The 230,686-nt window shown below is 59.4% G+C and carries 197 protein-coding genes and 9 tRNA genes (1 of these 206 cut by a window edge); 41 read left to right on the top strand and 165 right to left on the bottom strand.

All coding sequences use genetic code 11. The annotated features are described in order from the left end of the window. Positions 1–1,193: 1,193 nt before the first annotated feature. The 4 genes from AMM41_RS00010 to AMM41_RS00025 form a co-directional block, all read right to left on the bottom strand. Positions 1,194–1,673 (bottom strand): glycine zipper family protein, encoded by a 480-nt coding sequence (locus AMM41_RS00010; RefSeq protein ID WP_146186329.1) that lies wholly within the window; start codon positions 1,671–1,673, stop codon positions 1,194–1,196. A gap of 31 nt (positions 1,674–1,704) precedes the next feature. Next, positions 1,705–2,598 (bottom strand): tRNA glutamyl-Q(34) synthetase GluQRS, encoded by an 894-nt coding sequence (gene gluQRS / locus AMM41_RS00015; protein WP_089951671.1) that lies wholly within the window; start codon positions 2,596–2,598, stop codon positions 1,705–1,707. A 6-nt stretch (positions 2,599–2,604) separates the two neighbouring features. Next, positions 2,605–3,651: an NAD(P)/FAD-dependent oxidoreductase gene (locus AMM41_RS00020; RefSeq protein WP_089951674.1), complete on the bottom strand. Its 1,047-nt coding sequence runs from the start codon at positions 3,649–3,651 to the stop codon at positions 2,605–2,607. Between the two features lie 77 nt (positions 3,652–3,728). Continuing rightward, positions 3,729–4,667, bottom strand: a complete 939-nt coding sequence (locus AMM41_RS00025) for a LysR family transcriptional regulator (protein ID WP_089951677.1) — start codon at positions 4,665–4,667, stop codon at positions 3,729–3,731. A gap of 132 nt (positions 4,668–4,799) precedes the next feature. Between AMM41_RS00025 and AMM41_RS00030 the strand changes: the two genes are divergently transcribed. Next, complete coding sequence (locus AMM41_RS00030; protein WP_089951679.1) at positions 4,800–5,513, top strand: pirin family protein; 714 nt, start codon at positions 4,800–4,802, stop codon at positions 5,511–5,513. Positions 5,514–5,551: 38 nt separating this feature from the next. Further along, complete coding sequence (locus AMM41_RS00035; protein WP_089951681.1) at positions 5,552–6,085, top strand: flavodoxin family protein; 534 nt, start codon at positions 5,552–5,554, stop codon at positions 6,083–6,085. A gap of 64 nt (positions 6,086–6,149) precedes the next feature. Here the strand turns inward: AMM41_RS00035 and AMM41_RS00040 are convergent, their stop codons facing one another. Beyond that, complete coding sequence (locus AMM41_RS00040; protein WP_089951684.1) at positions 6,150–7,544, bottom strand: S1 family peptidase; 1,395 nt, start codon at positions 7,542–7,544, stop codon at positions 6,150–6,152. Positions 7,545–7,697: 153 nt separating this feature from the next. Between AMM41_RS00040 and AMM41_RS22135 the strand changes: the two genes are divergently transcribed. Together AMM41_RS22135 and alaS are read left to right on the top strand one after the other, a co-directional pair. Continuing rightward, positions 7,698–31,217, top strand: a complete 23,520-nt coding sequence (locus tag AMM41_RS22135; RefSeq protein WP_089951687.1) for an Ig-like domain-containing protein — start codon at positions 7,698–7,700, stop codon at positions 31,215–31,217. A 159-nt stretch (positions 31,218–31,376) separates the two neighbouring features. Next, the gene (gene alaS / locus AMM41_RS00050; RefSeq protein WP_089951690.1) at positions 31,377–34,028 is read left to right on the top strand and encodes an alanine--tRNA ligase; all 2,652 of its coding nucleotides are present in this window, start codon (positions 31,377–31,379) and stop codon (positions 34,026–34,028) included. A gap of 701 nt (positions 34,029–34,729) precedes the next feature. On the opposite strand, the gene AMM41_RS00055 is transcribed toward alaS, so the two are convergent. The 3 genes from AMM41_RS00055 to AMM41_RS00065 form a co-directional block, all read right to left on the bottom strand. Continuing rightward, positions 34,730–35,518, bottom strand: a complete 789-nt coding sequence (locus AMM41_RS00055; protein WP_089951692.1) for an enoyl-CoA hydratase/isomerase family protein — start codon at positions 35,516–35,518, stop codon at positions 34,730–34,732. Continuing rightward, a complete protein-coding gene (locus AMM41_RS00060; RefSeq protein WP_089951695.1) occupies positions 35,518–36,495 on the bottom strand; it encodes a Bug family tripartite tricarboxylate transporter substrate binding protein in 978 nt (325 codons plus the stop codon). Before AMM41_RS00060 ends, AMM41_RS00055 begins: the two co-directional genes overlap by 1 nt. Positions 36,496–36,564: 69 nt before the next feature. Then, a complete protein-coding gene (locus AMM41_RS00065) occupies positions 36,565–37,755 on the bottom strand; it encodes a pyridoxal-phosphate-dependent aminotransferase family protein (protein ID WP_089951698.1) in 1,191 nt (396 codons plus the stop codon). 116 nt (positions 37,756–37,871) lie between these two features. Here AMM41_RS00065 and AMM41_RS00070 point away from each other — a divergent pair, with 116 nt between their 5' ends. Continuing rightward, entirely contained in the window at positions 37,872–38,597 is a 726-nt protein-coding gene (locus tag AMM41_RS00070) for a GntR family transcriptional regulator (protein ID WP_089951702.1), read from the top strand. Continuing rightward, positions 38,594–41,710 carry an FAD-binding and (Fe-S)-binding domain-containing protein gene (locus AMM41_RS00075; RefSeq protein WP_089951704.1) on the top strand — a complete coding sequence of 1,039 codons (3,117 nt, stop codon included), beginning with the start codon at positions 38,594–38,596 and terminating at the stop codon, positions 41,708–41,710. Before AMM41_RS00070 ends, AMM41_RS00075 begins: the two co-directional genes overlap by 4 nt. A gap of 315 nt (positions 41,711–42,025) precedes the next feature. Here AMM41_RS00075 and AMM41_RS00080 read toward each other — a convergent pair whose 3' ends face one another. Genes AMM41_RS00080 through AMM41_RS00090 form a run of 3 tightly spaced genes read right to left on the bottom strand, consistent with a single transcriptional unit; the run spans position 42,026 to position 44,789 of the window. Next, the gene (locus tag AMM41_RS00080; RefSeq protein ID WP_089951707.1) at positions 42,026–42,943 is read right to left on the bottom strand and encodes a pseudouridine synthase; all 918 of its coding nucleotides are present in this window, start codon (positions 42,941–42,943) and stop codon (positions 42,026–42,028) included. Between the two features lies 1 nt (position 42,944). Beyond that, the gene (trmB, locus tag AMM41_RS00085; protein ID WP_089951710.1) at positions 42,945–43,694 is read right to left on the bottom strand and encodes a tRNA (guanosine(46)-N7)-methyltransferase TrmB; all 750 of its coding nucleotides are present in this window, start codon (positions 43,692–43,694) and stop codon (positions 42,945–42,947) included. Positions 43,695–43,724: 30 nt separating this feature from the next. Further along, on the bottom strand, positions 43,725–44,789 hold the full coding sequence (locus AMM41_RS00090; protein WP_089951712.1) for a DNA-binding protein: 1,065 nt from the start codon (positions 44,787–44,789) through the stop codon (positions 43,725–43,727). A gap of 277 nt (positions 44,790–45,066) precedes the next feature. Between AMM41_RS00090 and AMM41_RS00095 the strand changes: the two genes are divergently transcribed. Continuing rightward, the gene (locus AMM41_RS00095) at positions 45,067–46,029 is read left to right on the top strand and encodes a site-specific integrase (RefSeq protein ID WP_089951715.1); all 963 of its coding nucleotides are present in this window, start codon (positions 45,067–45,069) and stop codon (positions 46,027–46,029) included. A 329-nt stretch (positions 46,030–46,358) separates the two neighbouring features. Here the strand turns inward: AMM41_RS00095 and AMM41_RS00100 are convergent, their stop codons facing one another. From AMM41_RS00100 to AMM41_RS00130, 7 genes are all read right to left on the bottom strand, one after another. Further along, complete coding sequence (locus tag AMM41_RS00100) at positions 46,359–47,804, bottom strand: sensor histidine kinase (protein WP_089951718.1); 1,446 nt, start codon at positions 47,802–47,804, stop codon at positions 46,359–46,361. A gap of 120 nt (positions 47,805–47,924) precedes the next feature. Beyond that, a complete protein-coding gene (locus tag AMM41_RS00105; RefSeq protein ID WP_089951721.1) occupies positions 47,925–49,895 on the bottom strand; it encodes a peptidase U32 family protein in 1,971 nt (656 codons plus the stop codon). A gap of 792 nt (positions 49,896–50,687) precedes the next feature. Further along, positions 50,688–51,461 carry a peptidylprolyl isomerase gene (locus AMM41_RS00110; RefSeq protein WP_089951725.1) on the bottom strand — a complete coding sequence of 258 codons (774 nt, stop codon included), beginning with the start codon at positions 51,459–51,461 and terminating at the stop codon, positions 50,688–50,690. Between the two features lie 85 nt (positions 51,462–51,546). After that, positions 51,547–51,819 carry a BolA family protein gene (locus tag AMM41_RS00115; protein WP_089951728.1) on the bottom strand — a complete coding sequence of 91 codons (273 nt, stop codon included), beginning with the start codon at positions 51,817–51,819 and terminating at the stop codon, positions 51,547–51,549. Then, positions 51,816–52,358, bottom strand: coding sequence for a septation protein A (locus tag AMM41_RS00120; protein ID WP_089951731.1), 543 nt, complete (start codon positions 52,356–52,358; stop codon positions 51,816–51,818). The genes AMM41_RS00115 and AMM41_RS00120 overlap by 4 nt, the downstream gene beginning before the upstream one ends. Before the next feature lie 44 nt (positions 52,359–52,402). After that, positions 52,403–52,813, bottom strand: a complete 411-nt coding sequence (gene msrB, locus AMM41_RS00125) for a peptide-methionine (R)-S-oxide reductase MsrB (protein WP_194944569.1) — start codon at positions 52,811–52,813, stop codon at positions 52,403–52,405. Continuing rightward, on the bottom strand, positions 52,807–54,354 hold the full coding sequence (locus AMM41_RS00130; RefSeq protein WP_089951738.1) for a protein adenylyltransferase SelO: 1,548 nt from the start codon (positions 54,352–54,354) through the stop codon (positions 52,807–52,809). The genes msrB and AMM41_RS00130 overlap by 7 nt, the downstream gene beginning before the upstream one ends. Before the next feature lie 123 nt (positions 54,355–54,477). Between AMM41_RS00130 and AMM41_RS00135 the strand changes: the two genes are divergently transcribed. After that, on the top strand, positions 54,478–56,106 hold the full coding sequence (locus AMM41_RS00135; RefSeq protein ID WP_089951741.1) for a 3-(methylthio)propionyl-CoA ligase: 1,629 nt from the start codon (positions 54,478–54,480) through the stop codon (positions 56,104–56,106). 375 nt (positions 56,107–56,481) lie between these two features. On the opposite strand, the gene AMM41_RS00140 is transcribed toward AMM41_RS00135, so the two are convergent. The 4 genes from AMM41_RS00140 to AMM41_RS00155 form a co-directional block, all read right to left on the bottom strand. Beyond that, positions 56,482–57,612, bottom strand: coding sequence for an IS110 family RNA-guided transposase (locus AMM41_RS00140; RefSeq protein WP_089951744.1), 1,131 nt, complete (start codon positions 57,610–57,612; stop codon positions 56,482–56,484). A gap of 113 nt (positions 57,613–57,725) precedes the next feature. Further along, positions 57,726–64,145, bottom strand: a complete 6,420-nt coding sequence (locus tag AMM41_RS00145; RefSeq protein ID WP_089951747.1) for an excinuclease ABC subunit UvrA — start codon at positions 64,143–64,145, stop codon at positions 57,726–57,728. Positions 64,146–64,818: 673 nt separating this feature from the next. Further along, positions 64,819–65,013 (bottom strand): hypothetical protein, encoded by a 195-nt coding sequence (locus tag AMM41_RS00150; RefSeq protein ID WP_089952509.1) that lies wholly within the window; start codon positions 65,011–65,013, stop codon positions 64,819–64,821. A gap of 88 nt (positions 65,014–65,101) precedes the next feature. Continuing rightward, positions 65,102–66,862, bottom strand: coding sequence for an MFS transporter (locus tag AMM41_RS00155; protein WP_089951749.1), 1,761 nt, complete (start codon positions 66,860–66,862; stop codon positions 65,102–65,104). Positions 66,863–67,214: 352 nt separating this feature from the next. Between AMM41_RS00155 and AMM41_RS00160 the strand changes: the two genes are divergently transcribed. From AMM41_RS00160 to AMM41_RS00185, 6 genes are all read left to right on the top strand, one after another. Further along, positions 67,215–68,930: a GMC family oxidoreductase gene (locus AMM41_RS00160; protein ID WP_089952512.1), complete on the top strand. Its 1,716-nt coding sequence runs from the start codon at positions 67,215–67,217 to the stop codon at positions 68,928–68,930. Positions 68,931–68,944: 14 nt separating this feature from the next. Continuing rightward, positions 68,945–69,193, top strand: a complete 249-nt coding sequence (locus AMM41_RS00165) for a DUF4212 domain-containing protein (protein WP_089951752.1) — start codon at positions 68,945–68,947, stop codon at positions 69,191–69,193. Positions 69,194–69,486: 293 nt separating this feature from the next. Beyond that, entirely contained in the window at positions 69,487–69,783 is a 297-nt protein-coding gene (locus AMM41_RS00170) for a hypothetical protein (RefSeq protein WP_062407371.1), read from the top strand. After that, positions 69,774–70,391: a tetratricopeptide repeat protein gene (locus AMM41_RS00175; protein ID WP_089951755.1), complete on the top strand. Its 618-nt coding sequence runs from the start codon at positions 69,774–69,776 to the stop codon at positions 70,389–70,391. The genes AMM41_RS00170 and AMM41_RS00175 overlap by 10 nt, the downstream gene beginning before the upstream one ends. 81 nt (positions 70,392–70,472) lie before the next feature. Further along, positions 70,473–70,736: a DUF4212 domain-containing protein gene (locus AMM41_RS00180; protein WP_089952515.1), complete on the top strand. Its 264-nt coding sequence runs from the start codon at positions 70,473–70,475 to the stop codon at positions 70,734–70,736. Beyond that, positions 70,733–72,847, top strand: coding sequence for a sodium:solute symporter family protein (locus AMM41_RS00185; protein WP_089951758.1), 2,115 nt, complete (start codon positions 70,733–70,735; stop codon positions 72,845–72,847). Before AMM41_RS00180 ends, AMM41_RS00185 begins: the two co-directional genes overlap by 4 nt. A gap of 104 nt (positions 72,848–72,951) precedes the next feature. Here the strand turns inward: AMM41_RS00185 and AMM41_RS00190 are convergent, their stop codons facing one another. Beyond that, entirely contained in the window at positions 72,952–73,590 is a 639-nt protein-coding gene (locus AMM41_RS00190; protein WP_089951760.1) for a 2-hydroxychromene-2-carboxylate isomerase, read from the bottom strand. 150 nt (positions 73,591–73,740) lie between these two features. Here AMM41_RS00190 and AMM41_RS00195 point away from each other — a divergent pair, with 150 nt between their 5' ends. Then, entirely contained in the window at positions 73,741–74,184 is a 444-nt protein-coding gene (locus tag AMM41_RS00195) for a universal stress protein (RefSeq protein WP_089951763.1), read from the top strand. A gap of 22 nt (positions 74,185–74,206) precedes the next feature. On the opposite strand, the gene AMM41_RS22430 is transcribed toward AMM41_RS00195, so the two are convergent. From AMM41_RS22430 to AMM41_RS00250, 11 genes are all read right to left on the bottom strand, one after another. Continuing rightward, entirely contained in the window at positions 74,207–74,443 is a 237-nt protein-coding gene (locus tag AMM41_RS22430) for a DUF1289 domain-containing protein (RefSeq protein WP_089951765.1), read from the bottom strand. Next, complete coding sequence (locus AMM41_RS00205) at positions 74,440–74,961, bottom strand: YbaK/EbsC family protein (RefSeq protein WP_089951768.1); 522 nt, start codon at positions 74,959–74,961, stop codon at positions 74,440–74,442. The genes AMM41_RS22430 and AMM41_RS00205 overlap by 4 nt, the downstream gene beginning before the upstream one ends. A gap of 3 nt (positions 74,962–74,964) precedes the next feature. After that, positions 74,965–75,873: a hydroxymethylglutaryl-CoA lyase gene (locus AMM41_RS00210; protein ID WP_089951772.1), complete on the bottom strand. Its 909-nt coding sequence runs from the start codon at positions 75,871–75,873 to the stop codon at positions 74,965–74,967. Between the two features lie 16 nt (positions 75,874–75,889). Next, complete coding sequence (locus tag AMM41_RS00215) at positions 75,890–76,810, bottom strand: 2-hydroxyacid dehydrogenase (protein WP_089951775.1); 921 nt, start codon at positions 76,808–76,810, stop codon at positions 75,890–75,892. A gap of 133 nt (positions 76,811–76,943) precedes the next feature. Further along, a complete protein-coding gene (locus AMM41_RS00220; RefSeq protein ID WP_089951778.1) occupies positions 76,944–78,956 on the bottom strand; it encodes an acetyl-CoA carboxylase biotin carboxylase subunit in 2,013 nt (670 codons plus the stop codon). A 1-nt stretch (position 78,957) separates the two neighbouring features. Continuing rightward, entirely contained in the window at positions 78,958–80,115 is a 1,158-nt protein-coding gene (locus AMM41_RS00225) for an alpha/beta hydrolase family protein (protein ID WP_089951781.1), read from the bottom strand. Between the two features lie 10 nt (positions 80,116–80,125). After that, positions 80,126–80,911 (bottom strand): enoyl-CoA hydratase/isomerase family protein, encoded by a 786-nt coding sequence (locus tag AMM41_RS00230; RefSeq protein ID WP_089951783.1) that lies wholly within the window; start codon positions 80,909–80,911, stop codon positions 80,126–80,128. Beyond that, a complete protein-coding gene (locus tag AMM41_RS00235; protein ID WP_228769023.1) occupies positions 80,908–81,441 on the bottom strand; it encodes a DinB family protein in 534 nt (177 codons plus the stop codon). Before AMM41_RS00235 ends, AMM41_RS00230 begins: the two co-directional genes overlap by 4 nt. Next, positions 81,429–81,836: a type II toxin-antitoxin system VapC family toxin gene (locus AMM41_RS00240; RefSeq protein WP_089951786.1), complete on the bottom strand. Its 408-nt coding sequence runs from the start codon at positions 81,834–81,836 to the stop codon at positions 81,429–81,431. Before AMM41_RS00240 ends, AMM41_RS00235 begins: the two co-directional genes overlap by 13 nt. Next, positions 81,833–82,153: a type II toxin-antitoxin system VapB family antitoxin gene (locus AMM41_RS00245; RefSeq protein WP_089951789.1), complete on the bottom strand. Its 321-nt coding sequence runs from the start codon at positions 82,151–82,153 to the stop codon at positions 81,833–81,835. Before AMM41_RS00245 ends, AMM41_RS00240 begins: the two co-directional genes overlap by 4 nt. A gap of 44 nt (positions 82,154–82,197) precedes the next feature. Then, positions 82,198–83,805, bottom strand: a complete 1,608-nt coding sequence (locus tag AMM41_RS00250; protein ID WP_089951791.1) for a carboxyl transferase domain-containing protein — start codon at positions 83,803–83,805, stop codon at positions 82,198–82,200. 218 nt (positions 83,806–84,023) lie between these two features. Between AMM41_RS00250 and AMM41_RS00255 the strand changes: the two genes are divergently transcribed. Then, the gene (locus tag AMM41_RS00255; protein WP_228769056.1) at positions 84,024–85,016 is read left to right on the top strand and encodes an AraC family transcriptional regulator; all 993 of its coding nucleotides are present in this window, start codon (positions 84,024–84,026) and stop codon (positions 85,014–85,016) included. Positions 85,017–85,143: 127 nt separating this feature from the next. Further along, positions 85,144–86,400 (top strand): ATP-binding protein, encoded by a 1,257-nt coding sequence (locus tag AMM41_RS00260; protein ID WP_089952518.1) that lies wholly within the window; start codon positions 85,144–85,146, stop codon positions 86,398–86,400. 47 nt (positions 86,401–86,447) lie between these two features. On the opposite strand, the gene AMM41_RS00265 is transcribed toward AMM41_RS00260, so the two are convergent. Beyond that, positions 86,448–87,098, bottom strand: a complete 651-nt coding sequence (locus AMM41_RS00265) for an HAD family hydrolase (RefSeq protein ID WP_089952520.1) — start codon at positions 87,096–87,098, stop codon at positions 86,448–86,450. 68 nt (positions 87,099–87,166) lie between these two features. Between AMM41_RS00265 and AMM41_RS00270 the strand changes: the two genes are divergently transcribed. Continuing rightward, positions 87,167–87,583 carry an SMU1112c/YaeR family gloxylase I-like metalloprotein gene (locus tag AMM41_RS00270; protein WP_089951796.1) on the top strand — a complete coding sequence of 139 codons (417 nt, stop codon included), beginning with the start codon at positions 87,167–87,169 and terminating at the stop codon, positions 87,581–87,583. Here AMM41_RS00270 and AMM41_RS00275 read toward each other — a convergent pair. From AMM41_RS00275 to AMM41_RS00370, 20 genes are all read right to left on the bottom strand, one after another. Beyond that, entirely contained in the window at positions 87,559–87,951 is a 393-nt protein-coding gene (locus AMM41_RS00275; protein ID WP_089951799.1) for a YchJ family protein, read from the bottom strand. The genes AMM41_RS00270 and AMM41_RS00275 overlap by 25 nt on opposite strands. Before the next feature lie 127 nt (positions 87,952–88,078). After that, entirely contained in the window at positions 88,079–88,510 is a 432-nt protein-coding gene (locus AMM41_RS00280) for a rhodanese-like domain-containing protein (protein WP_089951802.1), read from the bottom strand. Between the two features lie 35 nt (positions 88,511–88,545). Further along, the gene (locus AMM41_RS00285; RefSeq protein WP_089951805.1) at positions 88,546–90,009 is read right to left on the bottom strand and encodes a TrkH family potassium uptake protein; all 1,464 of its coding nucleotides are present in this window, start codon (positions 90,007–90,009) and stop codon (positions 88,546–88,548) included. Continuing rightward, entirely contained in the window at positions 90,009–91,400 is a 1,392-nt protein-coding gene (trkA, locus tag AMM41_RS00290; RefSeq protein ID WP_089951807.1) for a Trk system potassium transporter TrkA, read from the bottom strand. Before trkA ends, AMM41_RS00285 begins: the two co-directional genes overlap by 1 nt. Positions 91,401–91,449: 49 nt before the next feature. Beyond that, complete coding sequence (locus AMM41_RS00295) at positions 91,450–92,577, bottom strand: acyl-CoA dehydrogenase family protein (protein ID WP_089952522.1); 1,128 nt, start codon at positions 92,575–92,577, stop codon at positions 91,450–91,452. 20 nt (positions 92,578–92,597) lie between these two features. Continuing rightward, positions 92,598–93,275 (bottom strand): SDR family oxidoreductase, encoded by a 678-nt coding sequence (locus AMM41_RS00300; RefSeq protein ID WP_089951810.1) that lies wholly within the window; start codon positions 93,273–93,275, stop codon positions 92,598–92,600. An 80-nt stretch (positions 93,276–93,355) separates the two neighbouring features. Further along, positions 93,356–94,540: an acetyl-CoA C-acyltransferase gene (locus tag AMM41_RS00305; protein ID WP_089952524.1), complete on the bottom strand. Its 1,185-nt coding sequence runs from the start codon at positions 94,538–94,540 to the stop codon at positions 93,356–93,358. Positions 94,541–94,551: 11 nt separating this feature from the next. Continuing rightward, positions 94,552–95,064 carry a hypothetical protein gene (locus AMM41_RS00310; protein ID WP_089951813.1) on the bottom strand — a complete coding sequence of 171 codons (513 nt, stop codon included), beginning with the start codon at positions 95,062–95,064 and terminating at the stop codon, positions 94,552–94,554. Between the two features lie 13 nt (positions 95,065–95,077). Next, complete coding sequence (gene can, locus AMM41_RS00315; protein ID WP_089952527.1) at positions 95,078–95,731, bottom strand: carbonate dehydratase; 654 nt, start codon at positions 95,729–95,731, stop codon at positions 95,078–95,080. 46 nt (positions 95,732–95,777) lie between these two features. Further along, positions 95,778–96,959 (bottom strand): isovaleryl-CoA dehydrogenase, encoded by a 1,182-nt coding sequence (locus AMM41_RS00320; protein WP_089951815.1) that lies wholly within the window; start codon positions 96,957–96,959, stop codon positions 95,778–95,780. Between the two features lie 109 nt (positions 96,960–97,068). Further along, positions 97,069–97,446, bottom strand: coding sequence for a PaaI family thioesterase (locus AMM41_RS00325; protein WP_228769024.1), 378 nt, complete (start codon positions 97,444–97,446; stop codon positions 97,069–97,071). Positions 97,447–97,600: 154 nt separating this feature from the next. Then, the gene (locus AMM41_RS00330; RefSeq protein WP_089951820.1) at positions 97,601–98,005 is read right to left on the bottom strand and encodes a MerR family transcriptional regulator; all 405 of its coding nucleotides are present in this window, start codon (positions 98,003–98,005) and stop codon (positions 97,601–97,603) included. A gap of 246 nt (positions 98,006–98,251) precedes the next feature. Beyond that, the gene (locus AMM41_RS00335; protein ID WP_089951823.1) at positions 98,252–99,169 is read right to left on the bottom strand and encodes a M48 family metallopeptidase; all 918 of its coding nucleotides are present in this window, start codon (positions 99,167–99,169) and stop codon (positions 98,252–98,254) included. Between the two features lie 18 nt (positions 99,170–99,187). After that, complete coding sequence (locus AMM41_RS00340; protein ID WP_089951826.1) at positions 99,188–99,940, bottom strand: lysophospholipid acyltransferase family protein; 753 nt, start codon at positions 99,938–99,940, stop codon at positions 99,188–99,190. A 13-nt stretch (positions 99,941–99,953) separates the two neighbouring features. After that, the gene (gene gmhB, locus AMM41_RS00345; RefSeq protein WP_089951829.1) at positions 99,954–100,532 is read right to left on the bottom strand and encodes a D-glycero-beta-D-manno-heptose 1,7-bisphosphate 7-phosphatase; all 579 of its coding nucleotides are present in this window, start codon (positions 100,530–100,532) and stop codon (positions 99,954–99,956) included. Between the two features lie 13 nt (positions 100,533–100,545). Beyond that, positions 100,546–102,678 (bottom strand): glycine--tRNA ligase subunit beta, encoded by a 2,133-nt coding sequence (glyS, locus tag AMM41_RS00350; RefSeq protein ID WP_089952529.1) that lies wholly within the window; start codon positions 102,676–102,678, stop codon positions 100,546–100,548. Between the two features lie 11 nt (positions 102,679–102,689). Beyond that, on the bottom strand, positions 102,690–103,595 hold the full coding sequence (gene glyQ, locus AMM41_RS00355) for a glycine--tRNA ligase subunit alpha (protein ID WP_089952531.1): 906 nt from the start codon (positions 103,593–103,595) through the stop codon (positions 102,690–102,692). A 119-nt stretch (positions 103,596–103,714) separates the two neighbouring features. Beyond that, on the bottom strand, positions 103,715–105,286 hold the full coding sequence (gene lnt, locus AMM41_RS00360) for an apolipoprotein N-acyltransferase (RefSeq protein WP_089952533.1): 1,572 nt from the start codon (positions 105,284–105,286) through the stop codon (positions 103,715–103,717). Continuing rightward, on the bottom strand, positions 105,283–106,188 hold the full coding sequence (locus tag AMM41_RS00365) for an HlyC/CorC family transporter (RefSeq protein ID WP_089952535.1): 906 nt from the start codon (positions 106,186–106,188) through the stop codon (positions 105,283–105,285). The genes lnt and AMM41_RS00365 overlap by 4 nt, the downstream gene beginning before the upstream one ends. Before the next feature lie 81 nt (positions 106,189–106,269). Next, positions 106,270–106,929, bottom strand: coding sequence for a GNAT family N-acetyltransferase (locus tag AMM41_RS00370; protein WP_228769025.1), 660 nt, complete (start codon positions 106,927–106,929; stop codon positions 106,270–106,272). A gap of 250 nt (positions 106,930–107,179) precedes the next feature. On the opposite strand from AMM41_RS00370, the gene AMM41_RS00375 reads away from it, so the two are divergent. Both AMM41_RS00375 and AMM41_RS00380 read left to right on the top strand, forming a co-directional pair. Beyond that, a complete protein-coding gene (locus AMM41_RS00375) occupies positions 107,180–108,859 on the top strand; it encodes an AMP-binding protein (RefSeq protein WP_089951832.1) in 1,680 nt (559 codons plus the stop codon). A gap of 9 nt (positions 108,860–108,868) precedes the next feature. Then, positions 108,869–109,792, top strand: coding sequence for an MBL fold metallo-hydrolase (locus tag AMM41_RS00380; protein ID WP_089951835.1), 924 nt, complete (start codon positions 108,869–108,871; stop codon positions 109,790–109,792). Between the two features lie 94 nt (positions 109,793–109,886). Here AMM41_RS00380 and AMM41_RS00385 read toward each other — a convergent pair. From AMM41_RS00385 to rpe, 31 genes are all read right to left on the bottom strand, one after another. After that, positions 109,887–109,962: transfer RNA gene (locus AMM41_RS00385), tRNA-Gly, on the bottom strand. A gap of 13 nt (positions 109,963–109,975) precedes the next feature. Further along, positions 109,976–110,052: transfer RNA gene (locus AMM41_RS00390), tRNA-Asp, on the bottom strand. Positions 110,053–110,076: 24 nt separating this feature from the next. After that, positions 110,077–110,152, bottom strand: a tRNA-Asn gene (locus AMM41_RS00395). 53 nt (positions 110,153–110,205) lie between these two features. Further along, positions 110,206–110,281, bottom strand: a tRNA-Phe gene (locus tag AMM41_RS00400). A 53-nt stretch (positions 110,282–110,334) separates the two neighbouring features. Beyond that, positions 110,335–111,003, bottom strand: coding sequence for a response regulator (locus AMM41_RS00405; protein WP_089952539.1), 669 nt, complete (start codon positions 111,001–111,003; stop codon positions 110,335–110,337). 20 nt (positions 111,004–111,023) lie between these two features. Further along, the gene (locus AMM41_RS00410) at positions 111,024–113,315 is read right to left on the bottom strand and encodes a sensor histidine kinase (RefSeq protein WP_089952540.1); all 2,292 of its coding nucleotides are present in this window, start codon (positions 113,313–113,315) and stop codon (positions 111,024–111,026) included. A 7-nt stretch (positions 113,316–113,322) separates the two neighbouring features. Beyond that, positions 113,323–113,961, bottom strand: coding sequence for a DUF4390 domain-containing protein (locus tag AMM41_RS00415; RefSeq protein ID WP_228769057.1), 639 nt, complete (start codon positions 113,959–113,961; stop codon positions 113,323–113,325). Beyond that, positions 113,918–115,267 (bottom strand): 16S rRNA (cytosine(967)-C(5))-methyltransferase RsmB, encoded by a 1,350-nt coding sequence (gene rsmB / locus AMM41_RS00420; RefSeq protein ID WP_089951838.1) that lies wholly within the window; start codon positions 115,265–115,267, stop codon positions 113,918–113,920. Before rsmB ends, AMM41_RS00415 begins: the two co-directional genes overlap by 44 nt. 12 nt (positions 115,268–115,279) lie before the next feature. Next, positions 115,280–115,822, bottom strand: a complete 543-nt coding sequence (locus AMM41_RS00425; protein ID WP_089951841.1) for a LemA family protein — start codon at positions 115,820–115,822, stop codon at positions 115,280–115,282. Between the two features lie 96 nt (positions 115,823–115,918). Continuing rightward, positions 115,919–120,133, bottom strand: a complete 4,215-nt coding sequence (gene rpoC / locus AMM41_RS00430) for a DNA-directed RNA polymerase subunit beta' (protein ID WP_089951847.1) — start codon at positions 120,131–120,133, stop codon at positions 115,919–115,921. Between the two features lie 23 nt (positions 120,134–120,156). After that, positions 120,157–124,281 carry a DNA-directed RNA polymerase subunit beta gene (gene rpoB, locus AMM41_RS00435; protein ID WP_089951848.1) on the bottom strand — a complete coding sequence of 1,375 codons (4,125 nt, stop codon included), beginning with the start codon at positions 124,279–124,281 and terminating at the stop codon, positions 120,157–120,159. A 424-nt stretch (positions 124,282–124,705) separates the two neighbouring features. Next, complete coding sequence (gene rplL, locus AMM41_RS00440; protein WP_089951849.1) at positions 124,706–125,077, bottom strand: 50S ribosomal protein L7/L12; 372 nt, start codon at positions 125,075–125,077, stop codon at positions 124,706–124,708. 39 nt (positions 125,078–125,116) lie between these two features. Further along, the gene (gene rplJ, locus AMM41_RS00445) at positions 125,117–125,623 is read right to left on the bottom strand and encodes a 50S ribosomal protein L10 (protein ID WP_089951853.1); all 507 of its coding nucleotides are present in this window, start codon (positions 125,621–125,623) and stop codon (positions 125,117–125,119) included. Positions 125,624–125,881: 258 nt separating this feature from the next. Beyond that, positions 125,882–126,577: a 50S ribosomal protein L1 gene (rplA, locus tag AMM41_RS00450; protein WP_089951855.1), complete on the bottom strand. Its 696-nt coding sequence runs from the start codon at positions 126,575–126,577 to the stop codon at positions 125,882–125,884. Then, positions 126,578–127,009, bottom strand: a complete 432-nt coding sequence (rplK, locus tag AMM41_RS00455) for a 50S ribosomal protein L11 (protein ID WP_019430860.1) — start codon at positions 127,007–127,009, stop codon at positions 126,578–126,580. Between the two features lie 114 nt (positions 127,010–127,123). Then, a complete protein-coding gene (gene nusG / locus AMM41_RS00460; protein ID WP_089951868.1) occupies positions 127,124–127,705 on the bottom strand; it encodes a transcription termination/antitermination protein NusG in 582 nt (193 codons plus the stop codon). After that, on the bottom strand, positions 127,705–128,088 hold the full coding sequence (secE, locus tag AMM41_RS00465; RefSeq protein ID WP_089951870.1) for a preprotein translocase subunit SecE: 384 nt from the start codon (positions 128,086–128,088) through the stop codon (positions 127,705–127,707). The genes nusG and secE overlap by 1 nt, the downstream gene beginning before the upstream one ends. A 99-nt stretch (positions 128,089–128,187) precedes the next feature. Continuing rightward, positions 128,188–128,263, bottom strand: a tRNA-Trp gene (locus AMM41_RS00470). 12 nt (positions 128,264–128,275) lie between these two features. Further along, the gene (gene tuf, locus AMM41_RS00475; protein WP_089951874.1) at positions 128,276–129,466 is read right to left on the bottom strand and encodes an elongation factor Tu; all 1,191 of its coding nucleotides are present in this window, start codon (positions 129,464–129,466) and stop codon (positions 128,276–128,278) included. Between the two features lie 73 nt (positions 129,467–129,539). Then, positions 129,540–129,614 (bottom strand) — tRNA-Thr (locus AMM41_RS00480). A 32-nt stretch (positions 129,615–129,646) separates the two neighbouring features. Further along, positions 129,647–129,720: transfer RNA gene (locus tag AMM41_RS00485), tRNA-Gly, on the bottom strand. A gap of 87 nt (positions 129,721–129,807) precedes the next feature. After that, a tRNA-Tyr gene (locus AMM41_RS00490) sits at positions 129,808–129,893 on the bottom strand. A gap of 61 nt (positions 129,894–129,954) precedes the next feature. After that, positions 129,955–130,716 carry a uracil-DNA glycosylase gene (locus tag AMM41_RS00495; RefSeq protein ID WP_089951876.1) on the bottom strand — a complete coding sequence of 254 codons (762 nt, stop codon included), beginning with the start codon at positions 130,714–130,716 and terminating at the stop codon, positions 129,955–129,957. Beyond that, entirely contained in the window at positions 130,716–131,504 is a 789-nt protein-coding gene (gene trpC / locus AMM41_RS00500; RefSeq protein ID WP_089951877.1) for an indole-3-glycerol phosphate synthase TrpC, read from the bottom strand. The genes AMM41_RS00495 and trpC overlap by 1 nt, the downstream gene beginning before the upstream one ends. Positions 131,505–131,640: 136 nt before the next feature. Then, positions 131,641–132,669, bottom strand: a complete 1,029-nt coding sequence (gene trpD, locus AMM41_RS00505) for an anthranilate phosphoribosyltransferase (RefSeq protein ID WP_089951880.1) — start codon at positions 132,667–132,669, stop codon at positions 131,641–131,643. Positions 132,670–132,707: 38 nt separating this feature from the next. Next, positions 132,708–133,403 carry a LysE family translocator gene (locus tag AMM41_RS00510; protein WP_089951881.1) on the bottom strand — a complete coding sequence of 232 codons (696 nt, stop codon included), beginning with the start codon at positions 133,401–133,403 and terminating at the stop codon, positions 132,708–132,710. A 4-nt stretch (positions 133,404–133,407) separates the two neighbouring features. Continuing rightward, complete coding sequence (gene ltaE / locus AMM41_RS00515; RefSeq protein WP_089951884.1) at positions 133,408–134,484, bottom strand: low-specificity L-threonine aldolase; 1,077 nt, start codon at positions 134,482–134,484, stop codon at positions 133,408–133,410. Next, positions 134,481–135,062 carry an anthranilate synthase component II gene (locus AMM41_RS00520; protein WP_194944551.1) on the bottom strand — a complete coding sequence of 194 codons (582 nt, stop codon included), beginning with the start codon at positions 135,060–135,062 and terminating at the stop codon, positions 134,481–134,483. Before AMM41_RS00520 ends, ltaE begins: the two co-directional genes overlap by 4 nt. Before the next feature lie 2 nt (positions 135,063–135,064). Beyond that, on the bottom strand, positions 135,065–136,564 hold the full coding sequence (trpE, locus tag AMM41_RS00525) for an anthranilate synthase component I (RefSeq protein WP_089951889.1): 1,500 nt from the start codon (positions 136,562–136,564) through the stop codon (positions 135,065–135,067). Positions 136,565–136,818: 254 nt separating this feature from the next. Further along, entirely contained in the window at positions 136,819–137,571 is a 753-nt protein-coding gene (gph, locus tag AMM41_RS00530; RefSeq protein ID WP_089951892.1) for a phosphoglycolate phosphatase, read from the bottom strand. Positions 137,572–137,587: 16 nt separating this feature from the next. Beyond that, positions 137,588–138,268 (bottom strand): ribulose-phosphate 3-epimerase, encoded by a 681-nt coding sequence (gene rpe / locus AMM41_RS00535; protein WP_089951895.1) that lies wholly within the window; start codon positions 138,266–138,268, stop codon positions 137,588–137,590. Between the two features lie 29 nt (positions 138,269–138,297). Here rpe and apaG point away from each other — a divergent pair, with 29 nt between their 5' ends. From apaG to AMM41_RS00555, 4 genes are read left to right on the top strand one after another with little or no spacing between them, the layout of a single operon-like run. Further along, on the top strand, positions 138,298–138,690 hold the full coding sequence (gene apaG / locus AMM41_RS00540; RefSeq protein WP_089951898.1) for a Co2+/Mg2+ efflux protein ApaG: 393 nt from the start codon (positions 138,298–138,300) through the stop codon (positions 138,688–138,690). A 34-nt stretch (positions 138,691–138,724) separates the two neighbouring features. Continuing rightward, entirely contained in the window at positions 138,725–139,684 is a 960-nt protein-coding gene (thiL, locus tag AMM41_RS00545) for a thiamine-phosphate kinase (protein WP_089951901.1), read from the top strand. Then, the gene (locus AMM41_RS00550) at positions 139,684–140,217 is read left to right on the top strand and encodes a phosphatidylglycerophosphatase A family protein (protein ID WP_089951903.1); all 534 of its coding nucleotides are present in this window, start codon (positions 139,684–139,686) and stop codon (positions 140,215–140,217) included. Before thiL ends, AMM41_RS00550 begins: the two co-directional genes overlap by 1 nt. Beyond that, complete coding sequence (locus tag AMM41_RS00555) at positions 140,214–140,693, top strand: CinA family protein (RefSeq protein WP_255350428.1); 480 nt, start codon at positions 140,214–140,216, stop codon at positions 140,691–140,693. Before AMM41_RS00550 ends, AMM41_RS00555 begins: the two co-directional genes overlap by 4 nt. Before the next feature lie 68 nt (positions 140,694–140,761). On the opposite strand, the gene AMM41_RS00560 is transcribed toward AMM41_RS00555, so the two are convergent. From AMM41_RS00560 to rplN, 18 genes are all read right to left on the bottom strand, one after another. Then, positions 140,762–140,838 (bottom strand) — tRNA-Met (locus AMM41_RS00560). 18 nt (positions 140,839–140,856) lie between these two features. Beyond that, positions 140,857–141,243, bottom strand: a complete 387-nt coding sequence (rplQ, locus tag AMM41_RS00565) for a 50S ribosomal protein L17 (RefSeq protein WP_053172513.1) — start codon at positions 141,241–141,243, stop codon at positions 140,857–140,859. Between the two features lie 83 nt (positions 141,244–141,326). Next, entirely contained in the window at positions 141,327–142,319 is a 993-nt protein-coding gene (rpoA, locus tag AMM41_RS00570) for a DNA-directed RNA polymerase subunit alpha (RefSeq protein WP_089951908.1), read from the bottom strand. Positions 142,320–142,419: 100 nt separating this feature from the next. Further along, a complete protein-coding gene (gene rpsD / locus AMM41_RS00575; protein WP_089951911.1) occupies positions 142,420–143,043 on the bottom strand; it encodes a 30S ribosomal protein S4 in 624 nt (207 codons plus the stop codon). A gap of 86 nt (positions 143,044–143,129) precedes the next feature. Then, positions 143,130–143,534 carry a 30S ribosomal protein S11 gene (rpsK, locus tag AMM41_RS00580; protein WP_019429279.1) on the bottom strand — a complete coding sequence of 135 codons (405 nt, stop codon included), beginning with the start codon at positions 143,532–143,534 and terminating at the stop codon, positions 143,130–143,132. 18 nt (positions 143,535–143,552) lie between these two features. After that, the gene (gene rpsM, locus AMM41_RS00585) at positions 143,553–143,918 is read right to left on the bottom strand and encodes a 30S ribosomal protein S13 (protein ID WP_019429278.1); all 366 of its coding nucleotides are present in this window, start codon (positions 143,916–143,918) and stop codon (positions 143,553–143,555) included. 24 nt (positions 143,919–143,942) lie between these two features. Continuing rightward, positions 143,943–144,056, bottom strand: coding sequence for a 50S ribosomal protein L36 (gene rpmJ / locus AMM41_RS00590; protein ID WP_011481465.1), 114 nt, complete (start codon positions 144,054–144,056; stop codon positions 143,943–143,945). A gap of 105 nt (positions 144,057–144,161) precedes the next feature. Continuing rightward, positions 144,162–145,481, bottom strand: coding sequence for a preprotein translocase subunit SecY (secY, locus tag AMM41_RS00595; protein ID WP_089951914.1), 1,320 nt, complete (start codon positions 145,479–145,481; stop codon positions 144,162–144,164). Positions 145,482–145,503: 22 nt separating this feature from the next. Continuing rightward, positions 145,504–145,935: a 50S ribosomal protein L15 gene (gene rplO / locus AMM41_RS00600; protein WP_089952544.1), complete on the bottom strand. Its 432-nt coding sequence runs from the start codon at positions 145,933–145,935 to the stop codon at positions 145,504–145,506. Positions 145,936–145,945: 10 nt separating this feature from the next. Then, positions 145,946–146,128: a 50S ribosomal protein L30 gene (gene rpmD / locus AMM41_RS00605; RefSeq protein WP_089951917.1), complete on the bottom strand. Its 183-nt coding sequence runs from the start codon at positions 146,126–146,128 to the stop codon at positions 145,946–145,948. Positions 146,129–146,142: 14 nt separating this feature from the next. Then, a complete protein-coding gene (rpsE, locus tag AMM41_RS00610) occupies positions 146,143–146,661 on the bottom strand; it encodes a 30S ribosomal protein S5 (RefSeq protein WP_019429274.1) in 519 nt (172 codons plus the stop codon). A gap of 17 nt (positions 146,662–146,678) precedes the next feature. Then, on the bottom strand, positions 146,679–147,044 hold the full coding sequence (gene rplR / locus AMM41_RS00615; RefSeq protein WP_089951920.1) for a 50S ribosomal protein L18: 366 nt from the start codon (positions 147,042–147,044) through the stop codon (positions 146,679–146,681). 11 nt (positions 147,045–147,055) lie between these two features. Next, positions 147,056–147,589 carry a 50S ribosomal protein L6 gene (gene rplF / locus AMM41_RS00620; RefSeq protein ID WP_089951923.1) on the bottom strand — a complete coding sequence of 178 codons (534 nt, stop codon included), beginning with the start codon at positions 147,587–147,589 and terminating at the stop codon, positions 147,056–147,058. 16 nt (positions 147,590–147,605) lie between these two features. Then, the gene (rpsH, locus tag AMM41_RS00625) at positions 147,606–148,001 is read right to left on the bottom strand and encodes a 30S ribosomal protein S8 (RefSeq protein WP_089951926.1); all 396 of its coding nucleotides are present in this window, start codon (positions 147,999–148,001) and stop codon (positions 147,606–147,608) included. Between the two features lie 20 nt (positions 148,002–148,021). Next, on the bottom strand, positions 148,022–148,327 hold the full coding sequence (rpsN, locus tag AMM41_RS00630; protein ID WP_089951928.1) for a 30S ribosomal protein S14: 306 nt from the start codon (positions 148,325–148,327) through the stop codon (positions 148,022–148,024). Positions 148,328–148,335: 8 nt separating this feature from the next. Continuing rightward, positions 148,336–148,875, bottom strand: coding sequence for a 50S ribosomal protein L5 (rplE, locus tag AMM41_RS00635; RefSeq protein WP_089952546.1), 540 nt, complete (start codon positions 148,873–148,875; stop codon positions 148,336–148,338). A gap of 2 nt (positions 148,876–148,877) precedes the next feature. After that, entirely contained in the window at positions 148,878–149,198 is a 321-nt protein-coding gene (gene rplX / locus AMM41_RS00640; protein WP_089951931.1) for a 50S ribosomal protein L24, read from the bottom strand. Positions 149,199–149,207: 9 nt separating this feature from the next. Then, positions 149,208–149,576, bottom strand: coding sequence for a 50S ribosomal protein L14 (gene rplN, locus AMM41_RS00645; RefSeq protein WP_089951934.1), 369 nt, complete (start codon positions 149,574–149,576; stop codon positions 149,208–149,210). Between the two features lie 412 nt (positions 149,577–149,988). On the opposite strand from rplN, the gene proC reads away from it, so the two are divergent. Beyond that, positions 149,989–150,813: a pyrroline-5-carboxylate reductase gene (gene proC, locus AMM41_RS00650; RefSeq protein WP_089952548.1), complete on the top strand. Its 825-nt coding sequence runs from the start codon at positions 149,989–149,991 to the stop codon at positions 150,811–150,813. A gap of 52 nt (positions 150,814–150,865) precedes the next feature. On the opposite strand, the gene ubiA is transcribed toward proC, so the two are convergent. The 4 genes from ubiA to AMM41_RS00670 all read right to left on the bottom strand — a co-directional run bounded on the left by ubiA (position 150,866) and on the right by AMM41_RS00670 (position 155,333). Further along, a complete protein-coding gene (ubiA, locus tag AMM41_RS00655; protein WP_089951937.1) occupies positions 150,866–151,717 on the bottom strand; it encodes a 4-hydroxybenzoate octaprenyltransferase in 852 nt (283 codons plus the stop codon). Positions 151,718–151,792: 75 nt separating this feature from the next. After that, a complete protein-coding gene (locus AMM41_RS00660) occupies positions 151,793–152,755 on the bottom strand; it encodes a LysR substrate-binding domain-containing protein (RefSeq protein ID WP_089951940.1) in 963 nt (320 codons plus the stop codon). Between the two features lie 15 nt (positions 152,756–152,770). After that, the gene (recG, locus tag AMM41_RS00665) at positions 152,771–154,840 is read right to left on the bottom strand and encodes an ATP-dependent DNA helicase RecG (RefSeq protein WP_089952550.1); all 2,070 of its coding nucleotides are present in this window, start codon (positions 154,838–154,840) and stop codon (positions 152,771–152,773) included. Between the two features lie 79 nt (positions 154,841–154,919). Next, positions 154,920–155,333, bottom strand: a complete 414-nt coding sequence (locus AMM41_RS00670) for a hypothetical protein (protein ID WP_089951943.1) — start codon at positions 155,331–155,333, stop codon at positions 154,920–154,922. Between the two features lie 290 nt (positions 155,334–155,623). Here AMM41_RS00670 and queA point away from each other — a divergent pair, with 290 nt between their 5' ends. Beyond that, on the top strand, positions 155,624–156,709 hold the full coding sequence (queA, locus tag AMM41_RS00675; protein WP_089951948.1) for a tRNA preQ1(34) S-adenosylmethionine ribosyltransferase-isomerase QueA: 1,086 nt from the start codon (positions 155,624–155,626) through the stop codon (positions 156,707–156,709). Here the strand turns inward: queA and AMM41_RS00680 are convergent. Continuing rightward, a complete protein-coding gene (locus tag AMM41_RS00680; protein WP_089952551.1) occupies positions 156,687–157,415 on the bottom strand; it encodes an alpha/beta hydrolase in 729 nt (242 codons plus the stop codon). The two genes, queA and AMM41_RS00680, sit on opposite strands and share 23 nt — an antisense overlap. Before the next feature lie 218 nt (positions 157,416–157,633). Between AMM41_RS00680 and tgt the strand changes: the two genes are divergently transcribed. Next, a complete protein-coding gene (tgt, locus tag AMM41_RS00685) occupies positions 157,634–158,806 on the top strand; it encodes a tRNA guanosine(34) transglycosylase Tgt (protein WP_089951950.1) in 1,173 nt (390 codons plus the stop codon). 214 nt (positions 158,807–159,020) lie between these two features. Here the strand turns inward: tgt and yiaA are convergent, their stop codons facing one another. The 5 genes from yiaA to AMM41_RS00710 all read right to left on the bottom strand — a co-directional run bounded on the left by yiaA (position 159,021) and on the right by AMM41_RS00710 (position 163,861). Then, the gene (gene yiaA, locus AMM41_RS00690; RefSeq protein ID WP_228769026.1) at positions 159,021–159,476 is read right to left on the bottom strand and encodes an inner membrane protein YiaA; all 456 of its coding nucleotides are present in this window, start codon (positions 159,474–159,476) and stop codon (positions 159,021–159,023) included. Positions 159,477–159,564: 88 nt separating this feature from the next. Further along, positions 159,565–160,377: a DUF2145 domain-containing protein gene (locus tag AMM41_RS00695; protein WP_228769027.1), complete on the bottom strand. Its 813-nt coding sequence runs from the start codon at positions 160,375–160,377 to the stop codon at positions 159,565–159,567. Between the two features lie 17 nt (positions 160,378–160,394). Beyond that, the gene (locus AMM41_RS00700; protein ID WP_089952557.1) at positions 160,395–160,853 is read right to left on the bottom strand and encodes a hypothetical protein; all 459 of its coding nucleotides are present in this window, start codon (positions 160,851–160,853) and stop codon (positions 160,395–160,397) included. Positions 160,854–161,010: 157 nt separating this feature from the next. Next, on the bottom strand, positions 161,011–162,957 hold the full coding sequence (locus AMM41_RS00705) for an MFS transporter (protein ID WP_089951953.1): 1,947 nt from the start codon (positions 162,955–162,957) through the stop codon (positions 161,011–161,013). Between the two features lie 19 nt (positions 162,958–162,976). Further along, positions 162,977–163,861, bottom strand: coding sequence for a hypothetical protein (locus tag AMM41_RS00710; RefSeq protein ID WP_089951955.1), 885 nt, complete (start codon positions 163,859–163,861; stop codon positions 162,977–162,979). Positions 163,862–163,981: 120 nt separating this feature from the next. Here AMM41_RS00710 and AMM41_RS00715 point away from each other — a divergent pair, with 120 nt between their 5' ends. Beyond that, positions 163,982–164,713: a helix-turn-helix domain-containing protein gene (locus tag AMM41_RS00715; protein ID WP_089951957.1), complete on the top strand. Its 732-nt coding sequence runs from the start codon at positions 163,982–163,984 to the stop codon at positions 164,711–164,713. A 32-nt stretch (positions 164,714–164,745) separates the two neighbouring features. On the opposite strand, the gene AMM41_RS00720 is transcribed toward AMM41_RS00715, so the two are convergent. From AMM41_RS00720 to AMM41_RS00855, 28 genes are all read right to left on the bottom strand, one after another. Then, positions 164,746–166,005 (bottom strand): FIST signal transduction protein, encoded by a 1,260-nt coding sequence (locus tag AMM41_RS00720; protein ID WP_089951960.1) that lies wholly within the window; start codon positions 166,003–166,005, stop codon positions 164,746–164,748. Positions 166,006–166,012: 7 nt separating this feature from the next. Further along, the gene (locus tag AMM41_RS00725; RefSeq protein WP_089951962.1) at positions 166,013–166,855 is read right to left on the bottom strand and encodes a PhaM family polyhydroxyalkanoate granule multifunctional regulatory protein; all 843 of its coding nucleotides are present in this window, start codon (positions 166,853–166,855) and stop codon (positions 166,013–166,015) included. A gap of 68 nt (positions 166,856–166,923) precedes the next feature. Next, on the bottom strand, positions 166,924–167,232 hold the full coding sequence (locus tag AMM41_RS00730) for an ArsR/SmtB family transcription factor (protein WP_089951964.1): 309 nt from the start codon (positions 167,230–167,232) through the stop codon (positions 166,924–166,926). 5 nt (positions 167,233–167,237) lie between these two features. After that, on the bottom strand, positions 167,238–168,332 hold the full coding sequence (locus AMM41_RS00735) for a sulfate/molybdate ABC transporter ATP-binding protein (protein ID WP_089951966.1): 1,095 nt from the start codon (positions 168,330–168,332) through the stop codon (positions 167,238–167,240). Positions 168,333–168,448: 116 nt separating this feature from the next. After that, positions 168,449–169,348: a sulfate ABC transporter permease subunit CysW gene (gene cysW, locus AMM41_RS00740; RefSeq protein ID WP_089951969.1), complete on the bottom strand. Its 900-nt coding sequence runs from the start codon at positions 169,346–169,348 to the stop codon at positions 168,449–168,451. Next, positions 169,345–170,208 (bottom strand): sulfate ABC transporter permease subunit CysT, encoded by an 864-nt coding sequence (gene cysT / locus AMM41_RS00745; RefSeq protein ID WP_089951972.1) that lies wholly within the window; start codon positions 170,206–170,208, stop codon positions 169,345–169,347. Before cysT ends, cysW begins: the two co-directional genes overlap by 4 nt. Before the next feature lie 9 nt (positions 170,209–170,217). Continuing rightward, entirely contained in the window at positions 170,218–171,210 is a 993-nt protein-coding gene (locus AMM41_RS00750) for a sulfate ABC transporter substrate-binding protein (protein WP_089951975.1), read from the bottom strand. A 157-nt stretch (positions 171,211–171,367) separates the two neighbouring features. Beyond that, positions 171,368–172,378, bottom strand: coding sequence for a sulfate ABC transporter substrate-binding protein (locus tag AMM41_RS00755; RefSeq protein WP_089951977.1), 1,011 nt, complete (start codon positions 172,376–172,378; stop codon positions 171,368–171,370). A gap of 273 nt (positions 172,379–172,651) precedes the next feature. Next, entirely contained in the window at positions 172,652–173,530 is an 879-nt protein-coding gene (locus AMM41_RS00760; RefSeq protein WP_089951980.1) for a TauD/TfdA dioxygenase family protein, read from the bottom strand. A gap of 62 nt (positions 173,531–173,592) precedes the next feature. Next, entirely contained in the window at positions 173,593–174,162 is a 570-nt protein-coding gene (locus AMM41_RS00765) for a spore coat protein U domain-containing protein (RefSeq protein ID WP_089951984.1), read from the bottom strand. After that, positions 174,159–176,525: a fimbria/pilus outer membrane usher protein gene (locus AMM41_RS00770; protein ID WP_089951987.1), complete on the bottom strand. Its 2,367-nt coding sequence runs from the start codon at positions 176,523–176,525 to the stop codon at positions 174,159–174,161. Before AMM41_RS00770 ends, AMM41_RS00765 begins: the two co-directional genes overlap by 4 nt. Further along, complete coding sequence (locus tag AMM41_RS00775) at positions 176,515–177,189, bottom strand: fimbrial biogenesis chaperone (RefSeq protein WP_194944552.1); 675 nt, start codon at positions 177,187–177,189, stop codon at positions 176,515–176,517. The genes AMM41_RS00770 and AMM41_RS00775 overlap by 11 nt, the downstream gene beginning before the upstream one ends. Positions 177,190–177,307: 118 nt before the next feature. After that, positions 177,308–177,841, bottom strand: coding sequence for a Csu type fimbrial protein (locus AMM41_RS00780; RefSeq protein ID WP_089951992.1), 534 nt, complete (start codon positions 177,839–177,841; stop codon positions 177,308–177,310). A gap of 160 nt (positions 177,842–178,001) precedes the next feature. Next, complete coding sequence (locus AMM41_RS00785) at positions 178,002–178,541, bottom strand: hypothetical protein (RefSeq protein ID WP_194944553.1); 540 nt, start codon at positions 178,539–178,541, stop codon at positions 178,002–178,004. Beyond that, positions 178,525–179,760, bottom strand: coding sequence for a hypothetical protein (locus tag AMM41_RS00790; protein ID WP_194944554.1), 1,236 nt, complete (start codon positions 179,758–179,760; stop codon positions 178,525–178,527). The genes AMM41_RS00785 and AMM41_RS00790 overlap by 17 nt, the downstream gene beginning before the upstream one ends. Before the next feature lie 89 nt (positions 179,761–179,849). Then, the gene (locus tag AMM41_RS00795) at positions 179,850–181,979 is read right to left on the bottom strand and encodes a TonB-dependent receptor family protein (RefSeq protein ID WP_089951997.1); all 2,130 of its coding nucleotides are present in this window, start codon (positions 181,977–181,979) and stop codon (positions 179,850–179,852) included. A 97-nt stretch (positions 181,980–182,076) separates the two neighbouring features. After that, positions 182,077–182,439 (bottom strand): DUF2946 family protein, encoded by a 363-nt coding sequence (locus AMM41_RS00800; RefSeq protein ID WP_089952000.1) that lies wholly within the window; start codon positions 182,437–182,439, stop codon positions 182,077–182,079. 133 nt (positions 182,440–182,572) lie between these two features. Beyond that, positions 182,573–183,454, bottom strand: a complete 882-nt coding sequence (locus tag AMM41_RS00805; RefSeq protein WP_228769028.1) for a DJ-1/PfpI family protein — start codon at positions 183,452–183,454, stop codon at positions 182,573–182,575. Positions 183,455–183,508: 54 nt separating this feature from the next. After that, positions 183,509–185,620, bottom strand: a complete 2,112-nt coding sequence (locus AMM41_RS00810; protein ID WP_089952003.1) for a TonB-dependent siderophore receptor — start codon at positions 185,618–185,620, stop codon at positions 183,509–183,511. A gap of 91 nt (positions 185,621–185,711) precedes the next feature. Continuing rightward, on the bottom strand, positions 185,712–186,032 hold the full coding sequence (locus tag AMM41_RS00815) for a DUF2946 family protein (RefSeq protein ID WP_228769029.1): 321 nt from the start codon (positions 186,030–186,032) through the stop codon (positions 185,712–185,714). Positions 186,033–186,083: 51 nt separating this feature from the next. Next, a complete protein-coding gene (locus AMM41_RS00820; RefSeq protein WP_089952005.1) occupies positions 186,084–187,232 on the bottom strand; it encodes a methanobactin export MATE transporter MbnM in 1,149 nt (382 codons plus the stop codon). Positions 187,233–187,253: 21 nt separating this feature from the next. Beyond that, on the bottom strand, positions 187,254–188,138 hold the full coding sequence (locus AMM41_RS00825; RefSeq protein ID WP_089952008.1) for an MbnP family copper-binding protein: 885 nt from the start codon (positions 188,136–188,138) through the stop codon (positions 187,254–187,256). Between the two features lie 20 nt (positions 188,139–188,158). Continuing rightward, positions 188,159–188,704 (bottom strand): copper chaperone PCu(A)C, encoded by a 546-nt coding sequence (locus AMM41_RS00830; RefSeq protein ID WP_228769030.1) that lies wholly within the window; start codon positions 188,702–188,704, stop codon positions 188,159–188,161. Positions 188,705–188,714: 10 nt separating this feature from the next. Next, the gene (locus AMM41_RS00835) at positions 188,715–189,302 is read right to left on the bottom strand and encodes a cyclic nucleotide-binding domain-containing protein (protein WP_146186281.1); all 588 of its coding nucleotides are present in this window, start codon (positions 189,300–189,302) and stop codon (positions 188,715–188,717) included. A gap of 95 nt (positions 189,303–189,397) precedes the next feature. Next, entirely contained in the window at positions 189,398–189,796 is a 399-nt protein-coding gene (locus AMM41_RS00840; RefSeq protein WP_089952014.1) for a DUF2946 family protein, read from the bottom strand. A gap of 31 nt (positions 189,797–189,827) precedes the next feature. Beyond that, positions 189,828–190,301 carry a copper chaperone PCu(A)C gene (locus tag AMM41_RS00845; protein WP_089952016.1) on the bottom strand — a complete coding sequence of 158 codons (474 nt, stop codon included), beginning with the start codon at positions 190,299–190,301 and terminating at the stop codon, positions 189,828–189,830. A gap of 132 nt (positions 190,302–190,433) precedes the next feature. Next, entirely contained in the window at positions 190,434–190,799 is a 366-nt protein-coding gene (locus AMM41_RS00850) for a DUF2946 family protein (RefSeq protein WP_089952020.1), read from the bottom strand. 47 nt (positions 190,800–190,846) lie between these two features. Then, on the bottom strand, positions 190,847–191,815 hold the full coding sequence (locus AMM41_RS00855; RefSeq protein ID WP_089952023.1) for a LysR family transcriptional regulator: 969 nt from the start codon (positions 191,813–191,815) through the stop codon (positions 190,847–190,849). A 116-nt stretch (positions 191,816–191,931) separates the two neighbouring features. On the opposite strand from AMM41_RS00855, the gene AMM41_RS00860 reads away from it, so the two are divergent. Both AMM41_RS00860 and AMM41_RS00865 read left to right on the top strand, forming a co-directional pair. Next, complete coding sequence (locus AMM41_RS00860; protein ID WP_089952025.1) at positions 191,932–192,921, top strand: Bug family tripartite tricarboxylate transporter substrate binding protein; 990 nt, start codon at positions 191,932–191,934, stop codon at positions 192,919–192,921. Between the two features lie 7 nt (positions 192,922–192,928). Continuing rightward, the gene (locus AMM41_RS00865; RefSeq protein WP_089952027.1) at positions 192,929–193,816 is read left to right on the top strand and encodes an alpha/beta fold hydrolase; all 888 of its coding nucleotides are present in this window, start codon (positions 192,929–192,931) and stop codon (positions 193,814–193,816) included. 9 nt (positions 193,817–193,825) lie between these two features. Here AMM41_RS00865 and AMM41_RS00870 read toward each other — a convergent pair whose 3' ends face one another. The 8 genes from AMM41_RS00870 to pedF all read right to left on the bottom strand — a co-directional run bounded on the left by AMM41_RS00870 (position 193,826) and on the right by pedF (position 202,515). Next, entirely contained in the window at positions 193,826–194,242 is a 417-nt protein-coding gene (locus AMM41_RS00870) for a BLUF domain-containing protein (RefSeq protein ID WP_089952029.1), read from the bottom strand. Between the two features lie 100 nt (positions 194,243–194,342). Next, the gene (locus AMM41_RS00875; RefSeq protein WP_089952565.1) at positions 194,343–194,720 is read right to left on the bottom strand and encodes a DUF779 domain-containing protein; all 378 of its coding nucleotides are present in this window, start codon (positions 194,718–194,720) and stop codon (positions 194,343–194,345) included. Between the two features lie 73 nt (positions 194,721–194,793). Then, on the bottom strand, positions 194,794–196,314 hold the full coding sequence (gene adh, locus AMM41_RS00880) for an aldehyde dehydrogenase (protein WP_089952031.1): 1,521 nt from the start codon (positions 196,312–196,314) through the stop codon (positions 194,794–194,796). A gap of 289 nt (positions 196,315–196,603) precedes the next feature. Then, entirely contained in the window at positions 196,604–198,793 is a 2,190-nt protein-coding gene (locus AMM41_RS00885) for a TonB-dependent receptor family protein (RefSeq protein WP_228769031.1), read from the bottom strand. A 183-nt stretch (positions 198,794–198,976) separates the two neighbouring features. Next, complete coding sequence (locus AMM41_RS00890; RefSeq protein WP_089952036.1) at positions 198,977–199,300, bottom strand: c-type cytochrome; 324 nt, start codon at positions 199,298–199,300, stop codon at positions 198,977–198,979. 88 nt (positions 199,301–199,388) lie between these two features. Continuing rightward, positions 199,389–200,672: a PQQ-dependent sugar dehydrogenase gene (locus tag AMM41_RS00895; protein WP_089952038.1), complete on the bottom strand. Its 1,284-nt coding sequence runs from the start codon at positions 200,670–200,672 to the stop codon at positions 199,389–199,391. A 335-nt stretch (positions 200,673–201,007) separates the two neighbouring features. Beyond that, positions 201,008–201,910, bottom strand: a complete 903-nt coding sequence (locus tag AMM41_RS00900) for a substrate-binding periplasmic protein (RefSeq protein ID WP_089952040.1) — start codon at positions 201,908–201,910, stop codon at positions 201,008–201,010. 173 nt (positions 201,911–202,083) lie between these two features. Then, entirely contained in the window at positions 202,084–202,515 is a 432-nt protein-coding gene (pedF, locus tag AMM41_RS00905; protein ID WP_228769059.1) for a cytochrome c-550 PedF, read from the bottom strand. Positions 202,516–202,952: 437 nt separating this feature from the next. On the opposite strand from pedF, the gene AMM41_RS00910 reads away from it, so the two are divergent. Further along, positions 202,953–205,238 carry a sigma-54-dependent Fis family transcriptional regulator gene (locus AMM41_RS00910; protein WP_228769060.1) on the top strand — a complete coding sequence of 762 codons (2,286 nt, stop codon included), beginning with the start codon at positions 202,953–202,955 and terminating at the stop codon, positions 205,236–205,238. On the opposite strand, the gene AMM41_RS00915 is transcribed toward AMM41_RS00910, so the two are convergent. Then, positions 205,215–206,468 (bottom strand): MBL fold metallo-hydrolase, encoded by a 1,254-nt coding sequence (locus AMM41_RS00915; protein WP_368664955.1) that lies wholly within the window; start codon positions 206,466–206,468, stop codon positions 205,215–205,217. The genes AMM41_RS00910 and AMM41_RS00915 overlap by 24 nt on opposite strands. A 229-nt stretch (positions 206,469–206,697) precedes the next feature. Between AMM41_RS00915 and AMM41_RS00920 the strand changes: the two genes are divergently transcribed. Genes AMM41_RS00920 through AMM41_RS00935 form a run of 4 tightly spaced genes read left to right on the top strand, consistent with a single transcriptional unit; the run spans position 206,698 to position 209,319 of the window. Beyond that, on the top strand, positions 206,698–207,459 hold the full coding sequence (locus AMM41_RS00920; RefSeq protein ID WP_228769032.1) for a hypothetical protein: 762 nt from the start codon (positions 206,698–206,700) through the stop codon (positions 207,457–207,459). Beyond that, positions 207,456–208,067 (top strand): hypothetical protein, encoded by a 612-nt coding sequence (locus tag AMM41_RS00925; protein WP_089952047.1) that lies wholly within the window; start codon positions 207,456–207,458, stop codon positions 208,065–208,067. Before AMM41_RS00920 ends, AMM41_RS00925 begins: the two co-directional genes overlap by 4 nt. A gap of 23 nt (positions 208,068–208,090) precedes the next feature. After that, the gene (locus tag AMM41_RS00930; RefSeq protein WP_228769033.1) at positions 208,091–208,615 is read left to right on the top strand and encodes a hypothetical protein; all 525 of its coding nucleotides are present in this window, start codon (positions 208,091–208,093) and stop codon (positions 208,613–208,615) included. A 5-nt stretch (positions 208,616–208,620) separates the two neighbouring features. Continuing rightward, positions 208,621–209,319: a hypothetical protein gene (locus AMM41_RS00935; protein ID WP_146186283.1), complete on the top strand. Its 699-nt coding sequence runs from the start codon at positions 208,621–208,623 to the stop codon at positions 209,317–209,319. A gap of 228 nt (positions 209,320–209,547) precedes the next feature. On the opposite strand, the gene AMM41_RS00940 is transcribed toward AMM41_RS00935, so the two are convergent. From AMM41_RS00940 to AMM41_RS00985, 10 genes are all read right to left on the bottom strand, one after another. Next, complete coding sequence (locus AMM41_RS00940; protein WP_194944555.1) at positions 209,548–211,731, bottom strand: TonB-dependent receptor family protein; 2,184 nt, start codon at positions 211,729–211,731, stop codon at positions 209,548–209,550. 390 nt (positions 211,732–212,121) lie between these two features. Then, positions 212,122–212,760, bottom strand: coding sequence for a response regulator transcription factor (locus AMM41_RS00945; RefSeq protein WP_228769034.1), 639 nt, complete (start codon positions 212,758–212,760; stop codon positions 212,122–212,124). Then, positions 212,757–214,109: a sensor histidine kinase gene (locus AMM41_RS00950; protein WP_089952058.1), complete on the bottom strand. Its 1,353-nt coding sequence runs from the start codon at positions 214,107–214,109 to the stop codon at positions 212,757–212,759. The genes AMM41_RS00945 and AMM41_RS00950 overlap by 4 nt, the downstream gene beginning before the upstream one ends. Positions 214,110–214,165: 56 nt before the next feature. Further along, a complete protein-coding gene (locus tag AMM41_RS00955; RefSeq protein ID WP_146186284.1) occupies positions 214,166–214,486 on the bottom strand; it encodes a c-type cytochrome in 321 nt (106 codons plus the stop codon). Positions 214,487–214,629: 143 nt separating this feature from the next. Continuing rightward, positions 214,630–216,348, bottom strand: coding sequence for a PQQ-dependent methanol/ethanol family dehydrogenase (locus tag AMM41_RS00960; protein WP_304438322.1), 1,719 nt, complete (start codon positions 216,346–216,348; stop codon positions 214,630–214,632). 233 nt (positions 216,349–216,581) lie between these two features. Beyond that, positions 216,582–217,565, bottom strand: coding sequence for a quinoprotein relay system zinc metallohydrolase 1 (locus AMM41_RS00965; RefSeq protein WP_089952063.1), 984 nt, complete (start codon positions 217,563–217,565; stop codon positions 216,582–216,584). Beyond that, on the bottom strand, positions 217,562–218,362 hold the full coding sequence (locus AMM41_RS00970; RefSeq protein WP_089952065.1) for a quinoprotein dehydrogenase-associated SoxYZ-like carrier: 801 nt from the start codon (positions 218,360–218,362) through the stop codon (positions 217,562–217,564). The genes AMM41_RS00965 and AMM41_RS00970 overlap by 4 nt, the downstream gene beginning before the upstream one ends. A gap of 18 nt (positions 218,363–218,380) precedes the next feature. Beyond that, positions 218,381–219,232, bottom strand: coding sequence for an ABC transporter permease (locus AMM41_RS00975; RefSeq protein WP_089952068.1), 852 nt, complete (start codon positions 219,230–219,232; stop codon positions 218,381–218,383). Next, entirely contained in the window at positions 219,214–220,479 is a 1,266-nt protein-coding gene (locus tag AMM41_RS00980; protein ID WP_228769035.1) for a type 1 periplasmic-binding domain-containing protein, read from the bottom strand. Before AMM41_RS00980 ends, AMM41_RS00975 begins: the two co-directional genes overlap by 19 nt. Next, positions 220,476–221,468 carry a PQQ-dependent catabolism-associated beta-propeller protein gene (locus AMM41_RS00985; RefSeq protein WP_089952071.1) on the bottom strand — a complete coding sequence of 331 codons (993 nt, stop codon included), beginning with the start codon at positions 221,466–221,468 and terminating at the stop codon, positions 220,476–220,478. The genes AMM41_RS00980 and AMM41_RS00985 overlap by 4 nt, the downstream gene beginning before the upstream one ends. 297 nt (positions 221,469–221,765) lie before the next feature. Here AMM41_RS00985 and AMM41_RS00995 point away from each other — a divergent pair, with 297 nt between their 5' ends. Both AMM41_RS00995 and AMM41_RS01000 read left to right on the top strand, forming a co-directional pair. Continuing rightward, positions 221,766–222,695 (top strand): tripartite tricarboxylate transporter substrate binding protein, encoded by a 930-nt coding sequence (locus AMM41_RS00995; RefSeq protein WP_228769036.1) that lies wholly within the window; start codon positions 221,766–221,768, stop codon positions 222,693–222,695. A gap of 20 nt (positions 222,696–222,715) precedes the next feature. Next, a complete protein-coding gene (locus tag AMM41_RS01000) occupies positions 222,716–223,468 on the top strand; it encodes an ABC transporter ATP-binding protein (protein WP_228769037.1) in 753 nt (250 codons plus the stop codon). 50 nt (positions 223,469–223,518) lie between these two features. Here AMM41_RS01000 and AMM41_RS01005 read toward each other — a convergent pair whose 3' ends face one another. Next, positions 223,519–224,898, bottom strand: a complete 1,380-nt coding sequence (locus AMM41_RS01005; protein ID WP_089952080.1) for an MmgE/PrpD family protein — start codon at positions 224,896–224,898, stop codon at positions 223,519–223,521. Positions 224,899–225,078: 180 nt separating this feature from the next. Here AMM41_RS01005 and AMM41_RS01010 point away from each other — a divergent pair, with 180 nt between their 5' ends. The 4 genes from AMM41_RS01010 to AMM41_RS01025 all read left to right on the top strand — a co-directional run bounded on the left by AMM41_RS01010 (position 225,079) and on the right by AMM41_RS01025 (position 227,482). Continuing rightward, complete coding sequence (locus AMM41_RS01010) at positions 225,079–225,729, top strand: glutathione S-transferase (protein ID WP_089952082.1); 651 nt, start codon at positions 225,079–225,081, stop codon at positions 225,727–225,729. Between the two features lie 129 nt (positions 225,730–225,858). Next, on the top strand, positions 225,859–226,242 hold the full coding sequence (locus tag AMM41_RS01015; protein WP_194944556.1) for a TraR/DksA family transcriptional regulator: 384 nt from the start codon (positions 225,859–225,861) through the stop codon (positions 226,240–226,242). Between the two features lie 21 nt (positions 226,243–226,263). Next, positions 226,264–226,635 (top strand): hypothetical protein, encoded by a 372-nt coding sequence (locus tag AMM41_RS01020; RefSeq protein WP_089952084.1) that lies wholly within the window; start codon positions 226,264–226,266, stop codon positions 226,633–226,635. A gap of 244 nt (positions 226,636–226,879) precedes the next feature. Then, positions 226,880–227,482: a MarC family protein gene (locus AMM41_RS01025; protein WP_089952575.1), complete on the top strand. Its 603-nt coding sequence runs from the start codon at positions 226,880–226,882 to the stop codon at positions 227,480–227,482. Positions 227,483–227,493: 11 nt separating this feature from the next. Here AMM41_RS01025 and mrdA read toward each other — a convergent pair whose 3' ends face one another. The 3 genes in view from mrdA to mreC are tightly spaced (at most 2 nt apart) and all read right to left on the bottom strand, a layout consistent with a single transcriptional unit that may run on beyond the window. Continuing rightward, complete coding sequence (mrdA, locus tag AMM41_RS01030) at positions 227,494–229,479, bottom strand: penicillin-binding protein 2 (protein ID WP_089952087.1); 1,986 nt, start codon at positions 229,477–229,479, stop codon at positions 227,494–227,496. A 2-nt stretch (positions 229,480–229,481) separates the two neighbouring features. Further along, entirely contained in the window at positions 229,482–230,003 is a 522-nt protein-coding gene (mreD, locus tag AMM41_RS01035) for a rod shape-determining protein MreD (protein ID WP_089952089.1), read from the bottom strand. Then, positions 230,000–230,686, bottom strand: the 3' portion of a protein-coding gene (gene mreC / locus AMM41_RS01040; RefSeq protein ID WP_089952091.1) for a rod shape-determining protein MreC. Its footprint extends 252 nt past the window's final position; only the last 687 of its 939 coding nucleotides appear in the window; its start codon lies off the right edge, out of view; it ends in the stop codon at positions 230,000–230,002. The genes mreD and mreC overlap by 4 nt, the downstream gene beginning before the upstream one ends.

A 230,686-nucleotide genomic window follows, 5' to 3' on the forward strand; every position in this document is an offset into this window, starting at 1 on the left:
GAGATCTACACTCTTTCCCGACACGACGCWCCTGAGTGAGCTGTGCCGACAACTGGAGCAAGGAGAGTACAGGCCCCAAGCGGTGCGGCGGGTAGAGATACCCAAAGCGGGCGGTAAAACGCGGCCCTTGGGCATCCCGACGGTCAAGGACAGGATCGTGCAGACGGCGGTCAAGCGGGTGATAGAGCCGATCTTTGAGCAAGAGTTTGAGGACACGAGCTACGGGTTTCGACCCGGCAGGGGCTGCAAAGACGCGCTGCGGCAAGTTGATGCACTGCTCAAAGAAGGCTACACCCATGTGGTGGATGCTGACTTGCAGGGGTACTTTGACAGCATCCCGCACGAGGGCTTGATGGACAGGATCGCAGCGCACATCAGCGATGGAAGGCTGCTGGCCTTGCTCAAGGGCTGGCTACAGCAAGACATCGTGCAAGAGATGCGCAGATGGACGCCGACGACGGGCACCCCGCAAGGGGCGGTCATCAGTCCGTTGCTGGCCAATGTTTACCTGCATCCACTGGATGTGAAGATGAAGGCGCAGGGCTACCGAATGGTGCGCTACGCGGACGACTTCGTGATCCTGTGCGAGACGGCGTCACAAGCGCAAGAGGCACTGGAGCAGGTCAGGCAGTGGGTGGCGCAAAACGGGCTGAGCTTGCACCCGGATAAGACCCATGTGGGGGACTGCACGCAAAGGGGACAGGGCTTTGAGTTCCTGGGCTACCGATTTGAGGCGGGCAGGCGCTGGGTGCGGGACAAGAGCCTAAAGGGGCTGAAGGACAAGGTGCGAGAAAAGACCAAGCGCACGAGAGGCGAGAGTCTGCGCGTTGTCATTAAAGAGCTTGGCCCCATGCTCAAGGGATGGTTTGGCTACTTCAAGCACGCCTATAAAAGCACATTCCCCAGCATAGACGGATTCATCCGCAGGAGGTTGAGGGCGATGCTGCGCAAGCAGCAAAAGAGCCCGGGGATGGGGAAGAGCCAAGTTGATCACAAACGCTGGCCAAACGAGTACTTCGCGCAGTTGGGGCTGTTCACCATGACGCAGGCCCGAATGCAAGCGAGCCAATCCCGATGAGGAAACCACTGACTGGAGAGCCGTGTGCGGGAAAACTGCACGCACGGTTCGGAGGGAGGGGAGGCCTTGGCCTTTCCTACCCCTATCAAAATGGGGCTTCGGCCAAGACGCTGGCTCATTGCCAACCAATGACTTCCAGACCTCGCTCTGAGGCGCAGCGCTGCACGAACTGGCGAAACACGGGGTTGGCTTGTTGTGGGCTCATGGCGCCGCGGGTTGCGCCTGCTGCGGCCCCAATGACAGCGCTTTGTGCGCCGTATTTCAAGGCATCGTTCACATGACCGCGCCCCAAAACCAGGCCCGTGACCGCGCCCGTGACACCGGCCACAGCGGCGCCCATCTTGGCGCCTGCAGCCACGCCATGGCGCTCGTCACCCGGGCTCAGACCGCTGGCTTGGGCTTGGGCCACGCACTGGCTCAGGTGTTGTTTGGCGGCCAGCTCGCCCATGCTCTTGTAAGCGGCATTGGGGTAAAGCACCGGGGCGCTGGGACTGGCGTTGTCGGTGCTGGCGCAGCCCACCAGCAACCCGCTGATGAAAAGGCTGGCTGCGGCGATGCGGCTGCTGGGGTGGGGGCAGGGTCTTGGGGTGTTCACAATCGTCTCAACGGGTTGGTCAGCGTCGATCCTAGCAGTCTTGTGAGGTCTGTTGCGCCAGCCACTGGTGCAGGGCATGTTCTGCGCTGTGTGTGGTGGTGGGGGGCAGGCCCAGCGCCTGCGCCGCTGTGTTGAGCGCTTTCAGCACAGCTGGCGGGTTGTGCAGCTCAAGCGCCAGGGCTCCGTTTTGTTTGCTGAGCTTTTCGCCATGGCTGCCCAGCACCAAGGGGGTGTGCAGGTATTGGGGTGACGGCAAACCCAAGGCGTGCTGCAGCACGATTTGCCGTGCCGTGTTGTCGGCCAAGTCTTGGCCGCGCACCACATGGGTGATGCCTTGGGCCGCGTCGTCCACCACCACCGCCAGTTGGTAGGCCCACAGGCCGTCGGCGCGGCGCAGCACAAAGTCGCCTACTTCTTCGTTCACGTTTTGTTGTTGCGGCCCCAGGCGACGGTCGGTCCAGTGGGTGATGGCGGACAAGCCCAAGGCCTCTTGCACGGCCCGCACATTCAGTCGCCAGGCGCGTGCGGGTTTGCCACCCAGGCCTTCGCGGCAAGTTCCGGGGTACACCGCAGCGCTGTGCCGGGCCACGGTTTGGGCCGATTCAATGTCTTTGCGTGAGCAGCCACACGGATAGGCCCAGCCTTTATTCACCAGGGTTTGCAAGGCGTCGGCATAAACGTCGCCTCGCTGGCTTTGCCACACCACTGGGCCATCGGGCACCAAACCGCAGGCCGCCAACTGTTGCAAGATGGCCTGGTCAGCCCCCGGCACACAACGTGGTGTGTCCACGTCTTCGATGCGCACGAGCCACCGGCCGCCACGGCTGCGTGCGTCCAGCCAACTGGCCAGTGCCGCCACCAATGAGCCCGCATGCAAAAGGCCGGTTGGCGAGGGTGCAAACCGGCCTGAGTAGTCCCCGGGCATGCAGGCTCAGCGTTTTTGGAGCACCGCCAAAGCCAGCTCCAAGCCCGAGACAAAGGCGTCTTCGACCCGGTGGCCCAAACACCAGTCGCCACACAAGCCCACGCCTGTGTCTTTGGACCACAAAAAGCTTTGGCCCAGGGGCTGTGCTGTTTTGGCGTACAGCCAGCGGTGCACCTCGGCATGGGCCGGGGTGACACGGATGCCGGTGATTTCGGCAAAGGCCTTGATCAGCTTGCCTTTGACCCGCTCGGGGGTGTCGTTCACATGTTCGGCTGACCATGGGGCACTGGCCTGCACGGTCCAGCGTTCAATGCGTTCGCGCCCGGGTTTGGACGATTCACGCGCCATCCAGGCAATGCGGTGGTGCGTGCTGCGGGCGGCATTCCATTGGGGGCCAATGGTGATCAAGCCCGGTTGCACGGCCTGGGGGTAGGCCAACATCAGTGTCCAGCAAGGGTCCACCGTCACCGAGCTCAATGGCGCGGCCAAGTCGCTCAGACCCGAGGCGCTGAGCAACGCGGCGGCTTGGGCGGGTGGGATGGCCAAAATCACCTTGTCAAAACCGGCATACACCTGCTGCCCGCCGTCTTCACCTTCGGTGTGCAGTTGCCAGCCGTTTTTCTTCAGGGGGTCGGCCGACATGAGGGTGACCCGGGTTTGCAGCTGCACATTGCCGTCTTCAACCAAGGGCGTTGCCCAAGCCTTGACCAAAGCGTTCATGCCGGGTGCTGCCACCCAATGGCGCTCACCACCGGGCAGGCCCGCCTCGATCACCCGGCCATTGGGGTCCAATACACGCACCGCGTTGGCGCTCCAGGGTTTGCACACGCCGGGGGCGGTGCCGATGGCCAGCTCAAAGCGCGGGTCGCGCACCGTGAAATACTGCGCTCCGTGGTCAAAGCTGCCAAAAGCGCTGGACCGGGTCGACATGCGCCCGCCTAAGCCCCGGCTTTTTTCAAACAAGGTGACGTTGTGTCCGGCTTGGCGCAAAGTGCGTGCGCAAGTCACGCCGGCCATGCCGACTCCAATGATGGCGATGTGTTGTGTGTTCATGTAATCACTTTAGCTGAGAAATGGGGCTTGAAACCACCCGGGTGGGTTATCCCCGATGCGGGTTTTTGTGGACGGCTTCACACACGCTGCGACGGCCGCAAAAGCGCCTGGCGTGTCGCTGGACTTTCCAGTTGAGTCAACCACCAGCGCAAAGCTTGTCCGGCCGGCGCTTTGGGCGTGTCGCGCCAGGCATGGTGGCAGGTGTTGGTGCGTGGGGTGTGGACGCTTTTGGGGACCAGCAGGCCCTTGTCGATGAAGGGCCTGGCCAAGGTCTCTGGCAAAAAACCACCGCCCAAACCGCGCAGCTGCGCCTCCAGTTTGCTGGTCATGTCGGGCACGGTGAACACGTCTTGCCCGCCTTGCAAACCCATGGTCAGGCCCGTGCCCCGGCTGACCGAGTCGGCCACCGCCACAGCGCGGTGCTGCTGCAAACTGAGGTCACTCAGCGGCTCGGGGGCTTGGGCCAGTGGATGGTGTGGGGCCACCGCGTAGACAAAAGCGATGTCGCCCAGCACCGCATGCCGGATGTCGTTTTGCAAGCCCGGCTCCAGCACCACGCCCAAGGCCAAATCGGCCTGACCTGAGGTGAGGGCGGCCAGGGTGCCCGACAAGGTCTCGTAGCGCAGCCTCAGCCGGGTGGGCGCACCCAGCGCCAAAAAACGGGCGCACAGGTCCATGACCACACTGCGTGAGACGATGGTGTCGACGGCCACCGTGAACACCGCTTCCCAGCCCGTGGCCACACGGCGCACCCGATTGGCCACGGCGTCCATGTCGTCGAGCAATCGGCTGGCCTCGCGCAGCAACTCGCGGCCTGCGGCGGTGGGCACGGCCTGGCGGGCACTGCGGTCAAACAGCAGCACGTCCAGCGCATCTTCGATTTGGCGCACCCGGTAGGTCAGGGCGCTGGGCACCAGGTTCAGCGTGCGGGCGGCGGCGGCAAAGCTGCCTTGTTGGCCAATGGTTTGCAGCATCAAGAGGGCCTCGGGGGTGAGCCAGTCGCGTGGCGTTTGCATGGTGGTGGCCTGATCATTGAAATAGTTTGAATGATGCCAGCAAATCCGGGCCACCCTGCGGGGACTGTCCTTCGTTAAAGTTCAGGCTTGCTTGTGTGGCCCTTGCCGCACAACGCTGACCAGGAGAATCCCATGCTCACCTTGCGCAAATCCACCGAACGCGGCTACGCCGACCACGGCTGGCTCAAGTCCTTTCACAGCTTTTCTTTTGCCAACTACTTTGACCCGGCCCACATGGGTTTTGGCAACCTGCGTGTCATCAACGAAGACCGCATCGCACCCGGCACCGGCTTTGGCACCCACGGCCACCGCGACATGGAAATCATCAGCTATGTGCTTTCGGGCAATCTGGCCCACCAAGACAGCATGGGCAACGTGAAGGGTATTCCGCCGGGCGACGTGCAGCGCATGAGCGCGGGCAGCGGTGTGCGACACAGCGAGTTCAACCATGCCCAGGGTGAGCAGACGCACTTTTTGCAAATCTGGATCGAGCCCAATGTGACGGGGATCGACCCCGGTTACGAGCAAAAAACCGTGCCCGAGAGTGTCAAGCGCGGGCAACTGGCCTTGGTGGCCGCTCCCCCCGCCGACCCGCAAGCGACCGATCACACGGTGCAGATCCACGCCGATGCCCGCATGTACGCGGGTTTGTTGGAAGGCGCAGAAACGGCCCATTTGAGTTTGGACCCGGCCCGCCAGGCCTATGTGTTTTTGGTGCGTGGCCGCTTGCAGGCCAATGGCCAGTCGCTCCAGGCCGGTGACGCGGCCCTGCTGCAAGGCGAGTCGGCTTTGAATTTGAGCCAGGGCGAGGATGCCGAAGTGCTGGTGTTCGATCTGGCCCCCTGATTTTTTCAACCTTTTTTCATCGTTTCAAGGAGTTTTTCATGACCCAAACCGTTGTTGTTTTCCATTCCGGCTACGGCCACACCCAGCGTGTGGCCCAGTTTGTGGCCCAAGGTGCCAACGCCCAAAGCATCGCCATCGACGCCGACGGCAACATCACCGAGGCCGACTGGGCGGCCCTGGACGCGGCCGACGCCATCATTTTTGGCTCGCCCACCTACATGGGCATGGCCTCGTGGCAGTTCAAGAAGTTTGCCGACGCCACGTCCAAACGCTGGTTCAGCAGCGCCTGGAAAGACAAGGTGGCGGGCGGTTTCACCATCTCGGCCAGCCCCAGTGGTGACAAGCTGTCCACCATCCAGTACTTCATCACCTTGGCCATGCAGCAAGGCATGGTCTGGGTGGGCCAGCCCTCCATGAACGACGGCACCATCAACCGCATCGGCTCCAATTCCGGTGTGATGGCGCAAGTGGGCCCCACCAGCCCGGCCGAAGACATTCCCCAAGGCGATCTGGACACCGCCAAAGCCTACGGTGAGCGCGTGGCCGCCGTGGCCGCCAAACTGCGCGGCTGATCGATCAGGGGCTTGTCATGCCCTTGAGCCCCTCACCTGGGTGAGGGGCTTTTTTTTGAGGTGATCAGTTCAAGGTGTGTGCCCAAACCCGACTTTCATTGCCAGCCCGGTCAAAGGTTTTGGTGCACAACACCACGGGCCTGGGGCCCAGATCCACCGGCACGTTCCAGTAAGCCTGAAAACCACGGGCCGTCTGGCAGGCCAAAGTGCTGCGTGCCGTGGTGTATTCAAAACGGGTGATTTCGGGCACGGCATAGAGCAGCTCTATATAAGTGCTGCGCTCGTTGGCCTCCAAGACTTTGAAACGGGGTTCGAGCGTTGACGCGGTGTTGTCCACCTGCAAGGGCCAGGTGGTCAGCCCGGTCTCGTTTTGCAAGCAGGCCAGGTAAACGCCTTCTTCCGTGGCGATCAAGGGATGGGGGTCATCTTTGTAGTTTTGATAGCCATTGGGGTTTTGGCAGCTGTCGGACCCGGCTTTGACGATTTTGATGCGCGTGTTGGCATCGGCCGTTCCCCCAAACTGCCAGCGACGCCCCGGCAAGGTATTTTGCAGGGGGCTGTACAGGCCGTCCAAGGTCAGGGCAGGGCCCGAACGGGGCAAAGTGCAGTGCGGCTGCGACCCATCCCAAAGCCCATTGGCAAAACAGCCTGACAGCGTGTCGGTTGGCACGCTGTAGGCACGTTGGCGCTGAGGTGCTGTGCCCCAGGGGGTGATTTCACAAGGTGAGCCCAAATAGCAGGTCACCGTGTCCACCATGTCCTGTGTGGTGGTGTTGATGACACCCACGACCTCTTGATTCAGTCGGTTGATCACGGGTGAGCCCGACATGCCCGGTTCTACGCCTTGGCAATCGTTGGCTTGCAAGGCTTGCCAGACCCAAGTGAATTCGGTCACGTCGGTGCGCTGGCCCAAAGCGCACTGTATTTTTTTCAAAAATTGACCCATGGGGGCACCCACCACCGTCACGCTGCTGAGGGCGGGGGCCGGGGTGTTTTGCAGTTTCAAGGGTGCAATGCCTTGGGCTCGCAGCTGGGCCACAGTGCCTTCGAGTCGCAGCACCGCCAGATCGGTTTGGTTCAGGGTGCTGTAGACGACTTCCCGCACGGGCACCGTGATTTGTTGGCTGGCTGTGCTGTTGTCGTATTTAAAAACCAGCTGTCCTTGGCCAGGCTGGTTCTGCACCACTTGGTAAACCGACTCGGGGTCTGAATAGTTTTGCACGCAATGCCCGCTGGTCAGGGCGTAGGCCGGTGCCTGATCCTGACCCCAGTCCAGCGCAAAAGCCGTGCAGTGCTGAGGTCCCTCAAAACGTGCAATGCCTGAGATGTTCATCGTTTCCCCACCGGTCTCAACGCCAGGCTTGGCCGTTGAGCCGCCACAAGCCATCAGGCCCATGACCCCCGCTGTGATGAAGCTCCAGCACAAAAGACTAGTTTTGAGTGCTTTTTTTGTATTCATGATTTAAAAGTTTTTCTTGTAAGTATTGAGTTAATTGTTGTTTTGTACGCCAATGAGAGTATTCAATTCCTTAAAATGCGAGAAACAATAATAACAATAAAAGTTGCATTTCAACTTTAAGTTGTTACCTGTCGAATTGTCCAAGGGGAAAAAATGAACACCGCGAAGTCTAGCCAGAACACGTACAAAGTCACCATCAAAAATGGTCAAAGTGGCACCCAGCAGGGCAAAGACCTGCCGAGTCCCGCGGACGGGCAGCCATCGCCTGCTCGCGTCAAGGCCCAAGCGGGCGACAAGTACCAACTGGAGGCCCTGTCGGGAGACCAGCGCGTTGCGCCCGACAAAGTCAAACTCAAGCGTGTCGGTTCAAATTTGCACATTGCTTTGGACGAGGCCGCCGATGCCAGTCTGATCGTGGAGGACTATTACAGCGTCATGCCCGAGGGCTACAACGGCGTGATCGGTCAGGCAGAAAACGGCAATTTGTACGAATACGCGGCGGAAGACTTTGCCTCGGCCACTCAGGCCTCTGGCGGTACTTCGCCATGGCCACTCGACGGTCAAGAAATGAATGCGGTCTTGGGGGGGCAGGCGGTGGTGACGTCCAGTGCCGCTGTAGGGGTGTTGGCTTTTAACCCCTTGTTGGCCACTTTGGGCTTGGTGGGTGCTGCCGGTGCCGCTGCAGGCGCCGGTTCCTCAGGCAATGCCACAAACACCGAAACCCCCTCGGTCACGGTGCTCAAGTTGGCGGGCAGCGCTGACACCGGCTTGGTGGGTGACCAAATCACGCGCAACGCTCAGCCTGTGCTGACTGGACAAACCGCGCCCGGTGCCCGTTTGGTCCTGGACATCAAGAATGCAGCCAATGAAGTGGTGGCCACCTACACGGCCACGGCCGACGCCACCGGTGCTTACAGCATGGCATCGGCTGAGCCTTTGGGCGATGGCACCTACACCCCGGTGCTCACGGTTTCGGCGGACGGTGCCACCCCGGTGGTCCATACCGGGGCGACTTTCACCATTGACACGCAGGCCCCCAGCTTGGTGGTCAGCAGCGACAAAAATGCCTTGCTCGCAGGCCAAAGCGCCACCCTGAGCTTCACCTTCAGCGAGGCTGTGAGCGACTTCACCTTGGACGATGTGACCGTCTCGGGCGGCACCTTGTCGAATCTGCAAGGCAGCGGCCAGCAATTCACGGCCACTTTCACGGCCACAGCCACCGAAGTGGTGCTCGCCAGCCTGAGCGTGCAAAGCGATCTTTTGACCGATGTGGCTGGCAACCCCAACGCCGAGCCCAGCAATGTGGTTCAAATCAAGCTCAACACCTCGGCCAATGCCAATGCCGTGCTCGACATCCTGGCCATCAGCGAGGACACCGGCAGCAGCGCCAAAGACTTCATCACTTCAGATTCAACCCTGACCTACTCGGGTTCGTTGACGGGCTATTCCAACAATGGTGACCGCGTCTTGCTGGTGCTCAAAAACGCAGCCAACGAGGTGCAGGCCAGCGCCACGGTCGAGCCCACAGGCGATCGCTGGACCTGGACGGACCCCAGCGTTCGTGCCAACGGCCAATACAGCCTGCAGGCCACTTTGGTGGACGCACAGGGCAAGCCCCTGCTGGGTGACAACGGTCAGCCTTTGGTTCAAGACGTTCAAAGCCTGACCATTGCCCGCATCCAGGCTGCATCGGACACCGCCATCGCTCAGGAGTCGGGCGGCACCGGCGACACGCAAGCTGGCATTTCACCCCAAGGCCAATTGCTGGCCAACAACAAAGGGGCGCAGTTGACGATCATGGACGTGGCTTTGTCCGAGACGGGCAGCAAAACCCCGGTCGGCAGCGGCATCGTGATGGAGGGCCTGTATGGCAGCCTGACCCTGCAAAGCGATGGCACGTACAGCTACAAAGTGGACAACAAGCTGGACACGGTGCAGGTTCTGCGCAACCCCAGTGACGCCTTGACTGAAAAGTTCTTCATCACGGTCAAAGACGTTTTGACCGGTGACTCGGTGATGGAAACGCTGACGATCACGGTCCAAGGCCAGAACGACGCCCCCTCCATGCGCACCCCCTTGCGTGACGTGTCATTTGCCGTCGGCAAAAGCATTGCCATCGGCGGTTTGGCGGCCAACTTTTCGGATGTCGACCGCAACGATGTGATCTCCCTCAAGGCCACCTTGGCCGATGGCGGTGCTTTGCCGGCTTGGTTGAGTTTTGACGCCAGCACCGGCAGCTTCAGTGGTTTGGCACCCAGTGGCACAGCCCCTGCGATTTTGGACATCGTGGTCACTGCCACCGACTTGGCTGGCCTGAAGGTCTCGGACACTTTCAAATTCAACTTGCTGGCCCAGCCCGTGCCCAATGGCGGCCTGGCTCCGGAGGTCAGCATCTTGGCGGACACCAACAACGATGCCAAGCTCAACGCCGCCGAAATGGGCTCCGCGAGCAATTTGACCGTCAAGGTCGCCTTTGACGCCTCCAAAATCACGGTCGGCGATCGGGTCGTGATCAACGCTGGCAGCGCCACACAAACCGTGGTCATCAAAGACGCGGACATGGCCAATGGCCATGTGCTGGTGAGTTTGGACAAGCCTGCAGAAGGGGGTACGCTGACGGCGACCGCCCGTTTGCAGGACGGCAGCGGTGGCAACAACACGGCTTCGGGCTCCGACAGCGCCGTGCTCGACACCGTGGGGCCTGTGCTCAGCAGCATGGTCATGGACAAAACCACCCTCAAAATGGGTGAAACTGCGGTGGTGACCCTGCAGTTCAGTGAGAAGGTGCAGGGCTTGGAATTGAGCGACCTGAAGGCCGACAACGGTCAGTTGAGCCAACTCTCGAGCGCCGATAGCGGCCAAACCTGGACTGTGATCTTCACCCCCACAAGCGACTTGGAAGTTGCCAGCAACAGCGTCACCCTGAGCAGCCAGTACACCGACTTAGTAAACAACCCGGGCACCGCAGGCAGTGGCCCCAATTACCTGGTGGATACCCGGCCCCCGGTGTTCACGCTGCAACTCGATGACGCCAGCAACAGCGCCTCCAAAACAGATCGCCTGACCAACGACGACACCCCCACCCTCAGTGGCACTGGCAGCAACGGTGACACCATCGAAGTGACCATGCCCGGCACCCAGGAAGTCCTCAAGGCGGTGGTTTCAGGTGGCATCTGGCAAGTCACACCCAACCAAGCCATCACCACTGGCAACGTCACGGCTGTGGCCAAAGACGTGCACGGCAACACCAGTGCCCCCCAAAGCTTGGCTTTGAGCATTGACACCAGCATGGCCACACCGGGCCTGACCTTGGTGTGCGACAGCGGCAGCAGCTCCAGCGACAAGCTCAGCAAAGATGCCACGCTCGCACTGGCCAACCTTGAAACCGGGGCCTTGGTCGAATACAGCGCCAACGGTGGCAGCTGGAACCCCACTTTTACGCCCAAAGAGGGGGCCAACAGCGTCATCGTTCGCCAAACCGATGCCGCAGGCAATGTGGCGGTGTCCAGCACCTTGAATTTTGTACTCGACACCACCGCCCCGGCCACCACGTTGAGCATCAGCCCCGTCTCCGGCGACAACGCCATGGGCCCCAGCGACGCGCAATCGGCCACCACCTCCATCGTGGGCGAGGTCAGCAACGCACAAGACGGCGACAAGGTGAATGTTTACGTCCACGGCAAAACCTTCAGTGGCACGGTGGACGCCTCGGGTCACTACAGCATCGAGGTGGACACGGCCGCCCTGATCGCCGATGCCGACCTGACCCTCAGTGTGGTCGTGTTTGCCACCGATGCCGCAGGCAATACCCAAAAGGTGTCGGTCGACAGCAGCTACAGCGTGGACATCACCGCCCCCACCGTGCAAAGCCTGGTGGTCAGCAAAACCTCGCTCAAAGCGGCAGATGTTGCCACCGTCACCATCACATTCAGCGAGAAAGTGACCGCCTTTGATGCGAGTGACCTCAGCGCGGACAACGGCGTCATGAGCAACCTGGCCAGCGCCGATGGCGGCCTGACTTGGACGGCCACCTTCACCGCCAACGCCGATGTGGAAGACCTGACCAACGCGATCCAAGTGGGCTTGGCCTACACCGACTTGGCAGGCAACGCCGCTGTGGGTGGCCCAGGCAACATCAGCAGCAACTACGTCATTGACAACAAGGCCCCCACAGCCACCCTCCAACTGGCCGACGAAGCACTCAAGGCCGGTGAGACCACCACCTTGACCATCACCTTCAGCGAGAAGGTCAGCAACTTCAGCAACACCGACGTCACCGTGGCCAACGGCAGCCTGGGCACACTCAGCAGCACCGACGGCATCGTCTGGACTGGCACCTTCACGCCCAGCGTCAACCTCGAAGACGCCACCAACAGCATCACCCTGGCCAGCACCTACACCGACGTGGCCGGCAACGCAGGCCAAAGCGCCGACAGCGGCAACTACAGCGTGGACACCAAGGCCCCCACGGCCAGCGTCACCCTCACGGACAACACCAACGCGGCCATCACCAGCCTCACCGCCGGTCAAAGCGCCAAAGTCACCATCACCTTCAGCGAAGCGGTCAAAGACTTCAGCAACGCCGACGTCACCGCGCCCAACGGCACCCTGAGCACTCTGGCCAGCACCGACGGCGGCACCACCTGGACGGCCACCTTCACGCCGAGCGCCAACGTCGAAGTCGCCGCCAACAGCATCAGCGTCAATCCCGCTGCGTACAGCGACTTGGCCGACAACGCAGGCAGCGCAGCCTCCAGCGCTACTTACGCCGTCGACACCCAAGGCCCCACCGCCAGCATCAGCATCAGCGACAGCGCCTTGACTGCAGGCGAGACCGCCCAAGTGACGATCAGCTTCTCAGAGAAAGTCACCGGCTTTGACAACACCGACGTCACGGTGGAGAACGGCACGCTCAGCACCCTGGCCACCACCGACGGCGGCAAGACCTGGACAGGCACCTTCACCCCCACCGCAGGCACAGCCGACGCCAGCAACCTGATGAGCGTGGCCAACAGCTACACCGACGTGGCAGGCAACCAAGGCGCCAGCACCGCAAGCGGCAACTACGCCATTGACCTCAAAGCCCCCACCGCCACCATCGCTTTGAGCGACAACGCCCTCAAAGCAGGCGAGAGCGCCACGGTCACCATCACCTTCAGCGAGAAAGTCAAAGACTTCAGCAACGCGGACATCACGGCCCCCAACGGCACACTCAGCAGCTTCACCGCCAGCGCAGACGGCCTGATCTGGACAGCCACCTTCACGCCAGCCGTGGACACCGAAGCGGCCAGCAACACGCTGAGCCTGGCTACTGCCTACACCGACGAAGCAGGCAACACCGGCACCGTGGCCAACGCCACGTACGCCGTGGACACCAAAGCGCCTGTGTTCACCGTGCAACTGGACGATGCCAGCAACAGCGCGGCCAAGACCGACCGCCTCACCAACGACAGCACCCCCACCATCAGCGGCACGGGCACCACAGGCGACATCATCCAAGTGACCATGCCCGGCACACTGGAAGTGCTCAGCACCACGGTGGCGGCTGACGGCAAGTGGAGCGTGACGCCCACCCTGGTGATCGCCAGCGGCAACGTGAGCGTGACGGCCCAAGACGCGGCAGGCAACACCAGCCCGGCGCAAAGCCTGGCTTTGGTGATTGACACGGCCGTGGCCACACCCACCATCGCTTTGGTGTGCGACAGCGGCACCAGCAGCAGCGACAAGATCAGCCGAGACAGCAGCCTCGTGGTGGGCAACCTGGAAGCAGGCTCAACAGTCGAGTACAGCACCAACGGCACAACCTGGGACACAACCTTCGCCGCTTCAGAAAACGCCAACACGGTGTACGTGCGCCAAACCGACACGGCAGGCAACGTCAGCAGCACGGCCAGCCTGAGCTTCACGCTGGACACCACCGTCCCAGCGCCAACGGTCACCATCAACGCCATTGGCGGCGATGACGCCCTGAGCCCTGCGGACGCGGTGCAAACCCACACCGGCATCACCGGCAGCGTGACCGACGCCCGCGAAGGCGACCTGGTCAAAGTGCTGGTCAACGGCCAAACCTTCAGCGCCACCGTGGACGCGCTGGGCAACTACAGCGTCAGCGTGGCCACGGCCGACCTGATTGCTGACCAAGGCTCAGAAATCGAAGTCGTGCTCATGGCCAGCGACGCGGCAGGCAACACCCACATGGTCTCGGACACCCGCGCCTACGCGGTGGACATCACCGTGCCCACGGTGCAAAGCATCGTGCTGGACAAGAGCGCCCTCAAAGTGGGCGACAGCGCCACCGTCACCATCACCTTCAGCGAGAAAGTCAAAGCCTTTGACCTGTCGGACCTGACCGCCGACAACGGCACGCTGACGGGCTTGGCCACCGCCGACAGCGGCCTGACCTGGACAGCCACACTCACCCCGACGGCCAGCATCGAAGACACCACCAACGTGGTCAAAGTCCTGGCCAACTACATCGACCTGTCGGACAACCTGGGCACCGCAGCCACCAGCGGCAACTACAGCGTCGAAACCCTGGCCCCCACAGCCACGATCCAACTGGCCGACGAAGCCCTCAAGGCCGGAGAGACCACCACCTTGACCATCACCTTCAGCGAGAAGGTCAGCAACTTCAGCAACACCGACGTCACCGTGGCCAACGGCAGCTTGGGCACGCTCAGCAGCACGGACGGCATCGTCTGGACTGGCACCTTCACGCCCAGCGTGAACCTGGAAGACGCCACCAACGTCATCACACTGGCCAACACCTACACCGACGTGGCCGGCAACGCAGGCCAAAGCGCAGACAGCGGCAACTACAGCGTGGACACCAAGGCCCCCACGGCCAGCGTCACCCTCACGGACAACACCAACACGGCCATCACCAGCCTCACGGCCGGTCAAAGCGCCAAAGTCACCATCACCTTCAGCGAAGCCGTCAAAGACTTCAGCAACGCCGACGTCACCGCGCCCAACGGCACCCTGAGCACCCTGGCCAGCACCGACGGCGGCACCACCTGGACGGCGACGTTCACGCCCAGCGCCAACGTCGAAGTGGCTGCCAACAGCATCAGCGTCAACCCCGGTGCTTACAGCGACTTGGCCGCCAACGCAGGCAGCGCAGCCTCCAGTGCCACCTACGCCGTCGACACCCAAGGCCCCACCGCCAGCATCAGCATCAGCGACAGCGCCTTGACCGCAGGCGAGACCGCGCAAGTGACGATCAGCTTCTCAGAGAAAGTCACCGGCTTTGACAACACCGACGTCACGGTGGAGAACGGCACGCTCAGCACCCTGGCCACCACCGACGGCGGCAAGACCTGGACAGGCACCTTCACCCCCACCGCAGGCACAGCCGACGCCAGCAACCTGATGAGCGTGGCCAACAGCTACACCGACGTGGCAGGCAACCAAGGCGCCAGCACCGCAAGCGGCAACTACGCCATTGACCTCAAAGCCCCCACCGCCACCATCGCTTTGAGCGACAACGCCCTCAAAGCAGGCGAGAGCGCCACGGTCACCATCACCTTCAGTGAGAAAGTCAAAGACTTCAGCAACGCCGACATCACGGCCCCCAACGGCACCTTGAGCAGCTTCACCGCCAGCGCTGACGGCCTGATCTGGACAGCCACCTTCACACCGAACGTGGACACCGAAGCGGCCAGCAACACGCTCAGCCTGGGCACTGCTTACACCGACGAAGCAGGCAACACCGGCACCGTGGCCAACGCGACCTACGCCGTGGACACCAAAGCGCCTGTGTTCACCGTGCAACTGGACGACGCCAGCAACAGCGCGGCCAAGACCGACCGCCTCACCAACGACAGCACCCCCACCATCAGCGGCACGGGCACCACGGGTGACATCATCCAAGTGACCATGCCCGGCACACTGGAAGTGCTCAGCACCACGGTGGCGGCAGACGGCCAATGGAGCGTGACGCCCACTTTGGTGATCGCCAGCGGCAACGTGAGCGTGACGGCCCAAGACGCGGCAGGCAACACCAGCCCAGCGCAAACCCTGGCTTTGGTGATTGACACATCTGTGGCCACACCCACGGTGGCCCTGGTGTGCGACAGCGGCACCAGCAGCAGCGACAAGATCAGCCAAAGCGGCGTGATCAACGTGAGCGGCCTGGAGGCGGGTGCTACTGTCGAGTACAGCATCGACGGCACAACATGGGGCACGACCTTCGCAGCCGCAGAAGGCAGCAACACGGTCCAAGTGCGCCAGACGGACGCCGCAGGCAACGTGGCCACCTCGAATGCCTTCAACTTCACGCTGGACAGCCAAATGAGTGCCTTCACGGTGGCGCTCAGCTGCGACAGCGGCACGGCCAGCGACAAAGTCAGCCAAGACGCCAGCCTGCTCATCACCGGCGCAGAAGCCGGAGCCGACATCAGTTACAGCACCGACGGCAGCACCTGGGACAGCACCTACGCGGCAGCCGAAGGCGTGAACAACGTCAAAGTGCGCGTGATGGACGCGGCAGGCAACCAACGCACACAAGACTACAGCTTCACCCTGGACAGCACAGCGCCCACAGCGGCCGTGCTCACCTTGGTGTGCGACAGCGGCAGCCAAGCGGGCGACCAACTCACCAACAACGGAGCCCTCAACGTGGTGGCCGAAGCCGGTGCCACGCTGGAATACAGCACCAATGCCAGCAGTACAGACCCCACCTGGAGCAACACCTTTGCGGCCGCAGACGGCGCCAACACCGTCAGCGTGCGCGTGACCGACAAGGCGGGCAACGTCAGCAGCACCTCCAGCCTGAGCTTCACGCTGGACAAAGCAGCGCCCGTGGCCGCCAGCGTCAGCCTGGTGTGCGACAGCGGCCTGACCGCCGTGGCCAACAACGACAAAATCAGCCACACCGGCACACTGGCGGTGCAAACAGCAGAAACTGCAGGCCAGATTGAATACAGCACCGACGGCCTGACCTGGGCCGCCACCTTGGCTGCGGCCGAAGGCGTGAACAACGTCAAAGTGCGCGTCACCGATGCGGCGGGCAACCAGGGCGCGGTCACCGACTATGCCTTCACACTGGACACGCAAGCGCCTGCAGCGCCCGTATTGGGCCTGGTGTGCGACAGCGGTCTGCTGGGCAGCGACAAGATCACCCAAAACGGCGCATTCAGCGCCACCACAAGCGAAGTGAGCGCGACACTGCAATACAGCACAGACGGCGTGGCCTGGAGCAACACCTTTGTGGCGGCCGAAGGCAGCAACACCGTCAAAGCACGGGTGTTGGACGCCGCGGGCAACGCAGGTGCAGCCAGCACGCTGAGCTTCACGCTGGACACACTCATCAGCAAACCCAGCGTGGCGCTCAGCTGTGACAGCGGTGCCAGCAGCAGCGACAAAATCACCCGCAACGGCGCGCTCAGCCTGAACAACGTGGACAGCGACGCCCAAGTGCAATACAGCACCGACGGCCAAAACTGGACCAGCAGCTTCACGGCGGTGGAGGGCAGCAACAGCGTGAGCGTCAAAGTGACGGACGCGGCAGGCAACGTGGCGACCTCGGACACCCTGGTGTTCCAGCTGCGCACGCTGGACGCGGTCTTCACACTGAAGCTGGACAACACCAGCAACAGCGGCAGCCAGACCGACTTGGTGACCAACGACGTGACCCCCACGATCAGCGGCACGGGCACCACGGGCGACATCATCCAGGTGACGATGCCCGGCACAGGCGAAGTGCTCAGCACCACGGTGGCCGCTGACGGCACGTGGAGCGTGACACCCACGATGGACGTGGCCAGCGGCAGCGTGAGCGTGATGGCCACCAACGCAGCGGGCGTGGTGAGTGCGCCCAAGACACTGCCTTTGGTGATGGACACGGCAGTGGCCACACCTACAGTGGCATTGGTGTGCGACAGTGGCGCGAGCAGCAGCGACAAGATCAGCCGAGACGGCAGCCTCGTGGTGGGCAACCTGGAAGCAGGCTCAACCGTCGAGTACAGCACCAATGGCTCAATGTGGGGCACGACCTTCGCAGCCACAGAAGGCAGCAACACGGTCCAAGTGCGCCAGACCGACACGGCAGGCAACGTCAGCAGCACAACCAGCCTGAGCTTCACCCTGGACACCGCCGCCAGCGCCTTCACCTTGGCCTTGGCCTGTGACACTGCCACGGCGGGTGACAAGATCTCCAGCGACGGCACATTGGCCTTGTCCGGCTTCGAAGCCGGTGCCGTGGTCAGTTACAGCACCAATGGCGGCACCAGCTGGTCCAACACCTTTGCAGCCGTTGAAGGCGCCAACAGCGTCAGCGTGCGCACCACCGATGTGGCGGGCAACGAACGCATTCAGGATCTGGCCTTCACATGGCTCAAGACCAAGCCTTTGGCCCCTGTCTTGACGCTGGTGTGTGACAGCGGTCTGTCGGGCAGCGATGCCATCACGCACACCGACACTTTGCAGATCAGCACGTCCGTGGGCACCACCTTGTTGTACAGCACCGATGCTTCTACCTGGAGCAACACTTTCACCGCCATCGAAGGTGCCAACACGGTGTACGCCCGTGCGGTGGATGCTGCGGGCAATCTGAGTGACACCAGCGTGCTGGCTTTCACGCTCGACATCACCGCCCCCTTGCCGGTGACCATCGGCCTGACCTGCGACAGCGGCAGCAACAACAGCGACAAAATCAGCCAAAACGGCACATTGGCCGTGAACACGGCCGAAACAGGCGGTTTGATCGAGTACAGCGTCAACGGCGGTGCCTGGGGCACCACCTTCACGGCGGCCGAAGGCCTCAACAGCGTCAAGACACGCCTGACCGACACCGCTGGCAACGTCAGCAGCCTGACCACCTACAGCTTCACACTCGACACCGCCGCACCCGCAGCCCCTGTTTTGGCCTTGGTGTGCGACAGCGGCAGTCTGGGCGGCGACAAAGTCACCCACAACGGCGCGGTGAGTTCCACCACCCTCGAATTGGGTGCCAGTGTCCAGTACAGCCTGGACGGCAGCGCATGGGGCACCACTTTTGCGGCCGTGGAGGGCAACAACACCCTCAAGTCGCGTGTGGTCGATGCCGCTGGCAACGAAGGGGCCGTCTCGACCTTGAGTTTCACTTTGGATTCGCAGGTGTCCAAGCCCACCGTCAGCCTGGTGTCTGACACCGGTTTGGCAGGCGACAAGATCACCGCCAATGGCCAATTCACCGTGTCCGGTGCCGATGCCGAGACGGTGCTCAGCTACAGCACCAACGGCACGGTCTGGTCGAACACGTTCATGGCCGCTGAAGGTGCCAATGCCCTGTATGTCCGCGCCACCGATGTGGCAGGCAACAGCGCCGTGTCCGACGTCTTCAACTTTGTGCTCAACACCCAAAGCAACAACCTGACCGCCACCCTGGCCACGACCAGCAACAGCGGCAGCTTGCTGGACCTGATCACCAGCGACGACACCCCCACCATCAACGGCACAGGTACAGCAGGTGACCGCGTGCAGGTGACCCTGCCCGGCACGGGCGAAATCCTGACCGCCACCGTGGACGCCAGCGGCCAGTGGAGCGTGACGCCCCTGACCGCCATCGCGTCGGGTGATGTGTCGGTGGTCTACACCGGTCCATCGACCACGAGCACCCGCACACTGGCGCTTGTCATCGACAAGAGCATCGCTGCGCCTGGCTTGAGCCTAGCCTGCGACAGCGGCAGCAGTGCCAGCGACAAGATCAGCAACAGCGCCAGCTTCGCGGTGAGCAACCAGGAAGCGGGTGCCACGCTCGAATACAGCACCAACGGCAGTGCCTGGAGCACCACCTTCACGGCCACCGAAGGGGCCAACACCGTGTTTGTGCGCCAGACCGATGCCGCAGGCAATGTGGCCACCTCCAGCGTGCTGAACTTCACGCTCGACACCACGGCCCCCACGCCCACCCTGACGGTCAGCCCGGTCGTGGGTGACGACGCCATCGGACCGGTCGATGCACAGGCGCTCACGTCCACCATTGAAGGGGCGGTGACCAACGCCCGCGAAGGCGACAAAGTCAGCGTGTTTGTCCGTGGCAAAAACTTCACCAGCACGGTGGATGCTTCGGGCCACTACAGCGTGGACGTGACCACCGCCGACCTGGTGGCCGACTCTGACAAGACCCTCAGCGTGGTGGTGTATGCCACCGACGCCGCGGGCAACACCCAGACGGGTTCGATCAACCACAGCTACACCGTGGACACCGGCGCACCCACTGTGCAAAGCCTGTCCATCAGCAAGGCCAGCCTCAAGGCCGGCGACACCGCCACGGTCACCATCACCCTCAGCGAAAAAGTGCTGGGCTTTGACCTGAGCGACATCAGCGCCGACAACGGTGTGCTGAGCAACCTGGCCACCAGCGACGGTGGCCAGACCTGGAGCGCCACCTTCACCGCCAACGCCAATGTGGAAGACAGCACCAACGTGGTGCAGGTGGGCACGGCCTTCACCGACATCTCGGGCAACGGGGCACTCAGCGGTGCCAGCAACACCAGCAGCAACTACGCCATCGACAGCAAGGCCCCCACAGCCACCATCCAGTTGGCCAATGAGGCGCTCAAAGCGGGACAGTCCACCACGCTGACCATCACTTTCAGCGAAAAAGTGGCCGACTTCAGCAACGCCGATGTCACCGTGGCCAACGGCAGCTTGGGCACCCTGAGCAGCGCCGATGAGGGCAAAACCTGGACCGGTAGCTTCACACCTGCCACCAACATGGAAGACGCATCGAACGTCATCACCCTGGCCAACACCTACACCGACCTGGCGGCCAACACGGGCAGCACCGGTGCCAGTGGCAACTACACACTCGACACCCTGGCCCCCACGGCCGTGGTCAGCCTGAAAGACGGGCAGGGCGCTGACATCACCGGTCTGAGCACCGGCCAAAGCGCCAGCGTCACCATCACCTTCAACGAAGCCGTCAAGGACTTCAGCAACGCCGACGTGACCGCCCCCAATGGCACCCTCAGCACCCTGACCAGCACCGACGGCGGCAAGACCTGGACCGCCACCTTCACCGCCACCAGCGCTGTGGAGTCGGGCGCCAACGGCATCACCGTCAATGCGGGCGGCTACAGCGACCTGGCCGGCAACCTGGGCGGCACCGCCGCCAGCGGCAACTTCGCCGTGGACACCCAAGGCCCCACCGCCACCATCACCCTGAGCGACAGCACCCTGAACGCAGGTGAAACCGCGCAAGTCACGATCAGCTTCAACGAAAAGGTCAAGGACTTCGACAGCACCGACGTCACGGTGCAAAACGGCACTTTGGGCACCCTGGCCACCACCGACGGCGGCAAGACCTGGGTGGGCACCTTCACCCCCACCACCGGTGTGCAAGCGGCCAACAACACGATCAGCATCACCAATGCTTACACCGATCTGGTGGGCAACCCCGGCAGCAGCCAGACGAGTGCCAACTACAGCGTGGACCGCAAGGCCCCCACGGCCAGCATCAGCCTGAGCGACACCGCCTTGCAGGCCGGTGAGAGCGCCACGGTGACCATCACCTTCTCGGAAAAGGTGAGCAGTTTCACCAATGCCGACGTGACGGCAGAAAACGGCACGCTGGGCACCTTTGCCAGCACCGACGGCATCACCTGGACCGCCCAGTTCACCCCGAGCGCCAGCACCCAGGTGGCTGTGAACACCCTGAGCCTGGCCACCAGCTACACCGACGAAGCGGGCAACACCGGCACCGTCGCCAGCGCCGTGTATGCCGTGGACACCCGCGCCCCCGCGTTTGTGGCCAAGCTGGACGTCAGCAGCAACTCGGGCGTCACCACCGACCTCATCACCAGCGACGACACGCCCACCATCAGCGGCACCGGCACCGCCGGTGACCGCATCGAAGTGACCATGCCCGGCACCAACGAGCAGCTGTCCACCGTGGTGGGCAGCGATGGCAGCTGGACCGTCACGCCCACCCAGGCGATCAGCAGTGGCAACGTCAGCATCGTGGCCAAGAACCCCTCCAACGTGAGCTCCTTGCCCCAGTTGCTGGCCCTGACCATCGACAAAACCATCGCCACCCCGGGCCTGAGCCTGGCCTGTGACAGCGGCAACAGTACCAGCGACAAGATCAGCAGCAGCGCCAGCCTCACGCTCAGCGGCGTTGAAACCGATGCGGTGGTCGAATACAGCACCAACGGCAGCGTTTGGGGCACCACCTTCACCGCCACCGAAGGCGTCAACACCGTCAGCGTGCGCCAGACCGACGCCGCAGGCAACGTGGCCACTTCCAGCGTGCTGAACTTCACGCTCGACACCACAGCGCCCACCCCGGTGGTCACCGTCAGCCCGATTGCCGGGGACGACGCCATTGGCCCGGTGGACGCGCAAGCCACCACCACCACCATTGTGGGCGAGGTCACCAACGCTTTGGCCGGTGACAAAGTCAGCGTGTTTGTGCATGGTCAGACCTTCACCGGCACCGTGGACGCCTCGGGCCACTACAGCGTCGAGGTCACCACCGCCAACCTGGTGGCCGACTCCGACAAGAGCATCAGCGTGGTGGTGGACGCCACCGACGCCGCTGGCAACACCAAAACCGGCGTGGCCGACCACAGCTACAGCGTGGACACCGGTGCCCCCACCGTGCAAAGCCTGTCCATCAGCAAGCCTGCCCTCAAGGCGGGCGATACGGCCACCGTCACCATCACCTTCAGCGAAAAAGTGACGGCCTTTGACCTGAGCGACATCAGCGCCGACAACGGCGTGCTGAGCAACCTGGCCACCAGCGACAGCGGTCAGACCTGGAGCGCCACCTTCACCGCCAACGCCAATGTGGAAGACACCACCAACGTGGTGCAGGTGGGCACCGCCTTCACCGACTTGGCCGGTAACACCGCCATCAGCAGCGCCAGCAACACCAGCAGCAACTACGTGATCGACAGCAAGGCCCCCACGGCCACGATCAAACTGGCCAACGAAGCCCTCAAGGCGGGTGACGCGACCACACTGACCATCACCTTCAGCGAAAAAGTGGCCGATTTCAGCAACACCGACGTCACCGTGGCCAACGGCAGCCTGGGCACCTTGTCCAGCGCTGACGGCGGCATCACTTGGACAGGCACTTTCACGCCCACGGCCAACCTGGAAGATGTCACCAACGTCATCACCCTGGCCAACACCTACACCGACCTGGCGGGCAACACCGGCAGCATCGGCACCAGTGGCAACTACACCATCGACACCCAGGCACCTTCTGCCAGCGTGACGCTCAAGGACGGGCAGGGCGCAGACATCACCAGCCTGACGGCCGGTCAAAGTGCCAACGTCACCATCACCTTCAACGAAGCCGTCAAAGACTTCAGCAACGCTGACGTCAGCGCCCCCAACGGCACCCTCAGCACCCTGAGCAGCGCTGACGGTGGCAAAACCTGGACGGCCACTTTCACGGCCACCAGCGCCACGGAGGTGGGAGCCAACGGCATCACCGTCAATTCGGGCGCTTACAGCGACTTGGCCGGCAACCAAGGCGGCACCGCCGCCAGTGGCAACTTCGCGGTGGACACCCAAGGCCCCACAGCCACCATTGGTCTGAGCGACACCGCCCTGACAGCGGGCGAGACCGCCGTGGTCACCATCAGCTTCAATGAAAAGGTCAAGGACTTTGACAACAGCGATGTCACGGTGCAAAACGGCACCCTCAGCACCCTGAGCACCACCGACGGTGGCAAGACCTGGGTGGGCACCTTCACCCCCGACGCCGGTGTGGTCGATGCGACCAACACCATCAGCCTGTCGGCGGCTTACACCGACTTGGTAGGCAACCAAGGCAGCAGCGCCACCAGCCCCAACTACGCCATCGACCGCCAGGCCCCTGCGGCCAGCATCGCCATCAGCGACACCGCACTCAAGGTGGGTGAGACCGCCACCGTGACCGTGACCTTCAGCGAAAAAGTGCTGGGCTTCAGCAAAGCCGACATGAGTTCGCCCAATGGCAGTCTGTCGGACTTCACCGCCAGCACCGACGGCTTGGTCTGGACCGCCACATTCACCCCGACTCAGGGTGTGGAGTCGGCCAGCAACAGCCTGAGCCTGGCCACCAGCTACACCGACGAGGCCGGCAACACCGGCACCGCTGCCAGCGCCACCTATGCGGTGGATACCTTGGCACCGAGTTTCACAGTGCAGTTGGCCACGTCCAGCAACAGCGGCAGTACCGCCGATCTGGTCACCAGCGACGACACCCCTACCCTGAGTGGTACCGGCAGCAACGGTGACCAGATCAAGGTCACCCTGCCCGGCACCAACGAGGTGCTGACCACCGTGGTGGCTGCAGGCGTGTGGTCGGTCACGGCGCAGCAAGCCATGGCCAGCGGCACCGTCAGCGTGGTCGCCGCCGATGCTGCGGGCAACATCAGCGCGGCGCAGACCCTGACCTTGACCATCGACAAGACAGTGGGGGCACCGAGCTTGAGCTTGACCTGCGACAGCGGTTTCAGCAGCAGCGACAAAATCACCAACCAGGGCGCCATCACCACTGGCAACCTGGAAAGCGGGGCTTTGCTGGAGTACAGCACCGACGGCAGCACCTGGGATGCGACTTTTGCCGCCACCGAAGGCAGCAACACCGTCATGGCCCGCCAGACCGATGTGGCAGGCAACATCAGCGCCACCGTCAGCCTGAGCTTCTTGCTGGACACCAGCAAATCCGTGTCGGTTTTCACGATCGATGACGTCACCAACGCCAACACCCTCAACCTGAGTGAATCGGGTGAAGCCACCACCCGCATCACCGGCCGCGCCACCAATGCCAGCGAAGGCGACACGGTGGAGTTGATGATCAACAACACCCCCTATACCGGCACCCTCGACAGCGCCTTGGCGTTCAGCATCGAGGTCGACACCGCCGACCTGATGGCCGATGGCGACACCAAGATCGCCGCCAAGCTGCTGGGTTCGGACCCGGCAGGCAACAACGATGTCACCAACCAGACCAAAACCTACAGCATCGACACCACACCGTCGAGCTTTGCCATGGCCTTGGGCACGTCCAGCAACAGTGGCCTGACCAATGACCTGATCACCAGCGACACCACCCCGACGGTGGTGGGTTTGGGCACCGCCGATGACACCATCATCGTCACCTTCCAAAGCACGGGCGAGATCCTCTCGACCGTGGTGGCCGCTGACGGCAGCTGGTCGGTCACCCCCACGCTGGGCCTGTTTGACGGCAGCCGCACCGTGAGCGCCGTGGTCAAAGACCCGTCGGGCAACGTCAGCAGCGCACAGACCCTGACCCTGGTCATTGATACCAGCACCACCAAGCCCGTCTTCACACTGGCTTGCGATTCAGGCAACTCGGCTTCCGACCTGATCACCAAGCAAGCGGGCTTGAGCGCCATCACCGGCATTGAAAGCGGTGCGAGCGTCGAATACAAAGTCGACAGCGGCAGCTTTGGCTCCAGTTACACCGCGCCCAGCACCAACGGCGTGCACACCGTGGTGGTGCGCAGCACCGACGCGGCCGGCAACGTGTCCACCGAGAGCCTGACCTTCACGCTCGACCTGGAAGCCCCCATCAAGCCCACGATTTCACTGGTCTGCGACACCGGCACCTTCAGCGCCGACAAAGTCACCTACACCAGCGAAATCAAGCTCGACCAGACTTTCGCCCCCACCGACACGGTGGAATACCGCTACAGCACCAACTCGGGTGTCACGTTCACCGCTTACGACAGCTTGTTCTTGCCCACCACCAGTGGCACTTACTTGGTCCAAGCGCGTGTGACCGACGTGGTGGGCAACCAGGTGGTCAGTGACATCTTCACCTTCAACTACGACATCACGGCGCCCAACGCACCCGTGGTGGCCCTGTACGATGACAACGGTGTGAATGCCAGCGACAAAAAAACCAACGACCCGACTTTGGTCATCACCGGCGGCGATACGGGCATTGGTGACACTTACCAGTACAGCATCAACGGGGGCACCACCTGGACCAGCTCCTTCAACGCCCAAACAGGCCCCAACAACTTGTTGGTGCGCATCAAGGATTTGGCGGGCAACAACAGCAACGCCACCGCCTTCAGCTTTGACTACAACAACGCGGCGCTGGCCCCCAGCATCGTGCTGCAAATGGACTCGGGTTACAGCAGCAGCGACAAGCTGACCAACGTGAGCGCTGTGGGCGTCACCGACGCCGCTTCGACCGACAGCTTCCAATTCAGCTTTGACGGCTTCACCTGGACCAGCAGCTACACCGCCCCCACCGTGGACGGCGCCTATGACCTGCGTGTGCGCCGCATCGATGAGTTTGGCAACATCAGCCCCAACACCACGCTCAGCTTTGTGCGTGACACCACCGGTGCAGACATCAACAACGTCACCAGCACCAGCCCCAACGTGGCCTATGACATCCTGACTGCTTCTGGCGGTTTTGGTGTGGGCGACACCTTCAACGTCACCATCAACCTCAACGAAGCCGTGGTGGCGGGCTCTTACATGATCGTCAAGTTCGACACCGGTCAAAAAGTGGTGGTCACCGCTGCCACCAATGGCTCGACGCTGACGGGTACCTACGCGGTCGGCTCCAACGAGTCCTCGACCGATTTGAATGTGGTGGACATCGTCAAAGTGGCACTGACCGATCTGGCGGGCAATACCTCGACCACAGCCGCCATTCCCAGTTTGTCCAATTTTGGTGACAACAAGGACATCTCGATCCGTTGGGGCCTGATGGGCACCACGGGCAATGACCAGATCGACGGCATGACCCGCGGGACGGGCACCAACGACGACTACAACGGTCTGGATGGTTCGGACACCATGGACTACAGCGGCTCTGCGCTGGGCTTCAGCCTGAACTTGGCCACAGGCGTGGCCAGCGGGGGAGACATCGGCATCGACAGCATTGTGGGCTTTGAACACGCCTCGGGCGGCACCGGCAACGACACCTTGATGGGTGACGCACAGGCCAACGTCTTGTCCGGCGGCGCAGGCAACGACAGCCTGGACAGCGGTCTGGGCAACGACACCCTGATCGGTGGTCTGGGCAATGACAGCGTGGACGGCGGGGGGGGCACCGACTGGATGGACTACAGCAGCGCTGCTGGGGCCGTCTCAGGCACCTTGACCGGTGCATCCGACGCCGTCTTTACCGATGGCGATGGCGGCACGGCAGAAAAACTGCGCAACATCGAAAACATCTTGGGCAGCGCCGCCAACGACAACTTGGGGGGTGATGGCTCGGACAACATCTTCTTGGGCGAGGCCGGTAACGACACCTTGCTCGGCGGGGCGGGCAACGATTCGCTGGGCGGGGGCACGGGCAACGACTCGCTCGATGGTGGCAGTGGCAATGACACATTCAACGGCGGCATCGGTGACGACGTGCTCATCGGGGGCACCAACATCGACTGGGCCGATTACAGTGCCGCGCCCAGTGGGCTCAAACTCAACCTGAGCACCTCGATCGCAGCCGATGGCAGTGGGGGTGTGGACACACTGTCGCAAATCGAAAACGTCGCAGGCACTGCCTTTGACGATGTGATGGTGGGCGATGCAGGTGACAACCGTTTTGTGGGCGGCGCAGGCGACGACAGCTTGCAAGGTGGTCAGGGCAGCGACACCTTGGAAGGCGGCGCTGGCAACGATTGGGCCTTGTATGGAGAAAACACACTGGGCGTGACCGTGGACCTGGTGGCCGGCACAGCCAGCGGCAATGCGGGCAGCGACTTCCTGGTCGCCATTGAGAACCTGCAAGGCGGATCGGCCGACGATTACCTGGCCGGTGATGGTTTGGCCAACATCCTTGATGGCGGCATGGGCAACGACACCCTGAATGGCGGTGCCGGCAACAACACCTTGATCGGTGGTGGTGGTGCCGACTTGGTGGTGGGTGGTTCGGGCCACGACAGCATCGTGACCAGTGCAGGCAGTCAGGTCATTGGGGGGGCAGGCAACGACACCATCATGTTCGAGAACATTGGGCAAAACTTCAGCAATGTCTCGATCGACGGTGGCCTGGGCACCGATGTGCTGCGTTTGTCGGGTTTCAACCAGACCTTCAACGTCTTTGGCTTGGACGGCTCAAGCAACCGTGTGGCCGCCCCCATCAGCAAGATCGAGGTCATCGACTTGGGCAACGGTTTGAACCAGTTGAACCTGGCCGATTCCCTGGAAACCGTGGAGTTTTTGGTCAATGGCGCAGGCACAGCCTCTTTGCTGCGCATCGATGGCGACAACGGCAAGGTGTTTTTGGCGGCCGGTTGGTCCTCGGTGGGCACGGGTGTCACCACGGTCATTGGCGGCTCAACCTACGACCTGTACTCCAACGCCGTGGTCTCGGGCAACGACACCTTGGCGGTCAAACAGGGCATTGAGGTCACTTACCCGACCACCTTGACCCCCAGCAATGACAACTATTCGGGCGACGAAAAAGCCAACTACATCGACGCCATGTCGGGCAACGACAGCATCAATGGCTTGGGTGGCGACGACACCATCCGGGGCGGCTTGGGTCTGGACACCCTCGACGGCGGCGCAGGCAATGACTGGCTCGATTTTGGCGACGCCAGTTTGGGCACCGCATCGGTCAACGTGAATTTGAGCACCGGCGTGTTCAGCAGCACGGCTTTGGGCAACGATCTGGTCAGCAATTTTGAGCACGTTTCAGGCGGCGCAGGCAACGACACCATCGTGGGCACCACCGCCGACAACTGGCTCAAAGGCGGTGCGGGCAACGACTCCATCCTGTCGGGTGCAGGCAACGACACCTTGACCGGTGGCTTGGGCAACGACTGGCTGGACGCCGAGGCGGGCACGGCCGACTGGGCCGATTATTCCAATGCCACAGGCGCGGTGACGGTGTCGTTGAGCGCAGCCACAGCGGGCGCGGCCACCACTTCGGGTGCCGATGGTGTGGACACCTTGCGTGGCATCGAAAACCTGATTGGTGGTGTGGCCGCCGACCGTTTGGTGGGTGACAACAACGCCAACTACCTGATCGGTGGTTTGGGCGCTGACACCTTGCAGGCCACCGGCGGCAATGACACCTTGTCGGGCCAAGACGGCGACGACAGCCTGGTGGGCGGCTCCGGGGCCGATTTGTTCGAGGCCGAATTGGGCAACGACACCTACACCGGCGGCGACACCAGCAACGGCGGCCCCAACGACACCCTGAACCTGAGCGCTTTCAATGGCAATTATGTGGTTTTGGGCTCCAGCCCAACGTCTGACCTGACCATCTCGGGTGGCAGCACCGGCACAGACCGGGCCAGCTACATCGATGTGTGGAAGTTTGGCAATGGCAACATCACCTTCAACAACCTCACGGGTTTGAGCAACACCACCTGGAACGAGACCGTCATCACCGGCAGCGGCAATGACTCGATCTGGACGGGCAACGGCAGGGACTACATCATGTCCGGGGCTGGCAACGACACGGTCAACGGCAGTGTGACCAACACCTATGACGCCAACGATCAGGACACGCTGGACGGTGGTGCGGGCGACGACTGGTTGTCTTACCAGTCGCAAGGCTATCCTGTCTATGTATCGCTGGAAGGTGGCTCAAGTTCTTATCAGGTGGTCACGATTCAAAGCAGCAGCTACATCGACTATGTCAAAGGCTTTGAACACATCCTCACCGATGCGGGGGCCGACCGAATTTGGAGCGGCAGTGGCAACTCGTCCATTCTGGCCGGTGCTGGTGCCGACTTTGTGAGCGACCTGCAAGGCGACAACTACATTGACGTGGGCAAGAGCTGGAGCGGCAGCAACGACGGGGCCGTCGACACTGTGGTGGCCGGTTCTGGCAATGACACGATTTATACCGGGGGTGGAGCGTATGAATCGATCAATGCTGGCGATGGAAATAACTTGGTGGATGTCAGTGGATCACTAAGCAATGGCTCTTCAATCTATTCTGGATCGGGTAACGATACGATCTTGGGGTTCTTGGGCATGAATTACAGTCGAAGCATTGGTATTTATCCTTACAGTCAACAGTCTGGTCTTGTGAATGCTGGTGATGGAAATAATTACATCAAGACCTCTGGCACTTACAGTTACTTTGCTGAAAGCGTAATTTCTGGTTCGGGTAATGACTATGTTGACTTGACCGGTGGTCGTCTCGATGAGTACGGCGCCGATACCGTGTTTTCAGGGTCTGGGAACGATACTGTATTGGTGGGCGGTGCCACTTCATACAACCAATGGACGGGTGCTTATGACTACCAAGTGGTAGATGCAGGAGATGGGGATGACCAAGTTTTTGCCTATTATTCCTCTAGTAGTTTTTCCGGAGTCAACTGGAACTCGATCACGGGCGGCGCAGGCAACGACACCTTGTCATCCACCGGCGGCAGCACCAACATCATGGATGGCGGTTTGGGCAATGACTTCATGGTCGGTGGCACGGGGCCTGACACCATGAAGGGTGGGGCGGGCAACGACACGATTGCTGTGTACTCGGGCACCGACACGGTGGACGCAGGGGACGGCAACGACGTGGTCACCTCCTCGGGCACGGGCACCTTGCGAGGTGGTGCCGGTGATGACCAGTTGGTGCACAGCGGCACATCGGCCATCTATTTGTTCGGTGAAGCAGGCAATGACACCTTGATTTCGGGCGACGGGGTCGATTCGCTGGAAGGCGGCAGTGGCAACGACAGCTTGTTCAGCGCACGCGGTGCCGACACCATGCGGGCCGGTGATGGCGACGACACACTGGGATTTGGGGGCGGTTCGCGCATTTTTGGTGACGCTGGCAACGACCGAATCGTCGCCAACGGCGGTATCGCATCGTCCACGGTCTGGGGCGGGGCTGCAGACGATTTCATCGACATGCGATTTGACACCCTGGGAGACACCATTTTTGGTGACGACGCTTCGATCCTGGTGACCGATGGCAAGGACAGCATTTACGGCGGCTCGGGCACTGACAGCATTAACTCAGGGGGCGCAGACGATTACGTGTCCGCCGGTGCAGGCAATGACGTGGTGTTCGGAGGTGAAGGCGGCGACTATTTGTTGGGCGATGGAGGCAACGACAGCATGGACGGTGGCCTGGGCGATGACCGTCTGGACGGCGGCGTGGGCAACGACACTTTGCTGGGCGGCGCGGGCAACGACACCATCACGCTCGGCGATGGGGCCAACTACGTTCAAGGGGGTACGGGTTCTGACCTGTTTGTTTACGACGCGACCTGGGCAGCCGATTTGGTGGCCGATACGGTGGATGGCGGCGTCATGGGCATTGACGCGGTGTATTTCACTGGCGCCAACCAGGCGCTGGACCTGACTGCATCCATCCATGCTCCCGCCAACTGGGTGTCTGTTGAGCGCATCGATTTGACCGGTGCAGGCAACAACACCTTGAAATTGACGGCGCAAGATGTGCTGGACTTGACGGATGTGAGTGCAGCAACCACTCGCTTGATGATCGATGGCAACACGGGCGATGCGATCGATATGTCGAGCTTCGGCATGGCGGTTGGCACAGCGGGTGCGTTGAACAAAGTGGGGGCCAACGTCAGCATCAGCCTTGATTTCAACGGCAACGGCACTTTTGACACGGGTGAAACAGCCACCACCAATGCCCAAGGTGAAGTCTCGTTCAACAACGGGTTCCGGGGCGCCCAGACGTACCAGGTCTGGCAGGCGGGCAGCACCAACCCGGTCTTCAACGGCATGATGCTCTTGATTGACAGCGATGTGGCCTTTACCGGACTTTGATGCCCCGACCCGACCTGCATGGTTTTGTGCAGGTCGGGGCCTTGGGGTCACACCCGGGTCCCGCCCACAAGGCCGAACGGGGCTCATCCTTTCCAGCGAATCGATAGACAAGCCTGAAACTTATAATGTGCGCTTGCACTTTGAGCGATCACAAACCCCATGAGCCAAGCCACTTTTTCTGTTTCCGACATCCGCAAGACCTTTTTGGACTTTTTTGAGTCCAAAGGGCACACCGTGGTGGCGTCCAGCCCCTTGGTGCCGGGCAACGACCCGACCTTGATGTTCTCCAACTCGGGCATGGTCCAGTTCAAAGACGTGTTTTTGGGCTCGGACAAGCGCAGTTATGTGCGTGCCGCCTCTGTGCAAGCCTGCCTGCGTGCCGGTGGCAAGCACAACGACCTGGAAAACGTGGGTTACACCGCCCGCCACCACACCTTTTTTGAGATGCTGGGCAACTGGTCGTTTGGCGACTACTTCAAGCGCGAGTCGCTGGAGTGGGCGTGGGAGCTCTTGACCCAGGTCTACAAGCTGCCCGCCGACAAGCTCTACGCCACCGTCTACATGGAAGACGACGAGGCCCATGGCATTTGGGAAGGTATTTTTGTCAAAGCCGGATGGACCCCTGAGCGCATCAAGCACGAGAACCGCATCATCCGCATTGGTGACAACAAAGGCGGCCGCTACAAGTCCGACAACTTCTGGATGATGGCCGACACGGGCCCTTGCGGTCCTTGCTCCGAGATTTTTTACGACCACGGCGCACACATTCCCGGCGGCCCACCCGGCAGCCCCGATGAAGACGGCGACCGCTTCATCGAAATCTGGAACAACGTGTTCATGCAGTTCAACATGGACGAAACCGGTGCCGTCACGCCGCTGCCCGCACCTTGCGTGGACACGGGCATGGGCCTGGAGCGCCTGGCCGCCATCTTGCAGCACGTCCACAGCAACTACGAAATCGACATCTTTGACGCGCTGATCAAGGCCGCATCGCGTGAGACCGGCTGCACCGACCTGAACAACAAGTCGCTGCGCGTGATCGCCGACCACATCCGCGCCACCGCGTTCTTGGTGAGCGACGGCGTGGTGCCCAGCAACGAAGGCCGCGGCTATGTGCAGCGCCGCATCGTGCGCCGCGCGATTCGCCACGGTTATTTGCTGGGCCAGAAAAAACCGTTTTTCCACAAACTGGTGCCCGACTTGGTCCAACTCATGGGCGCGGCTTACCCCAACATGGCCGATCAGGCCGATCGCATTGCCGAAGTTTTGCGTGTGGAAGAAGAGCGCTTCTTTGAGACGCTGCAAAGCGGCATGCAGATTTTGGATGCGGCTCTGGACGGTGGCGTGAAAGTGCTGCCGGGCGAAGTGGCCTTCAAGCTGCATGACACCTACGGCTTCCCGCTCGACTTGTCGGCCGATGTGTGCCGTGAGCGCGGCCTGAGCGTGGACGAAGCGGGTTTTGCCACCGCCATGGAAAAGCAAAAAGCCCAGGCCCGTGCGGCGGGCAAGTTCAAGATGGACAAGACGCTCGACTATTCGGGCGCGGGCAACGACTTTGTGGGCTACGACGACCTGACGGCCAACGCCAAAGTGCTGGCCCTGTACGCCGACGGTAACGCTGTGACCGAGCTTAAAGCCGGTCAAGCAGGCGTGGTGGTGTTGGACACCACACCTTTCTATGCCGAGTCCGGCGGCCAAGTGGGCGACCAGGGCATGGTCCACAACGCAGGCGGCCAGTTCAACGTGGCCGACACGCTCAAGATCAAGGCCGATGTGTTTGGTCACCATGGTGAAGTCAAATCCGGCAGCCTGAAGGTGGGCGACATGGTGCAAGCCCATGTGGACATGGCCCTGCGTGCCGCCACCGTGCGCAACCACTCCGCCACCCACCTGATGCACAAAGCCCTGCGCGAAGTGCTGGGCAGCCATGTGCAGCAAAAGGGCAGTTTGGTCAATGCCGAGCGCACCCGTTTTGACTTTGCGCACAACGCGCCCGTGACCGACGCTGAAATCCGCGAAATCGAAGCGCGTGTGAACGCTGAAATTTTGGCCAACGCTGCGGCACAAGCCCGTGTGATGGACATCGAAAGCGCCCAGAAAACGGGCGCCATGATGTTGTTTGGCGAGAAATACGGCGAGACCGTGCGCGTGCTCGACATTGGCTCCAGCCGCGAGCTGTGCGGCGGCACCCACGTCAAAGCCACGGGCGACATTGGCCTGTTCAAGATCGTCAGCGAAGGCGGCGTGGCCGCAGGCGTGCGCCGCATCGAGGCGGTGACGGGCGCCAATGCTTTGGCCTATTTGCAGTCGCTCGAAGACACCGTGACCCAAGCCGCAGGCACGCTCAAAGCCCAGCCTGCCGAGCTGAACAACCGCATTGCCCAGGTGCTCGACCAGGTCAAGGCGCTCGAGAAAGAACTGGCCGTGGCCAAAGGCAAACTGGCTTCTGCCCAGGGTGACGAGTTGATGACCCAGGCCGTTGACGTCAAGGGCGTCAAACTGCTGGTGGCCAAGCTCGAAGGAGCCGACGCCAAGACCTTGCGCGATACCGTGGAGAAGCTCAAAGACAAGATGAAAACGGCTGTGATCGTCTTGACCGCTGTGGACGGTGAGAAGGTGCAGATCGTCGCTGGCGTGACCGCCGACACTGTGGGCAAAGTCAAAGCCGGTGAGCTGGCCAACTTTGTGGCGGGTCAGGTGGGCGGCAAAGGCGGCGGCAAGCCCGATGTGGCCATGGCCGGTGGCACCAACGCGGCGGCCTTGCCCGCAGCGCTGTCCAGCGTGCAGGCCTGGGTGACCGAGCGGGTCTGAATGTGACGGCCTGATGGCCCGTCTCGCGTCATTCAATGTCCCCGTAGGCGCGACGCCCCCGTCGCGATCAAGCCTCGCAAACCCCAAGAATCGCCCCAAGGGCGGGGCTCCTACAAAATGCAGGGCATTGCCCCCGTAGGAGCGACGCCCCCGTCGCGATCAAGCCTCGCAAACCCCAACAATCGCCCCGAGGGCCGGGCTCCTACAAAATGCAGCGTATTCCCCCTGTAGGAGCGACGCCCCCGTCGCGATCACCCTCGCAAACCCCAAGAATCGCCCCGCGGGCGGGGCTCCTACAAAATGCAGCGCATTCCCCCCGTAGGAGCGACGCTCCCGTCGCGATCATCCTCGCAAACCCCAGCAATCGCCCCGAGGGCGGGGCTCCTACAAAATCCAGGGCATCTCCCCCCGTAGGAGCGACGCCCCCGTCGCGATCAAGCCCCGCAAACCACAACAATCGCCCCGAGGGCGGGGCTCCTACAAAATGCAGCGCATCTCCCCCGTAGGAGCGACGCCCCCGTCGCGATCACCCTCGCAGATCACAACAATCGCCCCGAGGGCGGGGCTCCTACAAAATGCAGCGCATTCTCCCCGTAGGAGCGACGCCCCCGTCGCGATCAAGCCTCGCAAACCCCAGCAATCGCCCCGGGCGAAGGGCTGCCACATGGATCACCGCGCTCAGCGTTGCACCTTGTACAGGGTCAAAGGCCTTTCCAAATGGGTTTTCGCTTGGCGACAAAAGCATTGACGCCTTCGTGGAAGTCCTCGCTGCCATAGGCTTGCCGAATCAGGTCTTCGGCCTCGGGGGCGCTGTGTTTGACCAGACGGTTGAGGGCTTGTTTGCTCACTTGTTGGGTCACCGGGGCCAAAGCCGTCAGGCGCTGCACCAAGGCATTCGTCGCTTCGACGATGTCTTCTGGCGCAGCCAGTTGGTGCAGGTAACCGCAGGCCAGGGCCTCTTCGGCCCCGATCATCTCGGCCAGCATGAGCATGCGTTTGACCCGTTGGTGCCCCAAAGCGGTACTGAGCCTGGCCACGTTGGCCACCGACAAACAGTTGCCCAAAGTTTTGGCAATCGGCACACCGAGCTGTGAGCCTGGCGTGGCCAGTCGAAAGTCGCATGCTGTGGCAATGGCGAGTCCGCCGCCCACAGCCCAGCCTTCAATGAGCGCCACCGTGGGCATGGGCAGGGCACAAAGCAAGTCGATGCAGGCCTCGATTTGAGCCTCGTAGGCAACACCGTCATCCCCCGTGCGGAATGGAATGAATTGCTCGATGTCGGTGCCTCCCACAAAGGCCCGCCCACCGGCACCACGAAACACCACCGCCCGAATGTTTGCATCGGCCTGGAAGCTCTGGCAAAGCCGGCTGAGCTCTTGGTACATGCCCCAGGTCATGGCGTTGCGCGCCTGAGGTCGGTTGAACGTCACGGTGGCCACGCCATGCTCGACAGCCAGGTCCACCGTGCCAGCGGTCAGGGTATCGGTCATCAGCTGTCCAGCTTCACATTGCTGTCCTTGACCACTTTGGCCCACTTGACCTGCTCGGTGCGGATGAAGTCGGCAAAGCGTTGGGCGGAGCCGCCACCGTCTTCTGCGCCGTATTGGGCCAATTTTTCGACCACATCGGGCATGACCAAGACCTTGTTGATGTCCTCGTTCATGCGTTGCGCCATGGCGGGGGGCAACTTGCCAGGGCCGACCAATCCGTACCAAGTTGTGGCTTCAAAGTTGGGAAAACCCGCCTCGACCATGGTGGGCACATTGGGGTAGCTCGATGCCCGTTTGGCACGGGTTTGTGCAATCGCTCGCACTTTGCCGCTTTTGACGTGGGGTGTCGCAGCGGTCATGGTGTCAAAAGAGTAAGCAATTTGCCCGCCGATCAAGTCGGCCAACATCGGCCCCGATCCTTTGTAGGGAATGTGGATGGTGTCGACACCCGCTGCCAACTTGAAGGACTCGAGCGCCATGTGTTGGGCAGAGCCCTGACCAGCGGAGCCGAAACTGACCTTGCCGGGATTGGACTTGCATTGCGCGACCAGTTCAGCCACGGTTTTGGCGGGTTGGTCGTTGTTGCAGATGAGCAAATTGGGCGTGATCCCAACCAAGGTCAATGGCGTGAAATCGCGGTCCACCACATAGCTGAGCTTGGGCATGAGTGCAGGGGCCAGCGCATGGCTGTTGATGTGGGCCATGAGCAGCGTGTTGCCGTCAGGGGCCGCCTTGGCCACCGCTTCGGCAGCGATCACCCCAGTGGCACCAGCGCGGTTTTCAACCAGCACCGTGACGCCCCACATGGTTTGCAGTTTTTGCGCCACGATGCGGGCCAGGATGTCGGTGCCGCCGCCTGGTGCAAATCCCACCAAGATTCGCACCGGTCCGGCGGGCAAAGTTTGGGCCTGGATCGACGGGGCCACCATCGTTGCGGCGGTGGCGGCAGTAGCGGCCACAAAGGTTCTGCGTTTCATGTTGTCTCCTTGGGTTTTGTTGGAAATGCACGCGAGAAATCGGATGGCCCTGGGTTCTGTGCCCTGGTTTCAGTGGCTCGAAAAGTGGTCCATGATGGCCTGCACGCCGCTGCCTTGCAGCGCCACGCCCGAGAGCTTGAGGCCCATTTCGCAGCCCGCCACGGTGGCGATCAAGGTCAGGTCGTTGCTGTCGCCCAGGTGGCCAATGCGGAACATGCGGCCTTTGACTTTGCCCAGGCCCGTGCCCAGCGAGCAGTCAAAGCGTTCGTGGATGACTTTGCGCACCGCGTCGGCGTCCACGCCCTCGGGGGTCATGACACCGGTCAGGATGGGGGAGTAGACAGCCGGGTCGGCGCACTGGATGGGCAGGCCCCAAGCGTTGACGGCCGCACGCACGCCAGCGGCCCAGCGCTGGTGACGCGCAAAGACCTGGTCCAGGCCTTCGGCCAGCAGCATGTCGCAGGCTTCGCTCAGGCCATAAAGCAAATTGGTGTTGGGGGTGGAGGGCCAGTAGCCGTTTTTGTTCATCTCGATCATCTCGCCCCAGGCCCAGTAGCTGCGGGCCATGCCGCCTTTTTGGCTGACTTCGATGGCGCGTGGCGAGAGGGCGTTGAAGCTGATGCCGGGTGGCAGCATCAGGCCTTTTTGTGATCCGCTGATGGTCACGTCCACGCCCCATTCGTCGTGCCGGTAGTCGGCGCTGGCCAGGCCCGAGATGGTGTCGACCAAGAGCAAGGCGGGGTGCTTGGCAGCGTCGATCGCGCGGCGCACGGCGGCGATGTCGCTGGTCACGCCGGTCGAGGTTTCGTTGTGCACCACGCACACCGCTTTGATGCTGTGCCCCGTGTCGGCCTTCAAGCGTTGCTCGATCAAATCGGCCTGCACGCCGTTGCGCCAGCCTTCAAGTCCTGGCTGGCTGATGACCTCTGATTTCAGACCCAGCTGATTGGCCAGCTTGTTCCACAAAAATGCAAAGTGGCCCGTTTCGTACATCAGCACATGGTCGCCGGTGCTGAGCACGTTGCTCAGAGCCGCCTCCCAAGCCCCGGTGCCCGAGGCGGGGTAGATCATGACGGGGTGGCTGGTTTTGAAAATCTTTTGCACATCGGCCAGCACCTTCTTGCCCAGTGCGCCGAACTCGGGGCCTCGGTGGTCAATGGTGGGCGAACTGATGGCCCGCAAGATGCGGTCGGGCACGGGAGACGGGCCGGGGATTTGCAGGAAGTGACGGCCCGTGGGGTGGAAGTTGGTGGTGAGCATGAGCTGAAACGCCTTTCAATTTTTGGACTAGTTTTTGTATTCAAAATACATTTGTCAAGGGTGATTGTCCTAGAATTGAAGCCATATCGACCATTTTTTGTATTCAAAATAATTTCATGGCTTCAGAACACCTGTCCATTGCCCGTCCTGTCTTGCATGAACAAGTCGCGCAGCGCCTGCGCCAGATGTTGGTCGAGGGCCTGATCCCGCCCGGCGGCAAACTCAACGAGCGCACCTTGTGCGAAGAGCTCAACATTTCGCGCACGCCGCTGCGCGAGGCCATCAAAATGCTGGCGGCCGAGGGTCTGGTGGAACTCTTGCCCAACCGGGGCTCGGTGGCGGTGCAGCTGAGCGAATCCGATGTGCGCCACACCTTTGAGGTGATGGCCGGGTTGGAGGGCTTGTCCGGCGAGCTGGCCGCGCAGCGCGTGACCGAGGCCGAACTCAATGAAATCAAGGCCTTGCATTACGAGATGCTGGCCGCTTACACCAGGCGCGACCTGTCGGCCTATTACCAAATCAATGCGGCGATTCACCGCAGCTTCAACGCGGCGGCCAAAAACCCGGTGCTGACCGCAACCTACAACCAGGTCAATGCCCGTTTGCAAGCTTTGCGCTTTCGCTCCAACCAAGACGGTGACAAGTGGCAACGTGCCGTGGACGAACACATCGCCATGGTGCAGGCGCTGGAGGCCCGCGACGCTGGAGCGCTGCGCAAGGTGCTGATGCAGCACTTGGACAACAAGCGTAACGTGGTGATCGAGCAGCTGCGCAGCGCGTCTATCGCCTCCACCAATGACCACAAGACATCGCCATCCCTCACAGAAGGACACGCCTCATGAACGCCCCTTTGCCCATCGATCTGTCCAAAGCCTCGCCAGACCAAAGCTACGAGACCGTGGCCAGCCACTTCAACGAGGTGGCCGGTTTATTGGCCCAGCGGCTGCGCTCGGACACCCGAGGCGAGGTCTTGTTTTCTGCGGCCGATCGGGGCCGCTACGCCACCGATGCCTCGATTTACCAGGTCATGCCTGTGGGGGTTTTTGTGCCGCGTGACGAAGCCGATGTGCGCACGGCGCTGGACATTTGCCGGGACCTGGGCGTGCCCATCGTGCCGCGCGGCGGCGGCACCAGCCAGTGTGGCCAAACCGTGGGCGCGGGTCTGGTCATCGACCACGCCAAACACATGCGCAAGATCATGGCGGTCGATGCCGAGCAGCGCACCGCCACTGTGGAGCCGGGCTTGGTGCTGGACCACCTGAACGCGGCGCTCAAAACTCATGGTCTGTGGTACCCGGTGGACGTGTCCACCAGCGCCCAAGCCACCTTGGGCGGCATGGCGGGCAACAACTCGTGCGGCAGCCGCTCGATTGCCTACGGCAACATGGTGCACAACGTGCTGGGGGCTGAGGCTTGGTTGGCCGATGGCAGTTTGCTCCAATTTGGTGCCTATGAAAATGCCCATGGCCGCGTGCGCCAAATTGGCGACTTTGTGCGCGACTTGGCGCTGCAACACGCCAGCGAGATGGACGCCCATTGGCCCAAAGTGATGCGCCGCGTGGCCGGTTACAACCTGGACATTTTTCGCAACCAAAACGAGCGGCCTTACACGGCCGATGGCTCGGTCAACCTGGCGCATTTGCTCATTGGCAGCGAGGGAACGTTGGCCCTGACCCGTTCGCTCACCCTGCGCCTGGCCGAGTTGCCGCGTGCCAAGGTGCTGGGCGTGGTGAACTTCCCGACCTTTTACCAAGCGATGGACGCGGCGCAGCACATCGTCAAGCTGGGGCAGGGCATGCCCGTGGGGCAGCTGTCGGCGGTCGAGCTGGTGGACCGCACCATGATCGAGCTGTCTTTGCAAAACCCGGCTTTTGCGCCCACCATCCGCACGGCCCTGTCGCCTCACATCAACGGCGGCATGCCCGAGGCGGTGCTGTTGGTCGAGTTTTCCGGGCCAAGCAAGGCCGACATCGCGCACAAAATCAAGGAGCTGGTGGAGTTGATGGGCGACTTGGGCCTGCCCGGCAGCGTGGTCGAGATGGTGGACGATGCACCGCAGAAAAACCTGTGGGAAGTGCGCAAGGCGGGCCTGAACATCATGATGAGCCTGCGCGGGGATGGCAAACCGGTGAGCTTCATTGAAGACTGCGCCGTGCCGCTGGAGAGCCTGGCCGAGTACACCGAGGCCCTGACCGGGGTGTTTCGCAAATACGGCAGCCGGGGCACTTGGTACGCCCACGCCTCGGTGGGCACTTTGCATGTGCGCCCCATTTTGGACATGCGCCGCGATGGGGCGAGCAAAATGCGTGCGATTGCCGAAGAGGCGAGCGAACTGGTGCGCCGTTACAAAGGGGCCTTCAGTGGTGAGCACGGCGACGGGCTGTGCCGTGGCGAGTGGATTGGCTGGCAGTTTGGCCCGCGCATCAACGAGGCCTTTGCAAAGATCAAACGCGAGATGGACCCTCAGCAACTGCTGTGCCCGCAGCGCATTGTCAACCCGCCCAAAATGGACGACACCACGCTGATGCGCTTTCCACCCACCTACAAGGTGGTGCCCATCAAAACCGCGCTCGACTGGAGCGCCTGGAACGTGCAAAACGACCCGGTCACCGAGCAAACCAGCGCCCCAGGCACCGGCGGCGACCCGGCCCAAGGCCTGGCCAAGGCGGTGGAGATGTGCAACAACAACGGCCACTGCCGCAAGTTCGATGCGGGCACCATGTGCCCCAGCTACCGCGTGACCCGCGACGAGAAACACCTGACGCGTGGCCGCGCCAACACCTTGCGCTTGGCGCTCAGCGGCCAGATTGACGGTCTGTCTGGGCAAGATGCCCTGTCCAGCCAAGCGGTGCACGACGCGATGGACCTGTGTGTGGGCTGCAAAGGCTGCAAACGCGATTGCCCCACTGGGGTGGACATGGCCAAAATGAAAGTCGAGTTTTTGCAGCACTACAAGGCCCAACACGGCCACACGTTGCAAGACAAGCTGGTGGCCTACCTGCCCGAATACGCCCGCTGGGCGGCTCACTTGGCCCCGGTTTTGAACCTGCGCAACCGCATGCCGCTGCTGGCCGCTTTGACTGAAAAGCTCTTGGGCCTGTCGGCCAAACGCAGCTTGCCCGAATGGCAAATGCGTCACTTCTTCAACACCCCGCCAAGCGCTGCACAAGCCACCGCCAGCCGCGAAGAGGTGTTGGCCGCCGCGCGCGGCGTGGTCTTGTTTGTAGACACCTTCAACGGCTATTTGGAGTCGGCCAACGCCCACGCGGCCGTCAAGGTGCTGCAGGCGGCCGGTTACACCGTGCATGTGGCGACCAAACTGAAAGACGACGGCCAGCACCTGTGCTGCGGCCGCACTTATTTGGCCACGGGCATGGTGGACAAAGCCCGCGAAAAAGCCAGCGAAGTCGTGCAAAGCCTGCTGCCTTTTGCCGAAAAAGGGCTGTCCATCGTGGGCCTGGAGCCCTCGTGTTTGCTGACCCTGCGCGACGAGTTGCTGGTGATGGGCTTGGGTGATGGGGCTCAAAAAATCTCACAGCAGGCTTTGCTGTTTGAAGAGTTTTTGGCCCGTGAAGCGCAAGCCGGGCAGCTGGAAGCGCTCAAAGCGCAGATCGCCCCGGTGGACCGCCCGGTTTTGCTGCACGGTCACTGCCACCAAAAAGCCTTTGACGCGGTGTCACCCGTGATGGAGGTCTTGCGCTGGATTCCAGGGGCCAAGCCCCAGCTGATCGAGAGCAGTTGCTGCGGCATGGCGGGCAGCTTTGGCTACGAGGCCAGCCACTACGAAGTCTCGATGCAAATGGCCGAGCTGAGTTTGCTGCCTGCTGTTCGGGCCCAGCCCGATGCGATTGTGGTCGCCGACGGCACCAGCTGCCGCCACCAGATCCACGACGGTGCGCAGCGCGAGTCCGTGCACCTGAGCCAGTTGCTGGCGAGTTTGTTGCCAGGTGATTGATCTGGCCCAGTCAAGCTGGATGTGAAAGGCTTGTTCAGGACACACAGGAGGCAATCCTGCATATTGTGGGAGCCCCGCCCTCGGGGCGATTCTTGGTGGTCTGCGAGGCTTGATCGCGACGAGGGCGTCGCTCCTACAGGGGGCATGTCTGCAGTTACAGGGGGCAACCTGCAATGACAGGGGCATGTTTGCATATTGTGGGAGCCCCGCCCTCGGGGCGATTCTTGGTGGTCTGCGAGGCACGATCGGGGTAAGGGAGTTGTTCCCACAAAAGCCGTTCATGCACACCGCTGCGGGCCGCATCTCTTCAATGCATCAAGGCGGACTGAGTGACAAACGCAGTCTGCTGGTCCACTGGCGGGCTTGGCCGGTCACCGGGTCGGTGAAACGCAGCGACTGAGCCAAAAGCTGCAAGGGCTGGCTGAAGTCTTCGGGGGCGTTTGGTCCGCGCAAGACGGTGGGGTAAAAAGGGTCGCCTTCGATGGGCATGCCCAAGGCGTTCATGTGCACCCGCAGCTGGTGGTGCTTGCCGCTGATGGGCTGCAGCGCGTACAGGGCCCGTTGGCCTTGGGTGTGCAGCAAAGCGATGCGGGTTTCGCTGTTGGTCGGCCCAGGCACTTCCTGGGTTCTGAAAAACGGCTCACCCGGAACCAATCGGCTGGCGTGAACAAGTGGCCAGTTCAGATGGGGCGCATGCGCCGCCACCGCGTGGTAGGTCTTGTGAATCCGGTGGTCGCGAAACAGCGCGTGGTAGGCGTCGCGCTCTTGCAGGCGTTTGCCAAATAACACCAAACCTGCGGTTTCGCGGTCGATGCGGTGCAAGGGCACCAAATCTGCGCAACTCGTTTGCCTTTTCAGTTGCACCAAAAGGCTTTGCTGCACATAAGCCCCGGAAGGCGTGACTGGCATGAAATGGGGTTTGTCGACCACCAGCAAGTGATCGTCTTCAAACAGGGCATGCGCCTGAAACGGCAAGACCGGTTCATCGGCCAGATGGCGGTAGTAATACAGGCGTTGGCCGGGGCGGCAGGTTTCGTCGGCTTGGGCGGTTTGGCCGTTTTCATGCAGCACCAAGCCTTGCGACAAGCGCTCGGCCCATTCGCTGCGTGAGATGCCCGGCATGCGCTGGGCCAAAAAATCGAGCAAATGGGCTGCGCCCTGCGGCACCGACACCACACTGGCGCTGACCCCATCGCGCAGGGGAAAGGGACGGGGGGGCCCTGAATGGCGCATCTCAGACGCGGCGAAACACCAGGTCCCACACACCATGGCCGAGTTTCAGGCCCCGGTTTTCAAACTTGGTCAGGGGCCGGTAGTCGGGTTTGGCGGCAAAGCCGTCGGCTGCATCGCTGGTGTTGACCAGCAAAGGCTCGGCCCGCAGCACGCCCATCATTTGTTCGGAATAGGGTTGCCAGTCGGTGGCCAAGTGCAGGTAGCCGCCAGGCTTGATGTGCCGGGCCAGGCGCTCGATGAAGGGCGATTGGATCAGGCGGCGCTTGTGGTGGCGGCTTTTGTGCCAGGGGTCTGGAAAGAAGATGTGCACGCCGTCCAGGCTGTCGGGTCCCAGCATGTTGTCCATGACCTCGATGGCGTCATGCTGCACGATGCGGATGTTGGCAATGTTCTCCTCGCCGCAGCGTTTGAGCAAGGCTCCCACCCCGGGCTCGTGAACTTCACAGCATAAAAAGTGGTCATCGGGACGCACTTGTGCGATCTTGGCGGTGGCATCACCCATGCCAAATCCGATTTCCAAAATCAATGGGCCGGTGCCACCAAAAGCAGCGGGCACATCCAGGCGCTCTGGGCCGTAAGGAATCAAGAACCGGGGGCCAAATTGCTCGAAAGCCCGCACCTGACCGGAGCCCATGCGCCCGGCCCGCAGCACATAGGTCTTGATGGTGCGCATGAACGGGGCGTCCTGGGCCTGTGGGCTGGGTGGGGTTGGCTGTTCCGCTTCGCGGGGGTTTTCTTCGGGCTTTGTCATGGGGGCTTGGGTGTGTCGCAAAGACTGCGATTATCGCGGGTCTGCCGGATCTGCTGGGTTGAGGGGCTCGGTGTTGTCGGGTGCGGTGGTGACCGTCAGTTTGGCCAGCAAACTGTTCACCATGTGCTCTTGCACCGACAAGGCCGATTGAAGCGTGGCTTGCGTCAACTCGGCTTGCTGTTGAAGTGCGCTCAGTTCCTGATTTTTTTGTTGCAGGGCCTGTGCTGAAGCTTCAGATTGTTGCTGCAGCACCCTCAGTTCGGCGAGTTGTTGAGCGCGTGAATCGGCTTGAGCTTGTGCCTGTTGGAGCTGTTCTTTGAGGGGGGGTAGCGCCAGGGCCTCGTCTTGCCAGCGTTGTGCATCGCTTTGGCTGTGTGACAAATCACCTGACAGACGGACATTTTCCTGGTTTGCCAGTGCCAGGTCTTGCTGTTTGGCCGCGAGGCTTTCGCTCAGCGTTCGGCATTCGGTTTGCAGGTATTGGACTTGTTGTTCATGCCTGCGTTGATCTTGCGTGCGCTGGGCTTGGCTGGATTCGCGGAAGTGGTCCAGCGCCAGGCGGGCATGTTGGTGCTTGTCTTCCAAGGACAGGCGGTGTTTTTCTTGGGCTTTAAGCTGGGCCTGCAAGTCCATCACTTGCTGTGTCAGTTGTGTCCATTCCAGGATCTTGACGTTCAGGTCTTGGCGGGTGTGGGCGTGTGCCTTTGTTTCTGTGTCCAAAGACTGGTGTGTTTGTTTCAATTCTTGCCGAAGGCCCAGTGTTTCTGCCCTGAGCGCTTCGGCCTCTTGCTGGTGCACGCTGAGCTGCGCCGCATGCGCTTGTTGTGCGCGGGTGATTTGCGTTTGCGCCTCTTCGTTGAGCTGATGGGCCAGACGGCTCACCAAGTCTTGCAGGGTTTCGCTGATGCTCAAGGGGGAATCGTTTTTGGGACCTTCTTCCTCTTCAATTTCTTTCAAAAAGCGGTGAATCGTGCTTTTGGAGCCGGTATGGCCCAGTTCTTCGCGCACCGCATCGATGGAGGGGTGACGCCCCATGGCCAACAGCGCGTCTCTTGCCCGCTGGACTTCTGCCTTGTAAATGCCTGATCTGGCCATGATGTCTCTTTGTGTACTGTGGTACGTAATATGATATTACATACTAAATTTCAGTCAAAAATAAAATATATTCAAAATTTTTAACATGGGGTAATGGCGGATTACCACATGTATGATCGTCAACACGGCCTTTTAGGTCTTGGAAAAATGGAAAAAATAGCGGTTTTGGGCATGGATGCGCATCACGCCATGGCCCAAACGGGTCAGCCGACGCAAAAGCCCAAATAACATGCCAGGTCGAGGCCACCGCGCAACCCGCATCACAACTGGAGAGAACGTGGACCGTGTCGAGCAGTACCTGGCCGCGGCCGAACGAGAAAACACCCGCAGAAGCTACGCGGCGGCAGTGCGCCATTTCGAAGTCGAGTGGCGTGGCTTGTTGCCCACCACCAGCGACGAGATCTGCCGATACCTGGCCGATCACGCGGGCAGCTTGGCGATCAACACCCTTCGCCAGCGACTGGCCGCCCTGTCGCGCTGGCATGTCGACCATGGCTTTGCTGATCCGACCAAGGCCAGCAAAGTGCGCCAAGTGTTCAAAGGGATACGCTCGCTGCATGGGGTGGCTGAAAAAAGGGCCCGCCCACTGGAGATCGAGGTGGTTCAGCGCATTGACCAGTGGCTGGGTGATCGCATTGAACAGGCCCAGACCTTGCAAGACATGGCGGCGTTGCTGCGGCACACCCGCAACCGCAGTCTCTTGCTGCTGGGTTTTTGGCGCGGTTTTCGCTCGGATGAGCTGGTCAACTTGCGCGTGGAAAATGTCCAAATCACGGCAGGCGAGGGGCTGGTGTGTTACCTGGGCAGCAGCAAAACCGACCGTCAAAGCCTGGGGCGACATCACAGTTGCCCGGCTTTGTCGCAACTGTGCCCGGTGAGCGCCTACCAGGCTTGGGTCACTTTGGCCAACTTGAGCCAAGGGCCGGTGTACCGAAAAATTGACCGTTGGGGCCGTGTTGCCGCGCAGGGTTTGAACGCCGACAGCTTGATTCCTCTGCTGCGCAGTCTGTTTTGTGAGGTGGGCATCGAAGGCTCAGAGGCGTACAGCAGCCACTCCATGCGCCGGGGCTTTGCCGGTTGGGCCCGAGACAGCGGCTGGGACCTCAAGGCGCTCATGGCCTATGTGGGCTGGAAAGATGTCAAATCGGCCATGCGTTATCTGGAGGTGTCCGATGCCAGCTTGCGTGCCCAATTTGAAGCGTCGCTGTCTTCATTGCCCGCTTTGGCAAAAGACAGCTGAACACATTGCAAACCAAGCGATGTTTTTTGCAGCAGCCAATCCTCTGCCCGCAGGTAAGCAGGGCGTGCGCCACCCCCATCGCCAAGGCGGCAGGGCTCCCACAAAATGCAGGTCCTTCCCCTGTAGGAGCGACGCCCTCGTCGCGAAAACCATCGCAGACCACTGCCATCGCCCCGAGCACAGGGCTCCTACAAAATGCAGGTCCTTCCCTTGTAGGAGCGACGCCCTCGTCGCGAAAACCCTCGCAGACTACGCCCAATCGCACCGATGGCAGGTTCCACAAAAGCAAAAAGTCATCGTCCTCAGGGGGACTCTCACAAAGGCAAAAGCTACTTTATCGCCCTCGGGGCAGGATCATCAAGGGCATGAGAGGGTGCATCGGACAAAGGCAGCTGCACCTTGACACAGGCACCGCCGCCTGGAAGGTTGTGAAACCAGAGTTTTCCGCCTGCACCCGCAATGATGTGGCGGACCACGGACAGTCCCACGCCCCAGCCCGGGGACCGATCGTTGGTGAAGGGCATCATGACAAATTTTTCAGCGTCGGCTGGAAACCCCGGGCCGGTGTCTTGAAAGCTCAAAACCCCATTTGAGTCTTCTGGCATCCAAGTGATGGTCAGTTGCCGCTGCGTTGAATGCGCCATGGCTGTGATGGCGTTGCGTATCAGGTTTTGCCAGACCAGTGTCAGCTGCAGCGGATCGGCCTGAAGCCAAGCCTGTGGCATGTTGAAGGGCTTTTGAAGTGTGACGCCATTTTCTTGAGCTTCGATGTGAAGCAATGTGCAGGCACTGTTCAGCGTGTCGCGCAAACTGATGCGCTCTGTGGTGTTGCTCGCCGGTGAGGCATATTGGCGAATGCTTCGCACCATCTCGCTGGCCCTTTGGTTGGCACTGACAATGCCCTCAAGACACTGGGACAGGGCCGGATCGTTCAGCATTTGAGTCTGAACCCGGTGCTGCGCCAGCTCCGCGTACCCTTGAATGGCCGTCAAGGGTTGGTTCAATTCGTGGCATATGGCACCCGAAATAAAACCTAAACTGCGCTGTCGTTCGTGTTGTGACAACTCTTCAAGCAAGCGGCGGTTGGCCTGCAAGCGGGCACTTTCCAGGGCCTTTTGTGACAAATCTTGGGCTTGTTCCTGAATGCGCATGGCCACATACATCACGTAGCGTAAAAGTCCGAACACAAAAATCAGTGACCACAAGGCCAGTGTCCAATGGTCCTGGGTGAAGGTTTCGATGCGCCACGGGGCTATCCAGGCCTGAAGCCGAACAAAATGCAGCAAGCCCAAGCCGCCCAGCACCCATTGCATGTGCCAAGCAAAAGGGTTGCTGGTTTGGCGGTACACCTGTCGGGCGGGCCAAATCGACAGCACAGAGGGAATCCCGAACGCCATGACCGACAAGAACAAGCTGGCCTTGGGCCCCAGGTGGATGCGGCACCACTCCATGAGCACAATGAACACCGCCGTGCCTGCGGCCAGGGCCATCAAGCGGCGTAGTTGGGGTGAGTGGTCATACAGCCGTGCGATCCCCAAGCCCATCAACACAAAACTGGCGCTGTTGAGACCGATGGGGATGCTGTAAGACCACAGCGGAGGCAAAACATCGCGAAAAACAGTGGGTATGCCGGTCACACCCCAAAGCAACGCCGCCACCGTCCAATAGCGGGCCGAGGCGTCCAGGCGATGAAAAAACAAACTCGCCGCCAGACCCCCAAGCAAGGAAACCAGGCCAAAGAAGATGAACAGACTTTGGACGTTGTAGGCAGCCATGCTGGGTCATTTATTGATAAAAATAAAATTTTTATCAATTTAAGCATGGAATGAACAAATTTAAAACGACCATCAAGGCATGCGCCTTGTTGCCCCCTAGAGCTGAACGATCTCAGCCGTTCAGTGCAGTCCCACCACAGGCCGTGTCTTGTAAAACTGCACCGGGCTTTCCGGCACGGCGTTGAGTACCGACTTTTTGATCTTGCCGACCACATGCATTTCACAGGGTTTGCAGTCAAATCGCAGGGTGAGTTTTTCCTTGCCATTGATCAGCTGCATGGGCTCGGCTTTCACCGTCCCTTGCACGCCCGTCACGCCTTTGGCTTGTTTGGGACACAGGCTGAGGCTAAAGCGCACGCAGTGTTTGGTGATCATCAGGCTGACTTCGCCCAGCTCTTCTTGCGCCTCGTAGGCGGCAGCGATCACCTTGACGCCGTGCTTGGCGTAAAAGTCACGGGCTTTTTGGTTGAACACATTGGCCAAATAGGTCAGCGTGTCTTCGGGGTACGCGACAGGTGGCTCCACCGGCGCAGCACGCGGCAGGCGGTGCAGGCCTTGGGCACGGGCATCTTCTAGGGCTTGAACGGCGTCGCGGCGCAAGGCGTTGAGCTGGGAAGGCGGCACAAACCAGGGGCGGGGCAGGGCGAGCTGCACGTCCAGTGGCTCGAACAGGGTGTCCCCCAGTTTGCCCAAAGCGGTTTTGAGTTTGTCCTCGGCCTGGGCGGAGTCTTTGGGGGCTTGCCAGGCGACGGCCATGTGCGCCGTGGCGCTGTGGCCGACCTCGTCGGTCAGCGTCAGTTGCAAGCCATCGGCGTTTTCAGCCAGCTGCATCCACACGCCCATGCGGCGCTCGGCAGACTTTTTGTCCAGTGTGCGCACCCAGCTCATGTCGCGGTTGCGGTTGACCTGCACGCCTTGGCGCAAGTCCTTGAAGCCGTCCATCGGGTCTTTGGGGAAAAGCTTCCACACCCCTTTGCCTTTGGCGGCTTCGGCGCGGTTGATTTGCAGGCCCACCAACTCTTTTTGCAGGTCGTAGTAGCAAAGCCCGTCACCGTTGTGCAGCTCGGTGGCCGGGTCTTCGGTGGTGATTTCGACGTGCTCGGCCGTCACCTTGCTGACCCAACCGATGGGCTGACCGGGGTTTTTAGGCGTGTCAAACGCGCCGATGTCTTCCTTGCGGCCCTGCACAAAGTAGTCGGTGAACTCGCGGTTGAAGTTTTGGTTCGGATCGGGCTCGAAGCTGAAAGTGCTGCGGCCGTGCGAGGACGGGGCCAGCTCTGGCCGCTCGGCCAGCACTTCGTCAAACAGCTTGCGGTAATGGGCCGTGATGTTTTTCACATAGGCCATGTCTTTGTAACGGCCTTCGATCTTGAAGCTGCGGATACCCGCATCCACCAAATCGCGCACGTTATCGCTCTGGTTGTTGTCCTTCATGCTCAGCACATGCTTGTCGTGCGCCACGATGCGGCCCTGTGCGTCTTTGACTTCGTAGGGCAGGCGGCAGGCTTGTGAGCACTCGCCCCGATTGGCGCTGCGCCCGGTGTGGGCATGGCTGATGAAGCATTGGCCGCTGTAGGCCACGCACAAAGCGCCGTGCACAAAGAATTCGATCACGGTGCGTTCGGTGTCGATCACATCGCGGATGGCACTGATCTGTGGCAATGTGAGTTCACGGGCCAATACGATCTGGCTCAAACCCGTGTCTTGCAAAAACTTGGCTTTCTCGGGCGTGCGGATGTCGGTTTGGGTACTGGCGTGCAGCTGGATCGGCGGCATGTCGATCTCCAGCAAACCCATGTCTTGCACGATCAGCGCGTCCACACCTGCGTCATAGAGCTGCCAGGCCAGCTTGCGGGCCCCTTCCAGCTCGTCGTCGCGCAAGATGGTGTTGAGCGTGACAAAAATCCGGCTGTGAAAGCGGTGCGCGTATTGCACCAGCTTGGCGATATCCTGGATGCTGTTGTCCGCCGTGGACCGCGCCCCAAAAGACGGGCCGCCAATGTAGACCGCATCGGCGCCATGGTTGATGGCTTCGATGCCGATGTCGAAGGTGCGGGCGGGGGCAAGGAGTTCGAGGTGGTGAGGCTGCATGGGCTGGGATTATCCCAGCTTGTGAAGTTGGCAACGCTGGCAGACCCTCAACCATCGCCCCGAGGGCGGGGCTCCCACAAAATCCAGGGCAATGTCCCTGTAGGAGCGACGCCCCCGTCGCGAAAAGCCTCGCAGACCACCAAGAATCGCCCCGAGGGCGGGGCTCCCACAAAATCCAGGGCAATGTCCCTGTAGGAGCGACGCCCCCGTCGCGAAAAGCCTCGCAGACCACCAAGAATCGCCTCGAGGGCGGGGCTCCCACAAAATCCAGGGCAGTGTCCCTGTAGGAGCGACGCCCCCATCGCGAAAATCCTCGCAGACCACCAACCATCGCCCCGAGGGCGGGGCTCCTACAAAATCCAGGGCAGTGTCCCCGTAGGAGCGACGCCCCCGTCGCGAAAAGCCTCGCAGACCACCAAGAATCGCCCCGAGGGTGGGGCTCCTACAAAATGCAGGGCAGTGTCCCCGTAGGAGCGACGCCCCCGTCGCGAAAAGCCTCGCAGACCACCAAGAATCGCCCCGAGGGTGGGGCTCCTACAAAATGCAGGGCAGTGTCCCCGTAGGAGCGACGCCCCCGTCGCGAAAAGCCTCGCAGACCACCAACCATCGCCCCGAGGGCGGGGGGCCTACAAAAACACGATCGCCTCGAGGGCAGGGGCCCCACACTCGTCCAATGACTGATCGCCAAGCCCAAGACCCACCTTCACTGCAAATCTTACAAGGCCGGATTAACAGCGAATAAAAAACGCGGCCGAAGCCGCGTTTTGGGGTTGCAAGCAGCAAGAACTCAGATCACTGAATCTTGGCTTTGCTGCGCAGGTCTTCCTGGAACTTGGCCAGTTTTTGCTGTTGCAGCTGCTGTGAAATCTGGGGTTTGACCTCGTCGAGCTTGGGCAACTGGGCTTCACGCACGTCGTCCACACGGATGATGTGAAAGCCAAACTGACTCTTGACAGGCGTGTCGGTCATCTGGCCTTTTTCCAGCTTGGTCATGGCACCGGAAAACTCAGGCACGTAGCTGCCCGCTGCGGCCCAATCCAGGTCACCACCGTTGGCACCAGACCCTGGGTCTTTGGAGGCTTTTTTGGCCAACTCTTCAAAGCTGCCGCCTTTTTTGATTTCGGCGATCAGGGCTTTAGCGTCGGCTTCGGTCTCGACCAAAATGTGACGTGCACGGTATTCCTTGCCACCGTTGGCCGCAGCAAACTTGTCGTATTCAGCCTTGATGTCGGCATCGGTGACGGGGTTTTTCTTTTGGAAGTCGGCAAACAATTGGCGAATCAAGATGGTTTGACGGGCCAGTTCCAGCTGGGTTTTGTAGTCGTCAGAGGCGTCCAGGCCGCGCTTGCGGGCTTCTTGCATGAACACTTCGCGGTCGATCAGCTCTTCTTTGATCTGGGCCAGCACTTCGGGGGTGACCGGGCGGCCAGAGGCCTCAACTTGCTGCTGCAGCGCTTTGACGCGCGAAGAAGGCACAGGCTTGCCGTTGACGACTGCCAGGTTTTGCGCCAGAACGGGGGTCGCCAGCAAGGCCACCAAAGCGGCGCTGAGCATTTGCTTTTTCATCGTTTTTTCCTCAATGACGTTGTGTCAGGTGTAAGTGAAGGGTTCAAAAAAAGGGGCTGCCACCGATGTGGGTGACGGCCCGGATTCAGATCAGCTCGATGGCCAAAGCGTGCAAGCCTTGGTCAATGAAATCTTGCAGCGCATCATACACAAGGCGATGGCGCTGTACGCGGCTGATGCCTGTAAACAAAGGTGAAGCAATGCACACCCGCATGTGCGTACCTTGGCCACTGTCGTTGGCCCCCATGTGGCCGGCATGTGCAGCGCTCTCGTCGGTGACGCGCAACTCGGTAGGTTGCAAACGCTCGGTCAGGCGGGCGTGGATTTGGGCGCTGAGGGGCAAAGTGGTCTGGTTCATGGCTGTTTGTCCTCGTCTTTGGGCAAGTAGCGCGAGATGTACAGGCCTTGTCCCAATATAAAGACCACCGGGAACACGTAACCCCAGAGCTTGAAGTTGACCCAGTCTTCGGTGCTGAAGTAGTGCGCCACGTAAGCGTTGATGGTGGCCATGAAAACGCAATACACCATCCACGACAGGTTCAGGCGGTTCCACACGGCATGGGGCAGCTGCAGTTGCGCGCCCAGCAGCATGTGCAAAAAGTTTTTCTTCAAAAACCAATGCGCCACAGCCAAGGCAATGGCCAAACCTGAGTACAACAAGGTGGGTTTCCACTTGATGAAGCGCTCGTCGTGCAGGCCCAGGGTCAGGGCACCAAAGCCCAGCACAAGCACCAGCGTGATCTTGTGCATGGTCTGCAGTTTGCCGTCCATTTTGTAAATGATGGCCGTTTGCAGCACGGTGGCTGCCATGAGCACCGCCGTGGCGGTGTAGATGTCGCCCATCTTGTACGCGCCAAAAAACAGCAGGATGGGGAAAAAGTCGAGGATGAATTTCATGAAATGGGTCGCAAGGCCGTGCCAGTCATGCACAGCCGGTTGGGTCAGGAAGCCTCGAAGTCTAACGAGGCGGAGTTCATGCAGTAACGCAAGCCCGTGGGGGCAGGGCCGTCTTCGAACACATGGCCCAGGTGCGCGCCGCATTGGGCGCACACGGTTTCCACCCGGCGCATGCCGTGGCTGGTGTCCACGCGCTCTTCGATGGCCCCTTCGGAGGCCGCTTGGTAAAAGCTTGGCCAGCCGCACCCCGCGTCAAACTTGGTGCCCGACTTGAACAGCTCGGCGTCGCAGCAGATGCAGCGGTAAATGCCGCTGGACCAATGGCCCTCGTATTTGCCGGTGAACGGGCGCTCGGTGGCGGCTTGGCGAGTGACGGCGTAGGCCACAGGCTCAGCCCCTTTGGCGGCCAGCAGTTCGCGCCACTCTTGGTCGGTTTTGGTGATTTGGTTCATGATGAACAGCTGATTTCCAGTTGGGCCGCCCAGTCGGGCGGAAGGTCGGCATAGGCCTCACAGCCTGGATGCTCGTCGAAGGGGGACTTTAACAAGTTGTAGAGGGTCTCGATTTCCGAGAAGTCACCCGCTTGGGCTTGGCGAATGGCCACCTCGGCCAAGTGGTTGCGCAGCACAAACTTCGGGTTGGTGCGCAACATCTGTGGTCCCATGGCTGAAAAATGCGCACGTCCAGCCCGTTCGGTGTACCGCGCCAACCAAGCCAGCAGGCGAGGGCGGTCCAGGACCAGGTCGGTCACAGCGCTCCAGCCCGCATCGCTCAAAGCAGAAGCGGTCGATTGATGCACCACCGCTTGGCTCAGTTGCCGCCAAAACAGGGTGAAGTCCACTTTTTCAGCCGCCATGAGCTGCATCACGTCTTCAACGAGGGTCCAGTCGGCTTCACGCTCGGATTCGGGGGCCAAGTCGCCGGTCAAGCCCAGTTTGGCCCGCATGGCATCGCCCAAGTAGCGGGGGAACAGGGTTTTATAGCCCTCCAGCACCTGCAGCGTCATGTCGTGGTCATCGATCAAGGGGGCCAGCGCCTGCGCCAGGCAGTACAAATTCCAATAGGCCACGTTGGGTTGGCGTCCGTAGGCGTAGCGCCCTTGGTGGTCCGAGTGGTTGCAGATGTGACCGGGGTCAAAGCTGTCCATGAACTGGAAGGGGCCGTAGTCGATGGTCAAGCCCAGCAGGCTCATGTTGTCGGTGTTCATGACGCCGTGGCAAAAGCCCACCGTCTGCCATTGGGCGAGCAATTGGGCGGTGCGCTCTTGCACTTCATCGAGCAGGGCGGCGTACACATTGCCTTGCCAGCGCTCGGCGCGTTCGAGGCATTCGGGCAGGTGGTGGGCGATGGTGTGGTCGGCCAGGGTGCGCAGGCTGTCGGTGTCGCCTTGGGCTGAAAAATGCTCGAAGTGGCCAAAGCGCAAAAAGCTGGGGGCGACGCGGGAGACGATGGCGGCGGTTTCGAGGGTTTCGCGGCGCACGGGTTCGGGCGAAGCCACCAGGCACAGCGCCCGGGTGGTGGCAATGCCCAGGCCGTGCATGGCTTCGCTGCACAGGTATTCGCGGATGCTGGAGCGCAGCACAGCCCGGCCATCGCCGCCGCGCGAGTAGGGTGTGCGGCCCGCGCCTTTGAGCTGAATCTCTTGCGGGCCTTGCACAGATTGGGCCTCGCCCAGCCAGATGGCCCGCCCGTCTCCCAGCTGCCCGGCCCATTGACCAAATTGGTGCCCGCTGTAAACGGTGGCCAGTGGGTGAGAGCCGACCATGAGCGCATTGCCCGCGAAGGCTTGCAGGTGGTCGTCGTCAAACAACGCGTCGGGCCAGCCCAGTTGGGCCAGCAAATCGGTGTTGCGGGCGGCCCAGCGTGGCGCGGCCACGGGCGTGGGCTGCAAGGGGGTCCAAAAACGGGGGCCCAATTGGGTCAGGCGGTGTGTCCAGTCCAGCACGGGCAAGGGGCTGGCAGGGTTGGTGGGGGTTTCCAAAGGGGCAGATGACATGGGGACCGATTGTCACGCCCTTGACAAGCACCCGCTGTTTGGCGGGTTTTAACTAGGGGCGCGCTGTGTCGCCGGTGCACAATGATTTTTTTACCCAACCACCGCCCTGACAGGAGACCCCCCATGCTGGGACTGATGCAACAACAATCGCTGCAGATTTCTTCTTTGATCGAATTTGCAGAGAAACACCACGGCGACAGCGAGATCGTGTCACGCCGCGTAGAGGGTGACATTCACCGCAGTGATTGGGCCCAAGTGGCTCGCCGCTCGCGCCAAGTGGCCAATGCCCTGGACGGTCAAAACATTCCGCAAGGCGCCCGCGTGGCCACTTTGGCCTGGAACGGCTACCGCCACCTGGAGTTGTACTTTGGCGTGAGCGGCTCGGGCCGTGTGCTGCACACCCTCAACCCGCGCCTGCACCCGGAGCAAATGGCCTGGATTGCCAACCACGCCGAAGACCAGGTGCTGTGCTTTGACATGACGTTTTTGCCCTTGGTGCAGGCCTTGCACGCGCATTGCAAAACAGTGACGCACTACGTGGCTTTGTGCGACGCCGACAAACTGCCCGCTGACACCGGCATCCCGAATTTGGTGAGTTACGAAGCCTGGATGGGCCAGCAAAGCAGCAGCTACACCTGGCCGCAGCTCGACGAAAACACCGCCTGCAGCTTGTGCTACACCAGCGGCACCACGGGCAACCCCAAGGGCGCTTTGTACAGCCACCGCTCTACCGTGCTGCACGCCTATGCCGCTGCCTTGCCCGACTCGATGTGCATTTCGGCGCGCGACGCCATCTTGCCGGTGGTGCCCATGTTCCACGTCAACGCCTGGGGCATTCCCTACAGCGCGGCCATGGCGGGGTCCAAATTGGTGTTCCCTGGCCCGGCGCTGGACGGCAAATCGGTGTATGAGCTGATCGAATCTGAAGGCGTGACGTTTGCCGCCGGTGTGCCCACTGTGTGGCAAATGTTGCTGGGCCACATGAAGCCGGCAGGCCTGAAGTTCAGCCGCCTGAACCGCACCGTGATTGGTGGCTCGGCCTGCCCGCCCGCCATGATCGATGCCTTCCGCGAAGACTATCAAGTGGACGTGTTGCACGCCTGGGGCATGACCGAGCTGAGCCCACTGGGCACCGTGTGCACGCTGAAAAACAAGCACCTGAGCCTGCCCGCCGAGCAGCAGATGAAACTGCGCATGAAGCAAGGCCGCTGCATTTTTGGCATTGACATGAAGATCGTCGATGCCGACGGCCACACCCTGCCGCACGATGGCAAGGCCGCAGGCGACCTGCTGGTCAAAGGCCCCTGGGTGATTGCCTCTTATTACAAACAAGAAGGCGGCACCCCCTTGGTGGACGGCTGGTTCCCCACAGGCGATGTGGCCACCATCGACGCCGATGGCTTCATGCAAATCACCGACCGCAGCAAAGACGTGATCAAGTCCGGCGGCGAGTGGATCAGCTCGATCGATGTGGAAAACATCGCCATGGCCCACCCGGCGGTCGCCATGGCCGCTTGCATTGGCATGCGCCACCCCAAGTGGGACGAGCGGCCGATTGTGTGTGTGGTCAAGAAACCGGGCGCGGAGCTCAGCCGTGAAGAGCTCATTGCTTTTTACGACGGCAAGACCGCCAAATGGCAGATTCCGGACGACGTGGTCTTTGTCGATGCCATTCCTTTGGGCGGCACCGGCAAGATGCTCAAGACCCGTTTGCGCGAACAATTGGCCGATTACGTGTTGCCGGGTCTTTGATGCAAAACAGGGGCCGTTTGTAGGAGCGACGCCCCCGTCGCGATCAGCCTCGCAGACCACGACACATCGCCCCGGGGGCGGGGCTCCTGGTATGGATTGACCTGTCAATAGGTACCGGTTGTTTTTCAGCTTTCTCTGTTTCTTTTGTCTTCTCGGTCAGTGACTGTGGTTCAGGGACTACGAGGCTGATTGGGCGACGGTAGATCAATCTGGTATTCGTGGGTTGGTTACCACATGCCTTGTCTTCGGTCGCGCAGCTGCCCATCTCTACAGTCGTGGGTCATCTCCCCCTTGCGAGTGAGCGCCACATAGGAGCATCTGGGGTTCTGCAGTTCTGCCTGCGCAGCCCCTGAACCACAATCACCGACCTCTTGTTCATGCCGTTGCCCGGCTACCGTGCACCCGGCCACTGGCCTCGCACGCAATCGCCCAGACAAAGCCCACCATCTCGCGGGCCACCGCCGTGCACACTTTTTGTTTGAGCTTGCCCGACGTCAGCAGTTTTTGATACCGCCCGCACAGTCTCTTTTGCCCCTCCCACGCAATGGCCTGCACCCGCTCGCTGGTCTTTTCTGCCCGCATCTCTATCGTGCGGCTCTTGCGTGCCGGGAATCGGTAGTTCCAGGCCGCCTCGATCAGCACCCGCCTAACGTGCCCGTTGCCCGTCTTGGTGATCGCGCCTTGCTGCCTTTTGCTGCCGCTGCTGTATTCGCTGGGCACCAGCCCCAAATACGACATCAGCTGCTTGGGGTTGTCAAAGCGCGTGATGTCCCCCAGCTCGGCCAACAAAGTCACCGCAGTGATCGTGTTCACCCCTCTCATGGCCAACAGGCTGTTCAACACTGGCTCCAGGCTCCAGCCCCGCACGGCCAGCAAGATTTGCTTTTCCATGCCCAACACGCGCCGACTGGCCTCCTTGAGTGCCTCCACGTACTCTTGCATCACGATGTGCTGCGTGGGCGTCTCAAACGTGAGCGTCTCTATCCAGCGCCAGTACGCCACGGTCCACTTGCTTTTGCCGGTGAAGACCTTGCCGTTGCGCAGCAAAAACGCTCCCAAGCGTTGGCGTGCCTTGGTCTCGGTTTGTTTGAAATCTTCACGTGCCCGGCTCAGATCTCGGATGCCCTCTTGCTCTTTGTCTGGTACCCACACGGCCGTCAAGCTGCCATCGGCGTGCAACTTGGCCAGGCTCATGGCGTCACGCCTATCGGTTTTGATGCGCACGCCTGGCATCTTCGGAATCAAGGAGGGGGCCACGACGTCACAGGCGTGGCCCTGCCGGGTGACCTGATGGTAGACCTCATAACCACATGGACCCGCTTCGTAGCAAAAGTTCAAAACCTCGCCATCGGGGCTCAGTTGTTTGAGCAACTTGGCGATGGCCGTTGGCGTGTTGGGCACCTCGCCAAAGTAATTTGGTTTCGTGCGCAAACCGCGTGCAATGGCAACCGCGATGGTGTCTTTGTGAACATCAAGGCCCACGTAGATTTCGTTAAACTGTTTCATGATCTGCCTCCTGAGTTGTGGCACTGAGTTGATAAAGGTTTCACACCCATTAACTTAACCCACGTTTGTCAGGTGGGCAGGTCATCCATCATGTCTACAGGGGGGCTCGGAGGTCAGACACGGGCCAGCACGGGTGCCAGAGCCTTGCCGGTGTGGGTGCCCAGGATCACCAAGGCTTCGGGCGTCATGGCGGCCACAATGCGGCCGCCTGCGTTGCCGCCTTCCGGTCCCAGGTCAATCACCCAGTCGGCTTCGGCGATCACGTCGAGGTCGTGCTCGATCACGATCACGCTGTGGCCCGCATTCACCAAACGGTGCAGCACGCTGATGAGTTTGTCCACGTCGGCCATGTGCAGGCCCACCGTGGGTTCGTCCAGCACATACAGGGTGTGCGGGGCTTTGTTGCCGCGCTTGCCCACTTCGTCGCGCACCTTGGTCAGCTCGGTCACCAGCTTGATGCGCTGGGCTTCGCCGCCGCTCAGGGTCGGTGAGGGCTGACCCAGTGTCAGGTAACCCAAGCCCACGTCTTTGAGCAGCTGCAGCGGGTGGGCGATGCTGGGCATGGTGGCAAAAAAGTCCACGGCCTCGTCCACTTCCATCTGCAACACGTCGCCAATGCTTTTGCCACGCCAGGTCACGGCCAGGGTCTCGGGGTTGAAGCGAGCGCCTCGGCAGGTTTCGCAGGGCACTTTCACGTCGGGCAAAAAGCTCATCTCGATGGTGCGCATGCCCTGCCCTTCGCAGCTGGGGCAACGGCCTTCGCCGGTGTTGAAGCTGAAGCGCCCAGCGGCGTAGCCTCGGGCTTTGGCCTCAAGCGTTTCGGCAAACAGTTTGCGGATGGTGTCCCAAAAGCCGATGTAGGTAGCGGGGCAGGAACGCGGGGTTTTGCCGATCGGGGTTTGGTCCACTTCGAGCACGCGGTCGATGGTTTCAAAGCCTTGCACATCGCTGCACGCGGTCAAAGCCACGCGTTGGCCGGCGTCTTGCGCGGTGCGGCCTGCGAAGGTGGAGCGCTGGCTGACCAGGGCTTGCACATTGGCCAGCAGCACATCACGGGCCAGGGTGGATTTTCCGGAGCCGCTGACACCGGTGACGGCGACCAAGCGTTTGAGGGGCACTTGCACATCGACTTGGCGCAGGTTGTGCAGGTTGGCACCGGTGAGGGTGAGCCATTGAAGTGTGGGCGTTTCGGGCGTTGTTGCCACAACGGGTGAGGCGGCTTTCTTTTTGCCCTTCACTTTGGCTGCGGTCGTTGCCGCTGTGATCGCGGTTTCAGCGGCCGTAGCAGCTGGCAAAGAATTGGGATCTGACCCCAATTTCCCGGCATTGCCCCGCGCAGAAGCATCCACCACCCTGCGGGCTTGCATTGGATGCTTCATCGCGTGCAACAGATAGCGGCCGGTTTGCGAATCGGCAGACGCCGTGATGTCGGCCACCGAGCCTTGTGCCACCAAACGACCACCGCGTTTGCCAGCACTCGGGCCGATGTCGATGATGTGGTCGGCTCGGCGAATGGTGTCTTCGTCGTGCTCCACCACCACCAGGGTGTTGCCTTTGTCGCCCAACTTGTGCAGGGCGTTGAGCAAGATCTGGTTGTCGCGGGCGTGCAGGCCGATGGTCGGCTCGTCGAGCACGTAGCACACGCCCTGCAAGTTGCTGCCCAACTGCGCGGCCAAGCGGATGCGCTGCGCCTCGCCGCCAGAGAGCGTGGGCGCACCCCGGTCGAGGGTGAGGTAACCCAGACCCACTTCTTCCAAAAATTCCAGGCGACTCTTGATCTCGGGCACCAAGTCGCGGGCGATATCGGCGTCGCGGCCTGTCAGCTGCAGCTTGTCCACCCAATGCCGCACATCGGTGACGGACAAGCTGGCGATGTCGGTGATGCGCCAGCCTTGGCCCGGCGCTGCGCCCAAGCGCACGGCGCGGGCCGTGGCGTTCAGGCGTGTGCCTTCGCAAGTGGGGCAGGCCACATTGGCCAGGTCTTCGATCTCCGGCTCGGCAAAGGTTTGCTCGCGGCCTTTGTCTTTGTCGTCACGCACCGAGTCGTCAAACACTTGGCGCTCGTCTTTGCTGAGCTTGACGCCCGTGCCCACGCAGTCGGGGCACCAGCCGTGTTTGCTGTTGTACGAGAACAAGCGCGGGTCGAGTTCGGCATACGAGGTGTCACAGGCTGGGCAAGCCCGCAGGGTCGAAAACACGCGGTGCTGGCCGATGCGGGCGGTGGATTCTCCGCTGAACATGGCTTCGCGCAAGCCGTCCAAATCGCTCAGCACATGCACCACGCCTTTGCCGTGTTCCAGTGTTTTGCTCAGGGCTTGGCGCAGCGCAGTCTCGTTGGTGGGCAACACATCGAGACTGGCCACGGGCAGTTCAATGTTGTGTTCTTTGAAGCGGTCGATGCGCGGAAAACCTTGTGTGGGCAAAAAGTCGCCATCGACGCGCAGGTGTGTGAAGCCACGCGGCCGCGCCCAGTCGGCCAGCTCGGTGTAAACACCTTTGCGGTTGACGACCAAGGGGGCCAGCAGGCCGATGTGTTGCCCCCGGAACTGCGTCATGAGCTGCGCGATGATGCTGTCGGGCGTTTGCGGTTGCACGGGCGTGTTGTCGTGCACGCAATGCTGAATGCCCAGCTTGACGTACAAGAGACGCAAGAAATGCCAAACCTCGGTGGTCGTGCCCACGGTCGATTTGCGGCCACCGCGTGACAGCCGCTGCTCAATCGCCACGGTGGGCGGGATGCCGTACACCGCATCCACCTCGGGGCGGCCAGCGGGTTGCACGATGCTTCGGGCGTAGGCGTTCAGGCTTTCCAAATAGCGACGCTGGCCTTCGTTGAACAAGATGTCAAACGCCAGCGTGGATTTGCCAGAACCACTGACGCCGGTGACCACGTTGAACTTGCCGCGTGGAATGTCCACGCTCAGGTTTTTGAGGTTGTGCTCTTTGGCGTTGACGATTTGGATGTTGTTGTTCAACACAGGTGCGCGACGTTGCGGGGTCAAGCCCTTAGCACTGCCCTGACTTCGAACGCTCGCGAGCGAGGCTGCGGTGTCAGCGGGTGACGATTTTGGCGTACCCCCGCCGTATGAGGAACCCGCTGACACCGCAGCCTCGCCCCCACGAACACCCGACCGCCCAGCCAGAACATCGAACTCGCCCCCATAGACACTCAAACGCTCAGACACAACACCGACCTCCCCCATCGACTCGGCGTACTCCCGCAGCGCCAGCCCCGTGTGCGATGTCGCATGTTGCCGCACATCTTCTGGCGTGCCTTGGGCCACGATCAGCCCCCCGGCATAACCACCCTCTGGCCCCAGGTCGATCAGCCAATCGCTGGCGCGGATCACATCCAGGTTGTGCTCGATGACGATGAGCGAATGCCCCGCTTCGAGCAGCTTGCGCAAAGCCCGCATGAGCTTGGCGATGTCGTCAAAGTGCAAGCCGGTGGTCGGCTCGTCAAACAAAAACAGCGTGCCTTTGCGGGCCAAACTCTGGCGGCTCTTGGACGCGCTTTTGGCGGCTTCAGCCAAAAAGCCCGCGAGCTTGAGGCGCTGCGCCTCACCGCCCGACAAGGTGGGCACAGGCTGGCCCAGCTTCACGTATTCCAGGCCCACATCGACAATGGGCTGCAGGGCGCGGATCACGTCGCGGTCTTGCGCGAACAAAGCGGCGGCTTCGCTCACCGTCAAGTCCAGCACATCGGCCACGTTCAGGTGGCGCGGCTGCGCCTGGCCCAGGGCTTGGCGCTCGACGGTGATTTCCAGAATTTCAGGACGGTAGCGCTTGCCATCGCAATCGGGGCAACGCAAATACACATCGCTCAAAAACTGCATCTCGACGTGCTCAAAACCCGAGCCGCCGCAGGTGGGGCAGCGGCCATCGCCGCCGTTGAAGCTGAACTTGCTGGCGGTGTAGCCACGCTGGCGCGACAGCGGCGCGGTCGCAAAAATCTCGCGGATCGCGTCCCACGCACCCACATAGCTCACGGGGTTAGAACGGGCGGTTTTGCCGATGGGCGACTGGTCCACAAACACCACATCGCTCAGGTGGTCGGCACCCAACAATCGGTCGTGTGCGCCCGGGGTTTCGGTGGCTTTGCCAAAGTGGCGCATGAGCGCCGGGGCCAGCACGTCCTGGATCAAACTCGATTTGCCCGAGCCGCTCACGCCGGTGATGGTGACCAGGCGCTGCAGCGGAAAGTCCACGCTGATGTTTTGCAGGTTGTGCTCGCGTGCGCCTTCCAAAATCAAGCGCGGCGTGCTGTCGGTGACCATGCGCTTGAAGCCCAGGCCCACTTGTTTGCGCCCACCCAAATAAGCGCCGGTGAGCGTGTCTGCGTTGCGCAGGTCGGCGGTGGTGCCGTCAAAAACGATCTGCCCGCCGCGCTCACCGGGGCCGGGGCCCATGTCGATCATGCGGTCGGCGGCCATCATCACGGCCGGGTCGTGCTCGACCACGACCAGGGTGTTGCCCGCGTCGCGCAGGCGGTGCATGGCCAAGGTGATGCGGTGCATGTCGCGCGGGTGCAGACCGATGCTGGGCTCGTCCAGCACGAACAAGGTGTTGACGAGGCTAGTGCCCAGTGCGGTGGTGAGGTTGATGCGCTGCACTTCGCCGCCGCTGAGCGTCCGGCTTTGGCGGTCGAGGGTGAGGTAACCAATGCCCACGTCGCACAGGTATTTGAGGCGGGTGGTGATTTCTTCGAGCAGCAGTTGCAGGGCTTTTTGTTCGGCGCTTGGGCCTTTTGTTGAGTCCTGTGCTGTGGCATCTGTGGTTTCTTCGGCGGTTCGGTCTGCATCAGAGCGGGGGGCGGGCTCCTCATGCGGCGGGGGTACGCCAAAATCGTCGCCCGCCCCCCGCTCTGACGCAGACCTTGTGGTGGATCGATCGTCTGGCGACATCTCTATCGCACTCTCTGTCGCTGCCTGTGCCTTAGTCTGCGCTTCTGCTTGTGCACCCGCCCCTACGGCTTCGGCCGGGGATGGGCTGGGCGACGATTTTGGCGTACCCCCGCCGTATGAGGAGCCCAGCCCATCCCCGGCCGGAGCCTCCCCCAAATTGCTCAACAACCCAGAAACCAAAGACGCCTGACCCGACGCCGACAACCGGTCAAAAAACAATCGCAGTCGATCGAGCGGCATGATCATCATGTCGTGCAAACTCAAACCCGGCAGCGCCTCCAACTGCGCACGCGTCCACTTCACACCTGCGGGCATGAAACGCTTTTCCACCGGCAAAACGCCATCGGCATCCGAATGGCTGCCAATGCGCCACAGCAAACTCTCGGTCTTCAAACGCGCCCCTTGGCACGTTGGGCACTCGGTGTAACTGCGGTACTTGGACAAGAGCACCCGGATATGCATCTTGTAGGCCTTGCTCTCCAGGTACTCAAAAAAGCGCTTCACGCCATACCACTGGTGGTTCCAGCGGCCCTTCCACTCGGGCGAACCGTTGATCACCCAGTCTTGCTGGGCTTGCGTCAGCTTGTCCCACGCCGTGTCGCGCGGAATGCCTGCGGCCTCGGCGTGGCGCATCAGGTCGTCCTGGTTTTCTTGCCACGCGGGCGTTTGCAGCGTCTTGATGGCCCCAGCCCGCAGCGTGAGCTTGGGGTTGGGAATGACCAGGCCGTAGTCGACACCAATCACCCGCCCAAAACCCCGACAGGTCTCGCACGCGCCCACGGCGGAGTTGAAGGAGAACATCGACGGGATCGGGTCGGTGTAACGCTGGTCGCTGTCGGGGCAATGCAGGCCGGTCGAAAAGCGCCATATGTCGAAGGCGGGCTCAGGGGAGGAAGCGGCGGAGAAATTGGGATCTGACCCCAATTTCTCTGCATACACATTCAGGCGGCCGCCGCGCTTCAAGGCCACTTCGATGGCTTCGACCACGCGGGCTTTTTCGGCTTTGCCCAAACGGAAACGGTCGGCGATCACGTCCAGCACTTTGCGCGGGCCGGTGGGTGTGGCCACTTCGCGTTCCGCCTGCACTTTGGTGAAGCCGCTGGCCGACAGCCACTGCTCAACCTGCTCTGCGCTGGTGTTGGCGGGCAGCTCCACCGGGAAGGTCAGGTACAGGCGCGGGTCGCCCGCCTGCGCGGCACGCTGGGCCAGCTCGGCGTAAATGGTGTCGGGGTTGTCGTGGCGCACGGGTTGTGCGGTGTCTTTGTCAAACAACTGACCTAGGCGGGCAAACAACAGCTTCAAATGGTCGTTCAGCTCGGTCATGGTGCCCACGGTGGAGCGCGAGCTGCGCACCGGGTTGGTCTGGTCGATGGCAATCGCCGGAGGCACGCCTTCGACCTTATCGACCGCCGGTTTGTCCATGCGGTCCAAGAACTGGCGGGCGTAGGCGCTGAAGGTCTCTACATAGCGGCGCTGGCCTTCGGCGTAAAGCGTGTCGAACACCAAGCTCGACTTGCCGGAGCCGCTGGGGCCGGTGACCACCGTCAGCTCGCCCGTGCGGATGTCCAGATCGAGGTTTTTGAGGTTGTGCTGACGGGCACCACGGATGCGGATGAGACCTTGGGACATGGACGGGCTTTATGGGGTGAGGGCCAAGCATTCTAGGGCGGCAGGATAAACCCGCCGCTGACTGAGGGGAGCCTCGACCTCGGGGCGATTGGCTATGGTCTGCTAGCGCACCATCGCGACAGGGGCGTCGCTCCTACAGGGAGGAATGCCCTGCATTTTGTGGGAGCCCCGCCCTCGGGACGATGGGGGGTGGTCTGCGGGGCCTATCGCGACGGGGGCGTCGCTCCTACAGGGAGGAATGCCCTGCATTTTGTGGGAGCCATGACCTTGGGGCGATGGGGGGTGGTCTGCGGGGCTTATCGCGACGGGGGCGTCGCTCCTACAGGGGGGAATGCCCTGCATTTTGTAGGAGCCCCGCCCTCGGGGCGATGGGGGGTGGTCTGCGGGGCTTATCGCGACGGGGGCGTCGCTCCTACAGGGGGGAATGCCCTGCATTTTGTAGGAGCCCCGCCCTCGGGGCGATGGGGGGTGGTCTGCGGGGCTTATCGCGACGAGGGCGTCGCTCCTACGGGGGGAAGGCCCTGCATTTTGTGGGAGCCATGACCTTGGGGCGATGGGTGGTGGTCTGCGGGGCTTATCGCGACGGGGGCGTCGCTCTTACAAAACAAAAGCCACGCATTGGCGTGGCTTGGGATCGCTCGTCAGGGCCAAAAGCCCTGAGACAGCGGTGTGCTTACTTGGCAGCGCTGGCGTCAGATGCTGGTGCAGCAGCAGGAGCTGCGGCGGGTGCATCGGCTTTGGCGGGCTCTACATGCACAGCATCAGCGCCGTGCTTTTCGCCGCTCATGTCCAGGCTGTCACCGCCTTTGCTGATGACGTACAAAGCCAAGCCAGCAAAGATCACGAATCCAACAACAATTTTCCACATCATTCATCTCCAAAATAAAGAAGGCCCTCCACAGGGGGAAGGCCTTGAATTTAGCACCCGAGTCACCCCGGGATGCTTACAACAAAGATCAGTCGTCTGCGTAGATGTCGACGTCTTTGGTCTCTTTGATGAACAGACCACCAATCACGACGGTTGCACCGGCGATGATGATCGGGTACCACAAGCCGTTGTACATGTTACCGGTCTGAGCCACGATCGCGAAGGCGGTGGTGGGCAACAAGCCGCCGAACCAGCCGTTACCGATGTGGTAAGGCAAGGACATGGAGGTGTAACGGATACGGGTGGGGAACATCTCAACCAGCATGGCGGCGATAGGACCGTACACCATGGTCACCAACAACACCAAGTAGGTGAGGATGATGATGACGGTAACCTTGTCGAACTTGGCCATGTCGGCTTTGACAGGGTAGTTGGCACCTTTCAGAGCAGCGCCCAGGTTGGAAGCCAACAGTGTTGCACCAGCGGCCTTCTCGTTGCTCAGTTCTTTGACAGACTTGGTGGCAGCTTCGATCGCCTTGGCGTCTTTGGGTTCTGCAGCGTTCAGAGCAGCCAGCTTTTCCTCGGCCTTGGCCTTGGCAGCAGCCACGTCTTCAGCTGTGTACTTGACCTTCACGACGGTCTCGCCCACCTTGATGATGGCAGGTGTGCCAGCAGGTGCGACTTCGTTCGAGTAGCTCACCGATGCGCCAGCCAAACGTTGCTTGGCGATGTCGCAAGAAGAAGTGAACTTCTTGGTGCCTGTGGGGTTGAACTGGAACGAGCACTCGGCTGGATCAGCAACAACAACCACTTGTGATGCGGCTTGGGCAGCGTACAAGTCTGGGTTAGCAGCCTTGGTCAATGCCTTGAACACAGGGAAGTATGTCAAAGCGGCCAACAAGCAACCGGCCAAAATGATCGGCTTGCGGCCAATCTTGTCAGACAAGGCACCGAACACGATGAAGAACGGTGTGCCGATGATCAAAGACACAGCAACCATGATGTTGGCAGTGGCGCCGTCCACCTTCAACGCTTGTGTCAAGAAGAACAAAGCGTAGAACTGACCGGAGTACCAAACCACAGCTTGACCCGCAGTCAAACCGATCAGGGCCAAGATCACGATCTTCAGGTTTTTCCACTGGCCGAAAGACTCGGACAGAGGGGCCTTGGAGGTTTTGCCTTCGGCTTTCATTTTCACGAAAGCAGGCGATTCGTTCATGCTCAAACGGATGAAGACCGAGATGATCAACATGATGATCGAGACGATGAACGGAACGCGCCAGCCCCAGTCAGCAAAAGCTTCTTCGCCGATGATGGTCCGTGTACCCAAGATCACCATCAAGGACAGGAACAAGCCCAATGTTGCTGTGGTCTGGATCCAGGCGGTGTAAGCACCACGCTTGCCGTGAGGAGCGTGCTCGGCCACGTAAGTGGCAGCACCACCGTACTCACCACCCAAAGCCAAACCTTGCAACAAGCGCAGGCAGATCAGGATGACGGGGGCGGCCACACCAATGCTGGCGTAGTTGGGCAAGATGCCCACGATGAAGGTCGATGCACCCATGATCAGGATGGTGACCAAGAAGGTGTACTTGCGGCCGATCATGTCGCCCAAACGGCCGAAGAAGATCGCGCCGAAAGGACGCACGATGAAACCAGCAGCAAACGCCAACAGCGCGAAGATGAAAGCAGAGCCTTCGTCCAAGCCGCTGAAGAATTGCTTGGCAATGATCGCGGCCAATGAGCCGTACAAATAGAAGTCATACCATTCGAAAACGGTACCCAGAGAAGAGGCAAAAATCACCTTCTTCTCTTCCGCCGACATCGGGCGGGGTGCAGTTGTAGCCATGAAGCTGTCTCCAAAAAAGAGTCCCCAACACGAGAACTTGAGCCGATTCTTGATGCTGGCACTTGCCCCTGTCTGACAGGCAACCAACACGGGCTTACATACCGAGTGTTAACCCTTGGTATTTTTTTCACATCGCGAGAAAACCACATTTTCCAAGGGTAATTACTCAGTACCGTTTGATGCGCATGCTTGAAAGGCGTCGCCCAATTTGCACGCCAAACCCCCTTGCGGCCTCAAAATTCAACTGTTCACTTGGATCGTGACCTTCAGCGCCGACCCTTCACCTCATCCATTACAGTCAGACGCCCAGCGAACTTCGCTTTTCAAATCAGCAGACCCCACGAACAACATCATGAACGACAACACCTTTGACTACATCATCGTTGGCGGTGGCACCGCTGGATGCCTGTTGGCCAACCGCCTGAGCGCTGATGCCAGCCAACGCGTGCTGTTGATCGAAGCCGGCAAAAAAGACGATTACCACTGGATCCATATTCCCGTGGGCTACCTGTACTGCATTGGCAACCCACGCACCGATTGGCTGTACCAAACCGAAGCCGCCGAGGGCCTGAACGGGCGCAGCCTGCGTTATCCGCGTGGCAAGGTGCTGGGTGGGTGCTCCAGCATCAACGGCATGATTTACATGCGCGGCCAATCGCGCGACTACGACCAGTGGGCCCAGATCACGGGCAACGATGCTTGGCGCTGGGCCCAAGCCTTGCCCTACTTCAAACTGCACGAAGACCACTACAACGGGGCCAACGAGTTTCACGGGGCCAAAGGGGCCAAGTCCGAGTTGCTGGCACCCACCGATTTGCCCAAAGGCAGTTATTTGCACACGCTGCGTGGACGCAACACAGGTGGCGAATGGCGCATTGAAAAGCAACGCCTGCGCTGGGACGTGCTGGACGCGTTTTCGCAAGCGGCCCAGCAGGCGGGCATTCCCGCCACCGACGACTTCAACCGGGGCAACAACGAGGGAGTGTCTTACTTCGATGTGAACCAACGCAGCGGCTGGCGCTGGAACACGGCCAAGGCGTTTTTGCGCCCCACCTGTTATTCACGCCCCAACTTTGAGTTGTGGAACAAAGCCCAGGTGAGCAAGCTCTTGATTGAAACCCAGGCCAATGGCGAAAAACGTTGCACGGGCGCTCAGGTCTGGACAGGGCTGGAGATGGTCGAGGTCAAGGCCACACAAGAGGTCATTTTGAGTGCGGGCAGCATCGGCTCTGCGCAGATTTTGCAGCTGTCGGGCATCGGGTCTGCAGCTGTGTTGCAAGGTGTGGGTGTGGATGTGCAGCACGACCTTCCGGGTGTGGGGGCCAACTTGCAAGACCATTTGCAGATTCGCTCGGTCTACAAGGTCAAGAACGCCAAGACCTTGAACACCCTGGCCAACAGCTTGTGGGGCAAGGCCATGATCGGTCTGGAATACGCCATGAAACGCACTGGCCCCATGAGCATGGCGCCGAGTCAGTTGGGCGCGTTCACCAAGAGCGACCCGTCGCAGCCCCACGCCAACATTCAGTACCACGTTCAGCCTTTGAGCCTGGATGCGTTTGGCGAGCCGCTGCACAGTTTTCCGGCCATCACGGCCAGCGTGTGCAACCTCAACCCCACCAGCCGGGGCACGGTGCACATCAAGAGCCCGCGTTTTGAAGACGCCCCCGCCATTGCGCCCAATTACCTGGCCACTGCAGAAGACCGCAAAGTGGCCGCCGACAGTTTGCGTGTGACGCGCCGCATCATGGCGCAAGACGCGATGAAGCCTTTTCAGCCCGAGGAGTTCAAGCCCGGCGTGCAGTACCAAAGCGACGAGGAACTGGCCAAATTGGCCGGTGACATTGCCAGCACCATCTTCCACCCAGTAGGCACCACCCGCATGGGGCGCGACGACGACCCGATGGCGGTGGTCAATGGGCGCTTGCAGCTGCGCGGCATCGCGGGCTTGCGTGTGGTGGATGCGGGGGTGATGCCCACCATCACCAGTGGCAACACCAACAGCCCTACCCTCATGATTGCTGAAAAAGCGGCGCAGTGGATTGGCGAAGATTTCGTGAAAATTTAACGCCACCAAGTGCCATGACTTTCATCCACAAAAAACGCCTGTTGACCACGATCCTTTTGCTGGTCTGGGTGTTGGTGAGCTTTGGCCCCAGTTTTTTTGCGCGAGACTTGTCTGTGACGGTTTGGGGCTGGCCTTTGTATTTTTGGATGGCAGCGCAAGGCTCCATCTTGCTGTTCATCTGCATCGTTGTCGTTTATGCGTGGCTCATGAACCGCTGGGAAGCGCAAGAGACCGCTGCAGGCAGGCCCATCGCCGAAGGCTGATCGCGAGCGATTTTTTTCAGCTCTTGGGATGTGTTGATCGTTTGTCAAGCCCCCTAAAAACCCACCCCTGTTTTATCGGTGTTTTCCCTTGAATTCAGGGCACACCGACAGTGGCAAACAAAGCAAAATTGTAAGTTAGTCGTCAGGCAAAACAGCTTCTCCCAATGAAGCGGCTGAATCCTCGCGGAAAAATTTTATTTACGCATTTTTCAAAAGGGATTAATTGCGATTAGGTGGACAAGAAGGCAGTTCATAGAATTCGAAAAATTCTTGATCTACATCAACAAAGTCCTATGCTGCTTGCCATCGTCATCGCCAAAAGTTTGATCGAACTTTCGCTCATGTTCATCGTCGGGCGCTTCTTGCTGGGATTGCTGGCGGGGTCCAACCGTGACAACAATGTTTTTTGGCAATTGCTGGATGTGGCCTCCAAGCCTGCGCTTTGGTTGACTCGCAAAATCAGCCCCAAACTGATCCTGGACCAACACATCCCGCTGGCCACCAGCAGCTGGCTTTTGATTGCCTGGGTCGTGGTGGTGCAACTGAAAATCGAACTTTGCCTTGAGATGGGGATCGCTGCATGTCAGTGAAATCCCATACCACCCCCACGCACTTGAACACCTCCAGCCGAAGCCGGTGTTTTTGGCTTCGTCTCCGCGCCAAGGCACTTTTGGTCTTGGGTTTGCGCAAGCAAGCCCATGCGGTGTTTCTAGAGATCCTGCGGATCAACCCAGAGGATGTGCTGGCCTTGAACAGCGTGGGCTTCAAGGAACTGAACGACAAGCGTTTGATTCAGGCTTTGGGATTTTTTGAACGGGCTCTGGTGCTCACACCCAACAACGCCAATGCCCACTTCAACGTGGGCTTTGTCTGCGAAGAGTTGGGGCGAAGCCAAGAAGCCGAACACGCCTTCAGATCTGCCATTCAGATCGACGAAAAAATGGACCGTGCCTGGTATGGCCTGGGTTTGGTGCTGGTGCGCCAGCAACGGTTTGAAGAGTCTTTGATCGCCTTCAAGCGCAACACCGAATTGCAATCCATGAGCCCTTATGCCTGGTACCAAATGGCCCGGGTGCACATGGAGATGCATGAACCCGACAAAGCGTTGGAAGTCATGCGCCATTTGAATGGATTCGAGCCCAAGGTGGCCGCTCAATTGGAGCGAGAAACCGGTCTCAAACTGAACAGGCCTGCGTGAATACCAAGCCCAGACCTGTGGGCTGAGACATTGAAGTGTGACAGTCGGTAGTTTGATTTTTTTAACAAGAAGGAGATGAAGATGCAGCTCACTGCAAGGCACCAGGAATACTGGGGCAAAAACTTAAGGATCACGGGGCTATTGCTGGCCCTGTGGTTCTTTGTCACGTTCGTGCTTTTGTACTTTTCGCGTGATTTGACGTTCAGCTTTTTTGGCTGGCCGTTCTCGTTTTGGGTCGCCGCCCAGGGCGCACTGATCGTGTATTGCCTGATCATTTGGTACTACGCCCGCTATATGAACAACCTTGACAAGGAATATGGCGTTTCTGAAGGAGAAGAATCATGAGCGTTTTCGGCGGAGAAGGCCAAACCCAAAGCCAGTTTCAGAAATCTCTGAACAAAGTTTTCTTGTTCTACGGCGGAGGCTTTGCAGCCTTCGTGATTTTGCTCGCCATTCTGGAGCAAATAGGCATGCCCAAAGAGTACATTGGCTACGCCTTCTTGGCGGCCACCGTGCTTTTGTACGGCGGTATTGGTGTGATGAGTCGCACCAACGATGCCGCCGAATACTATGTGGCCGGCCGTCGTGTGCCCGCCATCTACAACGGCATGGCCACAGGCTCTGACTGGATGTCAGCGGCTTCGTTCATCGGTATGGCCGGCACGCTCTACCTGACAGGTTACGGTGGTTTGGCCTTCATTTTGGGCTGGACAGGCGGCTACTGTTTGGTGGCTTTGTTCCTGGCACCTTACCTGCGTAAGTTTGGCCAGTTCACCATCCCTGACTTTTTGGGCGCACGCTACGGCGGCAACATGGCGCGCCTGATTGGCGTGTTTGCGGCCATCTTGGTGTCCTTCGTTTACGTGGTGGCGCAGATCTTCGGCGTGGGCTTGATCACCGCCCGCCTGACAGGTCTGTCCTTCGACGTGGGCGTGTATGTGGGCTTGGCCGGCATCTTGGTGTGCTCGTTCTTGGGCGGTATGCGTGCTGTGACCTGGACCCAGGTGGCGCAATACCTGATCTTGATCGTGGCGTACATGATCCCTGTGGTTTGGTTGTCGGTGAAACACACCAACATGCCTGTGCCTCAGATCTCTTATGGCTACCTGCTTGAAAAAGTCACAGCCAAAGAAGAGCAGTTGCTCAAAGATCCGAAAGAACTCGAAGTTCGCGGTATCTTCAAAGCACGCGCTGATGCAGCCACTGAAAAGCTGAAAGACGTGCCAGCAGCCATGGCCGCTGACAAAGAAGCCGCCACCAAAAAGCTGGAAGAGCTGAAGGCCGCCAACGCGCCAGCAGCCGACATCAAGGCCGCTGAGGCCGCTGTTGCCGCTTTGCCCAAGGATGAAGCCGCTGCCAAGGCTGCTTACACCGCAGCACGCACCACCAACACGGCACGTGCAGCACCACCCCTGCGCCATGCTGAGCCTTTCCCAGGCAAAGACGACGCAGCCCGGGATGTGGCACGCAAGAACTTCCTGGCCTTGGTGTTCTGTTTGATGATTGGTACGGCTGCTTTGCCACACATCCTGATGCGCTTTTACACCGTCCCCTCGGTGCGTGAAGCGCGTGAGTCGGTGGCATGGTCACTGTTCTTCATCTCTTTGCTGTACTTCACGGCGCCTGCTTTGGCGGTGCTGGTCAAGTTTGACATCTACACGCTCTTGGTCGGCACCCCCATGGACCAGTTGCCGGGATGGATTGCACGCTGGAACGTGGTCGACCCCACGCTGATGGCGGTGGCTGACATCAACAAAGATGGCATCTTGCAGTTGGCAGAAATCCGCTTGGGCGGTGACATTGTGGTCTTGGCCACACCTGAAATCGGCGGCTTGCCCTTCGTGATTTCTGGTCTGGTGGCGGCCGGTGGTTTGGCTGCGGCCTTGTCCACTGCCGATGGCCTGTTGCTGACCATTGCCAATGCCTTGTCGCACGACGTGTACTACAAAGTGATTGACCCGAACGCTTCGGCGAACCGCCGTGTCGCGATCTCCAAAACCATTTTGGTGTTCGTCGCCTTGGCGGCCGCTTATGTCGCATCGCTGCGCATGGCGGACATTTTGTTCCTGGTGTCTGCGGCCTTCTCCTTCGCTGCGGCAGCCTTCTTCCCTGCGTTGACCCTGGGCATCTTCTGGAAGCGTGCCAACAAATGGGGCGCCTCGCTGGGCATGATGGCGGGTTTGGGCATCTCGTTCTACTACATGGTCAAGACACATCCCTGGATGTACGGCTTGTTCCATGAGGGTTCGCTGACGCCTGAAATCCTGAAGGCCAACACCTGGTGGGACATTGCCCCCATATCGGCCGGTATCTTTGGTGTACCAGTCGGCTTTGCGGTGATCATCATCGTGTCGCTGCTGACCAAGGCACCGGACCAAGAAGTTCAGAACATGGTCGAAAACGTCCGTTTCCCCAGCTTTGACGGCACCACCTCACAAGGCAGTGCTGCCCACTAAAAGGTCCCTTTTGGCAAGCTCTGTCTTGCCAACTTGAGCCCTTCCAATCAAAAACCCGATCACGTCATGTGATCGGGTTTTTTTGTTTGGGGCAACCGCTCAATTCATGAGCGCCGGACACCCACTCCGCACTGCGACGGGGCTTGCCAGTCCGGGCCGTCAAACCAGTCATCCCCCAGTAAATAGGCCCGCAGCATGGGCAGTGCATCTTGCCCCCAAAACACGCGGTCATCGACCACCCAGCTGGGCACACCAAACACCCCCTGCTCAATCGCCTCTTGGGCGTGCGTTTGCAAAGCCTGCTTGACTTGGGGGCTGCCGGGGTCTTGTGCCGGTGCCAGCTCGGTCGTCAAGGCCGCCAGGCGCTGGGTGTCTGCCGCATCCTGCCCAGTACACCAAACATGGCGAAAAATTTTCTCGCACACATAGCGACTGGGCGTGCCATCGGCGTCACACGCCGTGGCCAGACGCAACAAACCCAAGGGGTTGAAGGGGTGCATGGCCGGCAGCTGCAAAGGCGTGCCTTGCTGACAGGCCAACCACAGCACCTGCCGGTAGGTCCAGTCACGCTTGGTGGGGATTTCCGCCGGACCGAGTTGTCCATGGTGCTTGAGCATGGCGGCAAACAGCACCGGTTTGTGCACCACGCGGTGGCTGATGCCCTGCAAGGCGCGGGGCAGCGCATCAAAGCCCAGCCAGGCGTAAGGCGAGATGAAGTCAAGATAAAAGTGAATGGTTTTCATGGGGTGCAGTGGGTGTGTTGGCGCACCCAGTCTATAGGGTGAACACCGAGAGACGGAACAGGGCTTGACCCTAGAATTTGCATCAAACCTGTTTTCCAGGTGAAGTCATCTTGGTCTTTGACTTCCGTGCCCAACACTCAAGGAGACAGCATGTACAAACACATCATTTTGGCCTACGACGGTTCGGCCAGCGGACAAAAAGCCTTGCTTGAAATCAAGGAACTGGCGCATTGGGGGCAGCCCCGTTTGACCTTGGTGGCAGTGGTGCCCACACCCATGGATGTGGGTTCGATGGAGATGGGCTACTACGCATCAACCAACACGGCCGCCGTTGAAGCGCAGTTGGAACAGCAATTGAACGATGGCGTGGCCGCCTTGAAGGCCATGGGTTTTGCGGCCCACGGCGAACTGCTCAAAGGCGAAGTCATCAAGGCGCTGTCTGAGTATGCCGACCGCATGTCGGCAGACTTGCTGGTGGTGGGCCATCGGCACGAGAGCAATTTGCTGCGCCGCTGGTGGAGCGGTTCGACCGCCAAGGCCTTGGTGGACGAGTCGCCTTGTAATGTGTTGATTGTGGTGGAGCGCAGCGCCTGAACGGCCCAAACAGCCCAGGCCGTCAGCCACCCACCAACGACTGCACGCGCATTTGAATGCGCTGCCAGACTTGGCGTTTGCCTGCGTCATGCAGTCGACTCCACTCGCCGATTTCTTGCAGGGTTCGCAAGCAGCCTTCGCATTGGCCGGTTTGCGGGTGCATCACACACACCGAGACACAAGGCGATGGCACATGAGGCAGAGATGTGGACAGCACTTGCGATGCGCGTTCGGCCAACTTGTGCAGGCGGATGTTCATGCGGGCTCTCCATGGGAGACCATGACGGCCTGCACCACATCGGCCACGGGCGCGTTGGTCAATCGCTTCAGGTCGTCGGGCTGCAACTGGAACACGCCATGCGGGTGCCCGGCGGCGGCCCAGATGTCGGCAAAACGCCACAGATCTTGGTCGAGCAAGGTGACGGGCGTGTTGAGGTGCGCCACAGGCGAGACACCGCCAATGCTGAAACCGGTCTGGGCTTTCACAAACTCGGCATCGGCACGGCCGATCTTGCCGACCAAGGCCGAGACTTTTTTCTCATCCACCCGGCGGTCCCCCGAGGTGACCACCAGCACGGCCACACCATCGTCCTTGCGCTTGAAGATCACGCTCTTGGCGATCTGACCAAGTTGCACACCCAGCCCGTCGGCCGCCTCTTGTGCGGTGCGGGCTGCGCCATCGAGCATGACCGGCGCATGCGGATGACCGGCGTCTTGCAATGCGCGAGAAACACGCTGCACACCTTCGGGCAGTGCGTGCAATTGAGCTCCGCACATGGCTCAACCCGCCCGCTTGTTGAGGATGGCTCTGGCCACGTTGGAGTTGGGTTGACGGCCCAAAAAGTCGCTGATGAACGCGCCCGCATCGACCAGTTTGTCCAGGTCAATGCCGGTGTTAATGCCCATGCCGTGCAGCATGTACACCAAGTCTTCGGTGGACACGTTTCCGGTGGCCCCCTTGGCATAGGGGCAGCCGCCCAGACCTGCAACAGACGACTGGAAGTTCCACACGCCCATTTGCAGTGCAGCCAAGGTGTTGGCCAGCGCCTGCCCATAGGTGTCGTGAAAGTGGCCACAGATGTGGTCGATGTCGAAGTGCTGCAGCGTGGCCTCGATGGCACGCTGAACCTTGAGCGGTGTTCCCGTGCCGATGGTGTCGGCCATGTCCACGCGTTGCACGCCAATTTGCTTCATCAAACCCGCCAGATGGGCCACGCTGGCCGGTGAGACATCGCCTTCGTAGGGGCAACCCACACTGCAACTCATGGCACCGCGCACGGCAATGCCTGCGGCCAGCGCGGCCTGCACCACAGGCGCAAAGCGTTCCATGCTTTCTTCGATGGAGCAGTTGATGTTCTTTTGGCTGAAGGCCTGGCTGGCCGCACCAAACACCACGATCTCGTCGGGCTTCGATGCCACCGCTGCCTGAAAGCCAACCATATTGGGTGTGAGCACCGAGTAGCGCACACCCGATTGGCGCTCGATGCCCGCCATCACGACCGCGTTGTCGGCCATCTGCGGCACCCACTTCGGGGACACAAAACTGGTGACCTCGATCTCGGTCAGACCTGCGGCCTGCAGGCGGTGCACCAGACCGATTTTGACCTCGGCCGGGACCGGTTGCTTTTCGTTTTGCAAACCGTCGCGGGGGCCGACGTCGATGAGTTGAACGCGTGAAGGGAGGGTCATGGGATTCTCTGAATAGTCAATAACCGCGCTGGTGGTCCACCACGCCACGGATGGGCTCGCCGCGCTGCAGCGCCTGCATTTTGCCCACGATTTGCGCGATGCTTTCTTCGCGCAAGGTGCGGGCGGAGGTGTGTGGCGTCACGGTGATTTTGGGGTGCTGCCAAAAGGGGTGGTCAGCAGGCAAAGGTTCGGTGCGGAACACGTCGAGCGTGGCCCCGGCCAAGTGGCCGTTGTCGATCAGGGCGATCAGGTCTTCTTCGACCAGGTGCTTGCCTCGTGCCACGTTGATGACATAGCCGCCTGCTTGCAGTTGGGACAAGGTGCCTTGGTTCAGGATGTTTTCGGTCTCGGGCGTGAGCGGCATCAGGTTGACCAGCACACGCGTGGCGGCCAAGAATTCGGGCAGGCCTTGCGCACCGCTGAAGCAACGGATGCCGGGCAGGTCTTTGGCACTGCGGCTGTAGCCGTTGACCGGGAACTCAAACACCTGCAGCGCTTTGGCCACACGTTCGCCGAGCACGCCCAAACCCATGACGCCCACGGCAAAATCGGCGCGGCTGCGCGGCTTGCGGTAGGACCATTTGCCCGCTGCGGTGTCGGCGTCGTAACCGTCAAATTCGCGAAAGTGCCGAATCACTGCGTGGCAAACGTATTCGGCCATTTGCACCGACATGCCGGCGTCGTCCAGACGCACGACTTTCAGTGAGGGGGGCAGCTTGAGTTGAAGCAAGGCGTCCACACCCGCACCGATGTTGAAGAGGGTTTGAAGCGCCGTCTGTTCGTCGATGAACTGCTGAGGCGGTGCCCAGACGATGGCATGGTCGGCGGGCGGTGAGCCGGGTGCCCAGGCGCTAACCCGGGCGTCAGGGAGTGCTTGCTGCACGGCCTGTACCCAGGGTTCAGGCGGCAAGCTGGCAAAACAGATGGTGATGTTCATGCTGCAATTGTGTCAGCGGAGAAATATCCGGACTGTCGCGCGGGTTGTCGTCTTGTAGGTCGGTGGCTTTAGCCCCGACATGCGGCTGTTGCCAGTCGCACATCGTCGGAGCTGAAGCTCCGACCTACAAAATTCACGCCGCCAGTTTGAGCAACTCGGCACCGTCGGCGACTTGGTCGCCGGGCGCATACAGCAACTCGGCCACCACGCCGTCTTTGGGCGCACTGATGGTGTGTTCCATTTTCATGGCTTCCATCACGGCCAAAGGCTGACCCGCCTTGACTTTATCGCCTGCCTTGACGGCAAAGGACACCACCTTGCCCGGCATGGGAGCCGTCAGACGCCCACCCTCTTGCGCGGCTTCGCCAGCGTGCGCCAAGGGGTCGAGCACGGTAATGCGGGTCGCGCCCTGGGGGGCGAAGAGGTGCGCAGTTTCGCCTTGCCAGTCGAGCTGGCTGAAGCAGCGCGGGGCATTGCCCCACTGCACCCACAGGCCTTCGCCATGGGCGGCAAAGCTCAGTACGCCAGATGCAGCGTCATCGCCTTCCAGCGATAGGCTCACAGCGCCGTCGTGCAAATAGTTCAGACGGGCCGAGCGCGGCTGGTCTTGCCAGACAAATTCAAAGCGGCGCTGCGCCAAGCCGTGCGACTGCCAGCCATCGCGGCGGCTGAAGGGGTCTGTACCCTGCAGGGCTTTTTCGGCGTGCAGGGTGTGCGCGACCACGGCGGCCACGGCGGCAGGCAAGCCCACGGCTTCTTGTTTGAAAAGGACGGGGGCTTCGCGTTGGATCAAGGCCGTGTCGAGCTTGGCGGTGGCAAAGGCCTCGCTGCGCACCACATGGCGCAAAAACTGCACGTTGGTGTTCAGGCCCACGATGTGGGTCTGCGCCAAGGCGGCGTCCAGCCGGGCCAGCGCTTGCTCGCGGGTGTCGCCGTGCACGATGAGCTTGGCCACCATGGAGTCGTAAAACGGGCTGATGGTGTCGCCCTCGCGAACGCCGTCGTCCACACGCACCGTGCCACGCTCAAAGCTGGTCGCTTGCGGCTTGCGGTACACCTGCAAGGTGCCTGTGGCGGGCAAGAAGTTGTTGTCGGGGTTTTCGGCGCAAATGCGCGCTTCAATGGCGTGGCCCTGAATGCGCAGCTGGTCTTGCCGCAAAGGCAAGGCCTCGCCACTGGCCACACGCAACTGCCACTCCACCAGATCAAGACCCGTGATGGCTTCGGTCACCGGGTGCTCCACCTGCAAGCGGGTGTTCATTTCCATGAAGAAAAACTTCATGGATTCGGGCTGGTCGTACGCCGTTTGTTCGACGATGAATTCCACCGTGCCCGCGCCCACGTAATTCACCGCTTTGGCGGCAGCCACAGCGGCTGCGCCCATTTGCGCTCGCAAGGCCTCGGTCATGCCGGGGGCAGGGGCCTCTTCGAGCACTTTTTGGTGGCGGCGCTGCACCGAGCAGTCGCGCTCGAACAAGTACACGCAGTTGCCCTGCGTGTCGCCAAACACCTGGATTTCGATGTGGCGTGGGCGCTGCACATACTTTTCGATCAACACCGCATCGCTGCCAAAACTGTTGATGGCTTCGCGTTTGCAGGAGGCCAGCGCTGCCGCAAAGTCTTCGGACTTTTCCACCACGCGCATGCCCTTGCCACCACCGCCTGCGCTGGCCTTGATGAGGGCGGGGTAACCGATGCGGTCGGCCTCGCGCTGCAGCAGCGCCGGGTCTTGGTCGGCTCCGTGGTAGCCGGGCACCAAGGGCACGCCCGCCGACTCCATCAAGCGCTTGGATTCGGCTTTGAGGCCCATCGCCAAAATCGCCGAGGCTGGCGGGCCGATGAACACCAGACCTGCCGCAGCGCAGGCCTTGGCAAAGTCTTCGTTCTCGCTCAAAAAGCCGTAGCCGGGGTGCACGGCCTTGGCGCCCGTGTCTTTGGCCGCTTGCAAAATACGCTCCCAGCGCAGGTAACTGTCTTTGGGGGCCGAGCCGCCCACATGCACGGCTTCGTCACACGCTTGCACATGCTTGGCCCCAGCGTCGGCGTCCGAATAAACGGCCACCGTCTGGATGCCCATGCGGCGGGCGGTGGCCGCAACGCGGCAGGCGATTTCGCCACGGTTGGCGATCAGTATTTTTTTGAACATGTCAATTTCTCCAAACCACTTGGTTATCTACGGCATACAACTTGCAGGCAATGCCACGGCGTGCCTGGCAAAAACCCAATGCGCGACCCACGGCCCAATCGCCCGTGGCAAAGCCCGCGCCACCCGGGCCTATGGCAAAGGCACGCGGTGAGGGGCTGGCCAGAAAACGGCGGTACAGGTTTTGCCGGGTCTCGGCACCCACCGGCACTTTGTCGATCTCATCCACTTGTGCGAAACCACTCGGCTCAGGGACCGGTGGCAAAGCGGGCTGGGTGTACCCGGCCTGGGCCAGAAAAGCATCCACCTTGGGCACCCAGCGGTCCATGTCGATGCTGAACCCCGAGTGGCCATCCTGGCCCACGGGCGCGAGTTGGTGGAACTCGGCTTGCCCACCACCGTCCAGCCAGGCGCGATGCCAATCACGCGGTGCTTGCGCACCCCAGAACAAATCGTTTTCCCAATACAGCCACAGCATGGGCACTCGGGCTTGTGCAGCGCGGGCCTTCCAGAGTTGGCCAATTTGGACGTTCGCACAGGAACGCCCAGGACGGCCCACCGGATCACCCCCGGTGCCACCCGCGAAATTGATGGCCCCTTGCAAGCCTGCCGGGTTGCGCCAGGCCGTCGTCACCGAGGTCAAGCCGCCGACCGATTGGCCCATGACCCACCACCGCGAGGCGTCGACGAAGGGCAAGCTGCGCGCAAATTCGGCCACCGCGATCACTTGGTCCGATGCGGCCAGGCTCATGGGTTCGATGCGGGGCTGGCTGCAACCACCGTTGCTTTCTGGGTCAAAACCATCGAAGGTTTCGCCATAGCCCACACGGGTGGGCACCATGACCACTAAACCCTTGCCCACAAAATAGCGGGCCTGCTGCTCATACCGAAAGCGTGTGGGCTGGGCCCTCTTCTCGGGGCTGGAGGCACGGCCATGGTTGAGCACCACCATGGGGAACGGCCCATCCCCAGCGGGCTTGAACACCGTCACCGGGATTTGGCGCTGCTCACGCCGGCCATAAAGGTCCTCCACCGAAACCGGTACACGGTGAACAACTTCATGCAGGTCTTTGGCGACCGGCAATTCGGCAGGGGTTTGCGCGCACGCCAAAACCGCCCAGAAGAAGCACCCTAACCCGAACAGACCACGAAGCAATTTCATGCCAGCACGATCAAGCCAATAACCAGCTGGGCTTGCGTTTTTGCAAAAAGGATTGCACGCCCTCTTTGCCTTCGCTGCTGGCGCGGATGTCGGCAATGCCCGCCACCGTTTGCGCCACCAGCACGTCGTTGATCTCGCGTTCGGCCACGTCTTGCACCAGCTTTTTGCAGGCGCGCACGGCGTGGGGGCTGGCATTCACCAGCGCTTGGGTGAGCTCCGCCACTTTGGCGTCCAGCGCATCGGCTGTCACCACCTCGTGCACCAGGCCGATGCGGTGCGCCTCGGCCGCGCCAAAGCGCTCGGCCGTCAAAAAGTAACGGTGCGCCGCACGCGCGCCCATGGCGCGGATGACGTAGGGGCTGATGGTGGCGGGGATCAGGCCGAGCTTGACCTCGCTCAGGCAGTAATGCGCTGTGTCCACGCTGATAGCCATGTCACAAGCGGCCACCAGGCCCATGCCCCCGGCGTACACGTCGCCTTGTACGCGTGCGATGGTCGGCTGGGGGCATTCATAAATCGCGCGCAGCATGGCGGCCAACTCGCCTGCATCGGCCAGGTTTTCGTCCCGGGTGTAGTCGGCCATGCGGCGCATCCAGTTCAGGTCTGCACCGGCGCAAAAGGCCGGCCCCTCGGCGGCCAGCACCACGCAGCGCACGGCCGCGTCTTGGGCCACTGCCAGAAAAGCGTTTTTCAGCTCGGCGATGACTTCGTCGTTGAAGGCGTTGCGCACATCCGGGCGCGACAGCGTGATGGTGTGCACGCCGCCTTGGGTGGAAATTTTCAGGGCGTTGCTCATGCTTTGGGGGCCTGTTCTGACAAAAGGAAATAAACCATGTCCAGCTCTGGGCAAGGCTGGCCCATGGCGGTGAGCGCCGCTGTGATCTGGCCACGGTGGTGGGTGGCGTGGTTGAACACATGCGCCAAGGTCGCCGCAAACGGCAAGGACAGGGGGTCGCCCTTGCTGGTTCTGTAGTCCAGTTGGCCATCAAAACGCTCGGCACTCCAGCTGGCGATCAGTGGCGTCCAGTTGGCCGATCCACCCTTGAGCGCCTGCGCCAGGCGTTCTCGGTGGGGTTCAACCTCGGCGTCCAGCGCCAGCACCGGCGATGCGCCTTTGGCAAAACGCGGATACCAAAGCAAGTGCTCGGCCACCAGCATGTGGTTCAGCGTGCCGTGGATGCTTTTGAAGAACAGGCCCACGTCGCGCCGATAGTCTGCATCGGACACGCGCGAGACCGCTTCGAGCAGGCGGTGCGTGACCCAGACCTGGTAGCGCGCTTGCATGTTGAAGTGGCTGTGCCAGGTGGATGTGTTCATTGTGGCCATGTCTCCAGTCCTCCTAAAGTTTTGAGTGATTCAAAGTCGGCGTCGCGGTGCAGCAGCGTGTGGCCGTGGGTCATGCAGTAGCTGGCCAGCAGCACGTCGATGGGGCTGCGCACGGTGCGGCCAGATTGGCGCAAGCGTTGATAGAGCGTGGCCGCCTGCAGGGCGTTCTCGAGACCACCAATTTCCACCACTTCCAAGTTCAAAAGGAGGTCGCGCACTCGGGCCTGGGCACTCGCCGTGGAGAAGCCTCGAACCACTTCAAAAATAACCAGATCGGCTACACCAATGTCGGGCGGCCCATCATCCCCAGTGAGCCAGCGTTCTAACTGTTGGGTCTGTGCGTTGATCGTGCCTCGAAAGTGATCGATCAGCACGCTGGAGTCCACCAAAATCATGCTGACTTGCCTTTCCCACGCAGCTTGGTTTCAGCGCCTGCTTGGGATTTTCGAGCTTTAACAGCGGGCTTGACCACATAAGTCACAGCAGTTTCTTGCACGGTCTCTGCAAGTTGCCTTTCTTCGCGCGCTTTGGCCCAGGCTTCGTCGGAGTCGTCCCAAAACAAAGTGCCACGCGCGGCCAACAACGCTGCATAAGCCTTCTTGCGCTTGAGCAGGCGCAAGCCCTCTTCGACCGCGTCCTTCTTGGTCTTGAAATCACCCGAGGCCATGACGTCGGCCATGAGCTTGTCGTCGATCACGATGTTGGTGCGCATTTAGAAACTTCCTGAATGTGTATGAATTCACAAAATCATACACATCACATGCGGAAAAGTCCAAATTTCGTCTCGGGGATCGGGGCGTTCAGCGATGCACTCAGGCCCAGCGCCAGCACGCGGCGGGTGTCGGCCGGGTCGATGATGCCGTCGTCCCAAATGCGGGCGGTGGCGTAGTAAGGGTGGCCCTGGTCTTCGTATTGCTGCTTGATCGGGGCTTTGAAGGCCTCTTCTTCTTCCATGCTCCACTGGCCGCCCTTGCCCTCGATGCCGTCGCGTTTGACCGTGGCCAAGACGCTGGCCGCCTGCTCACCGCCCATGACACTGATGCGGGCGTTGGGCCACATCCACAAAAAGCGGGGGCTGTAGGCGCGGCCGCACATGCCGTAGTTGCCCGCGCCAAAGCTGCCGCCAATGATGATGGTGAACTTGGGCACAGCAGCAGTGGCCACAGCCGTGACCATCTTCGCGCCGTTGCGGGCGATGCCTTCGTTTTCGTATTTGCGGCCCACCATGAAGCCGGTGATGTTTTGCAAGAAGACCAGCGGGATCTTGCGCTGGCAGCACAGCTCAATGAAGTGAGCGCCTTTGAGCGCCGACTCGCTGAACAAAATGCCGTTGTTGGCAATGATGCCCACCGGCATGCCTTCGATGCGGGCAAAGCCGCAGATCAAGGTGGTGCCAAAACGCGATTTGAATTCGTCAAACTCCGAGCCGTCGACGATGCGGGCGATGATTTCGCGCACATCAAAGGGCTTGCGCGTGTCGGTGGGAATCACGCCATACAACTCTTGCGCGTCGAACTTCGGGGGCACAGGCGTGTGCGTGGCGATGTTGGGGGCTTTTTGCGCATTCAGGTTTTTCACGGCCTGACGCGCCAGCGCCAGCGCGTGCACATCGTTTTGCGCCAAGTGGTCGGCCACGCCACTCAAGCGGGTGTGCACATCACCTCCGCCCAAATCTTCGGCACTGACCACCTCGCCCGTAGCGGCTTTGACCAGTGGCGGGCCACCCAAAAAGATGGTGCCTTGGTTCTTGACGATGATGGTCTCGTCGCTCATGGCAGGCACATAAGCGCCACCCGCCGTACAAGAGCCCATGACCACCGCGATCTGCGCGATGCCTTGCGCACTCATATTGGCCTGGTTGAAAAAGATGCGGCCAAAGTGGTCGCGATCAGGAAAGACCTCGTCCTGGTTGGGCAAGTTGGCACCGCCCGAGTCCACCAGATAAATACAAGGCAGGTGGTTTTGCTGCGCGATCTCTTGAGCACGCAAATGCTTTTTCACGGTCATCGGGTAATAAGTGCCGCCCTTCACCGTGGCGTCGTTGCACACGATCATGCAGTCCACGCCGCTCACGCGGCCGATGCCCACGATCACGCCGGAGCTGGGCGCGTCGTTGTTGTACATGTTGAGCGCAGCCAGCGGCGCAACCTCCAGAAAAGGCGTTCCGGGGTCGAGCAGCATCTGCACACGGTCACGCGGCAGCAGCTTGCCCCGGGCGGTGTGTTTGGCGCGAGGGGCCTCGCCACCGCCTTGGGCCACACGCTCCAGATGGGCACGCAAGTCATCGACCAAGGCCCGCATGGCGGCGGCGTTGTGCTGGAAATCGGCGGAACGCGGGTTCAGTTGGGAGTGCAAAACGGTCATGGTGCTTCCTTGGGTCTGGGGCCGCAGGGCATGGCCCCGGGCGCATCGAACGTGCAATGCCTGCCAGCTTAAAGGCTGCAGCCCCGTTTGGGGGTGTCAAATGGGTTGCAAATCGTGCCACAATTTGCGCCACCATGAGAGACGTTGCCAGCACCCACCCCAACCCTGGCCATTCATTGGCGAACCAACCCGCCCTCTCCGTGCGCGCTGAAACACCCATGGCTTTTGTGCGCGCCATTGCCAGCGCTTTCACCTTGCGTGGCCTTGACCCCTTGCCCGCCCTGCAGGCGGCACAAATTGCGCCAGACTTGCTGCATCAACCCGATGCGCGCATCACCGCTTTGCAAATGGAATGGCTCTCGGCCAGTGCCATGCGCGAGCTGGACGACGAGGCCCTGGGCTGGTTCAGCCGCCGCCTGCCTTGGGGCAGTTACGGCATGCTGGTGCGTGCCTCGCTGACTGCCCCCACCCTGGGTGTAGCGCTGGCCCGCTGGTGCCGCCACCACGGCCTGCTGACCGACGACATCCACCTGCAAGTCAGCCCGTCGCACGGCGTGGCCAGCCTGCAATTGACCGAACAACGCGAACTGGGCGCTTTGCAGGAATTTGCCGTGGTCTCGGTGCTGCGCAATGCTTTGGGCGTGGCCTGCTGGCTGACGGATTCGCGCATCCCCTTGCAACAAACCACGCTGCGCTTTGCCCCGCCGCCCCATGCCGACAGTTACCGCGTGCTGTTTGATGGCCCCACGCAGTTCAACGCGCCCACAAACAGTCTGCAGTTCGACGCGGGTTACCTGAGCCTGCCGGTGCGCCGCGACGAAGCCGCCCTGCAGCGCATGCTGCAACGCGCCCTGCTGCTCACCGTGCGCCCTTACCGGCGCGACCGCCTGCTGGTGGAAAAAGTGCGCCAGACCCTGGCCGAGCACCCCGAGCACAGCCGCAATGCCGACGACCTGGCGGCTTGGCTCAACCTGTCACCGCGCACGCTGCACCGGCAACTCAAGGAAGAAGGAGCCAGCCTGCAGCAACTCAAAGACGCCGTGCGCCGCGACCTGGCCACCGACCTGTTACTGCGCACGCAGCGCCCGATCAAACAGATCGCTGGCGAGGTGGGGTTTCAGAACGAGAAGAGTTTCATGCGGGCTTTCAAGGGGTGGACGGGTGTGACGCCGGAGGGTGTGAGGTCTCGTCGGCCACCCCGGTCCACCTGAATTGGCTTTTATCGGTTCGAAAAGCGCTAATCATTTAAATATAACCAGTTTATATTTTAAATTTGGCCTTACGTGTGTTTAAATTTATCCATAATTAAAAGCCCAAACAAGCCACATGCCCACCCCTATGTCACGCCCGAATGAGTCAGAGATCCGACGCTTCGTTCAAGCCAAAGTGGCCGTCGCGCTAGAGGACACGCGCGTGGTGCTGATCGTGGGCCCTCGCCAAGCAGGCAAAACCACACTGGCGCGACGGTACGCAAACCCTGCTCGCCCTTTCATCACCTTGGACGACCCCGCCACTTTGTCTGCTGCTCGTGCCGACCCCACAGGTTTTGTACGGGGCTTGAGTCAAGCCGTGATCGATGAAGTTCAACGCGCACCCGATCTCTTGTTGGCCATCAAAGAAAGTGTGGACAAGGACACAAGGCCAGGTCGCTTTCTACTCACCGGCTCCACCAACCTCATGGCCATGCCTTTGGTTGCCGACTCTTTGGCGGGTCGTTTAGAGGTCGTCACACTGTTGCCCTTCGCGCAAGCCGAGTTGGCCGCCACGCCAGGCGATTTGTTGGACCGTTTGTTTGACGGCCAAGGCTTGCCCGATGTGGGCATGCCTGTGGTGGGCCATGATCTGATGGATTTGGTGCTCAAAGGCGGTTACCCAGAAGCACTGCGACGCTCAACGGTGGGTCGCCGCCAAGCCTGGCTCTTGGACTATGTGGCCTTGATCCTCGATCGCGATGTGCGTGACATCGCCCACATCGACCAGCTCGACCGCATGCCGCGCCTTTTGAACATGCTGGCGGCGCACGCAGGGCAAATGGTGAACCACAGCAGTTACGGCGCCGCGCTGGGGCTGACATCTCCGACCGCACAGAAATATGTGGGCATTTTGGAGCGATTGTTTTTACTGCGCCAAATACCCCCGTGGTCAAGCCATGCGATCAGCCGATTGACGAAAACGCCCAAGCTGCATTTTTTGGACACCGGCTTGCTTGCAGCACTGCGCAGCGCCACGGCCGAGACATTGAAAAAAGACGCCTCACCCGAGCGCGTGAGTTGGGGACCATTGTTGGAAAATTTCGTGGTCTCCGAAGTGCTCAAGCTCGTCACCTGGTCCGACAAGCGGCTGCGCGTTTCACACTTTCGCAGCAAAAACCAAGACGAAGTGGACTTGGTCATTGAAGACCCACAGGGGCGTGTGGTTGGCATTGAAGTCAAAGCATCGGCCACGGTGCGCAACGTCGATTTGAGAGGGCTACGCCAACTTCAGGCCGCAGTCGGCGATAAGTTTTTACATGGACTTGTACTCCATGACCATGACCGCATCACACCGTTTGACGCGCAACTGCATGCAGGTCCTGTCTCTCTTTTATGGCGATGAACGATCAGTTGCAAGCTTGAGCCATTCCGCCTGAACCTTCCCCGCGCTCATGACCCCAAGCGCAATCCCCGCATGTGCTCAAACACCTGCGCCGCACCGGCCTGGCGCAGGGCATGGGCGTCAGCGCCTGGTGGCGCATAAGCCCACACCGTGGCTCCAGCAGCCACGCCCGCCGTGATGCCCACGGTGGTGTCTTCAATGACCAGGCAGCGCGCCGGATCAATCTGCAGGTGCGCGGCAGCGGCCAGGTACACATCAGGGTGCGGTTTGCTGCGCGGCATCTCGTGGCCGCTGAAAATTCGGCCTTCAAAAAAGTGGATCAAGCCCACTTGCTTGAGCATCATCTCGACCTTGAAGCGGTCTGCCCCCGAAGCCACCGCGATGCGGCCCTGGCAGTGGTCGTGCAGGTGCGCCACCGCTTCGTGCACGCCTTCGATGGCGGTGATGCTTTGTGTCAAGCGCTCGTTGCGCCGGGCAAAAAACTGTTCCAGCCACGCATCGGTGAGCGGCACGCCGGTGTGCGCTTCGATCACGCTGCGCTGGCTTTTGACGGTGTGGCCCACAAAGCGCTGCATGCATTCGGCCAGCGTCATGCGCCAGCCTTGCTCTTCAAACATGTCACGCAGCACGCCGCAGGTGATGGCTTCGCTGTCCACCAGCACGCCGTCGCAGTCAAACAAAATGGCTTCAAAGTTCATGACGGAGATCATAAAGCCATGGGTACAAGGCAAACTACGGGCTCGGATAGACCCCAAAAACACACACCATGCCCGACCTGCTTCGCATCCACCACACGGCCATCATCTGCTCGGACTACGAACGTTCCAAACGCTTTTACAGCCAAGTTCTGGGCCTGAAAATTTTGGCTGAAAACTTCCGTGCCACACGCGACTCCTGGAAACTGGATCTGGCCTTGCCCGATGGCGGGCAGATTGAGTTGTTTTCTTTCAAGTGTGCGCCGCCGCGCCCCAGCTACCCCGAAGCGCAAGGTTTGCGGCACCTGGCGTTTGCCGTGGCCAATGTCAGCGAATGGGCGGTGTACCTGCAGGCGCATGGCGTTGGCGTTGAGGACATTCGCACCGATGAATACACGGGGCAACGATTCGTGTTTTTTGCCGACCCGGATGGATTGCCTTTGGAGTTGTACGAGGCGAAAGCTCAGAGCACGTCGCCATCCACATAAAACCAGCACCCGTCCTCGCGCACAAAGCGGCTGCGTTCGTGCTGGCGCACCGCTTTGCCGCCCACCCGAAAGCGCGCCACAAATTCGACCTCGGCGGTGTCAGCGCCTGTCACCCGGTGCTGCTTGATCTCCAAACCCAACCACTTGCCTCCTGTTTCAAGCGTCAGCTCGGCTGGGCGCTGGCTGCTGTGCCAAGTGGCCTGCAGATACGGCACGTCACCCAGCACAAAGGCGCTGTAGCGCGAGCGCATGAGGCGCTCCGCATCGGGGGCGTTCTGGTTGGCGTGGTGCGGGCCGCAGCAAGCATCCAAGCTCAGTGCTTGGCCTTTGGGGTTGGTGCGGCCACAGGGGCAGTGTGTCAATTTCATGGGCTCTTTTGCAGGTCGATGGCTTCAGCCCCGACCAACCTGAGTGGTCCGGCTTGTCGGGGCTAAAGCCACCGACCTACAAAAATCAGGCATCAGGCATCAGGCATCAGGCATCAGGCATCAGGCATCACGCGCCTTTGCGCGCCGCGCTTTCGGCCTTGTGCTGCTCCAGCGTGACCATGGGGGCTGCGGCTTTTTTCCATGCGGCAAAACCGCCGTCGATGTGGGCCACATTGGTCATGCCCATGTCTTGCAGGGTTTTGGTGGCCAGGGCGCTGCGCCAGCCTGCGCCGCAAAACAAGATGAACTGTTTGCTCTCGTCGGCAAACACGGGCTTGAAGTAGGGCGAGGCTGGGTCCACCCAAAATTCGAGCATGCCCCGGGGCGCGAGCAAAGCGCCGGGCACGGTGCCTTCGCGTTCGAGCTCACGCGGGTCGCGGATGTCCACGATTTGCACGGTGGGGTCGGCCAGGCGCGCTTGCACCTCGGCCACGCTGTGCGTGGTGACCTGGGCCATGGCCTCGCCGACGAGGGCTTGAAATCCTTTGGTGATGGGCATGTGTCTCTCCTTGTTTGAACGGTAAAAAACTTGTTTTATTTGCGCCAGAAGTGCGAGCTGAACAAGACCAGCACCGACAGCAGCTCCAGGCGGCCCAGCAGCATGGCAAAGCTCAAAACACTCAACTGAAAAGGGTTCAGGCCACCGAAGTTACCCGAAGGGCCCACCTGGCCCAAGCCGGGGCCGATGTTGTTGACGGTGGCGATCACAGCCGAAAACGCGGTCACGATGTCCATGCCACTGAGCAAGAGCAGCATGCTCAGGCCCATGGTCGCCCCACCATAAATGAGCATGAAGCCCAGCACCGCCGTCATGACCGACATCGGGATCACGGCGCCGCCCAGCGTGACCGGGTTGATGACTCGGGGGTGGATGATGCGCACCAGCTCGCGCCGGGCCTGCTTGATCAGCAAGACCATGCGGACCATCTTGATGCCGCCGCCCGTGGAACCTGCGCACGATGCAAAGCAGCCCAGAAACATCAACAAGATCGGGGCAAACACCGGCCACTGTGCGTAATCGGTGGCGGCATAACCGGTGGTGGTGGCCAAAGACACCACATGAAAAGCACTGATGCGCAAGGCCTCCAGCCCATCCTCATAAACACCATGAACCAGCAGCAAGGCCATCACCAACAAGGTGGAGCCCAGCAAGACGCCGAGGTAAGTGCGGATCTCGCGATCGTTGGTGATGGGCAACAGGGAGCGGCTGCGCAAGACCACAAAGTAGCGCACAAAGCTGATACCGGCCAAGGTCATGAACACGATGGCAACCCACTCGATCATGGGCGAGTTGAAGTGCCCAAAACTGGCGTCGTAAGGAGAAAACCCACCCAAGCCCATGGTGGTGCACATGTGCATGAAGGCATCGGCCCAGCTCATGCCAGCCCAGCGGTAAGCCAGCAGGCACGCGCCCGAAAACAAGAAGTACACGCCCCACAAGCCCCGCGCCGTCTCGGCAATGCGGGGGGTGAACTTGGTGTCTTTCATGGGGCCGGGGGTTTCGGTCTTGTAGAGCTGCATACCGCCCAAGCCCAACATGGGCAAAACCGCCACCACCAGCAGCATGATGCCCAGGCCTCCGATCAGCTGCAAAAAGCAGCGCCAAATGTTGACCGACACCGGCAAATGGTCGAGCCCCGACAAAGCCGTGGCCCCTGTGGCCGTGAGGGCGCTCATCGCTTCAAAATAAGCCTTGAACCAGGTGATCTCGGGCACCAAAAACATGAGGGGCAAGGCCGAGTAAGCGGGCAGCACCAGCCACACCATGTTGACCAGCAAGAAACCGTCTTTGGTCTTCAATTCCCGCCGATGCTTTTGAGTGAGTGCCGCCAGCACCAAGCCACTGACAGCCGTCAAACCAAAGCCCGCCAGCCAGATCCACTGCAAGTCACGGTGATCTTCAAACCAGGCCCAGATGCCGGGCACCAAAAACGCGACCGAAAACGCGATCAAGATGCGCGCCATCAAGGACAACACGGGAGCGAAGAAGGTGAACATCAACCAAAGAAGGTCGCGGTGACCTGAAAGAGTTTTTCCACCGCGCGCACATCGCGCTTGTTGGGAATGAACAAGATGATGTGGTCGTCGGCTTCGATCAAGGTGTCGTGGTGCGGCATCAGCACTTCGGATTTTTTGCCTTCGCCGCGCACAATGGCCCCCATGCTCACGCCTTGGGGCAGCTTGATTTCCTCAACCCGCCGCCCCACCAGCTTGGAAGTCTTGATGTTGCCGCGCGCAATGCCCTCCAGCGCTTCTGCTGCGCCCCGGCGCAGGCTGTGCACCGCCGCCACATCGCCCCGGCGCAGGTGCGCCAACAACTCGCCGATCACGGTTTGCGCGGGCGAGATCGCGATGTCGATGGTGCTGCCTTGCATCATGTCGGCATAAGCGCGGCGGTTGATCAAGGCCATGACGCGGCGCGCACCCATGCGCTTGGCAAGCATGGCCGACATGATGTTGTCCTCGTCGTCGCTGGTCAGGGCCAGAAACAGGTCCATTTCACCCACATTCTCTTCGTGCAGCAGGTCTTCGTCTGCGCCATCGCCGTTCAGGATGAGCATGCTCGACGGCAACTGACTGGCCAGGTATTCGCAGCGCTTTTTGTCGCGCTCGATCAGTTTGACCTCGTAACGGTTTGCCACATTGCGGGCCAAGCGCAGGCCCACTTTGCCGCCCCCAGCCACCATCAGTCGCCGCACAGGTTGATCGGTCTTGTGCATGGCCGCCAGCACGATCGGTATCGTCTGGGTATCGGCCAAGACAAAGACCTCGTCACCGGGCAGGATGCGGGTCTCGGGCAAGGCGTCCACCAGCGCGTCTTGCCGGTACAGGGCCACCACGCGCATCTCGGCATGCGGCAAGCGGTCGCGAAACTCGGCGATGGTGTGGTTCACCAGCAGACTGTCAGCGGCCGCACGCACCACGATCAGGCTGACGCGGCCCTCGGCAAATTCGAGCACCTGCAAGGCCTCGGGGTACTGGATGAGTTGTTCGATGTAGCGCGTGACCGACTCTTCAGGGCAGATCACATGGTCCACCGCAAAACCGGATTTGCCCAGCAACTCGTCGCCCTCGTTGAACTCGGGTGAACGCAGGCGGGCGATGGTGGTGGGCACGTTGAACACATCGTGGGCGATCTTGCAGACCACCAGGTTCGACTCGTCGGCCGCCGCACAGGCAATCAGCATGTCGGCATCTTGTGCCCCCGCTTCTTGCAGCACCGAAGGCTGAATGCCGTTGCCCACCACGCCGCGCAAATCCAGCCGCTCTTGCAACAGACGCAAGCGCTCGGGGTCTTGGTCGATGACGGTGATGTCGTTTTGCTCGGAAACCAGGCTTTCAGCAACGCTTTCGCCCACACGACCCGCACCCAAGATGATGATGTTCATGGGCCGCGATGATACGTGAAGGGCCGGTGCCAACTGGCCATTCTTGCTCTCAGAGTGCGCGCTGGATGATGATTTTCTGGACGTCGCTGGTGCCTTCGTAAATCTGGCACACACGCACATCACGGTAAATGCGCTCGACCGGAAAGTCGCTCACATAGCCGTAGCCGCCCAGGGTCTGGATGGCGGCGGAGCAGACTTTTTCGGCTGCTTCGCTGGCAAACAGCTTGGCCATGGCGGCTTCTTTCAGACAAGGGCGGCCTGCATCGCGCAAGCTGGCCGCATGCCAAATCAGCTGGCGTGCCGCTTCGAGCTGTGTGGCGCAATCGGCCAGTCTGAAACCCACGGCCTGGTGGTTGAAGATGGACGTGCCAAAGCTCTCGCGCTGCTTGGCGTAGTCGATGGCCACATCCAAAGCGCTGCGTGCCATGCCCAGGCTTTGCGCAGCGATGCCGATGCGCCCGCCCTCCAAAGACGACAGGGCGATCTTGTAGCCCTCGCCCTCTTGGCCGATCAGGTTTTCGGCGGGGATGCGGCAGTTGTCGAAGTTGATCTGCGCGGTGTCGCTGCTGTGTTGGCCCAACTTGTCTTCCAGGCGTGCCACCACATAACCCGGGGCGCTGGTGGGCACCAAAAAGGCGCTCATGCCTTTCTTGCCCGCGCCTTTGTCGGTCACGGCAATCACCACCGCCACGTCGCCGTGCTGGCCGCTGGTGATGAACTGCTTGACGCCATTGATCACGTACTCGTCGCCGTCTTTCACGGCCGTGGTGCGCAGGGCGGAGGCGTCCGAGCCCACATGCGGCTCGGTCAGGCAAAACGCACCCAGCATCTGGCCTTGGGCCAGCGGCGTGAGCCACTGCGCTTTTTGCGCGGCGTTGCCGTACATCATCAAGATGGCATTCACGGGGCAGTTGGTCACGCTGATGGTGGTGCTGACGCCGCCGTCACCGGCTGCGATTTCTTCGAGCACCAGCGCCAGCGTCACATAGTCCAGGCCCGCGCCGCCCAGTTCTTCGGGCACACAAATGCCATACGCCCCCAGCTCGGCCAGGCCCTTGTGCGCTTCTTTGGGAAAGTGATGTTTCTTGTCCCACTCGGCGGCGTGGGGCCACAGCTCGCGCTGGGCAAAGTCGCGCACGGCGTCGCGGATCATTTCTTGGTCGGGGGTCAGCAGCATGTCGGTCTTTCTTTGTCGGGTCACCAGGGCAGCGTGCTGCCGTCATGGTTCAAAAATGCGCCCCGGTGTTTCGGGTCGTGTTGTTCAAGGACGTGGTTCAGCGTCTGACGCAGGCTGCTCGCGCTTTGCTGGGGGGTCAGCGGTGCCACTGATCCGCCCATGTCGGTCTGCACCCAGCCGGGGTGGATGGCCAGCACGGTGATGCCGGGCTGCTCGGCCTGGGTGCATCGCACCACCATGTTGAGGGCAGCCTTGCTCACGCGGTACATCGCGGCGTTGCCACTGGTGGTCTCTTGCATGCTGCCCATGATGGAGCTGATGCAGGCGATGACGCCTTGCGCCTCTTGCACCATGGGCACGATCTGAGGGATGACCTGCATCGCGCCCATCACGTTGGTGTGCATGACGGCGTCAAAGCTGTCGCGGGTGGGTGGGGTGCTGGCTGAGGCACGGTCCATGGCTCCTGCCACATAGATGGCCAGATCAACTTTTTCGCCATCGAGCTGCCAGGACAGGCATGAGTTGCTGGCGGGGTTGGCCACATCGAGGCGCAGGGTTTGAGCGCCCAAGGCCTTCAGGCTCGCGATGCCTTCGTCAGAGCGGGCAGTGGCGATCACACGCCAGCCCTCAGCGAGGTACTGGCGAGCCAGTTCGTGGCCAATGCCGCGTGAGGCGCCTATCAGGAGAACAGTGGTCATGGTTTTGTAGGAGCGACGCCCTCGTCGCGAATGGTTAGGTGATTCATCGCGACGAGGGCGTCGCTCCTACAAGGGATGCGTTAGACCAATTCCAGCGCCACCGCCGTGCCTTCGCCGCCGCCAATGCACAGCGTGGCCAGACCCTTCTTGAGGCCACGGGCCTTGAGGGCATGGATCAGCGTGACCATGATGCGCGCACCGGATGCGCCAATCGGGTGACCCAGGGCACAGGCACCGCCGTTCACGTTGACCTTGTCGTGCGACACGTTCAGCTCTTTCATGAGCGCCATGGGCACCACGGCAAAGGCTTCGTTGACTTCCCACAGGTCGACGTCTTCGACCTTCCAGCCCGCTTTGGCCAAAGCTTTTTGCGTTGCGCCCACTGGGGCGGTAGCGAACCACTCGGGCTCTTGGGCGTGGGTGGCGTGGCTCACGATGCGGGCCAAGGGCTTGCAGCCGAGCTTGGCGGCGGTGCTCTCGCGCATCAACACCATGGCCGCTGCGCCGTCGTTGATGGACGAGCTGCTGGCGGCGGTGATGGTGCCGTCTTTCTTGAAGGCGGGCTTGAGGCTGGTGATCTTGTCGAGCTTGACTTTGCCCGGGCCTTCGTCGATGGACACCACGCGCTCGCCGCTGCGGTCTTTCACCGTGACGGGCGTGATCTCGGTGGCAAAGGCGCCCGACTCGGTGGCGGCCTTGGCGCGCTGCACGCTGGTGGTGGCGAAGTGGTCTTGCTCGGCGCGGGTGAAGCTGTACTTGGCCGCGCAGTCTTCGCCAAAGGTGCCCATGCTGCGGCCGGGCTCGTAAGCGTCTTCCAGGCCGTCGAGCATCATGTGGTCAAAGATGCGGTCGTGGCCCATGCGGTAACCGCCACGGCCCTTGAGCATGAGGTAGGGCGCATTGGTCATGCTTTCCATGCCCCCGGCCACCAACACATCGTGTGTGCCGGCCACCAGCATGTCGTGCGCGAACATGGCCGCGCGCATGCCCGAGCCGCACATTTTGGACAAAGTGACCGCGCCCGCGCTCTTGGGCAAACCGCCCTTGAAGCCCGCCTGCCGTGCCGGTGCCTGGCCTTGGCCCGCCATCAGGCAGTTGCCAAACAGCACTTCGGTGACCAGCTCAGGGCTGATGCCTGCGCGCTCGACGGCGGCTTTGATGGCGGCCCCCCCCAGGTCGTGGGCGGCCAGTGGCGAGAAGTCGCCCTGGAAGCTGCCCATGGGGGTGCGGGCAGCGCTGACGATGACGATGGGGTCGTGTGACATGGTGAAACCTTTCAAGTGTGAGTGTCTTTGTGGATGTCGGCAATGATGAGGTGTTCGCCGGTTTCTTCTTCAGCGATGCGGCGGATGTAGGCCACGAAGTCGGGGTCTTCGCCGCGCAGCAAGAGTGGCAGGGCCAAACGGAAGTCGTCGCGCCTGCACCACTCGCGCATGTAGTCGTCCCAAGAGTTCCAGCGCCGCTGTTCGGTGGCGCCCATGTTGTCGCGAAAGGCGATCAGGTAGGCCCGCTCGAACAAGGCGATCAGCATGTCGAAAATGGTCAACATGCGCTCTTTTTGGTCAGGTGTGGGATTGTGCAGGGCGTGCTGACTGCGCAGCTGCAGATCAGCGTGGTCCAGCACCACTTTCAGGAAATCGTTGTAGGCGTCAGAGAGGTGCTGGTAGGCCTCTTCTTCTTCGTTTTCGCGCTCCTTGCGCTGCTCCAGCCAGAACACCCAGACGGCATAGGGCAGACCGAACACGGTCACCGCATAACTGCCCATCTCCAGAAGTTCGGCCAAGCTCATGGGCACACGGCGATCAGACGCCCCGGGGGTAGCGCTTGAAGGCGCTGCGGAACACATCCACCACCTCATGGGCACCGCTCATGCTGACGCCCAAGTCTTTGGCCAGGCCATCCTTGAGGCCATAGCACCAGCCGTGCACGCTGAGCTTTTGTCCGCGCGACCAGGCATCTTGCACCACATTGGTCAGGGCCACGTTGCCCACCTGTTCGATCACGTTCATCTCGCACAGGGCGTCTTCTTGCTCGGGCACCGTGAGGTGATCCAGTCGGCGGCGGTGGCGCACCTTGACATCGTGAACATGGCGCAGCCAATTGTCAGCCAGGCCCACACGCATGCCCCGCAGCGTGGCCAGCACACCGCCGCAGCCGTAATGCCCCACCACCATGATGTGCTCGACCTTGAGCGCATCCACAGCGTACTGGATGACCGACAACGCGTTCAGGTCCGAGTGCACCACCACATTGGCCACGTTGCGGTGCACAAACACCTCGCCCGGGTCCAAGCCCGTGATCTGGTTGGCGGGCACGCGGCTGTCGGAGCAGCCGATCCACAAATACTTGGGGTTTTGCTGGTTGGCCAAGCGAGAGAAAAACGCCGGGTCATCGCGCACCATGCGCGCTGACCATTGGCGGTTGTTGTCCAGAAGTTGTTGCAGTGATGAAGTCATGGTGAGATTGTCGCTGGACTGGCCTAACGCTGGATGACCGGCCAACTCAGCAGGTTTCCGAAAACAGCTCACGGCCGATCAGCATGCGGCGAATCTCTGAGGTGCCCGCACCGATTTCGTACAACTTGGCATCGCGCCACAAACGGCCCAGCGGGTATTCGTTGATGTAGCCGTTGCCACCAAAAATCTGCACCCCCTCACCCGCCATCCAGGTGGCTTTTTCCGCAGTCCACAAAATGACGCTGGCGCAGTCTTTGCGCACCTGACGCACATGTTCTGTGCCCAGCAGGTCGAGGTTTTTGGCCACGGTGTAGGCAAAGCTGCGGCCGGCTTGCAACACGGTGTACATGTCGGCCACTTTGCCCTGGATCAGCTGGAACTCGCCAATGCTCTGGCCAAACTGCTTGCGGTCGTGGATGTAGGGGATCACGTTGTCCATGACGGACTGCATGATGCCCAGCGGGCCACCCGTGAGCACAGCGCGCTCGTAGTCCAAGCCGCTCATCAGCACCTTGGCACCGTTGTTCAGGCCACCCAGAATGTTCTCGGCGGGAACCTCCACGTTGTTGAACACCAGCTCACCCGTGTGGCTGCCGCGCATGCCCAGCTTGTCGAGCTTTTGCGCAATGGAAAAACCCTTCATGCCCTTTTCGATCAAAAAGGCCGTCACGCCACGCGCACCGAGTTCTGGCTCACTCTTGGCGTACACCACCAAGGTGTCGGCATCCGGGCCGTTGGTGATCCACATCTTGGAGCCGTTGAGCAGGTAATAACCGCCCTTGTCTTCGGCCTTGAGCTTCATGCTCAGCACGTCAGAGCCCGCACCGGGTTCCGACATGGCCAAGGCACCGACGTGCTCACCACTGATCAGCTTGGGCAGGTATTTGGTGCGCTGCTCAGGCGTGCCGTTGCGCTTGATTTGGTTGACACACAGGTTGGAATGCGCACCGTAGCTCAGGCCCACAGAGGCGCTGGCACGGGAGATTTCTTCCATGGCGATCATGTGCGCCAAGTAGCCCATGTTCGCGCCGCCGTATTCCTCGCCCACGGTGATGCCCAGCACGCCCAGGTGACCCATCTTGCGCCACAGGTCCATGGGGAACTGGTCGTTGCGGTCGATCTCGGCCGCGCGGGGGGCGATTTCGGCTTGCGCAAAGTCGCGTACCGCGTCGCGCAGGGCGTCGATGTCTTCACCGAGTTGGAAATTCAGGCCGGGCAGGTTGTTCATGGTTTCTCCGTTAAGCGTTGAGTGTTGGGCTTTGGGCTTGGGTTGTTTGTACAGTGGCGTTGGGTGTCCACGCTGAACGCTCAACGCCCAACGCTGAACAACGAACCAACTAGTAAGTTTTAGGCACAGGCACCAGCGTCGACTGCATCACGGCACAGTCCGAGCGTTGGCCGCTGTCGTCGATGTGCACCACTTCGGCGGTGGTCACGATGATGCGTTTGCCCGCTTTGGTGACGCGGCCGATGGCGCGAATCTCGCCGCCTTGAAAGTTGGACAGGAAGTTGATCTTGTATTCCACGGTGGTGACCTCCATGCCTTCTGGTGCCACGGTCAGTGCAGCGTAACCGGCCGCGATGTCCGCCAACGCGCCAATGGCACCGCCGTGAAAACCGCCTTGTTGCTGCGTCACCTTGTCGCTGTAGGGCACCGCCAATTCGACTTGGCCGACCACGGCCGAAAGCAGGCGCACCCCCAAATGGTTCATCATGCCTTGACGCTCAAGGCTCTGGGCGACGCGCTGGTGGGGGGTTGCAGTTGAGGTCACAACAATTCCTGTCATCGATGAAGCCGTGACTTTAATTGACGTTTACGTAAACGTCAATTAAAAACAGCCAGTCTGATGGTTTGGGGTTTCCCGGAACTCAAGCCGTTTGAGCGGCTTTGGTGGCCTTGGTCAGCAAACTTCGGGTTTCTTTTTCATGGGCCTTGACCTCGTCCAGTGTGGCTTGCAGGTCGGCCAATTGAGATTCGAGTTGCTGGCGGTGCTCGGCCAATACGACCAGGAATTTCTTCAATTGCGGCATGGTGTCGCGCGGGCTGTCGTACATGTCAATGAGGTCCTTGGCCTCGTTGAGCGATAAACCCAAGCGCTTGGCCCGCAAGGTGAGTTTGAGCCGTGTTCGGTCACGCGCCGAATACACCCGGTTGCGCCCGCCTGGGCCGGAGCGCTCCGGCTCCAGCAAACCCATGTCCTCGTAAAAACGGATGGCGCGGGTGGTCAGGTCAAATTCCTGGGCCAAATCGCTGATCGTGTATTGGTTCGCCATGGCGGAGGGTCCTCACCTTGCTTGTGTCGGGAGGCGCGTTTCCAGCCCCACCCAACAGGATTTCATATTGACGTTAACGTCAACGTCAACGTTCGCATGCTAACCGAAAGCCCTTGGCTTTTTCCACCCGGAGGGGACGGTCAGCGCAACACCCCAGAAAGCCGTATCACTCTGGGCGCGAAGAAGCTTTGGGCAGGTTTGCCAACGCTGGAGCGATTCACCCAAGGCAAAACACCGAGGTGGGGCTCAATCTTCTTTCAGATCCACTGGCGCTTGGCGCAAGGCTTTGCGCCGCTGGGCATAGTCGGGCATGACTTCGGCAACGGTGTCCCAAAACCGTGGGCTGTGGTTCATCTCGCGCAGGTGCGCCAATTCGTGGACCACCACGTAATCGATCTGCCCCATCGGCAAGTGGATCAGTCGCCAGTTCAAACGAATATGCCCATCGGTTCGGGCGCTGCCCCAACGTGTGCTGGCACTGGACAAACTGAGCTTGGACCAATTCACCCCCAATTGCGGTGCGAAGTGCTGCAGGCGCTGCTCAAACAAGCTTTTGGCCTGTTTTTTGAGCCAGACCTGCGCAGCATCGCGCACCTGGGTCACCGAGGCACCGGGGGGCACTGTCACGGGCAGCACCTGATCCGGATGAAGGTCTTGCCCGTTCAGCCGCCCAAGTCCCCGTTCCAAAACGCACAGTTGGAGCGTACGCCCCAAAAATGGCACATCTGCGCCGTGCCGCCATTCGATGGCTTTTTGAAATTGTTCCGTCTGCCGATCTTTGAATTGCTGCAGTTTGGTGACAATCCATGCGCTTTTTTCCTGAACTGCCGCATCCACTTCGCGCAAAGTGATCCAGCTCGGAGCGCGCACGACCAAACCATCTGCCCCGACCTGAAAGCCAATGCTTTTGCGGCGTGACCGCTCAAACCGGTAAGCCACATGCACATCCTGAAATTGGGCATGGCGATTGGCTGCAGGGTGGGTGAATCCAATCTGTGGCGAAGAAGGTCTGCTGAGGGTCTGCTCGGGGGAAATCGATGCACTCTCAGGGGTGTTGTGTGCAGCAGGATTTAAGGGTAAGAAATCAGGCACAGACCGCGCTGGCCGCCCAACCGGGTCACTCCCCGTGAAAAAGTCCAGCACAAATTGCAAAGGCGCTCGCATGCCGGGTCGCCTGTCCTTTTATTGGACAGCCGAAACCAAGGGGTAGGCCTCCGGGTCGAGTCGGTGCATTTCAGACTCGATCCAACGCTCGACTTCCAGCATCAGCTCTTCGGCGCTTCGGCCTTCGCTGGCAATGGCTTTGCCAATCGAAATGTCCACCACACCGGGTGTCTTGACAAAGGCGCGCGTGGGCCAGCAACGCGCCGAGGTCACAGCAATCGGAATCACCGGCACGCCTGCTGCGATGGCCAAACGCGCACCACCGCTTTTGTACTCACCTTTTTGACCGCGTGGGATGCGCGTGCCCTCTGGAAACATGATGACCCAAACACCTTCTTGCATGAGGCGGCGACCTTGCTGCACCACCTTGGCAAAGGCGCGTGAACGCTGCTTGCGGTCAATGTGAATCATGTCCAGACGACCCATGGCCCAACCAAAAAAGGGCACACTCAGCAGTTCTTTTTTGAATACATAAGCCAAGGGGTGGGGCATGATGGCGGGCATGACAAACGTCTCCCAGGTGGACTGGTGCTTGACCAGTAAAACCGCAGGATCCTTGCTGCCCTGAGGCAGGTTTTCCATGCCTTGGATGCGGTTTTGAATGCCCAAAATCCAGGTGCCGCTGTTCACCGCCAAGCGCAACCAAGCGGCACAGATCCAGTACAAACGTGTGCTGCTGACAAAGTAAGAGATCACCACCACAAACAGCGCCCAAGGGATGACTGTGATGGCCATCCACACGATGTGAACAAGAGAGCGTAAAAAGTTCATGGTTTGCTACAGGTCAATGTGAGGCACGGGCTGGATCAGGCCCCAACAAGTGATCAACACAAGCGGCCAAGTCTCGATGCACACAGGTGTTGGAGGGAAACTCTGAAGGCAGCGTCTGCCCCAGCCACTCTGGATGACGACCGCTCAGCACCAAATGCGGCACACACGCTGAAATGGCGGCCACTTGCATGTCGCTCAGACTGTTGCCAATGCACGGAACACCCGTCAGGTCAACACCGTAGCGTTCTGAAATTTGCAAGAAAAGACCCGGCAAAGGTTTGCGGCAAGTACAAGCCTCTTCGGCAGTATGCGGGCAATAAAAAAAGGCATCAATCCGTCCGCCTACCGCCGCCAGCTTCTTGATCAAATGGCTGTGCACTTCGTTGAACGCCGCCATGTCAAACAAACCCCGCCCCAAGCCCGACTCGTTGGTGGCCAAAACCACATGAAAACCCGCATGATTCAGTCGGCTGATGGCCTCCAAGGCACCCGGCAGCGGCTCCCAGGCTTGGGGAGACTTGACAAACTCGTCCCCGGTCCGGTTGATGGTCCCGTCCCGGTCCAGAATCACGAGCTTCAGATTGGCATTCATGGCCGTGTGCGCATCAGGCCGCCAGACGCGACAAATCGGCCACGCGGTTCATGGCCACATGCAGGCTTTTCAGCAGGCCCTGACGGTTCAAGCGCAGGTCCATGGCTTCGGCGTTGACCATCACGTCGTCAAAGAAAGCATCCACCGGGGCGCGCAGCGCGGCCAGGGTTTGCAGGCTGGCGGTGTAGTCGCCCGCCTTGAACTGCGCCTCGGACTCAGGCAACAACTTTTGCATCGCGGCGTACAGACCCTTTTCGGCGTCTTCCTGCAGCAAGGCGGGGTTGACGTGGGCGTCCACCTCACCGGCTTTTTTCAGGATGTTGCCGATGCGCTTGTTGGCTGCAGCCAAAGCGGGGCTTTCAGGCAAGGCAGCAAAAGCACGCACGGCCGACAAAAACTGGCTGACCTGACCCAAGCGTGCTGGGCGCAGGGCCATGACGGCGTCGACCTCTTGCGCGCTGAAGCCTTGCTCGCGCAGGCTTCCGGCCAGGCGGTCGTAAATGAAGTCGATCAGCGCATCGGCGTTGCCCGAAATCTTGTCGCCAAACACGGGGGTCGACAGGGCCAACAATTCCGGCAAGCCCAGCGCCACGTCTTTTTCGATCAGCATGCGGATCACGCCCAGAGCGTGTCGGCGCAGTGCAAACGGGTCTTTGTCGCCCGTGGGCACGTTGCCAATGCCGAACATGCCCACCAAGGTTTCCAGCTTGTCGGCCAAAGCCACCACCAGGCCGACGTTGTTGCGCGGCAAGTCGTCACCCGCAAAGCGCGGTTTGTAGTGGTCTTCGATGGCTTCGGCCACTTCGGTGGAAAGGCCGTCATGGCGGGCATAGTAGCCACCCATGATGCCTTGCAATTCAGGGAATTCGCCCACCATGTCGGTCAGCAAATCAGTCTTGGCCAAGCGTGCGGCCTGCTCGGCTTGCTGCGCCAGCGCATCGCCACCCACTTGCTGGCCGATGGCTTGGGCGATGGCGCAAACCCGCGCCATGCGCTCGCCCTGCGTGCCGAGCTTGTTGTGATAAACCACTTTGGACAGGCCTTCGACGCGCGATTCGAGCGTCTTTTTGCGGTCCTGGTCGAAGAAGAATTTGGCATCGGCCAGGCGCGGGCGCACCACGCGCTCATTGCCGCCGATCACAAACGACGCATCGTCGGGGCTGATGTTGCTCACCACCAAGAAGCGGTTCGTCAGCTTGCCAGACGCATCGATCAAGGGGAAGTATTTCTGGTTGGCCTTCATCGTGAGGATCAGGCACTCTTGCGGCACACCCAAGAACTCGGTTTCGAACTGGCAGGTCAGCACGTTCGGGCGCTCAACAAGCGCGGTCACTTCGTCCAGCAGGGCTTCGTCTTCGATGGGGCGGGCACCGTTGCCCACCTTGGCCGCAGCAGCGTTCAGCTGACGCACGATCTCGGCGCGGCGCTCGGCGAAGCTGGCAATCACTGAGCCGTCTTGCTTGAGCACTTCGTCGTATTGGTCAGCGTGCGGCAAGACCACGGGCGAGACTTTGGCTTCAAAGCGGTGGCCTTGGGTGCTGTTGCCAGCCGTCAGACCCAGCGCTTTAACGGGCACCACGGTGCTTCCGTGCAGCGCGATCAGGCTGTGTGCGGGGCGCACAAAGTTCACGCTGCTCCAGCCTGGCAGCTCGCAATCGGTTTCCAGCTGGTACTGCATGACTTTGGGGATGGGAAGTTTGGCCAGCGCTTCTTCCAAAGCCTTTTGCAGACCGGCTTGCAGCGATGCACCTTTCAGCAGGCTGTCGTAAAACAAGGCTTCGGCTTTGCCATCAGGCGCACGTTTGAGCGCGGCCACAGCGGCTGCCGGGTCGCTCACGTCAGCGCCCAGGGCTTGCAGTTTTTTCAGCAAAGCAGGTGTGGCGTTGCCCGCTGCGTCCAGGCCCACGGCCACGGGCATCAGCTTTTGCTGCACGGCCTTGTCGGCGGCTTGTGCGGCCACGCCCGTCACATGAGCGGCCAAGCGGCGGGGCGAGGCAAAAGCAGTCACAGCAGCGTCGGCCACGGCCAGGCCCTGGGCCTTGAGTTGTTCGGCCAGCACGCCCGAAAAGGCCGCACCCAACTTGTTGAGCGCCTTGGGCGGCAGCTCTTCCACAAACAGTTCTACCAGCAGATTTTGTGTCGTCATGTTGTTCTCCCTCACGCGGCTTTCTTGGGCATTTGGGCAACCCATTCACGCGGAGCCATCGGGAAGTCCAGACGTTCGCGGCTTTCGTAATAGCTCTGGGCCACACTGCGAGCCAGATTGCGGATGCGGCCGATGTAGGCGGCGCGCTCGGTCACGCTGATCGCGCCACGCGCGTCCAGCAAGTTGAAGGTGTGTGCGGCCTTGAGCACTTGCTCGTAAGCAGGCAGCGCCAGCTGTGCGCCCATGAGGTGCTGGGCTTGCTTTTCGTGCGCACCAAAGGCGGTGAACAAGAACTCGGCGTCGCTGTGCTCGAAGTTGTAAGTCGACTGCTCGACTTCGTTTTGCTTGTACACATCGCCGTAGGTCAAACCGTCGGTCCATTGCAAGTTGTAGACGTTGTCCACACCTTGCAGGTACATGGCCAAGCGCTCCAGGCCATAGGTGATCTCACCCGTGATCGGTTTGCAGTCGATGCCGCCCACTTGTTGGAAGTAGGTGAACTGCGTGACTTCCATGCCGTTGAGCCAGACTTCCCAGCCCAGTCCCCACGCGCCCAGCGTGGGATTTTCCCAATCGTCTTCGACGAAGCGGATGTCGTTCTTCTTCAGGTCAAAGCCCAGCGCTTCGAGCGAGCCCAGGTAAAGCTCCAGAATGTTGCTGGGAGCTGGCTTCAAAACGACCTGAAACTGGTAGTAGTGCTGCAGGCGGTTGGGGTTCTCGCCGTAGCGGCCGTCTTTGGGGCGGCGGCTGGGCTGCACGTAGGCGGCTTTCCACGGCTCGGGGCCGATGGCGCGCAAAAACGTGGCGGTGTGGCTGGTGCCCGCACCGACTTCCATGTCGTAGGGCTGGAGCAAGGCGCAGCCCTGGGCGTCCCAGTACTGCTGCAATTTGAGAATGATTTGCTGGAAGGTCAACATGGCCTGAGCAGGCCAGCAGCGAGCTGGCTGAGTTTGGATGGACGCAAACTTGCGCGAACCCTCCATTTTACGGTCTTTGGCAAGCACTTTGGTTGGCTTGTGGGTCAAACCCGTGCGGCCTAAAACACCGCCCCATTTTGACGACGTCGCCAAAAGCCCAAAGCCAGCGTGCCACCACAGAGCAACCACAGGGGCCACAAACCCACACTGCTCGTCCATCTGACATAGGGCGTCAGTCCATGTCGCCCTTCAAAAGTGCCCGACAAACTGCCCCGGGTAAAGCGTGGCAATTGCTGCACCACCCGGCCTTGGTGATCGATGATGGCCGTGGCACCCGTGTTGGTGGCCCTGAGCATGGGGCGGCCCAATTCCATGGCCCTCATGCGCGAGATGTTCAGGTGCTGATCGACTGCCAAAGTATCGCCAAACCAGGCAATATTGCTCACATTCACCAAGGCCGTGGGGGCGACCTTCGGATCGTTGAATCGAATGGCCAACTCCTCGCCAAATAGATCCTCGTAACAGATGTTGATGGCCAAGCGCTGTCCTTGCCAAAGCAGTGAAGCCTGATCCCAGTCACCCGACTTGAAGTTACCCAATGGGATGTTCATCATGCGGATAAACCACACAAAACCGGGTGGCATGAACTCCCCAAAAGGCACCAGATGCGCCTTGTCATAGCGGTATGCCTGGGCCGTTGATGGCCCCAGAGCCAAGACCGAATTGGTGTATCCATCTGCCCGATTGCCCAAAGGCACACCCACCAATGCCATACCGCCCGAGCGTGAAAAATGTTGTGTCAATTTTGCCCAGTACCCTGGCGGCAATTGACCTGGAAGCAAAGGAATAGCCGTCTCTGGGGCCACCACGAGTGGTTCACGCGTGCTGCGAAGCTGGGAGTCGTACCACGCCAGGGCATCACGCACCCCACTGGCCGCTTGAAATTTATCGGTCTGTGAAATATTGGCCTGCAACAATTCGACCCGGCTTGTGCCCGCCGATGTGGTGAATGACGGCGCGAACACGTGCAATGCCCCGGTGACCAATCCGACTGCGGCCAAAGGTTTAAGCGCTCGCCATCGCCAACCGGCCAAAGCCAACCGCATGGCCAGCCACGCGGCAATCGCCCCGATGCCATAAACGCCTGTCCAGGGGGCCCATGTCGCCAAGAAACCATCGACATGTGCATAACCCACCGCACCCCATGGAAAACCTGTGAGCCAGCGCCCGCGAGCCAATTCGGCCAAAGTCCACAGCGCAGCAAACAGGGCACTGGCCAGGCCGGGGCGTTGAACGATCAAGCCAGGAACGAGAAACACCCACAGCGCCGAAGCGACCGCATAATAAACTCCCAATGCACCCGCCAACATCAACACAGCCAAAGCTGCCAATGGGGCTGGCAATCCTCCCACTTGGTGCATCGACACATACAACCACCAAAAACACCCCGCCAACCAAGCTGCAGCAAACACACCGCCCTGCCAAGCTGCGCGTTTGAGCGTTGCTCGGCCTTTCTCGGTGTTTTGAACCAGTCCAGCCAATCCACTGCACAGCAAGATCATGCTCAGGATCTGAAGCCATCCTTGGGCCTGCCCACTGCCAGGCATGGCCACTGAAGCCGCTTGTGCAGCGCCCGCCATGGCGAGCCAAAACGTTGGAAACTTCTGTGCGTGTGGCCGCCTGATGCTCATGTCGACATCTTTGAACTTGTAGCAACTGACAAAGGCGAAACCTTGAACCATCTCACTGCACCGGCTCGGGTGTGCAAGACGACAAATTGAAGCCCAGCCAATGCGTATTTTTCACCGCGTCGGGGCACATGACCCATTTCATGCGAAATGAAACCACCCAGGGTGTCAAAGTCTGGTGCGTCATGCTCTTTGCGTGCACTGGCCAGGTCCACACCAAATGCCTCACTCACGCGTGCGATTGAAGCGTCACCACGGATGCGAAAACTTCGATCGTCCATGGCCAAGATATCGCCTTGGTCATCCGCAATATCAAACTCGTCTTCAATTTCACCAACGATTTGCTCCAGCACATCTTCGATGGTGATCAAACCTGCCGTTCGGCCAAATTCATCAATCACGATGGCCAAGTGGTTGCGGTCATCTTTGAATTGACGCAACAAGTCATTCAAGCCCTTGCTTTCAGGCACAAAGACAGCGGGCCTCAACAAGGCACGCAGATTCAACTCCCCAGACCTTGACAGCTTCAGCAAGTCCTTGGCCAGCAAGATGCCAATGACGTTTTCTGTCTCGCCTTCAAACACTGGAAAACGAGAATGGGCGGTTTCTATGACCTGATTCATCAATTGATCAAAGGGATCCTCGATGTTGAGCATGTCCATCCGTGGGGCCGCCACCATCACATCCCCCGCCGTCATATCGGCCATGCGAATGACCCCCTCCAGCATCAAGCGGCTTTCAGCATTGATGATGTGATTGTCCTCAGCCTCAGCCAAGGTCTGGATCAACTCATCTGCAGAGTCAGGGCCAGGATGTATGAACTCAGCGAGTTTTTGCAGAAAACCTCGCTTGTCTTCACGTTCAGGATGGGGTGCATGGGCACGCGCTGGTAAAGGGTCTGACACAGTCAAATGAGCAGAACATGCTGTTATTGAGAGGACTCAAGGATAGCGGATTCATGTGACCGTCACTGAACGCAACCGGGCTCACACCTTGTGCCGAGCCTCACGCACACCCTGTCTGATTTCTTGTACCGTGGCCAACCACTGCCTGAATTGTTGTGCTTGAAGCTTAAGTTGGTAATCCACTTGCGCCATCTGCTCTTGAAGCAAGCCGCTGAACTGGCTGTCCAAATCTGCTTGTGGCAATGCAAGATAGGCGTCACTTTCACTGCCGTCTCGCTCAACCGTGGCTCCGGCATGCCGTGCAATTTTGAGCATGGCAGCGTTTTCACTCAAGGCATGGATGAACAGCATGCTCACCCCTTGATTGCGGGCATGCATCACTGCATGCCCAAACAATTTCCCCCCCAAGCCCTTGCCGCGCTGATGCGAGGCCACCGAAACACCAAACTCTGCGCAGGTGGCCCACTGCGGATCAATCGAGTAGGCCAAGTGCGCCATGGCGACCAACTCCAAACGGCGATTGAAGACCCCAAATATTTCATCCCTCTCGAAATCAAGGCCCTGAACGTAGCGTCCAATTTGCTCAGCGGTGGCCGCATAGCCAAACCTCAGATATCGGTCTTGAGCCGTCAAGCCACACAGGTGTCGCTCAATGCGTGGCTTGTGCCGTGAAGAAAGGGATCGAATGGGCACCCAACTCTCTGTTTTTCTGGCTGTGCCATTGGCTTGTCTGTCAGTCAAGCCAACTTCCAAACGCCATCTTCGCCAAAGCCGCTGAAGATGCGCTTTCATGCGAGACCAGTACTGAGCAAGTGGATAGGGCATGTGCGTCCAAACCTAGGGTTTACGATGATTTTGCACCGAATCCCTTTTCATGAATGAATTTTGGTTTTGTCGCATGGGAGACCTGATTGATCCTCCACTCGGGATTTGCCCCATTCCTGCTCTCATCGCCAGTGGCGACAATGACGGACTATCAGGAGAGAAGTCCATGGAACGTATCTGGCTCAAAAATTACCCACCCGGCGTGCCCCACGACATTGACACAGAGCAGTACAAAAGCTTGACAGACTTGCTTGAAACTGCCTTTCGGGTACACGGTCACAGTCCATTTTCTGTGTGCATGAACCGCACGATGAGTTACTCGGCACTGGACGAGTTGTCCAGTGCTTTGGGTGCTTGGCTTCAAAACAAAGGCCTGTTGCCTGGGGCGAGAGTCGCCATCATGCTGCCCAATTTGCCACAGTTTGCAGTCACCATGGCCGCCGTATTGCGCGCAGGCTACACCTGCGTCAATGTCAATCCCCTCTACACCGCCCGTGAATTGGAGCACCAACTCAAAGATTCTGGCGCAACAAGCATTGTCATTCTTGAAAATTTCGCATCAACTCTGCAGCAAGTGATTGAGCAAACACCGATACAGCACGTTGTATTGGCCTCCATCGGCGATTTGCTAGGGCCGTGGTATGGCAGATGGATGAGTTTTGCAGTCAGGCACTTGGCAAAAATGGTCCCCGAGTTCGAGTTGCCTCTCACCGAAAAACGCACCGTCACCTCATTCAAAAAAGCCATTGACCAAGGTCGTCGACTTCATCTTCGCCCAACACTCCAGACCTTGGATGACACCGCGTTCTTGCAGTACACAGGGGGAACAACGGGTCTATCCAAGGGGGCTGTGCTCACGCACCGCAATGTGGTCGCTGCCATTTTGCAAGCTGAAGCCTGGTTTTCTCCAGCATTGGCCGATATTCCTGATCTTCGAAAAGTCAACAGTGTGGCAGCACTGCCGCTCTATCATATTTTTGCGCTGACCCTGTGCCTGTTGGCCATGCGCCAAGGCTCCATGTTGACCTTGATTCCCAATCCTCGTGATTTCGGCAAATTCATCGAAGTCCTGAAACAACGCCCTTTTCATGTTTTGCCTGGCGTCAACACCTTGTTCAATGCCTTGATGCAACACCCGATGTTCAAGACGCTTGACTTCTCATCTCTCAAACTCACACAAGCAGGGGGCATGGCAGCCTCTGAGGGCACGGCTCGCAATTGGCAATCTGCCACGGGCAGCGCCATGATTGAGGGCTGGGGCATGAGTGAAACATGTGCCATAGGCACCAACAACCCAGTGACACAAAAGGCCTTCAGCGGCAACATTGGTCTACCACTTCCAAGCATCGACATTGCCATCAAGGATGATGATGGCCTCAGCTTACCGATTGGCTCATCGGGAGAAATCTGCATTCGCGGCCCCAACGTGATGACGGGTTATTTCAACCAAGCCGCTGAAAATGCCAAAACCTTCACGGCAGATGGGTTCATGCGCACGGGTGATGTGGGCATCATGGACGAACATGGTTTTACGCGTATTGTTGACCGCAAGAAGGACATGATCATCGTCAGTGGCTTCAATGTCTTCCCCAGTGAACTTGAAAATGTGATCTCGACTTGCCCCGGCGTCGTTGAATGCGCTGCCGTCGGTATTCCTGACACCATGCAAGGCGAAACAATCAAGGTTTATGTGGTCCGCAATGACCCTTTGTTGACCGAAGAATCGGTCGCTCGTTTTTGTCATGACCATTTGACTGGCTACAAGCGACCCAAATACATTGAGTTTCGAGATGAATTGCCCAAATCCAATGTGGGCAAAATCTTGCGTCGCGAGCTGCGCAAATAGACATTGAGCATGTCCCACCCTATTCAATTGCCACCGGGCATGACCGTATTGGAGCGAGGCTGGTTGTCCGCTAACAATGTCTTGCTCACGGATGATCAAAGTGCGACCTTGGTTGACAGTGGGTACGTGACGCATCGTGAGCAAACCTTGGCGTTGGTGAGTGACCACTTGAACGGCCGACCCCTTGACCGCTTGGTCAACACCCACCTGCACAGCGATCATTGTGGAGGCAATCAATTTTTACAATTGCATTTCCCCCAACTTCAAACATGGATCCCACCCGGTTTGTCACACGCGGTCTTGGATTGGGTGCAAGATGAATTGAGCTACCAACCCACTGGCCAAAATTGCCCACGCTTTCGTTTCACCCACTTGCTCCAACCCGGCAGTGTCCACCGCTGGGCCAATTCGGATTGGGAGGTGCATGCTGCACCAGGACATGATCCACATTCGGTGATTTTGTTTGCACCCGAGCATCGCCTACTCATGTCTGCGGATGCCCTTTGGCAAAACGGATTTGGCGTTGTTTTCCCTGAACTCGTTGGCGTCGCTGCATTTGACGAAGTGGCTCAAACCTTGGATTTGATTGAGCGCTTGAACCCATGCACCATCATTCCTGGGCATGGCTCAGTTTTCAACGATGTTTTGCCGGCCTTGAGTCTTGCACGCCAAAAATTAGATGCTTTCGCTCAGAATCCGGAACGGCATGCCCGCTATGGCACCAAGGTCTTGCTCAAGTTCAAATTGCTGGAGTGGGGTCACATTTCCAGACAAGATTTCAATGCTTGGGCAATGGATGTGCCCTACATGCGTGATTTGCACCAGCGTTTTGGAATGGCTTATTCCTTGCCCACTTGGCTAGACATGATGTTGGCCGAATTGGCTCGCAGCGGCGCTCTGAGGGAGTCGGATGGCATTCTTCACGATGCATGATCTTCTACAAAAACCAGCATTGATCAATAAGTCGAACCAAAACAAAAAAGCCTTTTTGACAAGTCAAAAAGGCTTTTTATTTGTCCATACAGGATGGAGCGGGAAACGAGATTCGAACTCGCGACCTCAACCTTGGCAAGGTTGCGCTCTACCAACTGAGCTATTCCCGCATATGTATCACTTTGGCGGAGTGGACGGGACTCGAACCCGCGACCCCCGGCGTGACAGGCCGGTATTCTAACCAACTGAACTACCACTCCAAGCTTTTTTGTGCATTGACATTTTGGCTCCTCGACCTGGGCTCGAACCAGGGACCTACGGATTAACAGTCCGGCGCTCTACCGACTGAGCTATCGAGGAATGTATGCAGCGAAAAGAAAACGTCGTAGAAAAATTTCTCTACGACGTTGATTTGGTGGCCTGAGTCGGAATCGAACCAACGACACGCGGATTTTCAATCCGCTGCTCTACCAACTGAGCTATCGGGCCATGAACGTTATTGTATCAGAGGAAAACTACTTTCTGGAGGGACTGTAGCGAAATCAGAGGATTCGTTTGCTGCGGGTCAAATCAACGCCCAGTTGTTTCAGCTTCCTGTACAAATGCGTCCGCTCCAAACCCGTTTTTTCAGCCACGCGGGTCATGGACCCCCCTTCGTTCGACAAATGAAACTCGAAATAAGCTTTTTCAAAAGCATCTCTGGCGTCTCTTAAGGGCAAATTCAGATCAAAAATCTGTTGCACAGCTGGCGTCAAATTGACATCCGAAACCATCATGGTCGCAGCAGGCATCATCTGCCCCACCCTTTGTGCTTGTGCATGAGATGCCATTGCCGCTTGCTTGACCTGATCACGCGCGAGTCCTTGCTCCACAGCTTTGAGCAGTTTTTGCAAAGTAATGGGTTTTTCCAAAAAGGCTTGTGCGCCAATTTTGACGGCATCCACCGCTGTATCGATGGTTGCATGACCGCTCATCATGATCACGGGCATATTGAGCAATCCCGCCGAAGCCCATTCTTTGAGCAAGCTCACGCCATCGGTGTCGGGCATCCAGATGTCCAGCAATACCAAGTCCGGGCGATTTTTTTGACGTGCGAGTCGAGCTTGAGAGGCATTTTCTGCCAGCTCAACCTGGTGACCTTCATCAAAGAGGATCTCCGAAAGCAGATCACGAATCCCCAGCTCGTCGTCCACCACCAATATATTTGCCATATCGCCTGTCTTGTCTCTGTTCATGTAGGGGACGTACTCAGTCCCAGTGAGGCTTGCTTGACTGCGAATGATAGCGATACTTGTGCGCCCTCAATTTTTCCATTGTTCAGGATGTTGCTCATTTCGATTTTTGCACCATGCTCATCTGCAATTTTTTTCACCACGGCAAGCCCCAATCCCGTTCCTTTGGCTTTGGTGGTGACATAGGGCTCAAAGGCCCTTTGCAAAATATTGGGCGCAAAGCCGGGGCCTGTGTCGCTCACAGTCAGACGAACCAGATTCCTTGATCCTCGCCATTCCGTGCGAATCACCACGCGGGATTCCTGACCATGAACACTTGAGGCTTCACATGCATCCTGTGCGTTTTGCAGCAAATTGTGAATGACTTGGCGCAATTGCTGTTCATCGCCCTGGATCTGTGGACACTCAGCGTCGAGGTCAGTCACGACATGCGGTCGCACAATCCGATCAGCGGCTTCATTGACGTACAAAACCATCACATCAGCAATCAATGCATTGAGCTGCACTGACTTGAGCTCTGCAGATGGCAGTCTGGCGTAATCCCGAAATTCATTGACCAACCTTTTCATGGCATCCACTTGATCCACGATCGTTTTGACCGATTTGCTCAGAATCGCATCGTCTTGAGCATCCAGCTTTCCGATCAGTTTGCGCTGCAAGCGTTCAGCCGACAGTTGAATCGGTGTCAATGGATTTTTGATTTCGTGCGCCAAACGCCTGGCAACTTCACCCCATGCTTGAGAGCGTTCTGCAGACACGATTTCAGAAATGTCGTCGAAAACGAGTAAGCGCATGCCATCAGGCAGTACTGCGCCTCTGGCCAACAAAGTGACTGCCGTTTGGCCAAGTCCTTGACCGGTGGCATGAATTTCAAAAGACCTCTGCCAATGGTCCAGTTCATGGGTGACTTTATCCGCACGCAAAGCCATGAACTGTTCAGCAACGCCTTGTGCAAAATCCTGCAACGATGGCAAATCGTTCATGTGCATGCCCTCATGCGCTGCAACCGGTACTCTGAGTATGCGGGTGGCTCCTGGATTGGCAGACTGGATAATGCCCTGGGCGTCCATCACCATCACGCCTGCTGTCAAATTGTCCAAGATCGTCTGCAAATTACTTCTTGCCTGACCCAATTGACTCAAGCTGCGCTCGGAACTTGCACGAGCATCGGCCAACTGCTGCGTCATGTCCGCAAATGAACGGGTCAATCCCCCCAACTCGTCCTTGCCTTGCAAGGCCAACTTGGGACGCAAATCTCCAGCAGTCACTTGTCTCATACCATGCGCCAGCAACAACAAGGGCCTCGCCAATTGATTGCCAAGCAATACCGCCAACAATATGGCACCCAAAACGGCCAAGAACAAACTCAGTGTCAAGGTTCCGATGTACATCCGCTTGAGGCCTTCACGCGCCAATGCACGCTCTTGGTACTCTCTGTAGGCGTTTTGCACTTCCAAAGCATTGTTGACCAAGGTGGGCGGCAAATCTTGCGTCACCAACATCAGGCGTCTCTCTTCATTAAAAGCCAGACTTTGCTGAGGTATGGGCACCAGTATTTTGATTTTGGCTTTATCGCCCCCTGGCATCGCGTCGTCAAGGCCTTCTATCCACGCCAAGCTGCCTTTTTGTCGCGCCTCTTTGATTTGTTGAACAGTCGGTCGATCTGTTCGGATTTGGAACCTTGATTGACCACTGCTGGCCAAGCTTTTGCCACCCTCTGTCCACAACACCACATCGCTGACGCCCATTTGCTGACGGATTTTTTCAATCGCCAATCCAACTTGCAACTCGGTGACGTCACTCAATTCTGAAGCTGCCGCTTTTGTTTGTTTGGACAACTCATGGCTCAGAGTGTCCAAGGTCGCCCGCCCGAGATTCAAGCCCGCCACCAAGGCGGCCTCTACTTTGACGTCAAACCAACTTTCAATCGATCTGGATACAAATTGGTACGACACCACGTAAATCAAAATTCCAGGTACAACCCCCACCAAGCCAAAAATGCCTGCAAGCTTGACCAGCAAACGAGACCCGAATTGACCACGTCGCAGACGCAGCAACAAACGCAACATGCCCCAAACGATGGTGACAAAAAGACCGATGGCCACAATGGCATTGACCATCACCAACCAATCGTAGGTCTGGTTGTAGCGCTCACGGTTGCCTGTGGCCTGTGTCAGTAACACCAGCAAGCCCAAGCCAATGACCAAAATCGCCAGCACACCAATCATCATCAACCAGCGACTGGCTTTCGATGACAGCGCCGACAATTTCGATGACGGCCCCTTGAACATGTTCACTTCAGCGCACCATTTCTGCACTCAGTCGCAACTGGCTTGCGACTTGCAAATTCCAATCGGCTTGGTTGCCTGCTGCAATTTGAAAGGGACGGGGAAGCTGTGATACGTCCAACTTGAATCGGTACAGAACATATTGCCGGGCCTCTGGGTTGAGTTCACTGGCGTCCGCCACTTTCCAATGGCTTTGCCTTTGTATAACGCCCAGCGCCTCGTTGAGACTTTCAAAATTTTGCGAAATGCTACCCGCCAAACTTGTGACGGAAAATGGTTCTGACGACACATTCAATCTCCAGCGCCGGGTCAAAGGCTGGAAAGCCAGACGGTAATAGCGTGTGACAACACCCACTTTTCGATCAAACCAGTACCAACGATCACGCATCAATTCAGCCTCGGCCATGAAGTGAACTGCGAGGCCTTTGACCAAGGCATCTTCTACAACAGGGCCTAACTCTAACTTCAACTGTGCATTCAAAACCAACACATTGTCTTGCCGGTTTGCTCTCAAATTCACCAATTCAAGGGTTGCACTTTGCCCCCAAGCTTGGCTCAGGGCCAAGAAACAAGCGCCCACCAAACATCCCGTTCGAATCCAAAATTCAAACCCGACGTTTTTCCAACAGTGCGTAATAAAACCCATCATGTTCACCCAATGCATTGTGCTTGAATGGAAGGCCCTCAGGGACTTGTCCGGGTATCAAATGACCTGGTGATGGGTGCAATTGGGCATCAGTGTTGTGCTGAAGAAACGCTTGGATGCTTCCATCGCCTTCTGCCTTGAATATAGAACAGGTGCAATAAAGTAACTTTCCACCAGGAGTCAATAAAGGCCATAGGGCTTGAAGGATTTGTCTTTGGATGCCCGCAAGTTGCGCACTGTCTGTCGCGCGGCGCAACCAGCGCACATCGGGGTGCCGCCTTACCACACCCGAGGCAGTGCACGGCGCGTCCAGCAAAATGGCATCGAATGGAACGCCATCCCACCAATCTGCTGTCCGCATTGCATCGCCTGTGATGACCTTGGCGTGAACACCTGTGCGTGTCAAATTTTGCTCAATACGCTCAGCACGATGGGAATCCACGTCCAATGCCCAGACTTGCGCGTTTTCCAGCAGCTCCAACAAATGTCCTGTTTTCCCACCAGGTGCGGCGCAGGCATCCAGTATTCGCCAAGGGTGCTGCGTATCCATGCCATGCGTTAACAATGGGGCCGCCAATTGAGCAGCCGCGTCTTGTACAGACACGTGGCCCTGGGAAAAACCGGGCAAACGTTGCACTGGTACGGGTTTTTCCAACTGTAAACCTTGGGCACCAACGGGTTTGGACATGATCCCGACATCATTCAATTGAAGCTGATAATTCAGGACGCTTTGATGCTTGACGTTCACTCTCAAGGTCATGGGTGCGGGTCGTTGCGCCGCATCCAGAAGACTTTGCCAATGCTCGGGATAGTCTTTTTGAAGTCGCTCAATCCACCACCCCGGGTGATTCCAACGGGCCTCCAAGAACCCATCTGTCTGTTCAATCAACGCTGCTCTCTCTCGCATAAAGCGTCGCAAGCAGGCATTGATGAACCCACTTTGAGCTTTCGTGTGCCTTTGCTTTTGTGCAGCCTCAACCGTTTGATTCACCAGGGTGTGAACGGGGTATGGTGCATCTGAATCACGCCAGCACAAGGCCAAGGCTGTGCAAAGTAGCGCGTCTGCAGCCGGGGGTGGTGCCTTGGATGCCAGTTTTCCGCGCAAGGCCAGAGCTCTTCCCCATTGGCGCATGACTTGAAAGCTCAGGGCTTGAACACCAGGCCGCAACTCAGTGGCGACACTGTCTATTTGGGTCGTCAGTGATCGCCCTTCTTTGACCGCTTGAACCACCAAAGCGGTTGCCTGCAGCAAACGCCACAATGGCAAAGACTGTGCTGAGGATGACGATTGCGGCGAAGGATGGTTCATTTTGATTTTTCTTTAATTGGATGTCAGCGTTAAATCCATCCTCATCACCGGCTTGAAGTTCAAACGCTTGGCCAACCAAGATGCTGGCCTCATGCTCAAAGCATCGTTGTATGCAGCGACGGCCACATGGTATGGAATGACAGCAGCTGGCAATGTTTGCCGCATCCTGTTCAAAGCAATTTCAAGATCCGGCTGGATGGGGGCGTGGGCGGTTTGCTGCAACAACCTGATCTCTCCGACCAATTTCAAATGCTGGGAGATCACTTGCTTTTGATGGGTTTGGACCAACGGCTGCAAGCGCATCTGGGACAGAGCCTCCAGCAATCCGTCACAGGCCGCTTGTAAGAGTTCGAGTTCTTTCAGGTCGGTCTCGGTTGACAAGGATTCTCGTGCCGCCAAGCCACCTTGTAATCGCACCAACAACCTCAGCCAAACTGCATCAACACTGCTCCACTGCCTGATGACTTCCGATCGAAGACGTACCAAACGATTGTGCGCCCCCACAGACCAAAACAAAGTCAACAAGACCAATGCCCCAAAGATCAAAATACCCATGCGCACCTCTTTGTTGTCTTGCTTATGAAACAGCCCCTGACCGCGCAGCAGTACAGGGGCTGATCAGGATCATCGTTTTCACGATGATCTCAGGGCTCAGGCAGCTTCGCCAGAATCCGTGACGGCGTCCTCAGCATTTTCACCAGCCAATTCGGCAGCCTCTGCATCGGCAATGGCGCGGCGCTCAGCGTCGTCCATCGCATCTTTGACAGCACGGGCTTTGTGATAAGCCAAACCTGTACCAGCGGGGATCAAACGACCCACAATCACGTTTTCTTTCAAACCACGCAATTCATCACGCTTGCCCATGATGGCCGCTTCGGTCAGCACCCGTGTTGTTTCCTGGAAGGAAGCAGCCGAGATGAACGAATCGGTCGACAAGGAGGCCTTGGTAATGCCCAGCAACAAGTTGCTGTAGGTTGCCGGGATTTTGCCCTCGCGCTGCAATGCATCATTGGTGTTGAGCATTTCAGAGCGTTCAACCTGTTCACCAGAGATGTACGTTGAATCACCGATGTTCTCAACCACCACGCGGCGCAGCATCTGACGAACAATCACTTCGATGTGCTTGTCGTTGATCTTCACGCCTTGCAAGCGGTAAACGTCCTGCACTTCGTCGACGATGTAGCGGGCCAACTCTTCAATGCCCAGTAAGCGCAAGATGTCTTGTGGATCGGCCGGGCCATCCACAATGCTTTCGCCCTTGTTGACCACTTGGCCTTCGTGCACCAAGATGTTCTTCTCTTTGGGGATCAGTTCATCCCAGACCTTGCCTTCAGGGTCAGTGATTTGCAAGCGGACCTTGCCTTTGGTTTCCTTACCGAAAGACACGGTACCGGTGATCTCAGCCAGCATGCCTTTGTCTTTGGGCGTACGGGCTTCAAACAGCTCGGCCACACGGGGCAAACCGCCGGTGATGTCTCGGGTCTTTTGACCTTCGACGGGGATACGGGCCAGCACTTCACCAGGGCCCACATCCATGCCGTCACGCACTTGGATCAACGAGCCGATCTGGAAGCCAATGGTCACCGAGTGATCGGTGCCAGGGATCTTGACTTCTTTGCCTTGGGCATCGATCAGCTTGACCTGTGGGCGAATGACCTTGGCAGCACCACGGCGCTTGGGGTCAATGACCACCAGCGTGGACAAGCCGGTCACTTCATCCAGTTGTTTGGCCACGGTCATGCCCTCTTCCACATTCTCGAATTTCACCTGTCCAGCGAATTCGGTGATGATTGGACGGGTCAGAGGGTCCCAATTGGCCAAGATGGTGCCAGCCTTGATGGTCTGATCGGCTTTGATCGACAAGATGGCGCCGTAAGGCACCTTGTGACGCTCGCGCTCACGACCGTGCTCGGTGATGATGATTTCGCCAGAGCGTGCAATCACAACCAACTCACCCTTGGTGTTGGTCACATAACGCATGGTGGCATTGAAGCCAATGGTGCCGTTGGACTTGGCTTCCACGCTGGACGCCACAGCAGCACGCGAAGCCGCACCACCAATGTGGAAGGTACGCATCGTCAGCTGTGTGCCTGGCTCACCAATCGACTGGGCGGCGATCACACCAACGGCTTCGCCGTTGTTGACCAAACCGCCACGGCCCAGATCGCGGCCATAGCACTTGGCGCACAAACCAAAGCGTGTTTCGCAGGTCAGTGCCGTGCGCACCTTGACTTCGTCCACACCCGCCGCTTCGAGTTCATCAATCAGGTCCTCGTCAAGCATGACGCCTGCTTCGGCCAATACAGCCCGGTTTTCAGGGTGCAAGACGTCTTCAGCCACAGTACGGCCCAAAATGCGGTCGCGCAGCGATTCGATCACTTCACCGCCTTCGACGATGGCGCGCATCAGCGAGCCATCAGCAGTGCCGCAATCGAGTTCAGTGACCACCAGATCTTGGGTCACGTCCACCAGACGTCGTGTCAGGTAACCCGAGTTGGCCGTTTTCAAAGCCGTATCGGCCAGACCTTTACGAGCACCGTGGGTCGAGATGAAGTACTGCAACACGTTCAGACCCTCACGGAAGTTCGCCGTGATGGGGGTCTCGATGATGGAGCCGTCGGGCTTGGCCATCAGGCCACGCATGCCGGCCAGCTGGCGAATCTGAGCTGCAGAACCGCGCGCACCGGAGTCGGCCATCATGTAAATCGAGTTGAACGATTCCTGATCGACTTCATTGCCATGACGGTCAATGGTTTTTTCTTTGCGCAGCTGGTCCATCATCACTTTGGAGACGACGTCACCGGCCTTGCCCCAGATGTCAACGACTTTGTTGTAACGCTCACCAGCAGTCACCAGACCGGAGACGTATTGCTGCTCGATGTCTTTGACTTCCTTTTCGGCCGCTTCAATGATGGCAGGCTTCTCAGGTGGGACGAGCATGTCGTCGATACCGATGGAGATGCCAGCGCGTGTGGCCAGACGGAAACCGTTTTGCAACAGCTTGTCGGCGAACACCACGGTCTCTTTCAAGCCACACTTGCGGAAAGACGTGTTGATCAGCTTGGAAATTTCTTTCTTCTTCAGCGCCTTGTTCAAGTTGCTGAAAGGCAGGCCCTTGGGCAGGATCTCGGACAACAAGGCACGGCCGACGGTGGTTTCCACCATCGAGACAGCCGAGGTGAATTCACCGGTTGCCTTGTTTTTGGTCCACTCGGTCATGCGCACGTTGATCTTGGCAGCCAATTCAACAGCATTGGCGTCCAAAGCGCGCTGCACTTCACCAATGTCGGCAAAGATCAAGCCTTCACCTTTGGCGTTGATGCGGTCGCGGGTGGCGTAATACAGGCCCAACACCACGTCTTGCGAGGGAACAATGGAGGGCTCGCCCGATGCAGGGAACAAGATGTTGTTCGACGCGAGCATCAGTGTGCGAGCTTCCATCTGCGCTTCCACCGACAGCGGAATGTGCACAGCCATCTGGTCACCGTCGAAGTCGGCGTTGAAGGCCGCGCAAACGAGGGGATGGAGCTGAATGGCTTTGCCTTCGATCAACAAAGGCTCAAATGCCTGGATGCCCAAACGGTGCAATGTTGGCGCACGGTTGAGCATCACGGGGTGCTCTTTGATGACCTCTTCCAGAATATCCCACACCACGGGTGTGCCAGATTCAACTTCTTTCTTGGCGGCCTTGATCGTGGTGGCGATGCCCATGGCTTCGAGGCGGGCAAAGATGAAAGGCTTGAACAGCTCAATCGCCATCAGTTTGGGCAGGCCGCACTGATGGAGTTTGAGCGTTGGGCCCACGGTGATGACGGAACGACCGGAGTAGTCCACGCGCTTGCCCAGCAAGTTCTGACGGAAACGACCGCTCTTGCCTTTGATCATGTCAGCCAAGGACTTCAAGGCACGCTTGTTGGCACCGGTCATGGCCTTGCCGCGGCGGCCGTTGTCCAACAAGCTGTCCACGGCTTCTTGAAGCATGCGCTTTTCGTTACGGGCAATGATCTCAGGCGCTTTGAGTTCCAGCAAACGGCGCAGACGGCTGTTGCGGTTGATCACGCGGCGGTACAGGTCGTTCAGGTCAGAGGTCGCAAAGCGGCCGCCGTCCAGGGGCACCAGAGGACGCAGGTCCGGTGGCAACACAGGCAACACCTCGAGCACCATCCACTCGGGCTTGATGCCTGATTTCTTGAAGGCTTCAAGAACTTTCAAACGCTTGGAGTTCTTTTTGACCTTGAGTTCGGATCCGGTCAAGTCACCCCGCAAACGCTCGATTTCGCTTTCGATATCGATGCTTTGCAGCAGTTCTTTGATGCCTTCTGCACCCATCTTGGCCACGAATTCGTCGCCATACTCTTTGACTTTGGCATCGTAATCATCTTCGGACATGATGCTGAATTTTTTCAGCGGGGTCATGCCGGTGTCGGTCACCACATAGGCTTCAAAGTACAGCACGCGCTCGATGTCACGCAACGTCATGTCAAGGACCAGGCCCAAACGCGAAGGCAATGACTTCAGAAACCAGATGTGCGCGCAAGGTGCGGCCAAGTCAATGTGACCCATGCGCTCGCGACGCACTTTGGTTTGTGTGACTTCAACGCCGCACTTCTCGCAGATCACGCCGCGGTGCTTGAGGCGTTTGTACTTGCCGCACAGGCATTCGTAGTCTTTGATGGGGCCAAAAATTTTGGCGCAAAACAGACCATCGCGCTCGGGCTTGAAGGTACGGTAGTTGATGGTTTCTGGCTTTTTCACTTCGCCGAAAGACCAAGAACGGATCTTCTCGGGCGATGCCAGGCCGATGCGGATGGCATCGAAGTGGTCATCGGGCGTGAACTGCTTGAACAGGTCGAGTAGTGATTTCATGGTTTAAATCCTTTGCCTGTGAATTAAGAACGCTCGAGCTCAATGTCAAGGCCCAGCGAACGGATTTCCTTGACCAGCACGTTGAACGACTCGGGCATGCCCGCTTCAATGGAGTGTTCGCCTTTGACAATGCTTTCGTACACCTTGGTACGGCCTTGCACGTCGTCAGACTTGACGGTGAGCATTTCTTGCAGAACATAAGAAGCGCCATAGGCTTCCAGTGCCCACACTTCCATCTCACCGAAACGCTGACCACCGAACTGCGCTTTACCACCCAACGGCTGCTGTGTGACCAAGCTGTAAGGACCCGTCGAGCGTGCGTGCATCTTGTCGTCGACCAAATGGTGCAGCTTCAAGTAATGCATGTAGCCGATGGTGGTTGGCCGGTCAAAGGCGTCGCCTGTTCGGCCATCAAACAAATTCGCTTGTGTGCGTGTGGCCGTCAGACCCTTGGCCTTGGCCAAGTCATCGGGGTAAGCCAAATGCAACATGGCACGGATTTCTTCTTCTGCTGCACCGTCGAACACCGGCGTGGCAAACGGGAAACCGTCTTTCAGGTTGTTGGCCATGTCAAGTACTTCGTCATCACTCAATTGCGACAAGTCTTCTTTGCGGCCCATGCTGTTGTACAACTGCTCAAACAGCTTGCGCAGTTCGGCAACTTTTTCCATGCGTTGGGTTTCAGCTTGAAGCATGTTGCCAATGCGTTGGCCAATGCCTTTGCCTGCCCAACCCAAATGAACTTCAAGCACCTGACCCACGTTCATGCGCGAAGGCACGCCCAACGGGTTGAGCACGATGTCGGCGGGGGTGCCATCGGCCATGAAAGGCATGTCTTCGACGGGCACGATCTTGGAGACCACACCCTTGTTGCCGTGACGGCCAGCCATCTTGTCACCGGGCTGCAAGCGGCGCTTGACGGCCAAGTAAACCTTGACCATTTTGAGCACACCAGCGGGCAACTCGTCGCCTTGTGTCAGCTTCTTGCGTTTTTCTTCAAACGACAAATCGAAGCTGTGGCGGGTTTGCTCCAGCGAGTTCTTGATGGACTCGAGCTGCATGGCCACATCTTCTTCGGCGGGGCGAATGTCGAACCAATGGAACTTGTCGACCGACTCCATGTAGGCTTTGTCGAGCTTGGTCCCTTTGGACAGCTTTTGTGGGCCACCATTGGCCACGCGGCCCACCAGCAGTTTCTCGATACGGTCAAAGGCGTCCGCTTCCACGATGCGCAGCTGGTCGTTTAGGTCCAAGCGGAAACGCTTGAGTTCGTCGTCGATGATCTGCTGGGCACGCTTGTCGCGCACGATGCCTTCACGGGTGAAGACCTGCACGTCGATCACGGTGCCTTGCGAGCCCTGGTCCACGCGCAGCGAGGTGTCTTTCACATCCGATGCCTTCTCGCCGAAGATGGCGCGCAGCAGTTTCTCTTCAGGCGTGAGGGTGGTCTCGCCTTTGGGGGTGACCTTGCCGACCAGCACATCGCCGGGTTGCACTTCTGCACCCACGTAGATGATGCCGGAGTCGTCCAGGCGGCCCAGTTGCTGTTCGGACAGGTTGGGGATATCGCGCGAAATTTCTTCGGCGCCCAACTTGGTGTCACGGGCCATGACCACGAGTTCTTCGATGTGGATCGAGGTGTAGCGGTCTTCCGACACAACACGCTCAGAGATCAAGATCGAGTCTTCGAAGTTGTAACCGTTCCAGGGCATGAAGGCGATCAGCATGTTCTGACCGATGGCGATTTCGCCCAAGTCGGTCGATGCGCCGTCAGCGATCACATCCCCCTTGGCCAGCCTGTCGCCACGCTTGACGATGGGGCGCTGGTGGATGTTCGTGTTCTGGTTGGAGCGCTGGTACTTGATCAGGTTGTAGATGTCCACACCCACTTCGCCGGCCAAAGCTTCAGCGTCGTTCACGCGGATCACGATGCGGGTTGCGTCCACATAGTCGACGATGCCGCCACGGGTTGCGGTGACCACGGTGCCGGAGTCGACCGCTGCAACGCGTTCGATGCCGGTGCCCACCATGGGCTTTTCAGGACGCAACACAGGCACGGCCTGACGCGACATGTTGGCACCCATCAAAGCGCGGTTGGCGTCATCATGCTCGAGGAACGGCACCAAAGAGGCCGCCACCGAAACGATCTGCGCTGGCGACACGTCCATGTACTGGATGCGCTCGGCACCACACAGGATGGATTCACCCTTTTCACGCGCAGACACCAGGTCACCGGTCAGCTTGCCGTCTTTGTCCAAAGTGGCGTTGGCCTGGGCGATGACGTACTTGCCTTCTTCAATGGCCGACAGGTAGTCGATGTCCATCGTGACTTTGCCTTCCACCACGCGGCGGTAAGGAGTTTCGATGAAACCGTACTCGTTCAGACGGGCGTACAGGGCCAATGAGTTGATCAGACCAATGTTTGGGCCTTCTGGTGTTTCAATGGGGCAGACGCGACCGTAATGGGTCACGTGCACGTCTCGCACTTCAAAGCCAGCACGTTCGCGGGTCAGACCACCTGGGCCAAGGGCCGACACGCGGCGCTTGTGGGTGATCTCGGCCAGCGGGTTGGTCTGGTCCATGAACTGCGACAGCTGGGATGCACCAAAGAACTCTTTCAAGGCCGCAGAAATCGGCTTGGAGTTGATCAGGTCATGCGGCATGAGCGGCTCTTGCTCGGCCTGGCCCAAACGTTCTTTGACGGCTTTTTCGATGCGTGCCAAACCTGTGCGGTACTGGTTTTCGGCCAATTCACCCACGCAACGCACGCGGCGGTTACCCAAGTGGTCGATGTCATCGACTTCACCGTTGCCGTTGCGCAAGTCCACCAAAATCTTGACGACAGCCAAGATGTCTTCGTTGGTCAAGACCATGGGGCCTGTGGAGTCTGGACGACCGACACGGGCGTTGAACTTCATGCGACCCACACGCGACAAGTCGTAAGTGTCGGGGTTGTAAAACAAGCGCTGGAACAGGGCTTGCACTGCGTCTTCTGTTGGTGGTTCGCCAGGACGCATCATGCGGTAGATCGCCACGCGTGCGGCGAACTCGTCGACGGTTTCGTCGATGCGCAGGGTCTGCGAAATGTAAGCGCCCTGATCCAACTCGTTGGTGTAGATGCAAGGGAGGTCTTGGATACCCGATGTGCGCAGCTTTTTCAGCAGCGCTTCGGTCAACTCTTCGTTGGCCTTGGCGATGATCTCGCCAGTGTCTGCTTCGACAATGCTGCGTGCAACCACGCGACCCAACAGGTAGTCTTCTGGCACGCTGATGTGCGTGGTGCCCGATTGCTCGAGTTCACGGGTGTGACGCACGGTGATGCGCTTGTCTTTGGCCACCACCACTTTGCCGGACTTGTCGGTGATGTCAAAACGGGCGACTTCGCCACGCAGACGCTCAGCCACAAATTCCATCTGGGCACCGTTATCCATCAGACGGAAATTGTCATTGACGAAGAAGTTGGCCAGGATCGACTCAGGGTTCAGGCCGATGGCCTTGAGCAAGATCGACACCGGCATTTTGCGGCGACGATCAACCCGGAAATACAGAATGTCCTTCGGATCGAATTCAAAGTCGAGCCAAGAACCGCGATAAGGAATGATGCGGGCCGAAAACAACAACTTGCCCGAGCTGTGGGTCTTGCCCTTGTCGTGTTCAAAGAACACGCCAGGAGAACGGTGCAACTGGGACACGATCACGCGTTCAGTACCGTTGATGATGAAAGAACCTTTGTCGGTCATCAAAGGCACTTCGCCCATATAGACTTCTTGCTCTTTGACTTCTTTCACAATTTTTGATTGTGATGTCGACGTTTCACGGTCATAAATGATGAGCTGTACCCGGGCCCGAACGGCTGAAGAGAAGGTCAGTCCACGTGTCTGGCATTCACGCACATCAAATGCAGGTTTGGCCAAGTTGTACTCAACAAACTTCATTTCCACAAATCCATTGTGCGAAACAATGGGAAATGCTGATTCAAAGGCTGCTTGCAAGCCTTCGTGGGTTCGTTTGGATGAGACCACACCTGCTTGAAGGAAAGACGTGTAAGCGTCTTTTTGCATCTGGAGCAGGTAGGGAACTTCGAGCACGCTTTCGCGGCTGCCGAAACTTTTGCGGATTCGCTTGCGTTCGGTATAGGAATAGGCCATGAGATCTCCGGGCTTGATCTTTCAGAACTGTGTATTGGTGGCACTTTTCAGTACCCACAAAGGGCTTGGCGGCTGGCCACTACCAGCGTTGGCGGACGATTGCGCATTGCACGCAACCCGTACCAAGGGTTTTCTGCAGTCGGGTCAGAAAACACTGGAAAGCAGACTATTGAAATCAACTTTCCGGTGTTTCAACAAAACACTGGAAAGCAGACTGTTGAAATCTACTTTCCGGTGTTCATTTTTTAGATACTCGAGCGCCAATGTTTAAAAACGTTGCATTGATTCAGAATTACTTGACTTTGAATCAACTCCTGACTTGATGAACAAAAAATGGGTTCTTTTTGCTCTATTTTTCAGGTCCTCTTCAAGTACCAAAGGCTGGAGGTCCTCACGGACACTCCAGCCTTGGAAAGTCACTGAATTACTTGAGTTCGGCTTTGGCGCCTGCGTCTTCCAGCTTCTTCTTGGCGGCTTCAGCGTCTGCCTTAGGCAAAGCTTCTTTGACCGCTTTAGGAGCGCCATCCACCAGGTCTTTGGCTTCTTTCAAGCCCAAACCTGTGATTTCACGCACAGCTTTAATCACGGACACTTTGTTCGCACCAGCTTCGAGCAACACAACGTTGAACTCAGTCTTCTCTTCAGCCACGGCTGCAGCAGCGCCGCCTGCAGCTGGAGCAGCCATAGCGGCAGCGCTCACACCAAATTTCTCTTCGATGGCTTTCACCAAGTCGTTGAGTTCCATGACCGTCATGCTGTCGAGCGCGGTCAAAAATGCGTCTTTATCGAATGCCATTTTTATTTCCTAACAATTGGTTAAATACGAAAACTGGCCTTAAGCGGCAACAGCTTCGCCTTCGCCTTTTTTGGCCGCCAAAGCACCCAACACCACTGCGGTGCGAGACATCGGCGACATCAACAAGCCACACAACTGAGCCAACAACACTTCTTTCGAAGGAATGCTTGCCAATTGCTTCACGCCGTTCACATCCAAGACTTTGCCTGCAAATGCACCTGCACGAATCACCAACTTGTCGTTGGTTTTCGCGAAGTCAGCTACCACTTTTGCGGCAGCCACTGCATCTTCAGAGAAGCCATAGATCAGCGGACCGGTCATCTGGTCGGCGACAACTTCAAACTGCGTACCTGTCACAGCACGGCGAGCCAAAGTGTTTTTCAACACTGTCAGCGAAACGCCGAGGCTGCGAGCTTTGACGCGCAGGTTGGTCATGTCAGCGACCGTGATACCACGGTATTCCGCCATCACAAGCGTTTGAGCTTTAGCGGCGAGGTCGGTCACTTCGGAAATGACCGCTTCTTTCTCACTGCGATTCAGACTCAAGGTCTACTCCTTTATATGTGTTTTTCGGGTCACCCCTTGAACACGCCTATTTGCAGCGACCAACTGTTCAGGATCTTCATCCATCTGCAGCGGGATCGCCATCTGCGTTGGCCCAAACAGACAAGCTAACTTGTTTGTTTGTTGATTAAGCACATCTGCGTGTGCACCAACGGTCTTGGATGGCCTGCAGCTCTTTTGCAAAGAGTGCAGCCCACCACATTGAGCAGGCTTGTCAGCCCACTCAAATTTTTATCGCAATCAAGCTGCGATGGATTGTGTGTCAACGCGAACGCCCACACCCATGGTCGAAGACACGGCCACTTTGCGCAGGTAAACACCCTTGCTCGTGGCTGGCTTGGCTTTCACCAAAGCTTCGATCAAGGCAGCCAAGTTGCCTTGCAACTTGTCATTCTCGAAAGAACGGCGACCAATGGTGCCGTGGACAATACCGGCTTTGTCAACACGGAACTGGACTTGACCAGCCTTTGCGTTGCGCACAGCAGTCGCCACATCTGGGGTTACGGTGCCGACTTTGGGGTTAGGCATCAAGCCGCGTGGGCCCAGGATTTGACCCAAAGTACCCACAACGCGCATGGCGTCAGGGGCAGCAATCACCACATCGAAAGGCATGTCGCCAGCTTTTACGCGGGCAGCCAAGTCGTCCATGCCGACCACATCAGCACCAGCGGCTTTGGCTTCTTCAGCCTTGGCGCCTTGTGCGAACACAGCAACGCGGGCGGTTTTGCCCGTGCCGTTAGGCAACACGACAGCACCACGAACCACTTGATCAGACTTCTTGGCATCAATGCCGAGTTGCACAGCCACGTCGATGGACTCATCGAACTTGGCATTGGCGCAATCTTTCACGATCACCAAGGCATCGGCCAAGGGGTACAGCTTGTTGCTGTCCACTTTGCCGACAAAGGCTTTTTGTTTTTTAGTGAGCTTGGACATTTACACGCCCTCCACATTCACGCCCATGGAACGGGCAGTACCAGCGATGGTGCGAACGGCTGCGTCCATGTCGGCGGCAGTCAGATCTTTCATCTTGGTTTTGGCGATTTCTTCCAGCTGAGCACGGGTGATCTTGCCGACTTTTTCCAAGCCTGGCTTGGTCGAGGCCTTGTCAATCTTGATGGACTTCTTGATCAAAGTGGCCGCTGGTGGCGTTTTGATGATGAAGGTGAAGGACTTGTCTGCAAACGCAGTGATCACCACTGGCAATGGCAGACCTGGCTCGACGCCTTGGGTCTGGGCGTTGAACGCCTTGCAGAATTCCATGATGTTCAAACCACGCTGACCCAGTGCTGGACCGATGGGTGGTGATGGATTGGCTTTACCAGCTGGCACTTGCAGCTTGATGAAGCCGACGATTTTTTTCGCCATGCTTTTCTCCTTGCGGGTATTAACGCTTAGGTATTAAAACCTTCAGCTTCCCGGGGTTAACGACTCTTCAACTCAATTTGGCACCGAGTCGGTTCATGCCAAACCTTTTCTCATTTAGGTTTTTTCGACCTGACTGAATTCCAATTCAACGGGTGTCGCTCTTCCAAAAATCGTCACAGAAACACGCATCTTATTGCGTTCGTAATTGACTTCTTCGACGGTCCCATTGAAATCTGTGAAGGGGCCCTCTTTGACCCGAATGTATTCACCGACCTCAAATTCAACTTTATGACGTGGCTTATCTGTGCCCTCTTGCATTTGACTGACAATTTTGGCTACATCTGCTTCTGATATGGGTGCCGGTCTGTTTTTAGCGCCGCCCACAAATCCTGTCACTTTGTTGGTATGTTTGACCAAATGCCATGTTTCATCGTCCATGACCATTTCAACCAAGACATAACCAGGAAAAAACTTGCGCTCAGTTGTTCTTTTTTGGCCATTTTTAACTTCGACCACTTCTTCTGTAGGCACCAAGATTCGGCCAAACTTGGTTTCCATTCCTGAACGTGCAATTCGTTCAACAATGTTGCGCTCTACCGCTTTTTCCATGCCGGAGTAAGCATGAACCACATACCATTTCAAGTCTGGGTTGGTGGACGATCCCGCCATTGGCGCATTCACTACGACATCGTTCATTATTTTTTCCACCCAAGAATCAAATCGTAAAAAACCCATTCCAGGGTTTTGTCTGTTAGCCAAAGAAACAAGGCCATCACAACGACAAAAGCAAACACATAAGCCGTGATCTGCAGGGCTTCTTTACGCTCAGGCCAAACCACTTTTTTGACCTCACGAACAGCATCGCGACTGAATCCAATCAGCCTCCGACCCATTTCACTGGTCAAGAACACGGCCAATGCTGCAGACAAGCTGACCAGCAAAACTGCCCACTGTACCCAAACACCTTGTTTTGAGAGCATGTAAAAGCCAACCAGGGCCGCGATCACCAGCGACACAGCCAATGCCAATCGCATTTTGTCGCCAGCAGCACTCACAGTTTGAACTTCGGACGTTGCCATACGGGCTTTTACCTTTGTTGCACCTCCAATGCAGAGGCGTCTCTTAAGACAATGAAGCCCGCTAGGTTCTAGCGGGCTTGTTATCCACCTTGTTTCAGGTGGCAGGGGCAGTAGGAATCGAACCTACAACCTTCGGTTTTGGAGACCGACGCTCTGCCAATTGAGCTATACCCCTACTTGAAACTCTTTAAGCGATGATCTTGGCAACAACGCCAGCGCCAACGGTGCGGCCGCCTTCGCGGATGGCGAAGCGCAAGCCTTCTTCCATCGCAATGGGGTTGATCAACTTCACAGTGATCGACACGTTGTCACCCGGCATCACCATCTCTTTGCCTTCTGGCAATTCGATCGCGCCGGTCACGTCCGTCGTACGGAAGTAGAACTGAGGACGGTAGTTGTTGAAGAAAGGCGTGTGACGGCCACCTTCGTCTTTGGACAAGACATAGATCTCGCCCGTGAAGTGGGTGTGGGGCTTGATCGAGCCGGGCTTGCACAGCACTTGGCCGCGCTCGACGTCTTCGCGCTTGGTGCCGCGCAACAAGATACCGACGTTGTCACCGGCTTGACCTTGGTCGAGCAACTTGCGGAACATCTCAACGCCTGTGCAAGTGGTCTTGACGGTGTCTTTGATACCGACGATTTCGATTTCTTCGCCGACTTTGACGATACCGCGCTCGATACGGCCAGTCACCACAGTGCCGCGACCGGAGATGGAGAACACGTCTTCCACGGGCATCAAGAATGCACCGTCCACTGCGCGGTCAGGCGTAGGGATGTAAGTGTCCAAAGCGTCAGCCAACTTCATGATGGCTTGCTCGCCCAGAGGGCCCTTGTCGCCTTCCAGAGCCAGCTTGGCGGAACCTTGGACGATGGGGGTGTCGTCGCCTGGGAAGTCGTACTTGGACAACAACTCGCGAACTTCCATCTCGACCAGTTCCAACAACTCAGCGTCGTCGACCATGTCGCACTTGTTCAGGAACACGATGATGTAAGGCACGCCCACTTGACGGGCCAACAGGATGTGCTCGCGGGTCTGAGGCATAGGGCCGTCAGCAGCGGAGCAAACCAAAATAGCGCCGTCCATCTGGGCAGCACCGGTGATCATGTTCTTCACATAGTCAGCGTGGCCGGGGCAGTCCACGTGGGCGTAGTGACGGTTTTCCGTTTCGTACTCAACGTGAGCGGTGTTGATCGTGATACCACGAGCCTTCTCTTCGGGCGCCGCGTCGATCTGGTCGTACGCTTTGGCAGCACCGCCGAACTTGGCAGCCAACACGGTGGTGATGGCGGCAGTCAGGGTGGTTTTGCCGTGGTCAACGTGACCGATGGTACCCACGTTCACGTGGGGCTTGGTCCGTTCGAATTTCTCTTTTGCCATTTCTTCGACTCCGAAAAGTAGTGGTCAACAACCAAGACAGAGGGCGTGCAACTCACGTCACACGCCCAAAAACTGGTGCCCTTGGCGGGAATCGGACCCGCGACCTCTCCCTTACCAAGGGAGTGCTCTACCACTGAGCCACAAGGGCGAATTACTTCTTGCAAACTGTCATCGAATGACTGGAGCGGGAAACGGGAATCGAACCCGTGTCATTAGCTTGGAAGGCTAAGGTTCTACCATTAAACTACTCCCGCATTGTTTGTGCTGCATGAGTGGCTGCAACACCAATGCTTGGACAGCATTTCCAATGACTCTGATCATCCGGCTTTAGGCCAGTTTGCTGGTGGAGGAGACTGGATTCGAACCAGTGTAGGCGTAAGCCAACAGATTTACAGTCTGCCCCCTTTAGCCACTCGGGCACCCCTCCTGAAGCAAGCCTTGAATTATGCCATCTTTTCTACGACTTCTCAACAACCTGCCTAATTTTTTCACCAAATGATGGTTTTCCCACCCATAGATCCCAAAAAATCGTTTGTCATTGCAAAGTGATTGCAGCCCAAAAAAGGGGTCGGTGGCCGATTGGCAGACAATGGGGACGGATGATGCGCGCTCAACACCAAATGCTGTCCGCCCTCGATCAATCCATCTATCAACTGTTTTTTTTCTTGCGCGTGAGCACCCCACAACATAAACACCAAGGGCTGCGTGTTTTGCGCTGCTGCTTTTAGCAGGGCGTCGGTCAATGCCTCCCACCCCCACCGGGCATGACTGGCTGCCTGTCCTGCCTCAACGGTCAGGCATGTGTTAAGCAGCAAAACCCCTTGCTGTGCCCACCGCACCAATGAACCATCCCTCGCAATGGGAACACCGAGGCTCTGTTGCAGTTCTTTGAATATGTTGCGCAAACTCGGCGGAACTTTCACACCAGGCTGTACAGAAAATGCCAGACCCTCAGCCTGTCCGGGCCCATGGTAAGGGTCTTGCCCCAAGATCACCACGCGTACCTGCTTCAATGGCGTCAATGCCAAAGCACGCAAAGGCTCTGGTGGATAGATGACTTTTCTTTCACTCAAGGCCTGATTCAAACGTTTGGACAACGCCGCACCCGTCGCGGATGCCAAAAAATCCTCAAGCAAAGGTCTCCAGCCCTCATCCAAGGCTTGCAGATCGGGCGGCCACTGAGCCAAGCAGCTCCCTGGCTCATCTTCCTTCCCGAAAGCAAAAGCTTGCTGACTTTGACCGTCAAGCATCAGGCAAAGAGTTTCGCCAGTGCTTCGCCGGGCTCACGGGCACGCATGAAAGCCTCACCCACCAAGAAGGCGTTAACTTGGGCCTCGCGCATGCGCCTGACATCTTCCGGGCTTTGAATCCCGCTTTCGGTGACCAGCAAGCGGTCGGCTGGCACATCGGGCAACATGTCCAGCGTGGTCTGCAGGGACACCTCGAAGGTTTTCAGGTTGCGGTTGTTGATGCCGACCAGACGTGTTTTCAGCTTGAGGGCGCGCTCCAGCTCGGCTTTGTCGTGCACCTCCACCAGCACCGCCATGTCCAGGCTGCGGGCCACCGCCTCCATCTCGGCCATGTGGGCATCGTCCAGGCAGGCGGCGATGAGCAAAATGGCGTCAGCCCCCATGGCCCGAGCCTCGTACACCTGGTAGGCATCGATCATGAAATCCTTGCGCAGCACCGGCAGGTCGCAACTGGCACGAGCTTGTTTGAGGTAATCCACGCTGCCCTGAAAGAACTGCTTGTCCGTCAAGACCGACAGACAAGCCGCGCCGAATTCGGCGTAGCTTTGGGCGATGTCGGCCGGAATGAAGTCGGCCCGCAACACGCCTTTGGACGGGCTGGCCTTCTTGATTTCGGCGATCACAGCCGCTTGGCCTGCGGCGACCTTGGCACGCATCGCGCCTTCGAAGTCACGGGTCAGCACGCGGCTTTCGGCATCGGCGCGCACCACGGCCAGCGATTTTTGCTTCAAGGCTGCTGCCACTTCTTCGCGTTTGACCGCGACGATTTTGTCCAGGATGTCACTCATGATTTTCTTTCTGTGCGGGCTCAGTGGCACCGTTTTTCAATATGCGAACAAAGACGCGGTGCATCACCCAGGCCATGACCACAAACAAGGCCGACACCCCTAAAGCGATCCAGGCGCCCTCGTCCCGCCACATGGCTCAAGCCGCCTTCTGGCCAAAGGCCACAAACTGCGCCAGCTTGGCTTTGGCCGCGCCCGACTCGACGGCCACACGCGCACGGGCCAAACCATCGGCGATGCTGCTGGCCACATTGGCCGCGTACAAGGCAGCGCCCGCATTGATCATGACGATGTCCCGCGCCGCGCCGGGCTCATTGTCCAGCACGCCACGCAGCATGGCCATGGATTGCTCAGGTGTGTCCACTTTCAGGGCCCGGTTGCTGGCCATGGTCAGGCCGAAGTCTTCCGGGTGAATTTCATATTCGGTGATCTGGCCGTTTTTGAGTTCGCCCACCAAAGTGGCCGCGCCCAAGCTGATTTCATCCATGCCGTCGCGCCCGTACACCACCAACGCATGCTCGGCCCCCAAGCGCTGCAGGGCACGCACCTGAATGCCCACAAGGTCGGAGTGGAACACCCCCATCAGGATGTTCGGAGCGCTGGCTGGGTTGGTCAATGGACCCAAAATGTTGAACATCGTGCGCACACCCAGCTCCTTGCGCACCGGGGCCACGTTTTTCATGGCCGGGTGGTGGTTGGGTGCGAACATGAAGCCGATGCCCACCTCTTGGATCGACCGCGCGATCTGCTCGGGCGACAGGTGAATGTTGCCACCCAGGGCTTCGACCACGTCGGCGCTGCCCGATTTGCTGCTGACGCTGCGCCCACCGTGTTTGGCCGTTTTGGCCCCGGCGGCAGCGGCCACAAACATGGCGCAAGTCGAGATGTTGAAGGTGTGGGCCCCATCGCCTCCTGTGCCCACAATGTCCACGAGGTGTGTGGGGTCGGCCACATGCACTTTGGTTGAGAACTCGCGCATGACTTGCGCGGCTGCGGTGATTTCGCCAATGGTTTCTTTTTTCACGCGCAGGCCGGTGACGAGCGCGGCGGTCATGACGGGCGTCAGCTCGCCGTTCATGATCATGCGCATGAGGTGGAGCATTTCGTCGTGAAAAATCTCGCGGTGCTCGATGGTGCGTTGAAGCGCTTCCTGAGGGGTGATGGGCATGGTCGTTTCCTGTCGGATGATGGAGATCGTTAAACAATTCAGCGGGTTGGCGCGTCGGTCAGGGCGAGCTTCAGCCCAAAGCCAAGAAACAACAAGCCCGTCAGCCGGTCTAAGTGGCGCATGCCACGCTGCAGCCATTGGCCTCTGCGGGCCAGCCAAGAGGCGGCCACAGCCCAGCCCATGCACACCAACCAACTGTTCAGATTGAACAAGCAGCCCAAGAGCACAAAAGACCAGGCCGGGTCAGGGGCATGCACTGGGATGAATTGGGGAACAAAGGCCAGAAAAAACAGCGCCACTTTCGGATTCAAGGCGTTGGTGGCGAATGCGCCGAAGAACACGGCCCATAAACCAGTGACCTCTTTGGAAGCTGGCCCACGCCCGTGCGGGTCAGAATGGCCCATCAGCGCCGGAACTTGCGCTTGATCGCCATCGGCACCCGCTTGACTTGTACGCCACAACAGGCGTCCCCCCATCCACAGCAGATAGGCCGCACCGATCCACTTGACCAGATTGAAGGCGTCTGCCGAAGTGGCCAGGACGGCCCCCAAGCCCCAAGCGGCCGCAGCCACGTGCACAAAACACCCCGCCGTGATGCCCCAGGCAGCGACCAATCCACGCTGCACACCGCCCCTCAGCGACTGGTTGACGATGTAGAGCACATCCGGCCCAGGCGTGAGGTTGAGCAGCACACCGGCCAACATGAACATCAGGACTTGCTGCGTGTCAAACATGGCTTCAGTAAACGCCCACTCGGTCGGAAGTCGGGCTTATCTGTGCAGACGCGTTCGCCATGAAGCGCTGGATGCAATCGATGGCGTGGTCGATACCAGCAGCATCCACCCCTAGGTGCGTCACAAAGCGCAGGCCAATCAAACCCGTGGCCAAAACGCCATGGGCCTTCAGATCCTCAAGCAGGGCCGGGCCACGTCCATCGGCCACATCCACAAACACAATGTTGGTTTGCGCCGAACGCACGCTCAAGCCAGGCACGCCTTGCAGGCCTTGGGCCAGCCGCTGCGCCAGCGCATGGTCATCGGCCAAGCGCTCGACGTGGTGGTCAAGCGCGTGCAAAGCCGCTGCCGCCAAAATGCCGGACTGGCGCAAACCACCGCCCAACACCTTGCGCCAGCGCAGCGCCTTGGCGATCAGTTCACGCGAGCCGCACAAGGCCGAACCCACAGGGGCTCCCAAACCTTTGCTGAAGCAAACCGACACGCTGTCAAAGTGGTCCACGATGCGCCGCACGCTGGCCGTGACTGCCCCACCTTCGGCTTGTGCGACAGCCGCATTGAAGAGACGGGCACCGTCCAGATGCACGGCCAAGCCGTGCTGCCGGGCGAGCGCTGTGGCTTGCGCCAAATAAGCCAGCGACATGGGGTGGCCGTTCCAGGTGTTTTCCAGCGCCAGCAGGCGGGTGCGGGCAAAGTGGCAGTCGATGGGTTTGATGGCTGCGGCGATGTCGGTCAGCGCCATTTCGCCGGAAACGTTTTGTGCCAACGGCTGCGGCTGGATGCTGCCCAGCACCGCTGCACCGCCGCCTTCGTAGCGGTAGGTGTGCGCGTTTTGACCCACGATGTACTCGTCGCCCCGCTCGCAATGCGCCATCAGGGCGCACAGGTTGCTTTGTGTGCCCGATGGCATGAACAGCGCCGCTTCTTTGCCCGTGATTTCTGCAATTCGTTCTTGCAAGGCATTGACCGTGGGGTCGTCGCCAAACACATCGTCGCCCACTGGCGCAGCCAGCATGGCCTCGCGCATGGCAGTGGTGGGCTGGGTCACGGTGTCGCTGCGCAGATCAATGGTCGTAGTCATGGTCGCACCAAAAAGTTTTTGAGCATGGCATGGCCGTGCTCGGTCAGGATGGATTCGGGGTGAAACTGCACACCTTCGATGTCCAGCTCGGTGTGCCGCACGCCCATGATCTCGCCGTCATCCGTCCAAGCCGAGACTTTCAGGCAGGGTGGGCAAGTGACCCGCTCAATGGCCAAGGAGTGGTAGCGGTTGACCGTGAACTGCTCGGGCAAGCCCGCGAACACGCCTTCTTGCGTGGTGGTGATGACACTGGTCTTGCCGTGCATCAATTCCTGCGCCCGAACGATCTTGCCGCCAAAGGCCGCACCAATGCTTTGGTGCCCTAGACACACGCCCAAGATGGGCAGTTGGCCTGCAAAGTGCTGGATGGCCGCCACCGAAATGCCCGCCTCGGCTGGCGAGCATGGGCCGGGCGAAATCACCAAACGGTCAGGCTGGCGGGCCTCAATGCCCTCGAGCGTGATTTCATCGTTGCGAAAGACCTCGACCTCCGCGCCCAGTTCACCGAAGTACTGCACGATGTTGAAGGTGAACGAGTCGTAGTTGTCGACCATCAGGAGTTTGATTTTTTTCGCCATGATCACTCCAAGCCTTCTTCCACCAACTCGCTGGCCCGCAACAAGGCACGCGCCTTGTGTTCAGTTTCGCGCCACTCCATCTCGGGCACCGAATCGGCCACCACACCCGCTGCCGCTTGCACATACAGCGTCTGGTCCTTGATGACGGCGGTGCGGATCGCAATCGCCACATCCATGTCGCCCGCATAACTGATGTAGCCACACGCGCCGCCGTAAATTCCGCGCTTGACGGGTTCGAACTGGTCAATCAACTCCATGGCGTGCACCTTGGGCGCGCCTGTCAGGGTGCCCGCCGGGAAGGTGGCTTTGAGCACGTCCATATTGCTCATGCCCTCGTTCAGCACGCCCTCGACGTTGCTCACGATGTGCATGACGTGGCTGTAGCGCTCGACCACAAAGGCCTCGGTCACCTTGACCGATCCGATCTGGGCGATGCGTCCAATGTCGTTGCGCGCCAGATCGATCAACATCACATGCTCGGCCCGTTCCTTGGGGTCGTTGATCAGTTCATGCTCTGCCGCCTTGTCTTTTTCTGGCGTCGCACCACGGGGGCGTGTGCCCGCCAAAGGACGGATGATGACTTTGGCGCCCTCGTCGGTTTGCTCCTGCCGCACCAAAATTTCGGGGCTGGCTCCGACGACATGGAAGTCGCCGAAGTTGTAGAAGTACATGTAGGGGCTGGGGTTGAGAGAACGCAGCGCCCTGTAGAGCGACAGCGGGCTTTCTGTGTAGCGCTTTTTGATGCGCTGACCGACCTGCACCTGCATGAAGTCGCCGCCAGCGATCAGCTCCTTGGCTTTTTCAACGGCGGCAATGTAATCGGCCTTGGCGAAGTCCCGCTCGGCCGGGTACGACTGGGTGGGTTTGACCACCGGAGCGCTCACCGAGTACTTGAGTTGCTCTTTCAAATCACGCAGGCGTTTTTTCGCAACCACATAGGCCTCGGGCGTGGCCGGATCGGCATAAACAATGAGGTAGAGCTTGCCCGACAAGTTGTCGATCACGGCCAGTTCTTCGCACTGCAGCAGCAAGATATCGGGTGTGCCCAGAGTGTCGGGCGGGCAGGATTTTTCGAGCTTTTTCTCGATATACCGTACCGCGTCGTAGCCAAAATAGCCCGCCAGGCCGCCACAAAAACGGGGCAGGCCCGGGCGCAAGGCGACCTTGAAACGCTTTTGGTATTGCTCGATGAAGTCGAGCGGGTTACCCGCAGCCGACTCGATGACCAGGCCATCTCGCACCACTTCGGTCTTGGCCTCGGCCCCAAAACCGCTGGCCCGCAGCAGATTGCGTGCGGGCAGACCAATGAAGCTGTAGCGGCCAAAACGCTCGCCGCCCACCACCGACTCGAGCAAGAAGCTGTGTTGGCCGTTGTCCTTGGTGTGGGCCAGCTTCAGGTAAAGCGACAGGGGGGTTTCCAGGTCCGCAAAGGCCTCCAGCATGAGGGGAATGCGGTTGTAGCCTTGGCTGGCCAGGCTTTTGAATTCAAGTTCGGTGATCACAGGCTAGAGCCTCCAAAGCGCTCAGCGACCTCGGGCGAGGTGCTTTTCATTCATCCAGGTGCCCGTTCATGGTGCGCATGAAGCCGGGCGCGGGTGGCGGGCAAGCCGCACAGTCGATGGGGTCAGGCTGGCCGACGCCAGGGCCAGGCTCCCCGGCCTTCCGCAGGGGAATGGCTCGGCAGGCTGGCTGCGCTGGAGTGGTTGTGGATGATGAACATGGTCCGTCTAGTGTAGCAAAGCCCGGAGCGCCGTTTTCACCAAATCTGCGCCTGCTTGTCCTGACCTCTTCGGCCCGCATCGTTCATGCGATCTGGCAAGTCGGCCAGCGTGTCCAACCAAGCAGCCGCTGGCGTGTCTTGCACGCGGTGACCGTGGTTGTAGCCGTAAGTGACCAACACCACCGGGCAGCCCGCTGCGTGAGCAGCCTGCGCATCGTTGCTCGAATCCCCCACCATCAAGGTGCGTGCGGCGTGGGTACCCAGCGCCTCACAGGTTTTGATCAAGGGCAAGGGGTCGGGCTTTTTGCGCTCGAAACTGTCTCCACCAAACACGGGGCCAAAAAAGTGCGCCAGTGACTTCTCTTTCAACAAGGCCTGGGCAAAGGCCAAAGGCTTGTTCGTCAGGCAGGCCATGGGCATACCCTGCGCAGCCAAAGCCTCCAGGGCGTCCAGAGCACCTGGGTAGACATCGGCAAACTGACCATTGATCGCCAAATAGTGGTGTTGGTAACGCTGCCATGCACGGCTGAAAAGCGCGTCCACCGACAGGGCCGGGCAAGCCTGGCCCACGCCTTTGACTTCGGGACGGTTGATTTGATGCGCCAGCAAGGTGCGGATCAGGTGTTCGGAGCCTTTGCCGATGGTTTGCTCGATGAGCGCGTCCGACACCGGCGGCAAGTCCAGATCGGCCATGGTGCGGTGCAAGGCCACCTGAAAATCACCCAAGGTGTGCACCAGGGTGCCATCCAAGTCAAAAATGACCGCTTCGATTTCTGTCAGATTCTGCATTTGGGCTCACCTTGCTTCAGGACAAAGCCACACGCATTTGGTCGATCACGCCTTTGTAATCGGGTTTGCCAAAAATGGCGCTGCCCGCCACAAAGGTGTCGGCCCCGGCATCGGCCACTCGGCGGATGTTGTCGGCCTTGATGCCCCCGTCCACTTCCAGTCGAATATCGCGACCGCTTCTCTCGATCCACTGGCGCGCCAGCTCGACCTTGCGCAAGGCCGAATCGATGAAGCTTTGGCCACCAAAGCCCGGGTTGACGCTCATGATCAGGATCAGGTCGACCTCGTCGATGGTCCACTCCAGCACATCCAGGGGTTCGGCCGGATTGAACACCAGCCCGACCTTGACACCCTTGCTCTTGATGGCCTGAATGCTGCGGTGCACATGGGCGCTGGCATCAGGGTGAAAACTGATGAGGTCGGCACCGGCCTCGGCAAAAGATGCGGCCAGTGCATCGACGGGCGAGATCATCAAATGCACATCGATCGGCACGGCCACGCCCGATGCCGTTTTGGCATGCGGCTTGAGCGCTTGGCAAATCATGGGGCCAAAGGTGAGGTTGGGCACGTAATGGTTGTCCATCACGTCAAAGTGGATCCAATCGGCACCAGCGTCGATGACGCTTTTGACTTCCTCGCCCAAGCGGGCGAAATCAGCCGAGAGGATGGAGGGGGCAATGCGGTAGGTCGTCGTCATCCTTGAATTGTCGCAGTTAACATGTGTCCATGACTGCTTACACCGTTCAAATTGAAGTACTGCCCCATTACTTGGCTGACCAGAGCAATCCTCTGCAAGATGTTTTCGCTTTCGCCTACACCGTCACCGTCACCAACACGGGCCGCGTTCCTGTTCAGTTGATTTCTCGACATTGGGTGATTCAGGACGAACGTGGTCACAGCGAGGAAGTCAAAGGCCTGGGCGTGGTTGGACAACAGCCTTTGCTGCGCCCTGGTGAATCCTTCCAGTACACCAGCGGCTGCAGATTGCGCGCCCCCAGCGGCACCATGCATGGCAGCTACTTTTTTGTGGCAGAAGATGGGCACCGCTTTGATGCCAGTATTGGCACCTTTGTTCTGGAGTCTTCGTCCGCTGGCTTTTCAGGCCGCACACTTCACTGAGTATCGACTGATCACTTGCGGTTAAGCTCTCATCATGGGTGAATTTGACCTCATTGAACGTTACTTCAAACGACCTTCTCAGCGTGCGGATGTGGGCATTGGCGATGATTGCGCCGTGTGGACGCCCCGCCCGGGCCATCAACTGGCATTTTCTGCAGACATGCTTGTTGAAGGTCGTCATTTTCTGACGACCGTCAATCCGAAATTTTTGGGTCACAAATCCTTGGCGGTGAATTTGAGTGACCTTGCTGCTTGCGGAGCCTCACCCCAAGCCTTTTTGTTGTCACTGTCTTTGCCTCGCGCTGATGAAGCCTGGCTGTCTGGTTTTTCAGAAGGCTTGTTTCAGTTGTCAGAGCTGCATGGCTGTGAACTGATCGGCGGTGACACGACACAAGGCCCTTTGAACATTGCAATCACCGTCATGGGCGACACACCTCAAGGGCAAAGCATCTTGCGCAGTGGGGCGCGCGTTGGCGATGATCTTTATGTCAGCGGTCACCTGGGTGATGCACGCTTGGCCCTTGAAGCATTTCGAGGCAAGGTGAGTTTGCCACAAGCTGTTTTTGACATGGCCAGACGCCGCATGGAGTGCCCCACACCCCGTGTCGCTTTGGGCCAAGCACTTCGCGGCATTGCCAACGCGATGGCGGACATCAGCGATGGCTTGCTGGGTGATTTGGGACACATTCTCAAAGCCAGCCAAGTCGGAGCTGAGATTGACACGCTCGCTGTCACTCCACTGATGCAAACGGGAACGCTTTGGTCTTGCCCTCATGATTTAGCCCTGACCTGTGTTTTGTCGGGGGGTGATGATTATGAATTGGTGTTCACCGCTTCACCTCTGGCCGCTGCGCAAGTACAACTTGCAGCCCATTCCACCGGAACACCTGTGACGCGCATTGGCCGCGTGACCGATTCTCAGCGTTTGGTCTTGTTGGGTGTTGAGGGTCTACCCATCACCTCCTCATTCGAATCCTTTGACCACTTTGCTTGATGAAGACCTTGTCCAACAGCACACTTCAACATCGTCCACCGATCAAGCCCACAGCTTCATTCATGCTGTCGCACCCTGCGCACTTGATTGCTTTAGGCTTTGGCTCTGGTCTTGCACCCAAAGCACCAGGGACGATCGGCAGCTTATGGGGCTGGGTTTCTTGGCTACTGATTCAACAGCATTTGACCCTCACTGCTCAAGCCGTACTCATCGGTTTGGCTTTTACTGTGGGTTGGTGGTCATGCACAGTGACTGCGAGGCACATGGGCGTCAGTGATCCTGGTTCAATTGTTTGGGATGAAGTGGTCGCCATGTGGTTGATTTTGAGTTTGATCATGCCATGCAGTTTTGCTGGTCAATTTGCAGCATTTGTCTTGTTTCGTTTTTTTGATGCCGTCAAACCTGGACCTGTGGCTTGGGCTGATCAACTCTTCAAAGGTTTTGGATGGCAAGGTGGCTTTGGCATCATCTTTGATGATCTTGTGGCTGCTTTTTGCACACTTTTGTGCATTGCAATTTGGAGATTTTTTTGAACCACCTTGTCACACCACTGCTCGCAGAACGACTATCTCTATTGCACTGGATGATGTCCACCGCAGAGAGCTGTACAGGAGGCATGATTGCCAGCCAATGTACCGATCTGCCTGGATCCAGCACCTGGTTTGACAGAGGATTTGTGACCTATTCAAACCACGCCAAATCCGACTTGCTCGGAGTTCCTTCAGAAATGATTGCCCAGCATGGTGCGGTCAGTGAAGCTGTTGCCCAAGCCATGGCTTTGGGTGCCCTTTACCGCTCAGAATCTGTCGTTTCTGTGGCAGTCACGGGGATTGCTGGACCCAGCGGTGGTAGCCAAGAAAAGCCTGTTGGAACAGTTTGGTTGGCGTGGTGTATTGGTGGGCGTGTTTACACAGAGCTTCAAACATTTTCAGGCAACCGCGATCAAATCCGAGTGGCGACCACAGACTGCGCGCTTGAAGGTCTGTTGAAACGCCTCCCGCCTCATTGATCTGTTTGAAGCGGAAACAAAAAAACCTTCCGAGGAAGGTTTTTTTGTATTCAACCGAAATTGAAATTTGGTTGCGGGGGCCGGATTTGAACCAACGACCTTTGGGTTATGAGCCCAACGAGCTACCAGACTGCTCCACCCCGCGGTATGCTTGAATTATACCTTACTCTGCGGCTGTTTCTGCAGAAGAATCTGCACGATCGACCAATTCAACCAAGGCCATCGGTGCGTTGTCACCCACGCGGTAACCCATTTTCAGGATACGTGTGTAACCACCAGGACGCTTGGCAAAACGGGGACCCAGATCGGCAAACAATTTGACGACGTTGTCACGGTCACGCAGGCGGTTGAATGCCAGGCGCTTGTTGGACAAATTGTCTTCTTTGGCCAAAGTGATCATCGGTTCAATGACTCGACGAAGTTCTTTGGCTTTAGGGAGTGTGGTTTTGATGACTTCGTGCTCAATGAGCGAGTTCATCATGTTGCGCAACATAGCGAGGCGGTGCTCGCTGGTGCGGTTCAATTTACGGAGACCGTGTCCGTGACGCATGGTGCTTACCTTTCTTTATTTAACAAGCAGCCGTATCAGGTACTGCTCGTGCACAACCCAGATCGCTCCGGGAATTCATTCAATCAACGTTTGTCCAGGCCTGCTGGTGGCCAAGCTTCGAGCTTCATGCCCAAAGTCAAACCACGAGAAGCCAAAACTTCCTTGATTTCATTCAATGATTTACGACCCAAATTGGGTGTCTTCAACAATTCATTTTCAGTACGCTGAATCAAATCACCGATGTAATAAATATTTTCTGCTTTGAGACAGTTGGCCGAGCGAACAGTCAATTCAAGCTCATCAACTGGGCGCAGCAAAATTGGATCAAAACTTCCAGCACCACCTCGCGCAGCGGGTGCATCAAATGCAGACAGTTCACTGCCTTCAAGTTGAGCAAAAACTGCAAGCTGTTCAACCAAAATCTTAGAAGAAGAACGAACGGCGTCTTCTGCGGAAATGGCTCCGTTGGTCTCGATTTCAATGACCAGCTTATCGAGATCCGTGCGTTGTTCGACACGTGCACTCTCAACGGTATAGCTTACACGCTTGACCGGAGAAAATGAGGCGTCCAACACAATGCGACCAAGAGCCTTTGTGGGCTCATCAGCAAAACGGCGCATGCTGCCGGGAACATAACCACGGCCTTTTTCGACCTTGATTTGCATGTCCAGCTTGCCGCCGTGTGACAAATTAGCGATCACATGTTCCGGATTGATGATTTCAACATCATGCGGTGTCTGGATATCTGCTGCAGTCACGGCACCTTCACCGTCTTTGCGCAAACTCAGCGTTACTTCATCACGATTGTGTAATTTAAAAACCACACCTTTCAAGTTCAGAAGAATGTTCACAACATCTTCTTGAACACCATCAATGGATGAGTATTCATGCACCACACCCGCAATGGTCACTTCAGTGGCAGAATAGCCAACCATTGAAGACAGCAAGACACGGCGCAGAGCGTTACCCAACGTATGACCGTAACCGCGCTCGAAAGGCTCCAACGTGACTTTGGCACGGTTGTTGGCCAATTGTTCGACTTGGATTGCTTTGGGTTTCAACAGATTGGTTTGCATTCAGACTTCCTCTCAATACCCCCGGTTCGTTACACCGGTAAGGCTGATGGAGCACCCGACACACAATGCCTTGTGCGTCGGGAACGATTGAAACAACGAATTAACGTGAATACAGTTCGACGATCAACGATTCGTTGATATCGGCACCAAATTCATCGCGGTCAGGCACCTTTTTGAAGGTACCTTCAGCTTTGTCTGCATTGACTTCCACCCAAGCAGGCAATCCCACTTGTTGAGCCAATTGCAAAGCCTCAACCACGCGGTTTTGCTTTTTGGACTTTTCGCGAACAGCGATCACATCACCGGCCTTGACCAGGTATGAAGGAATGTTCACTGATTGGCCGTTGACAGTGATGGCTTTGTGAGAAACCATTTGACGCGCTTCAGCACGTGTCGAGCCGAAACCCATGCGATAAACCACGTTATCCAAACGGCATTCCAACAGGGCCAACAGATTGGAACCTGTGTTGCCTTTGCGGCGATCTGCTTCTGCAAAATAACGGCGGAATTGCTTTTCCAAAATGCCGTACATGCGTTTGACTTTTTGCTTTTCTCGCAATTGAAGTCCGTAGTCAGAGGTGCGCTGACCGGATGTGCGACCGTGCTGGCCTGGCTTGGAGTCAAATTTTGACTTGTCTGCAATCGAACGACGAGCGCTCTTGAGGAACAGGTCAGTGCCTTCACGGCGAGAGAGTTTGGCCTTGGGGCCGAGGTAGCGTGCCACTTGATTTTCCTTTTATGCAACTACCGCATCAGAAATGCGGGAGCCAGGCGCTGCAAGCAGCGCCTGGCGGTGGGCTTTGATTGAAATTAGATACGACGACGCTTTTGAGGGCGGCATCCATTGTGAGGTACTGGCGTCACATCGGCAATGGATGTGATGCGAATACCCAAAGCACCCAAAGCTCGAACCGAAGATTCACGACCAGGGCCTGGACCTTTGATCTCGACGTCGAGGTTTTTGATACCTTGTTCTTGAGCAGCACGACCGGCAACTTCAGATGCAACCTGGGCAGCAAAGGGAGTTGACTTTCGTGATCCCTTGAAACCCTGTCCACCTGATGACGCCCAAGACAACGCATTGCCTTGACGATCAGTGATCGTGATGATGGTGTTATTGAAAGAAGCATGAACGTGTGCAATGCCGTCAGCAATATTTTTGCGGACTTTTTTGCGAACTCGTTGTGATGCGCTGTTGGATTGTGCTTTAGCCATGATGGTCTCTCAATCTGCTTATTTCTTCAGAGCCGCTGCGCCTTTGCGCGGACCCTTGCGAGTACGTGCATTGGTACGTGTACGCTGACCACGCATTGGCAAGCCACGACGGTGACGGAATCCACGGTAGCAACCGATGTCCATCAAACGTTTGATGTTCATGGTTGTTTCGCGACGCAGGTCACCTTCAATGGTGAAGACTGCGATTTGATCGCGGATTTTTTCAAGATCAGCGTCCGTCAGATCTTTGATCTTTTTCGAATAAGCGATGCCAGAAGCTTCGCAAATTTGTCGAGCGCGGGTGCGACCAATACCAAAAATGGCTGTCAAGCCAATTTCAGCATGTTTGTGCGGCGGAATGTTGATGCCAGCGATACGTGCCATTTTCGTCCTCTAAAACTAAGTCAATCAGCCTTGACGCTGCTTGTGACGTGGATCTGTGCAGATCACACGAACAACGCCTTTACGGCGAATGATTTTGCAGTTGCGGCAAATTTTTTTCACCGAAGCCGAAACTCTCATGGTTTTCTCCTAAAACTTATCTTCACCTGCACTTTTTGGTACAGGCATTAAATGGGGTCCCTGTGTACAAGACCCAGGGTTCTTTACCTTCAGTGCATCAATTCATCAAGATTTGAAGCTTGCTTTTTTCAACAGTGAATCGTACTGCTGTGACATCAGGTAGTTCTGCACCTGGGCCATGAAATCCATCGTGACCACCACAATGATCAGAAGTGAGGTTCCGCCAAAGTAAAACGGAACATTGTATTTCAGAATCAAGAACTCAGGTAACAAACACACAAAGGTGATGTACGCAGCACCCACAGCCGTCAGGCGGAGCAAAATTTTGTCAATGTACTTTGCTGTCTGATCACCTGGACGAATCCCGGGAATGAAAGCACCACTTTTCTTCAAGTTGTCAGCCGTTTCACGACTGTTGAACACCAAGGCTGTGTAGAAAAAGCAGAAGAACACAATCGCAGCAGCATAAAGCATGACGTAGATTGGCTGACCTGGAGTCAATGCACTGGCCACATCTTTGAAGAATCGAACAACGATATTTTCAGATGAGCCAGAACTGAACCACCCAATCACTGTCGCTGGCAACAAGATGATTGAAGAAGCAAAGATCGGAGGGATCACGCCTGCCATGTTCAATTTCAATGGCAGATGCGAAGACTGACCACCATAAACTTTGTTCCCGACTTGTCTGCGAGCGTAATTGACCAATATTTTCCGTTGGCCTCTTTCCACAAACACCACAAAGTAAGTCACCAAGCCAATGACAACCACGATCATCATGGAGATCAATGGATTCATCGCACCGGTACGTACCAATTCAAACAAGCCACCCAATGCACTTGGCAAACCAGCAGCAATGCCTGCGAAAATCAGGATCGAAATGCCATTACCAAGACCGCGCTCTGTGATCTGCTCACCAAGCCACATCAAGAAAATGGTTCCGGCTGTCAGACTCACCACGGCTGTCATTCTGAAACCGTAACCAGGATTGATCACCAAACCTGCAGATGCTTCAAGAGCCACAGCAATGCCGAATGACTGAAATACAGCTAGAGCCAATGCTCCGAATCGCGTGTATTGCGTGATCTTTCTTCTGCCAGCCTCACCCTCTTTCTTCATTTGCTCGAAAGCAGGAAGAACGTAGGATAACAACTGCATCACAATCGATGCAGAAATATAAGGCATGATGCCCAGCGCAAAAATCGTGAAACGAGACAGTGCACCACCTGAGAACATGTTGAACAAGCTCAGAATTCCACCTTGCTGGCCGTTGAACAACTGTTTCAGTTGGTCTGGATCAATGCCAGGTACAGGAATGTGTGCGCCAACCCGGTAGACGACCAGCGCAAGAAGCAAGAAGATCAATCGACGACGCAAGTCACCGAACTTGTCTGCTTTTACTGATGAGTTTGCGCTGGTTGCCACTGTATTTCTCGTCAATCTAAGTTCAGGCCAAAGAGCCGCCAGCTGCTTCAATCGCTGCTTTTGCAGCGGCTGTTGCGCCAATACCTGTCAATTTGACCGCTTTGGTCAATTCGCCTGTATGGATAACTTTGACCACTTTAGCCATTTGAGAAACCAAACCAGCTTGCTTCAATGCCAGAACATCCACTTCGGCCATGTCCAAACGGGACAAGGTTGTCAATGTGATCTCTGCATTGAACTTCAGCAGGTGTGATTTAAAACCACGCTTTGGCAAACGGCGCTGCAAAGGCATTTGACCGCCTTCAAAACCCACTTTATGGTATCCGCCAGAGCGTGACTTTTGACCTTTGTGTCCACGGCCGGCGGTTTTACCCAAACCGGAACCGATTCCACGGCCCACGCGACGAGGAGCGTGCTTTGAGCCTTCTGCGGGCTTGATGCTGTTGAGTTCCATCATTCGCCTCTTAGAGAACTTTGACCAGATAGCTGATCTTGTTGATCATGCCGCGCACTGCGGGCGTGTCTTGCAACTCGCTCACAGAATTCAGCTTGCGCAAGCCCAGGCCACGCACTGTGGCGCGGTGTGACTCTTTGGTGCCAATCGGGCTGCGAACCAATTGGACTTTCACGGTAGATTGTGTCGTCATGTTCGATCTCCAGTTCAGCCGAACAACTCTTCAACCGACTTGCCACGCTTGGCAGCCACGTTGGAAGCTGTTGTGCAGTTGGACAAAGCGTCCAATGTGGCACGAACCATGTTGTAGGGGTTGGACGAACCATGGCTCTTGGCCACGATGTCGGTGATACCCACCACTTCGAACACAGCGCGCATGGGGCCGCCAGCAATGATGCCGGTACCTTTTGGCGCTGGAGCCATCATGACGCGGGCTGCGCCATGGTGACCATGCACTGCGTGGTGGATCGTGCCATTTTTCAAGTGCACTTTGGCCAAGTTGCGACGAGCTTCTTCCATCGCTTTTTGCACGGCAGCGGGCACTTCTTTTGACTTGCCCTTGCCCATGCCCACTTTGCCATCGCCGTCACCGACCACGGTCAACGCTGCGAAACCCAAGATACGGCCACCCTTGACCACCTTGGTCACGCGGTTGACCGCGATCATCTTCTCGCGGAGACCGTCTTCAGGACCGTCGCTCTGCGGTTTTGCTGTAAATTTAGCCATTTGTAACTCCGATCCGTTTAGAACTGCAGACCTGCTTCACGGGCTGCTTCGGCCAAAGCCTTGACACGACCGTGGTAAGCGAAACCTGCGCGGTCGAAAGCGACCTTCTCAACGCCGGCAGCTTTTGCTTTTTCAGCAATGCGCTTGCCAATCACTGTTGCTGCAGCGGCATTGCCGCCTTTGCCAGTTGCGCCCAACGCTGTGCGCACTTCGGCTTCGGCAGTTGATGCGCTGGCCAACACTTTGGTGCCACAGCCAGAAATGACGCTGGCGTAGATGTGCAGGTTGGTGCGGTTCACTGTCAAACGTGCCACGCCTTGCTGTGCAATGCGGATGCGAGTTTGGCGTGCACGACGCAGACGCTGCTCTTTCTTGGTCATCATGATGCAGCTCCTTATTTCTTCTTGGTCTCTTTGATCGTGATCTTCTCATCCGAATAACGGATGCCTTTGCCTTTGTAGGGCTCAGGTGGACGAACAGCACGAATCTCAGCAGCAACTTGGCCAACACGTTGACGGTCTGCACCCTTGATCACGATTTCGGTCGCGGTTGGGGTCGCCACGGTGATGCCCGAAGGCATGTCGATGTTGACGGGGTGTGAATAACCCACAGCGAGGTTCAATTTGGCACCTGAGGCAGCCGCTTTGTAACCCACACCGACCAGGTTCAGCTTCTTTTCAAAGCCTTTGGTCACACCGGTTACCATGTTGTTCACCAGCTGACGCATGGTTCCGCTCATGGCATTGGCTTCACGTGAATCATTGGCAGGGGCAAAACTCATCTTGCCGCCATCGTTGTTCACTGTCACCAGTGTGTTGGCGGAGATGGACAATTGACCACCTGTGCCTTTCACACTGATTTGATCTTGGTTGATTGACACATCCACACCAGCGGGGATGGTCACAGGCATTTTTCCTACTCGGGACATTCAGTCTCTCCTGCCTTTAAGCGACGTAGCACAGCACTTCGCCGCCGACACCGGCTGCACGCGCTTTGCGGTCGGTCATCACACCCTGAGGTGTGGTGACGATAGCGACACCCAAGCCATTTTGGACTTGCGGAATATCTTCACGGCCTTTGTACACACGCAGACCAGGGCGACTGACGCGCTCGATGCGCTCAATCACTGGGCGACCAGCGTAGTACTTCAGGACAATTTCGAGGGTGGCTTTGCCACCTTCGGTTTTGACTTGGAAACCGTCAATGTAGCCTTCATCTTTCAACACTTGTGCGATAGCAACCTTCACTTTGGATGAAGGAACCATCACATTGGCTTTTGACACCATTTGTGCGTTACGGATGCGGGTCAACAGATCGGCAATAGGATCACTCATGCTCATGTTGTATCTCTCCTGCCGATTTACCAGCTGGCCTTGGTCACGCCCGGAATGTGGCCTGCAAAGGCTAATTCACGGATCTTGGCGCGGCCCAGACCAAATTGACGGAACGTACCGCGTGGGCGACCGGTGATTTCACAGCGGTTGCGTTGGCGGGTCGGGTTGGCGTTGCGCGGAAGCTTTTGCAAGCCCAAACGGGCAGCTGCACGCTCTTCGTCGCTGCGCTTGGCATCGTTGGCGATGGCTTTCAATTCGGCGTATTTTTTCGCGAATTTGGCCGCCAGTTTTTCACGCTTGAGCTCGCGCTCGATCAAAGCTACTTTAGCCACGTGACACCTCAGTTCTTGAAGGGGAAGCGGAAAGCTGTCAAAAGAGCTTTGCACTCTTCATCAGACTTTGCCGTTGTGGTGATGCTGATGTTGAGACCGCGCAAGGCATCCACCTTGTCGTACTCAATCTCAGGGAAAATGATCTGCTCTTTGACGCCGATGTTGTAGTTACCACGACCATCGAATGCGCGACCAGAAATACCACGGAAGTCACGAACACGTGGCAAAGCAACGGTCACGAAACGATCCAGGAATTCATACATCTGAACGCCACGCAGTGTCACCATGCAACCGATGGCCTGCTGTTCACGGATTTTGAAACCCGCGATCGCTTTTTTGGCCTTGGTCACCACAGGTTTCTGACCTGCAATTTTCGTCAAATCGCTCACGGCGTGGTCCATGACTTTTTTGTCAGCCACTGCCTCAGAGACACCCATGTTCAAGGTGATTTTCGTGATGCGAGGAACTTGCATCGGTGATGTGTAGCCAAACTTGGCCGTCAATTCACCAGCAATTTTTTCACGGAAGAGTTGTTGCAAACGTGCCATGCTCATGCCACCTTGATTTCTTCGCCGCTGGACTTGTAAACGCGAACGCGTTTGCCGTCAGCTAGCAGCTTGATGCCCACGCGATCAGCCTTACCGGTTGCAGCGTTGAAGATCGCCACATTGGATTGGTGAATTGGCATGGCCTTTTCGATGATGCCACCCGTTGTGCCCTTCATGGGATTGGGTTTGGCGTGTTTTTTGACGAGGTTGATACCTTCAATCAACAAGTGCGAATCGCTGGCACGCAGTGACACGGTGCCACGCTTGCCTTTGTCACGACCTGTGATGACGATGACTTCGTCGCCTTTGCGAATCTTGTTCATGGCGCGTCCTTACAGTACTTCAGGAGCCAAGGACACGATCTTCATGAACTTCTCAGTACGCAGTTCACGCGTGACTGGTCCGAAGATGCGGGTGCCAATAGGCTCCAATTTGGCGTTCAACAAAACTGCTGCATTGCCATCAAATTTAATGAGCGAGCCATCACCACGGCGAATGCCCTTGGCTGTACGAACCACCACTGCACTGTAGATTTCGCCTTTTTTGACGCGACCACGTGGAGCGGCTTCTTTGATGCTCACTTTGATGATGTCGCCAACACTTGCATAGCGACGCTTCGACCCGCCGAGCACCTTAATGCACAGCACGGACTTGGCGCCGGTGTTGTCGGCTACATCTAACCGAGTTTCTGTCTGGATCATTTCTTTGTTCCCAACTTGTATTCTTTATCTGCCAGCCCCAAAGCCAACAAACAGGAATCAGTCTTGGACCCGTCATTCACACTGCGAACCACTCGCAATGCTTCAGTTTGGGCAGATACTTGCGCTCTTTCAAAAGCGAAGCCTTAAATTATCTCCCACAAATTTGCATTACGCAAGCATCTTTTTTAAAAAAACCACGCTCACATCTCTTTTTTGACGTCCGCCAGTCCTGTGCACACTGCTCTTTTGGTTTTTTCCTCGAAATACCATCACTTGCGTATTCAACTTCGCCAAATCGCTCTCCTAAAATTTCTCTCCCTCTCAATTTTGGACATCTCCTCTTTCGTTCACAGCGACAATTGTTGGAGCACTTCTGCATTTTTGAGTTCACCGCATCACATTGGAGTTCACCTTGTCCCCCTCCCCTGTTCACATCGCATTCATTGGTGGCGGCAACATGGCCAGTGCCATCATCGGCGGTCTTCTGCGCCAAGGTCTGCAGCCCACTCAAATCACCGTCATTGAGCCTTTTTCTGAAACCGCAGCCAAGCTGATGCAAGACTACGGCATCACCGCCTTGCCCTCTGCAGGATCAACTTTGGCCCTGGCCGACTTGGTGGTTTGGGCAGTCAAGCCCCAGGTCTTCCTCGAAGCGGCCATCCCCGTCACTCCACACACTCAAGGTGCATTGCACTTGTCTGTCGCAGCTGGCATTCGCACGGACAGCATTTGTCGCTGGACCCACAGTGAACGTGTTGTTCGCTGCATGCCCAACACCCCGGCTTTGATTGGACAAGGCATCACGGGCTTGTTCGCTTGCCCATCGGTCACTTCGCAGGACAAAAGTCTGGTCGAACAAGTCATTGGTACCACGGGTCAGCACCTTTGGGTGCAGCAAGAGTCGCAACTTGATGCTGTCACCGCCTTGTCCGGTTCGGGTCCAGCGTACGTGTTTTACTTCCTTGAAGCCATGACGCAGGCAGGGGTGGGCATGGGACTGAGCGCTGAACAGGCCTACAAACTTGCCGTGGCCACTTTTTCAGGCGCATCCTCTTTGGCTGCAGCATCAACTGAATCGCCCGAAGTGCTGCGCCAGCGGGTCACCTCCAAAGGAGGCACCACCTATGCCGCCATCACATCGCTGGAGGACTCTGGCGTAAAAGCCTCTTTTGTCAAAGCCATGCAAGCAGCCGAAGTGCGGGCACGCGAGCTGGGTGACGAATTCGGCAAGGCCTGAACTGCCTTGATGCGCTGGGACCTTCGGGTGTGACCCCCTGTGTCGCCAGCGCTCACAGGTGTGCCAAAACCACCCCCACAAACAGGGTCAAACCCAGCCAATGGTTCTGCTTGAAAGCCGTGAAGCAACCCTCACGGCTGCGCTGGTAGATCAAAAAGTAATGCCAAATCACTTGGATCAAAGCAAGCGCCAATGCCAACCAAAACCATGTCCGCTGGGCCAGACCGGACAGTAACCACGCCCAAATGATCAAATAGGCTCCATAAAAGCCGATGATGGCCGGGACATCCCAATTTCCCAAGGTGATGGCCGATGTCTTCATGCCAATTCTCAAGTCGTCGTCCCGGTCCACCATGGCGTATTCGGTATCGTAGGCCAACACCCAAAACAAATTGCCCAACAACAAGCCCCAAGCCAATGGCGGCACCTCGCCTTGCACCGCAGCAAAGGCCATGGGAATGCCAAAGCTGAAAGCCACTCCCAGCACCGCTTGGGGCATGGCCACAAAACGTTTGGCGTAAGGGTAAGCCAAGGTCACTGCCAACGCTGCAAATGACCAGGCGATGGTGGCCCGGTTCGTGGTCAGAACCAAGCCAAATGCACACAGCGCCAACACCGCGCCGACCATCAAAGCTTCTGGGGTGCTGAGACGCCCGCTGGTGACTGGTCGATTGGCGGTGCGTTTGACGTGCTTGTCAAAGTCACGGTCAGCCACATCATTGATGCAGCACCCTGCACTGCGCATGAGGATGGTTCCCAGGGTAAAGACCATGACCAGATGCCAACCAGGAAAACCTTCGGCTGCCACCCACAAGGCAGCCAGCGAAGGCCACAGCAACAAGAGCCAACCCGCAGGCCGATTCCACCGGATCAAATCCAGGTAAAGCTTGAGTTTGTCGATCATGCTCAGATTATCTTCGCCCAAATGCTTCCCCCTGAGCCGTCTGCAAAGGCCAAGGAGGCGAACATCACAGACAGATCAGGTCAAGCGCGTGACACCCGGCAGGGGACAGGCATAAATGGCATTGCGTACGGCAGCAATGGCTTCATAGCGGGTAAAACTGCGTCGCCAAGCCAGCACTACCCGCCGGGTCGGCGGCTTAGCCCCCAAAGGGTCCACGATGGGCAGGTAGCGCACAGGCGCATCGTGCCGTCCACCCGAGCGCTTGATCACAGGCTTGAGTTCGGGCACCGACATGCGCGGCACCAACGTCACGCCCATGCCTGCGGCTACCATGTGCTTGATGGTCTCCAGCGACGAACCCTCAAAGGTTTTGCGAATGCCCTCGGTCTGGCTGGCGTAGCGGGCAAACTCGGGGCAGACCTCCAGTACATGGTCGCGAAAGCAGTGGCCCGTGCCCAGCAGCAGCATGGTTTCGTTTTTCAGCTGCTCGGGGGTGATGAACGCTTCTTTGGCCAGCGGGTGGTTCAGCGGCAAGGCGGCCATGAAGGTCTCGTCGTACAAGGGCGCCACCGCCAGACCCGACTCGGGGAAAGGCTCGGCCAAGATGGCGCAGTCGATCTCGCCCGTGCGCAGCATCTCCAGCAAGCGCACGGTGAAATTCTCTTGCAGCATCAGCGGCATCTGCGGCATGTCGGTGATGATCTGCCGCACCAGATCGGGCAGCAAATACGGTCCGATGGTGTAGATCACGCCCAGCCGCATGGTGCCAGCCAGCGGGTCTTTGCCGCGCTTGGCAATCTCTTTGATCTCGGCGGCCTGCTCCAGCACGCTTTGGGCCTGGCGCACGATCTCTTCGCCCAACGGTGTGACCGAGACCTCGCTGGCGCTGCGCTCAAACAGCTTGACCTCCAGCTCTTCTTCGAGCTTCTTGATGGCCAGTGACAAGGTGGGCTGAGACACAAAACAGGCCTCTGCGGCCTTGCCAAAGTGCTTTTCTCGGGCCACGGCCACGATGTATTTGAGTTCGGTCAGGGTCATAGGGGTATTGGAACATCAAGCCTTGAGGTATTCGGATTTCCCGCCCAACCAGCGGCCTATGTGGCGCTCGCTCAGTTGTGGGTGCTGGTCCAGCATCTGTGGGGCCAGGGCCCGCGCCCAGTCCAGCAAATGGCTGTCGGTCTCCAGATCGGCAAAACGCAGCAAAGGCGCACCCGACTGGCGTGCCCCCAAAAACTCGCCCGGCCCGCGAATCTCCAAATCGCGCCGGGCGATCTCGAAACCATCATTGGTCTCCACCATGGCCCGCAGCCGCTCGCGGGCGGTTTCACTCAAGCGTCCGCCCTCGGGCGTGCCGTACAGCAGCACGCAGGCCGACGCCGCCGCACCCCGCCCCACCCGGCCGCGCAGCTGGTGCAGTTGACTCAAGCCAAAGCGCTCCGCGTGTTCGATCACCATCAACGACGCATTGGGCACGTCCACCCCCACCTCAATCACCGTAGTGCTCACCAGCACGCCCATCACACCTACGGTGAAGAGTTCCATGACCGCCTTCTTTTCGGCCACCGGCATGCGCGAGTGCAGCAGGCCCACCATCACGCCCGGCAGCGCCTCGCTCAGGTCGGCGTGGGTTTGGGTGGCGTTGGTCAGGTCCAGCGCTTCGCTTTCTTCAATGAGCGGGCACACCCAATACACCTGCCGCCCCTGCTGAATTTGAGCCCCAATGCGCTCGACCACCTCGTGGCGGCGGTGGTCGGACACCACCCGGGTCACGATGGGCGTGCGCCCGGGCGGCAGCTCGTCAATCACCGACACGTCCAGGTCCGCGTAATAGCTCATGGCCAGCGTACGCGGAATGGGTGTGGCCGTCATCATCAGCATGTGCGGCTCCATGCCGTCGGCTTGCATCTTGCCGCGCAAGGCCAGGCGCTGGGCCACACCAAAGCGGTGCTGCTCGTCGATCACGGCCAGCGCCAGGTTTTTGAACTTGACGTGCTCTTGAATCACCGCGTGTGTGCCCACCACCAGGGCCGCTTCGCCCGACTCGATCAGCGCCAGCATGGCTGCGCGTTCTTTCTTTTTCTGGCTGCCAATCAACCAGGCCACTTTCACGCCCAGCGGCTCCAGCCAGCCCACCAATTTGGCAAAGTGCTGGGTGGCCAGAATTTCGGTGGGCGCCATCAGGGCACATTGCCAGCCCGCATCCACCGCCACCATGGCCGCCAGCGCCGCCACCACCGTCTTGCCTGCGCCCACATCGCCTTGCAGCAGGCGGTGCATGGGCACCGGGCGGGCCAAATCTTTGGCAATTTCCTGGCCCACGCGTTGTTGTGCGCGGGTCAATCCGAAAGGCAAGGCCTTTAAAAGTTGGCCATACAAGCCCTTGGATTTGAGCTTCAGCGTCGGGGCCCGCAGCAAATCGCGCTCGCGCTTGGCCGTCAACTGCGACAGCTGCTGCGCCAGCAACTCTTCACACTTCAGGCGCACCCAAGCCGGGTGGCTGCGGTCCTCCAAAGCGGCCAGCGACACATCGGGTGTGGGGTGGTGCAAAAACCGCAGCGCATCGCGCAGCGACCAGGCCCCACGCGGGTCCGGCCAGGGCACGCCCGGGGGCAGGGTCTCGCTCAGGTCGGCGTGGTTCAGGCCGGTGATCACGGCGCGCCGCAAATAAGCCTGGGCCAGCCCCGCCACGGTGGAATACACCGGCGTCAGCGCCTCGGCCAGATTGCCGCCCGCCGGCTTGAAGGTCGGGTGCATCATGGTCAGCCCCATGAAGCCGCCCTTGACTTCGCCCCGCGCCCGGATGCGGTTGCCCACCGCCAGCGCCTTTTGGTGCGAAGGGTAGAAGCTGAAAAACCGCATCACACAGGTATCCGAGCCGTCGTCCACCGTCACCAGCAGCTGGCGGCGCGGCCGCTGCGTGATCTCGCAGGCCGTGACGGTGGCCTCTATTTGCGCGGTATCGCCTTCGCGCGCATCGCGCAACATGACGATGCGGGTCTCGTCCTCGTAGCGCAGCGGCAAATGCAGCGCCAGGTCAATGTCGCGCTTCAGGCCGAGCTTGATCAGCGCCTTTTGGGGGGCTGACAAAGTTTTGGCGGGCAAGGAGGGTGCGTTTTGCAACATGCACCGATTGTGCCGCTCGCCGGGCACTTTGCCCTGCAAAATGAGCATGGGGGCCCGGCATGCACCGACAAGTCAAGTTTCAGTCGGGTTTTTGTGCTTGGCTGGCCAGCACCAAAGCAGACACCACATCGCGCACGGTCTTACGGTAATGCAATGACAAAGACAGGTATCGGCTGAGCATTTCCCGGTCCACCATGCTCAAAGCGCCACCGGCATCCAGTCCTTCACCGACTTTGGGGGTCAAAGCAGCTTGTCCAAATCGCAACTCATCAGGCCCCACCTGCAACCAATCGGCCAGCACCCGGAGCTTGTCCTGCGTGGGAATGGCTTTGCCCAATAGCCAATTACGGGCCGTGTGGGGGGTGATGCTTCTACCCCAATACCGCAAGTTAAACTCGTTGGCAACCACGGTCGGCGACAAGCGCACGCCGCAACTCTCCAACGCTTGCCGTAAACGGAGTGCAAAGGCTTGGGTCTCTGTGGATGTGGACATGCTCTTAAATTAATGCTTGAGCATCTTTACAATGTAATTGCAAATTAGTTTCTTTGTTACTATCAGTAAATATATTCATTGCGTCAGTTTGATAAACAACATTATCAAAACAAACATCACTAACAGGGTGACGAGGCATTGTTTTTTTGACTTCCTGCGAATTTCTAGGCGATCAGCACAAACCCTTACCGTCTCCGAGCAAGTGACGCTGTGCAAACTCTGGCGAGGTGCTTGATTGCCCTAAAATTTGCAGCTTTACCACTTCGAACGGGCTTGTCCAGCCCTGAAGCATGTCCTCTTTGCCCCCTCTCCAACAGACTTCTGCCCACCGCTCATTCACTCTGAGCAATTTCGACTTTGAACTGCCATCTGAACTGATTGCACAACATCCCGCCCCAGAACGCAGCAGTTCACGCTTACTGGACGGCACATCCGAAGAGCCCAGAGACCGCATTTTTAGTACCTTGCCCAGTTTGCTCAACCCTGGGGATTTGTTGATTTTCAACAACACCCAAGTGGTGAAAGCGCGGATTTTTGGCGAGAAAGCCTCGGGGGGCAAGCTTGAACTGCTAATTGAACGCGTGCTTGGCGAGCACCAAGTGGTGGCACACATGAAGGTCAGCAAAAAGCCTCTGGTGGGCGGCAAGATGTTCATGGCAGGCGGCGCTCGACATGGCGGCTTTGATGCCGTGCTGCTGGGCCGCTGGCCCGATGCCAATGGCCAGCTTTTTCACTTGCAACTGAGCGACGAGCCCCATGCGCTGATGGAAAAGCACGGCCATGTGCCGCTGCCACCTTACATTGAGCACCCCGACACCGAAGAAGACGCCCAGCGCTACCAGACCGTATTTGCCAAAGTGCCCGGTGCTGTGGCGGCCCCCACAGCGGCGCTGCACTTTGATGAAGCCTTGCTGGCGGCGCTCGATGCCAGGGGGGTGCAACGCGCCAGCGTCACGCTGCATGTGGGCGCGGGCACGTTCCAACCCGTCAAGACCGAAAACATTGCCGATCACACCATGCACCGCGAATGGTACGAAGTGCCCGAAGCCACGCAGCAGGCCATTGCCGAATGCAAAGCGCGGGGCGGCCAGGTGCTCGCCATCGGCACAACGACGGTGCGCACACTCGAATCGTGGGCCAAGTTCGGCCAGGCCAGCGGCGACACGCAAATATTCATCACACCAGGGTTTGAGTTCCAGGTGGTCGATCGGCTCATCACCAACTTCCACCTGCCCAAAAGTACGCTCATGATGCTGGTCAGCGCTTTTGCAGGCTACGAACACATCATGGGCCTGTACCGGCACGCGATCGCGAACCGGTACCGCTTCTTCAGCTATGGCGATGCGATGCTGCTCAATCACGTCCCGCGCGGATGACCGCATCAGCGATGGTGGCCGGATCGGTGAACCAGATTTCGTGGCTGCCTTGGCACTCGACCAAACGGAACAGGCCCAGGCGCTCTGACAGCCGGGGGTGCCAGGGCATGCTGTGGGGCAGTGCGGTGTCTTGGCGGCAATTGACATACGACTTGCCGATCTCCAGTGCAGCCAAGGGCGCTTTGAGCGAGATCGGGTCGGTGAAGGTCTTGTAAGGCTGCAGGTTGAGCTGGTCAAACGCCGATTGGGCCAGCGCCATGTCCGCATCGTTGATGAAGGCTTCGCGCCAGATGGGAAAAGGCAGCATCACGGCGTTGTTGCTGGCGGCGGCCACAGCGTCAAACAGCGCTTGGTAATGCGGCGGCACCATGTCGTTCAGGCACTCGCCCGGATTGGGCACAAAGGCGTTCACGTACACCAGCCGCGCAATGCGCTCGGGCATCACATCGGCCACGCGCGAGATGATCATGCCGCCGTAGCTGTGCCCCACAAGCCGCACGTTCTTCAGATCGTGTTCGCGCAAGTAATCACACACCGATTGCGCAGCGTCTTCCAAACCGATCTGGCTGCGGTCGTCGCCTGGCCGATTGCCCTTCAAGGTGGGGCAATGAACGGTGTGGCCCTGGCGGCGGATGTGCTCTGCCGTGGGCTCCATCAAAGCGCCGGTGTGCCAAGCGCCGTGCACCAAAACGTAGGTATCGCTCATGTATGTCTCCTGAATGTGTGGATGTATGCCCCGCACCTTGCCGGGCATGGCACTCATTACATCCAGCGAGGTTCAAAGCGTCAATTGAAGGAAAACCCTTCTTGCGGCAGTCACACGCAACGCCCAAGTGGTTTTCCCCGACTGACTCGGCCCCAGAAAAGCTCTTCATCGTCGGCAAGTCAAACTCCTACAATTCAGGCCTCAGCTTTAGGCCTTACATGCTCCAATTCGACCTGCTCAAAACCGACCCTTCCAGCCACGCCCGACGCGGCACCCTGACCCTGAACCATGGCGTGGTGCAAACGCCGATCTTCATGCCCGTCGGCACGTATGGCACCGTCAAGGGCGTGATGCCGCGCAGCCTGCACGAGATGGGCGCGCAGATCATTTTGGGCAACACCTTCCACCTGTGGATGCGCCCGGGGCTGGACATCATGAAAGGCTTTGGCGGCCTGCACCAGTTCGAGAAATGGGACAAACCCATCCTGACCGACTCGGGCGGGTTTCAGGTCTGGTCTCTGGGCGACATGCGCAAGATCACCGAAGAAGGCGTGACCTTTGCCAGCCCCGTGAACGGCGACAAGCTGTTCATGTCGCCCGAGGTCAGCATGCAGATCCAGACCATCCTGAACTCGGACATCGTGATGCAGCTCGACGAGTGCACGCCTTACGAGACCAAGGGGCACCTGACCACCGAGGCCGAAGCGCGTAAATCCATGGAGATGAGCCGCCGCTGGGCCGTGCGCTCGAAAGACGAGTTCGCCCGCCTGGAAAACCCCAACGCCCTGTTTGGCATTGTGCAAGGCGGCATGTTCGAGAACTTGCGCCAGGAATCGCTCGACGCACTGGTGGAGATGGACTTTCCGGGTTACGCGATTGGCGGCGTGAGCGTGGGCGAACCCAAAGACCTGATGCTGCAAATCATGGCGCACACGCCCCACCGCCTGCCTGCCCACAAGCCGCGCTACCTGATGGGCGTGGGCACGCCCGAGGATTTGGTGCAAGGCGTGGCCGATGGCGTGGACATGTTCGACTGCGTGATGCCCACCCGCAACGCCCGCAACGGCACGGTGTTCACCCGATATGGCGACCTGAAACTGCGCAATGCCCGCCACAAAAACGACCCGCAGCCACTGGACACCAGCTGCACCTGCCACGCTTGTGCAGGCACTTCAGGTGTGTCATGGGACGAAGGAGGACGCGAGGGTTTCAGCCGCGCTTACATGCACCACCTGGACCGCTGCGGCGAAATGCTCGGCCCCATGCTCACCACCATCCACAACCTGCACTACTACCTGAACCTGATGCGCGAAGTACGCGAATCGCTGGATGCGGGGCAGTTCTCTGCGTTCCGGGCGCAGTTCAAGACGGATCGAGCACGCGGCGTCTGAGGCATTTATCCTTGCAAATCATGGAATGAAACTCCATATTTGCAAGGATGTTTTGCGGTAGGTCGGTTCTCGCAGAGTCCGACATCTGACCAATCCACCAACATCACCCGTCATCTGCATTGGCGCTTGGCGCTCAAACGGCGGACTCTCCGAGTACCGAACAGGACTCCAGTGGCGATTTGCAGGTCGCTGGCCCAAAAAGTCGCCCGATCGTTCAGGCCTCAGCGCCTGAGTCATCCAGCTTGGACATCGCCTCTGCTTTTTTGTACGGTGCCAAATCACGGATGTTCTGTTGCACCGCAATGGCACTGAACAGGGCCAGGCAAAACGCCATGCCGTAAAAACCCTTTTCACTCATGGCCAACGTGGCGTTCCACAAGCCCACCCCCAACAACAACATGACCAGCCCCACGGACAACCAGCACAGGCCCATGTAAAGCCCGGTCACGGGAATGCCTTCGGCTTTGTCACGCACGCTTTTTTGCAGCGACACGGCGGCAAACAAGCCGTACAAAAGCAAGGTGAAGTAGTAGCCCTTCTCGTTCAATGCCATCTCGGCATTCCACAAGCCCGCCATGTAAGTCAACGCGCCGACCAGTAACGCCACCCAGGACGCAAAAACAAACGCGCCAGTGGGCTGCTGTGTGCGCACGTTCAATTCGGTATTCATTGTTTTATCCATTCTTCAAAGTGATCAAGGATTGAATTATTGCGGCCCAAGGTATTCTTTTTTAAAGGGTTTGCCCCATATAGCCCCCTTACCACACCAAGCGCTGCGGCGCAGAGCCCAGGCCGCTGCGCTCCAGCCAATCGAGCACCGAGTCCACCGTCACAGTCTCAATGCGGTCAGAAAACCGTTTGCCGCTGGGATGGTCGTCAAAACGGATGTGCGCCGAAGTGCTGCTAGCCCCTAATCGTGTCAGCGCCCCCAGGCGCAATGTGCTGGGTTGATAGCCCTTGAACCCCAGCCAGGCCTGAGCCTGTGCCCGTTGGGTGATGCCGGGCTCTGCGGCCATGGCCATCGTCTCCAAAGCCCATTGGTTCGATTGTTGATAGCGCGTGCCCCAGGCATAAGACACCATGCTGTAGGCAGGCTCATGAAGCCGCGTGTTGCGCGTTGGATCGGTCAGCAAAGCCAGCAATGGGGCTTGCAACTGCGCCGCCGGTACAGACCACACGGCTTCGTGTCGCCACAGGTTGTCCATGAAGAATTCCCCAAGCCCTTGTCGGTACACCGCGCCCTCAGCGGTGCCGCACTGGTTGAGCTTGTGCAACACGCGCCACGGTCCCTCTGAAGTCTTGTAGGCCCAGCCCAGATGCGAGTAACGCAGCTGGTACGGGGTCAAGTCCTGCCCAGCCCGGCCCAGCACCACCACCCTGGCGCCCGTGCGGGCAAACTCGGCATCCAGCGCTTCAGAGGTGCGCTGCGCCAGAGCCAGGCCCTGTGAAAGGGTTTGCGCGGTCATCGGCTGTTGATCGCACGAACGCCCCGCATGCGCCACCGTCGCCATCGCCATCGCCATCACCCAACCCACAGCCAGCGCTACCGACTTCATCGTCAAGGTGTTCATCTTGTCTCTCCTGCGCATCAAAACGACACACGCTCGTTGTGCAGCAAAGCGCGTCCCAGCTGGTTGGGAATGAAGGCAATCACCTCACCCGCCACCGAGAGCACCACACCCGCCGTGATCACGCTCACAGCCAAGGCCGTGCCCACGCCAGCAGAGACCGCTTTGGTGCCGCGCCCCGCCACCGCGACACTGGCCCGCGCACCGTCAGACGCTCTCTCCAGCACATAGACCGTGCCAGTTGCCGAGGCCTCAACAGCCTTGACCACCAGCACCGCCCCGCTGACCGCCAGCGCCACGGGCACCGCACTCACGGCCACAGCACCACCAAGGACGCTGCCCGCCACGCCCACCACCGAAGCCACAGGCAAAGCAGACACCGCCAGCGATGCCTCACTCTGCGCATGCGCAGGGCCTGCGGCCAAACTCAGCGCCAGCGAAGCGGCCAAAACCATGTTTTTCAAATGAAAGTGAGTCATGTAGAAACTCCTGAACAGGAGGGGTTGGTTGAACATGCCGCGATGGTGCAGCGTCAAAGCTCAAACAAGGCTCGAAATCTGACTCTGGCGCAGTTCAGGTCACTGCGGGTATCGCCATGCGCTACTTTGAGCGCCTATGATCCCTCGGTTCAACACATCAAGCCGACAAGCCCAACACCCGCTCCCGCAAGGTGTCCAGGCTCACCGCCTGCGCAGGCAGAGCTTCGCCCACATTCAGGCCCACAGGGTTGAGCCAGCCGCGCCGAAAAGGCCGAACCATGGCGGTGGGCTCGCCATTGCGCAGTTCAATGCGGCTGAAGTACGAGCCCCACAAGTTGGTCAGGGCCATGGGGATGACGCGCACCTCTTGCACGCCATCGGCCTGGGCTTGCTCCAGGATTTTGATGATGCCGCCTTTGAAGGGCTGCAAGCTGCCATCGCGCGTGATGCCGCCTTCGGGGAAGATGCCGAGCAAATCGCCTTCGCGCAGCACCTGGGCGGCTTCGCGAAAGGCCGCTTCGTAAGCCGCCGGGTCTTCGCTGCGCGGTGCGATCGGAATGGCTTTGGCCAGTTTAAACAGCCACCCCAGCACCGGCACTTTGAAGATGCGGTGGTCCATCACAAAGCGGATCGGGCGCGGGCTGGCCGCCATGAGCAGCACCGCATCGACAAAGCTCACATGGTTGCAAGCCAGCACGGCCGCGCCTTCGGTGGGGATGTGCGCTTCACCTTGCACCCGAAAGCGGTACACCACATGGGTGAGCATCCAGGCCACAAAGCGCAGCAGGTATTCGGGCACCAGCATGAAGATGTAAAACGCCACCACCGCATTGAGCAGCCCAATGCACAAAAACAACTCGCTGATGGAAAAACCCGCGCCCAGCAAGGCACCGGCCAGCACCGAGCTGGCGATCATGAACAGGGCGTTGAGGATGTTGTTGGCGGCAATGATGCGCGCACGGTGCGTGGGCTGGCTGCGCATTTGAATGAGCGCATACATGGGCACGCTGTAGATGCCCGCAAACAGCGAGAGCAAAGCCAGATCGGCCAGCACACGCCAGTGCGCCAGCTGGCCGACGAACTGGCCCAGCGTCAGCGTCGCAGAGGCAGGCGGCAAGCCGCGAGAGGCGAAATACAAATCCACCGAGAACACGGTCATGCCAATGGCACCCAGCGGCACCAGGCCGATTTCGACATGGCGGCGGCTCAGGATTTCGCACAGCAAGGCGCCCGCACCAATGCCCACCGAGAACACCACCAGCAACAAGGAGGCCACTTGTTCGTTGCCATGCAAAACATCACGCGCAAACGCCGGGAACTGGCTGAGAAACACCGCGCCGAAAAACCACATCCAGCTGATGCCCAGCAGCGAGCGAAACACCACCACGTTGGTGTGCGCCAATTGCAGGTTGCGCCAGGTTTCAGTAAAAGGGTTCCAGTTGATCGTCAAGGCGGGGTCGGTGGCGGGCGAGACCGGCAAGGCCTGCGCCAGGACACGCCCAAGCAAGGCCAGCGCCACACACGCCACGCCCACATAAATCGGCCCGACCAGTGGCAGCGCGATCAGCAAACCGCCCGCCACATTGCCCAGCAAGATGGCCACAAAGGTGCCCATCTCGACCATGCCATTGCCGCCGGTGAGTTCACGCTCGGTCAAGTGCTGCGGCAAGTAGGCAAACTTGACCGGGCCAAACAGCGTGCTGTGCAAGCCCATCAAAAACACACAGGTCAGCAGCATGGGCACGTTTTGCTGCACAAAGCCCCACCCGGCGAAAAGCATGATGCCGATCTCCAGATTCTTGACAAAACGGATCAGCACTTCCTTGGGGTATTTGTCGGCCAACTGGCCGCTGGTGGCCGAAAACAGCAAAAAGGGCAAGATGAACAAGGCCCCAATGACCAGCCCGGCCATGGAGGCAGGCAGCCACTGCACCTGCAACTGGTAAGTCACCAGCACCGTGAAGGCAAATTTGAAGACGTTGTCGTTGCCCGCCCCCAAAAACTGCACCCAAAAAAACGGGGCAAAGCGCTTTTGGCTCAGCAGGGCGAACTGGCTGGGATGCTCATGGCTGGCCGCAGTGGCCAGGGCATTCGAATTGGACATGTGTGTTCTCCCTGAATATTCAGATGGCGTTTCTGGTGAGCGCCTGTTGGCCGGGCATTTTGCCGCAGCCTGCCAGCGACACCGCCAAAGGGATCAGCGCACAGGCAGCCGCCAGGTGTTTGAGCGTGTGCCCGGCGACCCACTGATGGGTCCACAGGAAGATCTGCTCATCTTGCATCTCCAGCCACTTGGCCAACACATAAAAACCCACCAGCGCCAACCAGGGCGACTTGAAGGTCCACTGACCAGGCCCCTCACGCAGCGTCAAAGCTGCATGCGCCACCACGAGCGCCAGGCCGCCAAACTGCAAAACCGCCCAAGGCATGACATGGCCGCCCCACACAGACAAAGCAGCAGACACGCCACCGGCCACCATGACGCACAGGGCAAAGCGAGTGGCCCAAACCGCTTGCAAGCGATCGGCCACGGCCCAGCCCAGCACTCCGGCAAAGGTCACGGCCATGCCCAGGCGATCCAGCACCAGCATTTCAGGCACCGGATGCCAGTGGTACACCGAGGACCCCGCCCAGGTCAGCACCAAACCCACAAATGCCAGCAGGGCGGATTTTCTGGTTGGCGATGAACGAGTCAATATGCGGCGAACGCGCCAGCCGCCCCAGAGACCCACCAGCAAAAAAGGCAGGTTGCTCAGCACATCCAGGGTGTTGGGTATAGCGCACCAGCTGCGCGCATCGACAAACGGGTGTCCATGGACATGCAGATGGGTGTGACCGTGGGCGTTCAAGGACACGCCCAGCGAGGCTAACCACTGCGGGTCAATGAGCAGGCTCAAGCACCACAGCAGCGCCCAAAGCATGAGCACTTTGATCACGACACCGACGGCCGCCTCGTCAGACGAACCCGACCAGACCGTCTCAGAGGTTGAAAAAGTAGAAATGGACATCGCAAGGCCTCCAGCCACAACAAACATGTGCGGAAGTTTCACAGTCGCCAGCACCGAAAGCGGTGACTTATTGATTAAAGTTCAAGGTCCAGGTTCATCCAGTATCAAATTTCAATACCCATGAGCACCACCGCCGATTTGGTCAAAGCCATCAAACAAGAACTCAAAGCCACCGGCATGACCTATGCCGACCTGGCCGTCGCTCTGGGCATGGCCGAGTCCAGCGTCAAGCGCATGCTGGCCAAGGCGGACATGTCGCTGTCCCGTGTGGATGAGGTGTGCCGGGCCTTGAAGCTGGACTTTGCAGAACTGGCCCGGCGCGTGGCAGACGCGCAGCCCCTGCTGAGCGAACTGAGCCAAGAGCAAGAGCGGGCCGTGGTGGCCGACAAAAAGCTGATGCTGGTGGCCATTTGTGTGCTCAGCCAGTGGTCCCTGGAGCAGATCACCGCCTACTACCAACTCAGCGATGCCGATTGCATCCGCTGCCTGGCCCAGCTGGACCGGATCGGCATCATCGAGCTGCGCCCGCTCAACCGCTACCGCCTGCAATTGGCCAAAACCTTTCGCTGGCGTCCCCATGGCCCAGTGATGGAATATTTCCGCGAGCACGCTTTGCTGGACTATTTTTCGGGCGGTTTTGATGCGCAAGGCGAGGGGCTCTTGTTGGTGCATGGCAGCATCAGCCGGGCCTTGGCACCGTCATTTCTGGAACGCCTGCAGCGTGTGGCGCAAGACTTTGCAATGCAACACCAGTCCGACCAAAAACTCAGTCACGAACACCGCGAAGGCTACACCCTGCTGCTGGCCATGCGCCGCTGGGAATTTGAAGCTTTTCATGCGCTGCGGCGCTGAAGGCATCGCTGTCGAACGCTTCGGAGGCAGACTTATGAAGCGGGTATGGGCTGGGCAAACACCGTCAACACCCCGGTATAGCCATACAGCTGCTGATGGGCAATTTCGCCTACGGCAAAAAAGCCCACCAAGGGCACATCGCCCAAAGCATGGCGAATGATTTGCAGCTCGGCGCTGGGTCCGCCAAAGTGCGGACCACCGCGTCCGGTGCAGCTCACATACACCGCGCCTGCAATGCGTTGGCCCGCTTGCGGTACGGTCGGCACGGGGTCATCACTCAAGGCATTGATGGCCTCGATGGAGAGCATCTCAGGCTCCAGCGCTTCGCGGATTTCAGCGCACACGCGCGTCAAATCGGCGCGGGCTGCTTGCACATCGCGGCGGCAAAAGGTCAAACGCATGCCAGGCTCCAAGTGCTCGGCAATCGCCACACCTTGACGCAAAGGGTCCAGGCCAATGATGTGGCGCACCCGCACATCGTTGCCCAGATTGCCCGCTCGTCCCACGCCGGACTGACCTGCAGCACTCAGGCCCACCAAAGTGGATCGGACCACGGCAATGGCTTTTTGTGGGTCCTTCAGGCTGATGCCCAAGTCACCCAGCATGACCTCCAAAGCAGGCTCGCCAGCCAACTTGAGCACCACATGGCCTTCAAATTCGGTGATCTCGCGTTCGAGAGCCACTGGCTGGCAGCCTTGCGTGACGCGTGACAACAAAGACACGTTTGGGGCAAAAGCCACACCGCTCAAGCCCCCTTCCAGCACACCGCCGCTCACCTCGGCCCCACCCGCGTCATCGGCACGCACGGCAAACTGCACGCTGCGTGTGCGGCTGGCGCTCAAGCCCCCAAACAAATAGCCTTGCTGGGTTCGCTCAGCCATCTCGCCAATCAATTCAGCTAAATCGGGTGTGTGCGGATCGGCATGGACCAAGGCCGCATCGGCCCAAGCCGATGGCAGCGGCGACACCCCGGAAAACACACGGTATTGCTCAGGCTTCAAATCGCACAGCATGAGTGCCATGGCCGGCTCATCGAAGTATTCGGCGTTGTTGACCGCCACACCAATCCCCACGGTACCAGCCCAATCGCTCACGCCGGGCAATGCTTGCCGCAGATGATCGAGCAAGGCCTGTGCATGCGGGGCGTAATGGTCGGTGATGTAGAGAAGGCCCAAACGGGGCTGGCTGGCGTAGTCAGGCAGGCTCATTTGGGCCTGCAATTGGGCAAGCACCAAACCCGCCGCCATGCGCCACTGCGGGTGGGTGGCATGCCCACAAGGAAACAAATTCATGGGCGTTTTACTTCGAAGTCGTTTTGGCGGTCGATTGAGGGCTTGTTTTTCGGGATGCCCCCGGCTTCGAAGCCGAAGCGGCGCGAGCAGGCTTCGCTGAAGACACGGACGTCGAAGAAGGTGTTGACCGGGTCCGGCGCGGTGCGGCAAAGGCCTGATCTGTGGCTTGGCCGGCCGAGGTCTTGGCTGTTTTCTTCGCCTTGGCCGCCTTCGCAGACTGGCCCGCTTTCATGGCCTCGCCCGCCACATCTTTCAAAGCTGCGGCGGCAATGCCTTGAAACTGCTGGGTCAAAGCACCCCACCATTGCATTGGATCGACAGCAACTGGGGCCGCTGGGTTGGGCGATGAGCCTGTGTCACTGGGCGAAGCCACGGTCGACTCGGCTTGGGCAGGTGGCTCGGGTTCGGGCTGCGCCTCAGGTGCGGCCTTGGGCGTGAACAGCGAAGGCCTGGGCGCTGCTGCAGGGGCGGGGGCAGAGGCAAAAACCGATGTTGGCGCTGCGGTTTTCGGCTCGGCCACCGGAGGCTTGACCGTGAACGCTTTGGCCAGATCGGCCATGTTCACGTTCATGCTTTGCAGCGTGGTCAAGGTCATTTTTTGCACCTCCATCGCCTGGATGGTGGCTTTGAGCGCCGTGGTGTTTTGTTCTAGCCAAAACAGCACCGACTTCAACTCTTGGATGCGCTTGTCAATGTCTTCGATGCTCAGTGTGGGAGCAACCCAATTGCCCATGCCGGGCATACCTGCCGCACCGGCAGGCTGAGCCTGAGAAGCGGTTTTGGACAGGTTTTGCAAAAAGTCAAAGCCTGGCACAAATTGGCCAAACCCGAAGGCAGAAGGTTCGCTCATGGCAGTTCCTTGAAAAAATGGTCTGCAAAGCTTACCTGAAGACGCTTTCAGATCCAGCCAACTGCCCTTCAACGCTGATGCGTCACCCGATCGCACATCGTCTGGCAAATTTGCACGACTTGCGGGTCTGCAATCGCATAATAAATTTGCACCCCCTTTCGCCGCTTGCTCAAAATGCCTTTTCGATACAGCTGGTTCAGGTGCTGCGACATGTTCGGCTGCGTCGTTTTGACGGCCTCGATCAATTGCCCCACGTTCTTTTCACCATGGCAAAGCGCACTGATGATGTGCAAGCGCATGGGGGCAGACAACAAGCCAAAAAGCTCAGCCGCGTCCTTCAGAACCGCCTCCAAATCCCCAGCGTCATGCGTTGGCATGACGCTCAAGCTTCCACAAACACCCGCGCCTTGCGCGGCGTGAGCACCAAAGTTTCGCCTTCCTTGAAGTCTTGCTGGCGGTAATGAGATGCCGACAACTGCGCCTCGATGACCGCATCTTTGCCAAACATGCCCACTTCCACGGGGTCCAACTCCAAACGCGCCACGGGTCCAACGACAATGGCGCGGCTCAGCTTGGCCACGATGCCCGTGTGCACCAAGCCTGGGGTGTAACGGGTCACCTCCAAGTCGTGCGGACGCACATAAGCAAAAGCCTTGGCATCTTGCGCCCGCCAATGCTCAGGCGCTTCCAGCCGAACAGCGTGCTGGTCCGCGCCAATCAGCATCTCGCCTTCGTGTGCACGGCCATGAAACAGGTTCACATCACCCAAAAACCCATACACAAAAGGGCTCGCAGGGTGGTCCCAGACCTGTTGGGGCGAGCCGATTTGCTCGATGTTGCCCTTGTTCATCAGCACCACCCGGTCGGCCACCTCGAGGGCTTCTTCTTGGTCATGGGTGACAAAAATGCTGGTCACATGCAACTCGTCGTGCAGGCGGCGCAACCAGCGGCGCAACTCTTTGCGCACTTTGGCATCCAGCGCGCCAAAGGGCTCGTCGAGCAGCAGCACCTTGGGCTCCACCGCCAGCGCACGGGCCAGTGCAATCCGCTGGCGCTGACCGCCCGACAACTGCGAGGGGTAACGGTCGGCCAGCCAATCGAGCTGCACCAAGCCCAAAAGGTCGTGCACTTTGCGTTTGATTTCGGATTCGCTGGGGCGCTGGTTGCGCGGCTTGACGCGCAGACCAAAGGCGACGTTCTCGAACACCGTCATGTGGCGGAACAAAGCGTAGTGCTGGAACACAAAGCCCACCTGTCGCTCTCGCACATGCACATGGGTGGTGTCTTCGCCGCTGAAGCCGATGGTGCCGCTGTCGGCCGTCTCCAGCCCCGCGATGATGCGCAGCAGCGTGGTCTTGCCGCAGCCCGACGGGCCCAGCAGCGCAACCAGTTCACCCGACTCGATGTCAAGGCTGACATTGTTCAGTGCGTTGAATTCGCCAAACTGTTTGTGGACGTTGCGGATTTCGATGCTCATGGTGTTCTTAAACTGTGTGCTGTAACGGATGGCTGTTGCTTTAGAAGCCCACCCTGTGGGCGTTGCAGACCTTCATGGCCCACTCAAGATCGCTCACGGGGTGGGCTCCTGCAAAGTCATGACAAACTCTGTGGATGGGGACGCTCAGGTGGCGTCTCAGCTGCGGCTTTCAGTTCCTTCTCATGACGCCACTCGATGAAGGACTTGATGGCCAGGGTGACCAGCGCCAGCAAGGCCAACAAAGACGCCACGGCAAACGCGGCCACCGACTGGTATTCGTTGTAGAGGATCTCGACGTGCAAAGGCATGGTGTTGGTCTGGCCCCGGATATGACCCGAGACCACCGACACCGCACCAAATTCGCCCATGGCCCGCGCATTGCACAAGATCACGCCGTACAGCAGGCCCCATTTGATGTTGGGCAGCGTCACACGCCAAAAGGTTTGCCAGCCCGTAGCCCCCAACACAATGGCCGCTTGTTCTTCGTCGTTGCCCTGGGCCTGCATGAGCGGAATCAGCTCGCGTGCAATGAAGGGGAAGGTGACAAACACCGTGGCCAAAATGATGCCCGGCACGGCAAAAACGATCTTGATGTCGTGTGCCTGCAGCCAGGGACCAAACCAGCCCTGTGCGCCAAACATCAGCACATAGATCAAACCCGCCACCACGGGCGAAACAGAAAACGGCAAGTCCACCAGTGTGGTCAAAAGCGACTTGCCCTTGAACTCGTATTTGGCAATGGCCCAGGCCGCTGCCACGCCAAACACCAAGTTCAGCGGCACGGCCACTGCAGCGGTGATCAAGGTCAGCCGAATCGCCGACCAGGCGTCCGGCTCTTTCAGCGCTTCCAGATACGCGTCCAGTCCCTTGCGCAAGGCTTCGGTGAACACCGCGGCCAGTGGCAAGACCAAAAACAAAAACATGAAAACCAGCGCCAAGCCAATCAGGCTTCGGCGTATCCAGCGGGCTTCGGTGGTGCCCGCCTGCACCTTGCTGGCGGTGAGTGTCTGACTCATGAGGAAGCTCCCGAGCGGCGGCGTTGCCAGGTTTGCAAGGCGTTGATGACCAGCAGCAAGATGAAGGAGAACACCAACATGACCAGCGCCACGGCAGTGGCCCCCGCGTAGTCGTATTGCTCCAACTTGCCGATGATGATGAGCGGCGTGATCTCGGACACCATGGGCATGTTGCCCGCGATGAAGATGACCGAGCCGTACTCACCAATCGCACGCGCAAACGCCATGGCAAAGCCCGTGAGCAATGCGGGGGCGATGGTCGGAAAAATGACCCGACTGAAGGTCTGCCAGCGTGTGGCACCCAAGCAGGTGGCCGCTTCTTCGAGTTCTTTTTCGGTGTCTTCCAGCACCGGCTGCACGGTGCGCACAACAAAGGGCAAACCGATGAAGATAAGGGCAATCACCACCCCATTGGGGTTGAACGCCAGCTGAATGCCCAGCGGCTCCAGGTATTGGCCAATCCAGCCGTTGCCCGCCAGCAGCGCCGTGAGCGAAATACCCGCCACCGCCGTGGGCAAAGCAAAAGGCAAATCCACCAAAGCGTCCACAATTTTTTTGCCAAAAAAATCGTAGCGCACCAGCACCCAAGCGATCAACAGACCAAAGAACACATTGACCAGTGCAGCGATGAATGAAGCGCCAAAGGTCAGGCGGTACGACGCCAAGACACGCGGCCCAGTGACAGCGGCCCAGAACTGGTCCCAGGTGAGGGTGAAGGTTTTGAAGACCAGCGCCGACAGCGGAATCAGCACGATCAGGCTCAGGTAAAAGACGGTGAAGCCCAGGGTCAGGTTAAACCCGGGCAACACCCTGGCTGGCGCCCGCCGTGAGGCGGGTGCCGCAATGGGCAATGCGGTCATGGAGAGAACTTATTTGACGGTGTAAATCTTGTCGAACTGACCGCCGTCGTTGAAGTGCAGTTTTTGCGCCTCAGCAAAAGAACCAAACACCTCGTTCACGGTGAACAACTGCAAAGGCTTGAAGGTGGCGGCGTGCTTTTTGAGCACCGTGGCCGAGCGTGGACGCAAAGCGTGTTTGGCCGCGATCTCTTGGGCTTCTTCAGAGTACAAATAATCCAAGTAGGCCTTGGCCAGCTCGCCCGTGCCTTTCTTGGCCACCGTGCGCTCGACCACGGCCACCGGGTTTTCGGCCACGATGCTGATGGACGGGTGGATGGCGTCGACCTTGCCCGCGCCAAACTCGCGGTCCACCGAGACCACTTCCGACTCAAACGTGATCAGCACATCACCGATGTTTCGTTGCAAGAAGATGGTGGTCGCATCGCGCCCACCTTTGGCCAGCACGGGCACGTTTTTGTAGAGCTTGCTCACAAATTCGGCCGCGTTGGCGTCCGAGCCGCCCTTCTTCTTCACATAGCCCCAAGCGGCCAGGTAAGCCATGCGGCCATTGCCGCCGGTCTTGGGGTTGACCACGATCACCTTGATGCCGGGTTTGACCAAGTCATCCCAATCCTTGATGCCCTTGGGATTGCCGTTGCGGGTCAGGAACAACATGGTCGAGGTGGTGGGCGACGCACTCTGCGGGAAGCGCTTGTTCCAGTCTTTGGCCACCACGCCGGTGCTGGCCAAAAAGTCCACATCGGTGGTGGTGTTCATGGTCACCACATCGGCGTCCAGGCCGTCATTGACCGCACGCGATTGGGCGCTGGAGCCGCCGTGGGCCTGATCAATCTTGACGTCTTTGCCCGTGGTCTTTTTGTAATGCGCCGCAAAGGCGGTGTTGTAGTCTTTGTAAAACTCACGCGCCACGTCGTACGAGGCGTTGAGCAAGGTCTGGGCATTGGCCGCGAAGCCTGACAAGGCCAGTGTGATCGCCAAAGCGATGTGGGTGTGTTTCTTCATGGGGAATGTGAGGGAAAAATGGATGCCGTCACTTGAATCTGGCCATCGCAGCGGAGGGCAACATCAAGTCATGGAGGCGATTGTGGAAGGAGACGCTTCAATCTCAAACAACTCATTTGTTGTTTGCTTATGCCAATTCACGGCTAAAGCAAATGCATCACTTGGCGGTGTAAATCTGATCAAAATACGCGCCATCAGCGAAATGGGTTTTGGCGGCTTGCTCCCAACTGCCAAAAGCCTCTTCGATGGTGAAGAGCTTGATCTTGGGCAGCTGCTTGGCGTATTTGGCTTGGGCTTTGGCCGAGATCGGACGGTAAAAATGCTTGCCGATCAGGTCTTGTGCCTCATCGGTGTACAAGAACTGCAAATAGGCTTCGGCCACTTTGCGGGTGCCTTTTTTGTCCACGTTTTTATCGACCACAGTGACCGCTGGCTCGGCCAGAATGGACAAGGAGGGGTAGACAAAGTCGATCTTGTTGCCGAATTCTTTTTCCAGCAAATGGGCTTCGTTTTCCCAGCTGATGAACACGTCGCCCTGCGCACGTTGCGCAAAGCTGATGGACGATCCGCGTGCGCCGGTATCGAGCACAGGCACGTTTTTGTACAAGGCTGTTACAAAGTCTTTGGCCTTGGCTTCGCTGCCATATTGACGTTTGGCAAACTCCCAAGCGGCCAGGTAATTCCAGCGGGCTCCGCCCGATGTTTTGGGGTTGGGTGTGATCACGCTGATGCCAGGCTTGACCAAGTCATCCCAATCCTTGATGCCTTTGGGGTTGCCCTGGCGCACCACCAACACGATGGTCGATGTGTAGGGTGAGCTGTTGTGGGGCAGCCGCTTTTGCCAGTCTTTGGGAATCAGCTTGCCGTTTTTGTGCAAAGCATCGGTGTCACCGGCCAGGGCCAAAGTGGCCACGTCGGCATCCAGCCCATCCATGATGGAGCGGGCTTGTTTGCCCGATCCGCCATGGGACTGTTTGAGGGTGAGGTCTTGGCCGGTTTGGGTCTTCCAGTGTTTGGCAAAGGCCTGATTGAATTCGGCATACAACTCGCGGGTTGGGTCATAAGACACGTTGAGCAAGCTGACCGGGGCCTGGGCATGAACCGACCCTGCTGCGAAGGACAGGGCTGCAGATGCCGCCAGCTTGAGGAAAAGAGATTTGATTTTCATAAAGGAGAAATCCGGCAATGCAGATCAGACATGGAATGAACTGGATTCTGGAAGTCAACCGGAAAAAAACAAACGACTGTTTTTCTATTTGTTCATGCACAAAAAATCTATTCACCGCAGCTGATTTTTCCTTCGCATCGATGACGTCTTCAAGCGTGGGCCAAAAGTGCTTGAGCCTGACTGACACACAGGACACGAAAACCTTGGGTTAAAAGGTGCCACAACTGATGCACAGCCCCTGAACCCACCCTGGATCAGGAGACCCTGGGGCAGTCATCCAAACGCCCGATCTGCTGTGAACGTGACCCGGTGCAACTTGCGGTGTTGAGGGTAAAAGTCGGCCACGGCGTAGTGCTGGGTGGATCGGTTGTCCCACACGGCCAATGAGTGGGCCTGCCAACGAAACCGCGCCTGGATTTCGGGTGCGGTGATCAATGCGAACAACTGGGTCAAGAGCGCATCGCTTTGCATGCGCGGCAGGCCATGGATGTGGGTGGTGAAGGTCGGGTTGACGTACAAAATCTTTTTGCCCGTGACGGGGTGCACGCGCACCACCGGATGTGTCACGGGTGGGTATTTGGCGCGGGCCGCTTGCAGTTGGTCGCCGCTGGCGTCTTGGCGCAACAGATATTCAGTCCATCCACTGAGCTCCCAGGTGTGCGTGGCGCTCAGGGTTTCCAGATAGGCTTTGAACTCGGTGGGCAAGGCCTCATAAGCCCGGGTCATGCTGGCCCACACGGTGTCACCACCACGGGCCGGTATGACTTGTGCAGACAGGCTGGTGCCAATGGGCGGGTTGGCTTGCCAAGTGATGTCGGCATGCCAATTGTTGGACGCACCGGGTCGCTCGGGCGTGCTTTCAACCACTTCGATCTCGGGCTGACTTTGCACGCGCGGAAAGAAGGCTTTGACTTCGTTCACCTGTCCAAAGATGCGGGTGAAAGCGACCTGCTGTGCAGGCGTGAGTGGCTGATCACGAAAGAAAATCACCTCGTACTTGGCCAGCGTTTGTTGCAGTGCGCATTGCACTTCCATGCTCAAAGGCTTGGACAGGTCCAGCCCATGGATGACCGCACCGATGTAGGGGGTGTAGGGCTCGACCTCCACACAGGGGTCAAGGTGGGACAGATCAACGTCCTTGCAAAGGGTCATGGTGTGGGCTTTCGAGTGGCGTGTGAGGGTTGTACCTCAAAAGCACTTGCCCCCCCATGCGCTCATGGTCTTGGCAACACGGAAAGCAAAAGCGGAATATGAACGGCATACGCGCCTGCCGGAGCGTCGCGCCGAAGCTGCAACCGGGCATAGATGGACAGCGGCACAACTTGGTATTGTCCGGGGCCGAGTGTCAAGCTGGCCCGCAAGGCCTGGGCACCATCCCATCCACTGCCCCAGGGCACGGTGCCTTGCGCATCCAAAAACAAGTCGACCCGCATCTGGCCATGGCCCGATTGCAAAGTGACCATGCCCGGCCCTGAAGCCATGAGCCCCACCGCCACATCCACACGCTGAATCGTCTGCGATGGGTTTTGACAAGCCACCAGCACTTGCCCCTGCCCTGGCACCCCTGCGGCACGCTGCATGCTGAGCGTGCCAAAGTGCAACGAGGTCGATTGCAACAGGCATTGCACCGCTGGCGCTTCAAAAGCAGTCCCTGCGCGACTGCCGCTGTGCTGCCCGCCCAAGCCCAGAACCAAGGCCCCAACCAGCATCCAGCCGCGTTGACTCTTGCCCGGAGTTCGGCTTGCAGTGGCAGGCTCAGACACGGCCTTGGCAAGCGGGCTCATGGCCCAGGCCTCAGCGCACAAACATAGGGCCCCAGGCGCGGCTGGGGGTCATCGGTGATGGGGGCATCAACCTGGATCAGGCAATGCTGGGTGAGCCCCAGCACCTGGGCGTCCACTTGCAATTGCGCTCGGGCTGGCAAGTTCTGAACATACACCTCACCACGCAAACCAACGGCGGCAGACATGGCGCCAGGCGACACATGCACCCGGCTGCCTGCAGGCAAAGCCTGACCATCAGGCCCCGTCAAAACCAACACCGCCGACCGCTCCCGCAAGACCGAAAAATCAACCCACACCCCACCACGCCCTCGGGGTATGGCGGTGACTTCGTGGCTGGCCACACGGTACTGCAGGGGCACCTCCTCGGGCTTAATGGCCAGCAGATTTTTTTGATAAGGACTCAATGCGGTGACCAAGGCCACACCCCGTGCATCACTCACCGCCACCGGCAAGTTCCAGCGGTAAACCGGTATTTGAGGGGCATCGCCCGTCGACACCAGCGCAAATCCACCCGTGATCGGTGGGCCCACAAAATAGTGTCCGCCCAAGCCCCCTGCGCTGCCCGCCGTTCGCACCCGCCAAGTTTGTCCTGCCGCACTGCTGGCCACATCCACACCATGTTGACCGACGCCCGAATACACATCCACCGCACCCACAAAGCCGGTGCGCTCGTGGGTGATGGTGGGGTCCTTGGCCAACAGGCCCAAGCGCCAGGCCATACCTTTTGAGGTAACCGGGGCACTGGCGTAATCGACACGACCGGTCAGGGCATGGGCCATCTTTTGCACGCTGCCACTCATGAAGGCACCCCGCTCCAAAGGCGCACTGAGCAAGACCTGAAAGATCGTCTGATCTGTGCTGCGCACCGCACTGAGTGACACGTTGGCAAGCCCCAGACTTTTGGACCAGCCCACACTGCCCATGCGGCGTGTGCCCCCTTGCCCATCCGACAGACCTCCCGCGCTGACGCTGACACTGCCCCATGCCTGACCCAAGGCTTGCGCTGCAAAAAAACGAAACTCGTCCCTGACTTGAAACGGTGAATCCACACGGTCGGCCAACAGGCTGAAATGGGGCGATGCACGGCTGAAGCTGGCCCCCATGCACGTGCGCGTGTCTTGCCACTGAAGTGAAGCACCCCACTGTTGTCCTGCGCCACTCAGGGCCTGACTCCACGTTGCATGGGCATGGCCCAACAGTGGCCCCCACAACGCAGCGCTGGCCCCAAGGCCTGCACTGCGCTGGTCGGTGCTGAGTGTGGCCCCGGCGTCCAAGGTCACCCTGCGCGTGGCCCCCCAACGGTGCGATGTGCTCAAGAAAGGCGTTTGGTATGTGTTCAGCTCTGGTCGCAGCCAACCCACGGTGTAACTGAAGCTGCGCAGCCCCTGCCGGTACAAGCTGGTCGTGTTCAAAAAGGGCACGGTGACGGTGCGCTCGTTCAACAGGGCATCGCGGATGAGCACATTCACCGTACCGTTCACGCCCACCGTGGGCAAACCACTCACCTCAAACGGCCCTGCCGCCACAGCCACCGGAGCGCCGACTCGCCGATCGTTGAGAAAAAACTCCAAGGTGCTGGGCAAGCGGGCCGAATCAAACAAGGTGGGCGACTCCAAGGCCGAAAAAGCCGGGTCCAGTCCAAAATTGCTCTGCCAGGTCACGCCACCGTAGCGCAAGCTCGGCACGCCTGCGGTCGACTGCAAAACCGCGTCCCCCACGGACCAGGTGCTCAGGTGCTGCTCGTCATCGTGCAAAAAAGTGGTCGCCAAGCGGGAAACCCGGGCGCTTGACTGCCGACGCCAAGATGCAGCCCTCCCATCACCCGACTGGATGGCTGTGTTCAGCTGCAACAAGCCTGGCGAGCCAAACAAAGACAAGGATTGCGTCCCGCCCCAAGCCATGGCATGGCCTTCGCTGCGTGTGGCTTGCAGGGTGTAATTGAGCAAGGCACCCGGTGACGCAGGCAAGGGACGACCGGCTTGTGGTGCATGCAGGTTCATGCGGGTGGGCGCAAACCAGTCGGGTTCAACCTCTAGCCTCAGACTCAGCTGCTGCGCATCCCTGTACACCACCATGCCGGGGTGACCTTGCAGCGGCACCAGGGCCACGCCATCGCGCATGACCGGCGCAATGGCCCTGGCCAAACCCAGACGCACAAAATCTTCTTGTGCCATGTAGGGCCGCGCATCGGCGTCCAAGACCAACAGGGCAAAACCGGTCTGGGGCACGCCATTGAGCACCACACCATAAAAAGCCCCCGCCACGGCACCACTTTCGGGGGTCATGGCGGCCAAGCGGCCGACCCCGAAGACAAGGCCACTCAACAGCAGCAGCCAAGCACAGCGTTGGGCTTCAGCACGCATGGCGGGGCAATTGGCCCACGGGAACGTGTTCTGGGGCCTCTTGCCCGTCTTTCATCACCCAAATTTGCCATGGCAACGGCCCCTCAAGGCGGGCCTCTGGAAAACGCCACTCTCGCCAAGCGTGGGCCAACACCGTCACCCGTCGCTGGCTGAGGTGTTGCACCACCGGATTGGGGTGGGCGGCATCGGTCAAGCCCACTTGGTTCACGACCATGTGGCGTGTACACGGGTTGTCAGCACGCAGCACGACCGCACCAGCCTCTTGCCGCCATTGCCAAACCAAAGTAGGTGGACTCATGGGCTGAGCGGGTGCCACAAAAACAGGCAAGGCGTATTGCATTGAAAAGTCCACACGCCCTGGCCCGCGCTGAGTGTCACGGACTTGGGGCACCTCGGCCAAGACCAGTCGATACGACTGCTCCAGAGGCAAACGTTCGGGCCGCCGAAAACCCAAACGAATGACTTGTGTGGCATGCGCCGCCAAAGCGAAATGCGGGGGGCTGGCGATGAAATCTTGGGTGGGCTCGAAATGGTCCACCCCGTCCTGCTGAAACCAGCGCAGCAGCGTCAATTGGTACATCACTTCGTGGGCACGGTCATTGCGAACCGTGATGATCGCCCGCCCCTGTGAGGGGATGTGCACAATGACCGGACTGATGGTCACCGCACACTGAACGCCCGTGCACACGCCCACGAGCAACGCCGGCCAACACCGGCCCCAAGGCCTCAGACGCCCCCACCTCAGCGGACCCCATAAAGTCATCACAACGGCCAAGCCCGCATCAAAAGGCCACCGTCACAATGACCGTGTCGACATAAACCCCCGCAGGATTGGCCACCGATTCAGCACCAATGACACGGCCAAAAATCACTTTGTCCTGCGCCAAACCGTTGCCCACGGTGGAGGTCAACACGTTGTTGTTGGCCGCCAAAGAAGAAGTGGCTGCAATTTCTGTGACACGGGCCACCTCTTGGTAAACCACGTAGGGCAAACGGTTGGCGGCCGAGGCCATTTGCCTGCGGTACTGAATGCCCGTGCCACCAGTTGTGGTGTGGTTCAGGCCGTCGCCCAAGTCCACGGTGTACGTGGTGCCCGAGGTGCAAACCACCGAAAGTGTGGACTCGGTCTCTTTGGTCACGCCGGGCACAACGACACCAAAATCCATCGGACTGGCCGTGACGGAACAACCGGTCTCGATGTTGGCGCTCACGGTCAAATTGCCGGTGCTTGTGGCGGCCTGGCCCATCGTGACCAGCGAAACGGCCCACAGCAGCAGGCCTGTGCGAAAGGTGCGCGGGGTGAATCGGGCGTTCATGGTGTTTCCTTTTGAAAAACCCGCTCAAGTGCGCCGACCGGCGCATTCTCTACAGGGTTGCGGCCAGATTACGCCCAAGCTTGCCACCTCACTGTGCGCCAGCACATACACAGTTTCAATCGGCTTGGCTCCAGCTGGCTTTCAGGAAAAACACCCCCCATCAAGTCGGTGCCAACCAGCGCTTGAGCAGCTCTGGCGCAGGCGGCCCAATCACCCTTTGCGTCTGGCCTTTGGCGTCCACCAGCACCACATAGGGCGTGACATTGGGCCAAGCCGGATCAACCGCCTGACGGATGGCGGGCTCGAAGCCATCAAAGGCGTACATCTGTGTCATGCCCTTGAAGTGAGAGGCATGGCGCAAGGCCTGAGGCCCTGCCACATCCATCATGACGGCATTGAGTTCAACCTGTCTTTCGGGCTTGTCTTTGCGCTGCTGAACCGCCTTGTGAAGCACCGCAAACGCGGCCGGGCAGGTGCTGCAATACGAAGTGGTGAACAAATAAGCCGCTGGGCGTGGGCCGTGTTGCAGCGCATGCGCCCAGGTTTTTTCGTCAAATGGCAACACCGTGCGCGGGGCTGTGGCCTTGACTTGACCTTGAGGGTGTGCGTGCGGGTGTGCTTGCGCCCAAGTCGCTGAGGCGCTCATGCCGAGCGCAGCGGCGCACAGGGCGAGTGCCGTGGATTTAAAAACGGAGTTCATGGACTTGTGTCTCTTGTGTGTTGCGCCAGACCACCACCATGCGTGCGCCACTTTGGGCCAAGCGGGGGTGGTCGTTGTAGCCCGTGGCTTGCCCCAAAGTTTTGAGCGTGAAGTTTTGCCCACCATCGGTGGATAGCCAGGCTTTGAGTGAGGTCACAGCGCCTTCGCTGCTGCGCCAGACCACCGCCACGTTTTGGCCATCGGCCAACACATCGGCATGCTCGGCCCGTGCATCGGGCAACACGCGAAGGGTTTCGGGCAAAGGCTCACCTTGCGCATTCAGACGGGCATAACGCACGGCGGCTTGGTCTTGGCCATTCACTTTGCGGATGCCAAACCAGACGGTGTGGTAACCCGACGTGCCTGCATTGAGCGCCAAACCGGGGCCGTGGTGCGGGCAAGCGTTGATCTGCCAGTTGTCGTGCGTGCTGCGGGTGATGCGGTTGGCGGGGGCGCCCACGCTGGCAAAAGCATGGTCTCGCGTGCTGCTGTCGAACACATGCCGCCAGGTGGCTTGCAGCTGACCTTGCGGGTTGCGGGCCAGGCCAATGCGGCAGCACTCACACGAGTGGTCGGCCAGCTTGGTGTCGGGGCCAAAGGTCTGGCCGCCATCCTTGGACTCGTTGCGGTAAATCGCGGCCCCTGCGTATTTTTGTGCCGAACCTTTGGGCGGTTGGTCGCGCTTGTCCACCCACAGCGTGTGCAGCACACCTTGCGCGTCAAAGGCCACCGAATCAAAACGGTGGGTGATCTCTTGCCGGTCCTGGTGCACCGTGAAGGGCGCACTGAATGTTTGCCCGCCATCGCTGCTGCGCAACATGCGGATGAAGCCCGTGTAGGGCTTGGCCAGGGGCATGGTGTAGCTGATCACCGCCCAGCCTTGGGGGCCAAACGCTATTTTTGGGCGACTTTCGCCATCGGCCGCAATCGGGTCAGCACCGGTGTTCAAGATGCGTGCATCACTCCACTGCAAAGCCCCGTCCAAGGGCGTACTTTGCACAAAGAGTTGCGCCTGCGCATTCAGGCCCACCACCCACAAGCGGCCATCGGGCGCAATGGCTGCGCCTGTGGCCAGTTGCGGGCGCTGGTGGCGGTGCTGTGCAGATGCAACAGGCTTGCTGGCTTCTTTGACAGCGTCTTGCGCACCAGCCTGCGGCACCACACACAGCCCGGCCATCACCAGGCCCAACACGGCACACCAACGGTTCAATAAGTTCATGGGCTTCTGTTCCAAAAAGAGGAGATTGAATGAGAGGCTGGCGAAATCATCGTCACTTTTTGACAAATCATCGCCAGCCAAACTTCACGTCAACGTTGCCCAAACGACTTGGTCAAACCCAACATGACGCTGCGCGGCGCACCAGCGGCATAGGTGTTTTGCGTGTTGGGTGTGTAAACGCCACTTTTGTAGCTGCTGGACGCGTTGTCCGAATACAGCTTGTCGGTCAGGTTGCGCACCTGGCCCCAGACTTCCCAGCCATCGGCGAGCTTGTGGCTGGCCGTCAGGTTGAGCAGGGTGTGACCCGCGTAACGCACCGTGTTGGCATTGTTCATCCAATAGCTGCCTTGCTTGACCAAGCCCAAAGCCACGCGCGAAGCGGGTGTGAACTTCCAACCGACTTGGGCGGTGAGGGTGTGCTTGGGGGCCTGCGGCATGCCTTTGCCCGAATAGTCTTCGATGGCCCCCACTTTGTCGCTGACGCGGTAGCTCACAAAAGTGTGCTCGGCCCAAGTTGCGCCCACGCGCCAATCCCATTCGCGCAACTCTTGATTCAGGCTCAGCTCCAGACCCCGGCTGCGGGTGTTGCCCGCATTTTTGTTGAAGCTGTCCCCAATTTCGGAGGTGTAAGACACGATGGTGTCCTTGCCGCTGAGTTGGTAGAGCGCCGAATCGAGGCGAATGCCCGAGGCCAACAATGCACGCCAGCCCACTTCCACGTTGTCGTAGGTGGCCGAGTTCAGTTCTGGAATGGCGGTCTTGCCATACAGCTGGCTGACTTCGGGCGGTGTGAAGCCCATGCTCAGGTTGCTGTAGAGGCTGCTGGTGGGGCTCAGGGCGTAGGTCGCACCCAACTTGGGGCTGAACTTGGCAAAGCTGCGCACCTCGTTGGCCGCACCGTAGTTGGCCCCGGGTGTCAGGTTGTTCTTGAAGTCGTAACGAATGCGGTCATAACGGCCACCGGCCACCACACGGATTTGCTCGCTGGGGCTGAACTCCAGCTGTGCAAACGCGGCATCGTTGGCAATGCCCGCGCCGTAGTCACGCACGCCGCTGGGGTTGGCCACGCTGTTCAAGGTGTAGCTGGTGTAGCGGCCAGTGGGCACATCGCGCACCACTTTCAGGTTGTCCGACACATAGTCATTTTGGCTCCGGTCGATGTAGACGCCTGTGACCAGGCGGGCACGCAGCCAGTCGAGCTTTTGTTCGTGCTTCACGTCCACGCCCAAAGACTCAACGTGGTTGTTGTTCAAGGTGCCCTTACAGGTGGCGCCCGAACAACCCGAGATGGTGTAGTTGGGCAACTGGCCGTGGTCGTTGTTGCGGGCAAACAGCGTCACCGTGGTCAAGCCACCTTGCGTGGTTTCGCCTTCCCAAGCCAGGTTGGCACGGGTGGTTTTGTCTTTGCGCCAGGTGAAGGTGTTGATGCTTTTGCCGGGGTTGCCGCGGAAGTCGTTTTCAAACAAGCTGCCGGGCGTGTCCGAGTCCAGGTTGGTGTGCACCAGCGAGGCTCGCAACCAAGACTTGTCGCTCAGGCTGTAGTCGCCACGCAATGTGAAAGAGTCTTTTTTACCACCGCTGTACTGCTGCCAGTTATCGGTGTCGCGCTGCGAGCTGTAGTGCGAGAAACGCAAACCCAGATCACCCCAGGTGTTGCTCGCACCCGAATCCACACGGGTAAATCCGTCGGTGTTGTCATGGCGAATACCCAGATAGCCAGTGGGTGTGCGTGAAGGACGTTGCGTCAAAAAGTTGACCGCACCACCCACGGCATTGCTGCCGTACAGCGACGAGGCCGCACCCTTGACCACCTCGACGCCGCCCGAGCCGTTCATGTTGTTTTCGTTCAGGGCGTTGTGGTTGAACACGCCCAGTGGACGAATTGGAATGCCATCTTCCAGATACTGGTACACCGCGTTGGTGCTGATGGGCTGGCGAATGGCCATGCTGTGCTGCTCGTTGCCCAAATCGTTCCAGTGCACGCCCGGAATGCGGTTGATGATCTCGCCCACCGACTTGGGCTTGTCGGCGTCCCACTGGGCGCGGCTGACGGCCCCAATGGACACGGGGGTTTCGGACAATTTGGTTTCAGAGCGCGAGCCCGACACCACGATGGTGTCCAGCGCAGGCGCAGTTTGGGCCACCGCAGCGGCACTCAAGCTGGCCAAGAGGCCGAACACGGCCACAGACAAAGGAGAAAGAGAGAGGGAATTTTTCATGACAAGTTTTCAATCGATCGGTCGCCATTAACCATTCAGGCCAAGGGCAACAACAGACACCAAGCACCCAAGGGTGTTCAGCATGCGGGGGTGTGGATCAATTAAAAACAGGCGGTCCGCGAGAAGGCAAAGGCGGCGCGGTGCGAGCCAACAACAGCGCCTCGGGCAAGGCTTGCACGATGTGGGCGCGTGCATCGGGCACATGGGCCAAAGCCGCCACCGTGGGCAGCGGCAATGCGGGGGTGGCGTGGGCGCACAGCGGGCAGTCCATGCTGCTGCTCACTGGGGCGACTTCACCCTCGCCTTGCACCACCACCTTCATGATGCCCATGGTGGAACACACCACGTCCATGGTTTTGGGCTGCAGCGTGGCCGCCAACACCGACACACCCACAAACAGCACGTACCAAACCAGCACGAGGCGGCTCAGTTGGCGCAGGAGTGGGCGTTGGAAAAACATGGCATGGATTATCGCAAAACAGACTACTTGAAATGATCTAAATCAAATTACCCACGATTGTCATGCGACAAGTTCATCGCGGTAACGCACACATGAAGATGGCGATGTTGGGGCATGCCACCCTGAATGGACTTCACGCACCCAGTCTTTGCATCGCCCTCTTGGCTGTCGCCAACGCATTGGCACGCATCCCGGCAAACATGTCTTTCAAGAACTGTCTGGCCAGTGGCTGCGCTTTTTCGGGCGAACCGGCATTGAAGGGAGGCTGCGGGTCGTACTCCAGGTACAACTGCACCGCCTCGGCATAGACCCGGCTTTTCAGCAGTGCCACCAGCTTGAGGCCAAAGTCGATCCCGGCCGTCACGCCGCCGCCTGTGATGCGATTGCGGTCCACCACAATGCGGCCCCGCGTGGGAATGGCACCCAACTCCTTGAGCACATCGCGGGTGTCCCAGTACGAGGTGGCTTTGTAGCCCTTGAGCAAACCCGCTGCCCCCAAAATCAAGGAGCCGGTGCACACGCTGGTCACATAGCGGGCGGTTTGACCTTTGGCCTTGAGAAAGGCCAGGACTTCCGGGTCTTCCATCATGGTGAAGGTGCCCGGCACGCCACCCGGCACAAACAACACGTCCAGCTGCTCGGGGCATTGCGCGAAGGTGGTGGTGGGTTTGACCGGAATCAGCGCGGCAGGCCCCGGGCTTTCATTGCCCACGGGCTCCAGGTCTTTCCAGAGCAGGTGGATTTCCTTGTTCATCAAGGCCTCGAACACGGTCAAGGGTCCGACCAAATCCTGCAAAAACATGCCCGGATAAACCAACATGCCGATGGTGATTTTGGGGCCGCCAATGAGCGGCGCGTAACGGTCCATGGTGGCCAAGTGGTGCTCATCAGCAGCTTGCTTTGAGGGCGCTTGCACGGCAGCGGGCTTGGCCGACGCTTGGGACGTCTGCATGGCCAAGTAGCCCAGCACCACAGAGGGCCAGGACAACAAACGAGAGAAATAACGACGGTTCATGAGAGTTCAAGGGGCACCCTTGCGGATGCCCCCTCCTGTGGCGTGGTGGATGAATCAGAATTTCGTGCTGATGCCCACCACCAGGCTGCGCGGCAAACCGGGTACGACTTGGCCACCACCAAAATAGGCCATGGGCGCGTAATACTGTTTGTTGAGCAGGTTGCTGATGCTGGCGCTGTACTGGACGTCGCCACGCTTGTAGCTGGCCTGTGCATCCCACAAGGTGACCGCGGGCATCAAGAAGGTGTTGCTGGTGTCACCAGCCAAGTTGGAGCGATGCGACGCGCCCAAGCCCAGTCCCAGGCCACTCCACTCGCCTTGTCGCACGTCGTAACGTGCTGCCACGCGCAGTGTTTGTTCAGGCACATTGAACAGGCGCTTGCCCACCCAAGCGGCATTGGTGTCTTGCGTGATTTCTGCAGTTTGGTGTGTATAGGCCGCAATCCAGGCCAGTGAAGGTGAGGCTTGCCAGCGCACGTCCACATCGAGGCCTTTGGCTTGCTGCACACCCGTTTGCACAGAAAAGCCTGGATTGGCCGGATCTGACACGGCGGCGTTCTTGCGTTGAATGTCAAACAAGGCGGCTGTGGCACTCAAACCATGCCAGCCCTTGATGCGCAGACCCAGTTCTTTTTGCTCGGCCTCTTCCATTTTGGGCGCCACGCTGAACAAAGAGCCAAACGGCACTCGGGACATCTGGCTGTAACCACCAAAGAACGACACGACATCACTGGCGTCAAAAACGGCGCCGAAACGTGGCGTGACTTTGTTGTTGGTGCTTTGGTTGTTGATACCCCAATCTGCATACAAATCTTTGGCCTCGGTGCGTGTATGACGCAAGCTGCCATGCAAGTGCCAAGAACCCACTTGAACTTGGTCTTGCACATAAACCACGGTCGAAGTGCTGCGGTTTTGTTGCTGATTGGCCGCAGCAGGCACAGCAGGCTCGCCCCAAGCTGGACGCACATTGCCGGTCAAATCGGTCATCACAAACGGCAGGTTGGCAAAGGCCATGAACCCATCGTCCCGAGTCTCGTCGCGGTCCAGACCCAAGCTGACACGGTGCAGCGCCTTGCCCGACTGGATCGCCGTCGCCAAACTGAGTTGAACCGTGTTCGATGTGAGCTTTTCCCACAGACGGGCACCACTCAAGACCACGTTGGAGCCAAAACCACTGCCGTACTGGCCTTCGCTGCCATAAGGGAATGGAAACACCCCTCGCTGATCCACTTCTGCGGTGTTGTGTGCGGCCAGCGCCTTCAAGGTCCAGTCATTGTTCAAGACTTGCGTCCACTGCACATTCAGACCGCGTGACTTTTGTGTGGTGTCGGGCAAGCCCGTGGCCGTGACAAAGGTGCTTCGGCCTACGCCTGCAGCAGGCTCGGTGGCCGAGGCGCTGGCGCGGGGCAAGCCCGAATAATCCACCGTGGTGTTGTCCAACATGCGGGCCTTGATGACCACTTTGGTTTTGGCATCGGGTGACCAGGACAGGCTCGGATTCAGCGCCGACTTGCGGAAGAACACGCCTTGGGTTTCGCTGTCAGAACGGTCATGCTCACCGTTGACCCGAAACGCCCACGCCTCGTTGATCGGCTGATTCAAATCAACGTGCGCATTGCGGCGGCCAAAGTTACCCAACTTGACTCCCACTTCACGCGAGGCCTTGGCAACAGGGTCTTTGGTCGTCACAGCAATGGTGCCGCCCACCGTCGAATAATTGCCAATCGCCTGGCCACTGCCATACAGGCCCCCCGCCGGACCTTTGATCACATCCATTTGCTGAACGCCCACCAGGCTCTCTTGGTTCTGAAACCAGCCTGGCACCGAGACACCATCGACCACCATGGCCGCATTGAAACCCCGGATTTTGAAGCCCACGTTGTTGCTGTCGCGTGGGTCGATTTCATTCACATTGCTGACATTGCGCAAGGCGTCCGAAACCGTTTTGCTGCCCTGGTCCTCGATGACCGAACGCGGAATGCTCACGATCGACTGAGGCACTTGCTCAACAGGCACCGCTGAGCGGGTGGCGGCTTGCGTCAAGGCTGGCTGATATCGGTCTTTGTCAGCCGTGACTTCGATGGTTTGAGTTTGGGCTTGCGCTAAAGCGGCGCAGCAAGCCGATGCGGCCATGGCCACGGTGGAGAAGTTCAGTTTTGTTTTCATGTTCTGACGAGATCTGGGTGTGCAAGAAAAAAATGCACACAAAAAGACATCACCCAATCAATTCGGGTGGAGACAAATCGCCTTGCGGCATTCAGATCAAGTCAGGCGGTCCGCGAGAAGGCAGTGGCGGCGCGGTGCGGGCCAGCAGCAGAGCCTCGGGCAAGGCTTGCACGATGTACGCGCGTGCATCTGGCACATGGGCCAAAGCCGCCACCGTGGGCGGCGGCAATGCGGGTGTGGCGTGGGCGCACAGCGGGCAGTCCATGCTGCTGCTCAAGGGGGCGGCGTCACCCTCGCCTTGCACCACCACCTTCATGATGCCCATGGTGGAACACACCACGTCCATGGTCTTTGGCTGCAGCGTGGCGGCCAACACCGAAACGCCCACAAACAGCACGTACCCAATCAGCACGAGGCGACTCAGCGAGTGAAAGAAGGGGTGTGAACGGTGCATGTCCATGTCTCAGCGACTGGTAGCCCATGGATTCGCGTGGCGAGGGTTGTGAACAAACGTGTGGTCAGTCAACATGTTCAAGAAAGCGACCAGGTCGCTGACTTCTTGCTCGCTGACCTCGAAGCCCCCGATCAATGAACTGCGCAAGGGGCTGGGCCCGTTGGCCGTACCACCTGCGCGGCCGGCCTGGGCGTAGTGGGCGCGGATGACTTGGTCGAGCGTGGCCATCGAGCCGTCGTGCATGTAGGGCGCAGTCAGCGCAATGTTGCGCAGGCTGGGCGTGCGGAACTTGCCCATGTCATCGGCGTCGCCCGTGAACTCGCTGATGCCCGGGTTGTCTGCGGGGTAGGCACCCCGGCCATCCAGGTTGTGCAGGCCAGTGTTGTGAAAGCCGCGCTCGGCCAATGGCAGCTTGCTGTGGCGGATGTTGTCGGTGAAGGTGAAGCTGCCGTGGCAGTGGTAGCACTCCATCTTTTCGCCAAAGAACAGGCTTTCTCCGCGCTTGGCTGCTGGGGATATGGCCGTGGGCTGGCCGCCGTATTTGTAGCGGTCATACGGGCTGTCAAACGAGAGCAGGCTGCGCTGAAAACTGGCCAAGGCTTTGGTGAGCGTGCCCAGCGAATACAAAGCCTCGCTGCCTTTTGCGGCTTCGACCGGAAAGGCTTTGGCAAACAAGTCACGGTAACGCGCATCGGCTTGCAGGCGTGCAAACAGTTCTTTCTCTCGCCCTGCCATGCCCATCTCAACCGGGTGCTCGCCAAACAGCGGAATGAGCGCCTGCACCTCCAAAGCCGTGAGGTTGGGGTTGGCCCAAGTCAGCACAGGCAGATAGGCCACATTGGCCAGCGCCATGGCACTGCGATGACCCGCTTGCCCGGTCACGCCCTTGGCCACGGCCAGTCCGTCGGTGAAGGCTTTGTCCTGGTGGTGGCAGGTGGCGCACGACATGCTGCTGTCAGCCGACAGGCGCTGGTCGTAAAACAGGTGCCGCCCCAGCTCGACCTTGGCCACACTCATCGGGTTGTCTGCGGGCACCACAGGGCGTGGCACCCAGGCAGGCAGGTCCCAATGAAAAACGTCTGTGGAACTGCCCGTGAGCACAGCCCAGCCAGCCAAGGCCAGCAGGCAGGTGCTCAGGGTTTTGCGCAAAGGGTTCATGGCCGAGCTCTGGGGTGCAGATCAGCGCTTGGACAAAAGGCGTTGAGGGCCTGCAGCGGCCACGCCGTCGTAGGCCAGGCCCAGCGCCTGCATCACGGGTGGGCAGTCGCCGTCTTTGGGGAAGCTCATGCAGCCGGGCGATGTGCCTTTGGCGTTGACGTCCACATTGGCCTGTGCCAGCACCGCGCCCATGTCGGCCACCACGGTGTTTTTGCGCAGGTCAAAGCCATCGAAGCGCACCGTCATGCGGTTGGGGTTTTGGCAAGCGCTGGGGGCTTGGGTTTTGCTCTCGCCCGCGCATGCAGTGCTGCCCAGGTGCACCGAGTAGCGGGTGACCGGGCCCATGGCGTTGGCTGCTGCGGGTTTGTCTGTGCTGATGCCACTGCTGGCGGTGTCGAACTTGATGAACTTGTAGCCGCCTTGCCAGTTCCAGAACATGGCCGTGGAGTTGAGCGGCGCGGGGGCGACCGTGGGGTCTTGGTGGTTTTGTGCAAAGGGCACGCCCACAGTGAGTTCCACCCCGGTGTACTCGCCTGCAGGCACTTGGCCGCGCACGCTGGTGTTGGTGGCTTCTGTGCCATTGCGGCAAGGGCCTGCGCCGTTTTCAAAGTCCAGCAGCGCCACCGATTGCTGTTGCCACACGCCGTCTTGCGCGAGTTGCACAGGCACGGTGCTGCCGTCTTGGCGCACCAGCTTGACCTCGCTCACATACATGCGGAAGTCGCTGGGCGTGATGGTCGAGCGCGTGCTGCCCACGCCTTCATAACGCTGGCCGCAGGCAAAGGGCTGGCCGTTGATTTGGGCAGCAAACTTCAGCTCAACGGCTTGGGAAGTGGGTGGGCTGGGCAGGGTGCTGCAGGCGCTCACGGCCAAGGCCACTGCCGTCAAGGTAAAAAGATTTTTCATCGTGTTCTCCAGTTCAAAAATCAATGCTGATGCGCAGGTGCACCTGCACGCGGTGTTTGCACCCAGACGTTCACACGCCGGGTGCCTGCTTTTTCAAAAACCAACTCCAGATCGAAGCGGTCACCGTCTTGGAGGGGTTGGGCCATGTCCAGCAGCATCAGGTGGTGCGTGCCCGCACCGCCGTGCCGCAAGGACACTTCGGTTTGTGCGGGCAACTCCAAGGCAGGCACTTGACGCATGCGCATGACATTGCCGTCCATCTGCATGTGGTGGATTTCGACCCGTGCGGCCACAGCGGTGCGGGCCGACAGCAGGCGGTCAGGCGTTTTGCCTTTGTTGCGGATGGACTTGAAATACACCGCGCCTGTGGTCGTGCCTGCCAGGCTGGGCGTGGCGTAGGGGTGGTCCATGACCACATCGCCCTGCTTAAAGTCGTGTGCGTGGGCAGAGCCCATGCCCAACAACGCCAGGGCCACCAGCCCCATGAACAAGCCGCCCACCACAAAACCCAGGCCAAAGCCGGTTTTTTGAGCGCTTTGCCAGAACCTGAAAATCACTTGTTGCATACCAGACCTTTCAGGCAGCCATGGCAAAGGGCTGGCCCACCGCCCACACGCTGGGCACGCGCAGGCGAGGCTGCTTGCGTTCGGGCAGCAAGGTGTTGAGTTCGCGGCACACCGTCTCGAAGGTGGAGTCGACCACGCGGGCCATTTCTTTGAGCGTGGGCAGTTCTTTGCGCTGCACGGTCAACACACGGCCATCGGCCTGTTTGCCCAACACGGTCAACAAATAGGCCAGGCGCTGCACGATCGACCCCGTGCGCAAACGGTGCATGTCGCAGGTCTGGCGTTGCTGCTGCATGAAGCCCTGCGTCATGGTGGTGTAACGGTCCAGGTCTTGGCCAGCCGCAAGCGGCTGTGCTTGCGCAGCCACCAAGGCCACGGCCGTGAAGGCATAAGGCTCGGCACACAGCGACTCCACGCCGATCAGGTCACCGGCCTGGGCCAGTTGCACCAGAATTTGGCCATCCTGGCCCTGGCGCTCTAGCTTGAAAACACCTTGGGTCACGCGCCATACGGGGCCGACACCGCCTGCGGCCAACAAGCTTTGGCCTCGGCTCACGCTGATGGGTTCACCCACCGGAATTTGATTTAAAAATTGCACACTCTGCTCCTGACTGAATCGGCCAGTGCACCCGCTGAAAAGCGGGCACCCGGCAAACAGCAGGCGGGCATGGGCCCGGCCTGCCACGGCTGACTTCAGGCGTGGGCAGGCGGGGCGCGGGAGTGGACCGTCCAGCGGGGGACGGCCTGAGGAATGTGTTGATCCAACTGCGCCAACAAGGGTGGCGCTTGTGGCAAAGCCTGCCACGACAAGGGGGTGGGCGGCGGCGCCATGCGGTCGCTGGCCAGCACGCACAAAGCGCAATGGTCGAGCATGGCAGCAGTCGGCACAGAACCTTCGTCGCCCTGTGCATGGCCCTGTTGGTTGAGCGCCGTCTGTGGTTTGCCCTCGGTGGTGCACACCGCCATCCAGGGCACGGCGCTGCCCTGGCTCCAGGCCCGCGCACGCGAGACCGTGGGGGCCAAAGCCGCCAGCAGCATCGCGCACAGCAGCCACAGGCTGAGCCTGCGCAGTTGGGCAGAAGTCCAGGTCATTGAAAGGTCAGTCGAGGGTCAAGCCGTCCGCTCAATGCTTGTGCATCTTGCCTTCGCCATGCTTCATGGCGGGTGCGGCGGCCATGCGGGCAGAGGCCTTGATCTCGATGTTCTGGCGCTTGCCGTCTTGGCCTTCGACCACCAGCGTCACGGGGACGGTGTCACCGTCTTTGACCTGACCCTTGAGGTCCATCAGCATGACGTGGTAACCACCAGGCTTGAGCTCGACGGCTTTGCCAGCGGGCAAGGCCAGGCTGGGCACTGCACGCATTTTCATGACGCCGCCGTCCATGGCCATCTCGTGCACCTCAACCACACCCGCCACTGGCGACTGGGCCGAGATCAGTTTGGCGTCTTGCGCCGACTGCAGCTGCATGAAAGCACCTGTGGCTTTTTGTTGCGCCACGGTGGCACGCACCCAAGCGTCCTTCACGGTGACTTGGGCTTGGGCCTGGCTGAACAGGGCCGACATCAGGACGGCAAAAGAGACAACAACGCGTTTCATGGCGAACTCCAGTTAAAAAAAGACACAAAGGGAAAGGGTATGGCGGCGCTTGAAAGCCAGCGCACCGGATCACGGACAAGTGGACCGACTCATGCGGACATGCCGCACTTGACCGTCAACCAGCTGCCGTGATCAAGAAAAATAAGGGGGAGCGCGGGCCTGCCAAGGCAGGCCAATGAGCGAGGCCAGCCGGGCCTGCTCTAGGGGACGCAGCGCATGAGACAGCCCGACATGGACTGGCGCTGAAACCGACACCACCGGGGGCGCTGCCACCGGCAAACACAAGGGGCAGTGCAGGCCTTGGTGGCTGCTTTGCGCTTCCTCGCCATCGGCATCGAGCTGGAGCAGCTTGACGTTGCCCGCTGTGGTGCACACCAGTTGCACGCCCTCGGGGTTGACCAGCGGCGAAGCCACGGCCACCCCCACAAACAACACAAACCACACCAGCACGAGGCGGGTGAGGTGGTGGGCGTTGCGCAGGGATTGCAAGAAGTACATAAGGCGTTGATTATGACATCGACGCACTCAACTTGAGCATTGGCGTCTCATGCCAAGGCTTGCGCGTCCTGCTCTTGGGCTGGACCCTGAAGGCTGGCAACAAAGTCAGCAAAAGTCTGAGCAGCACTGCTCAATCCTTCTTGGGGCATCACCAAACCCACGGGCGTGAAGGGCAAGGGTGCGGGGGGTTCCATCACCGCCAATTCACCTGCGTCCACCCACTGACGCACCACACCAAAGGGCACCAAGGTGAGCAAGTGCTGTTGCTTGAGCATGGCCCAAGTCAAGCTGGAAACGCGGGTCACCACCGAAGACAGGGGGGCTTGCACCTCGTGCTCGTTCATCAGTTGATCGAACACGGTGCGGGCCGAGGTCCCCACGGGCGGGGGCAGCCATGCACGCCTGAACAAGTCGGGCCAGTTCAAGGCCTTGCGTCGCAGCAAGGGGTGTTGTGGGCCACAGGCGATGACAAAGCGATCTGGCATCAGGGGCCAAAACCGACAGCCTTGGGGTGGTGTCCGGGGCTCGCGGCAAACGGCCAAATCGATGTCTCCTCTTGCCAACAAGAGGGCCCATTCCGTCGAACCTGTCTCCATCACATGCAGCTGGATATGCGGGTGTGCCAAGCTGAAGGCCGGTATGGCCTGACTCAAAAAACCGCTGATGGCACCGGCAATCGCCGCGATGCGCACAGACCCTTTGCCCTGTAACTTGAGCGCAGTCAAAGCCTCGGTGCCCTGGGCCATGGTTTCGAGAATGCGTGCGGCCATTGGGATGAGTTCGCGTCCGGCAGGCGTGGGCTGAACCCCTCGCGCCAAACGGTCAAACAAGGCGACATCGAGCAGAGACTCCAAGTCGGCCAGTAATTGGCTCACAGCCGGTTGACTCAAACCAATGCTCTCAGCCGTCTTTTTGACGCTGTGCAGCTCACCCAGCATCACCAGTACTTGCAAGTGACGCAACTTCGCCTTCGCTTGCAGGCGGTTCATCAGCACTGTGGCCGTGATCAAGCTCATAGAAGGTATTTGAAATGCTTATAGGTGAAGCCAATTATTGATCATTGTCTGAATTGTGGCCGCCACAATCGGATTTTTCGAAGACACATTCCTGCCCAAATAAAAAGGAGACTGACATGCCGCACCCAACCACCTGGTCACGCCGCGCTTTGTGCGCCGCATTGGCCTTAACCCCCTTGGTCTGGCACATGCCATCCAGCGCCCAAGCCGCCTACCCGCAACGCCCGGTGACCTTGGTCGTGCCCAACGCTGCAGGGGGTGCCGCTGACAACTTGGCCCGCTCCTTTGCCGACGAACTGGGCAAACACTTGGGGCAATCGGTGGTGGTGGAAAACCTCGGTGGGGCCTCGGGCGCATTGGCAGCGCAGAAGGTCCTGCGGGCCCAAGCCGATGGTTACACCCTGCTTTTTGGGACCACCAGTGACATGGTGGTCACCCCCATCGCCCTCAAAACCGCCGGTTACAGCGCCAAGGACTTCAGTCCGATCGCCAAAGTCGGCAGCACCCCCATGACGCTGGTGGCACGCAACAATCTGGGAGCCACCACGGCGGCGCAAATGCTGGCCCTGGCCAAACAAAAAAGCCAGGGCTTGAGTGTGGGCGTCACGGGCAATGCATCGCTTCAGGCATTTGCCACCGTGGCCATGGAGAGGGCCGCCAAAATTGATCTGTTGGCTGTACCTTACAAAGGGGGTGCGCCCATTTTGAATGACTTACTGGCCGGTCAGATCGACTTGGCCGTTGTGGCCTTACCCGGTGTTCTGCACCATGTGAAGGCAGGCAAATTGACATGGCTTGGCGTGTTGTCTGACAAACGAGTACCCCAAGCCAGCGATTTGCCCACCTTGGGCGAAACACCCGGGTTTGAAGGCGTGGTGACCGAGATTTGGGCCGGTATTGCAGGGCCATCCGGTTTGCCGCCCGCTGTGGTGAACCGCCTGAGCCAGGCGGTCAAAGCCGTCCTGACGGATGCGGCCTACGTTGAACGCCGTGCCAAGTCCGGTGACACCTCGGTCCCGTTTGCGCCACCGGCCGAGTTCGGGCGCTTTTTGCTGGCCGAAGATGCCCGCTACCGGGAACTGGCCACAGGCATGAAGCTGGAGTAAGTTACCCATGCAGGATATTGAACAAGAAACCCCGCAGCGAACCGTTTTGTCCAACGGGCTGGAGTTTCACCATGTCGAGGCGGGGTCTGGGCCACCCTTGGTGTTTTTGCATGGGGTCTTGGGCGACTGGCGAACCTGGGCACCCCAATGGTCCGCATTCACGTCGCAATTTCGCTGCATTGCCTACAGCCGCCGCTACAACTGGCCCAACCGAAACAACCAAGCTCAGCCTGACCATTCGGCCCTGGTCGAGGCCGACGACCTCCTGCAATTGCTCGATGCCTGGGGCATTCCATCGGCGGTGCTGGTGGGTTCGTCCTACGGGGCCTTCACCGCCTTGGCGCTGGCCCATCGGCACCCTTCCCGCGTGCGGGCCATGGTCTTGTTGGAGCCGCCCATGCTGCGCTGGGCCGAGCGCAGCGAAGCCGGTCGCATGGCCCTGGCCACATTCGAGCGCGAAGTGCGAGAGCCCGCCCGACAAGCCTTCCTGTCGGGTGACACCGAGCGCGGCGCACTGCTGCTGACGGGCGGCATCGTGGGTGCCCAGACCATGCGTCAATTGCCCCATGCTGCCATCGATCGGCGTTTGCAAAACGCAGCGTCCATCCGCATGCTGACACTCTCCAGCGACGAATTTCCCATGATCACGCCCGATGACATTCGGGCCATCCGCACACCCACTCTGTTGCTGGCGGGTGATCAGACCCCGGCCATTCACGAGGCCGTCTACAACAACCTTTGCCGTGTGATGACACAGGCACACACCGGACGCATCAGCAGCGCCGGACATGGTGCTGCTCGGGACAATCCGGCTGAATTCAACCAAAGAAGCTTGGCATTTTTGAACCAGCTTGGCGGCTTGCCAGTGGCTCAGACCAGCCACGCAGGAGCGTGACGTCCTTCCTCAATCGGATAGCGCATGGCATCGGGTCAACTCAAGTGCCAGCTCAAAACAGCGCTGGGCAGCCTCACCCATGCCCGCCTCATCTACCGGGAAAAAACCGGGAATGTCGTATTTGTCGTAGTGCGCATAGGAAGAAAAGGCCATGGCCCAATCTACAAACTGCCGGTCGGTGATGGGGCCTCGCCCTAGCAGTTCTACGTTGTGGTGCCGCTCATCGCGTTGGAGGCTTTTCCACAAAGCATCGATCGAGCCAGAGGGGCCTTCGATGCACTGAACAAAAATTTCCTCGGTGTAGAGCAAATGCCCCGTGATGCCCAAGCTCAGGTTGCGCTTGCGGCACTGCACCAGCAAATTGAACAAATGCAAGCTGCCCAATTTGTGGGTGGCTTTTGAGCGATAAACCAAGCGTTCCAACATAGGGGCTCCAAGACCAACCGGGTATTTTTGTCGACGGTCTTGATGCCTGCCTTACAAAACGCTGGCTCTTACACATTTGCATACCAAGGGCGAATACGACTCAGGCCAAATCGCGTATCACCTGCGGCTCGATGGCGGCCCACTCTTCGTCGGTGAACAGGCGCGAGCGGGTGTGAAACGCTTTGCCGGTGTTGCCTTCCAGCGAAAAGGTGCCGCCCGAGCCTTCGATCACATCCAGGATCAACTGCGTGTGTTTCCAATACTCGTACTGCGATTTGCTGATATAAAACGGCACCCCACCCACATGGCCCAACAACACGTCGTAAGGCCCAATCGTCAGGTCGGTGGGCAAATAACAATTGGCAGCGCTGTTGTCGCAGCAGCCGCCGCTTTGGTGAAACATCAGTTCGCCGTATTGGGCTTTGAGTTCATCGATCAAGGCCAGCGCTTCGGGCGTGACCACCACACGTTCAACCATGTTCATCTCCTGACATGCCAAGACAAAAAGGGGCGGATTGCTCCGCCCCTGTGAGGATGACCGATTCAATCGATCAGAAGAAACCCAGTTTGCTCTCGCTGTAGCTGACCAAGAGGTTCTTGGTTTGCTGGTAGTGGTCGAGCATGACCTTGTGGGTTTCGCGGCCGATGCCGGACTCTTTGTAGCCACCAAACGCAGCGTGTGCGGGGTAAGCGTGGTAGCAGTTGGTCCACACACGACCGGCCTTGATGGCGCGACCCATGCGGTAGGCCACGTTGCCGTTGCGGCTCCACACGCCAGCGCCCAAACCATACAAAGTGTCGTTGGCGATTTCCAGGGCTTCGGCTTCGTCCTTGAAGGTGGTCACGGCCAACACGGGGCCAAAGATCTCTTCTTGGAAGATGCGCATTTTGTTGTGGCCTTTGAACAAGGTGGGCTGCACGTAGTAGCCGCCTTCGAGGTCACCACCCAAATGGGCTTGTTCACCGCCGGCCAAGACTTCAGCGCCTTCTTGCTTGCCCAAGTCCAGGTAAGACAAGATTTTGGTCAGCTGCTCTTTGGACGCTTGTGCGCCCATCATGCTGTCGGTGTCGAGTGGGTTTTGGTGTTTGATGGCGGCCACGCGCTTCAAGACACGCTCCATGAACTTGTCGTAGATGCTTTCTTGGATCAAGGCACGCGATGGGCAGGTGCAAACCTCACCTTGGTTGAACGCGAACAAGACCAAACCTTCGATGGCTTTGTCGAGGAAGCCGTCGTCTTTGTCCATGATGTCGGCAAAGAAAATGTTGGGCGACTTGCCGCCGAGTTCGAGCGTGGCGGGGATCAGGTTGTTGGCAGCGGCTTGGGCGATCACACGGCCTGTGGAGGTCGAACCTGTGAAGGCGATCTTGGCGATGCGCTTGCTGGTGGCCAGTGGCATGCCGGCTTCGCGGCCATAGCCGTTGACGATGTTGAGCACACCAGGGGGCAACAAGTCGGCGATCAGCTCAGCCATGATCATGATCGAGATGGGGGTGGACTCGGCGGGCTTCAAAACCACGCAGTTGCCCGCACCAATGGCAGGGGCCAGTTTCCAGGCCGCCATCAAGATGGGGAAGTTCCAAGGAATGATCTGACCGACCACGCCCAGGGGTTCCTGGAAGTGATAGGCCACGGTGTTCTCGTCGATGTTGGACAGCGCGCCTTCTTGCGCACGCAGGCAACCGGCGAAGTAACGGAAGTGGTCCACCGTCAGTGGAATGTCGGCGTTGAGCGTTTCGCGAATCGCTTTGCCGTTGTCCACGGTTTCGGCGTAGGCCAACATTTCCAGATTGGCTTCAATGCGGTCGGCGATTTTGAGCAGGATGTTGGCGCGGGTGGCGGCATCGGTCTTGCCCCAAGCGTCGGCGGCGGCGTGCGCGGCGTCCAGCGCCAGCTCGATGTCGGCGGCGTCAGAGCGTGCGGCCTGTGTGTACACCTTGCCGCTGATGGGCGTGATCACATCGAAGTATTGGCCTTTGACCGGCGCCACAAATTTGCCACCGATGAAGTTGTCGTAACGGGCTTTGTATTGAACTTTGGCGTCTGCGGTGCCGGGTGCTGCGTAAATCATGAGAGTTTCCTGAAAAGGTTAAACGTCTTGCTTGACGTGCCTTTCTTTTCGCAGCAACCGTGCCAACCCTGAAACATGCCCAAAACCTGTCTTTTTGCGCCAACGTGAAGCAACTTCTGAACTGAGCGTTCACGGCCCATGCGCCCGCTTGTGACACTGCGTCAATGTGGCACGGCAAATGATTTCATAGGTGAACGTCACAAAAAAATCTCTCAACTCAATGGGGTCGAAGTTGGCCAAAAAAAAGCCCCTGAAAAGGGGCTTTTAAGTAGGTAGTGACGTCGTTGACTCAGAACCTGCGCTGAGCCTCCAAGCCCAACAACAACTTGCGACCTGGACCTGGCTCGAAAAAGCGTTTGTTGCCATCGTTGACGATCACCGAACCCGCATGTTTTTGATCGGTGATGTTGTCCACTCGGACAAACTCGCGCAGTGTCCAGTCCCCGTGTTCTTGCTTGAACTGCACGCCCAAGTTGAACAAAGTGTGGGAGGCTGCCGCATCGTCGTTCAGGTCATTGACCATGACCCGCCCTGCATGGCGCGCCTCCAGCGTCACACGACTGCCAGCCCAGCCAGTGTCCCAAGCGGTCTGCACAAAAAGCTGATGTTTGGGCAGGCCTGGAATCAGGTTACCTGCGGGCACTTGCACGGGTTGGTTCACATTGGGGCACAGAGTCACCACGCATGTCGTGAAGCTGTCTTTGTAGTTGGCCCGCATCCAGGTGTAGGCCGATGTCAACGTCACAGGGCCCGTGCGCCATTCACCGGCCAGCTCCAAGCCTTGGCGCAAGGTGCGTCCAGCATTTTGGAACGTGGTTCGTCCGCCAGTGTTGTTTTGAACCACGATCTCGTCGTCGGTGCGGATGTCAAATGCGGTCGCACTCCAGCGCAACTTGTCGGCGCGACCGCGCAAGCCCAGCTCGGCGCTGGTGCTGCGGGCAGCGTTGAGTTCGGTGTTGAAGCCCGAGACGCCGCCACTGCGGTAGGCCACTTCGTTGAGCGTGGGAATCTCATAGCCCTTGCCGATGCTGGCGAAAGCTTGCACGGCGGGGCTCCACTGCCAGCGCGCACCCACCACCGGCAAAGTGGCTTTGAAGTCCTTGGTTCCACTGTCGTCTTTGTTGTTACCCACGATGTAAAGGTCGGTGGATTTGTAGTCCGTGCTTGTCTGGCGCACGCCCCCCATGAGCGTCAGGTTTTGCGTGCGCCATTCGGTTTGGACATAGGGATCGAGTGTCTGGGCGCGGTTGATCTCGTCACGACGGAGTTTGCCCTGCACACCCACAACATCACCCATAAAGTTTTCATAGCCTTTACGGCTGTCGCTTTGGTGGTCTGACGCGACACCCGCGCTGACGGACAAACGACCACCTTGCCAGTCTTGTTCATGACGCCAACGGGCGTTCCAGCCCCAATAGTCACGGTCCAAATCAATCACGGCCCCCGAACTGCCTGGTGCGGCCTGCGCCCCGGCCGTGATGGATTGAAACTGCACCACTTGGCGTTGACCGCCATAAGCCATCAGCTCCAGCTTGTGACCATGACCTAACGCTTGCTCGAAAGCCAAGCCCAATTGGGTTTGCGAGACTGTTTTTCGAGTGTTGTAATCCAGCGCGCCCGAATTGGTTTGATCCGGGTTGGCATCAAACGCTGCGCGATCCAAACCTTGCGGGTCCAGCGCAAAACTGCTGTGCCGGTTGAACACCAGCACGGTGCGCCCACCGTCGTGTGGGCGAGAGAGTTTCATATTCGCTGTACTGCGGTCGGCGGCGGACTGAGGACGTGTGCCATCGGTGGCAAAGCCACTCACGTCCAGCGCATACGACCATCCCGGGGCCTGCGCTGAGCCAGTCTGGCCTGTGACTTGGGTGGAGGCGCGCCACAAACCATCTGACCCTGCAACCACACCTGTCCGCCACTGCGACGGTTGTTGCCCGTCTTCGGTGTAGAGCAACAAGGCACCGCCCGAAGATGCGCCGTAGAGCGCTGCCATCGGGCCACGCACCACTTCGACACGGTCAGCGCTGCCCAAAGGAAAATTGGCCGCCTGGCCCGAGCCATCCGGCGCACTGGCCGGGATGCCGTCGACAAACAGACGCACGCCGCGCACTCCAAAGGTGGCGCGGGCACCGTAGCCGCGCACCGAGATTTGCAGGTCCTGAGCGTAGTTTTGCCGATTGCGGATCACCAAACCGGGCACACGACCCAAACTTTCAGACAGATTGACTTGCGCTTGACCGTCGCGCAGCTCATCGCCTTCAACCATATCGACCGAACCTGCCCCACGCCACAAACCGCCAGCGCTTCGCTCTGCGGTCACGACCATCGGCGACAAAGCCCCAGCATCCGCCAGCGCGGCAGATGGAGGGACCGATTGCGCTTGCGCGCCAGCAGCGCACAACATTGCAATGGCCCATGCCACGGGGGCCAGTTGGAGAGAAGAAGCCCGCTGCGCAGATCGGGGGGATGGATAGTTCATGTGTACTGCATTCATGATCGTATGGTGTTCAGTGGGGTTGACGCTCAATGTCACCATTGCGCGGTCTCGAAATGGTGTGTTCCAAACTGGGTGACCTGGGCCACCATGGCTTTTGTCCTCTTTTGTGACAGACAAGACTTGCCGAAATTGAATGCATGAAATATGCCCGCTTGCCCTTGAGACTCAACGGGGTTGTCCGACTTCGATCGGAATTGAGGCGTACCAAGCGGCCAGATTCTCAATTTCTTTGTCGGTCAACGGCTTGGCCATGACCGCCATGACCTCATTGGCACGTTTGCCACTGCGGTATTGCTTGAGCTGCTCTTCGATGTAGATGGCCGGTTGTCCGGCCAAGTGCGGCGCATTGGGCATGCTGGACAAACCCAAGGCACCATGACAGGTCACGCACATGCCGGCCTTGACCTGTCCGGCTTTGGCATCGGCCGCCTGGGCCTGAAAAGCCAGACCCAAGCACAGGGCCAGCACCACACCCAGCCCCTGAAACATTCTTGCTTTTGCTGAAAACATCTTCAACCTTTTCGCTCTTTGAAAAAAAGGCACCCGCAGACTGCGGGTGCCTTCAGGGGTCACGGCATCAGTTGCCGTAGGTCACGCGGTAGATCGCACCAACGTAGTCGTCAGAGATCAGCATGGAGCCATCTTTCATGACGGCCACATCGACTGGACGACCGATGTAGGTGCCGGTTTCAGGGCTCAACCAGCCTTCGGCAAACACCTCGGACTTGTCGGCAGTGCCGTCAGCCTTGAGCGAGACAAAGTTGATGAGCGCACCGCTGGCGGGGCTGCGGTTCCACGAACCATGCGAAGCGACAAAAATGCCACCACGGTACTTGGCCGGGAATTGCTTGCCTGTGTAGAAGGTCATGCCCAGCTGCGCTTGGTGCGCCGGGAATTCGATCTGGGGGAACACGGCGTTGGCTGGTGGCTTCATGTCTTTCAGGTCAGGCGCAGCAGCGGAACCCGCCACCTTGAACTTGCCATTCCAGTAGGGGTAACCAAAGTGCTCGCCCTTCTTGGTGGAGCGGTTCAACTCACCGGGTGGGACGTCGTTGCCCAGACCATCGGTCTGGTTGTCGGTCCACCACAAGGTGCCGTCTTTGGGGTTGAAGTCTTGGCCCACTGAGTTGCGACCACCAATGCTGAAGACCTCGCGGTCACCGCCACTGAAGGGGTCCATGCGCACGATGCCGCCAATGCCCAGGCGGTTGAACTCGTCGACCTTGTCAGCGGGCTGCACGTTGAACGGCTGACCCAGCGTGATGTACAACTTGCCGTCAGGACCGACGCGGCAGGTGCGGGCACCGTGGTTGTAAGACTCGTGCTCGGTCGGGATCAGCTTGCCCTGTGGCACCACTTCAATGACCGCAACGTCCGGGCCTTCGTAGAAGAATTCGGCAGCCGGGAAGTTCAGCACGCGGTTGTGTTCAGCCACGACCAGGAAACCGTCCTTGGTCCAGCACACGCCGTTGGGCACCTTGAAATTGAGCGAAGGGGCAAACGACTTCACTTCGTCGGCAACGCCATCGCTGTTGCGGTCCGTGACAGCCCACACGGTGGTTTTGCGGGTACCGACAAACAGCATGTTGGTCGAAGGTGCGATGGCCATGTGCCGCGCATCGGGCACCACGGCAAACAACTCGATCTTGAAGCCTTCGGGCATCTTGATCTTTTTCAGGTTGTTGCGGATCGCGTCGGCATTTCGGCCAGTTTGCGGCACCACGGGGATGTTCAGATCGGTCGTGGCGACCTTCATCTGCTTCATCGTGTTGAGATTGTCTTTGCCAGCTTGGGCATAGGCCCCAGTCGACAGGGCGGCTGCGAGCAATGCAGCACTGAGTCGGGTCATTTTCACGTTCATCTCCTGTTATTGATCTTTGGAATCGATCGGTTGACGCCATTTGAAAAGTCCCAAATGCAGGAACTTGGCATGCTCCAATTTAGGCCAAAGACTCGCACTCAACCTTGGTGAAAACCCTTCCAAAACCCATTTATGAGATGAAAAAAATTTGACCTTTTCTAAAAAAAATGTATGGAATTTTTGTCTCATCCGAGACTGACAAGCACTGCGGCGCTCAAACCCTGAGATGCGCTGCCCATCAGGTCTGACCAAGCCAAGCGACTCACACTGTGAGCGCAGGCAGGTTTTCGCCCAATGGGGCAGGCACTGGGTCAACAGCCGATGAACTCAAGCTTTCAAGGTGCCACCAGGGTCAAGCCCCGGTCGCGGTACATGGCCAACAGGCGGCCGTCGGCGCGGACTTTTTGCAAGGCGCTTTCCAGCGCCAGCGCCAGTTTCTTGTTGTTGGCATTCACGGCCATGCCGATGGGCCAACCGTTATCGGCCAAGCCTGGCAAGGTCAACTGGGTCAGTCCAAAGCCTGCAGGGGGCCGCCCCGAAGCGCGCAAAGCAGTTTCGGCTTGGGCACGGGTCACGTAAGCGGCGGCGGCTTCACCCTTGATCACGCTGTGTGCGGCGTCGATGCCGGAATTGAACATCTTGACCTGCGAGCGCAAACGCCCACCGCTGAAACCAATCAAGGTACTGGCCGCACCGCTGCCTCGCTCAGCGGCCAAGGGCAGGTCTTGCAGGTCCATGCCGGACTGAAGGGAGGGCAAACGGTCCAGGGCGTGAAACACCACCAGCACCTCGCGTGAATAAGGCGCAAATATCAGGGCTTGGCGGTTGTCCACCATGAGGAATTTGTCCACCGGCACATGCAGCATCACATCGGCCGGGCCATAGCCCAGGTAATGGCCACGCCACACCATGTTGCGCAGGTCATCGTTCATTTTTTCACCGGCATCAAAGGGCAACAGGCTGAGCTTGAGGCCCATTTCGGCGGCCAAAGCCTGCGCCAGCGCCACATCAACGCCCTCCATGTCTTGCCCCTTGCCGTCAGAGTAAGGCGCGTTGTCTTTGTACAAAGCCACCTTGAGGATGCCGCTGGCCCGCACTTTGTCGAGGTCAAACAGCTCTTGCGCTTGCGCCGGCGCTGCAACCAGGCCGCCACCCAGGCAGGCCGCCGCGGCTCCGGTCAGCCATTGGCGACGCGACAAACCTGTGTCTTCTGGGCTGCGCTGCAAAGGGGTGTTCATGGTGTCTCCTGAAATTTGTGGATTTGGAATGGGGGAATCAAGGTTGCAAGCCATGGGGCGCAGCGCGTCTTCAGGGGTGCAGTTCAGCACCTTAGGTTCGACATCGCTGGCTTCGGCTTCGGCGTTCTGTCGGGGCTAAAGCCACCGACCTACAGCCTGAACGGCCTGATGGCTTATTTTTCGCGGCGCGTTTCCAGATAAGTGCGGATGGCCCAGATGGCTTCCTGGCTCAAAGTCGCCTCAAAGGGGGGCATGTAGACACGGCCATCGCGGGTGCGGCCACGGCGCACGGTGGCCACATAAAACTCGTCCATTTCTGCCAGGCAGGCGCTTTTCTTTTGCGCATCGGCCATGCCGGTGCAATCGGCATCCATTTTGCGCAAGTCGGGGGCAATGCCGCCCGAAATGGCTTCCAGCCCGTGGCATCGTGCGCAGTTCTGGTTGTAGGCCGAGGTGCCAATGCGCAAGGCCTCTTTGGCAGCAGGACCTGTGCTGTACGGGTTGCTGGGCAACCATTTGCTGCCCAGTTGGGGCAGGGTTTTGGTGTCCACCGCTTGGGGGGTCACATCGCCATGGGCCCACGCAGCGGCCCCCAGCACGGTCATGGCCGAAGCCAGAAAGATGTTTCGCAGGCAAGAAAGGCGCAAAGAGCTGATTTTCATGGAATGAACTCGTAAAGTTGAAAAGGATGTCCTGACTTGGCAAATTGCGTGCCATGTTTTTACCCGCCACAGCGCCCCCCTGCAGTCACGAATGGCACAAGCGCGGGGTCACTTGTCACAGGGTGTGTTGCAAATGGTGACAGTTTTCAAGATTCAGCCCTGTCTCCCGCTGGATTTCATGGCTCTCACCCTTGGCCGAAGTTTTGCATGTGTCCAAAAACGACACACTTTGATCCCTGGGAGCTGTATTGCGTCAAGAAAATGAAAGCTTCAGGCCTGACCATGGCATTCCGACCGAATCCACAGACTCGGCCAACCTACAAGAATTAGACGAGGTCTACAGCGCCACCTGGGCGGTGATAGATCCCCTAGGAGACACCATGCTCAGCATGCCTGCACGCGCAGCGACCGTGGCCCATGGCCAAGGCCTGTATGCGCTGGACAGTGACCACCACCGCAGCGCGATCCTGCAATCGCACGGGCGCAGCCATTCTTTCGGGCTACAGGCTTCGGAAAAACCCGACTACTCCCAGCTGCAAGCCCCGGCCATTGCCAACGCCCGTGATGAAAACCGCCTGCTTTACCAGCACGCCAGCCCCGTCATGGAAACCCTGTACGAACAAATTGCCAACACGCACAGCATGGTGCTGCTGACGTCGAGCAACGGGCTGATCCTGCACTCGCTGGGCGATGCCGATTTTCTGGAAAAAGCCTCCCGCGTGGCCCTGATGCCCGGCGTGGAATGGTCCGAACAAAGCAAAGGCACCAACGCGATTGGCACCGCCCTGACCGAGGGCCAAGCCATGGTCGTGCATGGGAACGACCACTTTTTGCAAGCCAACCAGTTCCTGACCTGCTCGTGCACCCCCATCTTTGACCCCTACGGCAAGGTCATGGGCGCATTGGACGTGACGGGCGATCAGCGCAGCTACCACCAGCACACCATGGCGCTGGTGCGCATGTCGGCGCAAATGATCGAAAACCACATGTTTGCCAATGTGTTTCCCGACGCCATGCGGATTCACTTTCATAGCCGCCCTGAATTCCTGAGCACTTTGGTCGAAGGCATCATCGTCTTCACGCTGGACGGACGTTTTTTGTCTGCCAACCGCAGTGCCCAGTTTCAGCTGGGCCTGTCGGTCAATGCCATGCAGGCGCACACCTTCTCGTCACTGTTCAACCAGCCGATCTCGCAGTTTCATGACCGCCTGCGCCATGCCGCCGGGCAGCCGGTGAACCTGTGCATGCACAACGGCGTGCAGGTGTTTTGCCAGGCCCGCCTGAAAACCAGCCACTGGTTCAGCAGCATGCAAGAGGCGTTTTCTGCACAGCCTTCACCCCAGAGCAACCCCAATCCGCAAGCGGAAACCTTGCAGCCCCCCAACCCCAGCCCGGCCACCCGTGCCACCACCGCCGCTGCGGCCGGCCGCGCCAGCTTGTCGAGCTTGCACTACCTGAACACCGGCGACCCGCAAGTGGCCGCCGTGCTGCACAAGCTGCAGCGGGTGCAGGGCAGCGACATCCCGATCATGATCCTGGGTGAAACCGGCACCGGCAAAGACATCCTGGCGCAGGCCATCCACAACGACTCGGCACGGGCACGGCGGCCCTTTGTGTCGATCAACTGCGCCTCCATTCCTGAAACCCTGATCGAGTCCGAACTCTTTGGCTACGAAGAAGGCGCGTTCACCGGTGCCAAACGGCGTGGCGCCCCCGGCAAGATCCAGATGGCGCACGGCGGCACGCTGTTTCTGGACGAAATCGGCGACATGCCCACCCAGCTGCAGGCGCGTTTGCTGCGTGTGCTGCAAGAGCGCCGGGTCACACCGCTGGGCTCGGGCAAGGAATACGAGGTGGACGTGATGCTCATTTGCGCCACCAACAAAAACCTCAAAACCCTGATCGCCCAGGGCCAGTTCCGCGAAGACCTGTACTACCGCCTGAACGGCCTGGTGGTGCGCTTGCCCGCCTTGCGCGAACGCTCGGACTTTGAAGTGGTGGCCAACAAGATTTTGTTCAACCTGTGCACGCCCGAACAGCACATCAGCGTGTCGCCCGGCGTCATGGCGATGTTCAAGCAGTACCGCTGGCCTGGCAACTTCCGCCAGCTGCACAACCTCTTGCGCACCGCCGTGGTCATGGTGGGCCACAGCGGCCAAATTGAGGTGGAACACCTGCCCGATGACTTTTTGGACGAAGTTCAGCAGTTCACCCACACCAGCACGCCCGACCCATTGCCTTGCGAAGAGGCCGCGCTGGGCATGCCCCACGCAGCAGGCTGCGCCGCGCCCCCCTTGGCCGATGTGCAGGCGCTGCAATCGGCCCACCCGCGTGGCTTTTTCGCACCCGGCGCGGCCGTCAGCGGCAGCACGGCTTCGACGCCCTCGGGCCTTGCAGGCGGTGCCCATGCAACACCGGTGTGGGTGGCACAAGCCCCCGCCACAGAGCACCCCATGGCTGCCGCAGCTTCCGCGAACGCCGCCGCGAACCCTTTCGCCGCACCAGCCACCAGCGCCGCACGCCTGCAAGACGTGGCCCTGCAAGCCATGACCGATGCACTGCGCCAATGTCAGGGCAATGTGTCAGCGGCGGCCAAGCTCTTGGGGGTGTCGCGCAACACCATCTACCGCAAAAAAGAGCAGTTACCGGCCGACGTCTGGGGTTAAGGCACACCAGCTTGCCCAAGGGCTGGGGCGCTCGGCTTGCTCCAGCCAGCTGAGTTCCACCTCACGCCAGGCGCGGAGTTGGTTGAACACATGTTGCTGGCGCTGCTGCGTTGTCCAAGCCTCTTGGGCCTTATCCTGCTGTTCGGTCTCTAAAAGGCCGCCTCTGCGCTGACCGTTGACTGGCAGTTCTGCCGCCTTCTGAAGAGGCGAACGGTCTGGCCGCACCTTATGCGGCCGTGATTGTTCGGGCACCGCACCAGCCTGCCAAGCCGCAGGCCAAGGCACTTGCTGCACCGCCTCGGCCTCTGACCAGCCCCGCTCCAGGCCCTGCCAGGCGTAACGCACCAGACTGCACAGGTAGTGCTGTTGACGCTGCAAGGCCGCCTGCACTTGCCCCGGGCCGCGCACCAGGTGCTGCCCCACCAGCCACTGCGGCTGCCAGGCGCGCATGCGGTCCAACGCATGCAGCCAACCCCGCACGCTGCCTTGGGCCAACACGGGCAGCACATCGCCATCGACCAGCCCCCCGGCCAACACAATGCCCTCTTGGGCCGACCACAGCACCAAATCGCTTTCGGTGTGGGCATGGGGCATGTCGTGCACCTGCCAGCTTCGGCCGCCAGCCTGCACCCGTTGCCCGTCATGCAGCACCTGGGTGGGCAACACGATGCGCGTGCCGCGCGAGGCCTGTTCGCCCAAATCGTGCTGCAAGGCCGCCAGGCAATCGGGGCAGCGCTGGCGCATGGCTTGCTGGGTGCCGAGAGTGGCGGCCACAACCACCCCCACGCTCGCACCCATGGGCACACCCGGAGCAGCTCGGCGCTTTGCGGCTTCGACTTGGGGGACATCGGCCGATGCCTCAGGCACCCAGGCCGCATTGGCCAGCACTTGCTCGGCATGCGCATGGGTGTTGATCAGCCGCGTGACCGACGACGCGGGGTGGCGGCATTTCAGGTCTTTTTGCAAGGCCTGCCCAACGCCATAAGTCGGCCCGGGGTCGATGACCGTCACATCGGCGTTTTGCCCCAGTACCACCGTGGTGGCCGCGTGCGAGCGTCCATCGGGCGTGACCGCATGCCACTGCCCATGCACCACCGCCACTCCAGGCAACACCGTCTGCCAAGCCAGCGCGGGCGGGGCGGTGCATGGCGCAGCCCCAGTGGGCCAGGCCAACAGGGTCAAGCTGCACCCCACGATCCAGCGAAGCTGGGCCCAGCGCACGCGCAACACTTGTGTCAAGCCCGCCCCCTCACTTGCTCCATATTGGAACAAGTCCAGGCCCCCGGGTCGCCCGTGTGTCGGATCTTGAGGTGAAATTTGATCAGAATGGGTGGCACTTTTGTTGCTCTGTGACAAAGAAGGGGCAATGGTTTGAACGACCTGATCGGTGGAGACCGAGATGGTCGCACATGCAGCACTTGCCATGCCAGCCCGTTTATTTTTTGGAGTGAACCCCCGCATGAATGCTCTTGCCCCTTCGGCCAGTCGATGGCACCAACGCATGTGGGGTGCCCTGCTGGTCAAGCGCTTACCGGTGGTGGGCCGCCCCAGCCTGTCGCTGGAGCAAGCGCCGCAAGGCCTGTTCCTGCTGTGGCTGGCCTTCATGGGCTTACTGGTGTTTGGCGCTGCGGTGATGTGGCAACACGGCCTGTGGCACCGCCTGGTGCAGGCCGACCCTACGGGCCTGACCATCGTCATCGTGCTGCTGTTCATCGGCTGCTCGGTCTGGGCGGGCATGCGCTGCTGGGCGCTGGGTTTGCAATGGCAGGCGCTGCAAAGCGGTGGGGCCATGGCCAATGCCGAACCAACCAGCTGGGCGCACGACTACCTGCAAGCGCGTGGCCATGCGCACACCGACAAAAGCATCTTGCTGCAGGTGCTGAGCGACCGGGCGCACGGCCCGCAAGAGATGGCCTGGTGGCTCAACGGCATCCAGCTCAAGCTGGGCTTGCTGGGCAAGGTGATTGGTTTTTCGGTGTTGGCCCTGGAGCTGGGCCGCATGGACGGCTTTGACCCGCAGCAATCGGCGCAAATGCTCAAGAGCCTGACGGGCGGGCTGGGCATTGCGCTCTTGACCACCATCACCGGGCTGGCGGCCAACATTTTGCTGGGCCTGCAGCTCATGCGCATTGACCGCTTTGCCGACGGCCTGGTGGCCGAGATTTTGACGCTGGGCGAGGCGCAGGCCATGCAGCCTGCAGGCAACGGGGCCGCCGAATGAGCATTGGCCGCAGCACCCGCGACACCGAGACGGACCCGTTTTACGACATGTTGTTCAACATGTTGATCGCCTTCGTCTTTTGCTTTGTGATCGCGCTGCTGTCCTTCAACCCGCAGGCCAAAAAAGCCGGTGACGTGCCCGCCAAGGCCGAGTTCATGATCACCGTGTCCTGGCCCGACGAAAACCCCAACGACCTGGACACCTGGGTGATGGAGCCCGGCGGCAAGCTGCTGTGGTTTCGCCAGCGCGACGTGGGCATGCTGCACCTGGACCGTGACGACCGGGGCGACAAAAACAACTCGGTGGTGGTCAACGGCAAAACCGTGACCAGCGCCGCCCGGCAAGAAATCGTCACCCTGCGCGGCCTGGTGGCGGGCGAATACGTGGTCAACGCCCACTATTACGAAAGCCGCAACCAGCTGCCCGTGGACGCCACCGTGACCGTGGTCAAGATCAACCCCCAGGCCGAAATCGTCTTCACCGGCACCCAGCAAATCGGCGCCAAAGGCGAAGAACGCACCCTGGTGCGCTTTTCGATTGACGACAAGGGCCAGGTGCTGGACGTGAGCACGGCCCCCAAACCCATCGTGATGCGCTCGGGCATCTGAACACCCCTCCCTGAAAAACCCACATGATCCCTACCACCACCACCGAACTGCTCTGGCTGGCCATTGCCTACGCCTTGCTGGCCTTTTTGCTGCTGTGCCTGTGCCTGGCCACCCGTTGGCACTGGCTGCTCAAGGCGGTCATGGTCGTGGTGGTCAGCGGCTTTTTTCTGTTCCACCACCAAGTGCTGCGCGGCATTGCGGGCTGGCCGGCCGACGACGCCTTGCCACCGCGCTTTGTGCTGCTGTCGGCCGTGTTTGACGAGCCCAGCCCGGCACGCCACCACCCCGGCGCGATCTACATCTGGGTCAATGAAATCAAAGACCACGAAGCGCTGGATCTGCCCCGCGTGCACCGCCTGCCCTATGAAAAAGACCTGCACCGCATCCTGGGCGACGGCATCAAAAAAGCCCGCGACGGCAACACCCAGATCGGCACCACCGAGCCGCGCCGAGGCCAGGGCGGCCTGCCCTGGTTGCGCCCAGCCAACGACGACAAGGTGCAAATCAAACTCAGCGACCTGCCCCGTGCGCAGCTGCCCGAAAAATGAACGCCATGAAAACTCTGTCCTTGGGTGCCGCATCACTGCTGGGTGTGCTGGGTCTGTCGGCCTGTTCGCCGGATGCGGGGCCGGTCTGGTTTCCGCTGCGCGCTGGTGACGTGACCCGCTACGAAGTGCGCTACAACCCAGAATCTGCCCGCGAGGACGAGGTCTGGACTTTGCGCACACGCGGCCCTGTGGACTGGCAAGGCAAAAGCTATATGCAGCGCCACCATTCACAAGGCGTGGCCTACTTTTTAGAGGCCAATGAAAAAGGCGTGCGCCGCGTGGCGCACCAAACCGACATGGACCGCGAACCGCTAGCGGACGAATCGCCCATGTGGGTGCTCAAAGCACCGTATCAGGTAGACACTGAGTGGACCAACCCCACCGTGCCCTATTTGCTGATGCGCAAAAACGAATACCCCCGCGAACTCAAATACACCCACAAAACCACCATGACGTGGCGCATCGTGTCCGTCAAAGAGGAGGTCAAACTGCGCTCCGGCGAGGTGCTCTCGCCCTGCCTGCACGTCAAGGGCGAAGCCTTTTTGAACCTCTACACCGACCCCGTGAACGGCTTCACCGACGTGCCCCTGACCAGCCACGAGTGGTACTGCCAAGGCCAGGGCCTGGTCAAATTCACCCGCGAAGAAAAAGTGCTGGCGGGGTTTTTGATCGGGGGCAGCTTGACGGCGGAGCGGGTGCGCTGAACCGTCGGGGTCTGCGACCACCGACCTGCGAATGCATCCCGTCGGTCGGTACTCGAAGCTTCCGACGTTTGTCCGCTCCGACATAGGCCCCATGTCGGGGCTGAAGCCGCCGACCTACACATACCGCCCGTAGGTCGGCACTCGAAGAGTCCGACGCTTGTCCGCTCCGGCATAGGCCCCATGTCGGGCCCATGTCGGTTTGCACCTTCATGGGCACGACATCACCGATCAAAACGCGTAACGCAGCCCCGCCACCACCATGCGGCCCCGACCGGCTTGCAGGCCATTGGCGCGAGAGGCAAAGTACTTTTTATTCGCCAAGTTTTCGCCACTCAGGAAGTAGCTCACTTTCTGGCCCTTGGGCGCATACGAGATGGAGGCGTTGTACAGGGTCAAGGACGGAATCTCGCCAAACAAGCCGCAGTCGGCCTGACTGGCGCCATCGACGTCTGCGCAATAGCCTTCAGCAGAGGTGCCCCGGTAGTTGTCGGTGTTGGCAAATTGTCGGCTGATGTAAGTGACCCCCACGCGGGCCTGCAGCCCCTGCGGACCTTCGTAAGACAGGTTCATGGCCAATGCGTGCTTGGGGGCATAAGGCAAGCGGTTGCCTGCCTGGTAAGCGCCGTAGCCATCCTCACCCTCGCCGCCCACCTGGCCACTGTCCTTGAATTTGGCCGTCATCAAATGGGTGTAGGCCAGGCTGGCAAAGTAGTGGTTTTTCTGCCCGGTGAGTTCCCCCAGATTGAGCTTGCCGCTGAGTTCAAAGCCGGTGTGCTGCGCCCGACCTTCGTTCCTGAAAATCCCCCCGGACTGCACGACGATGTCGCTGATGTCCATGTTGAACACTGTGGCCTCCAGGTGGCCGCTCTTGAGCAAGCCCGTGCGCACGCCCAGCTCGGTGGTGGTGGACAACTCAGGCGTCACTTTTTGCAGCGTGTTGTTGTCAATGTCGCGGTCTGGCCGAGGGGGCGCAAAGCCGCGATGGATGCCGCCAAACACCGTGGTGCCATTCAGACCGTTCCAGGTCCAGCCCAAGCCGGGCAAAGCTTGCAGCTTGCTGGTGGTCAAGCTGCTTTGCAGGGTATCAAAAGCGGCCCCTGTGGCCGAGCTGTAGAGGTTTTTACGGGAGGTCACATCTTCCAGGCGAAGACCAGGTGTGATGGTCCAATCGCCTGCGATGAAGGTGTTTTGCGCGTAGTAAGAAATGGCCTTGATTTTGGCTGTCAGGCGTTCGTCTGCGGCATTGACCTCGTTGAAACTGTCTCCGACCAGTTTCTTGCGGTCCACATTTTCCGAGTGGTATCGGAAACCCAAAATGGTCTGGTTTTTCAAGCCAAAAGCGTTGTGCTTGATTTCAAGTTTGGGCTCAATGCCAAAAAACTCGTACTGCCGTGGCCGTATGGCGTATTCGCCCCGGCCCATGCCAAAGGCGTTGTCGACATCGTCGTACTCAAACTCTCTGGATCGGTGCGATTGGCGGTCTGTTTTGGAATAGTAAAACTGCGTGCTGAGCTTGGTGTTTTTGTTCAGGTCCCATTCGTGCACCAGTTGCGCTGTTTGGCGGTCCATGGTGAAGCGTTCCATGGCGTCTTCGGCTTGGTCAAAGCTGCCCTTGTAGCGCGATGCCATGTATTCGGCCGCCGTCAAGCCGGTTTCACTGAACAGCGAGTTTTCCTTGAAGGCCGAGAACTTGCCCGAGAGGCGTTGCTCGTTGTTGATTTTGAACTGCGCTTTGAGGGCCACATCCTGCACATCAAAGTGGTGCTCTGCGCGAATGCCATCGCCCCGTTTTTTCAGCACATCCAGCATCACGCCACCGTTTTCGGTGCCGGTGCCCAGATTGAAGTGGGCACCTTGGTACGCTTGCTGCCCGGCCGTGACTTTCACCGAGCCAGTGGCCCCCTGCGTGGGCACGGGCCGGGTGACAAAGTTGATCATGCCACCCATGGTTTGTGGGCCAAACAGGACTTGGCCTGAGCCTTTCAACACCTCCACGCGCTCGACGCGTTCCAAAGGCGTGCTGTAGTGTGAGGATGGGTCAGCATAAGGCGCAAAAAACACCGTAGGTGCACCGTCTTCGAGCAGCAAAGTGCGCGAGCTGCGGCGGGGGTTGAGGCCGCGCATGCCGATGTTCAGGTGCGTGCCCGCCACATCCTCGGCCACCACATGCAAACCCGGAATTTCACGGATGGTCTCGACGATGGAAAACGGTGCACGCGCCTCAATTTGCGCCTGGGTCAGGACCGAATAAGAACCGGGGAGGTTTTCAATGCTGCTGGGCAAAATGCTGGTGCTTTTGACCACCACTTCGGACGTGCTGTTGGTCGGTGCAGCGTTTTGGGCCGCTGCACAGGTGGCGAACAGTGACAAAACAGCGGTGGCAACCAAGGTGTGAGGGTGTCGTGTGCTCATGGTTTTTTTCATGGAATGTGTCTCGAAGGCTTCTCTTTGGCTCTGACCCCGTTGAGATGCATGGAGCTTAGCCACCTGCCCTGCAAAACACCCGGGAAACTCGCCCGAACAGGTCGGGAAAATTTCCCGCGCATCACCTGCAGGCGGAAGGCCTGTCGGCGCTGAAGCCCCGAGTTGCGGGGGATGTATCCGGTAGGTCGGCGGCTTCAGCCCCGACATGGGTCCTGTGCTGATGCGCACACACGTCGGACTCTTCGAGTACCGACCTACGGGGTATTTGTAGGTCGGCGGCTTCAGCCCCGACATGGGTCCTGTGCTGATGCGCGCACACGTCGGACTCTTCGAGTGCCGACCTACCGAAGGTGCAAGCTTGGGGTTTGCGGGTGCGGCTTACGCATCGAGTTTCACCAAGCCGTTGCGGGCGGCCAGCAGCAGCAGCTCCAATTCGGAATTGACCTCGAGTTTGCGTCGAATGTTGGACAGGTGGTTCAGCACGGTTTTGCCGCTCAGGTGCAGTTGTTCACCCACTTGCACCGGCGCCTGACCGCCCGTGAACAGGCGCAGGATGTCGAACTCCCGGGGGGTCAGGTTGTCCAGCACGTCGCTGCCTTCGGCGGCCTGGCAGGCCAGGGCATGGGCCACGTCGGCTGAAAACACCCGCTGGCCCTGCGCCACTTTGCGGATGGCGGCGATCATCTCCAGCGGTTCGGAGTTTTTGGTGATGTAGCCCAAGGCCCCATTGCGCAAGGCTTGGGTGACATAGCCCACAGACTCGTGCATGCTGAAGACCAGCACGCGCAAATGAGGCTGGCGCTCGAGCAGGCGTTTGATGGCCTCCAGGCCGCTGCCTTCGCGCAGTGACAAATCCATGACCACCACGTCGATGGCGGTGTCGCGCAAAGCGGCGCAGGCCTCGTCGCCGGTGGCCACATCGGCCACCACACGCAAGTCGGGCTCGGCGTCGATCAAGCGCCTGTAGCCAGTGCGCACCACCGCGTGGTCGTCCACGATCATGACCTGAATGCTCACAACGTCTCCTTGTCTTGCACAGGCAGCGTGGCACTCAGCACCACGCCCCCGCCTGGCCGATCTGAAATGTGCAACTGCCCACCCACCATGGCCAGCCGTTCGCGCAGGCCCAGCAGGCCGCCGCCCGGTTGGCGCTGCAAAACCTGGGCATGGCCTGTGCCGTTGTCCGACACGGTCAATCCGATGCGCCTGACCGGTTCATCCCCTGGCGCAGTGCTGTGTTCTGGCGCCAGCACGCCCACGGTGACTTCGATGTGCTGGGCACCGCTGTGGCGCACGCAGTTGGTCAAGGCTTCTTGCAAGCAGCGGTAAAGGGCCAACCCCACTTCGGCCGAGACGGCGGGCAGTGGGCCGATGTGGGCCTTGATCTGCAAATCGGGCAAGCGGGCCTGCCAAGCTGACACCAGTTCGCGCAGGGCTTCGCGCATGCCGCTGTCTTCCAGGCCATAGGGGCGCAATTGGGTGAGCATTTGCCGCACATGGCCGGAGATGCGGCGCGACTCGGTGCCGATTTCTCGGGCGCAGTCGGTCAGGGTGGCCGCCTCGGCATGGTGGGCGTGGTGCTCGATGTAGGCCGCTGTGGCGCTGATGGCGGTGAGCGATTGGCCAAATTCGTCGTGCAACTCGGCGGCCAGTTCGCGGCGCTCTTTGTCTTGCACTTCCATCAGCTGGCGTGTGAGGCGGCGCTGGCTTTCGCGGGCTCGGCTCAAGCTGTCGGCCAGCTGGTCCACCACCTGGGCAATGGCCGCAAATTCGCGCAAGGCAAAGCCGGGCAATTGGGCACGCTCTTGGCCCGCCGCCAGGCGCACCAGTCCGGCATTGAGTTCTTTGACCGGGGACAGGGCATGGTCCACCGCAAACCAGGTCAGGCCCAGGCAAATGCCACAAAACAGCACCAGCATGATGAGCACTTGCACGGAGGTGGAGAGTTTTTCGCGGAACTCGCTGTCGGGGTCGGGGCTGATCCACAGGTCTTGCGTGCCGACACGGATGCGGTGCGCCTGTGCGCCTTCCATGGACAAACCCAGCCATGGCAGTAATCCCTGGGGCTGGGCTAGCGTCCCGGGACTCATGGGCTCGGGCGCAGACATGTCCAGTTTGACGTGGCGAAACTGCCCGGGGGTCAGGGCCGCTGCCAGACGGGCGGGGGCGTTGTCATCGGGCGAAGCCAGCAACAACTCGATCAGGTGCACGGTGGCTTGTTGTTCGGCCAGCGCGTCTTCACGCAAGTCTTTGAGCCACACCAGCCCAAACAGGAGCAACAAGACGGCAAAGGCCAGGGTCAACCGGGCAAGCAGCGTGCGGCGTAAATCCATGGCCTGGGTGGGTTCAGGAACCTTCGCGGACATCTTCGGAAAGTTCGGGGCACAGGCCACGCCATGTGTGGCTTGTGCCGACCGATGAATCAGGGTTTGGTGGCCAGAACGTGTCGCGCCATGGTTTTCAGGTCATCTTGGCTGATGCTGCTGTGCCCGGGCATGGGAATGCGGCCCCATTTGCCTTTGGATCCGTTTTGAATGGATTGCACCAAGGAGGCCACAGCATCTTTGTCGCCCCGGTATTTGTCGGCGATGGCCAAAAATGCGGGACCCACAATTTTTTCGGCTTTGGCGTGGCATGACAAGCAGCCGCTGTCTTTGAGCAAGGCCTCAGCATCGCTGGCCTGGGCCAAGCCTGCAGCGCCGATGCCAATGGCCAAGGCCATGAGGTGGAGTGAAGTCTTCATGGGGGTATCTTGAAATTTGGGCAAAAAAATGCGCCCATGCCCGCCCCGATGACCCACTTGGCCCGGGTCTCCAAGACCGGGGCCGGTAAGTCTTGCTCCTCGGCCCAGAGGCCGAGGAGGTTTTCAGGGCCAGCGCCTGGGATTTACTTCATCATCTTGAAGGTCCAGACAGACCCGCCTTGTTCGAGGAAGTTGACCTTCTTGGCCACTTCACCGCCCCACAGCGGAACCGCACCACCCCAGCCAGAGACCACGGACACGTACTGGTCGTTGCCTTCTTTCCAGGTGATGGGAGGCGCCACGATGCCCGAGCCGGTTTGGAACTGCCACACCACTTTGCCGGTCTTGGCGTCAGCGGCCTTCAGGTAGCCTTCAGGCGTGCCCCAGAACACCAAGTCACCAGCCACCAACACACCGCCCCACAGAGGCGCTTCGTTCTTGACTTCCCACTCGATCTTGCCGGTCTTGGGGTTCACAGCACGCAGCGAGCCGATGTAATCGTCGTACAAAGGCTTGATGGTGAAACCAGCGCCCAGGTAAGCCGCGCCTTTTTTGTAGGTGACGGGCTCGTTCCAGATTTCCATGCCCCATTCGTTGGAAGGCACATAGAACAATTTGGTCTTGGGGCTGTAGGCCATGGGCATCTGGTTTTTGCCGCCCAGGAAACCTGGGGCTGCAAAAACGGCTTTGCCTTTTTGACCATCGCCACCTGCGCCAGTGGGGTCGCCAGGACGGTTTTCAGGCACAAAGTTGGGACGACCTGTCTTCAAGTCAATGCCATTGGCCCAGGTGGTTTTGGTGACAAACGGGAAGGCATTTTCCAGTTTGCCGGTGGTGGCGTCGTTCACATAGAAGTAACCGTTGCGGTCGGCTTTGCCGCCCATGAGTTTGCCGTCCATGTCGAACAGCACAAACTCGTTGGTGCCGTCATAGTCCCAGCCGTCGTTGGGGGTGTTCTGGTAATGCCACTTGATCTGGCCGGACTTGACGTCAATGGCCACGGTAGAAGTGGAGTACAGGTTGTCACCCTTGCGCAGGTGGCTGTTCCAAGGGCCGGGGTTGCCGGTGCCGAAATAGGCCAAGCCGGTTTTGGCGTTGAAAGTGCCGCCCATCCAGGTGGATGCACCGCCGGTCTTCCAGGTGTCGCCTGGCCAAGTGGCGTTGGTCGTACCGGTGATGCCGTTTTCCTTGCCATCTTTGTAACCCATGTGGCCTTCAACCACAGGACGGGACCAGACCATCTTGCCGGTCTTGGGGTCACGCGCTTCCACACGACCCACCACACCGAATTCACCACCCGACACGCCAGTCAAGAGCAAGCCATCGGCAATCAAGGGCGCAGCGGTGTAGCTGTAGCCTGCAGAGTAGTCGTCGATCTTCTCGCGCCACACCACTTTGCCGGTGTTTTGGTCCAGGGCCACCAATTGGGCGTCCAGGGTGCCGAAGATGACCAGGTTGTCAAACAAGGCTGCGCCACGGTTGATCACGTCGCAGCAAGGCATGATGCCTTCGGGCAGGCGGTGCTCGTACTTCCAGAGCTTTTTGCCGGTCTTGGCGTCGACCGCAAAGATGCGCGAGTAAGAGGCCGTGACGAACATCTTGCCGCCATGGACCAGGGGTTGCGATTGCTGACCGCGCTGCTTTTCACCGCCGAATGACATGGACCACACGGGCACCAGTTTGCTGATGCTCTTGGCGTTCACATCGGTGAGCGGCGAATAACGCTGACCGTGTGTGCCCAGACCCGAGGACAAAACGTCGTTGGTCGTAGCGGCGTCCTTGGTGATCATGTCGTTGGTGACTTGGGCGCCCGCTTGTGCGGCGGCCATCATGACGAGCAAGCTTAAAAGTTTGAGTTTCACAGTGGTGTCTCCTGTTGAAAGAAGGGGTCAGAGCGTTGAAGAAAATGAACGACTTGCCAATCCATCAGACTGGGCTGGCATGTGCCGTGTTGTTCTTTGGCAATTACCGTGCCACCCTCAGAACACGACGTTCACCCCCAAAATGTCCGGAATAACCCTTAGAAATCACGGGATTCAATGTGCGCCCGCCGACCGCTGAACAACTTGGGCACACCTGAATGTTCAGTTTTGGATCACTTTGAATGTGCAGTCGGAGCAGTCTGCATTGAAAACTGTTCAGTCTCATAGCGCGGGTACAGCGTGGTCAGGTTGCGTGCGTACTCGGCCCGCAAGGCTGCCCACCGGGCAAAACGCTCAGGAATGGGCAAGCGCAACACCTCTGACAGGTCCAGCCCTTGCGCGGCGCTGGTCTGCATGCGCGCGTGCAACCACTGCAGCCAGTCCAGGGTCTGGTCCACGCCGTGGGTGCCGGTGTGCACCGGGCCGTGGCTGGGCACCACGGTTTTGACGCGGCCCTGAGTGATCCATTCGCGGATGCGCTGCAAGCTGGCGATCCAGCGGGGCAAATGGGCGTGCGGCAGCGTGGGCACACGCTCGGCAAACACCAGCCCCCCGGCAAACAGCACACCGGTGCTGTGGTCAATCAGCACCAAATCATCATCGGTGTGGCCTTGCAAGCGCACCCATTCCATGGCGTGACCGCCCCAATCGAAGCGCCCGGGCTGAATGTCTTGGCGCGAGGGCCGAAACTCGGTGCCCCGCATCCAGTCGCCACACAGGCGGTACAGATTGTCTTCGTAGGCCTTGCCCTCGGCCTGCATGCCGGCTCGGCTGCCGGGCAAGGCGGCGGTGGGCACATCGCCCCAGGCTTGGTTGCCCAAAAAATAATCAGGGTGCAAATTGAGGCTGACCACCTGCTTGACCGGCTGCGCCTTCACCCGCTCAAGTGCCGCCTTTTGCTGTTCGCCATACAGGCGCGAAGGCCCGGTGTTGAGCACCAGCGTGCCCGCCGCCGTGCTGACAAAGCCGGTGTTGATGATGTTGCAGCCATTGGCGCGGCTGAAGTCTTCGACCGCCCCCTCGATCACCCAGGTGTCCGGGGCAATTTGCCGGGGCTGCAATTGGTAATCGAGCCGGGCCGCATCGACTGCCCAGACCTGAGCGCTCAGGCAGGCCAACAGCCCCACACAGGCCCGGCGCAGCTGGGCCGCCCTCATGCTTTCACCTGCGCCTGGATGCGGTTGCCGTTGTTGTCGCGCCCGCTCAGCTGCCACGGCCCCCGCAAAGTGTCGCCCAGCTCCAGCGTCAGCAGCGGGTTTTCAGACACCGGTTCGTGCAAAGCCAGCCGCCAAACGGCTTGGTCTTGCGGGTCGCGCAACTCCAGGTGTTCGATGTGAAAGCTCGGGATACCCGCCACCAAACCCGTGTCCATGGGGTGCATGACGCGCAGGCGCAAGCGCGTGCCGCCTTCGAGCACGTTGCGAAAGACCCGCGCCTGCACCTGGCCCAGCGTGCGGCTCCAGGAGCCGTCGGCCCGCGTGATGCCCGGCACGGTGCAGCCACCGCCCGACGCATTCACCCAGGTCTGGCCCACATGCCAGCGCCCATCGCGTGTGCGCACCAAGGCCCGCACGGGTGAGCCTTGCTCCATGCGAAAGCGAAACGCCAACACCGGCCAGCTGTCCAGGGGTTCAAAGTCCAGAATGTGCTGGATCGGGTTGCGGTCAGCCACCAGCCGAATCCGGTCAATCGGCCCGGCTGAGCGCGCCAGTGCCCGCGCATCGACGAACACCGGCACGTTCATGGCGTCTTCGGCGAACTCGGGGCCTTTGACCACCACCTCGTCGGTGAAGCGCCAGGGCGCAGTGCCGATGTACTTTTTAATCACCACTGGCCACTGCATGGAACCCAAGGGGTCTCCCCCGGTCGGGTCTGCCGACTGAGCCCAGGCGGTGGCGGTCAGCGACGCACCCAAACCAGCCAGGGCGCGACGGCGCGTCAAAAGTGTGTGCATCTCAGCTCCAGGGGTTTTTCAAGCCGCGCCGCGTTGGCGCATCGCGCCACGCTGCGGGTCATAGCCACGCACCGCCAACGCAAAAAAGAACAGCGTGCCCAGCACGCCCACCAGCCAGCCGGTGGCGTAGGTTTGCCCTTGCAAGGCAAAGCGCATCGTCTCCACCGCTTGTGTGAAGGGGTTGAACAGCGCCAATTGGTAAAGCCACACGGCCCCGGCTTCTTCGAATTTCCACAAGGGGTAGAGGGCCGAGCTGATGAAGAACATGGGGAAAATCACGAAGTTCATGGCACCCGCAAAATTTTCCAGCTGCCGCACATACACCGACAAGACCAGCCCCATCGCGGCCATGAGCACGGCGGCCAGCACCATGGCCGGCAGCGCCAGCAAGGCGTGCAGCGGGGCGACATCGACCCCCAACACCCAGGCCACGCCCAAAAAAACCACCATTTGCAGCACGGACAAACTGGTGCCCGCCAGCAGCTTGAAGGCCAGCAACCAGGCGCGGTTCAGGGGTGCGGTGAGCAGCAAACGCATGAGCCCCATCTCGCGGTCATACACCAGAGACAGCGAGCTTTGCATGCCGTTGAACAACGCGATCATGCCCAGCAAGCCCGGCAGCATGTAGACCTTGTATTCGATGTAGGTCTCATACGGCGGGATGATGGACACGCCAAACACGTTCTGAAAACCCGTGGCAAACACCACGAACCACAGCAGCGGCCGCACCAGGGCCGAGGCCAGGCGTGCGGGTTGGCGCAAAAATTTGTGGATCTCGCGCCCGACCACGGCCCGCAAGGCCCGCAGCAAATGCAGGCCTTTGCCGGGTGGGCTTTGCGGGGGCTGCACGTTCAAGGTTTGGCTTTGCATGGGCTTTCTTTTTCATCGACACCCAGGGTGTCCATCACTTCAATCGGGTGCAACACGCCGTCCAGCGGCGCAGTGCCCGCCACACCATCCACATGGCTCAAAAACAGGGGCTGACGCAACTGCCCGTCCCAAGCACGGTAAGAAAGGCGTGGCCCTTTGGCCCCGTCCACAAACACCTGGCCGCTGCGCAGCAAGCGGGCTTGTTCGGGCAAGGCGGCTTTGCTGTGATCGCTGACCAGGGCCGCGATGGACTTGACGGCCACCCAGGCGGCCCAGTCTTGGCCGACCATGGGCCGCTGGGCCAGCCGCGCAAAGCGTCGGTTGACCTGCGGGCCGCCGTTGCGTTCCCACTGGGTGTGCCAGGCCAAGGCCACCAAACCATTGGCCCCCACCACCGGGCGGGGCTGCTGCGTGGCGTAGGGCAGCGTGCGGGCAAACTCGCCATCGGCGTCCATCACCGCCACCACATCGTGGTTGCGGTCGTTGGTGAGCAAGCGGGTGTTGGACAGATCGCGCTCTCGCGGATCGCCCGAGAGCTTGAAGGCCTTGGTGTCCACCGTTTTGATGCCATAGCGCTTGGCCGCCCGTTGCCAGGCCTGGCCTTGCAACTGGTCGGCCGCTTCGGGGCCTTGCAGCACCAGCGCGTTGCGCCAAGAACGCGCAGCCAAGTACTGGGCCAGCGCATCGCTGAACATGGCCTGACTGGGGTAGCTGTGAAACAGCATGGCCGCGCACTGGCTGCCCCGCAGCGCATCGGCGCCAGCGCTGGCGTTGAACAACAAGGCACTGCTGCCTGCGGCCTGCACGGCTTGGGCAAACTGGGCTTCGGGCAGATCCAGCACCCAATACGCCACGCGGTCGGTTTTGAGTTGTTGCAAAACCTTGCCCAGATCGGCGGCACTGCTGGCCGTGGCTTCGATCACTTTGATCGAATGTCCGGCCGCACGCAAACCGACTTCGGCATCGCTGGCCCCCAACTGCGCCGCTGGCAGCAAGCGCCCGGCGGGATGACCCGGGTAACGGCGCTCCAGACGGCGGCTTTGGTAACGGGCGTCGTCGTCCAAAGACACCAAGGCCACCGAGTGGGTGGCCGCCTGCGCCACGGGTGCTGCACTCAGGCCCACGGCCAGCAGGCCCAGGGCGGTCAAGGCCTTTGCAGCCAGCATGGGCTGCAAAAACCCTGGGGCCAAACGTGCTCGCGCCTGGCGTGTGCAGGCCCCGCTGCGGCCATCGGGGCAGAGCGTCATGGGCTCACCAGCGGGGTGTGGGGCACGCGGCCCACGGCCACGGTACGGATGGCTTTGCCCGCCTGGGTGTCCACCAAGGTCATGTCATCGGACAAGCCATTGGTCACATACAACTGCTTTTCATCTTGGCTCAGGGCCAGGCCCCAGGCCCGCTTGCCCGCCAGAACGGTGCGGCGCACTTTGCGCGTGGCCACATCGACCTCCGCCACATGGTTGGCTTTGCCCAAACTGACCCAGGCGGTCTTGCCGTCGCGGGTCATGAGCACGCCCACCGGGGTGATGTCGCTGGCGCGCATGCCTTTGATCTCAAAAGCCACGGTGCCCTTGACGGTGTGGGTCTTGGCGTCGATCACCGACACATTCGCGCTCAGCTCATTGCTGACCCAGATTTCGCTGCCATCGGGCGAGGCGGCAAAGCGCCGTGGGCGGTTGCCGACTTTGATGTCTTTGACGATTTTTTTGCTGCTCAGGTCAATCAGATGGACCACGTTGGCTTCTTCCGAGGTGACGTAGGCGAATTTGCCATCGCGAGAAAGCATCACCCCCTCGGGCTCTCCCCCGGTTTTGACTTCGAAGAGCTGTTTTTTGGTGCTCAGGTCATAGGCGGCGAGCACGCTGTCGTCTTCAATCGAGACATAGGCCACTTTGCCATCCGGGCTCAGGTCAAAAATTTCAGGGCTGTCGCCCAAGGGCACGGTATCGACCATCTTGCCACTGGCGCGGTCCACCACACCCAGCTGGTTGCTGTCGCCGCAGCAGACATAAATTTTGGTCTGGTCTTTGCTGAACATCATGTGGCGCGGGCGTTTGCACACATCGATCTTGGACTGCAGCTTGCCCGCGGCGTCGAACACCAGCACTTTGTTGTCTTTTTCCGAGGACACATAAACGCTTTGGGCAAGGGCTTGGCCCGCCCAAGACCAGGCCAGTGCCACGGCCAAGGTGCAGGCCGTCAGGCCGCGTGCAATCGGGGTGCGAGATGGTTTCATGGGGTGTCTCCTGTTTTTTGGGGGGATGCAGGTGTTCCGTTTTGACACACTGCGCATTTGCAAGCGCTATTTTGCAAGAGCTGTGCCTGCACGGGCTGACAAAAATGGACACCAAAAGCTGAACCCTGCTTGTGCGCGGACCGCGACCACCGCCCCTTTCACCCCATGCTGGCTTTGGGCTTCAGGTCAAAGCCAGCGAACTCTTGGCGTGCAATTTGCTTAAATTGGCACATGACACATGGTTTTTTTGCGCCTCCCACCTGGACCCGACGACATTGGCTGCTGAGTGCAGCCAGCATGGCTGGTGCCCCTTTGGCCCAAGCCAGCACGCCGCAAGCCTGGCCCCAAAAACCCATTCAACTCATCGTGCCCTGGCCTGCGGGTGGCGGCACCGACCTGAGCATTCGCATCCTGGCCGAAGAAGCGGGCTATCGCCTGGGCCAAACCATCGTGGTCATCAACCGGCCCGGTGCAGCGGGCACCATGGTGGCGCCCTTGCTCAAAGCGGCCTTGCCCGATGGCTACACCATTGGCCAACTGCCCTTGCCGGTGTTACGCCACGCGCTCATGAACAAAGTGCCTTGGGACCCCTTGACCGACTTGAGCCCCATCTTGCAGGTGTCCAGCACCACTTTTGGCTTGTTGGTGCCCACCAGCAGCCCATGGCACAAGGTGCAAGACCTGTTGGACTGGGCACGCCAAAACCCCACGGCCCTGATGCTGGGCTCCACCGGCATGGGCTCGACACCGCACCTGGCCATGGAAGAACTGCTGGGGGCGCAGCAAATTGCCTACACCCACATTCCTTTCAAAGGCACCACCGACCAAATGCTGGCCTTGGCCAGCGGGAACATCATGGCCGGGGTCAACTCCACAGGTTTTGCGCCATGGGTCGAACAAGGCAAACTGCGCCTTTTGGCGGTGTTCAGCGACAAACGCAGCAACCGCTGGCCAGCCGTGCCCACCATGAAAGAGCTGGGGTTTGCGCAATCGGTCTACCACTCGCCCTGGGGCTTGGTGGCCCCCTCGGGCACCCCGGCGGCCATTGTCAAAACCTTGCATGATGCGTTTCGGGCGGCGATGTTCACACCGCGCCACATCCACGAATTGCAACGCTATGACCAAGACGCTGCCTACCTGGACAGCCCCAGCTACAAACAAACCCTGCTGCAAATCGCGGCGCGTGAACGCCAGTTGCTGCAACGCATGAAACTGCTGGCCGAATGACCCGTTCGATGGAATCCTGCATGACCTCTTCCGCCACCCCTGCTGCCCCTGCCGCCGCCCTGAAAGCCGACAACTTGAGCAAGGCCTACCAAGGCCATGTGGCCCTGAGCGAGGTCACCCTGAGCCTCATGCCCGGTGAACGCGTCGCCCTGCTGGGCCCCAACGGCGCGGGCAAATCCACCTTGATGCAGCTGCTGACGGGCTTGTTTGCGCCTGATACCGGCAGCATCCACATCCTGGGCCACGACATGCGCAGCGCCGCACCCCGCGCCCTGGCCCACTTGGGGGTGGTGTTCCAGCAACCGGCGCTGGACCTGGACTTGAGCGTGCAGGCCAATTTGCGCTTTCACACCGACTTGCACGGCATGTCCCGCGCCACGGCCGACGCCCGCATTCACGAAGGGCTGGAGCGCCTGGGCCTGATGGAACATCTGCACAAGCCTTGCCGCACCCTGTCTGGCGGCAACCGGCGCAAGATCGAACTGGTTCGAGCCCTGCTGCACCGCCCCGCCGTGCTGCTGATGGACGAAGCCACCGTGGGCTTGGACCCGGCCTCGCGCGTGCAACTGCTGCAAGCGGTGCAAGACCTGCAACGCGAACAAGGCGTGGCCACCCTCTGGGCCACCCACCTGGTCGAAGAAGTCGAACACGCCGACCGCGTGATCGTGCTGCACAAAGGTGCCATCCGCCACCAAGGCCGCGTGGCCGACCTGCTGACCGACACCGGGCAGGCCACGGTGCAAGCGGCGTTTTTGAGTTTGACACGGGTCTAAGCTCGCGCCCTTGGTTGGAACAAAGGGCGTGGATCCTTGGACCCACCCGTTCAGCCCTGGGTCAAACTTTGGAGCACCGTTTTCAAATCAGGCTGATCGGCCAAGCCCATGCACGCCAGCCAGGCCTGTTCGGACTGGGCAAGGCCCAGGATCGGCGCGCTTTGGTCCACAAACTTGGCCTTGAGCAAATCGTGGGTCATGGGCCTTTCCAAACTGCCAATGGCCCGCTCGATGAAGATGTGCAGGCTGCGGCCGTCGGTGGTCTCGATCGTCACGTCCACCGAGGCTTCGTGGATCTGGCGGTCCACGATCAGCTCGACACGGTCACGCAAGGCGATGACTTCGGGCGAGCGGACCACCTCGTCCGCGTACTCATGCTCTCCTGCCTGGCCCTTCATGATGGCCACGGCGCAAGAATGGAACACGCTGAACTTGCTCTCCAAACCGGTTTGTGGGGTTTTCTTGCCGGTCAGCTCTTGCACCAAAGGGTGTGCCCGAACGGTGATGCGGGCAATTTGATCTGCCGTCAAAGCATGACCGTTGCGCAGTTGCACACAGGCGTCAATGGCCGGGTGAATGACGATGCCACAGGCAAAGGGTTTGTAGGTGTTCAGGGCGATTTCCCAGGTCTGGCCCAGGTTTTCAGTGATTTCAGCCCAATCGGTTTTGTCGGAAAACACCTGCATCAAGCCACGCGGTGCTTCGAGCGCCCGGCGTGAGGAGGTGAAACCATGGCGTGCCAGCAATGCCGACATCAAGCCGGCCTTGGCGGCCGCCCCCGGATGAAAAGGTTTGGTCATGGTGCCAAACTGTTCACGCAGGCCCACGGGTTGCGAGGCGGCAATGCCCAAGGCCATTTGGGTTTGAACCGCGTCCAACCCCAACAGACGTGCACAAGCGGCTGCGCTGCCCAACATGCCGGTCGAGCCCGTGATGTGCCAACCCCGGTCGTAATGGTGGGGGTACACGGCATTGCCCACGCGACACGACACTTCCACCCCCAGCACCAGCGCGTCAATCACCTGACGCCCGGACGCACCCAAATGCTCGCCCAGCGCCAAAGCTGCCGAGGCCACTGGACCTGCCGGGTGAATGATGGTCTTGAGGTGGGTGTCGTCAAAGTCGAAGGTGTGCGAACTGATGCCATTGAGCATCGCCGCATTGGCCATGTCCACCCGCTCTTTGCGGCCCAAAACGGCGGCTTGGGGGGCGGGTTCGAGTGCTTGCACAGCGGCCAACGCCGCCGTCACCGTTTCGTGCGTGCTGGGTCCAACGGCGCAACCGGCCCAGTTGGCAAAGGTGCGGTGGGCTTGTTGCTCCACCTCGTGCGTCCAGCCCTTGGAGGGGTGGTTGGCTACAAAATGGGCCAACAGTGCCGTGACGGCGGGCGCGTTGGCATCGGCTTGGACAGTGGTATTGCGTGCGGTCATGGCTTGGATGAAAGTTGGGGTCAAAACAAGCGCCCGATCTTAAGAGATGGCGGGCATCCAGCAGTCACACACAAGTCAGCCCCTGTCCCCCTGAACGGTCAAGGGTCAAGTGGGTGACCTTCCCAGGACTTGGGCTCGGTTAGCCTTGTGTTTGAATTTTCAACCCCCACAGGAGCCCCCATGCTGACACTCTGCGGCTTTTCAGCCAGCAACTACTACAACAAAGTCAAAATCGCCTTGCTTGAAAAAGGCGTGCCTTTTCAGGAAGAACTGGCCTGGGTGGGCCAAACCGATGAACAAGCCAGCCCCTTGGGCAAAGTGCCTTACCTGAGAACCGAACACGGCAACTTGTGTGAATCTGCCGTGATCATGGAGTACATCGAGCACAAATTCCCACAAAACCCTTTGCTGCCTGCAGACCCATTTGCCGCAGCCAAGGTGCGCGAATTGGTGACTTTTTTGGAGCTGCACCTCGAACTGGTCGCTCGAAACCTGTACCCACAAGCTTTTTTTGGCGGCCAGATCAGCGACAGCACTAAGGAAAAAACCGGCATCCAACTCGAAAAAAACGTGGCCGCCTTTGCCAAGTTGGCCCAATTCAAGCCTTACATGCTGGGCGACAGCCTGAGCTTGGCCGACTGCGCTGCTGCGGTGCATTTGCCCTTGGTCTCGGCTGCCACCAAAATCGTCTATGGCCGTGATTTTCTGGCCGACCTGCCGGTGCGCGACTACCTCAAGCACATGAACGAACGCCCCACCTTGCAACAAGTCAACGCCGACCGCAAAGCCAACACCGAACTGCTGCTGGCACGCGCCAAAGCCAAGGCCTGAACCCCGAGCAGGGGCGCGAAGCCCCTCGAAACTGATCCAGGTCAAGCGCAGTCACGACGCTGCACAGCGTTCTCGTCGGCATTGACCTGCATCAACCTGTCCCCCTCTGGCTCGGCTCATGATGCAGACATGAGCACCACCTCTTTCAACACTCCCTCTCGCCTCCACGAAGCCGACAAAGCCCACCTGATCGAGGCCCGTCAACAACTGCTGCAACGCATGGCCCATGAGCGCGGTGGGCTGCGCTCCAGAGCCGAAGTGGCCGCCGATCACTTTGACAATGGTTTTGAATCCCGCGCTCAGATTCAAACCGAACGCCAGACCGAATTCGCCCTGAACGAGCACGAAACCGCCGAATTGGGCGACATCGAAGCGGCACTCGAGCGTGTGCAAGCGGGCACTTATGGCATTTGCACCGATTGCGGCATCACCATCCCAGCCGAACGGCTGAACGCTTACCCCGTCGCCAAGCGCTGCATCGACTGCCAGTCTTTGGCAGAACACCACCGTTGATTTGTTGGCATAAGGAGCCCCATGAGTACTTTTCACGCCGTCGTCTGGATCGACCACACCGAAGCCCATGTGGTCATGTTTGACCGTGAGCACGTCCAAGCCCAGCGCATCCAATCACGCAGCCACCACAAGCACCAAGGCCCATCAGACAATGCACCCGCCTTTTTTGCCGAAGTGGCCCAAGCCCTGATCGGCACGCACGAAGTCCTGTTGACCGGGCCTGGGCAGACTCGGTTGGCGTTTCGCACTTGGTGCAACGAACACCACAAAGCCACAGCCAACACCATCGTGGACAGCATTGCAAGCGATCACCCCTCGGATGCACAACTGGCCGCGATGGCCAAACAGTACTTTGTCAAATTTGACAACATGAACACGCCCCCTCGCGGCTGACGCTGACAAGCCCCGGTGGGTCCGAGTTGCCCGTCTTTTTCGGCTTCTTGCATCGCCTGATGCGCCCACCGGGGGCTGCTATGCTTTGGTGCATGCGCAGCTTTTTTCATTTTGCTTTTCAGATCCCCCAGCTTGACGAGGCACCTCGCTTTGATGGGTGCACCTTCAGCGGCCAGCAGGGCCGCTCTGACGACACTGGATTGGACCTGGCCTTGCTGAGCACGTTTGACGCGTGCTGATGGCCATGGAACACACCTTTGCTTCGGCCACCATCTTGCTGCTGCTGATCACCGACCCACTGGGCAACATCCCGATTTTTGTCAACAGCTTGCGTGCCGTGCCCCCGAAGCGACGGGCACGGGTGATCCTGCGCGAAGTCCTGATTGCTTTTGGCCTGCTGCTGAGCTTCATGTTTGTGGGTCAAAGCTTCCTCAAAGCGATGAGTCTGTCCGATGTGTCCTTGCAAATTGGTGGGGCTGTGGTGCTGTTTTTGATCGCACTGCGCATGGTTTTTCCACCTCCGGCCCAAGACAGTCCCACCCCGGATGTCGAACCCCTGATCGTGCCTTTGGCCATTCCGGCATTGGCCGGTCCTTCGGCCATGGCCACCGTTTTGTTGCTGGTCAGTCAGGCCCCCGAACGCCGTTTGGAATGGGTGGCCGCGCTCACGGTGACCATGGTGGTTTGTGCAGGGGTGCTGCTCATGGCCGAGCGCTTGCAACAAGTCGTCGGTGAACGCGTGGTCAGCGCATTTGAACGCTTGATGGGGCTGATCCTGGTGTCCATCTCGGTGGAAATGCTGATTCGAGGCCTTCAATCCTTGGCGCTTCGCTGGCCCCATGCCTGAGGGTCAAGACCTCATTCTTCGCCCAGCTTGTTTTTCGGACTGAGCAGCGGCACGTCTTTTTTGGACCGTGGGGTTCCGACAGGTCCGGCCGTTTGCCCTTTTTGCGTGGCGGCCATGTCTTCTTCACTGGGGTATTGGCCCAACAACCAGTAATCAAACACACGCCGGGCAATGGGTGCGGCAGAGGCGGCACCAAACCCTGCATTTTCAACGACCACCGCCACGGCAATTTTGGGTGCCTCAGCAGGTGCATAGGCCATGTACAAAGCGTGGTCGCGCTGGTACTCAGACAACTTGGCGGCGTTGTACTTGTCTTTTTGTCCAATCGTCACCGCCTGCGCGGTGCCTGTTTTTCCGGCACTGGTGTAACCTGCCCCGGCAAAAACTCGGGCTGAAGTGCCCGAAGTCACCACGCCGACCAAACCATTGCGCACCACTTCCATGTGCTCGGGCTTGAAGCCTAAATTGACCGACTCAGAGACCTGCACGGCCGATTGCGCATGGGTCAAAGCGTCTTGCGTGGCAGAGACCACGCGCGGTTTGTACTGTTGCCCCCCGCTGGCCAAAGTGGCCGTGGCCGAGGCCAACTGCACCATGGTGAACGTGTTGTAGCCCTGACCAATGCCCAAGGAAATGGTTTCGCCGCCATACCATTTCTTTTGCTCTGGCCGCTTGTAGTAATTGCGCTTCCACTCGGTGCTGGGCAAGACGCCGCGCACCTCACCGGGCAAGTCGATGCCCGTGATTTGGCCAAAGCCCAAAGGCTTCATGAAGTCATGTATGGCATCGACCCCCATGTCGTTGGCCAACGAGTAGTAGTACACATTGCTCGACAAAACGATCGACCGCACCATGTCCACCGGTCCCAGGCCATGGTCACCATGGCTACGGAAAGTGTGCCCGCCATAAGTCCATGAGCCAGCGTCGTTGATGATGGTACTGGCACTGCGCTTGCCCGTGGACAGGGCGGCCATGGCCATGAACGGTTTGTACGTTGACCCCGGAGGGTAAGTGCCGCGCAAAGCACGGTTGAGCAAAGGCTTGTCAATCGATTCGTTGAGCATTTGCCAGTTCTCGACATCAATGCCATCCACAAACAAATTGGGGTCGAAGGTGGGCTTGCTGACAAAGGCCAATACCTCCCCGGTGTTCGGGTCCAGCGCCACCAAAGCACCTCGCCGATTGCCAAAAAGGTCCTCCACCATCTTCTGCAACTGGATGTCGATGGACAGCACCACGTTTTGCCCAGGAATGGCGGGGCGGCTGGACAAACTGCGCGTGGCGCGTCCACCCGCCGAGGTTTCAACCTGGTTGACCCCAGTGATGCCGTGCAATTCACGCTCGTAGCGCTGCTCGACACCCAACTTGCCGATGTATTCAGTTCCCCTGTAGTTGGAGGCATCCTCGTCTTCTTCCAGCCGCTCTTTTTCGCGTTGGTTGATGCGCCCGATGTACCCGATCACATGGCTGGCGAGTTCACCGTAGGGGTACTGTCTGAACAAGCGGGCCTTGATTTCAACACCCGGGAACCGGTATCGCTGGGCACTGAAGCGGGCCACTTCTTCGTCGGTTAACCGGTTGCGAATGGGCAAGGAATCGAAGCTCTTGGACTCCTCGCGTAAACGTTTGAAACGACGACGGTCTTTGGTCTGAATGTCCACCAACTCCGACAGTTCGTTGATGGTGGCCTCCAGATCGCTGACCTTGGAGGGGGTGATCTCCAAAGTATAAGCTGAGTAGTTACTGGCCAGCACCACCCCATTTCGATCGAGGATGGTGCCGCGAGGCGGCACGGTGGGCAAGATGGCCGTGCGGTTGTTTTCGGCCTGCTCGTGCAAATCTTCGTGGCGAATCACTTGCAAATAAATCAAGCGCGAGGCCAGCAAGGCAAAACAAAACAACACCAACCATTGCACCACGGCCACACGGTACTGAAAACGCTGAATCTCAACACGCGTGTCGCGCAATTCCGCAAGTGAGGGCAGGTGCAAAGGCATGGTCACAGCGGCCGAATATCGTCACGCTCAAATGCACGCCTTTGTGGGGCCAACAACAATGCGCCCACCAAAGGCCAAAGTGCCGCCTGAAGCAAAGGACCCAACACTTGGGTCCACACAGGCCAGGCGTCCTGCGCAACGAGTCGCGTCAACCACTCCACCAAGGCAGCCAACACAAACAGCGGCAAAATTTGCAGCGCTTGCTCTCTGAGCGGAAACCACAACAAACGGCGTTGGGCAATGTTGGCCAGTCCGGACAAGACCACATAAGACAAGGCGTTTTGCCCCAACAAGGCCGACTCGTGCACATCCAGGGCCAAGCCCAACAAAAAGGCCAACACCAAACCGACCCGCCGTGGCTGATGGACTGTCCAAAACACCACCACAATGGCCAAGACGTCCGGCAACCAATACCAGCCCAGCAAACCCAACAACATGTGCACCAGCAAGGCCATCATCAGGGTGATGCCGATGAACTTGGGGTTGGCAGGCAACAACAACGGCCGACCGGCGGGCATGATCATGGTTTGGCTCCTGCCGTCGAATACCCGGACGACTTGGCCTTGGCGTTGGAGGCCTTGCCCGTCTCAGGGGGGGCTGCTGGCCAGTCCTTGACCGGCAACAACACCAACAAGTGCCGTCCCCGCTCCGTGGCCATGGGCTCAGCATGGACTCGGGCAAAAGATGAGTCAACACGGCGGTCGATGCGTGCGATGCGACCCACATGCAAACCCGCCGGATAGACGCCATCAATGCCACTGGTGGTCAGCAAATCACCCTTTTGCAAGTCTGCGCCAGCCGGCACAAACTTCAGATCCAATGATCCACCCAAGGTGTAAGGGTCGCCATTGGCCACATGGCGGCTTCCTGTGCGCGCATTCATGACCGGAATGCTTTGATCCCGATCGGTGAGCAAGGTCACCTCGCTGACCAGGGGGTAAACGCGAGTGACTTGACCCACCACACCCGCCGTATCGATGACGGCTGAGCCATGAACAATACCGGCCAGCTGCCCACGATCCACCACCACTCGACGGGTGTATGGATCGGCCGTGTCGTACAAGACCTGCACCGCTTTGGAGGGACCTGCGATCTGAACCCGCAAATCCAGCAGTTGCCGCAAATGAGCGTTTTCCTGACCCAACTGCTCCACCTGTTGCAAACGCTGTGCCTGCGCAATGGTGCGGCTTTGGTAACTTTGCGCGGC

The organism is Limnohabitans sp. 2KL-3, from assembly GCF_001269405.1.
Classification (GTDB): Bacteria; Pseudomonadota; Gammaproteobacteria; order Burkholderiales; family Burkholderiaceae_C; genus Limnohabitans_A.

What these genes read in the sequence shown, in the direction of transcription:
- AMM41_RS00925 (WP_089952047.1), top strand. Translation starts at nt 207,456, where the DNA reads ATGAGCATTGGCCGCAGCACCCGCGACACCGAGACGGACCCGTTTTAC.
- rpsH (WP_089951926.1), bottom strand. Translation starts at nt 148,001, where the DNA reads ATGAGCATGAGTGATCCTATTGCCGATCTGTTGACCCGCATCCGTAAC.
- tuf (WP_089951874.1), bottom strand. Translation starts at nt 129,466, where the DNA reads ATGGCAAAAGAGAAATTCGAACGGACCAAGCCCCACGTGAACGTGGGT.
- AMM41_RS00110 (WP_089951725.1), bottom strand. Translation starts at nt 51,461, where the DNA reads ATGAAAAAGCAAATGCTCAGCGCCGCTTTGGTGGCCTTGCTGGCGACC.
- AMM41_RS00890 (WP_089952036.1), bottom strand. Translation starts at nt 199,300, where the DNA reads ATGTTTCAGGGGCTGGGTGTGGTGCTGGCCCTGTGCTTGGGTCTGGCT.
- AMM41_RS00725 (WP_089951962.1), bottom strand. Translation starts at nt 166,855, where the DNA reads ATGAGCGAACCTTCTGCCTTCGGGTTTGGCCAATTTGTGCCAGGCTTT.
- AMM41_RS00680 (WP_089952551.1), bottom strand. Translation starts at nt 157,415, where the DNA reads ATGAGCGATACCTACGTTTTGGTGCACGGCGCTTGGCACACCGGCGCT.
- rplO (WP_089952544.1), bottom strand. Translation starts at nt 145,935, where the DNA reads ATGGAACTCAACAGCATCAAGCCCGCAGAAGGCTCAAAGCACGCTCCT.
- AMM41_RS00270 (WP_089951796.1), top strand. Translation starts at nt 87,167, where the DNA reads ATGCCCGACCTGCTTCGCATCCACCACACGGCCATCATCTGCTCGGAC.
- AMM41_RS00940 (WP_194944555.1), bottom strand. Translation starts at nt 211,731, where the DNA reads ATGAGCACACGACACCCTCACACCTTGGTTGCCACCGCTGTTTTGTCA.
- AMM41_RS00225 (WP_089951781.1), bottom strand. Translation starts at nt 80,115, where the DNA reads ATGAAATTGCTTCGTGGTCTGTTCGGGTTAGGGTGCTTCTTCTGGGCG.
- rpoA (WP_089951908.1), bottom strand. Translation starts at nt 142,319, where the DNA reads ATGCAAACCAATCTGTTGAAACCCAAAGCAATCCAAGTCGAACAATTG.
- AMM41_RS00495 (WP_089951876.1), bottom strand. Translation starts at nt 130,716, where the DNA reads ATGCTTGACGGTCAAAGTCAGCAAGCTTTTGCTTTCGGGAAGGAAGAT.
- AMM41_RS00805 (WP_228769028.1), bottom strand. Translation starts at nt 183,454, where the DNA reads ATGAACCGTCGTTATTTCTCTCGTTTGTTGTCCTGGCCCTCTGTGGTG.
- AMM41_RS00220 (WP_089951778.1), bottom strand. Translation starts at nt 78,956, where the DNA reads ATGTTCAAAAAAATACTGATCGCCAACCGTGGCGAAATCGCCTGCCGC.
- yiaA (WP_228769026.1), bottom strand. Translation starts at nt 159,476, where the DNA reads ATGAATACCGAATTGAACGTGCGCACACAGCAGCCCACTGGCGCGTTT.
- rpmD (WP_089951917.1), bottom strand. Translation starts at nt 146,128, where the DNA reads ATGACGACACAATCTACCGTGAAAGTCCAATTGGTTCGCAGCCCGATT.
- AMM41_RS00720 (WP_089951960.1), bottom strand. Translation starts at nt 166,005, where the DNA reads ATGAATTTGTTTCCTTGTGGGCATGCCACCCACCCGCAGTGGCGCATG.
- adh (WP_089952031.1), bottom strand. Translation starts at nt 196,314, where the DNA reads ATGATTTACGCAGCACCCGGCACCGCAGACGCCAAAGTTCAATACAAA.
- AMM41_RS00520 (WP_194944551.1), bottom strand. Translation starts at nt 135,062, where the DNA reads ATGGCGAAAAAAATCAAACTCCTGATGGTCGACAACTACGACTCGTTC.
- AMM41_RS00070 (WP_089951702.1), top strand. Translation starts at nt 37,872, where the DNA reads ATGGCTTCAGAACACCTGTCCATTGCCCGTCCTGTCTTGCATGAACAA.
- pedF (WP_228769059.1), bottom strand. Translation starts at nt 202,515, where the DNA reads ATGACCGTGCTGGGGGCCGCTGCGTGGGCCCATGGCGATGTGACCCCC.
- rplA (WP_089951855.1), bottom strand. Translation starts at nt 126,577, where the DNA reads ATGTCCAAGCTCACTAAAAAACAAAAAGCCTTTGTCGGCAAAGTGGAC.
- AMM41_RS00885 (WP_228769031.1), bottom strand. Translation starts at nt 198,793, where the DNA reads ATGAACTATCCATCCCCCCGATCTGCGCAGCGGGCTTCTTCTCTCCAA.
- AMM41_RS00820 (WP_089952005.1), bottom strand. Translation starts at nt 187,232, where the DNA reads ATGAACCCTTTGCGCAAAACCCTGAGCACCTGCCTGCTGGCCTTGGCT.
- AMM41_RS00235 (WP_228769023.1), bottom strand. Translation starts at nt 81,441, where the DNA reads ATGGCCACAATGAACACATCCACCTGGCACAGCCACTTCAACATGCAA.
- AMM41_RS00375 (WP_089951832.1), top strand. Translation starts at nt 107,180, where the DNA reads ATGGAACGTATCTGGCTCAAAAATTACCCACCCGGCGTGCCCCACGAC.
- AMM41_RS00195 (WP_089951763.1), top strand. Translation starts at nt 73,741, where the DNA reads ATGTACAAACACATCATTTTGGCCTACGACGGTTCGGCCAGCGGACAA.
- AMM41_RS00735 (WP_089951966.1), bottom strand. Translation starts at nt 168,332, where the DNA reads ATGAGCATCGAAATCCGCAACGTCCACAAACAGTTTGGCGAATTCAAC.
- alaS (WP_089951690.1), top strand. Translation starts at nt 31,377, where the DNA reads ATGAGCCAAGCCACTTTTTCTGTTTCCGACATCCGCAAGACCTTTTTG.
- AMM41_RS00265 (WP_089952520.1), bottom strand. Translation starts at nt 87,098, where the DNA reads ATGAACTTTGAAGCCATTTTGTTTGACTGCGACGGCGTGCTGGTGGAC.
- AMM41_RS00970 (WP_089952065.1), bottom strand. Translation starts at nt 218,362, where the DNA reads ATGCACACACTTTTGACGCGCCGTCGCGCCCTGGCTGGTTTGGGTGCG.
- AMM41_RS00510 (WP_089951881.1), bottom strand. Translation starts at nt 133,403, where the DNA reads ATGTTTGACACGCAGCAAGTCCTGATGTTCATGTTGGCCGGTGTGCTG.
- AMM41_RS00320 (WP_089951815.1), bottom strand. Translation starts at nt 96,959, where the DNA reads ATGAACAACCTGCCCGGCCTGAATTTCCAACTCGGTGAAGACATCGAC.
- AMM41_RS00705 (WP_089951953.1), bottom strand. Translation starts at nt 162,957, where the DNA reads ATGTCCAATTCGAATGCCCTGGCCACTGCGGCCAGCCATGAGCATCCC.
- recG (WP_089952550.1), bottom strand. Translation starts at nt 154,840, where the DNA reads ATGTTGCAAAACGCACCCTCCTTGCCCGCCAAAACTTTGTCAGCCCCC.
- AMM41_RS00080 (WP_089951707.1), bottom strand. Translation starts at nt 42,943, where the DNA reads ATGCGCCATTCAGGGCCCCCCCGTCCCTTTCCCCTGCGCGATGGGGTC.
- lnt (WP_089952533.1), bottom strand. Translation starts at nt 105,286, where the DNA reads ATGAGCATCAGGCGGCCACACGCACAGAAGTTTCCAACGTTTTGGCTC.
- AMM41_RS00150 (WP_089952509.1), bottom strand. Translation starts at nt 65,013, where the DNA reads ATGTGGAAAATTGTTGTTGGATTCGTGATCTTTGCTGGCTTGGCTTTG.
- rplQ (WP_053172513.1), bottom strand. Translation starts at nt 141,243, where the DNA reads ATGCGTCACGGACACGGTCTCCGTAAATTGAACCGCACCAGCGAGCAC.
- AMM41_RS00340 (WP_089951826.1), bottom strand. Translation starts at nt 99,940, where the DNA reads ATGAACTTTTTACGCTCTCTTGTTCACATCGTGTGGATGGCCATCACA.
- glyS (WP_089952529.1), bottom strand. Translation starts at nt 102,678, where the DNA reads ATGACGACACAAAATCTGCTGGTAGAACTGTTTGTGGAAGAGCTGCCG.
- AMM41_RS00760 (WP_089951980.1), bottom strand. Translation starts at nt 173,530, where the DNA reads ATGACCCTTTGCAAGGACGTTGATCTGTCCCACCTTGACCCCTGTGTG.
- AMM41_RS00975 (WP_089952068.1), bottom strand. Translation starts at nt 219,232, where the DNA reads ATGCAAAGCCAAACCTTGAACGTGCAGCCCCCGCAAAGCCCACCCGGC.
- AMM41_RS00790 (WP_194944554.1), bottom strand. Translation starts at nt 179,760, where the DNA reads ATGAACTTATTGAACCGTTGGTGTGCCGTGTTGGGCCTGGTGATGGCC.
- AMM41_RS00105 (WP_089951721.1), bottom strand. Translation starts at nt 49,895, where the DNA reads ATGCAGCCTCACCACCTCGAACTCCTTGCCCCCGCCCGCACCTTCGAC.
- AMM41_RS00895 (WP_089952038.1), bottom strand. Translation starts at nt 200,672, where the DNA reads ATGAACGTGAAAATGACCCGACTCAGTGCTGCATTGCTCGCAGCCGCC.
- AMM41_RS00800 (WP_089952000.1), bottom strand. Translation starts at nt 182,439, where the DNA reads ATGTTTTTCCAACGCCCACTCCTGCGCCAACTGAGCCGCCTCGTGCTG.
- rplN (WP_089951934.1), bottom strand. Translation starts at nt 149,576, where the DNA reads ATGATCCAGACAGAAACTCGGTTAGATGTAGCCGACAACACCGGCGCC.
- AMM41_RS00795 (WP_089951997.1), bottom strand. Translation starts at nt 181,979, where the DNA reads ATGAAAAATTCCCTCTCTCTTTCTCCTTTGTCTGTGGCCGTGTTCGGC.
- AMM41_RS00075 (WP_089951704.1), top strand. Translation starts at nt 38,594, where the DNA reads ATGAACGCCCCTTTGCCCATCGATCTGTCCAAAGCCTCGCCAGACCAA.
- AMM41_RS00755 (WP_089951977.1), bottom strand. Translation starts at nt 172,378, where the DNA reads ATGAAAATCAAATCTCTTTTCCTCAAGCTGGCGGCATCTGCAGCCCTG.
- AMM41_RS00670 (WP_089951943.1), bottom strand. Translation starts at nt 155,333, where the DNA reads ATGTCCACATCCACAGAGACCCAAGCCTTTGCACTCCGTTTACGGCAA.
- AMM41_RS00250 (WP_089951791.1), bottom strand. Translation starts at nt 83,805, where the DNA reads ATGACCGTTTTGCACTCCCAACTGAACCCGCGTTCCGCCGATTTCCAG.
- AMM41_RS01000 (WP_228769037.1), top strand. Translation starts at nt 222,716, where the DNA reads ATGACCTCTTCCGCCACCCCTGCTGCCCCTGCCGCCGCCCTGAAAGCC.
- AMM41_RS00155 (WP_089951749.1), bottom strand. Translation starts at nt 66,862, where the DNA reads ATGGCTACAACTGCACCCCGCCCGATGTCGGCGGAAGAGAAGAAGGTG.
- AMM41_RS00135 (WP_089951741.1), top strand. Translation starts at nt 54,478, where the DNA reads ATGCTGGGACTGATGCAACAACAATCGCTGCAGATTTCTTCTTTGATC.
- cysT (WP_089951972.1), bottom strand. Translation starts at nt 170,208, where the DNA reads ATGACCGCATTGCCCATTGCGGCACCCGCCTCACGGCGGGCGCCAGCC.
- AMM41_RS00910 (WP_228769060.1), top strand. Translation starts at nt 202,953, where the DNA reads ATGCTCAGCATGCCTGCACGCGCAGCGACCGTGGCCCATGGCCAAGGC.
- rpsE (WP_019429274.1), bottom strand. Translation starts at nt 146,661, where the DNA reads ATGGCTAAATTTACAGCAAAACCGCAGAGCGACGGTCCTGAAGACGGT.
- AMM41_RS00025 (WP_089951677.1), bottom strand. Translation starts at nt 4,667, where the DNA reads ATGCAAACGCCACGCGACTGGCTCACCCCCGAGGCCCTCTTGATGCTG.
- AMM41_RS00550 (WP_089951903.1), top strand. Translation starts at nt 139,684, where the DNA reads ATGAAGACCTTGTCCAACAGCACACTTCAACATCGTCCACCGATCAAG.
- AMM41_RS00260 (WP_089952518.1), top strand. Translation starts at nt 85,144, where the DNA reads ATGTCACGCCCGAATGAGTCAGAGATCCGACGCTTCGTTCAAGCCAAA.
- AMM41_RS00335 (WP_089951823.1), bottom strand. Translation starts at nt 99,169, where the DNA reads ATGCGAGCGCCTTTGCAATTTGTGCTGGACTTTTTCACGGGGAGTGAC.
- queA (WP_089951948.1), top strand. Translation starts at nt 155,624, where the DNA reads ATGTCCTCTTTGCCCCCTCTCCAACAGACTTCTGCCCACCGCTCATTC.
- AMM41_RS00710 (WP_089951955.1), bottom strand. Translation starts at nt 163,861, where the DNA reads ATGTCCATTTCTACTTTTTCAACCTCTGAGACGGTCTGGTCGGGTTCG.
- gmhB (WP_089951829.1), bottom strand. Translation starts at nt 100,532, where the DNA reads ATGAATGCCAATCTGAAGCTCGTGATTCTGGACCGGGACGGGACCATC.
- AMM41_RS00920 (WP_228769032.1), top strand. Translation starts at nt 206,698, where the DNA reads ATGAATGCTCTTGCCCCTTCGGCCAGTCGATGGCACCAACGCATGTGG.
- gph (WP_089951892.1), bottom strand. Translation starts at nt 137,571, where the DNA reads ATGCAGAATCTGACAGAAATCGAAGCGGTCATTTTTGACTTGGATGGC.
- AMM41_RS00060 (WP_089951695.1), bottom strand. Translation starts at nt 36,495, where the DNA reads ATGAAACGCAGAACCTTTGTGGCCGCTACTGCCGCCACCGCCGCAACG.
- AMM41_RS00030 (WP_089951679.1), top strand. Translation starts at nt 4,800, where the DNA reads ATGCTCACCTTGCGCAAATCCACCGAACGCGGCTACGCCGACCACGGC.
- AMM41_RS00210 (WP_089951772.1), bottom strand. Translation starts at nt 75,873, where the DNA reads ATGACCCTCCCTTCACGCGTTCAACTCATCGACGTCGGCCCCCGCGAC.
- rplX (WP_089951931.1), bottom strand. Translation starts at nt 149,198, where the DNA reads ATGAACAAGATTCGCAAAGGCGACGAAGTCATCGTCATCACAGGTCGT.
- AMM41_RS00295 (WP_089952522.1), bottom strand. Translation starts at nt 92,577, where the DNA reads ATGCTGCTGACCCCCGACCAAGAAATGATCCGCGACGCCGTGCGCGAC.
- AMM41_RS00830 (WP_228769030.1), bottom strand. Translation starts at nt 188,704, where the DNA reads ATGCAACAAGTGATTTTCAGGTTCTGGCAAAGCGCTCAAAAAACCGGC.
- gluQRS (WP_089951671.1), bottom strand. Translation starts at nt 2,598, where the DNA reads ATGCCCGGGGACTACTCAGGCCGGTTTGCACCCTCGCCAACCGGCCTT.
- AMM41_RS00930 (WP_228769033.1), top strand. Translation starts at nt 208,091, where the DNA reads ATGATCCCTACCACCACCACCGAACTGCTCTGGCTGGCCATTGCCTAC.
- AMM41_RS00935 (WP_146186283.1), top strand. Translation starts at nt 208,621, where the DNA reads ATGAAAACTCTGTCCTTGGGTGCCGCATCACTGCTGGGTGTGCTGGGT.
- AMM41_RS00140 (WP_089951744.1), bottom strand. Translation starts at nt 57,612, where the DNA reads ATGAAACAGTTTAACGAAATCTACGTGGGCCTTGATGTTCACAAAGAC.
- AMM41_RS00730 (WP_089951964.1), bottom strand. Translation starts at nt 167,232, where the DNA reads ATGCCAACGCATGACGCTGGGGATTTGGAGGCGGTTCTGAAGGACGCG.
- cysW (WP_089951969.1), bottom strand. Translation starts at nt 169,348, where the DNA reads ATGAGTCAGACACTCACCGCCAGCAAGGTGCAGGCGGGCACCACCGAA.
- AMM41_RS00780 (WP_089951992.1), bottom strand. Translation starts at nt 177,841, where the DNA reads ATGAACGCCCGATTCACCCCGCGCACCTTTCGCACAGGCCTGCTGCTG.
- AMM41_RS00825 (WP_089952008.1), bottom strand. Translation starts at nt 188,138, where the DNA reads ATGAAAAATCTTTTTACCTTGACGGCAGTGGCCTTGGCCGTGAGCGCC.
- rsmB (WP_089951838.1), bottom strand. Translation starts at nt 115,267, where the DNA reads ATGAACCATCCTTCGCCGCAATCGTCATCCTCAGCACAGTCTTTGCCA.
- rplE (WP_089952546.1), bottom strand. Translation starts at nt 148,875, where the DNA reads ATGGCACGTTTGCAACAACTCTTCCGTGAAAAAATTGCTGGTGAATTG.
- nusG (WP_089951868.1), bottom strand. Translation starts at nt 127,705, where the DNA reads ATGAACGATGTCGTAGTGAATGCGCCAATGGCGGGATCGTCCACCAAC.
- AMM41_RS00130 (WP_089951738.1), bottom strand. Translation starts at nt 54,354, where the DNA reads ATGTCATCTGCCCCTTTGGAAACCCCCACCAACCCTGCCAGCCCCTTG.
- AMM41_RS00310 (WP_089951813.1), bottom strand. Translation starts at nt 95,064, where the DNA reads ATGAGCTTGGCCGAACTTCTGGAGATGGGCAGTTATGCGGTGACCGTG.
- ltaE (WP_089951884.1), bottom strand. Translation starts at nt 134,484, where the DNA reads ATGACTACGACCATTGATCTGCGCAGCGACACCGTGACCCAGCCCACC.
- AMM41_RS00845 (WP_089952016.1), bottom strand. Translation starts at nt 190,301, where the DNA reads ATGAAACGCGTTGTTGTCTCTTTTGCCGTCCTGATGTCGGCCCTGTTC.
- AMM41_RS00770 (WP_089951987.1), bottom strand. Translation starts at nt 176,525, where the DNA reads ATGCGTGCTGAAGCCCAACGCTGTGCTTGGCTGCTGCTGTTGAGTGGC.
- AMM41_RS00865 (WP_089952027.1), top strand. Translation starts at nt 192,929, where the DNA reads ATGCAGGATATTGAACAAGAAACCCCGCAGCGAACCGTTTTGTCCAAC.
- rplL (WP_089951849.1), bottom strand. Translation starts at nt 125,077, where the DNA reads ATGGCATTCGATAAAGACGCATTTTTGACCGCGCTCGACAGCATGACG.
- AMM41_RS01015 (WP_194944556.1), top strand. Translation starts at nt 225,859, where the DNA reads ATGAGCACCACCTCTTTCAACACTCCCTCTCGCCTCCACGAAGCCGAC.
- AMM41_RS00040 (WP_089951684.1), bottom strand. Translation starts at nt 7,544, where the DNA reads ATGAATACAAAAAAAGCACTCAAAACTAGTCTTTTGTGCTGGAGCTTC.
- rpsM (WP_019429278.1), bottom strand. Translation starts at nt 143,918, where the DNA reads ATGGCACGTATCGCTGGCATCAACATTCCGCCGCACAAACATGCTGAA.
- AMM41_RS00980 (WP_228769035.1), bottom strand. Translation starts at nt 220,479, where the DNA reads ATGACGCTCTGCCCCGATGGCCGCAGCGGGGCCTGCACACGCCAGGCG.
- AMM41_RS22135 (WP_089951687.1), top strand. Translation starts at nt 7,698, where the DNA reads ATGAACACCGCGAAGTCTAGCCAGAACACGTACAAAGTCACCATCAAA.
- AMM41_RS00405 (WP_089952539.1), bottom strand. Translation starts at nt 111,003, where the DNA reads ATGGCAAATATATTGGTGGTGGACGACGAGCTGGGGATTCGTGATCTG.
- AMM41_RS01020 (WP_089952084.1), top strand. Translation starts at nt 226,264, where the DNA reads ATGAGTACTTTTCACGCCGTCGTCTGGATCGACCACACCGAAGCCCAT.
- AMM41_RS01025 (WP_089952575.1), top strand. Translation starts at nt 226,880, where the DNA reads ATGGAACACACCTTTGCTTCGGCCACCATCTTGCTGCTGCTGATCACC.
- AMM41_RS00850 (WP_089952020.1), bottom strand. Translation starts at nt 190,799, where the DNA reads ATGTACTTCTTGCAATCCCTGCGCAACGCCCACCACCTCACCCGCCTC.
- apaG (WP_089951898.1), top strand. Translation starts at nt 138,298, where the DNA reads ATGACTGCTTACACCGTTCAAATTGAAGTACTGCCCCATTACTTGGCT.
- rplF (WP_089951923.1), bottom strand. Translation starts at nt 147,589, where the DNA reads ATGTCCCGAGTAGGAAAAATGCCTGTGACCATCCCCGCTGGTGTGGAT.
- AMM41_RS00275 (WP_089951799.1), bottom strand. Translation starts at nt 87,951, where the DNA reads ATGAAATTGACACACTGCCCCTGTGGCCGCACCAACCCCAAAGGCCAA.
- AMM41_RS00415 (WP_228769057.1), bottom strand. Translation starts at nt 113,961, where the DNA reads ATGATGGGTTTTATTACGCACTGTTGGAAAAACGTCGGGTTTGAATTT.
- AMM41_RS00035 (WP_089951681.1), top strand. Translation starts at nt 5,552, where the DNA reads ATGACCCAAACCGTTGTTGTTTTCCATTCCGGCTACGGCCACACCCAG.
- AMM41_RS00055 (WP_089951692.1), bottom strand. Translation starts at nt 35,518, where the DNA reads ATGACCGATACCCTGACCGCTGGCACGGTGGACCTGGCTGTCGAGCAT.
- AMM41_RS00965 (WP_089952063.1), bottom strand. Translation starts at nt 217,565, where the DNA reads ATGAGGGCGGCCCAGCTGCGCCGGGCCTGTGTGGGGCTGTTGGCCTGC.
- AMM41_RS00280 (WP_089951802.1), bottom strand. Translation starts at nt 88,510, where the DNA reads ATGCCCATCACCAAAGGATTTCAAGCCCTCGTCGGCGAGGCCATGGCC.
- AMM41_RS00410 (WP_089952540.1), bottom strand. Translation starts at nt 113,315, where the DNA reads ATGTTCAAGGGGCCGTCATCGAAATTGTCGGCGCTGTCATCGAAAGCC.
- AMM41_RS00180 (WP_089952515.1), top strand. Translation starts at nt 70,473, where the DNA reads ATGCAGCTCACTGCAAGGCACCAGGAATACTGGGGCAAAAACTTAAGG.
- AMM41_RS00985 (WP_089952071.1), bottom strand. Translation starts at nt 221,468, where the DNA reads ATGAAACCATCTCGCACCCCGATTGCACGCGGCCTGACGGCCTGCACC.
- AMM41_RS00020 (WP_089951674.1), bottom strand. Translation starts at nt 3,651, where the DNA reads ATGAACACACAACACATCGCCATCATTGGAGTCGGCATGGCCGGCGTG.
- AMM41_RS00380 (WP_089951835.1), top strand. Translation starts at nt 108,869, where the DNA reads ATGTCCCACCCTATTCAATTGCCACCGGGCATGACCGTATTGGAGCGA.
- AMM41_RS00840 (WP_089952014.1), bottom strand. Translation starts at nt 189,796, where the DNA reads ATGACCTGGACTTCTGCCCAACTGCGCAGGCTCAGCCTGTGGCTGCTG.
- AMM41_RS00695 (WP_228769027.1), bottom strand. Translation starts at nt 160,377, where the DNA reads ATGAACACCTTGACGATGAAGTCGGTAGCGCTGGCTGTGGGTTGGGTG.
- AMM41_RS00305 (WP_089952524.1), bottom strand. Translation starts at nt 94,540, where the DNA reads ATGTCACACGACCCCATCGTCATCGTCAGCGCTGCCCGCACCCCCATG.
- rpoC (WP_089951847.1), bottom strand. Translation starts at nt 120,133, where the DNA reads ATGAAATCACTACTCGACCTGTTCAAGCAGTTCACGCCCGATGACCAC.
- secE (WP_089951870.1), bottom strand. Translation starts at nt 128,088, where the DNA reads ATGGCAACGTCCGAAGTTCAAACTGTGAGTGCTGCTGGCGACAAAATG.
- trkA (WP_089951807.1), bottom strand. Translation starts at nt 91,400, where the DNA reads ATGAACATCATCATCTTGGGTGCGGGTCGTGTGGGCGAAAGCGTTGCT.
- AMM41_RS00765 (WP_089951984.1), bottom strand. Translation starts at nt 174,162, where the DNA reads ATGAGCCCGCTTGCCAAGGCCGTGTCTGAGCCTGCCACTGCAAGCCGA.
- AMM41_RS00330 (WP_089951820.1), bottom strand. Translation starts at nt 98,005, where the DNA reads ATGGCGAACCAATACACGATCAGCGATTTGGCCCAGGAATTTGACCTG.
- AMM41_RS00230 (WP_089951783.1), bottom strand. Translation starts at nt 80,911, where the DNA reads ATGAGCAACGCCCTGAAAATTTCCACCCAAGGCGGCGTGCACACCATC.
- AMM41_RS00715 (WP_089951957.1), top strand. Translation starts at nt 163,982, where the DNA reads ATGAGCACCACCGCCGATTTGGTCAAAGCCATCAAACAAGAACTCAAA.
- AMM41_RS00900 (WP_089952040.1), bottom strand. Translation starts at nt 201,910, where the DNA reads ATGAACACCCCTTTGCAGCGCAGCCCAGAAGACACAGGTTTGTCGCGT.
- AMM41_RS00145 (WP_089951747.1), bottom strand. Translation starts at nt 64,145, where the DNA reads ATGTCCCAAGGTCTCATCCGCATCCGTGGTGCCCGTCAGCACAACCTC.
- trmB (WP_089951710.1), bottom strand. Translation starts at nt 43,694, where the DNA reads ATGACAAAGCCCGAAGAAAACCCCCGCGAAGCGGAACAGCCAACCCCA.
- AMM41_RS00160 (WP_089952512.1), top strand. Translation starts at nt 67,215, where the DNA reads ATGAACGACAACACCTTTGACTACATCATCGTTGGCGGTGGCACCGCT.
- AMM41_RS00065 (WP_089951698.1), bottom strand. Translation starts at nt 37,755, where the DNA reads ATGCTCACCACCAACTTCCACCCCACGGGCCGTCACTTCCTGCAAATC.
- rpsK (WP_019429279.1), bottom strand. Translation starts at nt 143,534, where the DNA reads ATGGCTAAAGCACAATCCAACAGCGCATCACAACGAGTTCGCAAAAAA.
- AMM41_RS00190 (WP_089951760.1), bottom strand. Translation starts at nt 73,590, where the DNA reads ATGAAAACCATTCACTTTTATCTTGACTTCATCTCGCCTTACGCCTGG.
- trpD (WP_089951880.1), bottom strand. Translation starts at nt 132,669, where the DNA reads ATGCCCATCACCCCTCAGGAAGCGCTTCAACGCACCATCGAGCACCGC.
- rpe (WP_089951895.1), bottom strand. Translation starts at nt 138,268, where the DNA reads ATGACGACGACCTACCGCATTGCCCCCTCCATCCTCTCGGCTGATTTC.
- AMM41_RS00090 (WP_089951712.1), bottom strand. Translation starts at nt 44,789, where the DNA reads ATGGCCAGATCAGGCATTTACAAGGCAGAAGTCCAGCGGGCAAGAGAC.
- rplR (WP_089951920.1), bottom strand. Translation starts at nt 147,044, where the DNA reads ATGATGACCAAGAAAGAGCAGCGTCTGCGTCGTGCACGCCAAACTCGC.
- AMM41_RS00165 (WP_089951752.1), top strand. Translation starts at nt 68,945, where the DNA reads ATGACTTTCATCCACAAAAAACGCCTGTTGACCACGATCCTTTTGCTG.
- AMM41_RS00185 (WP_089951758.1), top strand. Translation starts at nt 70,733, where the DNA reads ATGAGCGTTTTCGGCGGAGAAGGCCAAACCCAAAGCCAGTTTCAGAAA.
- AMM41_RS01010 (WP_089952082.1), top strand. Translation starts at nt 225,079, where the DNA reads ATGCTGACACTCTGCGGCTTTTCAGCCAGCAACTACTACAACAAAGTC.
- AMM41_RS00750 (WP_089951975.1), bottom strand. Translation starts at nt 171,210, where the DNA reads ATGAAGAAACACACCCACATCGCTTTGGCGATCACACTGGCCTTGTCA.
- AMM41_RS00115 (WP_089951728.1), bottom strand. Translation starts at nt 51,819, where the DNA reads ATGAACCAGACCACTTTGCCCCTCAGCGCCCAAATCCACGCCCGCCTG.
- glyQ (WP_089952531.1), bottom strand. Translation starts at nt 103,595, where the DNA reads ATGTTGACCTTCCAGCAAATCATTCTCAAATTGCAGCAGTACTGGGAC.
- rpoB (WP_089951848.1), bottom strand. Translation starts at nt 124,281, where the DNA reads ATGGCCTATTCCTATACCGAACGCAAGCGAATCCGCAAAAGTTTCGGC.
- AMM41_RS00205 (WP_089951768.1), bottom strand. Translation starts at nt 74,961, where the DNA reads ATGTGCGGAGCTCAATTGCACGCACTGCCCGAAGGTGTGCAGCGTGTT.
- mreD (WP_089952089.1), bottom strand. Translation starts at nt 230,003, where the DNA reads ATGATCATGCCCGCCGGTCGGCCGTTGTTGTTGCCTGCCAACCCCAAG.
- AMM41_RS00855 (WP_089952023.1), bottom strand. Translation starts at nt 191,815, where the DNA reads ATGAGCTTGATCACGGCCACAGTGCTGATGAACCGCCTGCAAGCGAAG.
- AMM41_RS00660 (WP_089951940.1), bottom strand. Translation starts at nt 152,755, where the DNA reads ATGACCCTGACCGAACTCAAATACATCGTGGCCGTGGCCCGAGAAAAG.
- AMM41_RS00870 (WP_089952029.1), bottom strand. Translation starts at nt 194,242, where the DNA reads ATGTTGGAACGCTTGGTTTATCGCTCAAAAGCCACCCACAAATTGGGC.
- AMM41_RS00100 (WP_089951718.1), bottom strand. Translation starts at nt 47,804, where the DNA reads ATGGCTGCCTACAACGTCCAAAGTCTGTTCATCTTCTTTGGCCTGGTT.
- AMM41_RS00810 (WP_089952003.1), bottom strand. Translation starts at nt 185,620, where the DNA reads ATGAAAACAAAACTGAACTTCTCCACCGTGGCCATGGCCGCATCGGCT.
- AMM41_RS00875 (WP_089952565.1), bottom strand. Translation starts at nt 194,720, where the DNA reads ATGGTTGAACGTGTGGTGGTCACGCCCGAAGCGCTGGCCTTGATCGAT.
- AMM41_RS22430 (WP_089951765.1), bottom strand. Translation starts at nt 74,443, where the DNA reads ATGAACATCCGCCTGCACAAGTTGGCCGAACGCGCATCGCAAGTGCTG.
- thiL (WP_089951901.1), top strand. Translation starts at nt 138,725, where the DNA reads ATGGGTGAATTTGACCTCATTGAACGTTACTTCAAACGACCTTCTCAG.
- AMM41_RS00170 (WP_062407371.1), top strand. Translation starts at nt 69,487, where the DNA reads ATGCTGCTTGCCATCGTCATCGCCAAAAGTTTGATCGAACTTTCGCTC.
- AMM41_RS00425 (WP_089951841.1), bottom strand. Translation starts at nt 115,822, where the DNA reads ATGGGTATTTTGATCTTTGGGGCATTGGTCTTGTTGACTTTGTTTTGG.
- ubiA (WP_089951937.1), bottom strand. Translation starts at nt 151,717, where the DNA reads ATGATCGACAAACTCAAGCTTTACCTGGATTTGATCCGGTGGAATCGG.
- AMM41_RS00240 (WP_089951786.1), bottom strand. Translation starts at nt 81,836, where the DNA reads ATGATTTTGGTGGACTCCAGCGTGCTGATCGATCACTTTCGAGGCACG.
- trpC (WP_089951877.1), bottom strand. Translation starts at nt 131,504, where the DNA reads ATGAGTGACATCCTGGACAAAATCGTCGCGGTCAAACGCGAAGAAGTG.
- mrdA (WP_089952087.1), bottom strand. Translation starts at nt 229,479, where the DNA reads ATGCCTTTGCACCTGCCCTCACTTGCGGAATTGCGCGACACGCGTGTT.
- AMM41_RS00860 (WP_089952025.1), top strand. Translation starts at nt 191,932, where the DNA reads ATGCCGCACCCAACCACCTGGTCACGCCGCGCTTTGTGCGCCGCATTG.
- AMM41_RS00785 (WP_194944553.1), bottom strand. Translation starts at nt 178,541, where the DNA reads ATGAACTCCGTTTTTAAATCCACGGCACTCGCCCTGTGCGCCGCTGCG.
- AMM41_RS00215 (WP_089951775.1), bottom strand. Translation starts at nt 76,810, where the DNA reads ATGAACATCACCATCTGTTTTGCCAGCTTGCCGCCTGAACCCTGGGTA.
- tgt (WP_089951950.1), top strand. Translation starts at nt 157,634, where the DNA reads ATGCTCCAATTCGACCTGCTCAAAACCGACCCTTCCAGCCACGCCCGA.
- AMM41_RS00995 (WP_228769036.1), top strand. Translation starts at nt 221,766, where the DNA reads ATGGCTGGTGCCCCTTTGGCCCAAGCCAGCACGCCGCAAGCCTGGCCC.
- AMM41_RS00700 (WP_089952557.1), bottom strand. Translation starts at nt 160,853, where the DNA reads ATGACTCACTTTCATTTGAAAAACATGGTTTTGGCCGCTTCGCTGGCG.
- AMM41_RS01005 (WP_089952080.1), bottom strand. Translation starts at nt 224,898, where the DNA reads ATGACCGCACGCAATACCACTGTCCAAGCCGATGCCAACGCGCCCGCC.
- AMM41_RS00255 (WP_228769056.1), top strand. Translation starts at nt 84,024, where the DNA reads ATGGCTTTTGTGCGCGCCATTGCCAGCGCTTTCACCTTGCGTGGCCTT.
- AMM41_RS00175 (WP_089951755.1), top strand. Translation starts at nt 69,774, where the DNA reads ATGTCAGTGAAATCCCATACCACCCCCACGCACTTGAACACCTCCAGC.
- AMM41_RS00120 (WP_089951731.1), bottom strand. Translation starts at nt 52,358, where the DNA reads ATGAAATTCATCCTCGACTTTTTCCCCATCCTGCTGTTTTTTGGCGCG.
- AMM41_RS00325 (WP_228769024.1), bottom strand. Translation starts at nt 97,446, where the DNA reads ATGATGAACCATTTGGGGGTGCGCCTGCTTTCGGCCGTGGTCGGCCAA.
- rplK (WP_019430860.1), bottom strand. Translation starts at nt 127,009, where the DNA reads ATGGCGAAAAAAATCGTCGGCTTCATCAAGCTGCAAGTGCCAGCTGGT.
- AMM41_RS00950 (WP_089952058.1), bottom strand. Translation starts at nt 214,109, where the DNA reads ATGTCCGCGAAGGTTCCTGAACCCACCCAGGCCATGGATTTACGCCGC.
- rpmJ (WP_011481465.1), bottom strand. Translation starts at nt 144,056, where the DNA reads ATGAGAGTTTCGGCTTCGGTGAAAAAAATTTGCCGCAACTGCAAAATC.
- AMM41_RS00300 (WP_089951810.1), bottom strand. Translation starts at nt 93,275, where the DNA reads ATGACCACTGTTCTCCTGATAGGCGCCTCACGCGGCATTGGCCACGAA.
- AMM41_RS00285 (WP_089951805.1), bottom strand. Translation starts at nt 90,009, where the DNA reads ATGTTCACCTTCTTCGCTCCCGTGTTGTCCTTGATGGCGCGCATCTTG.
- AMM41_RS00245 (WP_089951789.1), bottom strand. Translation starts at nt 82,153, where the DNA reads ATGCGCACCAACATCGTGATCGACGACAAGCTCATGGCCGACGTCATG.
- AMM41_RS00955 (WP_146186284.1), bottom strand. Translation starts at nt 214,486, where the DNA reads ATGAAGACTTCACTCCACCTCATGGCCTTGGCCATTGGCATCGGCGCT.
- can (WP_089952527.1), bottom strand. Translation starts at nt 95,731, where the DNA reads ATGACTTCATCACTGCAACAACTTCTGGACAACAACCGCCAATGGTCA.